Consider the following 227,309-nt stretch of genomic DNA (forward strand, 5'->3'; position numbering starts at 1 on the left):
CGTTGATCACCGGCCCTTGCTCGGTGACGAAGAAATCCACCCGCGCCAAGCCCTGGCAGTCGAGGGCCCGGAACGCGCGCACGGCCAATTCCCGGATCCGGTCGGACACCTCGTCGTCCAGTTTCGCGGGGACGTCGAATTCGCAGACGTCGTCGAGGTACTTGGTGTCGAAGTCGTAGAACCCGGGGCCGTCGGTGGTGACGCCGGTCTCCGGCATCCGGATCTCCGCGACCACGCTCGCCTCGACCCGGCCGTCCGGGAATTCCAGCACCCCGCACTCCACCTCGCGTCCGACGATCCCCGCTTCGACGATCACCTTCGGGTCGTGCGCGCGTGCGGCGGCGATGGCCGCGTCCAGCTCGTTCCAGTCGGTGACGCGGGTGATGCCGATCGAGGATCCGCCGCGCGCCGGTTTGACGAACACGGGCAGGCCCAAGCGCTGCCGGTCCTCCTCGCCGACCGTCGCGTCGCCGGGCCGCAACACCACCTGGGTGCCGACCGGCAGCCCCTCCGCCGCGAGCAGTTTCTTGGTGAATTCCTTGTCCATGCCCGCCGCGCTGGCCAGTACGCCGGGGCCGACATAGGGGATTCCGGCGAGTTCCAGCATTCCTTGCAAGGTGCCGTCCTCACCGAACGGTCCGTGCAGGATCGGGAACACCACGTCGACCGAACCGAGCGCCGCGCCGGGATCGTCCAGCGCGATCAGCGCCCCCGAGCGGGTGGGGTCCGCGGCCAGGGTCAGTGCCGTGCCGGTGGCGTCCACCGAGGGCAGGGCGCGATCGTGGATGCCGAGCGCGGCCACGTCCGAACCGCCCAGCACCCAGCGACCCTCCGCGGTGATGCCGATCGGCACGACCTCGTACTTCTCCTGATCCAGGTGGCGCAGCACGCTGCCGGCCGATACGCAGGACACGGCGTGCTCGTTGCTGCGCCCGCCGAACACCACAGCCACCCTGATCCGGTTCGTCATGCCCCGAACCGTACCCGTTTCGGAACGCGATCCCACCGCTGACCGTCCCGGACACTCCCGCCACGGCGAGCCGGGATCACTCCGGCTTCATCCGCCGCCCGAGCAGGTTGCCGACGGCTTCGCGCACGGAGAGCCCTTCGTGACAGACCTGATGCACCGCGGTGGTCAGCGGCATCTCGACACCGTGCCGCTCGGCCAGCGCGCGCACCGATGTGCAGGACTTCACACCCTCGGCGACTTGGCCATGAGTCGCCGACTGGGCGGCGTCCATGGAACCGCCCGCGCCGAGCACATGACCGAACGACCGGTTGCGCGACAACGGGGAAGTGCAGGTGGCGACCAGATCGCCGACTCCGGCCAGGCCCGCGAGCGTCACCGGCTCCGCGCCGAGGGCCACCCCGAGCCGGATGATCTCCGCCAGCCCTCGGGTGATCAGGCTGGCGATCGAGTTGTCGCCCAGACCCATCCCCGACGCGATACCGCAGGCGAGCGCGATGACGTTCTTGCAGGCGCCGCCGATTTCGCAGCCGACCACATCGGTGTTGGTATAGGGCCGGAAGTATCCGGTCGCGCAGGCGTGCTGCACCGCGACCGCGCGCTCGTTGTCCGAGCAGGCGACCACGGTCGCGGCGGGCTGGCCCACCGCGATCTCGCGCGCCAGGTTCGGCCCGGACAGCACCGCGATCCGGCTCGCATCCGCGCCGCTGACCTCCGCGATCACCTCGCTCATCCGCAGCAGCGTGCCGGTCTCGATGCCTTTCGCCAGGCTCAGCAGCGTGGCGTCGCCGGGGATCAATCCCTTCCATTCCGCGAGGTTGGCCCGCAGCGATTGCGACGGCACCGCCAGCACGACGATGTCGGCTCCCTCCAGCGCCACCGCCGGGTCGTGGGTGGCCGCGACCGGCGGCAGCGGAATATCCGACAGGTAATCGGGATTGCGATGTTCGGAGGCCAGCGTCGCGGCGACCTCCGGCCGCCTGGCCCAGATCGTGACCTCGGTTCCCGCCTCCGCCAACACCTTCGCGAACGCGGTGCCCCACGATCCCGCGCCCAGCACAGCCGCCCTCGTCATCAGCCCAATATGCCATGGAAGGATTGCCCGCATGCGCCCGCACGCCGTGCATGCCGTGATCGCGGTCAAGAGCCTCGATCGGGCCAAGAGCCGACTGGCCGACCGGCTGCGCCCGGAGCACCGGGCCCGGCTGGTGCTGGCGATGCTCGCCGACACCGTGACCGCCACCGCCGCGGTCGGCGAGGTCGTGTCGGTCACCGTGGTCACGCCCGACCCCGCCGTCGCCGATCTGGCCCGCACGCTCGGCGCCGAAGTCCACCCGGAACCGCGTCAGCAGCACGCCGACGGGCTCAACACCGCGCTCGCCGCCACCGCCGCCGCGCTGCGCGGCGCGCACGGCCCGATCGATCTGCTCGCGTTGCAAGCCGATCTGCCCGCGCTGCGCCCGGAAGAACTGTCGGACATGCTCGCCGCCGCCCCGCGCGGACTGCGCTCGATCGTGATCGATCACGAGGGCAGCGGCACCGCCGCGCTGGTGGTCCGCGACCCGGTCGCCGCGCTCGATCCCCGTTTCGGCCCTGGCTCGGCACGCAGCCATATCGACGCGGGCGCGGTCGATCTCGCCGGGGACTGGCCGGGCCTGCGCCTGGACGTCGACACCCCCGCCGACCTCGACCGCGCGGTGGCCCTCGGGGCCGGAAACGCGACGCGTGCTGTCCTGCACGACATCGGCTGGCCGGGCGGCGTTCACGAACCCGTTCCGCACGTGTGCTAGCCGGTCGCCATGGTGGCGTGAGACACATGACGATCCCGGTCGCGGGATGCACATGACCTCTCCGGTAGGGGATGATCGTTGGCGTGAGCGATACGGAAACCGTCAAGCAGCAGCCGTTGCTTCCCACGCCACCCCCAGCGGCGACACCCCTGTCGGCCGACTCGTCGGCGGTGCGGTTGCCCCGCGATCGCTACCTCAATCGCGAATTGAGCTGGCTCGACTTCAACGCCCGCGTGCTCGCCCTCGCCGAGGACGAGTCGCTGCCGTTGCTGGAGCGTGCGAAGTTTCTGGCGATCTTCGCGTCGAATCTCGACGAGTTCTACATGGTGCGGGTGGCCGGGTTGAAACGCCGTGCCGAGACCGGCCTGCTGGTGCGCTCGGCCGACGGCCGCTCCCCCGGCGAGCAGTTGGAATTGATCGCCACGCGCACCCAGGAGATCGCGGTGCGGCATGCCCGCGTCTTCCTCGACAGCGTGCTGCCCGCGCTGACCGCGGAGGGCATCGCGATCATCGACTGGAGCGATCTGGACGAGGACGAACGCCTGCGCCTGTCCGGCTACTTCCAGGATCAGGTCTTCCCGGTCCTCACCCCGCTCGCGGTCGACCCCGCGCACCCCTTCCCCTACATCAGCGGTCTGAGCCTCAACCTCGCGGTCACGGTCAAGGATTCCGCGACCGGCGGCGAGCACTTCGCCCGCGTCAAGGTCCCCGACAACGTCGATCGGTTCGTCCGCGTGCGCCGCACCGAATCCGGCTCCCCGATCGCCGCTTTCCTGCCGATGGAAGCGCTCATCGCCGCGCACCTCGACCTGCTGTTCCCCGGCATGGACGTGGTCGAGCACCACTCGTTCCGGATCACCCGCAACGCCGACTTCGAGGTCGACGAGGATCGCGACGAGGACCTGCTGCAAGCGCTGGAGCGGGAACTGGCGCGGCGGCGGTTCGGTTCGCCGGTGCGACTGGAAGTGTCCGACGACATGACCGAGCACATGCTCGATCTGCTCCTGCGCGAGCTGGACGTCGATCCCGGTGACGTCATCCAGGTGCCCGGCCTGCTCGACCTGTCCTGCCTCTGGCAGGTGTACGGCGTCGACCGGCCGAACCTGAAGGACACCCCGTACGTCCCGGCGACGCCGCCCGCCTTCGGCGAGCGTGAGACGCCGCGCAATGTCTTCGCCGCCCTGCGCGAGGGCGATGTGCTGGTGCACCATCCGTACGACTCGTTCTCCACCAGCGTGCAGCGATTCATCGAACAGGCCGCCGCGGACCCGCAGGTGCTCGCCATCAAGCAGACGCTCTACCGCACCTCCGGCGACTCCCCGATCGTCAACGCGCTCATCGACGCCGCCGAGGCGGGCAAGCAGGTCGTGGCCCTGGTCGAGATCAAGGCGCGCTTCGACGAGCAGGCCAATATCAAGTGGGCCCGCGCGCTGGAACAGGCCGGCGTGCACGTGGTGTACGGCCTCATCGGCCTGAAGACCCACTGCAAGACCTGCCTGGTGGTCCGCCGCGAGGGCGCCACCATCCGGCGCTACTGCCACATCGGCACCGGCAACTACAACCCGAAGACCGCCCGCCTCTACGAGGACGTCGGATTGCTCACCGCCGCACCGGATATCGGCGCCGATCTGACCGACCTGTTCAATTCGCTGACCGGTTACTCGCGCAAGGAGAACTACCGCAATCTGCTCGTCGCCCCGCACAGCGTGCGCTCCGGCATCATCGAGCGCATCCAGCGCGAGACCGAGCTGGCGGGTCAGGGGCAGGACGCCCGAATCCGGATGAAGGCCAACGCCATCGTCGACGAAGAGGTCATCGATGCGCTGTACCGGGCCTCCCAAGCCGGCGTGCCGGTGCAGATCGTGGTGCGCGGCATCTGCGGCCTTCGCCCCGGCGTGCCGGGCATGAGCGAGAACATCGAGGTGCGCTCCATCCTCGGCCGGTTCCTGGAGCATTCCCGCATCATGCACTTCCAGGCGCAGGACCAGTACTGGATCGGCAGCGCCGACATGATGCACCGCAACCTCGATCGCCGGGTCGAGGTGATGGCGCAGGTGAAGGATCCGCGGTTGACCGAACAACTCGGCGGGGTCTTCGACTCGGCCCTGTCGCCGACCACGCGCTGCTGGGTGCTGCAACCGGACGGCACGTGGCGGGCGTCGCCGGGCACCTCCGGCGACGGGGACAAGATCAGAGATCATCAGGAGTTCTTGATGCGGCTGCGGAGGCCAGATCAGCAGTGAACGCCAAAACGGGGTTCGAGCAGGAAGGGGGCCCCTTCTGGGATCCCCGCGTCACCGCCAATATCCACGCCGCGGGAGCGGTGCTGTGGCGTGAGTCGTCCACGGGTGCGATCGAGATCGCCCTCGTCCACCGTCCCAAGTACGAGGACTGGTCGCTGCCGAAGGGCAAGCTCGACCCTGGTGAGACGCCGGTGCTGGCCGCGGTCCGCGAGGTCAGGGAGGAAACCGGGCTGGAGAGCAGGCTCGGCCGCTACCTCGGCCACGTGACCTACCCGATCCCCGGTCATCGCAAGCTGAAGCGGGTCGACTATTGGGCCGCCGAACAGGTGGGCGGGGAATTCACGGTCAACTCCGAGGTGGACGTGCTCAGCTGGCATCCGCTGGATCGGGTGATGGACCAACTGTCGTATCCGATGGACCGGCAGGTGGTGCGCGCCTTCACCCGGCTGCCCGCGCGTACCCAGACCGTGCTGTTGGTCCGGCATGCCAAAGCGGGCCGCAGGGACCGCTTCAACGGTCCGGACGATCAGCGTCCGCTCGACCGCGACGGCGAGGCGCAGGCGCAGGCCCTCACGTCGAATCTATTGGCGTTCGGCGCATCCGAGGTCTACTCGGCTCCCCCGCTGCGTTGCGTGCAGTCCGTGGCGCCGCTGGCGGAGAAGCTCGGTGTCGAAATCACCGAGGAGCCATTGCTTTCCGAATCCGGGTACGCCGAAAACCCGGACCAGGCCCGGGAACGTTTTCGAGCCCTGGTGTCGGACAACGCCATTCGCGTGGTCTGCAGTCAAGGCAAAGTGATCCCCGATCTGCTGGGATGGCTGGCCGAACGCGACGGGATCGCGCTGCCGTCGGCGCGCAATCGCAAGGGCAGTGTGTGGGTGCTGTCGTTCGTCGGCCATCGCCTGGTGGCCGCCGACCATCTGGATCGATCGCTGTCAGCCTACGTGGTGCGGTCCGATTAGACCGGAACCTTCCGCGTCACCGCGCGGGTCGGCGGGCGCCGAGCGGCGGCCACGGCCGTGAGTTCTCGGTAGGCGGACAGCCGAAAACGGCCCCGGGTGTCTCCCGGGGCCGTCTCGACGTTGAGGCGAATGGGCCCAGTCGTGGGGCCACGCATTCAGCGCCGATCCGGCGGTGGCTCGAGATCAGCGGGTGCCGCGAGCCGGGGCCTTCTTGGCCGCGGTCTTCTTCGCGGTGGTCTTCTTGGCGGCGGTGGTGGTGGACTTCTTGGCCGCCGTGGCCTTGGTGGCCGTCTTCTTGGCCGGAGCCTTCTTCGCGACCGCGGTCTTCTTCGCGGGCGCCTTCTTCGCAGCGGTCTTGGTAGCGGTCGTCTTGCGCGCGGTGCTCTTCGCCGGGGCCTTGGCAGCGGCCTTGCGGGCCGTGGTCTTGGCGGGCGCCTTGGTCGGCGTCGACTTCTTGGCGGCGGTCTTCTTGGCCGCCGTCTTCTTGGCCGCCGCCTTCTTCGCCGACACCGGCGCATTCACCCCGCGCTTGACGGCGGGCCCGGTCGCGGCCAGTTTCTGCTTACCCGCGATCACCGCCTTGAACTGGGCTCCGGGGCGGAACGCGGGCACCGAAGTGGGCTTGACCTTCACGGTTTCGCCGGTACGCGGGTTCCGTGCGACGCGAGCCGCACGCTTACGCTGTTCGAACACACCGAAACCGGTGATGGTGACGCTCTGACCCTTGTGCACCGCGCGCACGATGGTGTCGACCACATGCTCGACTGCCGCGGTGGCCGTGCGCCTGTCCGTACCCAACTTTTCGGTCAGAACGTCGATCAGTTCCGCCTTGTTCATTGAATCCTCCGCAGACTAATGGCCCGTCGTCGGACCGACTAGGTACCACGGTAAACCCACTTTGGGCAAGAGTCTATGTGCCACGCCAAAATTCATGTGGTTTAGCACACGTCCAGCTACCACAACTCCGGCTGCCCAGCTAACCGGCGGGGGTGATTACGTCTGCGAAATATGTGCTGGCAGGGTAGTGGGTTTCCATGTTGGCCTTGCCTTTTCGAACCGGGCGATCGCGTCCTCCCGGCGCAGCGTCAGCCCGATGTCATCCAATCCCTCCAGCAGACGCCACCTGGTGTAGTCATCAATATCGAACGGCAACACGACGGTTGCGGCCGTCACCGTGCGCGCCTCGAGGTCCACAACCAATTCCAAGCCGGGCTGTTCCTCGAGCAACTTCCAGAGCATTTCGACATCGTTCTGTGACATCTGAGCGGCGACCAGACCGCCCTTGCCCGCATTGCCGCGGAAGATGTCGGCGAACCGGGATGAGATGACCACCCGAAAGCCGTAGTCCGACAGCGCCCAAACAGCGTGCTCACGTGACGATCCGGTACCGAAATCCGGACCCGCCACCAAGACACTACCCCTGTTGTAAGGCGGGATGTTCAGAATGAAGTCGGGATCGGTCCGCCATGCGGCGAACAAGCCGTCCTCGAATCCGGTCCGCGTCACCCGCTTGAGGTAGACCGCCGGGATGATCTGATCGGTATCGACATTGGAGCGGCGCAGCGGCACCCCGATGCCCTTGTGCACAGTGAAGGCTTCCATAACGAATCTCCTGGGTTTGATTGAGGGAATCGGGGGCGGTCAGTCCAGATCCGCAGGCGACGACAGTGTTCCGCGGACCGCCGTCGCGGCCGCCACGAGGGGAGAAACCAGGTGCGTACGGCCGCCTTTGCCCTGCCTGCCCTCGAAGTTGCGGTTCGAGGTGGACGCACAACGCTGGCCCGGCTCCAGCTGGTCCGGATTCATTCCCAGGCACATTGAACAGCCCGCTTGCCGCCATTCGGCGCCGGCCGCGGTGAAAATCTCCCCGAGTCCTTCTTTTTCCGCCTGTGCGCGAACCCGCATCGACCCCGGTACAACCAGCATTCGCACCCCGTCGGCGACATGTCGTCCCTTCAAAATCCCGGCCACCGCACGCAAATCTTCAATGCGTCCGTTGGTGCAGGAGCCGACGAATACGGTGTCGATCGGCACTTGTCGAAGCGGAGTACCCGGCTCCAAGTCCATGTAACGCAGAGCTTTCTCCGCCGACTCCCTGGCCACCTCGTCGGCGATGGTGGCGGGATCGGGCACGGCCTCGCCCAGCGGGGCGCCCTGACCCGGATTGGTGCCCCAGGTGACGAACGGGGTGAGCGCGGAGGCGTCGATGTGCACTTCGGCGTCGAAAACGGCGCCCTCGTCGGTCTTCAGCGCCTCCCAGGCGGCCACCGCGGCGTCCCAGTCGGCTCCCTGCGGCGCGTGCGGCCGCCCTTTGAGGAATTCGTAGGTGGTCTCGTCCGGCGCGATCATGCCGGCCCGCGCGCCCGCTTCGATGGACATGTTGCAGATCGTCATTCGGGCCTCCATCGACATGGCCCTGATGGCCTCGCCGCGGTACTCCAGGACGTAGCCCTGGCCGCCGCCGGTGCCGATCTTCGCGATGACGGCCAGGATCAGGTCCTTGCTCGTGACGCCGGGGGGCATGACGCCGTCCACGGTGATCGCCATCGTCTTGAACGGGCGCAGCGAGAGGGTCTGGGTGGCAAGCACATGCTCGACCTCGGAGGTGCCGATGCCCATCGCCAGCGCGCCGAACGCGCCGTGCGTGGAGGTGTGGCTGTCGCCGCAGACCACGGTCATGCCCGGCTGGGTCAGGCCCAGCTGCGGCCCGACCACGTGCACGATGCCCTGGTCAAGGTCGCCCATCGGGTGCAGCCGCACACCGAATTCCGCGCAGTTGCGCCGCAGCGTCTCCACCTGGGTGCGCGAAATCGGGTCGGCGATCGGCTTGTCGATATCGATCGTCGGGACGTTGTGGTCCTCGGTCGCGATCGTGAGGTCGGGCCGCCGCACCGCCCTGCCCGCCGCGCGCAGCCCGTCGAAGGCCTGCGGGCTGGTCACCTCGTGGACCAGATGCAGGTCGATGTAGATCAGGTCCGGTTCGCGCGAGGCACCCTCGCCCTCCCCGCGAGCGACGACATGCTGGTCCCATACCTTCTCGGCCAGCGTGCGCGGTTCGGCCATTGTCGATCACCTTTCGGACGAAGCAGCCGTTCCGCGATCTGGACTCCGATGCGGCGACGGTTGCACAACTTGGGATAGCTGCGCCTGGTCCGAACGCTGAGAGAAGGGATCCACGAAGGTGGATTTCTCAACATTCGAGACGCTAGTATCGTTCTATGAGACAGCATAGCGGCATCGGCGTCCTCGACAAAGCAGTGGCGGTCCTCTACGCCGTAGCCGAGCATCCCTCGGGTCTCAACGAGCTGTGCGCGCGCACCGGCCTGCCCCGCGCCACCGCACACCGTCTCGCCGTCGGCTTGGAGGTGCACCGCTTGCTCGCGCGCGACAGCAACGGCACCTGGCGGCCGGGTCCAGCCCTCGCCGAACTCGCGACCAGCGCCAACGACCCGCTGCTCGAGGCGGCGTCGGCCATTCTTCCCCGGTTGCGCGAGATCACCGGCGAGAGCGTCCAGCTGTACTGCCGCGACGGCAACGCCCGCGTCTGCGTCGCGGCGCTGGAACCTCCCGTCGGACTGCGCGACACCGTGCCGATCGGGGCGCGGCTGCCGCTGACCGCGGGCTCGGCGGCCAAAGTACTGCTGGCGTGGGCCGACCCGGAACTGCAGCGCACCATCCTGGCCGACGCGGTGTTCGGCGAGCGCGCGCTGGCCGAGGTGCGCAAGCGCGGGTGGGCGCAGAGCGCGGCCGAACGCGCGGCCGGCGTGGCCAGCGTCTCGGCGCCGGTGCGCGACGCCGGGGGCACGGTGATCGCGGCGGTGTCGGTGTCGGGACCGATCGATCGGATGGGCCGCAGGCCGGGCGCCCGGTGGGCGGCGGATCTGGTCGCGGCGGCCGAGGCCCTGCACAAGCGTCTATAACACGTTTCAGTCCGGACTCTCTACAGTTGGCCCATGGGAGTCAACCAACGGGCACAGATCGTGATGTCCGACACCGAGATCACCGAGTTCCTGCGGCGCAGCCGTATCGCGACGCTGGCGACCATCGGCCCGAAGGGCACGCCGCACCTGACCGCCATGTGGTACGCGCTCATCGACGGCGAGATGTGGTTCGAGACCAAGGCCAAATCGCAGAAGGCCGTGAACCTGCGCCGCGATCCCAGGGTCACCTGCATGATCGAGGCGGGCGACACCTACGACCAGCTCAGAGGTGTGTCGATCGAGGGCCGCGCCGAGATCGTCGAGGACGCCGAGAAACTCTTCGCCGTCGGCGTGAGCGTGTGGGAGCGCTACACCGGCCCCTACAGCGAGGAGCTGCGGCCGATGGTGGAGGCCATGCTGCACAAGCGGGTCGCCGTGCGCGTGGTGCCCGAGCGCACGCGCAGCTGGGATCACCGCAAACTCGGACTCCCGGCGATGCCGCTCGGCGGCACCACCGCGCAGCCGCTGGACTGACCGAGCGTACTCGGGTAGCGCGACGCGCCCGAAAACCAACTGACACAACCACCCGCACGGGCTAGCGTCGGGTGTTCGACAGCAATCGGCCGGGCAGCGCCGCCCGCGAGGACGCGCCGCGCGGCCGCGACGACGAGGAGCAGCGATGGCGGATTCGGGTAAGTCCCATGGCGCCGACGAGGTGAAGCGCAAGTTCCGGGAAGCACTGGAGCGCAAGAACCAGCAGAACGCCCGCGCGGCCGACCACCTCGACGGACGGTCGAAGGCGTCCGCGGCGCAGTCCGCGGTCGGCCACAAGCGGGAATTCCGGCGCAAGAGCGGATAGTCCGCACAGTCCCCGCAGGCCCTCCAGCAAGATCGCTGGAGGGCCTTTCTTCTGCCGCTCCCCCGCGACCGCGTCATTCAGGGGGCCATCTCATGTCGGCGAGCGGAACCGAGGGCGGTAGGCACACCCGGCAGGGGGCCGACGCTTCCGGATCGCGGCCGGTGACATCGACTCATCCGCACAACCCGAATGCTGCGCCGCACCGCCGCCGTCGCGGCGGGGCTGGTCGGCCCCACCGCGCCCGGCGTCACCCGGCGGTCGGCGCGTTCGGCCTGGGACACACCCGAGCGGAGCGCCTGGGTGAGATACAACACACAGCAGCCAGTACAGCCGATGACCGCTAGCCGGCGCGGCGAAGGCAAACTCGGGAAGGGCGCTCCCATGCGGGCAACGCCCAGATCCGCACCCGACAACCGCACCGGACCACCGCCAGGCGGGGCGAAGCCCTCGCCGGGGGTCCGGGGGCGAAGCCCTCCGGGCGGGGTGTGGGGGTTGCACCCCCACAAGACACCGCGAAACGAGAAAGGCCCATGCTCCATGAGCATGGGCCTTTCACTCGTGTAGCCCCGACGGGATTCGAACCCGCGCTACCGCCTTGAGAGGGCGGCGTCCTAGGCCGCTAGACGACGGGGCCAGGACTGCTTCTCGCTGTCGCGAGGAGCGCCATGGTTGATCTTTCGATCAGGAGGCTCGGCTAGCTTATCTGGCCGAGGCCCGGCGACCAAATCGCCAGGTGCTGAGTGATTTCGGCCGCGAACCGAAGTCTTACAACACTCTCCGCTGGGGTACCAGGACTCGAACCTAGAATGGCTGAACCAGAATCAGCTGTGTTGCCAATTACACCATACCCCAATGACCAGGTCTTTCCGTCTCGCGTCTGGGTGACTCGAGACCGTGTTCCGGGCCGAGAAGAAGAGTACCAAACGGCTACGGGTTAACTACAAATCGCCTGGTCAAAGCCATATTTTCAGCCTTGTGAGCCGGCCTGGGCCGCCTCCTTCCAGTCCACCGCCGCGCGCAGCCGGTCCAGGGTGAGGTCGCGGCCGAGCAGTTCCAGGGATTCGTACAGCGGCGGGCTGATATGCGATCCGGTGACCGCGACCCGGACCGGGGTGAAGGCTTTGCGCGGTTTCAGCCCGAGATCATCGATCAGCGCCTTTTTCAGCGCCGCTTCGATCGCCTCGGTGGTCCACTCGGTCAACGGCTCCACCGCGGTAATAGCGGCCTGCAATACCTCGGTCGCGTCGGGACCCAGATTCTTGGCTCCGGCGGCGGGGTCGATCGCGAACTCTTCCGCGGGCGCGAACAAGAAACGCAGAAGGTCCCAAGCGTCGGACAACACGACAATCCTGGTCTGCACGAGTTCCGCCGCCGCGGCGAACACCCGCTCATCGATTTCGGCGCCGATATGGCCTTGTCCGGTGAGATACTCCCGCAGCCGGTGGGCGAAATCACCCGGCGCCAGCAATCGGATGTGCTCGGCGTTGAGCGCGTCCGCCTTCTTCTGATCGAAACGGGCCGGATTCGAATTCACTTTCGAAATGTCGAAGGCCTCGACCATCTCCGCCATGGAGAACACGTCACGGTCCTCGGACAGTCCCCAGCCGAGTAGCGCGAGATAATTCAGCAAACCCTCGGGGATGAACCCGCGGTCGCGATGGGCGAACAGATTCGACTCCGGATCACGCTTGGACAACTTCTTGTTGCCCTGACCCATCACGAACGGCAGGTGACCGAACTCGGGAGTGAATTCGGCGACCCCGATCCGGCGCAGCGCGGCGTACAGCGCGAGCTGGCGCGGCGTGGAGGAGAGCAGGTCCTCGCCGCGCAGCACGTGGGTGATCCGCATCAAGGCGTCGTCGACCGGGTTGACCAGCGTGTACAGCGGCTGGCCGTTGCCTCGGGTGAGCGCGAAGTCCGGGACGCTGCCCGCCTTGAAGACGGTCTCCCCGCGCACCAGATCGTGCCAGGACAGGTCTTCGTCCGGCATCCGCAGCCGGACCACGGCGGGGCGGCCCTCGGCCCGGTAGGCCTCGATCTGCTCGGGGGTCAGGTCGCGATCGTAGTTGTCGTAACCGAGCTTGGGATCGCGCCCGGCGGCGCGATGGCGGGCCTCGACTTCCTCCGGCGTGGAGAACGATTCGTACGCCTCCCCCGCCTCCAGCAAACGCCGGACAACGTCCTGGTGCAGTTCTTTTCGCTGCGACTGGCGATATGGCGCGTAAGGCCCGCCGACCTCGGGGCCCTCGTCCCAAGTGAGGCCGAGCCAGCGCAGCGCGTCGATAATCGCCAGGTAGGATTCCTCGGAATCCCGTGCGGCATCGGTGTCTTCGATTCGAAAGACGAATGTGCCACCGTGGTGGCGGGCGTAGGCCCAGTTGAACAGCGCCGTCCGGATCAGGCCGACGTGCGGTGTTCCGGTCGGTGACGGGCAGAATCGGACCCGTACTTCAGTCATGGCTCTCTTTCGATCAGCGTTTGGCGGCAACGGGATTGGTGAGGGTGCCGATGCCTTCGACGGTCACCGACACCTGCTGGCCCTCGCGCATCGGGCCGACGCCCTCGGGAGTGCCGGTGAGGATGACGTCACCGGGCAGCAGCGTCATCACGGTGGTGATCCACTCGATGAGCTTCGGGATGTCGTGCAGCAGAAGCGAAGTGCGGCTGCGCTGGCGCACTTCGCCGTCGAGTTCGGTGACGATCTCCAGATCCGAAGGGTCCAAGGACGTTTCGATCCACGGACCCAGCGGGCAGAAGGTGTCGTAGCCCTTGCCCCTGGTCCACTGGCCGTCGTGGCGCTGCTGGTCGCGGGCGGTGACGTCGTTGGCGGCGGTGTAACCCAGCACCACGTCCAGCGCGCGGGCGGCGGGCACGTCCTTGCAGGGACGGCCGATGACGATCGCCAACTCCCCTTCGTAATCGACCTGAGACGAGCTGGGCGGCAGGATGATCGGGGCGTTCGGCCCCACGATCGCGGTGTTCGGCTTGAGGAAGATCACCGGGTCGGCGGGGGCGGGACCGCCCATCTCGGCGGCGTGGGCGGCGTAGTTCTTGCCGATGCAGACCACCTTGCTGGCCAGGATCGGCGCGAGCAGCCGCACGTCGGCCAGGGGCCAGCTCCGCCCGGTGAACGTCGGTGTGCCGAACGGGTGTTCCGCGATCTCCTTGGCCACGCTGTCGCTTCCGTCGCCTTCGATGCTGACGAAGGCGACTCCATCGGGACTGGCAACTCGACCTAGACGCATTCCCGGAGTCTATCGACCCGCCGCCACCTGCTCGAACGCGCCCGACCGGGTGGTACGGATTCCGCCCCGGTCCGGCGACGGCGCGCCTGTGAGCAGTCCGACAGCCACAACCGTCGAATCGAGCCCCCACCGGGTGTACCGTGAGCAGCGAAGTTCACAAAGTGGGAATTTGATCCCAAATAATGAGATTTCGAGGTGAGGCCGATGGCGACCGTTACGCAGATCGACGAGGTTCGGCGCTGGTCCATGCTCGGTCTCGGCGTGTTCGCCCAGGCCTCCAGCGCGGTTTTCATCCACGGCGTCCCGTTCCTGCTGCCCGCGCTGACCGACCGAGGCATGCCGCTGGCGACGGCAGGCCTGCTGGTGGCGATGCCCACCGTCGGCCTGGTGTGCACCCTGATCGCGTGGGGCTATCTGGTCGACCGGATCGGCGAACGCAAGGTGCTGGTCGGCGGCCCGCTGCTGATGCTGGCGGCCGGCTGCGCCGCGGCCGCGACGACGAACGACATCGCCCTGGGCGCGCTGCTGTTCCTCGGCGGCGTCGGCGCGGCCAGCACCAACGGCGCGAGCGGCCGGGTGATCGTCGGCTGGTTCCCGCCGCAGCGGCGCGGGCTGGCGATGGGCATCAGACAGACCGCGCAGCCGCTGGGCGTCGGCGTCGGGGCGCTGGCGATTCCGGCCGTCGCCTCCGCCCACGGCGTGCCCGCGGCGATTCTCGTTCCCGCGCTCATGGCGGGTGTGGCGGCCATGGGTTGCCTGGCGGGCATCGTCGACCCGCCGCGCCCTGACCGGGCGGCCGCCGATCCGGCGTTGCGCGCCAATCCCTATCGCGACAACGCGACGCTGTGGCGCATCCATCTGGTCTCGGTGCTGCTCGTCGTCCCGCAGGGCACCGTGTGGACGTTCGCGCTGCTGTGGTTGCACCGCGACGTCGGCTGGTCGCTGGCCGCCGCGGGTGCGCTGGTGACCGTCACGCAGATCCTGGGCGCACTGGGCCGCATCGGCGCGGGCGCGTGGTCGGACCGGGTCGGCAGCCGGATGGGCCCGCTGCGCACGGTGGCCGTCGCCGCGGTGCTGTCGATGGCCGCGCTGGCGCTGACCGCGTCGACCCACTGGTGGTGGGCGGCCATTCCGCTGCTGATCGCCGCGTCCGTGATCACCGTCTCCGACAACGGCTTGGCCTTCACCGCGGTCGCCGAGATCGCGGGGCCGTACTGGAGCGGCCGGGGTCTCGGCATCCAGAACACCGGGCAGAACCTGGCCATGGCCGCGGTCCCGCCCGTGTTCGGCGCGCTCATCACCGCCAGCGGCTTCCCCGCGGCTTTCCTTCTGGCCGCGGTTTCGGCCGTCGCGGCGGTTCCGCTGGTTCCCCGCGACCCCGACTAGGTTCGCGCGTCGAACGATTGGGTTACCTGAACCCTCTGGCAAACGATGCCGTCACCGCCGAAGGCCGCATAATCCAGGGCAAGCACGATCAGGTGCCGGCCCGAACGCAGGAAGGTCCCGTTGCCCAGTGGTAGCGGGACCTTCCGGTGTGACGGTGTCAGAGCGTGGCCGCGATGCGGTCGCCGATTTCCACGGTCGACGCCGCGCCGGAACGCGACTCGAGGTCCTTCGCGACCGCCGACTCGATGCGCGCGGCTGCCTCCGCGTTGCCCAGGTGGTTCAGCAGCAGGGCGACCGACAGGATCGCCGCGGTCGGGTCGGCCTTGGACTGGCCCGCGATGTCGGGGGCGCTGCCGTGCACCGGCTCGAACATGCTCGGGTTGGCGCCGGACGCGTCGATGTTGCCGCTGGCGGCCAGGCCGATGCCACCGCTCACGGCGGCGGCCAGATCGGTGATGATGTCGCCGAAGAGATTGTCGGTGACGATCACGTCGAACCGGCCCGGATCGTTGACCATGTGGATGGTCGCGGCGTCGATGTGCTGGTAAGCCGTTGTGACCTCGGGGAACTCGGCCGCGACCTGGTCCACGGTGCGCTGCCAGAGCGAGCCGGCGAAGGTGAGCACGTTGTTCTTGTGCACCAGCGTCAGGTGCTTGCGCCGGGCCTGCGCCTTGGCGAAGGCGTAGCGCACCACGCGCTCGATGCCGAAGCGGGTGTTGGTGCTGACCTCGGTCGCCACCTCGTGCGGGGTGCCGACCCGGATCGCGCCGCCGGTGCCGGTGTAGGGGCCCTCGGTGCCCTCACGCACGACGACGAAGTCGATGTCGGGGTTGCCCGCCAGCGGGCTGGTCACGCCGGGGAACAGCTTGGACGGCCGCAGGTTCACGTGGTGGTCCAGCGCGAACCGGGTGCGCAGCAACAGGCCGCGTTCGAGCACGCCACTGGGCACCGACGGATCGCCGATCGCGCCGAGCAGGATCGCGTCGTGCTGCTTCAGCTCGGGCAGCACCGAATCCGGCAGGATCTCGCCGGTCGCGTGGTAGCGGCGCGCACCGAGGTCGTACTCGGTCTTCTCCACGCCGGGCACGACCGCGTCGAGCACCTTGAGCGCCTCGGCGATGACCTCGGGCCCGATCCCGTCGCCCGGGATGACAGCAAGTTTCATGACAAATGCTCCGTTCGATATTGCCGGTCGCGGCCGCCGCACCGTGCGGCCATGAGGCGACCGTCGGCGTGCGCGCGACATTCCGGCCGGGTGACCGCAGCACCGTCACGCTACTCGGCGCGGCCGGGTCGCCGAGCATCGGGCGCGCGGACGACGCGGCTCCGCACGCGGGTGAAGAGACCGGCGCCGCGCACGAGTGCTTCGTGCGCGGCGCCGGTTCCGCGGGTACCGGGGCGCGTTGCCCCGGATCGGATCAGGACAGGTCGACCTGGACGACCTTGGCCGCGCCCACGGCCTCGGCGATCGCGGCCTGCACGTCGGCGGGCACCTCGCGGGCCACGCGCAACACCACGGTGGCGCCTTCCTTGTCGATGTCCTGGGTCAGCTGCGCGGCCAGGATGTCGACCTCGGCCTCGCCGAGCTTGGTGCCGATCTTGCCCAGCGCGCCCGGCCGGTCCTCGTAGTTCAGGATGGCCAGGTTGAGGCCCTCGGCGCGCATGTCGTAGTTGCGGCCGTTGATGTTGACGATCTTCTCCACCAGCTGCGGCTCGGTCAGCGTGCCCGCCACGTTCAGGGTGCTGCCGTCGCCGAACACGGCGCGCAGGTCGACGACGCTGCGGTGGCTCGGGCTCTCGGTGGCGGTGGTGACCTCGGCGGTAATACCCCGCTCCTTGGCCAGCGCGGGCGCGTTGACGAAGGTGACCTGGTCCTCGACCAGCGCGGAGAAGATGCCGCGCAGCGCGGACAGCTCCAGCACGCCGACCTCCTGCGCGGCCAGCTCGCCGCGCACCTGCACCTCCACGCTGACCGGCAGCTCGTTGGACAGCGCGCCGAGCAGGGCGCCCTGCTTGCGGACGATGTCCAGCCAGGGGGCGACCTCTTCGCCGACGGCGCCACCGGTGACGTTCACCGCGCCGGGCACGAACTCACCGGCCAGCGCCAGCAGCACCGACTTGGCGACGTCGGTGCCCGCGCGGTCCTGAGCCTCGGAGGTGGATGCGCCCAGGTGCGGGGTCACCACGACCTGCGGCAGGTCGAACAGCGGGCTGTCGGTGCACGGCTCGGTCTCGAACACGTCCAGGCCCGCGGCGCGCACGTGGCCGGACTTGATGGCCTCGGCCAGGGCGGCCTCGTCGACCAGGCCACCGCGGGCGGCGTTGACGATGATCACGCCCGGCTTGGTCTTGGCGATGGCCTCCTTGCCGATCAGGCCCTTGGTCTCCGGGGTCTTCGGCAGGTGGATCGAGATCAGGTCGGCGCGCTCGAGCAGCTCGTCCAGGGTGAGCAGCTCGATACCCAGCTGCGCGGCGCGCGCGGGCGACACGTACGGGTCGTAGGCGACGATCTTGGTTTCGAAGGCGGCCAGGCGGGCGGCGAACAGCTGGCCGATACGGCCGAGTCCGATGACGCCGACGGTCTTGTCGAAGATCTCGACGCCGTTGAACTTGCTGCGCTGCCAGGTGCGCTCGCGCAGGGTCGCGTCGGCCGCGGGGATCTGGCGGGCGGCCGCGAGCAGCAGGGTGACGGCGTGCTCGGCGGCGGTGTGGATGTTGGAGGTCGGCGCGTTCACGACCATGACGCCGCGCTCGGTGGCGGCGGGCACGTCGACGTTGTCCAGGCCGACGCCGGCGCGGGCGACGATCTTCAGGTTCTTCCCGGCTTCCAGGACCTCGGCGTCGACCGTGGTCGCCGACCGCACCAGCAGCGCGTCGGCCTCGGGCACCGCGGCCAGCAGGGCCGGGCGGTCCGGTCCGTCGACCCACCGGACCTCGACACCGTCACCGAGCGCGTCGACGGTCGACTGGGCGAGCTTGTCGGCGATCAGAACTACAGGACGGCCTGCTTGGCTCACGTGGAGTACTCCTGGGGATGTGGTCGGCAATTACCGCCGACCAGCTTAGTGCGCGCGATTTCCGGCCCGGCTACCACCTGGTAGGCGGCCGTCGTCAGTCCCGGCACTGGCAAAAATATGAAGACCGGTCTACAGTCACCGCATGGGCGTCAAAGGCACCGAGACTCGCGGCAAACTCGTCGACGCGGCGCGCACGCTGGTGGAGCGGCACGGCTACTACGGCGCGGGACTGAACCAGATCCTGGCGGCCAGCGGCGCGCCGCGCGGGTCGCTGTATTTCCATTTCCCCGGCGGCAAAGACGAATTGGTCGCCGCGGCGATCGCACAGGCAGGCAAGGAGATCACGGCGATGATCGACACGATCGAGCCGGGTGACGCCGCCGCGGCCGCGAGCAGGCTGCTGCGAGCGTTCGGCGACCGACTGGAGGCATCCGGCTGGCAACAGGGCTGCCCGGTCGCCACGGTCGCCCTGGACGTGGCGGCGGCGAACGACCCCATTCAGGCCGAGTGCGCCGCCGCGTACGCGGCGTGGGAGCAGGCGCTGCGGATCCGGCTTCGCGCCGATGGCCGCGACGACGCGGACGATCTTGCGGCCGCGGTGCTGGCGATGGTCGAGGGGGCACTGCTGCTGGCCCGTGCGCAGCGCAGCCGTGCGCCCTTGGAACGCGTCGAACGCACTCTGCGCGCCATGATCTGAGCCCCGAACGCGGCGCTCGGCCAATGGCTTTCTCGTGTCCACAAAATATGTAGACCGGTCTAGTAAGGAGATTGACATGTCCGACAGCATCGTTTTCGGAGCCGCCGGGTTCCTCGGTCGCAACGCCGTCGCCCGCCTGCTCCAGCAGGGGCATTCCGTCACCGCCGCGCTGCGGGCGGGCAGCGAGCAGCGCCTCACCGGATGGTTGAGCAGACAGGGCGTGGACGAGCGCGGGCTGGAGATCATTCCTTGCGACGTGACCGCGCCGGACCTCGGCCTGCCCGCCGACTTCGATGCGTCCGGCGTTCGCGACGTGTACAACTGCGCGGCCCGCTTCGCCTTCGGGCTCGCGGCCGACGACGCGTACGCGGTGAACGTCACCGGGGCGCTGCGCGTGCTCGAGTGGGCCGCCGCCCTGCCCGATCTGCGACGCGTCGTGCACATCACCGGGTATCGGATCACCGTCGAGGAATCCGAGGAACAGCACTACGAGAACGGCGCGTACGGGGCGTCGAAGTTCGAATCGGATCCGCTGCTGCGCCGGCGGGCGGCCGAGCTCGGCGTCGCGCTGACCGTCGCGAACCCGAGCAGCGTGATCGGCCCCGGCCAATACATCGGGCTGGCGAGCGTCGTCGAGGATCTGTGGAACGGGCGACTTCCTGCGCTCCCCGGCGGGCCCGACACCTTTGTGCCGATCGTGGATCTGGACTACTTCACGGATTTCTTGATCAGCCTGCCCACGCTGCCCGATACCGCGGGCCGGTCCTACACGGTGCTCGACGAGCGGACTCCCGTGCTGCCCGGCCTGATTCGGCTGCTGGCGGATCACCTCGGCGTCCGCGCACCCCGGTTCTCGATCCCGGTCGGCGTCATCTCGAAGCTTCCACCCGCCCTGACCGGCGCCGATCCGGAGACGCTGAGCTTCATCGCCGACGACCGCTACGACACCTCGGCGGCACAAGAGGTGGCGCGCCGCGCCGGGCTCACCATGCCGCCGACCGAAGCCACCCTGCTCGGCTGGGCCGACCATCTGGTGGCCACGCGATTCGGCGCGGCGGCCGACGACCCGACCGCCGGTTTCACCGACGGCATCTGGGTGAGCGGCGAACGCGTTCGTCCGGCTTATGTTCTGCTGCACGGCCTTCCGCTGGACGGCGAGTCCTGGAACGCGGTGCGCGCGGAGCTGGACGGGCCCAGCCTGGTCGTTGACCTGCCCGGCCTCGGCCGTTCGGCGCCCGGGGATCGCGACGCGGCGCTGCCCACGTTGCTCGCTTCGGTGCGCTCGCGTCCGGTTCTGGTCGGCCATTCGCTCGGCTGCGGGCCGGTGCTGCGGTACGCGGCGCGGCATCCCGAGAAGGTTTCCGGCGTGGCGCTGGTCGCGCCCGCGTTCTTGCAGCCGCGGTCGGGGCGGCTGCTGCGCTCGCCACTCGCGACCGCGTCGATGCGCCGGATCTCGGCGGCGGCACTGGCGCGACGGCTCGGGGTGCCAGAGAGCGACGCGATCGCGAGCGCGGCGGCGAACCTGCGCAGGCGCGGCGTCGCGAGCCGAACAGTCGCCGCACTACAGGAGGCGAGTGCCCCCGCGCGGCGCGAAGAGCTGCGTACCTTGCTCGAAAGGGTCGAGGTGCCGGTGCGGATCATCGCCGGTTCCGCCGACCCGGTCACCGGCACGACCGCGCGGGAACGGGTTTCGATCGAGGGCGCGGGCCACTACCCGCAACTGACCCACCCGGCCCGGCTCGCGGCAGAACTCACCCGGATCTCCGCCGTCGCGGCGCACGGTTGATCCCGTCCCCCCGCGTCGCGGCACACGGCCAGCCCGAGCTCCGGCGTTGCAGCGCTCGGCGGCGGGCCCCCACACCCTCGGGTGCGGGGGCCCGCTCGGTCACGCCATCGGTCGGCGTGCGACCCGGTCGGAGCTGTTCGACCGTTACGTCGGTCAGCGGCCGCCGAAGGAACCCGTCCACAAGGTGTCGACAAGACCGTGCAACGCGGCGCCGAGGGTGTCGAAAAGACCGTTCAGGGCAGCGCTACCGGTGTCGATGATAACGGGGATCATGGAAATACCTCTTCCTCGAAACTTTCCAGTCGAACTGGCTGACATGCGGCATGTCGGCGCAGGGACAGCGTCAGTTACGGAATTCGATAAATTGGTGATGCAGACCACAAAATGAAAAGATTGTGACCACACGCACGCCATGTGACGCTCGCGAGCTGCACATCTCGCCGTCTGCCCAGGTCAACACGCTGAACGGACCTCTTATTTTCCTTTGCTAATAGATCCGCCGAGATGGCACACAGGGAGCGATGCGGACGAATTTCGCGGCCCGCAAAAATGGGGGGCACGGAACGATTTCACCCAGCTTCGATAGAGACAGCAAATAAGTTTCCAATACCTGAACCGACCAGCTGACGAAATTGTTACGCCACATCGGTGGCGCTGTTCACCCATTCGCGCGACACCACGCTGACCAATCGTCAGTGCGCCCCGATGGTGACCGATCGCACATCTTCGGCAGGCTTCGTGGCTGCTACCGCGCGGGAGAACGCACGTACCCGCGGGGTCTCGCGATACCGGTGCCACACCACCCCGAGGCGGGACTCGGCGATCCCGGTGACCGGCACGAAGCGCACGGGCCGTCTGCGGTGCGACTCCGCGGTGGGATGGCACAGCAACATCGCCCCACGCCCAGCCGCCACCGCGGCGAGACCTTCTTCCAACGTGCCGACCTCCGGCCCGGAGCACACCCTTCGCCCGCCCGGTGTGACGTCGAGCGCTTGGGCCCTGCGCCAGTACTCCGGCGCGGGCGCGCGCACTCCGATCAACGCGACAGCGGCGAGTTCCTCCACCGACAGCTCGGCCCGGCCCGCGAGCGGATGGGAACTGGCGACCGCGAGAGTCTGCCGCCGCCCCGCGAACACCGAGCCGAGCACCAGATCACCCTCGCCCATCGGCAGCAACACGACGGCGGCGTCGACCTCGTTGCGCCGCACCGCACCGAACGGATCGGCGAGCGGTATCTCGACCAGTTCTGCCGAGCAGTCTGGGTGCCACTGCTGGAACAACGCGACCGCGGCCATCAGGTGATCGTTGCCCGCGCCTTGGAACCCGACGCGCAAGCTCCCGTGGGCACCCCGGGCGGCGGCGCGAGCCTCGTCGACCGTCGCGCGCAACGCCGCGTACGCGGGCCGCAGTTCGGCGAGGAAGGCCGCGCCGAGCGGCGTCAACCGGACGGTGCGGCTGGTCCGTTCCACCAGTTGCCCGCCGATGCGCCGCTCCAGGGAACGCAGCAGCTGGCTCACCCGGCTCTGTGACACATACAGCCGGGCGCCGGCCCGTCCGAAATGCAGTTCCTCCGCGAGCGCGAGGAACGCTTCCAGCTCGCGGACCTCCAGCCCACCCATCAGCTTCCCTTCCACGGTCGATGAGTCCAGCTCATAGAACTATGAGACCTTCGTCGTTGTTTCCCCTCGCCACGAGCCGTTGGCTGGAGGACATGACACAGGTTCAGCAAGTCGATGCGCCGCAGCCGGTTTCGGTGCTGCGCGGGTGGCTCGGCGTCGGCGCGGTGACGGCGAGCACGTTCACGGTGGTCACCGCCGAGATGCGGCCGGTCGGCCTGCTCACTCCGATCGGCTCGGCGCTGCGGGTGAGCGAAGGCCGCGCCGGTCTCGCGTTGACGGTCACGGGTCTGGTCGCCGCGCTGTCGGCGCCCTCGGTCACCGCCGCGCTGCGCCGAGCCGAGCGCAAGGTGGTGCTGTGCGGCTTGCTGGCGGTGCTCGCGCTCGGCAATCTCGGTGCCGCCGCGGCGCCGAGCTTCGGCGTGCTGATCGGGGCACGGGTGCTGGTCGGCGTCGGCATGGGCGGGGTATGGGCGATCGCGGCGAGTCTGGCGGCGCGGCTGGTGCCCGCGCGCTCGGTCACCGCGGCGACCTCGCTCGTCTTCTCCGGCGTCGCGGTCGCCTCGGTGCTCGGCATTCCGGCGGGAACGTTCCTCGGCGCGCTCGCCGGCTGGCGGATCGCGTTCGTGGCCGCCGCCTGCCTGGCGGTAGTGGTGCTCGCGGCCCTGGCGGTCCTGCTGCCGCGGCTGCCCGCGACGGAATCCTTGGCGTTGCGCGGCGTATTGCGGCTGACACGGCAGCCGGGCTTGCGGATCGCCCTGCTCGTGGTCGCGTTCCTGGTCACCGGCCACTTCGCCGCCTACACCTACGTGCGGCCCGTGCTCGAGGAAGCGACCGGCGTCGAAGCGGAAACGATCGGCGCGCTGCTGCTGGTCTATGGGATCGCCGGTGTCGCGGGTAATTTCGGCGCGGGAGCCGCGGCGGCACGAGCGCCGCGCAGGACCTTGATCGCGATCGGCTCGGTTCTCGCCGCGGCCGCGATCGCCCTACCCGTGCTGGGCGTCTCGCTGCCGTGGGCCGTCGCGCTGATGATCGTGTGGGGCGTGTCCTACGGCGGCGTCTCGGTGAGCACGCAGAGCTGGGTCTTCGCCGCGTCCCCGCACGCGAAGGAAGGCGCGTCCGCCCTCTTCGCGGGTGTTTTCAATGCCGCCATCGCGTTGGGATCGCTGAGCGGCGGCCTGGCGGCCGACGCGCTGGGCGTTGCCGCCGCCACGTGGCTGGGCGGGGCGCTTGCGATCATGGCCGTATTCGTCGCCGCGCTCGGCGGCGCGCGCAGGCCCTGAGGGACGAAAATGCCGCTGCGACACCTCGCTCCGGCACTTACCATCGCGTCCATGTCTCTACGCGCGATTCCGGATTCGATGGACCCGGCGGTGGTCGGGTCCATCGATCGTGAGCTGGCCCGAGTCGAGCTGGAGCACCGGGTGTCGATCCGGTTGGCGATCGAAAGCGGTAGCCGCGCCTGGGGATTCCCGTCGCCCGATTCGGACTACGACTGCCGGTTCGTCTATGTCGCCGCCCTGGATACCTACCTGTCCCCTTGGCGCACCCGCGACGTGGTGGAGACGCCCCTCGCGGGCCTGCTGGACGTGAACGGCTGGGATCTGGCGAAGGCATTGCGGTTGCTGGTGGGCGGCAACGCGGTGCTCATCGAGTGGCTGATGTCGCCGATCGTGTATCGCGGCGACCCGCGATTCCGCGACCGACTGCGCGCGCTGGCCGACGAGGTCGCCGACCGCAATCGGGTCGGCCGGCACTATCTGCATCTGGGCGCCAAGCAGTGGGCGCTGTTCGAGCGCACGGGATCGCTGAAGAAGGTGTTCTACGCGCTGCGCCCCGCGATGGCGCTGCGCTGGCTGCGCGAACATCCCTCGGCGGCGGTGGCGCCGATGCATCTGCCCACGCTGTTACGGCAGTGCGATCTGCCCGCCGATCTGTCGGCGGCGGTGGCCGAGCTGACCGACCTGAAATCGCGGACCCGCGAAATGGGCAGCGGAGCGGTCCCCGCACCGATAACGGCGTTCATTGTCGCCGAATTCGCCTGTGCGGCAGACTTCTTCGTCAAGTCCAATGGGCGCGACCTCACCCGAGCCCGTGCGATCACCGCCGAGTTCTTCCGAGCCGAGGCCCTGGCCGGCTGACGACTACGAGACGGCCGCCCGACCGTCCTCGGCGACCGCGTCGGCGTAAGCCTGGACGAGTCGCTGCGTGGCGGTCGGACGATCCAGGTCCGGGCGCGGTATGCCGAGGTGACTCTCGCGCAATTCGTCCATGAACTCCGCCCACAGTGGCGGCCCGCCCGCCTCGAGCAATTCCGCCCGCACCCGGAGACGTTTGGTGGTAGGGCGGTGCCGCAGACCCCACGCGCCGAGTTGCGCCATGATCGGCACCAGTTGGATGGCCGGTTCGGTGAGCCGGTATTCGGCCTTCTGGCCGGGCCTGGTGTCCGCGCGGCTGAGCAGCCCGGCCGCCACCAGGCGCTTGAGCCGGTCGGACAGGATGTTGGAGGCGATGCCCTCTTCCGATCCGGCGAGCAGTTCGCGGAAGTGCCGCCGATCGCCGAACATCACGTCACGCAGCACGAGCAGCGTCCACCGATCGCCGATCACCTCGATCGTCGCGTTGATCGGGCATCCCGAACGTCCCTCCTCCCGCATCCTGGCACTCCCGTCGGTCGGCAACTACTGCTTGCAGAATACAACCAGCCAGCCGTGCGCTGCCCCCGCCTTCGCCCGCCACCAGGCGTGCGGCGCTCCACGCAAACGGAAAGGCCCCGCACCATCCCGGTGCGGGGCCTTTCGAAAGTCAAGTCGCGATCAGAGAACGCGGACGTCCTGGGCCTGCGGACCCTTCTGTCCCTGGCCGATCTCGAACTCCACGCGCTGCCCCTCATCGAGGGACCGGAAACCCGCGCCGCTCACAGCCGAGTAGTGCACGAAGACGTCGGGCCCCCCACCGTCTTGTGCGATGAAGCCGAAGCCCTTCTCGCTGTTGAACCACTTCACAATGCCTTGAGCCATTTCATACTTTCTGTAGACGAGCCAGGTAGGTGTTATCGATATGCCCTGGTCTCGTAGATCAACGATGCCATGATCCGACGAATTACTCACGTTTCCCGCCCCCAACTGTGAGCTAACGCTCACCAGGGTGCTCTTCGCGAGTACCCTCGCAACGCTCGCTCAGGGGCGGGCTGGTTGTCACCTCCCACGCTCGGTCGGGTCCCGATCGCACGACATTGCCGGGCCCACCCGTCGGGTACCCGCACTTTTCGCCGGATAACGCTCGCCGCCCTCCCCGGCGAGCATGTCCCCACCGACCTGAGCCACCGCCCCGGGCGGTAGGGAGCTATATTCGCGACGCGGCTCGACACTGATACTGTCTTGCTACCAATTAGATTGCGCCGCAACGCATTTCAGCGTACCACGGTCAGACCCCGACTTCAGCTTAGGTCCGTGGGGCGGCCGGCGCACCGTTCGTTAAGTTCTGTTCACGAGCGCGAATAGCGCAGCTGGCGCGGTTTCGCCTCGTCGTAGGCGGCGCGGCCCGGCAGCTGCTCCGGCACGCCTACCTCCCACCACGCGCCGGCATCGGTCCACGCCGACGGCAGCGTCCGCACGACCAGCACGGCGGGACGCCGCTCGGCGATCGCCGTCGCCCGCGCCCGCAGGTAGGCGTCCCGGAATTCGTCGAGGTCGGTGGCGGTGAAAGCGGCGCACCCCAGAGCGGCGGCATGGGCGGCGAAATCGACTCGGGGCGATCCCGCGCCCACGGTGCGGCAATCGGCATAGAAGTTGTTGAACGGTTCGCCGCCCTGCCCTTCTTGCAGCCTCGCGATCACGGCATAGCCGTCGTTGTCGCAGACCACCGCCACGAATGGGTGCCCGGCGAACGCCGCGGAGAACAGTTCCGAATTCAGCATCAGATACGAGCCGTCCCCGAGCAGGGTCGTCACCACGCCGTCGGTGCGCGCCATGGCCGCGCCCCACGCGCCCGCGAGCTCGTAGCCCATGCAGGAGAAGCCGTATTCCACGTCCATGGTCGGCGCGCCGCCTGCCGCCCGCCAGCCGCCGACGAGTTCGCCGGGCAGGCCGCCGGAGGCCGTCATCACATAGTCGCCCGGTTCGCTCGAGTCGTTGACGACGCCCACCACCTGGGCGTAGCTCGGCGCGCCCTGGGTCGGTGCGCGCAACCGGTCGATGTGCGCGTCCCAGGCGCCGCGCAGTTCGGCGGCTCGTGCGGTCCACTCGGCGTCGACTCGCCACTCCCCCGTCTGCCCGGCCAGCTCGCCCACGGTGGCCTCGGCGTCGCCGACCACCGCGAGGGCGCCGTGCTTGACGGCGTCGAAGCGTGCCACGTTGATCGCGACCAGGCGAACGTCCGGCGCGAAGATCGTCCAGGACGCGGTGGTGAAATCCTGCAATCGGGTGCCGACCGCGAGGACCAGGTCGGCTTCGGCCGCCAGCGCGTTCGCCGACGCCGAGCCGGTGATGCCGAGCGGTCCCGCGTACAGCGGATGCGCGTGCGGCACGAGAGTGCGGCCCGCGGTGGTCTCGACGATCGGCATGCCGACGCGCTCCGCGAAGTCCAGCACGGTAGGTCCAGCGCCCGAATACCGGACACCACCGCCGAGGATCAGCAGCGGGCGGCGCGCGGCGCGCAGTGCGGCGACTGCCTCGGCAAGTGCCCGGTGGTCGGGACGTGGCCGCGTGAGACGGTGCACCACCGGCTCGAAGAGCGCGTCGGGGAAGTCGTAGGTCTCGGCTTGGACGTCCTGCGGCAGCGCCAGGACGACCGGACCGGCATCGGCCGGATCCGTGAGCACCCTGGCCGCTTGCGGCAACGTGGCGATCAGCTGTTCCGGGCGGGTGATGCGGTCGAAGTAGCGGCTCACCGCGCGGAACGCGTCGTTGACCGTGACCGTCGGATCGCCGAAGTGCTCGACCTGCTGCAGCACCGGGTCGGGCGCGCGTCCGGTGAAGGTGTCACCCGGAAGCAGTAGCAGCGGGAGGCGATTGGCGTGCGCGACGCCCGCCGCCGTCACCATGTTGAGTGCGCCTGGACCGATCGACGAGGTCGCGATGCCGACCTGACGCCGGTGGGTGGCCTTGGCGTAGCCGACGGCGGCCAGCGTCATCCCCTCTTCGGTGTGCCCGCGCCAGACGGGGAGTTCGGCGCGACGCTCGTGCAACGCGGTACCGAGGCCGAGCACGTTGCCGTGGCCGAAGATCGCGAAGACGGCGGGGAACAACGGCACCTCGCTGCCGTCGAGCGTCTCGGAGCGCTGGGCGATCGACCAGGCCACCAGCGCCTGCGCCGTGGTCAGCTTCATCCGATCCGTCCTTCGTGGGAGGTAACCGGACAGCGCGGGTCGAGCGGCTCGTCGTCCCAGCGCGCCCGCACCCAACCGTGCGCTGGGTCGTCGCAGAACGCCATCGACCGCTCGGGCGCCGGACCGGCCAGCACGTTGAGGTAGTACATGGGGTAGCCGGGCGCCGCGACGCACGGGCCGTGATAACCGCGCGGGATCAGGAAGACGTCGCCGTCGCGGACGACGACGTTCTCGTTCACCATGCCGTCGTCGGTGTATGTGCGGTGCATGCCGAACCCCTCGCGGGACGGAGTGACCCCGTCGCGTCCGGCGATGCGGAAGTAGTAGATCTCCTCGTTGACGACCTCGCAATCGCTCGCCTCGTCGTGCTTGTGCGGCGGATAGGACGACCAGTTGCCGTGCGGGGTGAGCAACTCGCAGGCGTTGAGCTTGTCCGCGTGCTCCCAGACGCCGGGCACGCCGAAGTTGGTGACCTGGCGGGTCGCGCTTCCCGCGCCGCGGACTTCGACCGGCACCTCCTCGGCGGGGCCGTACCTCGGCTCGAGCCGCTTCCGGCAGCGGGCCATCGGCAGCGCCACCTCTAGGTCACCGCCCTCGGCCACCAGTTCCACCTCGGCGTCGCGTGGAACGTAGGCGAAATCCGTCACGCGGGTGAAGACCGAGGCCCGGCCGGTCAGCGCGAAGGTCGCGCCGTCCACGCGCACCGCGCACGCTCCGGACAGCGGCAGGACGAACGCCTCGAACTCACCCGTCCGGAGGGTTCGTGACTCGCCCGCGCGAATCCGCAGTACCCGTAGCCCGGCGTAGGTCCATCCGGCGTCGTCGGGAGTCAGCAGGATCGGGTCACCGTCATCGCGCAGGGTGCCTTCCGGACGATGCAGTGTCATCGCGCCTCCTGCGTCCTCGGCCCGGGACCGGTGACATCGCGCCAGCTCAACCGCACAGCAGTTCCTCGATCTCCGCGCCGGTCGGCATCGCGTCCGCACAGGCCAGACGGGCGGCGACCAGCGCGCCCGCCGCGTTCGCGTAAGCCGCGATGCGCCGTGGTTCCCAGTCCGAGAGCAGGCCGTGGATCAGCGCGCCGCCGAAACCGTCACCAGCGCCGAGCCCGCACACCACATCCACGCGGCACGGCGGCATCGTCCAACGTTCCTCGGCAGTGGCCACCAGTACGCCCTCGCCGCCTTGCTTGATCACCGCCAAGCGCACGCCACGCGCGAGCAGTCGATCGGCCGCCGTGTCCGGGTCGGCGGTGCCCACCGCCACCTCGACCTCCGCGCGGTTGCCGACCACCACGTTCACGTGGTCGACCATCCACCCGATCTCGGCCCGCGCGGTTTCGACATCCGGCCAGAACATCGGCCGGTAGTCCAGATCGAGCACCGTATGCCCGCGTCGCGCCCGCCGCAGCAAGATCTCCCGCTGTGTGCCGCGTGCTGGTTGCGCGCTCACTCCGGTACCGGTGACCCACAACAGCGGCACGGCATCCACCACGTCCCAGGGCACTTCGTCCGGAGTGATGGTCAGATCCGGCGCAATCGGCGAACGGTAGAACAGCAGCGGTGGATCGGACGGCGGCGTGAGTTCACAGAACACGACGGGTGTCTGCAGATCCGGCGCGGTCGTCACGTAACGGGACGAGACGCCGAAGTCCTCGAGCGCCGTGCGCACGAACTCGCCGAAGCCGTCGGGACCCACCTTGGTCAGCACCGCCGCACGCCGGCCGAGCCGGGCAGCCGCGACGGCGACGTTGGTCGCGGTGCCGCCCAGGAACTTCGCGAAACTGCGCACCTGCGCCAATGCCACCCCGCTTTGTTCGGGATAGAGGTCCACCCCGACGCGGCCGATGGTCAACGCCTCCAGCTCGGTCTGTGCGTTCACGGCGTCACCACACGCTGCAGTTCGTGCTGCAACGCCTCCAGCTCCGCCCCGCCCGCCATCTGGCGGGTCAACTCGGGCAGGTCGATCTCGGATTTCTCGTATGAGCCGAGCGTCGCGCCGCGCTGCAAAAGCAGGAAGCGGTCGCCGACCGGATAGGCGTGGTGCGGGTTGTGGGTGATGAGCACGACGCCGAGCCCGCGTTCGCGCGCCCGCACGACGTACTGCAACACCACCCCGGCCTGTTTCACGCCCAGCGCCGCGGTCGGCTCATCGAGGATCAGCACCTTCGCGCCGTAGTGCACCGCCCGCGCGATGGCGATGCACTGACGCTGCCCACCGGACAAGGTGCCGACCGGCTGTTCCATGTCGCGGATCTCGATGCCCATGTCCGTCAACGCGGTTCGGGCGATCGCGCCGCCCTTCTTGCGGTCCAGCAGCCGGAACGGGCCGAATCCGAACGTCGGCTCGGAGCCGAGCACGAAGTTGCGCCACACACTCATCAGCGGCACCACCGCGAGATCCTGGTACACCGTCGCGATGCCGCGATCCAACGCCGCCCGCGGCGAGGCGAACCGCACCGCTTCGCCCTCGACGCGCAGTTCGCCCCGGTCGTGCTGATGCACCCCGGCGAGGATCTTGATCAGCGTGGATTTGCCCGCGCCGTTGTCGCCGAGCACACAGGTCACCTCGCCCGCGTTCACCACCGTCGACACCTCGCGTAGGGCGACGACGCCGCCGTAGCTCTTGCCGAGGCCGACGGCCTCGATGAGGGCAGTCATCGGCGCACCCTTTCGGCTCGTTTCTGGAATCGGTTGTTGACCAGCACCGCCGCCAGCAGCAGCACGCCGAGGAACAGCATGAACCAGTCGCTGTCCCAGCGGGCGAAGACGATGCCTTGGCGCGCCATGCCGAAGATCAGCGCGCCGATGGCGGCCCCGACCGCCGAGCCGAAGCCACCGGTGAGCAGGCACCCGCCCACCACGGCGGCGATGATGTAGTGCAGTTCCAGCCCGACGCCCTGGTTGGCCTGCACGCCGGCGAAACGCAGGATGTTGCAGGAGCCGACCACCCACGCGGCGAACGCGGTGCCCATGAACAGCAGGATCTTGGTGCGATCCACGGGCACCCCCACCGCGCGGGCGCTGGGCAGCGCGCCGCCGACGGCGAAGATCCAGTTGCCGAACCTGGTGCGGACCAGAACGATCGCCGCGATCGCGGTGAGCACGACCCACCAGACCACCGACGCCTGCAGGTGCGCGTCCCCGATGTCGAGCGTCGAGGCGAATACCCAGCCCGCCGACTGGTAGCCGTCCGCGCCCCGCACGCCCGACACCTGCACCGTGTCGGTGACCAGTCGCGTCACACCGAGGTTCAGGCCCTGGAGGGCGAGGAAGCTGCCCAGTGTGACGATGAAGCTGGGCAGCCCGGTCCGCATCACCACCCAGCCGTTGAACGCGCCGACGACCAGCGCGAACACCAGCGAAGCGAGCAGCGCGAACCACACGTTCCAGCCGGCGTGCACCGCCAGCAGCGCGGTGACCAGCGCCGTGGACGCGGTCATCACGCCCGCCGACAGGTCGAACTCGCCGCCGATCATCAGCAGCGCCACGGCCACCGCCATGATGCCCAGCGTGGAGGCGTCGTCCAACCAGGTCGCGACACCGAGCGGGCTCAGGAAACGGTCGGTGACCACGGAAAAGAACACGAACACCAGCAGCGCGCCCAGCGCCGCGCCGATCTCCGGACGCATCGCCAAGCGTTGCAGCGGTGCGCGGCCCGCATCTCGCACCGGGTCGGTCGTCGTCGTGGCAGCGATCATGTCATCCCCCTCAGCGCGTGCCCTGCGCGACGAGCGCGGCGACGGCATCCACATTGCTCTTGTCGACGAAGCCGGGACCGGTCTGCACCGGCGCGCCGCCTCCGACGGTGTTCAGGTTCGTCCGATAGAGCTTCAGCAGCACGATCGGCAGATAGCCTTGCTGGTACTGCTGCTGATCGACCGCGAACAGCAGCTTTCCCTCCCGGATGGCCTCCACCACATCGGAATTCAGGTCGAAGGTGGCGACAGTCGCGGCCGACCCGGCCTCCCGCACCGCGTCCACCGCTCGCGCGGCGACCTGCGAGTTCAACGTCAGTACCGCGTCGATGGATCGATCGGCCTCCAGCGCGCCTTTGATCCTCGATTGCGCGTCGGTGGGATTGTTGATGTCCACCTGCAACGTGGTCGCGTTGCCGAACGCCTTGGTCGCGCCCGCGCAGCGTTGATTCGCGCCGATATTGCCCGCCTCGTGGATGACGCACAGCATCTTGGTGCGTCGCGCCTCGGCGAGGCGCCTGCCCGCGGCCTCTCCTGCCAGCGATTCGCTCTGTCCCACATGGGCGAACGCGCCGAACTTCGCGCTCTCGGACTCGCCGGAATTGATGGTCACCACCGGAATGCCCGCTGCGACGGCCTTTTCCACCGACGGCCGCAGCGCCTCCGGGTTGGCCATCGAGACGACGAGCCCGTCGACGCCCTGCGCCACCGCGTTGTCGATCAGCTTCGCCTGCTGCGCGGGATCGCCGGAGGCGTTGTACTGCACCCGGATGCCGAGATCCTTGCCCGCGTTGTGCGCGCCGTTCTCGACGACGTTCCAGAACGCGTCGCCGGGGCTGCCGTGGGTGACCACCGCGACGGATTCCACCGTCCCGGCCGCGATCGGCGTCTGTGCGGGCGCGGGCGCGTCGGCGCCGGGACCGCTGCACGCGGCCAGGAAGACGGCCGTGGAGATCCACGGCAGCAATCGGCTCGAACGCCGCCGTCTCGCGGTCACGTCGCGCGGTGTTGTCATCGTTGTCGCCGCTTCCACTAGATTCCCGCCGTGGCCGGCGCGATGGCCGCGAGGTGGCCCAGGCTGCGCTGGGCATCGTCGCTCGCCTGCCGCGCCGACTCGCCCGGCCGCAGCGCGGCGTCCTGCTCCAGCACGTACCAACCCCCATAACCTGCGGTCTGCGCGGTGTGCACAAGTGCCGCGATATCGACATCGCCGGCGCCAAGCGGCACATACAGTCCGCGGCGCACGGCCGCGCTGTAGTCCAGTTCTCCGGCGCGCACCTGATCGGCCAGCGCGCCGCGCACGTCTTTGAGATGGATGTGCCCGATCCGCTCGGCGTACCGTCGCGCGAGCCGGACCGGCTCGGCGCCGCCGATGAGCAGGTGCCCGGTGTCGAGGCAGAGGTCGAGATCGGAATCGGCGAGGAACCGCTCGACCTCGGCCTCGCTCTCCACATGGGTGCCGACATGCGGGTGCAGCACCGTGCGCACGCCGTATGCGGCGGCCGCGCGGCGGACCGCCGCGGCCGTGTCGACCAAGGCGCGCCATTCGGAGCCGTCGAGTCGCGGGCGCGCGTCGTACCCGCTCAACCCCGTCGCGGCGGCGAGCACGAGAACTTCCGCGCCCGCGGCGGCCAACTGGGCGGCGACGTTCTCGGCGCGTGCGACGGCGCCGTGCCGATCGCGGTGCAGCACCACGGCGAGGAACCCGCCGACCGCCCTGAGCCCGAAGGTTTCCAGCAACCGGCGCGACGCCCCCGGATCGCGCGGCAGATAGCCGGGAGGACCGAGTTCCGTTGCGGTCAGGCCGAGTGCGGCCATCTCCGCCAAGACGGTGGGCGCGTCGAGCACACGGCCCCAGCCGGGAACCTCACAGACTCCCCAGGAGATCGGCGCGGCCGCGACGCGCAGCGGGTGCAGGGGTTCGGTCATCGGTGCTTCTCCGACCTTCGACTGTCGAGGTGTCCGTTCTGTTGGAGCGCTCCAACTATGTAACGCAGGTCATAGGGTGTCAAGCGTCGTCAGCGCAGCGTCTGAAACCCGCTCACCAGGCAATATGGGGCTTCCGCGCCGCGAAACGCCAACCCTGAACCCCGATTGGAGCGCTCTATTGATCAGCACGTGGGCAGCTTGTATCGTGCGAGCCGAAAATGCCTGCGAAGACGGAACGGAGGCGACATGGCACGACCGACCATGGAAGACGTCGCCGCCCGCGCCGGCGTCTCCCGCGCCCTCGTCTCCTTGGTCATGCGCGACTCTCCGAAGGTCAGCGAGCACCGCCGCCGAGCCGTGCTCGACGCGGCCGAAGACCTCGGCTACCGACCGCACATCATGGCGCGCTCGCTGGCCAGCCGGACCTCCAACATCGTCGGCGTCATGGTCTCCGACCTGCGCAACGCCTTCTTCGCCGACATCGTCGAAAGCATGGACGCCGCCGCCAAGGCCTGCGGCCTCGAACTGATCCTCAACACCGGCAGGCGCACCGTCGCCCGCGAACGCACGGCGCTGGAAAGCCTGCTGTCCTTCCGGCCGGGAGGCATCATCCTGCTGTCACCGATCCTGCCCGCCGCCGCCATTCGCGCAGCGGCGCAGCAGGCTCCGCTGGTGCTGGTCTCGCGCACCTCCACCGTCGCCGAGATCGACACGGTCAACGACGACGGCGAGGTCGGCACCGGATTGGCCGTCGATCATCTGGTCTCCCTCGGGCATCGACGCATCGTGCACCTGGACGGCGGCGCAGCCTTCACCTCCGCGCCCCGCCGCAAGGGCTACCGCGCCGCCATGCGGCGCCACGGCCTCGAACCGATGGTCGTGGCGAGCGAGCACACCGACTCCGCGGGCACGGCCGCGGTGCGCAAACTGCTGAACCTGTTCTCCCGCGACAACTTCCCCACCGCGCTGGTCTGCGGCAACGACTTCAACGCCGTGGGGGCGATGTCCGCGCTGGAGGAAGCGGGGCTGCGGGTGCCAGAGGACGTCTCGGTGGTCGGCTACGACAACACCTCGCTGGCCGCGCTGCGCCACGTCGCGCTGACCACCATCGACCAGCCCCGCACCCAGATGGGCCGCCTCGCGATCGAGGCGCTCGCCGAACGCCTTCGCGACGGCCGCACCACCCCGGCCCGCCGCCGGGTGGAACCTTCGCTCGTCGTCCGCTCCACCACGACCGCTCCCCGCTGAACCACGGGCCCCGCGCCCCGCCACCGTTCCATATATAAGGAGAGCCGATGTCATCCCACCGAGCCGTCACGCTGGGCCTCGCCGGAACCGGCCGCATCGGAACCTCCCACGCCGAGACTTTGAAGAAACTCCCGAACGTCGCCACCGTGCTGGTCGCCGATGCCGACGTTGACCGCGCCCGCACCACCGCCGCCGTCCTCGGCGTCGAATTCGCCCCCGACCTCGACACCCTCTTCGCCGCCGACCTCGACGGCCTGATCATCACCACCACCACCGACTCCCATCCCGGACTCATCCTCCGCGCTGTCGACGCGGGCATTCCCGTCTTCTGCGAAAAGCCCGTGGCCGCCGACATCACCGGCACGCTGGCCGTCGTCGACCACCTCCGCAACTCCCCGGTCCCCGTCCAGATCGGCTTCCAACGCCGCTTCGACGCCGGCTACCGAGCGGCGCGCGAAGCGATCCGCTCCGGACGGCTCGGCTGGCTGCACACGTTGCGCGCGACGACCCTCGATCCGGCTCCACCACCCGCCGAATACATCGCCCGCTCCGGCGGGTTGTTCCGCGACTGCGGGGTGCATGATTTCGACATCATTCGTTGGGTGACGGGGCGTGAGATCGTCGAGGTATATGCGCTCGGGGCGAACCGGGGCGAGGCGTTCTTCGCCGAAGCCGACGATGTCGATACGGGCGCAGTACTGCTGCGCCTGGATGACGGGGCGCTGGCGACTGTGTCACTGACCCGGTACAACGGGGCGGGGTACGACGTACGACTGGAAGCGTTGGGCTCCAAGGGAAACGCCATCGTCGGTTTGGACGACCGCGCGCCGCTGACTTCCGTCGAACCCGACCGAAGTCCCTGCCCCTATCCTCCCTATTCCGGGTTCATGGAACGCTTCCGTCCGGCGTATGCGGAGGAACTGGCGGCGTTCATCGAGGTCGCTACGGGGCGGCTCGAGAATCCCTGCACTCCGGCCGAAGCCCTGGAAGCGTTCTACGTCGCCGAGGCGTGTGAGTTGTCACGGCGTGAGGGGCGGGCGGTCGAGATCGCCAAAGTCCGGTGCTGAGCAGTCTGGGATTCGTATTCTGTGCCATGCAGGTCAGCGCTGGGAATGGAACGAGGGGCAGGTGTCGCTGTGGGGGTTCAGATCGGGTTGTGGCGGGTCGACGGATCGCCTCGCCGCATCGTTCCAGCGAAGATGCCGCTCGAGCAGCGGCTGGAGGAAATCATCGAGAACGACCCAGCCATGTTGGGAACGGATGTGATGATCATCGGCCGACAGGTGGTTACTGCCTACGGCAGCCGGATCGACCTGCTCGGCGTGGACGTCGATGGCGGACTGTATGTCCTCGAGCTCAAGAAGGACCGCACACCACGAGACGTCATCGCCCAAGTGCTCGACTACGGGTCCTGGGTCCAGACGCTCACCGACGACGACATCCGGCGCATATACCGTGAATATCGCGGAACTACGGATGAACCGTCCTTAGATGAGGCCTTCGCCTCTCACTTCGGTACGGACAGCGCGCCGGAGTCGCTGAACACGGCACATTCGATGGCCGTCGTCGCCGCCGAAATGGACGACACAACAGAACGTTTGGTGACCTATCTGGCCACCGGTTTCAACGTGCCGATCAATGTGATGTTCTTCGACTATTACGAGGACGACGGCCGCTCCTATCTCGCACGTACGTGGATGCTGGACCGCAGCACAGTGGCAGGCGCGGGTCAAACCGCGAGTTCGACTCGGCGCCAAGCGCCATGGAACGGCCAGGACTGGTACGTCAATTTCGGAGAGGAACCCGTCAGCCGGAATTGGGACGACGCGCAACGGTACGGCTTCGTGTCGGCGGGCGGAGGCAAGTGGTACTCGAGAAGCCTTCGACAAGTTCCGGTAGGCGGACGCATTTTCACCTACATCCCCAAGGTTGGTTACGTCGGCCTCGGCGAGGTGGTCGGCGAGGCGCAGCCCGCGGACAGCGCGACACTAGCCGTGGACGGCGTCGACACTCCCTTCCGCCAGCTGAAACTGGCAGCGGATTATCGGCACACAATTGCCCAGCCCAGGCCCGACGAGGACTACCGCGAATGGATCTTGCCAGTCCGATGGCAACGAACCGTCTGCCGAGAACGTGCCTTCCGCAAACCTGGTCTCTTCGCCAACCAAAACTCGGCTTGCAACCTCCGTAATCAGTTCACCATCGACGAGGTGACCAAGTTCTTCGATCAAAACGAGTGATCGAGTGCACAACGCGCTCAGCCCAACAGCCGAACCATCTCGTCGATCACCGGCGAGTCGGCCAACAGCCGGTCTCGATCGATCACCCGCAAACTCATACCTGGTTTCCCACGCGGATCTGGTTGTCGACTTACACAAGTAGGCCAGTGGTTCCTGTGCTACGACGTCAACAGTTGAGGATTGGAACCTATGAGCGCGATGGAACGTAGGCGAGCGGGGGTGGTCAGGTCACGCCTCGCCGGAGGCGATACGGCCCGTCGATCGATCCGGCAGGATTCCGGCTCGGACGAGGTCGTCGTAGATACGCTGCTGTTCGTCGTCGAGATCCGAGTACAGCATGTCGTAGGCCAGATCTTCCTCGGCGAGCACCGCGATCGGATCCCAGTCGTCACCGAGCGCCGCGACGACGGCGCTGCGGCGTCGCACCTCGTCCAAGGTGAGGTCGTAGGCGAAATTGTGGTCGGCCATTCGGGTATCTCCAGCCAGTTTCATTCAAGGAATTGACGACCATCACCCAGCCGCGCCTCGCGGGCAATGACCTGCATCACGTTCGAGGGTTGCACTTCGTCACATTTGCTGTGCTCTGCCTGGGCCCCGGCGCAAGGGAGGGCGAATGCCGGGCTTGATCACCGCGACTTTCCGCCGATCGGAATGTCGCTCGTATCGACGGCAATCGACGGTGCGTTTCCATGCGAATCGTCGCACAGGGTATTCGCGACACCCGCAGGCAGCCGCGCCATGACCTCGGTCACCGCGCGTGATAGCGGCACTCGTGCGTCGTCCCACACCCCGCGTTGATGAGTCTCCCGTATTCGGCGCGTATTTCGCCATGGGAACGATCCCTAGGGCCCGAGCGGGGAAAAACATTCCGGCAATTGGCATTTCACGAACCACGGATCGATCGTGCGCGCGCCGGCGCGCTGCTAGCATCGGGCGGTTCGCGACAGTGGTTTCGGATGAAGCGGAGGGGAATTCATGAGCGGCGCGTCGGGCTGCGATCGTCGGCAGAAGCGGGTCATGGCGTCGCGCCGTGTCTCGTACACGGTGCCCGCCCTGGTGGCCATGGCGCTCGTGTCCAGTGGATGCGGGGCTGGTGGCACCGCCGCTCCCCGGCCGATCGTCACCACGGTCTTCACCACCACCTCGAAGCCCCCGACCCGCACGACACCGCCGATGACCACTACCGCCCCACCGACGACGACCACCCCCCGGATCACCTCGACCGCGCCGACCACCGACACCGCACAGCCGATTTACGTCGGGATCTGTGTCGACCAGACGACGAGCACCCGGGCGACCGACGACCTGTGCGATACCACCGACAGCCGTTACGCCACCTTCTGGTATCGCCACGCCGACGCACTGGTGTATCCGGCGGTCGGCGCCGCGGTGGCCCTGGCCGCAGGAACTTTCCTGCGCCCGAGCGGGACCGCGGTGCACGACCGAGGAGTTCCGGCCACCGGCGGCACGATCCAGCGCGGCGTGCTCGGCCAAGGCCGCCCCGACATCGGCGGCGTCGGCTCGTAGCTCGACCCGAAGGCCGGCCCTCAGGTCAGTCTCGCGACGGCGGGACGCAGGGTCGACGTGGCCGAACCTTATGCCGGAACCGCGGCGATGCGGCGATGCCGTATCCATCCGCGGACGCCGATGGCCAGCGGTACCAGGACGGTGAGAAACCCGGACACCGGCTCGAAAACGAGGCCGAACGCGGTCAACACGCCGATTGCCGAGAGGATCGGCACTGGTACGTAGCGCGGGTTCGCTCCGTCTCGATCACGGCGATACCGAAGCCGACGGCGGCGACTCCGAACGCGGTGAACCAGAAAGCGAGCTCGGTCTGCTCACGACCGGTCGCCCAGATGACTCCACCGAGCGCGGTATGTGCCGATCCGATGAAAGCGAGCAGACCGCCCGTCAGCGGGACCCTTGTTTTTGAATCCATATTCTTAAACATTGCCCTAGGCTGTCACCCGTGGCAAGACCCCGGCGATTCACCGATGACCAGATCCTCGACGCCGCGCGCGACTTGCTCGCCGATCCGGCTACGACCAGACCGACCATCGCCGCGATCAGTGCCGCCTCCGGCGTCCCCACCGGCTCGATATACGTGCGCTTCGCTTCCCGCGAAGAGTTGCTCGCTCGACTGTGGCTGCGCTCGATCCGGCGCTTCCAGACCGGAGTCATCGCCGCGCTGTCGGGAACCGACCCGCTGCTCGCCGCCGCGATGCACCTGCCTCGGTACTGCCGCGAGCATCCCACCGAAGCTCGTGCGATGAAGATGTTCCGGCGCGATGAGCTGCTGGACGTGGGCCCTGCCGAGTTGCGCGCGGACATCGCCGCGGTCAACGACCGAATGAACGACGCGCTGCGCGCCGCCGTGGCGGCGGAGTTCGGCGCCGACGACGAGCACCGCATGGCGATCGCGATCGCTGCGGTCAAGGCGATTCCCTACGGGCTGGTTCGCGAGTACATCGCAGGCGCGGTGCCCATTCCGGACTGGGTCGACGACGTCGTCGCCACCGCGACGGCCGCCGTAGTCCACGAGTTGGGCCCGACAGCCACCGAGTCGGTCACATCCGGATAAGGCGCTGTCTCCGCGAGCCGGTTCACGCAGGCAGCAGCCGCGCGACGACTTCGGTCAACTGTTCGACGTTCCGGCACTCGTGCATCGTCACGCACTCCGCGTACACATAGGCTGCGGAATCCCCCGTCGACCACGACCGAGACGGCTCGGGGTTCAGCCAATAGGTGTGCTTCGCCCGGTCGGCGATCGTCTGCACGGCAGCGATGTTCGGGTCCGTGCGGTTGGTGCGACCGTCACCGAGGATGAGGACGGACGTACGCGGCCCGAGTGCGTCGGCGTAGTTGTCGAGGAAGCCTTGGAAGGCTTCGCCGTAGTTGGAGCTGCCGAAGCGAGCGACCTTGGTGGAACGGATGATTCGAGCGGCGGTGCCTGGGGTCGGTGGTTCGCCGGGGGTGAAGAAGTGAGTGATCTCGTCGCAAGTGTCGACGAAGCCGAAGCTGCGGACCTTGCTGAACTGGTCTTGCAGGGCCTGGATCAGGTGGAGGGTGAATTCGGCGAAGCCGGTGACCGAGCCGGAGATGTCGGCGAGGACCACCAGGTCGGGGCGACCGTGTTTGCGGGCGCGCAGCACCGGGTCGATGGGGACGCCTCCGGTGGACATGGAGCGGCGGAGGGTGCGACGTAGATCGATCTGGCCGCGCACCGCTTTGCGGCGGCGGACGGCGAGCCGGGTGGCGAGTTTGCGGGCCAGCGGGTGGACCAGGCGGCGCATTTCGGCGAGGTCCTGTTCGCGGGCGCCGAGGAAATCGATTCGGTCGGTGCTGGATTCGACGCCGCGGCGGGCGATGTATTCGGTGCCGCGCAGTTGTGCGGAGCGCAGCCGGGCCTCGGTCTGGACCGCGGTACGGAAGCCGGCGAGGCGGCGGTTCGCTTCGATCGTGTGGACGGTGGCGTCGAGCTGGGACGAGCCGTTCATGCCCGCGACGATGCGATCGATGAGTTCTTCGGGGCGAAGGGCTTTCATGGTCAGGTAGGAGGACCAGCCTGCGCCCGACGCGGTGGTGACCGGCGCGGAAGACTGCGCGGCGCCGCCGTAGCCGCCGAGTTCGGTCAGCGCCTGGCGGGCCAGTTCGGCGATCGAGCCCGAATCATCCTGTGCCAGTGCGGCAACGAGACGATCGCGCAGTGCTTCGACGGTTTCGGGTGTCGACGGCTCCACGGGCTGCGGCTGCTGAGCGGTCAGGAAGTAGAGGTCGAAGAGTTGATCGAACACGGCGCGCTGACCATTTCGGCGTAGCAGGCAGGCCGCCATGCCGGAGCGCAGGCGAGCGCGATCCTCGATTCCCAGGGCGACCATCGCCTCGGCCGCGTCGATGGTCTCACTCGGCCCCGCGTCGATACCGTGATCGCGTAGCAGCCCGACGAACTCGACGAGCCGATCGGTCATCGAGTCGGGGCCTCGGCGGCCCGCTTCAGCGATGCTCATGCTGACCCCGGTGCCTCGCAACCCCGCAGGAATCGATGGTCGCATGCGAGGCGAGATTGCGCAGCGGCCGGGCGGGCGGTCGCGGACTAGAGCCCGCGATCGACCCGAGCCGTCGACCCCCCGGTCCGCTGCGATGCCGAGGACCGGTCGGATACCGGAATCGCACGGCGACAGGGGACTTTGTGCTGAGGACGGTCCCGGGCGCGCGAGATGCGATATCGACCGGGGCGGAGAACGTGACCCGGTCGTGCGCCGACAGCGCGACGACGACCTCCGCGCCGTCGATGGCGACCGATGCGGCGATCCGACCGAACCCGACCTTCATCTCACCGCCCACCTTGCTCGGCATCCAGATCGAGCCCGAGCCGCTCGATCGCCAGACGATGGTCGGATTGATACTTCAACAGAACGCCGAGCGTCGAGCGGACCACGCCGCCGGATATGTTGCGCGCACCGAGGGCGACCAGAGTCTTGGCCCAGTCGACGGTTTCGGCGATCGACGGAGCCTTTCGCAGCGAGAGCTGCCGCAGCGCCCCGACCACGCGCACCACCGGCTCACCCAGCGCCTCGTCCAGCTCCGGGACCTTCATCCGGACGATCGCCCGCTCCAATTCCGCCGTCGGGTAATCGATGTGCAGATACAGGCAGCGGCGCTTCAGCGCTTCGGACAGCTCCCGGTTGGCGTTGGAGGTCACGATGGCGAACGGCTTGCGGACGGCGGTGACGGTGCCGAGTTCCGGGATGCTCACCTGGAAGTCGCCGAGTACCTCGAGCAGCAGTCCCTCCAGCTCCACGTCGGCCTTGTCGAGTTCGTCGATGAGCAGCACGGTGGAACGCGGATTGCGGATGGCGGCCAACAAGGGGCGCGCGAGAAGGAACTCTTCGGTGAAGACGTGGTCGCGGGTGCTGTCCCAGCCTGCGTCGTCCGAGGCGGTGATGCGCAGCAGTTGTTTGGCGTGGTTCCACTCGTAGAGGGCGCGCGCCTCATCGATGCCCTCGTAGCACTGCAGCCGCACCAGGTCGGAGGCGGTCGCCGCGGCGACGGCCTTCGCCAACTCGGTCTTGCCGACGCCCGCCGGGCCCTCGATCAGCAGTGGCTTGCCGAGATGACCCGCGAGGAACACGGCGGTGGCGATATCCAGGGACGGCAGATACCCGGCCTCGGCGAGGCGCCCGGTCACCTCATCCACCGAGGCGAAGAACTTACTCATCGGTAACTAGTCTAGACGGGGCATTTCAGCCGCGCTCCACACCGGTCTCCGAAGAGATCCCGAGGCACGCCCACCAACCCCGGCGCGTTCCGCGAGTGGCACACCATCGAGAGGCTTACTCGCGTTTTGCCGCAGCCCTGTGCCACTCACGGATGCCGGTGTTGTCGAGGTGGGGGCGGATTCCATAGGGGATGCCCCTAATGCCGCGGTTTTATTTACCCCGAAGGGGAGGCGACACCCGTGACCTTTCCAAGCGGGTGCGCGAGGGTGTAGGAATGCAGTCGCTGCCCGGCGGTAAGCGCGGCCGCGAAGCAGTGACCGTAGATCCAAGATCTGTGCACGGAGGTGGGCCGTGGGCAGACCCCGCGTCGGGGATGGCGGGCGAAGACGCTCGCCGCAGAGTGAAAGGATTTACGTTGTTCTCCACAACCAGCGCACGCCGCACCTTGGCCCGCGTGGCCGTAGCCGGGGCAATCGCCGCGATCCCGTTGACCGCGCTGGCGATGCCCGCGTCCGCCACGCCCAGTACACCCGGCGTAACTCCGGCTCGATACGACCCGTATTACGACAACCGGTGCGACTTCGGCCCATTCCCGAACTGGAGTTGCAACAACAACCCGTTGTTCGGCGGAGGCCATTACGGCAACCCACCCTATGGCCGCGGTCCCGGCGGATGGGGCCAGGGCTGGGGCACCGGCTCGTTCGGCAGTAGTTAGGAAGTCCGCGAAGACGCCGGTGGCCCGCTCCGAACTCCGAAGCGGGCCCCCGCGCGAATCAGCCCGAGTATCAGGCGGTTTCGGTGATCGGGCGATCGACCCAGCTCATCAGGCCGCGCAGCTTGGCGCCGGTGACCTCGATCGGGTGCTCGGCGTTCTTCTTGCGCAGCGCCTCGAGCTCCTTGTTGCCGCCCTCGACGTTGGCGACCAGGCGCTTGACGAAGCTGCCGTCCTGGATGTCCTTGAGGATGTCCTGCATCCGCTTCTTGGTGTCGGCGTCGATGACCCGCGGGCCCGACAGGTAGCCGCCGAACTCGGCGGTGTCGGAGACCGAGTAGTTCATCCGCGCGATGCCGCCCTCGTACATCAGGTCGACGATCAGCTTCAGCTCGTGCAGCACCTCGAAGTAGGCCATCTCCGGCGCGTAACCGGCCTCGACCATGACCTCGAAACCGGTCTTGACCAGTTCCTCGGTGCCGCCGCACAGCACGGCCTGCTCACCGAACAGGTCGGTCTCGGTCTCCTCCTTGAAGGTGGTCTTGATGACGCCCGCGCGGGTGCCGCCGATGCCCTTGGCGTAGGACAGCGCCAGCGCCTGGCCCTCGCCCTTCGGGTCCTGGTCGATGGCGATCAGCGCGGGAACGCCCTTGCCGTCGACGAACTGACGGCGCACCAGGTGGCCGGGGCCCTTCGGCGCGACCATGCCGATGGTGACGTTGGCGGGCGGCTTGATCAGGCCGAAGTGGATGTTGAGGCCGTGGCCGAAGAACAGCGCGTCGCCGTCCTTCAGGTTCGGCTCGATGTCGTTGGTGAAGATCGACGCCTGCGCGGTGTCGGGCGCGAGCACCATGATGACGTCCGCCCACTCCGAGACCTCGGCCGGCGTGCCGACGGTCAGGCCGGCCTCCTCGGCCTTCGGACGCGACTTCGAACCCTCGGCCAGACCGACGCGGACCTCGACGCCCGAGTCGCGCAGGCTCAGCGAGTGCGCGTGACCCTGGCTGCCGTAGCCGATGACAGCGACCTTGCGGCCCTGGATGATCGACAGGTCGGCATCGTCGTCGTAGAACATCTCGACTGCCACTGTGGTTCCTTCCGGGATCATCCCCGCGCGAGGCGGGGCACACCGTGCTCGCGCAGGTGTTGATTTTCGTTGTTCTGGATCGGATCACCCCCGCGGGCGCGGGAGGGGATCATTCCCGCGTGAGCGGGGAGGCGGCACGCCAACCGTCGATCGCAGAAAGACTAGCGTGTGGCCGCCGCCGGGCGGTCGGCCCCATCGGTGTGCCGCTGATCAGCTCAGCGGGTGGCGGTGATGGACTTCGGTCCACGCCCCACCGCGACGACACCGGACTGCACGATCTCCCGGATGCCGTACGGTTCGAGCATCCGCAGCAGCGCGTCGAGTTTGGACCGGGTTCCGGTCGCCTCGACGGTGAGCGCGTCCGGCGACACGTCGATGACCTTGGCGCGGAACAACCCGACCGCCTCGATCACCTGAGTCCGCACGCTGGCGTCGGCGCGCACCTTCACCAGGATCAATTCGCGGGCCACCGAGCTGTCGGCGTCCTGCTCCACGATCTTGATGACGTTCACCAGCTTGTTGAGCTGCTTGGTGACCTGCTCCAGCGGCAGGTCCTCGACGGTGACGACGATGGTCATGCGCGAGATCTCCGGCAGCTCGGTGCCACCGACCGCCAGCGACTCGATGTTGAAGCCGCGGCGGGAGAACAGCGCCGCGACCCGTGCCAGCACGCCCGGCTTGTCCTCGACGAGAACGCTGAGGGTATGCGTGGTACTCATCCGTTGTTCACCTTGTTCTGATCTTGCGACATCGCCGTGTGGATGACGGCGGGCTCGGCGGCCTGCTCGTCGTCGTCGAACAGCGGGCGGATGCCGCGAGCGGCCATGATCTCGTCGTTGCTGGTGCCCGCGGCGACCATCGGCCACACCTGGGCGTCCTTGCCGACGATGAAGTCGATCACCACGGGACGGTCGTTGATGGACTGCGCCTCGCGGATCGCGGCCTCCACGTCCTCCTCGCGCTCCACCCGGATGCCGTGGCAGCCGAGGGCTTCGGCGAGCTTCACGAAGTCGGGGATGCGCAGGGTGTGCGTGCCGAGGTCGGTGTTGGAGTAGCGCTCCTGGTAGAAGAGCGTCTGCCACTGCCGAACCATGCCGAGGTTGCCGTTGTTGATCAGCGCGACCTTGATCGGGACGCCCTCGACGGCGCAGGTGGCCAGTTCCTGGTTGGTCATCTGGAAGCAGCCGTCACCGTCGACCGCCCACACCTCTTTGTCCGGCGCGCCCATCTTGGCGCCCATGGCCGCAGGGACGGCGTAGCCCATGGTGCCGAGACCACCGGAGTTCAGCCAGGTGCGCGGCTTCTCGTACTTGATGAACTGGGCGGCCCACATCTGGTGCTGGCCGACGCCCGCGCAGTAGATCGCGTCGGGTCCGGCCAAGCGGCCGAGGGCCTCGATGACGAACTCCGGCGACAGCGAGCCGTCCGCGGGCGGGGTCCAGCCCAGCGGGTAGGCGTCGCGCACGCCGTCGAGGTAGGTCCACCAGTCGGTCAGGTGCAGCGGCAGCGCGTCGCTTGCCGAAGGGTCGGCCTTCAGGGTCTCGATGAGCTCGACGATCACCTCGCGGCAGTCGCCGACGATCGGGACGTCGGCGTGGCGGTTCTTGCCGATCTCGGCCGGGTCGATGTCGGCGTGGATGACCTTGGCGCCGGGCGCGAAGGAGTCCAGCTGCCCGGTGACGCGGTCGTCGAACCGCGCACCCAGGGTGATCAGCAGGTCGGACCGCTGCAAGGCGGCGACCGCGCCCACGGTGCCGTGCATGCCGGGCATGCCCATGTTCAGGCGGTGGCTGTCGGGGAACGCGCCGCGCGCCATCAGCGTGGTGACCACGGGGATGCCGGTCAGCTCGGCCAGTTGCAGCAGCTCGGCCGACGCGTCGGCCTTGATCACGCCGCCGCCGACGTAGAGCACGGGAGCCTTGGCTTCCATGATCATCCGCGCCGCCTCGCGCACCTGCTTGCCGTGCGGCTTGGTGACCGGGCGGTAGCCGGGCAGCCGCATCTCCGGTGGCCAGGTGAAGGTGGTCTGCGCCTGCAGCACGTCCTTCGGGATGTCGACGAGCACCGCGCCGGGACGGCCGGACGCGGCGAGGTAGAACGCCTCGGCGATGATGCGCGGGATGTCGACGCCGTCGGTGATCAGGAAGTTGTGCTTGGTGATCGGCATGGTGATGCCGGAGATGTCGGCTTCCTGGAACGCGTCGGTGCCGATCAGGCCGCGGCCGACCTGGCCGGTGATGGCCACGATCGGGACCGAGTCCATCTGCGCGTCGGCGATCGGGGTGACCAGGTTGGTCGCGCCGGGGCCGGATGTGGCCATACACACACCGACCTTGCCGGTGGCCTGGGCGTAACCGGTGGCGGCGTGACCCGCACCCTGCTCGTGGCGGACGAGCACGTGGCGCACTTTGGTCGAATCGAAAAGCGGGTCGTAGACGGGGAGAATCGCGCCACCCGGAATGCCGAATACGGTGTCGACGCCGAGCTCCTCGAGCGAACGGACGACCGACTGCGCGCCGGTGACCCGCTCGGGCGGGAGCTGGCGGCGGTTGGCCGCGGACGTCGCGTTGGCAGCGGGCGTGGCCTGCTGATTCGCCGAAGGCGCTGGCCTACGGGCCGAAGGCCCTGGCCGTGCGGTAGGTGCGCTCACCGTCTTCGTTCCTTACTGGTTGTGGTTCCGACCCCGGATGTTGTGCCAGCGGTGTCTTGCGCTTCGCCATGCCGGACATTAGTCCGAACATAAAAAAGCCCCCGACAGCACAGGGCTGATCGAGGGTGGCGCGTCGCAACGCGAGCTGACGTATTCGACTCAGTGTGTCAGGCTCAACGCTGGACGCGCCGGCCGATTACGAGCAACTCGTTTCGATTCACGCGCACGACGTTAAGCGGGTGTGAACCGAAGAGTCAAACAGATGACCCCGTGTGTCCCATTATGTGGGACAGTGCGGTTGCTTGTGTCCGTTCATCAGGATGCGAGGATGGTGGTGTGTCATCACCGCATCAGTCCGTGCCACCGTCTGAATCGTCCCACACGCCCGCGGCGACAACCGATACGGGTGGCGTCTCGCAGGCCCGTGTGATCCGCATCCCACGGCTGGCCTTCCTGGGCGTGTTCATCCTGCTGATGTGCGTGTTCTTCCCCTTCGTCGGCTGGCCCGCCGGACTGTGGTGGCTGCTGCTCATCCCCGTCGCGGTGCTGGCGTGGGTGCTGCGGACGCAGACCACCGTCTCGGACGCGGGGCTGGACCTGCGGACGCTGTTCGGCTCGCGCCACCTGGACTGGGCGCAGCTGAAGGGTGTGCGCATCCCGAAGCGTGGATACGTGCGGGCCGACCTCACCGATGGCACCGAGGTGAAATTGCCCGCGGTGAGCTACGACCGGCTGCGCGATCTGGCGGCGTTCTCCGGCGGACGGATTCCGGACCCGTTCGCCGCGCCCGGGGAAGCCGCGACCGAAGAGTCCCCCGCCGGACCCGCGGACGGGAGTGACCGACCCTCGAACGCCAAAGGCGACCCGGCGACCAACGGGTTGGCGAAGTCCGGCGAGAACGCCGACGAAGACACGCCACGCGACAGTGCGACCTAGCAGTCGGCAATCCGGCGGCCATCGGGGACGCAGGTACGGCGAGCTCCTCGGCCGCCCGGTCCGAGCGCCGGCGCGGAACATTCGCCATCGTTGGGAGGTTACGGTCGAGTGATGGGATGATTTCCCCGGAGCAGTGATCCTCCGTTCAGTCCCCACCCGACGTTCCGGTACCTCCGGCGTCACCGTCGTCGCCCGCGACACCACGCACCGGCGACACACCCGACCCGGCCGACCGCGATCGGACGCCACACCACCCGGCAGGTGGACACGCCCACCGGGAGTAACGTGGTGGACCGCCGAGCACGCTCCGCGCCCGTCGCACGTCAGCCCCCGCGACCCGAGGACCATCGAAATGCCACCGCTTCGTTCACGAACCACGACCATCGGCCGCAATGCCGCAGGCGCACGCGCACTCTGGCGCGCCACCGGCATGACCGACACCGACTTCGGCAAGCCGATCGTCGCCATCGCGAACTCCTACACGCAGTTCGTTCCCGGCCACGTGCACCTGAAGAACGTCGGCGACATCGTGGCCGACGCGGTGCGCGCCGCCGGTGGCGTGCCGCGCGAATTCCACACCATCGCCGTCGACGACGGCATCGCCATGGGCCACGGCGGCATGCTCTACTCGCTGCCCTCGCGCGAGATCATCGCCGACTCGGTGGAGTACATGGTGAACGCGCACACCGCCGACGCGCTGGTGTGTATCTCCAACTGCGACAAGATCACCCCGGGCATGCTCAATGCGGCCATGCGGCTGAACATTCCGACGGTGTTCGTCTCCGGCGGGCCGATGGAGGCGGGCAAGGCCGTGGTCGTCGGCGGGGTCGCCCAAGCGCCGACCGACCTGGTCACCGCGATCTCCGCGAGCGCGAATCAGGCGGTGTCCGACGAGGGTCTGTCCGAAGTCGAGCGTTCCGCGTGCCCGACCTGCGGTTCCTGCTCGGGCATGTTCACCGCCAATTCGATGAACTGCCTCACCGAGGCGCTGGGTCTCGCGCTGCCAGGCAACGGCTCCACCCTCGCGACGCACGCCGCGCGCCGGGCGCTGTTCGAGCGGGCTGGCACCGTGGTGGTGGATATCGCCAACCGCTGGTACCGAGCGGACGACGCGTCCGTGCTGCCGCGAAATGTGGCGACCCGCAATGCTTTCCGCAACGCGATGGCGCTGGATGTCGCGATGGGCGGCTCGACCAATACCGTGCTGCATATCCTGGCCGCCGCGCAGGAAGGAGAGATCGACTTCGATCTGCACACCATCGAGGAGATAAGCCGCCGGGTGCCCACCCTGTCGAAGGTGGCGCCGAACTCCGACTATCACATGGAGGACGTCCACCGCGCCGGCGGTATCCCCGCCCTCCTCGGCGAGCTGCGCCGGGCGGGGCTGCTGGAAACCGACGTCACCACGGTGCACAGCGCCAGCTTCGACGAGTGGCTCGACACCTGGGACATCCGCTCCGGCAAGGCGTCTCAGGAAGCCATCGAACTCTTCCACGCCGCCCCGGGCGGTGTGCGCACCACCGAGCCGTTCTCCACCGACAACCGCTGGTCGTCGCTGGACACCGACGCGGAGGGCGGCTGCATCCGCGACCTCGAGCACGCCTACACCAAGGAAGGCGGCCTGGTCGTGCTGCGCGGCAACATCGCGCCCGACGGCGCGGTGCTCAAGACCGCGGGCATCGATGAGGAGCTGTTCTCCTTCCAGGGCCCGGCCGTGGTGGTGGAGTCGCAGGAGGAGGCCGTGTCGGTCATCCTCGGCAAGAAGATCAAACCGGGCGACGTCATCGTGGTCCGTTACGAAGGGCCCGCGGGCGGCCCCGGCATGCAGGAGATGCTGCACCCCACCGCCTTCCTGAAGGGCTCGGGGCTCGGCAAGGAATGCGCGCTGATCACCGACGGCCGCTTCTCCGGGGGCACCTCGGGCCTGTCGATCGGGCACATCTCCCCCGAGGCGGCCAGCGGCGGTGTCATCGGCCTGGTCGAGAACGGCGACCAGATCCGGATCGACGTGACCAGCCGGACGCTCGAGGTGCTCGTCGACGACGCCGTGCTCGCCGAGCGCCGCGCGAAGATGGAGGCATCCGAACGGCCGTGGCAGCCGGTCAACCGGGATCGTCCGGTGACGACCGCGCTGCGGGCGTACGCGGCCATGGCGACCTCGGCCGACAAGGGCGCGGTCCGGCACGTGCCCTAGACGGTAGCGAACGACGAAGGCCCCTTCCTCCCGGCCGGGAGGAAGGGGCCTTCGGTTCGTCTGGGTTCAGTCGAAGGGGCCGATGCCCGTCAGCGGGTTACCGCCGTGCAGGTACCAGTACGCGCCGACCGCGGCTGCCACCGCCAGCAGCAGGATCACGAACGAGCCCGCCGCGGGACGGATGGCCCAGCCGCGGCCGCGGTCGAAGGACAGGCGACCGGGGCCGGTGAGGATGATCGCGGCCGAGACGCCCGCCAGGACGCTTTCGAATTCCACCGCTCCCGGCCCGGCCTTGTATTGGAAGCCGGGGGCCATGCCCTGCTTCCAGGCCCATGCGTCCAGGATGACCGCGAGCACCGCACCGGCCGCCAACGGCGTGAACAGACCGAGGATCAGCAGCGCGCCGCCGCCGACCTCGCCCGCGGTGACCAGGATGGCGGACACGCTCGGGTGGTCCCAGCCGCCGCGCTCCATCATGTCGCGGGTGCCGTCCAGGCCGGGGCCGTGGAACCAGCCGGTCAGCTTCTGCAGGCCGTGGTAGAGGAAGGTGGCGCCGACCACCAAGCGCAGCAGCAGCAGACCGAGATCAAGCGTGCCGCGGCGGAGCTCGCCATTGCGGCGGCGCAGGCGCGCGGTCTCGCTCGGCGGGGTCGGGGCGGGCGGGATGCTGGCGTAGTCGTAGGTGGGCGCCGCCGTCGCACCCGCAGGGGGCTTGCTGGCGCCGGTGGCCGGAACGTCCGGATCGAGCCCCAGTTCTTCCTCGGTGCGCGGGACGTCCTTCGACAGTTGCGGCCGCTGGGCCGGATCGACCCGCTCGAACTGCTCGGTCGGCGAGTCGTACGGGCTGGTCACTCCCCGGCCGGTGGACGACACCGCCACCTGCTCGGCCGTGGTGGGAGTAGCGTCCCCGGCCTTGGCTTCGGGCGTGTCTTTCGGCTTGTCGGTCACGGCCAATACCCTATGCCGCACCGCACCGGCGCGGGCAAGTACGGCGCGGCGTGTCAGTGCGCGCGACACCCCCACCCGGAAGGGCGCAGGCGACGGAATTTCCGTAACGTCTGGTCTATGAGTTTGGTTGTCGTGGGCCGCGTCGCGGCGAGCCTGGCGCTCGGCTCCGTCCTGCTGGCCGGATGCGCCCGGTTCGACGATTCGGCGTCCAGTCCGTTCACCCCGGAACCGACCCTGCACGGAGCCAACATCGACCCGAAGAAACCCAGCCAGCCGCCCACCTCGACCACCAGACCGAGCGGCCCGTGCATCGATCCCGACCCGGCGGTGGTGGCCACCTGCCTGGACACCACCGGCGGCCTGGTGACGCTCCCCGACGGGGCGCTGGTCGCCGAGCGCAGAACCGGACGCATCCTGAAGGTCGTGCCCGACCAGCCGCCGTTCGAGATCGCCAGGCTGGAGGTGGACGGCTCCGGCGACGGCGGCCTCAGCGACATCGCGCTGTCGCCCACCTACAACGAAGACGGCCTGATGTACGCGTACATCACCACCGGCAGCGACAACCGGGTGGTCCGCATCGCCCAGGGCGGCTCGCCGAAGGACGTGCTCACCGGAATTCCCAAGGGCGCCAGCGGAAACCACGGCGCGATCGAATTCGCCTCGCCCGACCAGATGCTCGTGCTGACCGGCGACGCGGGCAACCCAGGCGCGGCCGCATCGGCGGGCTCGCTGGCCGGCAAACTGCTGCGCGTGAACTCGCCGGTGCCCGGCCGCACGCCCGCGCCGGAGATCGCCGTCTCCGGCATCGGGACCGCCGGGGACGTGTGCCGGGACGGCAAGGACAGCATCTGGATCACCGACCGCACCGCCGCGGAGGACCGGCTGCAGCGGCTCGGCGGCGACGGCGCGCTCACCACCGCGTGGACCTGGCCGGACCGGCCCGGCGTCGCCGGGTGCGCCGCCGCCACGGACGGTGTCGCGATCTCCCTGACCCGTGCGAAGGCCCTCGCCATCGCCGCCGCCGACCCGGCCACCCACGCGGTCACCGCGGCGCCGACGCTCACGGCGCAGGACAAGTACGGGCAACTCGGCGGCGCGGCGGTCGGCGCGGACGGCACCATCTGGGTGACCACGGTGAACAAGACCGACGGCCAGCCCGGACCGTTCGACGACCGGGTGGTCCGCATCCCGCCGCCACAGGCCGGAGGCGGCGGCCCGGACTGAATCATTTGGCCGCGACTTCGTCGCGGCGTGTTCGCGGCCCCCTTATGGCTCGCGCCCGAGCGACCGCCGCTAGCGACTGCGTCGCGGACGCGGCGGCCACTCGGACGCGAGCCGGGCCGCGAACGGCGGATGCTCGGTCTCGCTTCGCTCGAAACCTGTGGTCGAGGTGCGCTGGGCGCGTCTGACGGTGAGTGCGCGACCTGAGGGTTCGGCTTTACAGCGTGGGCGGCTGCGGGCTTTTGCGCGCACACCACAGCCGCTCGAATCCCGGCCGATCCGGACTTGCTCGAGGCAGGCGACCTGCGATGCGGTGTTCGGCAGCGGTTGCGGACAGCCCCTCCCCAGTGGAAGCCGCGGTGGTGCTGGTCATGGCTCCTGCGCGGTGTCAGGCGTTCGAGCAGGAGCAACGGCTTGCGGGCCGTTCTCGGGCATCGCGCGGACTGACCAAACCGCGACGCACGGCCTGGTTTCGCGCGCGACGGGCCGACGAGTTTGCTGGAGTAGTCGCCGCTTGCCGTTTCGAAACGGCAGGCGCCGGGTCAGGCCCTCGGCGGTACATGGCCAGGCCGGTCAGCGGGGCGGTGGGCTCGCCAGAAGAGGTTCGCCAGCGCGCACCGCGACGCGGTTGTCGACTCGACAGCGGGTTGCTTTCAGGAGTTGTCCGCGTTCTGCGCCGGGACGCCGATCACGCCGAGGAAAGCGGTGGCCGCGGGGGTGCGGCTGCGGCTCCAGATGACGTATTCGACGCGGGCCGGGGCGTCGGTGACCTCGACGGTGATCACGCCCTCCAGGTGCGGCACGTAGGCGGAGGGGAGCATGGCGACGGCGAGGCCGGGGCGGACCAGTCGGGCGATGTAGTCCGCGCTGGTCACTTCGAAGGCGACGTCGCGGTCCAGACCTGCCGCCGCGAAGGCTTGATCGGACTGGAGACGTCCTGCTGTCCCGGCCGGGAGATCCACGAATACCTCGGAAGACAGCGTGCGCAGGTCGGTCGAGCGCTCCCCGGCGAGCGGATGGTCCGGCGCGACGACGGCGACCAGCCGGTCACGGGCGAGTGCGTGCGCGACCACGCCCCGGGGGCGCGCCGTGGTCGGCAAGCCGAGGAAGGCGACGTCGATCGCTCCTTGCTCGACCTGCTCCACCAGCTCCTCGCTCGCGCCCACCCGCAGGCTGACGCGCACCTGCGGGTGACGGCGGCGGAACTCGCGCAGCGCCTCAGGGACGTCGACCGCGGCGACGGTGGGGATCAGGCCGACGGCGAGCCGCCCGCGTACCTCTCCGACCGCGGCGGCCACTTCGGCGACGGCGCGCTCGGCGGCGTCCAGGCACTGGCGAGCGGCCGGGAGGAACGCCGCACCCGCCGGTGTGAGGCGCACGCGGCGGCTGGTGCGCTCGAACAGCCGCGCGCCCAATTCCCGCTCGAGCCGGGCGATCTGGTGGCTGAGAGCGGACTGCACGACCAGGCATCGTTCGGCGGCCCGGGTGAAGCTGTTCGTCTCGGCCACCGCGACGACGTAGCGCATCTGCTGGAGCTCCATGGATCAATCGTGTATCACGATTGATCCAGTGACAAACATGTGTTGGACTCATTGATCGGCGCCGCGCGAGACTGCGAAGGTGAGAAATCCAGCAACACAGGCGGTTTCCGGCGGAGCCGCGCCACCGGGAACGCTGCCGCGCACCGTTCTGACGGCGCTCGCTCCCGCCGCATGGGGCACCACCTACGTCGTCACCACCGAACTGCTCCCACCGGGACACCCCCTGTTCGCCGGGCTGCTGCGTGCATTGCCGGCAGGGTTGATCGCGTTGGCGATCACGCGGACACTGCCGCGCGGAGCCTGGTGGGGCAAAGCCGCGGTGCTGGGCGTGCTGAATATCGGGCTGCTCTTCCCGCTGCTGTTCCTGGCCGCCGAACGCCTACCCGGCGGGGTGGCCGCGACCTTGGCGGCGGCCCAGCCGCTCGTCGTGGCGATCCTGGCCGTGGTGGTCCTGGGCGAGAAGCCCTCCGCTTGGCGCCTCGTCTGGGGAACGATAGGCCTTGTCGGCGTCGGGTTCATGGTGATCGGCCCGGAGGCCGCCTTCGACCTCGCCGGGGTCCTGGCGGGCCTTGCCGCCGCGGGCTCCATGGCGCTCGGCGTGACTTTGACGAAGAAGTGGGGACGGCCCGCCGAGGCGGGTCCCACCGCGTTCGCGGGCTGGCAACTCACTGCGGGTGGGCTGTTCCTACTGCCGATCACGTTCCTCGTGGAGGGTCCGCCTCCCGCGATCGACCCGCCCGCCGTCCTCGGCTACCTCTGGCTGGGTCTGGCCGGCGGCCTGCTCGCGTATGTCGTCTGGTTCCGTGGCATCGGTTCTTTGCCCGTCACCTCGGTCGCGGTTCTCGTCCTGCTCTCGCCGCTGGTCGCGGCGGTGCTCGGCGCCGTCCTGCTCGGCCAGACGCTCGGCCCGGTCCAACTCCTCGGGTTCGGGCTCGCGCTCGCCGCGATCGTCGCGGGACAGCTTCCCGCCCCCACCCGCACGTCCACTCGCGTTCCCGCACCCGAAGAGGTACTGAAATGAAGATCACCGTCGTCGGAGCCGCAGGCATGGTCGGCTCGCGCGTCATCGACGAGGCCGCGCGCCGCGGCCACGAAATCGTCGCCGTTTTCCGGAAAGCGCGGCGGACGGTCCTACCGCCCACGGTGACCGCCGTCGAGGGGGACGCGACCGACCGCGTCCGAATGCGCGAACTGTTCGACGGCGCCGACGCGATCGTGGCGGCGACCCGTCCGGCCGCCGGGCAGGAACACACCGTCACGGCGACCACGGCCGCCCTGCTCGACGCGGCCGCCACCACTGGGACGCGCATCCTCGTGGTCGGAGGCGCCGCCCCGCTCCGGGTTCCGGGAGACCCCGAGCGGCTCGTGCTCGACAGTCCGGAATACGTACCGGCACACATTCGCACCATCGCCGCCGCGAGTGTCGCCCAATGGGAAACCTGCCGTGCGCATCCGGCCGACTGGGTATATCTCAGCCCGCCCGCGCTGCTCGAACCCGGACAGCGGACCGGCAACTATCGGCGCGGCACCACCACGCTGATCACCAGCGCCGATGCCACGTCGCGGATCTCGGCGGAAGACCTTGCCGTGGCCGTCCTGGACGAGCTCGAGAGTCCAGGCGAGAACGAACATTTCACCGTCGGCTACTGAGTCCGGACCCGGGCACTCGGCACCGCACGAGCGCGGCGACAGGGTAGGACGGGCGACCACTGACAAGAGGAACGATGAGATGAAGCGCGTCCTGGTGATCGCGGCCGTCCTCGCCTGCTTCGGGGCGGCCGCGCTGGTTTCCGAGGACCGGACGGCCGACCGTCCGGTCCTCGCCGCCGAGTTCGACCTACCCGCCGGATTCCAGCCGGAGGGCATCGCCATCGGGTCGCGACCGGTCGCATATCTCGGGTCGCGGGCCGATGGCTCCATCTACCGCGCCGACCTGGTGACCGGACGAGGCGACATGCTGAGCCCCGGGCGGGGGACACCGGCGCTCGGGCTCCAACTCGACCACCGCGGTCGGCTGTTCGTCGCCGGTGGCACGGGAGGCGACGCCCGCGTCGTGGACACCGGCACAGGCGCGGTGCTGGCGAGCTACCCGCTCGGCACGCCGCCGGACACGTTCGTCAACGACGTGGTGCTCACACCCACGGGCGCGTGGCTCACCGACTCGCGGACGCCCGTGCTCTACCACCTGCCCATCAGCGATGGGGATGCCTTGCCCCCGCCCGGCGCGGTGGTGCGGCGTCCGCTGACGGGCGACATCCGCTACGAGCCGGGAGCGATCAACGCCAACGGGATCGTGCGCACGCCCGATGGCGCCGGACTGATCATCATGCAGTCGGTGACCGGCCGGTTGTTCCGCGTCGATCCGGCGACCGGCGCGACACGGCAGATCGACCTCGGCGCGGAGACACTGCCCAACGGTGATGGGCTGCTGCTACGCGGCAACACACTTCTGGTCGTGCAGAACCGGTCCAACGCGATCGCCGTGGTCACGCTCGACCACGCGGGAACCACGGGATCCGTCATACGACGCGTCACCGACCCGCGCTTCGACGTGCCGACGACCGTCGCCGCGTACGGGGATCGGCTGTACCTCCCGAACGCGCGCTACACCACGCCGCCGACTCCGGCCACGCCCTACAGCGCCGTCGCGGTCGACCGCCCCTAGCCGCAGGCGGCGAGGACGAGTTCGCGGACGCGTGCCGCGTCGGCCTGGCCGCGGGTCGCCTTCATGACGTCGCCGACGATCTTGCCCGCGGCCTGGACCTTGCCGGAGCGGATCTTGTCGGCGATGTCGGGGTTGGCGGCCAGCGCCTTCTCCACCTCCGCTTGCAGGGCGCCCTCGTCGCTGACCATGCCGAGGCCCTTGGCCTCGACGATCTGCGCCGGGTCGCCCTCGCCGGCCAGCACGTGGTCGACGACCTGCTTGGCCACCTTGTTGTTGATCGTCTTCGCGTCGACCAGCTTGATCACCTCGGCGACCTGCGCCGGGCTGATCGGCAGCTCCTCCAGCGTGACCTCGCGCTCCTTGGCCTTCTCGGTGAGGTAGGCGACCCACCAGGAGCGCGCCTCGTTGGCCGGGGCGCCCGCGTCGACGGTGGCGATGATCAAATCCAGCGCACCCGCGTTGACCAGGTCGCGCATCACCTCGTCGGACAGGCCCCAGTCGGACTGGATGCGCGCGCGGCGCAGCCAGGGGTACTCGGGGATGGTGCCGCGCAGCTGCTCGACCCACTCCGCGTCGGGCGCGACGGGCTCGAGGTCCGGTTCCGGGAAGTAGCGGTAGTCCTCGGCGGTCTCCTTGCGGCGGCCGGGTGACGTGGTGCCGTCGGCCTCGTGGAAGTGCCTGGTCTCCTGCACCACCGTGCCGCCGCCTGCGAGCACCGCGGCCTGCCTGCGCATCTCGTAGCGCACCGCGACCTCGACGCTGCGCAGCGAGTTGACGTTCTTGGTCTCCGTGCGGGTGCCGAATTCCGTTGCGCCGACCGGCATCAGCGAGACGTTCGCGTCGCAGCGCAGCGAGCCCTGCTCCATCTTCACGTCGGACACGCCGAGCGACTTCAGCAGATCCCGCAGCGCCGTCACGTAAGCCCGTGCCACTTCGGGGGCGCGTTCGCCCGCGCCGGTGATCGGCTTGGTGACGATCTCGATCAGCGGCACGCCCGCCCGGTTGTAGTCGAGCAGGGAGTGGCTCGCGCCGTGGATACGGCCGGTCGCGCCGCCGATGTGCACCGACTTGCCGGTGTCCTCCTCCATGTGCGCGCGCTCGATATCGACGCGGAAGACGCTGCCGTCGTCGAGCACCACGTCCAGGTGCCCGTTCGTGGCTATCGGCTCGTCGTATTGGCTGATCTGGTAGTTCTTCGGCTGATCGGGGTAGAAGTAGTTCTTGCGCGCGAACCGGCCCCACGGCGTGATCGAGCAGTTCAGCGCCAGGCCGATCCGGATGGCCGACTCCACGGCCTTCTGGTTGACCACCGGGAGCGAACCGGGCAGACCGAGGCACACCGGGCACACCTGGGTGTTCGGCTCCGCGCCGAACTCGGTCGGGCAACCGCAGAACATCTTCGTCGCGGTGTTCAGCTCGACGTGGACCTCCATGCCGAGCACCGGCTCGAACCGGGCGATGACATCCGAGTAATCCATCAGGTCGACCGTGGGTGCGCTCATGGCCATCAGTTTAGGTAAACGCTCCCGTCGCAGCGCAGCGGCTCTCGCGTGCCGCTACTTCACCGGGACCCGCTGCCGCAGCCAGCCGGTGACGTAGTCGAGCACCTCGGGAGAGATGGTGGTCTCGATGGCGCCGTACTCGCCGGGGCGGCCGGTCTCGGTGGGCTGCATCAGGTGATTGAGGCCAGGGAAGACGTGCACGGTCGCGTCGGGGTCGGCGGCGAGGTGCTCGCGCATCGGCTGCTCGCTCTGCGCCGGGGGCACCTGGAGATCCTTGCCGCCGAAGAAGGCGAGCACCGGAACGCGCAGCGCGGACAGGGCGGGCGCCGGGTCGTAGGCGACCAGGGCGGCGAAATACGGCGTGATCTGCGCGGCGGCCTGCTCGTCCGGCACACGCTGGTCGGCGGGCAGGGCCTGGTTCTGCCGGACGGCCAGTTGTCGCGCGCCGTGGAGGTCACCCGCCTTCAGCAGGGCGGCCAGTTCGGCGGTGTCGCGGACGCGGGTCTCCACCTGGTCGGCGGGTGTGCCGTTCGCGGTGGCGAGCAAGCGGGTCTGTTCGACGAGCACATCCGCGCCGGGGGCGCCGGGTCCGGCCATGAGGATGGCGAACGCGACGCCGCTGTCGGGGCGCGCGGCGACCAGCGGCGCGAGGTAGCCGCCCTCGCTGTGGCCGAACAGCCCGACCCGCGCCGGGTCGATGTCGGAGCGGGCGCGCAGGAACCGAACGCCCGCGGCGGCGTCATCGGCCAGATCGATGTAGTTCGCGTCGTCCAGCTTGCCGCCGGTGCCGCCCACGCCGCGGTCGTCGGTGCGCAGCACGGCATAGCCCGCGCGAGTGAAGGTGTCGGCCAGCAGCAGGAACGGCTTGTGGCCCATGAGTTCCTCGTCGCGGTTCTGCGCGCCGCTTCCGGTGATCATGAGGATGGCCGGGAACGGGCCCGTGCCCTGCGGTTCGGTCAACGTGCCCGCGATGGTGATGCCGCCGCTGCTGTAGGTGACGTTCTCGGTCTTGTACGGGAACGGCGGCTTCGGTTCCTGCGGATGGGCGGGCGCCACGACCTCGCCCCGGCTCAGCGCCAAGGGGAATTTCTGGCCGGACTGGGTGAAATCACCGGTGATCCGGTCGGTTCCCGACTCGTACTTGCCATGGAACACCGGCTCGCCCGGGATGTCGGGGATCGCGAAGGACACGCCGTCGCGGTCGGAGCTGACGTCCTTCAAACGCACGCCGCTCATGCCCTGCGAAGGGATGTCGATCGTGGCGGTGCCGTCGTCGTGGAAGCTCACGCCGACCTGCACCGGCTGTCCGGGAACCTCGATCGCTCCGTGCCAGTCACCGGTGGTGGGCTCGGGCGGATTCGACTCCGAACACCCGGCCACCAGTGCCGCGATCACCAACAGTGCCGACGCGATCAGTCGCCCGCTGCGCATGCGACTCACAGTACCGACGACGCGGGGCCGGTCGCGCCTATTCGCCGCGCGCGTACCGCACCGCCGCGCCTAGCCGAAGAACGCCTCCGCCTCGCGGTAGCGCTCCGTCGGCACCCGCTTGAGCTGCTTGGTGGCCTCCGAGAGCGGGACCAGGTCGATGGTGGTGCCGTGCAACGCGACCATCTGGCCGAACTTGCCCGCGTGCACCGCCTCGGCGGCGTGCAGGCCGAAGCGGGTGGCCAGCACCCGGTCGTAGGGCGTCGGGCTGCCGCCGCGCTGCACGTGACCGAGCACGGTGGTGCGGACCTCCTTGCCGATGCGCCGCTCGATCTCCACGCCGAGCTGCTGGGCGACGCCGGTGAAACGCTCGTGGCCGAACTCGTCGATACCGCCCTCGCGCAAGGTGAATCCGGAGTCCGGCGCCGGATGCGACCCCTCGGCGACCACGCAGATGAAGTGCTTGTCGCCGCGCTGGAAACGCCGCTTGATCATCGCGCACACCTCGTCCACCTCGAACGGGACCTCGGGCACCAGCGTCAGGTGCGCGCCCGCCGCCATGCCCGCGCTGATCGCGATCCAGCCCGCGTGGCGGCCCATCACCTCGATGAGCATGACGCGCTGGTGCGACTCGGCGGTGGTGTGCAGCCGGTCGATCGCCTCGGTGGCGATGCTCAGGGCGGTGTCGTGGCCGAAGGTGACGTCGGTGCAATCGATGTCGTTGTCGATGGTCTTCGGCACGCCGACCACCGGAACGCCTTCGTCGGACAACCAGCTCGCGGCGGTGAGCGTGCCCTCGCCGCCGATCGGGATCAGCGCCTCGATGCCGTTGTCGTCCAGGGTCTGCTTGATCCGGCCGAGCCCGGCGCGCAGCACGTCGGGGTTGGTGCGGGCGGTGCCGAGAATGGTGCCGCCCTTGGTGAGGATCCTGTCGGTGCGGTCGTCGTTGCGGATCTGGATCTTCCGGTCCTCCAATAGGCCCCGCCAACCGTCCTCGAAGCCGACGATCGCGTCTCCATAGCGGCCGTTCGCGGTGCGAACGACGGCGCGGATGACCGCGTTCAGTCCTGGGCAGTCTCCGCCTCCGGTCAGAACTCCGATGCGCATGGCCGCTATCTTGCCCCTCATGTCCGATCTCGGCAGCCCCGCCCCCGTGAACGGCGCGTAACACTGACCTGGACAGATGACCTCACGAGGCCGCGCATTGACCCCCGGCCAGCTCGTCGAGATGCTGGGAGACGACCGTGGCGAGTTTGTCCAGGACGTTCATGCCGTCGCTGAACGATCCCGACTCCGGCTGCACCGCGATCGCGATCGCGATCTGCCCCGAAGGCACGTTCACGACCCCGAACTGCCGCACCAGGTAGTTGCCCGAGACGTCCGGCCCCCATCCGCCTTTGAACTCGGCGCCGCTGAACTCGCCGAGACCCCACCGCTGGCTGGCGATCACCTGTTCCATCAGCGAGGTGACGCGCTCGGCTTGGGGCAGGCATGGCAAACGCGAGGCGAACCGCACCTGATCGGTCAGCGACCACTCCGCCTGACCGAAGGCCGAGTGCTCGGAGCGCGTGCGGGTGGCAGGCACGACGGTCTTGTTGTCGCCGCCTTCGCGCAGCACCGCCTGCACGGCCTGCGCCGCCTCCTGCGGTGTGCCCAGCGACTGCCACAGCGCGTCGGCGGCGGCGTTGTCGGATTGGGTGATCGCCGCCGAAGCGGCGTAGTTCGAGCTGCTCGGACTGCGGCGCAGCGCGGCGATGGTCAGCGGCACCTTCATCGTCGACCAGGCCGGACCGCTCGTCCATTCCCCGAAGGTGACCGCCTGCTCGCCGCCGACCGGCATGACGGCCATGCCCAGTTTGCCGCGCACGCTCGCGGCGAGTTCGGCATAACTCGCGGCCAGAGTGCCCGGCACGATGAGGGACAGGCCCTTCTGGTCCGTGCGGGCCGCGGCCTCGGTGATGGTGGGCTCGCTCGACGAATCCTCGGCGCGGTCGGTTCCACATCCGGCTACCAGAGCCGCGGCCAGCGCCGCGCAACCCAGGACGTTTCGGACTCTGCGGAATCGATCAGTAGACATTTTCGACACATTCTTCTCGCGAAATCCGCCGGCCCACCCACCGGCGACCGCGACGGCAGGGGCGCGGCCTCGGGTCGGCTGACTCTTGTCTCCCCGCCAGGTGACGACGGCGCGGTCAACAAGCATGGACACCTCCACCTACCCGCCCGATGTCGCCGAGCGGCCGGGTTCGGAACCGGCGTTCGGCGCCGGCCTCACCCGAGAACTGCTTCTCGTTATCCCGGAGAACGTACTAGATGAATTGATCAAGCCCCAGTTCACCGAAAACCACTGACGGCCACGGCCACTGCCGAACGGATGGGCGCACGTCGCTCGCGCTCAATAGCATTCGAGTATCACCGCAGTATTTTCGGGTTCGAGCCGGCCTTCCGGCGACATCGCCGTTGTCGGTGCACGCGTTTGGCGGGCTTCACAGCCCGGGACATGCGGTCGACCGGATACACATCGCGACGCGCGGCGCAAGCCCCATCGAGGTCGAGGCCGGGGACGCCTGCCACCGCGCGGGTTCGGCGGCCACGACGGGATCGCGATCCGGCGCAACCTTCACGCAACTGACACCGCAATTCTTCAGCGACCCGAGCGGCGCATCGGGGGCCTGCGCGGCGCGGGCTTGGTCGACGTCCGTCACGACGCGCAGCGCCGCTGGTACCGGCTGCGCCCGGAACCGCTGGCCGAGATCGAGGCACGGCTCGCGCCGTACCGGCGGATGTGGGAAACCAGCCTCGATGCCCTGGAACGTCATCTCGACGCCATGCCCGACGAGGAAGGACAACCATGAGCCCGTGCCGAGCACGACTGCACACCATCGACGGCGCACCCACCCTGCGGTTTCAACGCAGGCTGGCCCATCCCCCGGAGAAAGTGTGGCGCGCGATCAGCGATCCGGACCGGATGCCGGCCTGGTTCCCCGCCGCTGTCACCACCGAACCGCGGCCCGGTGCCGCGATGCGCTTCACCTTCGCCGACGCACCGGAAACAGCCGACAGCACCTCCCACGGCGAGGTGCTCGAATTCGACCCGCCCACGGTCTACATGTTCCGCTGGAACAGGACGTGCTGCGCTTCGAGTTGGTGGCCGACGGGGACGGGACACTGCTGATCTTCACCCACCACCTCGGTGGCGGACCGCGCGCACGGCTCGGCGCCGCGCGGTCGGCGGTCGGCTGGGACCGCTGTTTGGCGGCTCTCACGGCGACACTCGACGGAGACGACGCCCGGCCGGATAACCTGGCTCGCCGATATCGAGTGCTACACAGCGGAATTCAAGCTCGACACAGGCACGTGCGACAAGGTCGCCGACGGCTACATTCTGCGGTTCGAGCGCGACCTGGTGTGGCAGCCGCCGGACCGGCTGTGGTCGCTGCTCACCGAGGAGCAGGCTCCCACCGTCGGCGGCCCCGCCCCCGTCCGGTCGGCAAACGCGCACGTCGATGCGGCCGAGCTCGTCGGCGTCGAGCCGCCCCGACGGCTGGAGTACCGGTGGCGGCACGACGGCGCGGTGGAGGGCACCGTGCGCTGGTCCTTCGAAGCCGATCCCGACCTCGGCGTGCGGGTGGAGCTCACCCAAACCCTGCCCGACAGGCTCGCTCGACTCCGGCCCGAACTGCTGGCCGCCTGGCACGTCCAGCTGGAATTGTTCTTCGCCGCCACCCGGGGCGACATCCGGTGCCCGTGGCCCGCCGATCGCGTCGCCGCGCTCACCGAACGGTACGCGGCGGATCTCGGCGAATGAGCGCGCGGCCCAAACCACCCCACCGCGGCGTCGGAACTGCTTACGATCCCGTAGCTACATCGGAAACATGCACCTCACCGGCGCGTAGCCGACCCGCGCACCCGCACGCGCCGGCCAAGCGCCTTCCCTTCTGGAGTCATGCCCTTTGTCCACGCAACAGTCCCCGCGATCCAGCACGAAAACCTGCCCTGTTCAGCACAATTCGCCGCTCGACGCCGACGGACCGCGGGTCGCGCTGTACACGGAGGCCTTCGCCGCCGACCCTCATCACGCCTACCGGGAGATGCGCCGCCGTTACGGTTCGCTCGTCCCGATCGAACTGGCGCCGAACGTGCCCGCGACTTTGGTCATCGGCTACTACACGGCGCTGCGAATCCTCAACGACCCGGTGCATTTTCCCGCGGATCCACGCACCTGGCAGCAGGGCGTCCCCGGCGAGTGCCCCATCCTGCCGATGATGGAGTGGCGACCGAACGCACTGCGCAACACGGGATTCGAGCACCAGCGCTACCGGCAGGTGAATGTCGCCGCTATCGAGGCGGTCGACCTGCACGCATTGCACGCGACCACCGAACACATCGCCGGTCCGCTGATCAACGCCTTCTGCCAGGACGGTGCGGCGGATCTGATCAGCCAGTACGCGTTCCCGCTCACCTTCGCGGTGCTCAACTCGCTGCTGGGTTGCCCGCCGGAGATCGGGCAGCAGGTGGCGATGGGCATGGCCGCCATCTTCGAGGGCGTCAACGCGGACAAGGGCAACGCGATGCTCGCCGACGCGCTGTTCGACCTGGTGCGGATGAAGCGGCGCGAGCCCGGCGACGACATCACCACCCGACTGCTGCGCCACCCGACGGGCCTCGACGACATGGAGATGATTCACCAGCTGGTCACCCTGTACGGGGCGGGGATCGAGCCGCAGCAGAACCTGATCGCCAATACCTTGCGGTTGATGCTCACCGACCGCAGGTTCGCGGGCGGGATCTTCGGCGGCAGCCTGTCCACCCGCGACGCGCTCGACGAGGTGCTGTTCGACGACCCGCCCGGCGCCAACTACTGCTTCAGCTACCCGAAGCAGCCCATCCTGATCGATGACGTGTGGCTGCCCGCCCACCAGCCGGTCGTGATCAGCATGGCCGCCTGCAACAACGATCCGGCGATCCACACCGGCGAGCACATCGACAGCCGGGCCCACCTGGCCTGGGGCGCCGGACCGCACTCCTGTCCCGCAAGATCCATGGCGTACCTGATCGCGCAGGACGCCATCGACCAACTACTCGACGCCCTGCCCGAGATACGGCTCGCGGTGGAGCCGGAAGAGCTGTCCTGGCGACCGGGTCCGTTCCACCGTGCCCTCGTGTCGTTGCCGGTCGTCTTCCCGGAATCTCCGCCGTTGCCAGGGTTCGGATAACCGGAAGGCGTTCCTGTCGGCGTCCGATGGGGGCTGATTGCGGCTCGCACCAGCTGCGCAACGACAAGCTCTGGCCCGCGGCGTCGGTGCACGCGTCTCTCCCCCGCTCCGGCCGGTCCGCGAATACCGTAGGCTGGCTGACTTCGCGGGAACGTCGGCGAGCGGAGTGGACGCACGATGAGTACAGGCGCCGAGGAGATGGTGACCAGGGCCAGGGCGCGGCTGGAGCGGGTGACGCCGGAGCAGGCCGCCGCGCTGCAGTCCCGGGGCGGCCTGATGGTGGACATCCGGCCGCACGCGAACCGCAGCGCCGAGGGTGAGATACCCGGCGCGGTCGTGGTGGAACGGATCGTCCTGGAGTGGCGCCTCGACCCGAACGGCGAACACCGACTGCCCGGCCTCACCGCCGACACACCGGTGGTGATCGTGTGCAACGAGGGCTACGCCTCCAGCCTCGCGGCCGCCGACGGGCAGCGCCTCGGACTCCGTCGGGTGACCGACCTCGTCGGAGGGTTCCGGGCGTGGCGGGCTGCGGGCCTGCCGGTGGTTCCCGGCGGCAGCCCGGCCGTGCCGTAGCCGCCGTCAGTAGACGTACACCACCGCGTTCTCGCCGCCGCTGCACGTGACGAGCTGGCCTTCGGGCAGGCAGTTCATGGTGTAGGTGCGGCCGGTGACCGGGCTGGTCGCGACGACCGTGCGTGGCGCGTCACGAGTCGCGTTCTGCGCCTGGCCGAGCGCGGCATAGGCCCTGCGCACCTCTTCGGCGAACGCGCAGCTGGTCACGGGGGTGCCCGTCGCCGACTGGGTGAACGCCCCGGTGGCGGCCTGCCCCTGACCGCACGTCTTCGCACCCGCGGGCAACGTGACCTGGGACGGCTTCGCCGAGGTGGACGTGGCCGACGGCGCGGATGTGCGGCTCGGCGCCTGGGTGGTCGGCCGGGCCGCGGGCGCGGACGCCTCCGAGTGCGCGGCGGCGGAGGTCGTCTCGACCTGACCGCGGCCGAACGACTGCCACGCGATCGCGCCGCCGACGGTCAGCGCGACGATGGCGAAAACGGCCACCATGATGGGCAGCGCGATGGAGCGACCCTGACCAGACGCCGAGTAATCGGGCTGGTCGTAGTCGTCATAGCCGTAGTCCGGTTCCGCCCGGCCGAGTGGGTGGCCCGTGCGCGCGGGATAGTCGCCGTGCGGCGGGTAGTCGGTGCGAGCCGCGTGCCCGTCGTGCTCGGACGGCGCCAGGTACTGGGTCGGGGCCGAGTCCGGTTCCGGGAGGTAGCCGGACGTGCCGTGCGGCGGGACCGAGCCCGACGGGTGGGCCGGGTCCGAATACTGCGGGTAGTTCCCGAGCCCGGGATGCCCCTCGGCGAAGGCGTCGCCGGGAATCTGCGAGTAGGCCTGCGGCGTATCGGAATATTGCTGCGCGACAGCCGGTTCCGCGTATACCCGGGTGGAATCCGGATCGGCATACGCGGAGTCGTCCGGCTGTCGCGCATACGCCGAATCGAAATTCCCCGATACGGCGGAATCGACGTAGCCCTGCGGATACTCGTGCGCCGACGCGACCGGCTCCGGGTAGACCCGGGTGGAATCCGGATCGGCATACGCGGAGTCGTCCGGCTGTCGCGCATACGCCGGATCGAAATTCCCCGATACGGCGGAATCGGCATAGCCCTGCCGATATCCGTCCACCGGCGCAGCGGGCTCCGGATACACCCGGGTGGAATCCGGATCGGCGTAAGCGGAGTCGTCGGGCTGTCGCGGATATGCGGGATCGAGAGGCGCGGCAGGCTCGGCGTAAGCCTGCGGATACACCTGGGGACCCGGCGCGGCGGGCTCCGGCGGCTGCGGGTACACCTGCGTCGGCGGAACGACGGGCTCCGGCGGCTGCGGGTACACCTGCGGCGGCGGAACGACGGGCTCCGGCTGCGGATATCCGGCGGCCTCCAGGTACGCCTGCGTCTCCGGATACAGGTGCGCGTCCGGGAAGGGGCGGATCGGAGGCAGTTCCACCTCCGGCAGGTGCTGCGCTCGCGGCGGCTCCGGCGCATCCGACGCTGGCAGCGGCGTGAAGTGGAACTCCGTCGGGCGGACAACGGTCGGCGCGCTCGGATGGATCACCGCGGGCAGCGACAGTTCACCGGTCGATTCCGGCGCGACCGCCTGCTGCGACCGATCGGGCGCGCGCACCACCAGCGTCGGCCCGGTCGGCGCCGAGGCAAGGGCGGCGCGGGCGGCCCTGGCCAGCGCGGTGGCGGTCGGGTAGCGGTCGGCCGGATCCTTGGCCATACCGCGGTGCACCACCTCGTCCAACGCCGCGGGAATGCCACTGGCCTGCGCGCTCGGCCGCGGCGGCGGATCGGACATGTGCGACTTGATCAGCACATTCATGCTGGCCGCCGGGAACGGCGTCGCTCCGGTCAGGCACTCGTGCAGCACACAGGCCAGCGAGTAGACATCGGCGCGGCCGGTCACCGGACCGACGTCGAAGCGTTCCGGCGCCATGTAGATATAGGAGCCGACGGCCATACCGACCAGCGTCACCGCGCTGTCGCCTTCGGTGTGCGCGATGCCGAAATCGGCGAGGTACGCGAAATCCGCGTCGGTGACCAGGATGTTCGCCGGTTTCACGTCGCGATGCACCAGATTGTTCGCATGCGCGGCGTCCAGGGCCGAGGCGATCTGCTCGATGATGCCGACGGCGCGAGCCGGACTCAGCGGCCCCTTGCTGCGCAACAGGGTCCGCAGGTCGACGCCCCGCACCAGCCGCATGTCGATGAACAGCACCCCATCGATCACGCCCCAGTCGTGGATCGGGATGACGTGCGGTTCGGCCAGCCGCGCCGCGGCCTGCGATTCGCGGCGAAAACGCAGCTGGTACATCGGGTCTTTGGCGAGTTCTTCGGAGAGCAGTTTGACCGCGACCACCCGGTCCTTGACCGTGTCGTACGCCTCGTATACCTCCCCCATTCCCCCCTTGCCCAGCAACGACCGCAGTTCGTACGGCCCGAACCGCGTGCCGGTTCTCGGCCCGGATTCCTGCACCCGTCATCCTCCGCATCCCGGGCAGGGATCACACACCGAGATCACGCGGTACGCGACCGGAGCCTGCCCGTCACAGAGTGGATTCTCCGGGTGCCACCACCCCGTGGTCAAACGCGAACACGATCGCCGCGGCCCGATCCCGCAGCTCGAGCTTGCCGAAGATATGCCCCACATGACTTTTCACGGTCACTTCCGAGATACCGAGTTCCCGAGCGATTTCCGCGTTCACCCGGCCGCGCCCGATCAGTTCGAGCACCTCGTATTCGCGCGCGGTCAATTCCGACAGCCGCGCGTCGGTGGTGCGCACCGGGCGGACGGTGCGGTAGGCCGACAGCACGCGGCCGGTCACGGCGGGATCGAGCCAGGCGCCGCCGCCCGCGACCATCCGCACCGCGCGGATGAGGTCCTCGGCGGGCGAGTCCTTGAGGATGAATCCGGCCGCGCCCGCGCGCAGCGCACCGGACAGCAGTTGGTCGTCGTCGAAGGTGGTGAGCACGAGCACCGGCGGAGCGCCGTCGCCGGCCCGCAGCATTCTGGTGGCGTCGATGCCGCCGACCCGTTTCATCCGCAGGTCCATCAGCACCACGTCGGGGCGGGCTGCCGCGACGGCGGCGGGCACCTCGTCGCCGTCGGCGCACTCGGCGACCACGAAGCCGTCGCGTCTGCGCAGGATGCGCCGCAGACCGCCGCGCACGAGTTCCTGGTCGTCGACCACGAGCACGGTCACGGCGTCCTCGCCGCCTGCGGGTGTCGGCACGCTCACGACCGCACCTCGCCCGCGCTCGGCTGCGGCACGCTCCCTGCTCGGTCGGCTCTCCGATACACAAGTCCTCCTCGCTGCCAGGCAGCGCGCGCTGCCGCGGACACGAATCGCCGACGCCTGCTCACGAACCCTCCCGTCCGGCCGGCGCCGCCCCCGGCAGCACCGAACACGAGAATCCGCCACGGCCGGGTGCGAGCGGAATAGCCGCGCGCACCGACCAGTCGCGGCCGGACGGACCTGCCGTCATGCGACCGCCGAGCAGTTCGGCGCGCTGCCGCATCCCGGACAGGCCCATGCCGGCGCCGCGCTGGGCGGGCAGCCCGGCGGGCACCGTGTTGTCCACCGTGAGGGTCACCATGGTCGTGTCCACCGCGAGCCGGATCGTGGCGGAGGCGCCGTGCGCGTGTTTGACGACGTTGGCCAGCGACTCCTGCCCGATCCGGTACAGCGCGAGCCCGACCGCGGGTGACACCGCGCCGATATCGCCCGCGCGGTCGTACCGCACGTCCAGCCCGGCCCGCACGAAATCGCCGACCAGATCCTCGATGTCCTCCACACCCGGTTCCGGAACCTGCTTCCAGGGGCGCGCGTCGAGCAGGCCGACCGTGCGGCGGATGTCGGCCATCGCCTGTCTGCCGAGCCGCTCGGCGTCGGTCAGCGCCTCCACGGCTTCGTCCACGTCGCGGTCGGTCTCCAGGGCGTGCCTGGCGGCGGTGAGATGCAACAGCGTGACGCTCAGCGAGTGGGCGATCACGTCGTGCACTTCCCTGGCGATCCGGTGCCGTTCCTCGTCGGCGGCCTGCGCGGCGCGGATGTCCTGATATCCGCGCTCCTGGTAGAGGAAGCGGCGCTGGTATTGCAGCATCAGCCCGGCCATCCAGCCGAAGGCGATGCCAACCAGATAGGTCGGCAGACCCTCCGGCACATGGCCGATCACCGCGAAGGCGGCCAGTTGCAGCATCATCGCGATCGTGACCGGGATGCTCACCCGTTTCGGCGCGATCGCCGCGATCTCGCCCGCGGCGGCCACCAGCACGAACGGCGCGAAGTCGGCCTCGACCGGTTGGGCGAGGAACAACGCCTCCGCCGCCATGGCGAGCACGCCGAGCAGCAGCGGGCGCGGCAGCACGCCGAGCAACGCGTGCAACGGACCGAAGGCACAGGTCAGCAGGACCGCCACGATCGGAAGCAGGGTCGGGAAATAGCTGTGCCGCTGCACCGCGGCCGCGACCGCGACCGCGAAGACCGCGATGTCGACGCTGACGATCACCGACGGCGGATAGTCGTACGGCAACTCCTCGACGCTGCGCCGGAAGGCCGCGACCGGATCGCGCGCGAACTCGGAGCACCGCTGCCCGACGCGCCGGACCGAGGCCCGCACGCGGCCCGCGCGAGGCGTACCTGGCGGTGCTTCGGATACGCCGGTCGAACCCATTCTGTAAGGCTAGCCGCCGCATCGTGGCCGGTACATCGTCCCGCGAGCGGGACGCGGCTCCTACCGTGGTCGGAGACGCATTCGGGTCCCTGGCACGACGACAACAAGGTCGTCGCGTCCGTAGCGTTGGCGGTAGTTCACAGAGGAAGGCGATGGCCATGTCCTGGACGGATCAGCACGCTCGAACCGACATCGTGCACACCGTACTCACCCGCGCCGCGCTCGACCCGGCCGATCCAGACCTGTTCGCCGGGCTCCCCGGCCTGGATCGGCTGTTCGGCGGCGAAGAAGGGCTGCTGCTGGCGCTGCGCTACCGGTGGAATCTGCACTTCGCCGCGAAGCTCGACCAGGGATCGACGGCGATGGAGGCCTACTTGGAACTCGCGGCCGAGCAGCCGGTGCTGCGCGCGGTGCTCGACGCGCAGTATCGTCGCCGCAAACTCGCGTCGGAGGCCATGGCGCGGTAACGCGCGACGAGGAACGAAGAACTTTGATCGACCATACGGAGCGGGGGACGACGATGCCGGAACCGGCGATGCTGGAACTATCGGGCGTGACGAAGGAGTATCGGGTCGGCGGCCAAGCGGTCCGCGCTCTCGACGACGTCGCCTTGCGCATCGAGACAGGGGAATTCACTTCGATCATCGGACCGTCCGGTTCCGGCAAGAGCACGCTGTTGCATCTGCTCGGCGCGCTGGACAGTCCCGACGCGGGCTCGATCCGGTTCCGCGGCGAGGAGATCGGCGCGCTGGACGAGGAACAGCAATCGGAATTCCGGCGTCACCAGGTCGGTTTCGTGTTCCAGTTCTTCAACCTGCTGCCCACGCTCTCGGCTTGGGAGAACGTGGCGATACCCAAACTGCTGGACGGCACGGGTCTGCGCAAGGCGAAGCCGCGCGCCATGGAATTGCTCGACCGGGTGGGCCTGGCCGCGCGCGCCGAACATCGTCCGGCCGAACTGTCCGGCGGACAGATGCAGCGCGTGGCGGTGGCGCGGGCGCTGATCATGGATCCGCCGCTCATCCTGGCCGACGAGCCCACCGGCAATCTCGACTCCAAGACCGGCGCCTCCATCCTCGAATTGCTCGGGGAGATCGCCGGATCGGGCAGTTCGGTGGTGATGGTGACCCACGACATGGGCGCGGTGACCTACTGCGACCGCGTGATCACGCTGCGCGACGGCCGCATCGGGTCCAACGACAAGGTCGAGCGGACGGTCAACGCGTGAGCGGTCGGTGGAAGGTGATGGCGCGGGCGGGAAGGGGCACGGCATGATCGGCGCGGCGTGGGATCGCCTGCGGCTGTTCAATATCGGCGAACTGCTCGCCCATCGCGGCCGCACCTTCATGTCGCTGGTCGTGATGGGCGTCTCGGCGTCGCTGCTGGTGGCGGTGCTGAGCATCTCCGGCTCGGTCACCGGCTCGGTGGACAGACTGACCCGCGGCCTCGGCGGCAAGGCGCAACTGGAGGTCAGCGGGATCACCGACGCCGGCTTCGACCAGCAATTGCTGCGGCGGATCGCGACCACACCCGGCGTCGCGGTGGCGGTGCCGATGCTGCGCACGCAGATCGGCACCGGCGCCGACCGAGCGCTGCTGATCGGCGCCGACGCGAACATCGGCGCGCTCGGCAGCGAATTGACCACGCCGATGAGCGCTTTCACGGGGAAGCTGCTCTCGGTGCCCAATGGTGTGCTGGTCGGCTCCGGACTCGGCCGCGCCGAAGGCGAGCAGTTCACGCTGAGCGGCACGACGGTCACGGTCGCGGGCGTTCTGGACGCGGAGACGTCCGGGAAACTCAACGACGGTCACCTCGTCGCCGCTCCGCTCGGGCTCGCGCAGAAGATCACCGACCGGGCGGGGCGGCTGGATTCGGTGCAGATCATCCCCGCCGACGGCGCCGACCTCGGACAGGTGCGCGCGGCGCTCACCGACGTGGTGGACGGACGCGCGGTGGTGGCCGAGCCGAGTCTGCGCACCGCGCAGGCGGGCGGGGCGGTGCAGATCGTCCGCTACTCCACCACCATGGCGTCGGCCGCCGCGCTGATCGTCTCGGCGTTCCTCATCTACAACGCGATGAGCATGGCGATCGCCCAGCGCAGGCCGATGCTGTCGCTGCTGCGCGCGATCGGCGGCAGGCGCGGCCCGATGGTGCGCGACCTGCTGGCCGAGGCGGCGCTGCTCGGCGTGCTCGGCGGTGCGGTCGGGGCGGCCATCGGCGTGTTCATGGGCAGCGTCGCGATCGGCACGCTGCCCACCGCGATCGTGGAGTCCGTCGAGGCGCGCACCGAATACTCGGTGCCCTGGTATGTGATTCCGTTCGCCGTGGTGGCCTGCGTGTTCACCAGCGTGCTCGCGGCGTCGCTGGCCGCGCGCCAGGTGTACCGGGTGCGGCCCATCGAGGCGCTGGCCCCGGTCGGTGCGGCCGGGACCGACACGGCGAGCCCGCTGCTGCGCTGGCTGGCGGTCCTCGCGGGAGGCGGGCTGGCCGGGGCCGCGGTGCTGATCGCGAGCAGCGATCTGGGCCGCTATTCGCTGACCGCCATCTCGATGTCGTTCATCGCCGCGATCCTGATCTGCTTCGCCGCCACCGGCCCGATCGTGCGGGCCGCGGCGGGGATCGCGCGCTGGTTCCGCGCGCCCGGCGCACTCGGCGCGACCACGCTGGAACGCTCGCCGCGGCGCGTGTGGGCCACGGCGATGACGGTGATGATCGGCGTCGGGGCCACCGTCGGCATGAGCGGCGCGTCGAGCAACATGATCGACTCGGCCACCGTCACTTTCACCGATCTGGCCCGCAACGACGTCTACGTCAGCCCCGCCTCGATGGCGCAGTTCCCGACCGGGCCGCTGCTGCCCGCGGATCTGGCCGGCAAGCTGGCGGCGGTGCCCGGGGTCGCGCATCTGAGCCCGGCGCAGATGGCCTTCGCCACGCTCGGCGGCAGTCGCGTGATGCTGCAAGGGTTTCCGCCGGATGCCAGGGAGACGCGGATGCGCATGCTCACCGACGAGTCGGTCGCCCGGTTGTCGGCCGGGGAAGGCGTGGCGATCTCGCGCGACGTGGCGCGCTCGCTCGGCGTCGGCGCAGGCGCGCAACTGACCTTGCCGACCCCCACCGGCCCCCATACCGTGCGGGTCCTGCAGGTGATTCCGTATTTCTCCGCCATCGCCGGCGTGGTGATGATGGACTTGGACCTGATGCGCAGCTGGTACGAGCGGCCCGGCGAGACGGTCATCGCGCTCGACATCGCGCCCGGCGCCGATCGCGCGGCGGTGTTCGCGGCGATCCGGCAGGTGGTGCCGCCGGAACTGAACGTGGACACCGGCGCGGACACGGTGGTGGCCGCCTCGTCGAGCATCCGGCAGGGCATGGCGATGAGCAATTCCATTCTCTGGATCGTGGTGCTGGTCGCCACGGTCGCGTTGCTCAACACGTTGATGCTGTCGGTGCTGGAGCGGCGCAGGGAGATCGGCGTGCTGCGCGCCATGGGCACCGGGCCCAAGTTCCTGATGCGCTCGGTGCTCGCGGAGGCCGCGGGCATCGGCATCGTCGGTGCGGTGCTCGGTCTCGCGCTCGGCGCGTCGGTGCAGTTCCTGGCCACGGTCGCCCTCGGGCACGCCTTGACCATCGACGTCACCTACCGGCCGAGCCCGATGCTGCTGGTCTACGCCGCGGTCGCGCTGGTGCTCGCGTTGCTCGGGTCGATTCCGCCCGCGTTGCGCGCCGCCAGGATGCCCATCGTGGAGGCGCTGGCGGTCGACTGAGTTCGCCGGTTCACAGCGGCAGGTCGGCGAACCACGTCTTGAATTTCGCCGAGGTGATGCCGAATCCGGAGGTGGGCATGCTGTCGGTGAGGGTCACCGTGGCGAACAGCAGGTAGTTCGACCGGGCCGGGTCGTCGAAGCCGACGACGAGGTAGCCGTCCGGGAGTCCACCGGCCTTCTCCTGCCACCGGTAGGTCGAGTACGACTCGCCGTTGTTGCGTTCGGTGGCCGGCGTGTTCGGGGGCAGGTCCAGCACCGCGGCTCGCGCGTCGGCGGCCGACTTGAAGCCGATGAGGACGTAGTCGGGCTCGGCGATCGGGGTGCCCCAGCAGTTCCACGCCGTCGCCCAGTTCGGAAAATCGGGTACGCCGTTGGCGCTGGACACTTTGCTGCCCGGTTCGGCGGTGCCGAGGAAGCACGTCTTGCCGCCGTAGCCAGGTCCGGAACCGATGTTGTATTTGGTGTCCACGCCTTGCGGCAGCAATTTCGGGAACGCCTTGGCGAGTTTGTCCGCGTCGGACGGGCCGGAGGGCGCCTTGGTGGCGAGGTCCAGCGGCGACGCGGAATCGGAGAATCCGACCTTCGCCACGAAGATGCCGACGCCGACCAGCAACGCCACGATCACCAGGACGATCGTCACGATCAGGCCGGTGTTGGAGCGGCCTTGCGACGGATAACTCGGCTGCGGCGGATAACCGATCGGCGGGGCGGCGGAATGCGGCGGCGCCGCTGGGTAACCCGGCTGCGGAGCCGTCGCGGCATAGCCGCCGGACGCCGGGAACTGCTGGCCGCTCATCGGATTCGGGGCGTACTGCGGCGGCGCGGTGTAGCCGACGGCGGAGGGGTTGTAGGCCGGCGGGCTCGCCTCCGGCGCGGGATAGGACGGTTGCGCCAGGACGGTGGGCGCGGGCTGCGGTTGGTACTGCGCGGCCACCACGGTGGGAGCGGGTTCGGTGAGCGCTCGCCGTGCGGCCGAGGCGAATTCGGCGCAGGAGACGTAGCGGTCGTCAGGTCGCTTCGCCATGGCCTTGGCGATCACCGCGTCGAGCGCGGGTGACAGACCGGCGCGCACGGCCGCCACCGAGGGCGGCGGCAACTGGAGGTGGCCGCGGATGATGTCGGCCGGCGCGGGCGCGTCGAACGGGGCGACGCCGGTCAGCAACCAGTACAGCGCGCAGGCCAGCGAATACTGATCGGAGCGGTGGTCGAGGTGGGCCCCGGTCATCTGCTCGGGCGACGCGTAGGCCAGCGTCGCGGTGAACATGCCGGTCTGGGTCAGGTGGGTGGAATCCTCCCGCAGCCGGGCGATGCCGAAATCGGTGAGGAAGACCCGCTCGCCGTGGCCGCCCACCGCGCGGGCCAGCATGATGTTCGCCGGTTTGACGTCGCGGTGCAGCACCCCCATCCCGTGCGCGTAGTCCAGGGCCGACGCGACGCCCTCGATGATCTGCACGGCGCGCTCCGGCGGCAGGCTCTGCGGGTTCACCGTGGCCGCGTCCACGCCGTCGACGTACTGCATGGAGATCCACAGCTGCTCGTCCTCGGCGCCGCGGTCGTACACCGCGACGATGTTGGGATGATCCAGCTGTGCCGCGAGGTCCGCCTCCCGCTCGAAGCGGGCCCGGACCTCCACGTCGGTGAACAGCTCCCGGTTGAGCAGTTTGAGCGCGGTCTGCCGAGGAAGTCTGGGGTGACGGGCCAGATACACCGATCCCATTCCCCCCTGGCCGAGGAGCTTCTCTATGGTGAACCCGGCGAACACCGCACCGCTGTCGAGCAACACGCCCCCTTCAGGTGACCGCTTTCCTACCGATCCAGGAGCCTACCGGGTGACGCCGTGGCCACGTGGTTTCGAATTCTCCGGGAAGATCGGCAAAACTATGGTCGAGACATCGTGCCGTCGACGCCACCGCGCGCCGCGGTGATGTCTCCTGTCCGGTCACCGACCGGGCGGGCCCGATGAGATATTTTGCACCGCCGTTCTACAGCGCGACGCGTCACCGGTGGTGGGGAGGACTCGGTGGTGAGGTCGACGAGATCTGCTTCGACGTGTCGTTCTGCGCTACGCGCCGGAGCGATGGTGGTGCTGCTCACGCTGACCTCGTGCACTCTGCTTCCCGGTGATCGGCCGGATACCGATCCGCCCGCCGTGGTCGTCGACACCGCGGGAGCGTGGCGGCCACGGCTGGCCGTGTCCATGCCCGACTCCCTGGCCGCCGATTTCACCCAGTTGCAGCCGCAGCTGGGCGGACAGGTCGGCATGGCGATCATGCCGGTCGGCGGTGGCCGGATGACCGTCTTCGGCGACTGGGTCAGCGGCATCGCCTGGTCGACCATCAAGGTGCCGCTCGCGATCGCTGCGCTGCGCCACGACTCGCAGGAAGGCATCCTCCAAGAGGTGGAAGCCGCCATCACATGGTCGGACAACGACGCCGCCGAAGCGCTGTGGCAGTCGCTCGGCGACGGGCTGGAAGCGGCCAAGGCGGTGCAGGACGTGATCGACGAGGCGGGCGACGCCACGACCGGGGTGGCAGGCCCGCGCACCACGCTGGACTACACCTCCTTCGGCGGCACCGAATGGACGCTGGCCAATCAGGCCCGCTTCGCCTCCCGGCTGCCGTGCCTGCCCGAGTCGTACCAGGTCACCGAGCTGATGACGGAGATAACGCCCGAGCAGGCCTGGGGTCTCGGTGTGCTGGAGGGCACGGCGTTCAAGGGCGGATGGGGCCCCGACGACGAGACCGGCGTCTACACCGTCCGCCAGTTCGGCCTGGTGCCGGTGCGCTCGGGCATGATCGCCGTCGCGCTGGCGGCGACGGCCGATTCCGGCAGCTTCGACGACTCCACCACCATCCTGAGCCGGATGGCGCGGATGCTCGGCCGTCACCTCGACGAACTGCGCGGCGGATCCTGCCCGCCGATGTGACTCAGCCCGGGGTGACCAGGCCGGTTTCGTAGGCCAGCACCACCGCCTGCGCCCGGTCGCGCAGATTCAGCTTCGAGAAAACCTTGGATACATGGGTTTTCACGGTCTGCTCGGCCACGAACAGCGTTTCGGCGATCTCGGAGTTCGACATGCCTTTCGCGATCAGCTCCAGCACTTCCCGCTCACGGGGAGTCAGCGCCGACAACTGCGGCGACGGCTTGGCGCGGGCCGCGCTGCGGCGGCGGGTGACGTCGGCGATGAGCCTGCGGGTGACCGTGGGCGCGAGCAGCGCCTGACCGTCGGCGACCACCCGCACCGCCCGGACCAGTTCCTCGGCGGGAGCGTCCTTGAGCAGGAACCCGCTGGCGCCGAGGCTCAGCGCCTCGTAGACGTAGTCATCGATGTCGAAGGTGGTCAGCATCAGCACGCGCACCGGCGGGTCGAACCCGGCCGCCAGGATGGCGCGGGCCGCGTCCAGCCCGTTCATCTCCGGCATGCGCACGTCCATCAGCACGACATCCGGGCGCAGCCGCTTCGCCTCGGCCACCGCGACCTTGCCGTCCGCCGCGTCGCCCACCACGCTGATATCCGGCTGCGCGGCCAGCAACGCTCCGAACCCCTGACGGACCATCGCCTGGTCGTCGGCGATCAACACCGTAATTGCCACCCGCTCACCCTAATTGCCCCCCACGACTGCGCGCTGTGCCCGTGCGCCCGGCCGACGCGGTGACACGCTGATCGGCCGGCGGCCCGGCGTCGAGGGCCGGAGGGGTTTCCCCGGTTCGGACGGTACCGGTCCCGATCTCGGCGTTCGCGACGCTCCAGGATGCGACGGAATCTCCACACCGCTTCCTTGCGCGATTCGCCATCGGCGCCTTCCTCGTGTCCGCGCCGGTTGCCACGCCTGCGGGCAGAGGCGAGAGCGGCGGCACACCGCTCGGCCATCGCCGCCCATGGCTCCGATCGACGCCGCCGGTCATGCTGCTTCATCACCCGGCGGCAGCGCAGTCAGCGTGCTGGTTCGCCGTGCACTGCGGCAACGGCGGCATCGGCTTCCGGTGCGCCGAGCGGAAAGCGCGCGCGCACCCGGAAACCGCCGTCCGCGCGCGGCCCGGCCGTCACCTCGCCACCGACGGCCACCGCGCGCGCCTGCATGCCCGCGATGCCGTGGCCGCCGTTGCCGACCGCACGGGCCGGTGTTGCGCCCGGCGCGTTCTCGACTTCGAGCAGCAGCTCCGCGCCGCGGACGATGCGCACCTGGACCGGTGCGCCAGGAGCATGCCGGGAGGCATTGGACAGTGATTCCTGCACCACGCGGAACAAGGCGAGACCGGTGGTCTCCGGGATGGTGTCCAGGGCACCGTCGACGGTCCACTCGATACCTACGCCGGCCCGGCGCGCGCCCTCGAACAGGCCGATCACGTCGGCCGCCTTCGGCTGGGGCGCGTGCTCTGGCAACTGGCCGTCGCTGCGCAGCACGCCGAGCATGCCGCGGATCTCGTTGAGGGCCTCGCGTGCCGTGGCGCCGATGGACTCGAACTCGGCGCGCGCGGCCGGGGTGACGCCGTCCACCCGGTACGGCGCGGTCTGCGCCTGCACCACCACCAAGGACATGTGGTGTGCCACGACGTCGTGCAGATCGCGGGCGATGCGCGCCTTTTCCTCCAGGATCGCGCGGCGGGCCCGCTCGAGTTCGTTCTCCTCCTCCTGCCGCACCAGCTGCCGCCGCGACAGCGCCAGCCAGCGGACGAGCAGGCCGAACAGCACCAGCGCGGCCAGCGCGACAGGCCAGCCCCACGCGGCGTTGGCGAACGCGTCGCCTTCGCCGGGCATGGTGGTCGCGAACAGCAGGGCCGTCGCCGCCCATGCCACCGCCACGATCTGCCCCGGCGCGCGCAACGCCACCGCGAACAGCAGCGCGAGCAGGCACAGCACGTGCACGACCTGGAACGGCAGCTCGTTGCCCGGCTGGTGCGGGATCGCCAGCGCGATCACCAGCGCGGAGCCCGCCGAGATGGCCCAGCCCAACGCCGGGTTGATCCGCACCAGCAGCACCGGGAACGCGGCGAGGGCCGCGATGAACGGCTGCGCCGCGGCGGGCACCGCGTGGGTCAGGTGCAGGGTCGGCCAGGCCACTGTGTACCAGATCAGCGCGACCAGCACCGTGCCGAGGTCGAACCAGGTCCGCGCGTCCAGCCGTCGCGTCCAGTCGCGACTTTCTCGGTTCATGCCTACGACACTAGGAACTCGCAGATCACCGCCGCCTCATACCCACGGGTGATTTCCGCCCCGATACCCCGGTACGAGACCTCGCGGCGGCTCCCCCGGCGGCACGGCCCGCGAAACCTCCCCGGGCGTGAGGCGAGCGCGGGAAGCCGGTCCCTAACGTCGTCGCCATGAGCACACCGACCAGCGCCGGGCGCGAGACCCGGTTCGCATCGGCCGCAGGAGCCCGAAACCATTCCGCCGCTATCTCTTCCGTCACCGTGCAGACGCGCCGATACGCCGCGCTCACCTCGACGGCGTTGACCGCCATGGCGGCCACGGTCTTCCTCTCCCCCGCCCCGCGGGCGGCCGCGGCGGCAGCGCCCATCGAGAGCCCGCAGGCGAGTGCCGCCGTCGCCGAACTGGCCGCGGGCGGCCCCGGCGCGCTCACCGCGATCCCGGCGGACTTCGCCGCGTCGTTCGGGTACCGGCCGAGCACGGTGGACGGCATGCTGGTCGATCCGGACGGCGACTGCTCGTCTCCGGTGACGCTGCCCGCCGAGTTCGACACCGCCTGCAAGGCTCACGACCTCGGCTACGACCTGCTGCGCTACGCCGACCGGCGCGGCGAACCGCTGGGCCCGTGGGCGCGCCAGGCCCTCGACGCGACGCTGGACCGGCAGATGCACCAGGCCTGCGCCGCCCGCGTGGATTCGTTCTCCCGCGCCCGCTGCGAGGCGATGGCATCGATCGCGAACACCGCCGTCGATCTGAACTCGCGACGGCAGGACTACGGCGCGCCGGTGGTGGAGCCGCTGTTCGGCGCCGTCGAGTCGGACTCGGGGCCGAGCCGGAAGCTGCTCGGTGTGCTCGCCGCCGGAATCACCGGTCTGGGTGCTGTTTTCGTCGTCCGCACCCGGCGGCGCGGCTCCGGCCCCTCGGGTGTCGTGCCGCCTGCCCCCATCGCGGCGACGGTGCGGCGATGACGGGATTCCGCATCCGAACGCCACGAATCGGCACCACGCTCGGCATCGGGGTGGGCACGCTGGCGTCGTTGGCTCCGGGCCTGCTCCCTCGCACGCCCGGCGCGCAAGCCGTGCTGACCGGGCTCCTCGCGGCGCTGACGCTCGGTGCCGCAGGTGCACTGCGAATCCTTCTGCGGCGAAGCGGTTTCGACGTCGATCGTCGGCATGCGTGGCTGCGGCTGCCCTTGTCGATCGCGACATCGGTGTTGGTGGTGGGAGCCGCGGCGAACGCGGGACACTGGCAGAACCGGCTGCGCGCCGCGATGGGCACGCCGCCGATCGGCGCGGACTACTGGGTGCGGTGCGCGCTCGGCGCGGCGCTGATCGTCGGATTGCTCGCGGCGGCTACCCACTCGATCGCCTGGACGCGGCGGAAGCTGGGCTGGGCGCGAGGCGTCTCGCTGGCCGCCGTCGCGGCGGTGCTGCTGTATCTGGTCGGCGTGCCCGCGCTGGTCGGATGGCGGGAGACGGCGTACGCGCGGGCCAATGCCGAGCTGGATCCGGCTGTGGTACGGCCGGTTTCGCACAGCGGGTCGGGAACCGCCGAGTCGGCGGTGAGCTGGACGTCGCTGGGCGCCGAGGGACGCAAGTTCGTCAGCGACGCGTCGGTGCGCGCGGTGCGGGTGTACGTCGGGGTGGCCTCCGCACCCGACCTGGACAGCCGCGTCGCGCTGGCGATCGAGGAACTGGAACGCTCGGGCGGCTTCGCGCGCTCGCACCTGGTCGTCACGGTGCCCACCGGATCGGGCTGGATCGATGCGAACGCCGTGGCGGGCTTCGATCGGCGCTTCGACGGGGATGTGGCGCTGGTCGGGCTGCAATACTCCTATCTGCCGAGCTGGGCGACGTTCGTGTTCGGCAGGGACACGGCGGTGACCGCCGCGCGCACCTTGTTCACCGCCGTCGAACACCACATCCAAACCCTGCCACGCAAGCCGAAGCTCTACCTGTACGGGCAGAGTCTCGGTGCACTCGGCGGCAACGCCGTCTTCACCGACGACGCCGAGCAGGACGCCAGGACCTGCGCGGTCCTCTGGGCGGGCCCGCCCGCCAACCGGGTCAACCGCGGCGGCGCGACGGTGCTGGCCAACAGCTCGGATCCGGTGATCCACTGGTCGCTTTCCCAGCTGTGGCGCGCTCCCGACCTGACCGGCGCCCGCGTCGACGCCCCGGTTCCGCGGTGGCTTCCGGTGATCAGCTTCGCGCAGACCACCGCCGACCTGCTCGCCGCCCTGGACGCTCCGCCCGGCCACGGCCACCGCTACGGCCGGGATCAAGGGACACTGATGGGCTCGTGCTGAGCCGTTCGGCACGGCAGCCGCACTCGCATACGTAGAACATGTTCTAATTTCCTCATGGCCTTCGTCATCGACCTCGCCGCCGACATCGACGCTCCCGCCGACCTGGTGTGGCAGGTGATCACCGACTTCCCGCGCTACGGCGAGTGGAATCCGTTCGTCACCGAATGCCGCAGTTCGCTGGTGCCCGGCGAGCCGATCGACATGCTCGTCCGGCTCTCCGGCTCGAAGCCGCGCAAGCAGCGGGAATGGATCCGCTCGCACACCCCCGGCAGTGAGCTCGGCTACTCGATGAAACCGGTGCCCCTCGGCGCGCTGCACAGCCTGCGCTCGCACACCGTGACGCCGCTGCCGGACAACCGCACCCGCTACGAATCACACTTCGAACTCGGCGGATGGCTGCACCCAGTGGTCGTCGCCTTGCTCGGCAAGGATCTGCGCCGGGGTTTCGATGGCATGACCGACGGCATCCAGAAGCAGGCAGAATCGCTGCGCGCTTCGTGAAGGGCCGCCGTCCAGCCGTCCGACCGGACCGAGAAACTCGACGGGAAGCCGTTGTCCAATGCCCGTCTGGTCGAGTAGAACCCCCTGGGCTCAGGCCCGCAGATAGGCCAGCGCGGCGTCGAGCGCGGCGTCGGCATATTCCTCGGTGAGGCCACCGAGGCCGAGGGACCACCGCATCTGTACCGGGCCGAGCAGCAGATCGATGGCGAGCTCGAGATCCAGATCCGCGCGCAGTTCGCCCGCGGCGACGGCGGCGGCCAAGCGATCGGCGACGGCGGCGCGCTGGGGCAGCAGCAGACGCTCACGGTAGGCGGCGCCCAGCTCGGCGTCCTGCTGGATTTCGATGTACATCGCACGGAGGAAGGATTCGAAACCCGGATCGGTCAACGCGACGACCGAGCCGCGCAGCAACAGGCGCAGATCGGCGGCGATGTCGCCGGTATCGGGCAGGGCGGGGCCTTCCGGCCCCGAATCGGATTCGAGCATGGCGTCGAACACGACGGCGCCCTTCGACGGCCACCAGCGGTAGATCGTCTGTTTGCCGACGCCTGCGCGGGCCGCGATGGCCTCGATGCCCAATTTCGCGTAGGACACCTCGCGGATCAGCTCGGCGGTCGCGGCGAGTATCGCGGCACGGGCGCGCTCGCTGCGGCGCGCGGCGGTGGGAGTGTCGGCCATCCGGTCACGGTAGCAGACAACGAGACGATACGTCTCGTCTTGACAACGAGCGAACGGCTTGGCACGGTATCCGGCGAGACGCAGCGTCTCGCGACGAAAGGATCACCCATGACCAGAACGTGGTTCATCACCGGCGCCGGCCGCGGCCTCGGCCGCGCCTTCACCACGGCCGCGCTCGCCGAGGGCGATCGTGTCGTCGCGACCGCGCGCAATCCGCAATCGCTCGCGGATATCGCCGACGACCGCCTGACCGTGCTGCCTTTGGACGTGCGCGACCACGCGAGCGTGAACGCCACCGTGGACAAGGCGTTCGCGCTGATGGGCACGATCGATGTGATCGTGAACAACGCGGGCTACGGCTTGGTCGGCGCCGTGGAAGAACTGACCGAGACGCAGATCCGCGACCAGATGGACACCAATTTCTTCGGGGCCCTATGGGTTTCCCGAGCCGCGCTGCCCCATCTGCGCGAGCAGGGCTCGGGACACATCGTGCAGATCTCCACGGTCGGGGCCGTGGGCAGCCTCCCCCTGTTCGGCCTGTACAACGCGAGCAAATGGGCCCTGGAGGGATTCAGCGCCTCGCTCGCGGACGAAGTGCGCCCCTTCGGCATCCGGGTCACGCTCGCGCAGATGGGCGGCTTCGACACCGACTGGGCCAAGTCGAGCATGCGATTCGCCACCGGCATCCCCGCCTACGCGGAGTTGCGCGACGCCGTCCTCGGTATGCCGGACTACCCCGCCGAGGCGACTTCCACGACCGGAACGGAGTCGACCGAAGCGGAGCCGGGGAACACACCGAACGAGCCCCCCGCCGAGTCCGAGTGGGTCGAAGCACCGCCCGAGGTCGGCGCCGCGGGCCTGATCGAGTTGGTGAACATGCCCGACCCGCCGCTGCGCAAGATCATCGGGCCCGGCGCGCACCAGATGGTCGCCCTCGCGTTGGATCAACGCCGCGGCGACTACGCCAGGGACCCCGAATTCACCTGGCCCGCCTGATCACTCGCACAGCCGCTCGGCCCCGCGCAGGCGGGAAGCCGAGCGGCTCGGCGAGGAAGCGCCGTCAGGCGATGGGACCGCGGGCGGCCTCGTAGGCCGCGCCCACCCGGTAGAGGCGATCGTCGGCGAGGGCGGGAGCCATGATCTGCAGGCCGACGGGCATGCCGTCGTCCTCGCTCAGACCGGACGGGACCGACATGGCGGGGTGACCGGCCAGGTTGGTCGGCAGGGTGCACAGGTCCGACAGGTACATGGCCAGCGGATCGTCGACCTTCTCGCCCAGCTTCCACGGCGTGAACGGGCTCGTCGGCGAGACGAGCACGTCGACCTGCTCGTAGGCGTTGTCGAAGTCGCGGGCGATCAGCGTGCGCACCTTCAGCGCCTGGCCGTAGTAGGCGTCGTAGTAGCCGGCCGACAGCGCGTAGGTGCCGATCATGATGCGCCGCTTGACCTCGGGGCCGAACCCGGCCGCGCGGGTGGCCGCCATGACCTGCTCGGCGCTGTGCTGCCCGTCGTCGGCGACGCGCAGGCCGTAGCGCATGGCGTCGAACCGCGCGAGGTTCGAGGACACCTCCGACGGCATCACCAGGTAGTAGGACGACAGCGCGTATTCGAAGTGCGGGCAGGACACCTCCACCACTTCCGCGCCGAGATCCTTCAGCACCGCCACGGCGGCGTCGAAGGAGGCCAGCACGCCCGGCTGATAGCTGTCGGAGTGCAGTTCCTTCACCACGCCGATCTTGACCCCGCGCAGATCGCCCTGCGCCCCGGCGCGCGCGGCGGCCACCACCGGCGGCACCGGCACGTCGCGGGAGGTGGAGTCGCGCGGGTCGTATCCGGCGATCACCTCGTGCAGCAGCGCGGTGTCCAGCACGGTTCGACCGCATGGACCGCCCTGGTCCAGCGACGACGCGCACGCGACCAGGCCGTAGCGCGACACCGTGCCGTAGGTGGGCTTGGTGCCGACGGTGGCGGTGACGGCCGCCGGCTGGCGGATCGACCCGCCGGTGTCGGTGCCGATGGCCAGCGGGGCCTGATGCGAGGCCAGCGCCGCCGCCGAGCCGCCGCCCGAGCCGCCCGGGATGCGGGTGGTGTCCCACGGGTTGCGGGTGGGGCCGTAGGCGGAGTTCTCGGTGGAGGAGCCCATGGCGAACTCGTCCATGTTGGTCTTGCCGAGGATCGGGATGCCCGCCGCGCGCAACCGCGTGGTGAGCGTCGCGTCGTAGGGCGAGACCCAGCCCTCGAGGATCTTCGACGCACAGGTGGTCGGCATGTCCGTGGTGGTGAAGACGTCCTTGAGCGCCAACGGAACTCCGGCCAGCGGCGAGGCGGGCTCGGCGCCGGAGGCGAGCGCGGCGTCCACCGCTGCCGCGGCGTCCAGCGCCCGCTCGCCCGCGACGTGCAGGAAGGCGTGGTACTCCCCGTCGACCGCGGCGATCCGGTCCAGGTGCGCCTGGGTGACCTCGACCGAGGACAGTTCGCGGCCGTGGATCTTCGCGGCCAGCTCGGCCGCCGACAGCGCGGTCGGATCCGACCCACCCGTCGCCCGGCCGTCGCCATGCGATGCTGCGTTCATTCGCCCTCTCCCAGGATCTGCGGCACCATGAACCGCTGCTCGTCCACCGCGGGCGCGCCCGACAGCGCCTCCCGCGGGGTCAGGCCCGGCACCACCTCGTCGGGACGGGTCACATTGGTCGCCGGGTTCGGCGACGCCGTAGCCGGGACGTCGGCGGCGGCTACCTCGGAAATGGTCCGCACGTGGCTCAGGATCGAATCCAGCTGTCCGGCGAACTGATCCAGTTCCGCGTCGGACAGCGCGAGCCGGGACAGCCGGGCGAGGTGTGCGACCTCGTCGCGGGAGATGGCGGGCACCGCGGGACCCCTTTCGGCTTCGTTATCAACAGTGCTCAACCCACACAGCCTAGCCACCGGCGACCGGGTCACCGCCCGGCACCCGGGCTTCGTCGGCGCGGCGGGGGAACCGTCGCCCAGCAGGCCCCCGGCAACCGCCTCCGGCCCGCGACACGTCCGTGCGAACCAGCCCGACACGCCGGTTTTACGTGAATTCACCGAGTGGCGCGCGTCACTCGCCGGTCTTCGACTCGATAACCGGCCCTGAGGGGTGTAAGTATTGCGTCACCCGGGTATCCGTTCAGAGCCTCGGCCGCCCTAAGAAAGGAAACGCACGTGTCGTATCTGCTCCGCGTGCAACTTCCGGATCGACCGGGAAGCCTCGGTGCGCTCGCCCTCGCACTCGGCTCCGTCGGCGCCGACATCCTCTCGCTGGACGTGGTGGAGCGCGGCGCGGGCTACGCCGTCGACGACCTGGTCGTCGAGGTGCCCTCCGGCGCACTCCCCGACACCCTCATCACCGCCGCCGAATCGATCGGCGACGTGCACGTGGACTCGATCCGCCCGTACTCCGGCGTGCTCGACACCCACCGCGAACTCGAACTCATCGATCAGGTGGCCAGCGCCCGCGACGACCGGATGCAAGTGCTGGTTGACGGCGTGCCCCGGGTGCTGCGGGTCGGCTGGAGCACGATCATCGACATCGGGCCGCACGGGGCCTACCGCGTGGTGGGCAGCCCGAGTGCCCCACAGACACAAGCGGGTTCGGCGCCGTGGATGCCGCTGGAGAAGCCGACGGTGCTCGATCCGGAAGCCGATTGGGTGCCGGAGATCTGGCGCGACATGGACACCAAACTCGCCGCCGCTCCGCTCGGCAACACCGGCAAGGTGCTGCTGCTCGGCAGGCCGGGCGGTCCCGACTTCCGGCCCTCCGAGGTGGCCCGTCTCGGCTACCTCGCCGGAATCGTCGCCACCGTCCTCGGCTGATCCCAACGGGCGCTGCGGCTTTTCGCGGCGCGAACGAGGACATCCAGGCGAGATTTCGGCGCGTCGCCGATCGAGCGCCCGGCAGGGTGGTGCCACCGCACCGGGAGCCCCATGGAAACAGGTGCTCGACGCCCTGCCCGGGAGCTTCCGTCTGTGACGGCCGGACGAACCTAGGCGGAATCGCCGGAAGAGCCGAGCGGTAGCCGGAGTACGTGCAGCAACTCCCCCGCGGAGGTACGCCAGTCCCGGCTCGGCACGGGACGGAAGCCGAAGCGGTCGTATATCCGCCGGGCGTCGGCCATGGCGGCCATGGTGGTGAGGGCGACCGCCGCGCAACCTTCCGCGCGGGCGAGGTCGATCACGGTGCGCACCAACGCCGTTCCCGCGCCGAGCCCGCGCGCGGCCTTCGCGACCGCGAGCATCCGGAACTCCAGCTCACCCGGCAGCGCGATCTCCGCGTAGGGACTGCCCGCCGGTGCGACCGTGAGCGAGCCGACGATCCGGTCCCCGTGCGTGGCGACCAGGATCCGGGCCGACGCGGCGCGGCGCGCGGTGTCGGCCAGCTCCCCCGCGTACCAACTGCCCGCCTCCACATAGCCCTCGCCGACGTAGACCTCCACCGTGAGCTCGCCGATCGCCGCGTACTCCTCCGGCCGCGCCGCCCGGACGACGACATTCGCGTCCCGCACATCCATACCCGGCATGATGCCATCCGCCATAACGTGAGCTACGGCACATTGTCCTCGGTGCGGGACGCACTGCCCGGGCACCGCTTCGGCATGTCACCTGCCGACTCGGCGTCTCCCGCGGGCCGCGGCGACCGCTCAGCCGGGACGAGAGATCTGCCAGTGGTCGGGCTTGCCCGCCGGATAGACGACGGTGAGCAGATCGCCGATCGACGGCCAGGAGCGCGTGTCCCAGACGAAACGGCCGTACACGATCTTGCCGGGGACCGAAGGACCGGTCAGTTTCCCGGTGATCGTCACGTACTGCTCGCCGGAGGCGTCCGGACAGGGGCTCACGCCGGTGATGTACAGCGTGCCCTCCTCCGGGTTCGCCGGGCGGTAGCCGCGCTTGCCTCGGATGGCGAACACGATCAGCGACACCAGCGCGGCGGTCAGGGTCACGAGCGCGACGAACTCCAGCATGTCCCCATGCTAGGTGCGCGTCACACCGGGGTGAGTTCGCTGGCGCCCTGCGCGGTGCGGCGGACCTGCCAGACCGACGTGCGGGTGCGCTGCGAGCGCCCGTTGCCCCGGTCGATCAGCGTCCGATTGTTCGTGGTGAAGATTAACTGCGCCCCGCGCGCGTTCGTCTCGGGGTTCTGGAACAGCTGGATCAACCGATCGGTCTCCTCGGCGGGCAGGCACGCGCCGATGTCGTCGACGGCGAGCACCCGGCCCGCGTCCAGCGCGTCGAGCATGGCGGGCAGCACCCGCAGCAACGACAGCGTGGCGGAGGATTCGTCGCCGAGGCCGAACGGGGCGTCGATGCCGTCGTGCACCAGGCTCAGGCCGACGCCGCGCCGGGCCACCATGCGCGTGTACAGCGCGTCGCGCGCGGCCTTCAGATTGGTCAGCTCGCGCTCGAGCAGCACGGCGGTCAGGCCGTTGTCGCGCAGCAACTGGTCGGCATAGGCGGGCGATGAGGCGCACAGGTCGATCTGCTTGCCCAAGCCGGCGATGTCGGCGTCCAGGTCGCGCAGGTAGTCGGCGTACATCGGATCGTGTTCGGCGACGAGCAGGTCGGTAATGCCCAGCTCGGCCGTGCGCAGCAGCGTCAGCAGCCGCGCCGCGTTGTCCGGCGAGCGGGAGATGTGGCTGCCGAGCCGGTGGGCGACGGCGTCGGGTTCCACGGGGCCGCGCTGCACCTCGAGCATGGATTCGAACCAGCGGTAGGCGGGCACCAGCGCGTCGGAGTACATCTGCCCGGCCAGGCTGAGCAGCAGGGAGTTCGGGCGCACCAGCGGAGCCAGCGCGGTGATGCCGTAGCGCGCCGCCTCGAACATCGGACCGATCTTGATCTGTTCGCCGTTGCGCTCGAACACGATTCGCTTGCGCGACCGCGGTTGGGTGTGCAGCCATTCCGCTGTCACGTCGGCGTTGTCCAAGCGGAACCCGTAGGTGTACGGCACGCCCTCGGCGACGAACGCCGCCACGAATTGCGAAGGCCGGTCCGGGAATCCGAGGTGCGGCGCCCTGACAGGACCTGCGTACGGGTCCCACCCGGTCACCGAGTGCAGCACCGCGTCGCGCATCTGCCAGAGCGCATCGATCAGGTTCGTCTTGCCCGCAGCGGCGCCGCCGTGCACCGCGGTCACCGGCACCGCCACCGGCCCGCTCCCCTTGGTGAGCCGCAACTCCTGCTCGTCGGCCAGCGATCTGTGATTGGTCACCTGAAAACAGCGCAGCATGCCGCCATACTTCCGTCTGCGCGACGGCCGGGCGACATCAGGCCGGTGACCTCCGCGATCCGCGCCGGGTCCGGTCCCCGTTCGGGATACCCACCCGGCAGGCTCGCAGATCTGCTCGCCGCGGCGTCGAACATCTTCGTCTTCGGTGCCTGATCAGGACCGCTACCTGGTCGAACAGGTCTGTGACCGATGGATCGGAGGTCGGCGGCACGATACCCTGAGCGCATGACCGAGGCTTCGATCGCCTACCGCTGGACGCGCAGCGAGTTCCTGCACGCGTGGGAGGCGGGCGCGTTCGACCATCGCGTAGAACTGGTCGAGGGGGAGTTATGGCCGGTGGTTATCGGGTCGTAGCACGGCCGAGCGGTGTTTCGCATCGCGCGGGAACTTCCGACCAAGGGCGTCGAGGTGACCAGCGAGACGCTACCCACCGCCCAGTCGCTACCCGATCCCGACTGCTGGGTACTGCGGGCAGACGCGGACCAGGTCGACTCGATCGGCACCGAGATCGCCGTGTGGGACCCCGCCGATGTACTCCTCGTCATCGAAATCTCTGACGAAACGGTGATGCAACATCTCGGCGTCAAAGCGAAACTGTATGGTCAGGCGGGATATTCGACCTACTGGGTAGTCACGAGAACCGTGATCTATGAGCACACCGAACCGATACCCACGGGTTACCGGACTCGCAAAGAGTACCGGCCTGGCGACCGCATCCCGGTCCACCATGCGGACACCACCATCGCCGTCGACGACTTACTGTTCCCGGAGTAGTCGCAGGTCCGTCGCCAGGACAGCAGCGGTGATAGCGGGTTAGCATGCCTGCACGCCGCGGTCGTGCCGCGGCGTACTGCCGGAGTTGTGCGATGGGATGAGGGTAACGATGGGATCGACGGTTCGTCGTGTGGTGGGCGGAGGCTCCGTCGTCGCGGCGCTCGCGCTGGGCTCGCTGGTCGTGGCGCCGGAAGCGGTGGCGGACGCGCCGTGTCCGGAGGGCACAGCGCGCGTGTTCCTGGCCAACAGCACGAACACCTGCCAGGGCGGTGGAACGGTGAGCTACGACCCGCCCGGCGTGGTGTCGAAGGTCTGCTCGACGGCGAGCGCGGACGTGTCCGCCGAGGCGACGTTCAAGAATCGCCGCGGCAAGATCATCACGCAGAAGCTGGATCTCAGCGACGGCCGCTGCGGGCGGTTCGATATCGCGGGCCAGCTGGGCGCCACGGTCACGGTCAGCTGAGCGGCCCGCTCCCGAACAGCAGCGCGCTGTCGCCGAACTCGTGCCACAGGTAGCCGGTGTCCACGGCCGCGGCATAGGCGGCGGCGACGGTTTCCTCGCCCGCCACCGCTACCAGCAGATCCAGGTGTGACGCGCCGGGCGCGTGCCAACCGGTGATCAGACCGTCCACCACGCGGGCCGGTCGCCGCGCGCCGAGCACCAGGTCTGTCCACCCGTGCGACGCGTGGACCAGCCCGGATGGGTCGGCGGCGGTCTCCAGCGCCCGCGTCACCGTCGTGCCCACCGCCACGACCCGCCCACCGGCGGCTTTCGTGTCGTTCACCAGCCGCGCCGTCGCGGCGGGGACGGCGAACCGCTCCGGGCTCGGCGGCTCTCCGGCCTCCGGCGAGGACACCCCGGTGTGCAGGGTGATCGGCGCGAGAGCGACGCCCGCCGCGATCAGGTCCAGCACCAGACGCTCGGTGAACGGGCGCGCGGCACTCGGCATTTCCGCGCTGCCCGGCACGCGGCCGAAGACCGTCGTGTAGTAGGCGGCCGACCACCGTTGCGGCACATAGGAGTATGTGATCGGCCGGCCGTGGGCGGCGAGCAACAGGGATACGTCGCCGGTGATGTCCGCACTCCAGAGCCTGCGTCCACCGGCGAGCCAGGGCGCGCGCAGTGTCGCCGCCGCACCCGGCAACCGCAGCACGGTTCCGGCCGAGAGCCGCTCGGCCGGATAGGGAGTGCGCTCGGTGGTCCGCACCTCCACCACCCAGCGGCCGTCGTCCAGCCAGGTGGCGAAGTGCAGGACGACCGGCTCGCCCGCCGCCGTGGCGTCGACCGCCGCCGGCATGGTCGCCGAGTTGTTCACCACCAGCAGATCACCCGCGCGCAGGCGGTCGGGCAGCTCCCGGAATCGGGAGTGCGTCAGTCCGTCGTCGGCGACGAGCAAACGCACCTCGTCACGCGCCATCCCCCTCGCCTCGGGCGGGACCGTGGCGTGGCGTTCCAGGGACAGGTCGAAAGTCGGCAGTTCGGTCGGCACCGTCATGACGCACGCCCGGCCACGAAATCCGCGGCGGCATAACGCCCGTTCTTCGGCTTCTCGGCCAGCAGCCGCAGCAGCGCGGGCACCACCGTCGCAGGCTCCGGCCGGTCGGAGATGTCGACGCCCGGAAACGCCGCCTGATGCATCTCGGTGCGCATGTCGCCGGGATCGAAGGCATAGATGGAAAGGTCCGGATGTTCCGCGCCGAGGATCGCGGTGAGCTGATCGAGCGCGGCCTTGGACGCGCCGTATCCACCCCACGTGGGATACGGCTCCACCGCCGCGTCGGAGCTGATGTTCACCACGGCACCGTCCGGCCGCAGCAGCGGTAGCGCGATCCGGGTAATCGCCAGTGGCGCAACCACATTCGTGCACAGAACGCGCTCGAACTCGTCGAGCGGATAGTCCGCGAGGACGGGCAGCGGACTGGGCCCGAGACGGCTGGCGTTGTTCACCACCAGGGCCAGCTCCCCCGCACCGCGTGCGGCGTCCGCCAACCGGGCGCGATCCGCCGGATCGGTGACGTCGCCGGGCACCGCCACGAACGACGGCCCCAGTTCAGTGGCCACCCGCGCCAACCGGTCTGCGCGACGCCCCGTCCCCAGCACCCGCCACCCTTGTTCGATCAGTGCTCGCGCGAGCGCCGCGCCGAATCCGGCCGACGCACCGGTGATCAATGCGGTAGGACGAGACATGATGACCTCCTGGTAGTCGCCTACCAGTCGATCCTCATACCTCAACGTATCTTCAGGTCAAGCGCCGATCACTCCTCGGCTTCGGCGTCCTCCGCGGCCGTCTCGGGTGTGACCGCCTCCGGACCGCCGGCCAGCAGCCGCTGAAAGCCTTCCTCGTCGAGAATCGGCACACCGAGTTCCTCCGCTTTGGCGGCCTTGGATCCGGGCGCGTCACCGACCACCACGAACGCGGTCTTCTTCGAGACCGAACTGGCCGCCTTGCCGCCACGCACCAGGATGGCCTCCTTGGCACCGTCGCGGGTGAAACCCTGCAGCGAACCGGTCACCACGATGGACAGGCCCTCCAGGTTGCGTTCGATGGATTCGTCGCGTTCGTCCTCCATTCGCACACCCGCGGCCCGCCACTTCGCCACAACGGCTCGGTGCCAGTCCACGGTGAACCACTCCTTCACCGCGGCCGCGATGGTGGGGCCGACGCCGTCGGCTGCGGCCAATTCCTCGACCGACGCCGCCTCGATGCGATCCAGACTGCCGAACTCGGCGGCCAGCGCCCGCGCCGCGGTGGGGCCGACGTGCCGGATGGACAGTCCGACCAGCACCCGCCACAGCGGCCGGTTCTTGACCGCGGCCAGGTTCTCCAGCAGCCGCTTGCCGTTGGCGGAGAGACTGCCGTTCTTGTTGGCGTACAGCGATGTGGTCAGCAGCGCCGCCTCGTCCAGGTCGAACAGGTCACCCTCGTCGGTGATGGCGCCGGACTTCAGCAGATCGATCGCGCCTTCGTAACCGAGGGCTTCGATGTCGAACGCGCCGCGGCCTGCCACGTGGTAGACGCGCTCGCGCAACTGGGCCGGGCAGAACTGCTGGTTCGGACAGCGGATGTCGGCGTCGCCCTCCTTCTCCGGCCGCAGTTCGGTGCCGCACTCCGGACAGTGCGTCGGCATGACGAATTCCCGCGCGTCTTCGGGGCGCGCGTCCACCACCGGGCCCAGCACCTCCGGGATCACGTCGCCCGCCTTGCGAATGGTGACCGTGTCGCCGATCAGCACGCCTTTGCGCTTGACCTCGGCCGCGTTGTGCAAGGTGGCCATCGCGACCGTCGACCCGGCGACGGACACCGGCTCCATCACCGCGAACGGCGTCACCCGGCCGGTGCGGCCGACGTTCACCTGGATGTTCAGCAGCTTGGTCGTCGCCTCCTCGGGCGGGTACTTGTAGGCGATCGCCCAGCGCGGCGCGCGCGAGGTGGAGCCGAGACGGCGTTGCAGCGCGGTCTCGTCGACCTTGATCACCTGGCCGTCGATCTCGTGCTCGATGTCGTGCCGGTGCTCGCCCCAATACGCGACCCGCTCGATCACCGCGTCGATGCCCTGCACCCGCCTGGTGTGCTCGGACACCGGCAGGCCCCACGCGGCGAGCGCGCGGTACGCCTCGTACTGCGAGGTCGGCGTGTAGCCCTCGATCCGGCCGAAGCCGTGACAAATCATCCGCAGTCTGCGCCGCGCGGTGACCGACGGGTCCTTCTGCCGCAGCGAACCGGCCGCGGTGTTGCGCGGGTTGGCGTAGGGCGGCTTGCCCTCGGCCACGATGGCGGCGTTGAGCGTCTCGAAATCCTCCAGCCGGAAGTACACCTCGCCGCGGACCTCGAGCAGTTCCGGGACCGGGAACTCCTCGCTGGGGGTGAGCTCGCCGGGGATGTCGTCGATGGTGCGGGCGTTGAGCGTCACGTCTTCGCCGGTGCGTCCGTCGCCTCGGGTGGCGCCGCGGATCAGCCTGCCGTTCTGATAGACCAGGTTCAGCGCGACGCCGTCGATCTTGACCTCGCACAGATAGTGCAGGTCCGGCCCGGTCTCCGCCTCCACCCGGGCGGCCCAGGCGCGCAGTTCGCCGACGTCGAACACATTGTCCAGCGACAGCATCCGCTCGAGGTGGTCGACGGCGGTGAAATCGGTCGCGAATCCCCCGCCGACGAGCTGGGTCGGCGAATCCGGCGTGCGCAGGTCGGGGTGCTCGTCCTCCATGGCCTGCAACCGTCGCAACAGCGCGTCGAACTCCCCGTCGGAGATGATCGGCGCGTCCCGGACGTAGTAGCGGAACTGGTGCTCACGCACCTCGTCCGCGAGTTGCTGCCACTCCACCCGCTGCTCTGGCGTCGCCGGGGCCGCCGCGCTCTCGCTGTCACTCACCCATCGCACATTAGCGGAGGCCACCGACAGGCAGCCGCCGTGTTCGCGCACGTCGCCGCCTTGAAGGAAACGAAGTCCGACCGGTCAGTTTCCCGGCGCGAGCACAGGCGTTCCTGCGGTCGGCGGCCTGTCCGCGCGGTCTGCCCCGGGGCTCGACGGCGCGGCACCCCGGCAGATCGAGTCATCCCGGCGAACAGACTTGCCCCGATGGCCCGGACAACAGGATGACGAGTCCGAACCCACACATCATGGCGAGAATCCCGAAGCCGCTCGAGAAGAATCGAACGCGACTGATCCGACGGCGATGAGCCGACAGATCAGCGAGCAGAGCGCACCCGGCGACCAGCATGACGCCCCCGCCGGCGATCTGAAAGCCTTGTGCCGCTCGGAACGCCTCTTCGCGTGCGGCGCTGTCGCAGTAATCCATGAGCCCGTCGGTGAAGAGGAGATATCCACCGAGGTAGATGGCCGGGCCGAGCAGAACCGAGCCGACGGTATAGATCAACGCGAGTACGACCGGACGTTCCAGTGGTTGCACCATGCGCACCGTAGTTCACCCCCAGCGCTGGCGATCCACGAGCGGAACCCCCGACGCCCACAAGCGAGCTGTTTCCGCGACGAAGGCGGTCGGCCCAGGCGGCGATTCGCGTTCCGCGGCGACGTCAGGAGAACGAAAGCTCTTCCGGCTCTTCGGCATACGCGCGTGCGACGTCCACGGCCAGACGCAGCGCTCTTCTGCTCCACTCCAGCGGCGCGCCCGCCAGGCCGCACGCGGGGCTGACCGCGACCCGCTGCGCCAGCGTGCGGCGGCCGAAGCCGAGCCGATCGATCAACCGCACCCCCGGCTCGGCGAAGGTCCGCCAGGTGACCGCCGTGACAGGCGCCTCGGTGGGGATGACGCCGAGCACCAGCTGCTTGCCCGCCTCCAATGCCTCCCCGACCTCGTCGAGCTGCCCGGTGCCGATGGCGCCCAGATCGAATCCGATCGCCGCGGCGGCGCTGCGGCGCATCGGGCCGAGGGCAGGCGGCTCGGCGCAGCTGTGCAGCAGCACCGGCGCCGATTGGGCGGTGATCACCGTGTCCAGGACGGCCAGCGCCTCGGGCTCGGGGAGGGCGCGCACGGTGTTCAGCACGCTCACCCCGCGCAGCGAACCGTTCAGCACCGCGGTCAGCGACGGTTCGTCCAGCTGCACGACGACCTGCGCGCCGAGCCGCTTGCGCACCTCCGTCACGTGCTGCGCCAACCCTTCGGCCAGGGATTCCGACAGGTCGCGCACCGCGCCGGGATCGGTGAGCACGCGATGCCCTCCGGGCAGCTCGACCTGCGCGGCCAGCGTCAGCGGGCCCGCCGACTGCACCTTCACCGGACGGCCGCGACCGGAGAGACCGGCGTTCTCCCACGCTTCCTCGAGCGCGTCCAGATCGGTCCGCAGCAGGTCATGTGCCCGCCGCGACACCGCGCCCGGACGCGGCGCGAGCCGGTAGCCCCTCGGCGTGGTGTCGAAGCGCAGGTCGACCAGCACCGCGGAGGACCGGCCGATCAGGTCGGCGCCCGCGCCGCGAGCAGGCAACTCCACCAGGTGCGGCAGCTCGCCGAGTTCACCGACGACGGTCGCGGCGGCCTCGCGCGGGTCGGTGCCGGGCCAGGAGCCGACGCCGGTGGCGATCCCGCCCCGCAGGACAGGTTCGGTCGCCACGTCCACGCCGTCTGGCGCCAGGTCATCCGTGCCGGTCTCGTACACCGCTGCCGTACTCCGTCCGTTCGATTCCGCCATTACGGGATCCCACCGTCCGCAACGGCTGTCCAGGTCTTTCGGTCTGCACACCGCAGTCGGGCTGCGCGGGAAACGGACGAGCCGCACCGCGCGGAGCGGATCACCGCGCCGCCTCGGCCCCCGCTTCGCTCGTGACGGACTCCCGCGCGGTGCCGGAGATGGTGCCGCTGCCGATCACCTCGTCACCCTCGGGATCCGGACGATAGAGCACCACGGCCTGACCACGCGCGACGCCCGTCAGCGGCTCACGCAGCCGCACGGTGAGCCCGTCCCCCATCGCCTCGGCGACCGCAGGCGCGGTGCCGCCGTGCGCGCGCACCTGCGCCACGCAGTCGATCGGGCCCGCCGGCGCGGAGCCGGAGGTCCAGATCGCGCGCTCCGCCTCGACCGTCCAGACCCGCAGGTCCTCGGCCGAACCGACGCGAACCGTGCCGGACTCGGGATCGATGCCGGTGACGTAGCGCGGCTTGCCGTCGGCGGCGGGACCCGGCAGCCCGAGCCCCTTGCGTTGACCGATGGTGAACCCGTGCACGCCCTCGTGCCGCGCGAGTTCCCGCCCGTCGGAGTCGACCACCGCACCGGGGCGGATGCCGATCTTCGCGCCGAGGAAGGCGCGGGTGTCGCCGGAGGGGATGAAGCAGATGTCGTGACTGTCCGGCTTGTTCGCGACGGCGAGGCCGCGCTCGGCGGCCTCGGCGCGGATCTGCGGCTTGGGGGTGTCGCCGACCGGGAACATCGCACGGGAGAGTTGCTGCGCGGTCAGCACCGCCAGCACGTAGGACTGGTCCTTGTCGGCGTCGACGGCACGGCGCAGCACACCATCCTCCAGACGCGCGTAGTGGCCGGTGACCACGGCGTCGAAGCCGAGCGCCACGGCGCGATCGGCCAGCGCGGAGAACTTGATCTTCTCGTTGCAGCGCAGGCACGGATTCGGCGTCTCACCCGCCGCGTAGGCCGCGACGAAGTCGTCGATGACGTCTTCCTTGAAGCGGTCGGCGAAATCCCAGACATAGAAGGGGATGCCGAGCACGTCGGCGGCGCGCCGAGCGTCACCGGCGTCCTCCTTCGAGCAGCAACCGCGCGATCCGGTGCGCAACGTGCCCGGCGTGGCCGACAGCGCCAGATGCACGCCGACCACCTCGTGACCGGCGTCGACGGCACGCGCCGCCGCCACGGCCGAATCCACACCACCGCTCATCGCGGCGAGTACCCGCATCAGACACCTCCTTTCGCACCGGCCAAGCCCGCGGCCTTGGCCCGCTCAACCACCTGTGGCAAGACTGCCAGGACCGCATCGACGTCGGCGCGCGTCGAAGTGTGCCCCAGCGAGAAGCGCAGCGATCCGCGCGCCTGCCACGGCTCGACGCCCATGGCGATCAGCACGTGACTCGGCGTGGCGACGCCCGCGGTGCACGCCGAACCCGTCGAGCATTCGATTCCCGCCGCGTCCAGCAGCATCAGCAGCGAATCTCCTTCGCAGCCGGGAAAGGTGACGTGCACGTTGCCGGGCAGTCGCCCGTCGCCGACGGGACCGTTGAGCAGTGCGTCGGGCGCGGTCGCGCGGATGCCGTCGATCAGCGCGTCGCGCAAAGCCACCAGCTCGGCGGTCCTGGCATGGCGTTCGATCGAGGTCTGGCGCAGCGCGGCGGCGAGCCCGATCGCGGCCGCCGTGTCCGAGGTGCCCGACCGCAGGTCGCGCTCGTGCCCGCCGCCGTGCAGCAGGGGCACGCACGGCACCTGCCTGCCGAGCAGCAGCACCCCGATACCGTGCGGCCCGCCGACCTTGTGCCCGGCGAAGCTGGCCGCGGAAAGGCCGCTCGCGCCGAAATCGATGGGCAGCTGCGCCGCCGCCTGCACCGCGTCGCTGTGCATCGGCACGCCGAATTCCGCGGCGACGGAGGCCAGCTCGCCGATCGGCTGGATCGTGCCGACCTCGTTGTTCGCCCACATGACGGTGACCAGCGCGACGTCGTCGGGATGGGCGGAAAGCGCCGCGCGCAGCGCCGCGGGCGCGACCACGCCGTCGGCGTCCACCGGCAGCCAGGTGACCTGCGCGCCCTCGTGCCGCTCCAGCCACTCCACCGCGTCGATCACCGCGTGATGCTCGACGGAGCTGGCGATGATCCGGCTGCGGCGCGGATCGGCGTCGCGGCGCGCCCAGAAGATGCCCTTCACCGCCAGGTTGTCGCTCTCGGTGCCGCCTGAGGTGAAGATGACCTCCGACGGCCGGGCGCCCAGGTCCGCCGCGATCGACTCGCGCGCTTCCTCCAGCAGCCGCCGGGCGGCGCGCCCCGAGCCGTGCAGCGACGACGCGTTGCCCGTGCTGCGCAGGGCAGCCGTCATCGCCTCGATGGCCGCGGGCAGCATCGGTGTGGTGGCCGCGTGATCGAGGTAGACCGTCTGGGGCGCAGCACCGTTGACCGGACCCGAAAAAGCCGACTTCATGACCAGTTAAGGATAGCCGTCACGCTCAGCCGGTTATTCCCCCCTGCTCGCCCGCCCGCGCGGGGTCCGTTCCGCGGCGCCGCGCCCGGCCGAAGGCCCTGCGACCGGGGAAATCTCAGGGTATTCACCTATTGAATGCGCCGCTGAATAGCGGTACGTTGTTCAGCGTGTTGGTCGCTGGTCCGCTTCGTTCGCGGCGCGGACTCCGGGGCGGGGACCCGGAGCGGTCGACCCACGGACGAATCGATAGTGAGGAAGTTCCGATGAACCCACGCACCCATGGACGTACGCGACGTGCGCTGGCACGCGCCGCCGCCGCGTCCGTTCTCGCCCTGATGCCGGTCGCCGCCGTCGCGGTGCCCGCGCTCGCCGACCCCATCGTGCTCGAGCCCGCCGACCAGCTCGACGCGACCCACGGCCGCCACGGCCACGACGACTGGAATCGCGGCAGGCACAACGACTGGAACCGCGGCCGCCACGACGACTGGTTCCGCGGCCGCGACCGCCACGACGACTGGGACCACGGCAGGTGGGACCACAGGTGGCGTCCGCCGACGGGAAGCGGCTTCTGAGTTCTTCCTTATATTCCGGGGCGAGCCGACATCGGCTAGCCCCGGACTCATGTGCAGCACCACGCGTTCAACGCGAGTGCTCAACGGCCGGCGGCCCACCGCGGAACGTCCGTGAGTGGCACATGGCTGTGGCAAATCCCGAGTAGACCTCTCGGTGGTGTGCCACTCGCGGAGCCTGTGCTCGATTCACCGCGCGGCCGCAGTGCTCCGGCGACCGCGCAGAACCGGGCGGCGGCGCGGGCGGCGCACCTCCGGGGCGTCGGTCGCGAGCGACGGATCCTGCACCCGTGTGTGCCCGGCCTCGATCCACTCCGTGCCGTCAAGCGCGTCGTGCGCGGCGCCGCGGACGGCGGCTTCGCAGCGGCGGGCCAGTTCGCGCCGGTCGGCGCCGGGCTCCAGCACCGGCTCCAGCACCACTTCGGCGACCATTCCGCGCGAACGAAGTACGCGCCGGGCGGAGGAGGCGAAGGTGTCGACGCCGACGAAGGCGGGCACCGTGCACGGCACGCCGTGCCGGTCCAGGTACCGCAACCGCACCGGCTGCACGGGGGTGCGGGTGTCCACCGCCGCCTGGAACAACGCGGGTCGTATGGTGCCGTAGGCACGGCCACACCAGGTGGTGCCCTCGGGGAAGACGCCGATCCGTTCACCGGCGGCCAACCGCGCTCCGATCGCGGCCACCACGCCGGGCAGCCCGCGCAGGCTCTCGCGCTCGATCGGGATGACCCGCATCAACTTGGCGAGGTTGCCGATCAGCGGCCAGTCCACCATGTCGGCGCGGGCCACGAAGCCGAGCGGCTGCACCGAAGCCAGCGCGACGATGTCGGTCCAGCTGATGTGCCCGGCGACGACCAGCACACCCCGGTCCGCGGCGCCGAAGCCGGCGGGTGCGAGCGCGGTATCACCCTCATCGACGACACCGCGCTCGCCTGCCGCCACCCGGTGGTCGACCACGCGCAACCGCAGGCCGAGGCAACCTAGCAGTAAGCGCGCGTAGCCGCGTTGCAACGGCGCACGCTTGCCGCGCGGGGTAACCGTGTGCGCGATCGGATAGCTGAGCAGCAGTCCGGCGATTCCGGCCAGCCGGGCGGCCACCCGCGCGGGGCCGACCTCATCGATCGCATCGATGCACCCGGGACCGCAGGGGCTCGACGGCATCCATGCGTGCGCAGCGGACGTGGCGGGCGGCGCGTCGAAGACCACGGTCCTCACCGTCCCCCGTCGAACGACGCGGCGGCGTCTTGTAGTCGCTCGAGGTAGCGGGTGTTGATGGTGTTCAGCCCCAACAGCGCGACGAAGTCGGCCACCGCGAAAGCGGGATCGTGGGCTGGCTCGCCGCAGATCTCCGCGCCCAGCCGCAGGTAGCCGCGCACCAGCGGGGGCAGCTTCGGCCGCCCCGGCGGCGTCAGTTCGTCCAGCGTCTTCCCGTCGACGGTCACCGGGTTGTACGGGTGCACCCGGCGCTCCGGGTCGGAGGCGTGCCTGCCCAGCAGCATGTCGCGCACACCGCGCACGTTCACGCCCGGCGGATCGGCCGGGGTGTCGCGCATCGGCACCGACACGCAGCCCATCACCCACTCGTAGCCGGTGAGCTGGATGTAGTGCAGGATCCCCGCCCACATGAGGGTGAGCACCGAGCCGTTGCGGTGGTCGGGAACCACGCACGCGCGGCCCATCTCGACGATCCGCATGCCTTCCGGATCGAGTTGGGTGAGGTCGAATTCCGTCGCGGTGTAGTACCCGCCCGCCGCGGCGACCTTGTCCGGCGGCAGCATCCGGTAGCAGCCGACGAACTCGCCGCCGGCGTCGTCGCGCACCAGCATGTGGTCGCAGTGCTCGTCGAAACGGTCGGCGTCCAAACCGGTTCCGTCGTCCGGGATCTGAAAGCCCGGCTCGTTGGCGAACACGTTGTAGCGCAGGCGTTGCGCGGCGATACGGTGGTCGAGGTCGGAGGAGACCACCAGCGAGTAGCGCGACCGTCCCTCACCGGAGTCCGTCGGTCGAGCCGGGGCCGTCAGCACGGACGAAATAGTCATATCCACGATGAAGCCAGTCCGACAATGCGTCCCAGCAACCTCGAAGTGTCGCCGCGATGCCGGTTGGGTGAACGAGACGGCTGTCACACCGAGCGTTCACCGAACGGTTCCACCGCGTTCGCCCCTCCGCATAGAAACCGCTTCCGACATGCGGTTTACCGCCCGAATCGCGCTCGAGGCCGATGCGGTGCGACAGTCGCGCGCCCCGTGAATCGCGCCGCCTTCGATCGTGCGCGGCGCGATTCTCAGGTGCGGGAACCTATTACGCGGCGCGACTGTCCGCGGCGAGTACCTTCGGCGCGGTCGTGTCCTCTTCGGCGAATCCGGGACGCCCGGTGAAGATGAACGCGACCAGCCAGGACGCGACCGCGGCGAAGCGGTTGCGGAAGCCGACCAGGTAGAACAGGTGCACCGCGAGCCACATGAACCAGGCGATCACGCCGCGGAAGGTGATGCGGTCGTTCAGCTTCGTCACGGCGCTGAACCGGCTGATCACCGCCATGCTGCCCTTGTCCCAGTAGGTGAAGGGCGTGCCGGGCTGCTTCTTGCGGCGGATGATGTCGGCGGCGTGCCTGCCCTCCTGCATGGCCACCGGCGACTGGCCGGGGTAGCCGTTGAGCGAGGTCATGTCGCCGATGGCGTAGATGTCGGCGTAGCCGCCGACCGTGAGGTCCGGGTTGATCAGCAGCCGGCCCGCGCGGTCGGTCGCCACGCCCGTGGCCTCGGCCAGGATCTTCGCGAACCCGCCCGCCTGCACGCCCGCCGACCAGACCACGGTCTCCGCCGCGATGGCGTGTTCGACGCCGTCGGCGCTCTTGACGGTGACCTTGCCGTGCTCGATGTCGGTGACGAAGGTGCCGAGAAGCACCTCCACGCCGCTGCTGGTCAGCGACTTCTTCGCGTACTCCGACAGCCCGCCGCCGAACGGAGGGAGCACCTCGCCGGCGCCCTCGACGAGCGTGACCGAGACCTCCTGGTGGAAGTGCCGCTTCGCCAGCTCCTTCAGCTGACCGGCCACCTCGACGCCGGTCGCGCCCGCGCCGACCACGACGAAGCTCAGCAGCCTGCGCCTGGTCTGCTCGTCGGCCTGCGCGGCTTCGGCGAAGACACGCGCGATCTGCGCGCGCAGCCGGCGCGCGTCATCGATGGTCTTGAGGGAATAGGTCTTCTCCGCGAAGTCGTCGCGGCCGAAGTAGGACTGGCTCGCGCCGGTGGCCGCGATCAGCGAGCCGTAGCGGATGCGGTGGGACACGCCCTCGTGTTCGTAGGTGACGATGGCGCGGTCGGGATCGATGCCGACCACGGTGCCGAGGCGCACGTCGGCCTCGCGATGGCGGCGCAGGATGCCCGCGATCGGCGGCGCGATCTCCTCCGATGTGAGCACACCGGTCGCTACCTGGTACAACAGCGGTTGGAACAGATGCTCGGGCGTGCTGGAGATCAGCACATAGTCCACCCCCGACTTGGCCAGTTGCTTGGCGGCGGCGAGCCCGCCGAACCCCGATCCGACAATGACGACACCCGCGGTTTCGATTCCCGCGTCCACGTACTGCATGACAGCCTCCTTCTCTCATTACGAACCGCGATCCGGAGGGCGGATATTTCAGGTGTGTGGGCGCATAATTAAGATGACTCTTATCTCGATTCGTAATTAATCAGGAGGCGCCGTGGAACTTCGGCAGCTCACCTACTTCGTCGCGGTCTGCGAGGAGCTCAGCTTCAGCGGCGCCGCGGCGCGCTGCTTCATCTCCCAGTCGGCGATCAGCCACCAGATCTCCCGGCTCGAACGCGACCTCGGTGTGCAACTGTTCGAGCGCTCGACCCGCTCGGTCGTGCCCACCGACGCCACCGCACGGCTACTTCCCCTCGCGAAACAAATGCTGAGCCTGGAGTCGGCGATCCGAGCCGCCGTACGGACGGTCGGACCGCGCATCCGCCTGGCCGCGAACATGTCCTTCGCCACCCGCTCGCTGTCCGCGATCGCGGGTGCCCGCGCCGCGCATTCGGAGGCGGAGATCGAGTTCGTGATCAAACCCTTCCGCCAGCGCATCACCGCCGTGGCGGACGGCGACTGTGATCTCGCGCTCATCCGCGGCAGCGTCGACCAGCCCGGCCTCGTGGTCGAGCAGCTGTGGGTGGAGGATCTGGTGATCGCCACCTCCAGTGCGCATCCGCTGGCGACGAAGGACGCGGTGACGCTGGCGGATCTGGCCTCCTACCCCCTGCTACTGCCGCCGGAGCAGGAACAGGTCCTCCTGCACACCGTGATTCGCAACGCCTTCGCCGAACTCCCCACCGGACCCACGTTCGGGCCGCCCATCCCACCGGACCACACCGCGACGATGGAACTGATCAACCGCCCGGACGCGTGGACCGTGCTCTACGCCGAAAGCACCACGGAAGGACTCGTCGTCCTGCGATTGGCCGAGAACAAGCTGCGGATTCCGGTGTCGGCGGTGCTGCGCGCCGACGCCAAACGCTCACCCATCCTGGACACTCTGCTCACCGCGCTGCACCGCTGTTGAGCGGGACACGACCTGTTACCCGGCCACCCACGCGCTCACATCCGGCCGTCGACACAGGCGGTGGAAGGTCGATGGCCGGGCAGGAGCTGTGACCAGAAGTCGTGGCGAACCGCGTCCCATAGTCCGGTCAATTCCGGCAGCAGTTCGCGGGCTTGCGCGAGGTCGGGGTAAGAACCGGGGTGATACGAGGCGATCGGCGTCATGTCGGACGCGTCCCGCACGACCAAGATCGCGATGCGGTGGCCTTCCGGTCGCCAGGTAGCCCGAAAGCCCTCGGCTTCGGTGTGATGGATGTCGCGCATTCCACATCAGTCCCGCTCGCTGCGCGCGACTTCGGGCGGACGGGATACCGGCGTTCGGGAATCCGCGACGGAGGCGGCGAGCGCGTCCAGCACATTCAGCAGTGTTTCCAGGCTGGGGCCAGCCGAGAAGGACAGTGGATCGGCGGGTTCGAACGCCAGACCACGAGCCGCGGCGCGTTCGCGTGGGCTCGAAACCGGCGGAACGAGCTTGCCCGCCCGCACCAGGCAGCTGAGCGCCGACGCCTTCCGTGGACAGGTGGCGGCACGACATCCTCTGTGCTGCTGCATGATTCGATGCGACTCGCCGATGGTGAGCGGGTGGTCGGGGTGGGTATGGCCAGGGCCGATCGCACCGGACTGAGCGCGCGCCCAAGTTACCGCAGGGCACACCGTTTCGAGGTCGCATGTCTCGCAGACCCGCGCGGGGGTGTTGTCCACGGTGGTCAGGTCGTGGACGACGAGGGCGGCAGCGTGCACGCCGACCGCGACGGCCAGCGCGTATCCGACCGGATCGACTTCCCCTTCCGGCGGCCGGACGGTGTAGAGGTAGTGGTAGCCCAATCGTTCGGCGTGGCAGCGCATTTCGAGCGCGTGCCGTGGGGCGTGCGGTCCGGATATCTCGGTTCGTAACAGTCCTATGGCATTCGGTGGCTGCCTCCTATGCGTGGCGAGCCGGCCGGTTGTCCCGATCTTTTGGGCGTGCATCATCGCTCCCGGATCATGTTGACAGCGTGCTTGTTTGGATTCGCTTCCCTGAGGCGCAACCCCTTGCGCGGGTTTCCGCCTCGAACGCCGGAAACCAGCACACCACCCGTGACCAGCGAATACGCTCGAAAACGAGCACCCACTCCTGATCGGCTCAATTACCCAGGGCGGTGCTCGGTTCTCGAGCTGACCGAGATCGGTTTGCAATCCCGCACGACTCACTTCTAGGAGACCTGCGTGACCAACCTCGATGAAGAAGGCCCCTCATCGACCCTGCCGCGTCGCCAACTCGGACGCTTCCTGCGCGACCGCCGCGAAGCGACGGGCTTCACCATCGCCGAGGCCGCCGAACTCGTCGATCTGTCCCGGGCGGTACTCCAGCGCATGGAGACCGGACAGATTCAGAAAGTCCGTAAGCAGGACGTCCAGGCGCTATGCGAGCTGTACGCCGTGGAGGCCCCGGATACCGAAGCGGCGGTGGACCTTGCGGTGCAAGCTAGAACGAAGAGCTGGTACCACGCGTATGGCGGTCTGTACAGCGGGGCTTTCAACATGTACGTCGGGCTGGAAGCGGCCGCGCGGCGACTGACGATGTACCACGAGCACATCCCTGGCCTCCTGCAAACCGCAGACTATGCGCGAGCAGTGATCGGGGCATATCCGGAATTCAGTCGCGAAGACATCGAGCGGCGTGTGGAGCACCGGCTGAGGCGGCAGAACATCGTCACCCGTAAGACCAAGCCGATCACTTTGGAAGTCCTGCTGCACGAATCGGCACTCCACCGCATGGTCGGCGGGCCGAAGACCATGTCGGCCCAACACCGTCACTTGGCCGAAGCCTCGAAGCTGCCGAACGTCACACTGCGTATACATCCCTTCAGCGCTGGACTGACCTGGGGGATGCCGCACAGCCTGTTCATCATCATGGAGTTCGCCTCGAATGCCAAAGGCGTGCCGGTCGAACCGCCGATCGTCTACTTGGAGGGAGGTCCTGCGCAGGATGTATATCTGGAGAAAGCCGGGGAAATTCGGCTCTATAGTGAACTCGCCTCGGCCATCCGGGACAAGTGCCTGGGTGAAGTGGAATCGCGAGACCTGCTCCGGCGGGTGGCAAGGAGTTACGAGCGGTGAACGGTGACCTATCCGGGGCGAACTGGTTCAAGAGCAGCCACAGCGAGAGCGGTTCGCAGTGCGTCGAAGTGGCATGGCTCCACGGCGGCATGATCGGCGTCAGGGACAGCAAGAACCCGACCGGCCCGGCGTTGGTGTTCGCACCAGGCGAGTGGGACGCCTTCACCACAGGCATGCAGAGCGGCGAATTCGGCTCCGCCTGACCCCTACTCGCACGCCGACGGAAACGACCGGCCCCGCACCGCTCATCACACGGGCGGAGCGGGGCCGCTCCACATGCGTCTATCGAATTCCACTAGGGCTCGATGATCCTGCTGCGCATCTGCGCTGAGCCATCGGGTAACCGCAGTCCGACTTCTCGCCGGACGACACCGGCCCGGTCCACCCGGGGCTGGTCGTCCGAGTCACTACAGGTCAGATGCGCAATTCCGTCGACGCCAGCGCCGTGCCCTCGATGCGCGCGCGGATCTTGGCGAACGCGGTCTCTCGCGAGGTGGAGGTGTCGTCGGCGAACGGTGAGAAGCCGCAGTCGTCGCAGGTGCCCAAACGGTCGACGGGCAGGAAGCGCGCGGCGAGCAGTACCCGGTCGCGAACCTGTTCGGGTGTCTCGACCTGCGGGTCGATCGGGTCGGTGACGCCGATGAACACCCGCGCCTCGGCGGGAAGGTGTTCCGCGACTACGGCGAGAACCTTCTCCGGGTCCGGTTCGCTGGCGAGCTGGAGGTAGAACGCGCCGACCCGCAGTTGCAGCAACTTCGGCAGCAATTGGACATAGTCCACGTCCAGACTGTGCGTGGAGTCCTGGTCGCCGCCGGGACAGGTGTGCACGCCGATCCTGGCTCGCTCCTCATCCGAGAAGCGTTCGAGCACCGTGTTGTTCAGCTCGATGAACTGGTCGAGCACCCCGCCGCTGGGATCCAGCTTGAGCGACAGCCGCCCTTCGGTGAAGTCGAGCTGCACCAGGTGCGCGCCCGCGTCCAGGCAGCCACGGATGTCGGCCTCGGCCGCGTCGGCGAGGTCGGCGAGGAATTGCTCGCGGGGGTAACCCTCGATCCCGTCGGCCGGGTACAGCAGGCTCAGCGCCGACGGCGCGATGACGGCCTGCTTCACCGGAACGGTGGCGTGCTGCTGCGCGGCGCGCAGATAGTCCGCCGCCTGGGCGGCATAGCGGAACGGGCCCGAGGTCAGCCGTGGCAGCTGTCTCTGATGCCCGTCGGCGAACGGGATGACCGCCCCGTCCGGGGCCAGATTGTCCAGCCCCGCGATCGGATAGGTGGCGAAACTCGGCTTGGACTGCTCGCCGTCGGTAACAACGGGAGAGCCGAGTTCCTCCAAGCGGCGGATCGTCTCGGCGACCGCGCGCTGCTGGAGTTCGGCGAGCGCGGCTGCGTCGCCGGCTTCGTCGGCCATGGCGGCCAACAGGTCGTGAGGTCGAGGGATGCTACCGATCGGTTCCGTTGGGATGCTCACCGGCCGAGTGTACGTCCGCTACCTGCACCTTCGACGCGAAATCGCCTGCGCCGTAATTTCATTCGCCTCGGTCACGAATTCCGCGCGAGTGGCCTCGAGAGTTTGCACGAATTTCGCGCCGAAAGTTTCCGACCAGTCACAACAAACCGAGCGCTCGAAGATCAGCGCCTCTACGTCCCAGTCGACCGAAACGGTACGAACCGACCATCACCGCGGCGGAGTCGCTCGCACCCGCGTCGGTTCGCCAGTTCCCTGGCCGAGACGCACTGGGATCACGTGTTCGGCGGTGAAACGAAAAAGTGGCCCCGACCGTCTCGGTCGGGGCCGCTTTTCGATCGCTGCGAGCGTGTCAGCCCTTGTGCGCCTTGACCGCTTCGGTCAGCTGCGGCGCGACGTTGAACAGGTCGCCCACGATGCCGTAGTCGGCGATCTCGAAGATCGGCGCCTCTTCGTCCTTGTTGACCGCGACGATGGTCTTCGAGGTCTGCATGCCCGCGCGGTGCTGGATCGCGCCGGAGATGCCGAGGGCGATGTACAGCTGCGGGGAGACCGTCTTGCCGGTCTGGCCGACCTGGAACTGGCCCGGGTAGTAGCCCGAGTCGACGGCGGCGCGCGAAGCGCCGACGGCCGCGCCGAGCGAGTCGGCCAGGGCCTCGACCACCGAGAAGTTGTCGGCGGAGCCGACGCCACGGCCACCGGAGACCACGATGCTCGCCTCGGTGAGTTCCGGACGGTCACCGGCCACGACCGGCTCGCGCGAGGTCACCTTGACCACGCCCTCTTCCTGGGCGGGCACCTCGACGGTCACCTTCTCGCCGGCGCCGGCCTGCGCGGAGGCCTCGACGGCGCCAGGGCGGACCGAGATCACCGGGACATCGCCGGTGACCTTGGCGTCGACGGTGAACGCGCCACCGAAGATGGAGTGCACCCCGGTGCCGTCCGGCTTCACCTCGATGACGTCCACCAGCAGGCCGGAGCCGATGCGGGCGGCCAGGCGACCCGACACCTCCTTGCCCTCGGCGGAGGCGGCGACGATGACGGCGGCGGGCGAGACCGACTCGGTCAGCGCGGCCAGCACGTCGACCTTCGGGGTCACCAAGTAGTTCTCCACATCGTCGGACTCGGCGATGTAGATCTTCTCGGCGCCAGCGGCGGCCAGCGCGTCGGCCAGCTTCTCGCCGGTGCCCGCGGTGCCGAGCACGACGGCGGCGGGCTCGCCAAGGGCGCGAGCGGCGGTGAGCAGTTCGGTGCTGACCTTCTTGATCGCACCCTCGGCGTGCTCGACGAGCACGAGTACTTCAGCCATGTGTGTTCTCTCCTAGGAAGTCTGCGCTACCGAGATCAGATGATCTTCTGGCCGATCAGGTACTGGGCGATCTTGGTGCCGCCGTCGCCCTCGTCGGCGATCTTCTCGCCCGCGGTGCGCGGAGGCTTCGGCGTGGCCGCGGTGACGGTGGAGCCCGCGTTGGCGACGCCGACGGTCGAGGGGTCGACGCCCAGGTCGGCCAGCGTGAAGGTCTGCACTTCCTTCTTCTTCGCGGCCATGATGCCCTTGAAGGACGGGAAGCGCGGCTCGTTGATCTTCTCGGTGACGCTGACGATGGCGGGCAGCGACGCCTCCAGCTTGAACACGCCTTCGTCGGTCTCGCGCTCGCCGGTGATCTTGTCCCCGTCGACGGTCAGCTTGCGCAGGTGGGTCAGCTGCGGCAGGCCGAGGTACTCGGCGATGATCGCGGGCACCGCGCCCGCGCGCCCGTCGGTGGCCTCGTTGCCCGCGATGACCAGCTCGACACCCTCGACCTGGCCGAGCGCGCTCGCCAGCACCCACGCCGTCTGCACGGCGTCGGAGCCGTGGATGGCCGGGTCGTTGATGTGGATGGCCTTGTCGGCGCCCATGGACAGCGCCTTGCGGATGGCCTCGGTGGCGCGGTCGGGACCGGCGGCCAGCACGGTGACCTCACCGCCCTGGGCCTCCTTGATCAGCAGCGCCTCTTCGACGGCGCGCTCGTTGATCTCGTCGAGGACGGCGTCGGCGGCCTCGCGATCGAGCGTGAAGTCACCATCGGTGAGCTTGCGCTCCGACCAGGTGTCGGGAACCTGCTTGATGAGTACGACGATGTTCGGCATCGGTCTTCGTCGACCTCCTGTTCTGGTTACACGTATGTGGTGGTCGCACGAACTGCGCCGTACGCCCCGGTGGGTGGCTCAGGCCGTGACATTACCCTACGTTAAGTTACCCGTGGGTAACTTAGTGGCTTCTCTCTCACAATTGGTTACCACGCACTACAGTGCGCGGTTTCGGCGACCCCTTTCCCGGCGAGCGAAGCCGCGCTCCGGGGCGGCCGGGTGGGGTATGCCCCGCGGATGCCGTGCCAGTAACGTCGGAGTGATGAGCGAGGCTGTGATCCCTGCCGCAGTGGGCGACCCGACCGGCATTACCGAGACGACCGTCGGCTCCGTCGAACCACTGCCGCTGACCGGTGAGCGCACCGTTCCTGGCATCGCCGAGGAGAACTACTGGTTCCGCAGGCACGAGATCGCCTACGCCCGGCTGCTGGACCGCTGCGCCGGAAAGACCGTGCTCGAGGCCGGTTCCGGCGAGGGCTACGGCGCCGACATGATCGCCGACGTGGCCACCAAGGTGATCGGCGTGGACTACGACACCGGCGCCGTCGAGCACGTGCGCTCGCGCTACCCCCGCGTCGAGATGATCCAGGGCAACCTCGCCGAGTTGCCGCTGGAGGACGCCTCGGTCGACGTCGTGGTGAATTTCCAAGTGATCGAGCACCTTTGGGACCAGTCCCAGTTCCTGCGCGAGTGCCTGCGGGTGCTGCGTCCCGGCGGTGAGCTGCTGATCAGCACACCCAACCGGATCACCTTCTCCCCCGGTCGCGACACTCCGCTCAACCCGTTCCACACCAGGGAACTCAACGCGGCCGAGCTGACCGAACTACTGGTCGAGGCCGGGTTCGAGGTCTCGCAAATGATCGGCGTGCACCACGGACCGGGTCTGAAAGCGTTGGACGCCAAGCACGGCGGGTCGTTCATCGACGCGCAGATCGAACGCGCGCTGGCGGGGGAACCCTGGCCCGCGGAACTGACCGCCGACGTCGCGAGCGTCACGGTGGACGATTTCGAACTGCTCGCCGCCGACATCGACGCGAGCCTGGATCTGATCGCCATCGCGGTGAAGCCTTGAGCGAACGCAGTACCCACGCAGCGAGCCCCGTGCCGGGCCAGTTCACCCTGGTCCTGCACTCGCACCTGCCCTGGCTGGCCCATCACGGGCGCTGGCCGGTCGGCGAGGAATGGCTCTACCAGTCCTGGGCCGCGTCCTATCTACCCGTGGTCGAGGTGCTGCGCGCCCTCGCCGCCGAAGGCCGCTCGCATCTGCTCAGCCTCGGCATCACACCGGTGCTCGCGGCGCAGCTGGACGACCCGCACTGCCTGGCGGGCATGCACCACTGGCTGGGCAACTGGCAGCTGCGCGCCGACGAAGCCGCCATGGCGGGCAACGTCGCGCTGGGCAGGCACGAACACCGTCTGGCCGCCGCCGCCTCGGCCGAATTCGAGCAGCACTGGCGGCACGGGGCCGCGCCGGTCTGGCGCGCGCTCATCGACGCGGAGACCATCGAACTGCTCGGCGGCCCGCTGGCCCACCCGTTCCAGCCGCTGCTGGACCCGCGGCTGCGGCAGTTCCAGCTCACCGAGGGCCTGGCCGACGCACGGCACCGCTGGGGCCACACGCCCACCGGCATCTGGGCGCCGGAATGCGGATACACCCCCGGCATGGAGGTCGGCTACGCCGCCGCGGGTGTGACGCATTTCATGGTCGACGGACCCGCGCTGCGCGGCGATACGACGCTCGGCCGCCCGGTTCACGACTCCGACGTGGTGGCGTTCGGACGTGATCTGCAGGTGAGCTATCGCGTGTGGTCGCCGAAATCCGGCTATCCCGGCCACGGCGCCTACCGTGACTTTCATCACTACGACCACGCCACGGGTCTGAAACCCGCGCGGGTCACCGGTAAGACCGTCGCGGGTCCGGACAAGGCTCCCTACGATCCGGAACTGGCCGCCGCGGCCGTCGTCAGGGACGTGGACGACTTCGTCCGGACGGTGCGCGAGCGGTTGATCTCCGAGTCCGAGCGGATCGGCAGGCCCGCCCTGGTCGTCGCCGCGTTCGACACCGAACTGTTCGGCCACTGGTGGCACGAGGGCCCGCAATGGCTGGCGCAGGTGCTGCGCGCGCTGCCGGAGGCGGGCGTCACCGTGGGCACCCTCTCCGACGCCAGAGCGCGCGGCTACCTGGGCGAACCGGTCCCGCTGGCCGACTCGTCGTGGGGTTCGGGCAAGGACTGGCGGGTGTGGGCGGGCGAGCAGGTGCGCGACCTCGTCGAACTCAACGACGACATCGTGCGGCTGACCCTGGACACCGTCGACAAGATGCGCGCCGCGCAGGGCGGCGCGCCGGGACTTCGCGATCACGTCGCCGATCAGCTGCTGCGCGAGGCGATCCTGACCGTCTCCAGCGACTGGGCGTTCATGGTCAGCAAGGATTCCGCCGCGGGGTACGCGCGCGACCGCGCGCACCGCCACGCCCACGCGGTCCGGGAAATCGCCGCGGCCGTCGGGGCGGGCCAACTCGCGAAAGCACGGCAGTTGGCGGCAGGATGGGGGGAAGCTGACGGACTCTTCCCCGGCGTGGACGCGCGACGACTCACCTCCGCGGGGTCCGTACCCAGCGCCACCGGGGCAGTTTCCGCCGCCGCCCCAGGCCATGGCCCCGCCACCGCGGGCCACGGACCGGTTCCGGCGGACCCGGGCTCGGCCGCAGAAGGACTTGCATGAAGATTTTGATGGTGTCGTGGGAGTACCCACCGGTCGTGGTCGGCGGGCTCGGCAGGCACGTGCATCACCTCGCCGTCGAACTGGCCGCGGCGGGTCACGAGGTGGTCGTGCTGTCCCGGCGGCCCTCCGGCACCGACGCCTCGACCCATCCCACCCACTCCTACATCGCCGAGGGCGTTCTGGTGGTCGCGGTCGCGGAGGACCCGCCGGTGTTCGACTTCGGCGAGGACATGCTCGCCTGGACGCTGGCCATGGGGCACGCCATGGTGCGCGCGGGCGTCGCGCTCGGCAAGCCGGGCATCGGTGACGGCTGGACCCCCGACGTGGTGCACGCGCACGACTGGCTGGTCGCCCACCCCGGCATCGCCCTGGCCGAGTACTACGACGTGCCGCTGGTATCGACCATCCACGCCACCGAGGCCGGGCGGCACAGCGGCTGGGTCGCGGGCAAGGTCAACAAGCAGGTGCACTCGGTGGAGTGGTGGCTCGCCAACGAATCCGACGCGCTGATCACCTGTTCGGCGTCCATGCAGGACGAAGTCGAGCGGCTCTACGGTCCGGAGCGGATCCCGATGACGGTGATCCGCAACGGCATCGACGTGGGCTCGTGGACCTTCCGCCCGCGCGCGCCGCGCAGCGGTCCGCCGCGACTGCTGTACGTGGGCAGGCTGGAGTACGAGAAGGGCGTGCAGGACGCGATCGCCGCGCTGCCGCGCATCCGCCGCGCCCACCCCGGAACCACCCTGACCGTCGCGGGCGTCGGCACCCAGTTCGAGTGGTTGCGCGAGCGCGCCCGGGTGCATCGCGTCGCGCGCGCGGTGAACTTCGCCGGTCAGCTCGACCACGCCGAACTGCTCGGTTGGCTGCACGGCGCCGACGCGATCGTGCTGCCGAGCCGGTACGAACCGTTCGGCATCGTCGCGCTGGAGGCGGCCGCGGCGGGCACTCCGCTGATCACCTCCACGGCGGGCGGCCTCGGTGAGGCGGTGATCGACGGCGTCACCGGCGCCTCGTTCGCGCCGGCGGACATCGACGGCCTGGTCGAGGCGGTCCGCGCCACCCTCGACGATCCCGCCGCCGCGCAGCAGCGCGCCTACGCCGCCAGGGAACGGCTCACCGCCGATTTCTCCTGGGACGTGGTGGCCGCGGAGACGGCGCAGGTGTACCAGTCGGCCAAACGGCGCGTGCGCAACCCGCTGGGCCGCCCGTCCATCGTGGAACGCCCGCTGCCGGAACGCGATCCGAAGTAGCCGCCTACTGCGCCGGGGACAGGGATGAGGACCTGTCTCTCGTCGCCAGGGGTGGCGGAGAGGGCCGGTCTGGAATACTCGATGGTCTGTCAGGGCTCATCGAGCCTGGCGCCGAGAGCTTTTCGCGAAAGACGAGGTTAGACGGACAGTGCGTGAGATCACCACATCCATCGATATCAACGCCACTCCCGAGCAGGTGTGGGCGGTGCTCAGCGATCTGCCGACCTATGGGCAGTGGAATCCGTTCATCCAGCAAGCGGCCGGTGAGCTGCGTACGGGTGCGAAGCTGACGTTGCGGATGGTGCCGAAGCAGGGGCGGGCGATGACGTTCAAGCCGAGGGTGCTGGCCGCGGAGCCGGGGCGGGAGCTGCGGTGGATCGGGCGACTGCTGGTGCCCGGCATCTTCGACGGCGAGCATCGATTCGTGCTCACTGCGATCGATGGCGGAACACAGTTGGTGCAGAGCGAGAAGTTCTCCGGGGCGCTCGTCGCGTTCACCGGCGCGATGATCGAAAACACTCGCGACAATTTCGTCGCCCTCAACGAGGCGTTGAAGAAACGCGTCGAAGGCGCCTAGGCCGCCAGTTTCTTGACGATGCGCTCGATGGTGAGCCAGGTGCGGGTAGTGATGTCCTTGCCGTACGTCTTCTCCAGCCAGGACATGAAGTCCGGCGTCTTGCCCGGCTGACTGTTGTCGATGATCGCGAGGATGGCGCGCGCCGCCGCGTCGTAGCCGACGACCTTGGTGAGCGGGTCGGGCCGCTCGGGCAGGGTTGCCGGAGGCTCGGCCGTGTCCTTGAGGAACGTGGCGATCAAGTATGTGCCGCGGCCGTGGGTCAGGCCGTGGAACGGGTCGGTGTCCAGCAGCGCGCGCAGTTCGTCATGGCTGCGGATTATGGTGCCGCCGCCGATGCCCAAGTCACGGATCAGCGCCTCCTGGATGCGCTCCTCGAGCGCGGGCACGTCGGTCTCCGGGCTGCGGAACACGATGTTCCCACTGGTCAGCACCGAACCGACGCCCTCGAACCCGAGCGATTCGAACACCCCGCGCAACTTCGCGTTGCTCATGTTCGGATTGCTCGGCATGATCCCGCGCAACAGGGCGGCGTAGGCAGTCATGGCGCCGAACCTACTCGCCCGCACCGACGAATTCGCGCGCCCGCCGCGCTAGGCGGTCTGCGTGGCCCCGTTCTTCTTGCGCGCGATGTCCTCCAACGCGGCAAGGTATTCGGCGCGCTTCTCCGCGCCCGCCTCCCAGGCCGCCTTGCGGTTCTTGACCACCTTGGCCGGTGCGCCCACGGCGATGCTGTAATCCGGGATCTCGCCCTTGACCACGGCATGCGCGCCGAGCACGCAGCCGCGGCCGACGCGGGTGTCGCGCAGCACGGTCACCTTGGCCGCGATCCAGGTGTCGGGGCCGATGCGCACCGGGCTCTTCACGATGCCCTGATCCTTGATCGGGACGTTGATGTCGTCCATCTTGTGGTCGAAGTCGCAGATGTAGCACCAGTCGGCGACCAGGGTCGATTCGCCGATCTCGATATCGAGGTAGGTGTTGACCACGTTGTCCTTGCCGAACACCACCTTGTCGCCGATGCGCAGCGAGCCCTCGTGGCAGCGGATGGCGTTGCCGTCGCCGATGTGCACCCAGCGGCCGATCTCCATGCGGCTCAGCTCCGGGGTGGCGTGGATCTCCACGCGGCGGCCGAGGAAGACCATGCCGCGCAGCACGATGTGCGGGTTGGCCAGGCGGAACTTGAACAGCCGGTAGTAACGCACCAGATACCAGGGCGTGTACGCCCGGTTCGCGAGCACCCAGCGCAGCGACGCCAGCGTCAGAAAACGCGCCTGCTGCGGATCCCGGCGGCGCGATCCCCGCCAGCGCGAGCGCAACGGTGCGCCCCACATGCTCGTCACGAACGGTTCTCCTGTCGTGGTCCTACCGGCCGTCGACCGCCTCGGCGGCGACGGATAGAGCCTATCGCCCGTGGCGAGCGTCGCGACGAGCACCCGCTACGACAACGCCGGGACTCGTTCACCCGCGCAAAGGGCTCCCGTACAGTGACTCCTGCGCCGGAAAGGGCGCGGATGCGAGCCAAACGACGACAGGAGTACGGCAGGTGCGAAGCGGCGGCGTACTGGCTACTTCCATGTGGCGACCGTCCCGGAAACGCGCCGTGGTCGTGCTTGCCGCGGTCGGCGCGCTGACGCTGGCCGGTTGCGGCACCGATTACGACGACATCACCGTCGGCACCGGCAAGGGCTGGACCGCCGCCTACCACGACGGGCGCAACAGCGGCACCACTCCGGTCACCGGATCGCGCAAGATCGGGCTGAGCTGGCAGCGGCCGGTCGGCGGGCCGATCGCCCAGCCGGTCACGCTGGGGCCGGACAGTCAGCTGTTCGTCACCACGCGCCTGCCGAACTGCTCGATCTTCTCCTTCCAGATGGCCACGGGCCGCAAACGGTTCTGCAACGCCCTTGGCCCGAGCGCCATCTCCGCGCCGTCCGCGGTGGACGGGATGACCAACGTCTACGTCGGCGACGACAGCAGGGTGATCTCCTTCAACTACCTCGGGCAGCCGCGGTGGGCGACGCCGGTGGCCGGTACGCCGGTGTCGGTGCAGTTCACCGGGGACGGCAAACTGCTGACGATCAGCCAGTCCGGTCAGGTCGACGTGCTGTCCAGGCAGACCGGCGATCGGGCCGTTCCCACCGTGCAGTTGCTCGGCGAACCCGATTTCCTCGCGCACGCCGGCCTCGGTTGGCCGGACGCGGGCCAGGGATTGGACGACTGCGCCACCGGAGGGCCGCACTGCCCCGTCGCGAACATCTCCCCGATCGACGCCGGCGGCCGTTTCTACGTGACGTTGTGGCAGCCGGGGCGGCCTGCCGCGGCCCTGGTCGCGCTGCGCTACACCGGCGCCAAGGTCGCCCGGGAGTGGAGCGCCGAACTGCTGCTCGGCGGCAGCGCGACCAGCCCGGCGCTGTCCGCCGACGGCGCCACCGTCTACGTCGGCGACAACAACAACCGCCTGATCGCCATCGACACCGCCGACGGGCGGACCAAGTGGGTCCACCGGCTGGATTGGACACCGCGCGGCGGCATCTCGGTGTCCGACGACGGCCTGGTCGTCCCGTCGGGCGAGGAGGGCTACCTGCTCGCGCTGCGGGACAACGGCGACACCGCCGAAACGGCGTGGGAGCGCAAGGATCTGGCGCTGCGCGGCCCGGCCGCGCAGACGGCGGGCGAGACCGGTTACGTCACCGCGGCGATCGGTGACGGGCTGAACCTCGTCACCTTCGACACGCGTACCGGAGCCACCATCGATTCCGACGTCCTGCCGGGCGCGAAGGGCACCACCACCGGAACATCGGTCGGCGCGAAAGGCGAGGTCGTGGTCGCCACCCGTATCGGCGAGATCTTCGCGTTCGAGCCGGAGTAGACCCGGCCCGCGCGGACACCGGTCCCGGGGACCCGCCGAGTACGGGCTCGCAGTGCAGCGACACGCATCGGCGGACCCGTTCGAGGTAGCGCGCGCTCACCGCACCAACGAAAGACAACAGCGCGCGGCAACGGCGTACCCTCCGGCAGCTTCCCGCGAGCAAGCATGACCGGTCGGCCGGGGCAGCGCGAACGCGGGTGAATCGACGCTGGAACGCGGATTGTCGGTGCGGCCGGGTAGAGTCGCCTCGATCTTGTCATTGTGGTCGAGGGGGAATCATGTGGGGGAACAGTGTCTTCGCGCGGCTCGGTGAAGCGACGGCTGCCGTGATCGTCCTGCTGACGTCTGTCGTCGCCTGCGCGGCAACGGTCGACGGACATCCGGTCGGAGCATCGCAAAGCCCCTCCGCGGGAACCACATCGGCGAAGGCTCCCGCCGAGCCGTTCACCGAACACGCCGTCGACGACGAATGCGTTCTCAGCGGTGCGGAGATCAGCGCGCTCGCCGGTGTGAGCCTGCGCGACGGACAGGACACCAACACCAAGCGCAATGACGGTACCTACGGGCGAAGCTGCACCTACTACCTCACGGCCGGTGGCATCTTGTCCTTCACCGCGTCGATCAAAGTGATGCGGCCGCGACAGGGACCGGTCACCGATGCGACCATTGCGCGGCTGAGGGAACCGAACACGCGCGAACTCCCCGGGATCGGGCGAGCGGTGCTGCTCGAAGCGAAGACCGACTACCCGCGGGCATGGATTCTCACCGACCGGTTCGTCGTCACCGTCTTCCTGGTCGGCGGCAATCTACCCGCGCCGCCGTCGGATCAACGGTGGGCCGACGCCGCACGGCTGGTCATCGCCGGACTTCCCGTATAGCGGCCCACCCGGATGGTCACGGGGTCGCACAGAGGAAGACCGTCGCGGTACGCCCTATGCGAGTGATCACCAGCGTATGCGGTCGGCTGCCACGGGGTTTGAGACGCGAACGGAGGGCATCGGGGTCGACGTCGACACCACGGGCGAGGATTTCGAGTGGGCCGCAGTCGCGGCGATGCAGCTCGGCGCGCAGGGCCTTCTCGCGGAGGTCCATGCGGTCGAGCACGCGGAATCCGCGTACTCCCTCGGGCACGGCGTCGCCGGTGAGATAGGCGATGCGCGGATCGAGCTGCCACAAGCCGTGTTTCGCGGCGTAGTGGCGGACGAGTCCGGCGCGCACGACGGCGCCGTCCGGGTCGATGATCCACTGCCCGGGCGGACGCTCGTCGATGACGTCGGAGTCGGCATCGGTGATGGTCCACGCGGCGGCTCCGGCGGAGAGCACCGTGGCGCGGCGGGTGACACCGGCCTCGGCGAGTCCCGGCGACCACAGGCACGCCTCGCGCACCGAGCCGTCGAGCGACACCACCTCCACCTCGCCGGGCCAGGCGAGCCGGTCGAAATCCAAACCGGGAGCGCATTTCACGGCGAGATCGCGCCCTCGATAGGTGTCGAGCAGATCCGGCAGCGGCGGTTGCAGTTTGGCCGGGTCATGGGTGCGGCGGCCGTCGGCGCGCCGGGCCGGATCGGCGATCACGACGGTGCCTGCGCTGCACGGCCTCAGCGCGTCCGCCTTGGCCAGCAGGACATTTCGACGGCCGGACAGATTGCGGGCCGACATGGCCAGCCGTACGTCGTCCAGATCGCTGCCGAGCACGGCAGGACAGTGCGGCGCCAGTGCGGCCAGCTCGGCGCCGATCGAACAGGTCACGTCGTGCACCGCCCGCCCGGCCAGGCGCGCGGCCCGGTGTTCCGCGACGGCCGTCGGGGTCGCCTGCTGCAAGGCGTCGTCGGTGAACAGCCACTCCCCCGCACCGGCGAGTTTGGCCGTGGCGCGGCGGCGCAGCCGGACCGTCTCGACCAGCGCAGCGGCCCGGTCGCCGTGGGCGCGGCGCACCAGCTCGAGGTCCTTCAGCAGGGATGCCGAGGTGAGCGCCAGTCCGTCCACCTCGGTCAACGCGGCCCGCCCGGTCGCGCTGTCCAGATACCCGACATCATCGCGGGTGAAGCGATACGCCACTATCGGTTCCGTCCCGGCGGGCGCGCCGAGCCGACCCGCCCGACTCCGACGATCGCGCCGGTGGTGATCCCTGCGCGGTTACGGCGTTCCCACACCCGCGGCGGCATGGGCTCGCCTCCGCCCACCGCAGCAGCACCGACCGTGCTGCCGGGGCGGGCGATGCGGTCGCGCGGCACTACTTCCCGGCGGAAGTGGGCTTCACGCCGGTGATCATGGCGTTGTAGAAGAACTGGCGCGGGACCACCCGGCGCATGACGTTCTCGTCCACCCAGCTCAGCCCGAGCCAGGCGCGGTACATCGCCATCCGGTAGCGCCAGGTGAGCTTCTCGGCGGGCACGGCCGCTTCGAAGGTGCGCACCGGCCAGCCCCACAGCGCCGCCGCGAACTCCTCCGTCTTGGCCGACACCTCCACCGCGCCCGCCGAGCGGGCCATGGCCTCCAGCTGGCGCGGATCGAAGGTGTGCAGGTCGACGACCGCCTCCAGGGCCGCCGCGCGCGAGGACTCGTCCAGCTCCTCCTGCGGACGCCGCCAGTCGCTGAGGATCGGCAGCTTGGTGACCGTGGTGGTGGCCTTCCAGGTGATGCGGCCGAGCCAGCGGGCGTAGAAGTTGCCGACCGTGGTCGGCTCACCGGCGAACACGAAGCGGCCGCCCGGCTTCAGCACGCGCAGGCACTCCTTGAGCGCCAGCTCGACGTCGGGGATGTGGTGCAGCACCGCGTGGCCGACCACGAGGTCGAAGGTGTCGTCCTCGTAGGGGATGGTCTCCGCGTCGGCGACCCGGCCGTCCACGTCCAGTCCCAGGTTCTGCGCGTTGCGCAGCGCGACCTTCACCATGCCCGGCGACAGGTCGGTGACCGAGCCCGATTTCGCCACGCCCGCCTGCATCAGGTTCAGCAGGAAGAAGCCGGTACCGCAGCCCAGTTCGAGCGCCTTGCCGTAGGGCAGCGGCGCGGGGCCGACGGCCAAGTCGAACCGGCCACGCGCGTACTCGATACAGCGCTCGTCATAGGAGATGGACCATTTGTCGTCATAGGTCTCGGCTTCCCAGTCGTGGTAGAGCACCTGGGCCAGCTTCGTATCCTTGAGCGCTGCTTCGACCTCTGCCTCGGTGGCGTGCGGGTTCGGCGCGGGGTCGTCGGGACGTACCGTCATGGTCGGCAAGCCTACCCAAATCCGCAGTTGACGCCTGCTATCGGCCCACGAATTCGGCCGATCCCGGACCGTTGGCCAGATAAGAACCTGTTCCTATCAGGCGATCTTCCGTCGTGAACAGGGCCGACCACTCGCCGCGGGCGCGATCGAGGCCGTGCGGACCGGCTTCGAAGACCGCTTTCGCCGCCGCCAGCGCGCGGGCGGGTCCGTCGGCGAACTGGCGCGCCCACCGCATCGCGGCGGTGTACACGTCGTCGGGCGCGACGACTTCGTCGACGAGGCGCAGCGCCTTCGCCTCGCCGGGTTCGACGAAACGACCGGTGTAGACGAGGTCCTTCGCCGCGCCGGGCCCGACCAGCAGGGACAGGCGCCGGATACCTGCGAGCGGGATCAGGCCCGTCTCGATCTGCGGTAAACCCAGTTTGACGTTGTCGCCGATGATGCGGCGGTCCGCTCCCAGCGCCAGCTCCAAGCCGCCGCCGAGGCAGTAACCACTGATCGCCGCGACGGTGGGCTGCGGGATCCGGGCCAGGCAGCCGAGGGCGTGCTGCAGATCGGCCGCCATGGCGGCGGCCTGAGCGCTGCCGAGCCCGAACAGTTCGGCCACGTCGTCGCCCGCGCAGAACACACGCTCGTCGCCGTACACGACCACCGCGGCGACACCCGGATCAGCCGCGACGGCGTCGGCCGCCTCGGCCAGCTCGCGCGCCAGCTGCAGGTTCAGCAGGTTCATCGGCGGGCGGGCGATCCGGAGGACGGCCACGCGCCGCGCGGCAGAACCTTCGGTCAGCTCCAGGGTCACGAATTCGGCCATGGGACGCACGCTACCGGGTGTCCACCGTCACCAGCGGTGAGCCCCGAAAACGGCGACGCCGGGTCGCCGGCGCCGGTCCCGCTCGGCACGACGAGCCGGCACGAGCAGGCGGCGGCGATCAATTCAGGTTTTACGGCACACGGTTACGGATGGCCGGCTCCTTGCGGCGCGCGGCGTGGTGCGAGGTCGATCCGGACATCGTCGGAGGTGGTGATGACGAAGACGCGGTCGCCGCGTTCCTTGTCCCAGTCGGCCGGGATGAGGAAGTAGCGGTCCTCGGCGCGGGCCAGGAGCAGCAGTCCGCTGTACTGGTAGCGGTATCTCGTGTCCGGCCCGGTGATCGCGTCGAGTCGCGACTTCCCGCCCGCGATGGCGAGTCGGTCGACACTGAACACCACCACCGCTGGTTCATGCGCGAGACCATGGTCTTCTTCCGCCCTCGCGCTCCGGCTGCCCTCGACGCCGGCGTAGTACCCGATCGCCCAGAATCCGCCGAGGAAGGCGAGGCCCAGTAGCGTGACCAGAAGCGGGACAGACCGCCCGACCGGTGGGCGGCCGAATGGTCGGTGGAGCAACCGATGGTAGGTCGCGGACAGTTCCAGGGCGTACCAGATCAATGCGACGCCGGCGATGAGCGTCAGCGGCAGACCGAGACTCGTCCAGGTGGGCAACTGCTTGCGCAGCATGACCCCTATCGCGGCCCCGGCGCACAGCGCCACCCCGACAACGGTGACTGTCCGGACCCACCACCGCAGCGCCCACCGGGGCCGTCGAGTGCGCATCACCACCACGAGCGGCGCCTGCCGCAGCGCGAACACCGCCGCGGCGATCAACAACGCCAACAGGACGAGGAAGAACGCACCGTCGAGGCTCTTGACGAGATAGTCCGAGACGCTGAAGTCCAGCAGTCGGGCGTCGATTCCGAAGTGCCCGTACCAGGCGCGGGTGTACACCGATCCGACGTAGTAGAGCACCGCCACGGTCAGGGCCGCCTCCGACGTCGCCACCGCGACCGCGACCGCCCGTCGGGGCGGTGACGTCTCAGCGGTCCGCGCACTCATCGTTACGATGTCGGGGCCGGGGCACTGGTGATGGGGGAAGTCGGGGGCGTAGTGAGCCGAGCGCCCTTGTCGGGAGTGGTCACCCTGACTTCCACTGTTGTCGGCAAGCTTTCGGTCAAGGGGACGGTTGTCTCCGGTACCTGGATCGAGGGCGCGTTCGTCGGTGAAGCGGGGGGCTGGGTCGGCTCGGACCGAAGCACCGTCACCGTCGGTTGGTCCGTCGACGGAACGGGTTCGGCGGTCGGCATGGATGACACCGATGATGCCGGCGGAGTCGTAGTCGTCGAGCCGGGTGCGGGGTCGGGTCCGCCGCAGGCGAGCAGGAACAGGCACATCGAGATCAACAGCGGCACCGAACGCATCAGCCCCCCTCGGACCTGGAGAATGCAGCGATTGTCCCACAGACGGATTGCGCCAGGGCGATTTCGGAAGCGCTGGGCGCTGTGCACCGTCCGGGCGGGGTGGCCGTGATCCGGCGGCTCGCTGACGCGACAACCTTGCGGTCGTCCTGGAAGATCCGCGTTCCCAGAACGGACGCGGGCGAGCCGCCCGCAGGTCACCGGCGCCGGTGCCGTTCAGGGCCGTGCGGACCCTTTGAGTCGCCCGGCGTCGGGCAGGTCGGCGAAGTAGCGGTGGTTGTCGGGGAAGGACAGCAGCTGTTTGCCGTCCAGATCGGCCAGCACCGGCATGATCGGATCGATCCGGCGCCGCGCGGCCAAGATGTCGGCGGTCGAGCCGAATTCACCGAGCGCGACCAACTGCGACCAGGTCGGCGGAAGCAGCACGTCGACGCCGGAGCGCCAGCGTGCCAGCGCCTCGGCCGGGGTGCTCCATCGCACCTCGGCGGCCTCGGAGGTGGCGCCGTCGGCGCGCTGGCCCTCCGGCAGCACCGCGACGAAGAAGCGGGTGTCGTAGCGACGCGGCTCGATCACGGGCGTGATCCAGTTCGCCCAGGGCCGTAGCAGATCGGCGCGCAGCACCAGCTTCTCCTCGGCGAGGAACGACGCCAGCGTCAGTTCCCTGCGCTCCAGCCTGCCGCGCGCGTCCCGGTAGCCGGTGGTGTCGGAGACGACGCTGTCGGCGGTGGGCCCGGCCAGCAGCACGCCGCACTCCTCGAACGTCTCCCGGACCGCCGCGCAGACCAGCGCCTTGGCCCTGGTTTCGCTGGTCGCGAACCGTTCGGCCCACCACGTGGGTTCGGGACCGGCCCAGGCGATGTCGGCGGTTCCGTCGGACGCGTCGACGCCGCCGCCGGGGAACACGGTCATGCCCGCCGCGAACGCCATCGCGCCGACCCTGCGCTGCAGGAAGATCTCGGGCCCGTCGGCCCCGTCGCGCACCAGCATCACCGTGGACGCGTCCTTCAGCGGCGGTGCCGGTTGCTGAGAGTCTGCCTGCGCTTCTGTCTCACTCACCCTTGCACCATAACGGGCGCAGTCGGACGCAGTCCGCGCACGGCCGCAGCGAAGACGAAGGCACGCCTGACGCGCACGCACGGTGGGCGACCGCGCACCGTCCGGGTCAGCGGGTGCGGTGGCTGCCCGCCCGGCGGGAGCGGCGGGCGAAGTAGCGGCCGTCGACGCGGTCGAGCGCGATCGATTGGCTGAAGGCGTCGCTGAGGTTCTCCGCGGTGAGCACGTCGGAGAGCAGGCCCTGCGCGACCACTTCGCCCTCGTTGAGCAGCAGGCCGTGGGTGAACCCGGGCGGGATCTCCTCCACGTGATGGGTGACCAGCACGATCGCGGGGGCGTCGGGGTCGGCGGCGAGATCGCCGAGCCGCTCCACCAGTTCCTCACGGCCGCCCAGATCCAAGCCGGCGGCGGGCTCGTCGAGCAGCAGCAGTTCGGGATCGGTCATCAGCGCGCGGGCGATGAGCACGCGTTTGCGCTCGCCCTCCGACAGCGTGCCGTAGGTGCGGTCGGACAGATGTTCGGCTCCGAGGCTTTCCAGCATGTCGATGGCGCGATCGGTGTCGACGTCGTCGTAGCGCTCGCGCCAGCGGCCGAGCACCGCGTAGCCCGCCGACACCACCAGATCGCTGACCTTCTCGTCCACCGGGACGCGGCTGGCCACCGCGGCCGACGACAGGCCGATCCGCGGACGCAGCTCGCTGAGGTCCACCTTCCCGAGCCGCTCCCCGAGCAGATGGGCGACGCCCGCCGTGGGATGCAGCTCGGCGGCGGCCATCCGCAGCAGCGAGGTCTTGCCCGCGCCGTTGGGGCCGAGGACCACCCAGCGTTCGTCGAGCTCGACCTGCCAGGTGACCGGGCCGACGAGGGTATGGCCGGAGCGGCGGACGGTCACGTCGGTGAAATCGATGAGCAGATCGGGATCCGGTTGCGGCACGCGCTCCATCTTGGCCCACCCGAGGGGGCACTTGCCAACGCAGGGAGGGAAAACCGACCCGGTCGGTCGGATCTATGCTGGAAAGCCGCCGTCCCGGCCGCATCCGCCGCACCGTCCGACACGCCCGCGCCGCCGTAGCGGAGGGTTCACCAGGACGCGGCGGGCACCGCGATCACCGTCATGGAGCCCGGCGCCACCTCGGTGTATCCCGCGTCGCGCACGGCGATCGCAGCGCCGTCGGCCACCTGTCCGGCCAGCGAGGCCCACCGCTGCTCGTCGGCCTCACGCACCGCGCAGCGGAAGCCGTGTTCCGCCCAGCGCAGCGCGTGCTCCACCGGCAGCGCGCCGGCCAGGAGCATGCTCGCGTGACCGACCTGCGCGGCGGCCTTGCCCAACGTCATCCCGAGCCCGGCGTTCACCCACAGCACCGGCAGCGCCGGATCGGGCGGGCCCGGCTCGTCGTGCTCGAGGTCGGTGCCGCCGATCTGCAGACGCTTGATCCGCGGATCGACTCGGCCCACCGGTCCCGGGACAAGCGCCCGCGCCTGCGCGCCGTCGATCTCCACTGTGACGCCCGCGACGTCGCAAGTCGCTTGCCACTGCGCGCCGCGCGCGCGCCGAGCCACCTTGCGAATCCGGGAACGCTTCCACGCCAGATAGCGCTCCTCCCACTCGCCGCCCGGCCCGACCCGCTCGTCCAGGCATAGGGCCACCGCAGCCGACGCGGCGGCGGCGAGCAGCGCACTGCGCGGCGGCGGATCGATCTTGGGCAAGTGCAGGACCATCTGCATCGCCTGCACCATGGCCGGGTCGTCCGGATCTCCGCCGCCGCCGTAGCCTCCGGCCAGTTCCGCGTGCCGGGCCCGGAATCCTTCGATGCCCGATGGCGTTGCCGCGCCGATGGTCTCGTCGTCCGCGCGGACTTCGGCGCCGCATTCCGGAATGCTCGTCATCGCTTCACCTCGATCATCGACGAAAACGTCTGGGCCGGTAGCGAACCCCGTTCCCACGGACGCGTGTACTCCCTCGTCGGAAGCGGCGCATCACACGCCACGCCCACAAAACTCCGCAGCGGCATCCCACCGGCGGCCGGCGCGACGGGCGCGGCCCGGACGGGTCCGGAATCCGTCGCTCGGTCCTGCTTCGCCCCGCCCGCATCACCTTTCGCGAAACCGCCGCAGTGGCCGGTGGACGGGTGCGCCGAGAAAACGACCCGCCGCCCGACGTGCGGTCGCCGCTGTTGTCCGGTGTCGGGGCCATGGCGCCGCACCCCACCGCCGACCCGGCGGGCAGCGGGCAAGGACTTGCGCACCAGTCCTCCGATCGACGCATGATCAACAGCAGCGAGCCTACCGATGGGAGCGGCGCGAACCATGCGCGCCGGTGTACGCAGCGCGGAGTCGAGCGCCGCCCGGACGCCGCTGCGAGCCGAGCCGGCTCGTTCAGCCCAGTGGGACGCGGCGCAGCAAACCGTCCCTGGCGTCGGCGGCCTCCACCTCGTGCCGGGTGACCCCGAGGATGAACAGGACGGCGTCCAGATAGGGGTGCGACAGCGCGGCGTCGGCGACCTCGCGCAGCGCCGGTTTGGCGTTGAAGGCGACGCCGAGTCCGGCGGCGTTGAGCATGTCGATGTCGTTGGCGCCGTCGCCCACCGCGACGGTCTGCTCCATCGGCACCCCGGCGTCGGCGGCGAACTTGCGCAGGGCGGTCGCCTTGGCCGCGCGGTCGACGATCTCGCCGACGACGCGGCCGGTCAGCTTGCCGTCCACCACCTCCAGCGTGTTCGCCTGCACGAAGTCCAGTTCGAGTTCGTGCGCCAAGGGCTCGATCACCTGGCGGAATCCGCCCGACACCACGCCGCAGCGGAAACCGATCCTGCGCAGCGTGCGGATGGTGGTGCGCGCGCCGGGGGTCAGCTCGATCCGGTCGGCGACCTCCTCGATCACCGACTCGTCCAGCCCGGCCAGCGTCGCGACCCGCTGCCGCAACGATTCGGCGAAGTCGATCTCCCCGCGCATGGCGGCCTCGGTCACCTTGCGGACCTCGTCCTCCACGCCCGCGTGCGCGGCGAGCATCTCGATGACCTCGCCCTGGATCAGGGTGGAGTCGACGTCGAACACGATCAGCCGCTTGCCCCGGCGGGCCAGCCCGGCCCGCTCCACCGCGACGTCGACCTGCTCGGCCACCGCCACCTCGGCCAGCGCCGTGCGCAGCCGGGAATCGGTGTCCGGGCCGGAGTCGGTGGCGGTGACCATCAACTCCATGCCGGTCACCGGGTAGTCGGCGATGCCGCGGATGGTGTCGATATTGGCTCCCAGCGCGGCCAGTTGCCGCGACACCGCGCTGAACGCGCGCGCGGTGACCGGGCTGCCGAGGATGACCACCGCGTGGGTGGACATCGGCTGTCTGCCGATCGCCGCGTCCACCTCGACGTCGACGTGCATGCCGACGGTGTTCATGGCCTCTTCGAGCTCGTCCTGCAACGCCTCGGCATCGGTCGGGCAGGTGACCAGGACGCCGAGGGTCAGCCTGCCCCTGATCACGACCTGCTCCACGTCCAGCAGGCTCACCCCGTGCCGGGACATGGCCGCGAGCAGCACGGACGTCACACCGGGGCGGTCGGGCCCGGTGACGGTGACGAGGACGGTGGTGTCGGCCAACTGATGCGCTCCATGTTCGATGTTCGCCGTCGCTGTGCTGGACGTCGTTGTCGCAACGCACGGTGCGTACTGATCTCCACAAACGAGTGTGCACCCGCTGGTGACCAGCGGGTGCACACTCGTCGCGCTGAATCCTACGGCGCGGCCGGACCTCGCTCGTTCGGCCCCGCCGCGGCAGCGCCCTACTTCGCCAGGGCGTTGGGCTCGTGCAGGTCGGTGGCGTGCTTGCCCGCGCCCCAGCCGACGTGCGCCTCGGCCCGCATGCGCTCGATCATGTGCGGGTAGTGCAGCTCGAACGCGGGACGCTCGGAGCGGATGCGCGGCAGCTCGTAGAAGTTGTGCCGCGGCGGCGGGCAGGTGGTGGCCCACTCCAGCGAGTTGCCGTAGCCCCACGGGTCGTCCACGGTGACCACCTCGCCGTAGCGGTAGCTCTTGAAGACGTTCCACAGGAACGGCAGCATCGACGCGCCGAGCACGAAGGCGCCGATCGTGGAGATCGTGTTCAGCGTGGTGAAGCCGTCGCTGGGCAGGTAGTCGGCGTAGCGGCGCGGCATGCCCTCGGCGCCCAGCCAGTGCTGGACCAGGAAGGTGGTGTGGAAGCCGATGAACGTGGTCCAGAAGTGCCACTTGGCCAGGCGCTCGTCGAGCATCCGCCCGGTCATCTTCGGGAACCAGAAGTAGATGCCCGCGTAGGTGGCGAACACGATGGTGCCGAAGAGCACGTAGTGGAAGTGCGCCACGACGAAGTACGAGTCGGTGACGTGGAAGTCCAGCGGCGGGCTGGCCAGGATGACGCCGGACAGACCACCGAAGAGGAAGGTGACGATGAAGCCGATGGAGAACAGCATCGGCGATTCGAAGGTCAGCTGACCGCGCCACATGGTGCCGATCCAGTTGAAGAACTTCACACCGGTCGGGACCGCGATGAGGAAGGTCATGAACGAGAAGTACGGCAGCAGCACGGCGCCGGTGGCGTACATGTGGTGGGCCCACACGGCGATCGACAGCGCGGCGATGCCCAGGGTGGCGTAGACCAGCGTGGTGTAACCGAAGATCGGCTTACGCGAGAAGACCGGGAAGATCTCCGAGACGATGCCGAAGAACGGCAGCGCGATGATGTACACCTCGGGGTGGCCGAAGAACCAGAACAGGTGCTGGTAGAGCAGAATGCCGCCGGTCGCGGGGTCGTAGATGTGGCCGCCCAGGTGACGGTCGTAGGCCAGGCCGAACAGCGCGGCGGTCAGCAGGGGGAAGGCCAGCAGCACCAGGACGCTGGTCACGGCGATGTTCCAGGTGAAGATCGGCATCCGGAACATGGTCATACCGGGAGCGCGCAGGCAGACCACGGTGGTCAGCATGTTCACGCCACCGAGGATGGTGCCGAGACCGGACACCGCCAGGCCCAGGATCCACAGGTCGGTGCCGACGCCGGGCGAGTGCAGGATGTCGGTCAGCGGCACGTACGCCGTCCAGCCGAAGTCCGCGGCGCCGCCGGGGGTGATGAAGCCGGCGGTCGCCATGCTGGCGCCGAACGCGTACAGCCAGTAGCTGAAGGCGTTCAGGCGTGGGAAGGCGACGTCGGGAGCGCCGATCTGCAGCGGGAGGATGATGTTCGCGAAGCCGAACACGATCGCGGTGGCGTAGAACAGCAGCATGATCGTGCCGTGCATGGTGAACAGCTGGTTGAACTGCTCGGGCGACAGGAACTGCAGGCCCGGCCTGGCCAGCTCACCGCGCATCAGCAGGGCCATCAGGCCACCGATGAGGAAGAAGCCCATCGACGTGGTCAGGTACATGACACCCAGGACCTTCGGGTCCGTGGTGGTGACCATCTTGTAGATGAACGAGCCCTTCGGCCCGGTCCGAGCCGGATAAGGCCGAGTCGCTTCCAACTGAGGGACTGGCTGGGGCTCTACGGCAGTCACTGATCCTCCTGAAAGGTGCCTTTAGGTCGCTCCGCAGGCTCCGCTGATCGCATCCGTTCCGATGTCGGAACAGACGACAGTTCGCTTGCGCTCTCCGAATCGTAAACCCGTCGGGATGGAGCGAGCCGAACGGGTCCTACTCTCTGTCGTAGCTGTGTTGTTTGGCCGCGCCTTCGGCGCGGCGTGTTCGCGGCCCCTTTGTGGCTCGTGTGTGCGCGACCGCCGCTTGCTCCTTCGTCGCGTACGCGGCGGCCGCGCACACGCGAGCCGGGCCGCGAACGGCGGATGCTCGGTCTCGCTTCGCTCGAAAGACGTGGTTGCGGTGGGTGGTCGCGTAGGCAGCAACCTATGGGGTTGAGCGCTTGCGGTGCCGGTGCTGCTTGCTAGGGGCGGCAGGTGTCAGCGACGGCGAAATAGGCCGCTTTGGGGATGATCTCTGCGCGAACGAGTGCCCAGTGCCGGGCCAGCAGCGGATGTGCACGCCTGATACTGCGTGATCAGGTCGGCCCACAGCAGGGGCGCGAACTACGACGAATCAGCGCCCAGCGACACCCTTTGTTCCATTCGCACCCGGGAAGCAAGGCCGGTGGCGCTCGCAGGCCCGGCCAGGCGGTGGCCGGCGCCGCCTCGCTGGTCCTGACGTTCCCCCGGCGCTCGAACTCGTCGGCCCGGGACCGATGAGTTCTATGGGTGGCGGGCGTCTGTAGAGGTGACACGAGTTTCACCACAGGCCAGGAGGGCGGCGATGACCACACCGAAGCGCACGAAGATCGGCGATCCCTGTTGGGTCGACTTGTACAGCTCCGATCTCGATCGGAGTATCGCGTTCTACCGCGAACTGTTCGACTGGACCGCGGAGAGCGCGGGTGAGGAGTTCGGCGGGTACGTCACCTTCCGCAAGGACGGGCGCGCGGTGGCGGGGGCGATGGCGAGGATGCCCGGCGACACCGACAGTCCCGAACAGTGGACGGTGTATCTGGCCAGTTCCGGGGCACAAGCCACCGCCGACGCGGCGACCGCGGCGGGGGCGTCGCTGATCGTGCCGCCGATGGCGGTGGGTGAGCTGGGCACGATGGCCGTGCTCGGCGATGTCGGTGGCGCGGGCGTCGGCATCTGGGAGGCCGGCACGTTCCCTGGCTTCGAGACCATGGGTTTCGTCTCCGGCGGTGAGTGGCGCGATCACGCGGGCGCGCCGTCCTGGTTCGAACTGCACACCCGCGACTACGAGGCCTCACTGACCTTCTACCGGGAGGTGTTCGGCTGGGCGGACGTCTTCACCGTCTCCGACGCCCCGCAGTTCCGCTACTCGACCATCCACGCCGAGAGCCCGATGCTCGGCGGCGTCATGGACGCCTCGGCTTTCCTGCCGGAGGGCGCGCCCGCGGGCTGGATCGTCTACTTCGGCGCCGACGACGTGGACAAGACCGTCGGCCGGCTCACCGAACTGGGCGGCACGGTGCTCTCGCCGCCCCAGGACACCCCCTACGGCCGGATGGCCGCGGTCACCGACGCCACCGGCGCCCGTTTCAGCATCGGCGGCAATCGAGCCTGACCGCTGCGGCCCGCACGAAGATCCGCCGCCCACCCGCGCGCTGAGACCGGAACGATGTCTCCTGACCGCGACCGATTCGCTCCGGCGGATTCTTCGAATCGGGTGGTCGATTCCTCGACCGCGAAGCGAAGCGCAGCGCACCGCCTCGACCTCACCAACGGCTCGACACCCGCCGACATGTACCCTCACTCGCATGCCGGTGAGCGACGTGATGCAGGTACGCACCCGAATTCGCACGGTTGGTCAGCGCGGCGGCGCGGCCGGTCACCGGTTCCGGGCGGTCGTGGCCGGGTGCGCCGCGCTCCTGCTCGCGGGCTGCGGCGGCGCGACCGACGACTCCCCCTCCATCGTGCGCACCACCACCAACATCGCGGGCGCGGGCGTGGTGGGGCTGGAGCGCGACACCACCCGGGCGTGCGCGCTGCCGAGCGCACCGGATCCGGCGGCCGGGGAGACCCGCAGCGTCACCCACGCGGCGGGGGTTTCCGAGGTGCCCGCCGACCCGCAGCGCATCGTCGTGCTCAGCACCTCCGCGCTGGACGCGGTGTGTGCGCTCGGTCTGTGGGAGCGGGTCGTGGGGACGGTGACCATCGACGGACCCAGCCCGCAACCGGCATACCTGGGCACCGGCGTGCTGAAGATCCCCGGCGTCGGCACCGTCGCGCAGCCGGACCCGGCCCGGATCGCGGCCATGCACCCGGATCTGATTCTCGGCGAGAACCCCACCGGCGCAGCCACTTTCAGCGCGCTGCAGGCCATCGCCCCGACCGTGCTGGTCGGTTCGAACAACAGCTGGCAGGCCGAATTCGCGGCATTCGCGGCCGGTATGGGACGCAGCGACGCGGCGGAGACCGCATTGCAGAACTACCGCACCGAGGCGCGCGACACCGGCGCCACGCTGGCGGCGGGCCAGACCCAGGCGTCGGTCATCAGGTTCACGGCCGACGCCCAGCGGGTGCAGGGCGGCGACAGCTTCTCCGGCCAGGTGCTCGCCGACGCCGGCGTGCAGCGTCCCGCCGCGCAGCGCGGCTCCTCGTTCGACGTGCGCGAGGACGAGTTCGCCACCAAGGCGGAGGGCGACGTGATCTACGTGATCCTCGCCGGCCAGGAGGGCAAGGAACACGGCGAGCAGATGCTGCGCGGCGACGCGTGGAAGGAACTCGGCGCCGCCACCGATCGCCGCGTGTTCGCCGTGGAGGACACCGTCTGGCACGGCGACGGCCTCACCGCCGCCCGCGCCCTGCTCACCGACCTGCGCAACACGCTCAACGGCTACGTGACCGACTGACCGCCCACCCCCTTGGGTGAGGTTTCCCCCACCCTGGGAGTGCGCGGACCAGCGCTGGGGTTGCTGTCGAAAAGCCCTTTCGAGGACGAGATTCAGAGGTACGCGAACAACCTCTCCATCGACCTCGAGGACACGACATGCACACGCTGACCGATTCGCTCGCCGACAACCTGTACTCCCTGCCGGTGGCACAGCCCGTCGCCGAGGTCGATCCGCAGGCGGTCGTGGCGTCCGCCGCCGATTGCGACCTGACCTACGCCGAGTTGGATCGCTGGTCCAACCGCATGGCCCGGCTGCTGCTCCGCCTCGGCGCCGGACCCGGCACCCGGATCGCGGTGGCGATCGACCAGCCGATCGAGTCCGTCGTGGCCGAGCGCGCCGCCACCAAGCTCGGCGCCGTCACCGTCCCGGTGACCGACGACGGCTCCTACATCCTCGGCACCGCGGTGGGCATCACCACCAAGGACCAGCGACCCGAGTCGGCGGACGAGATCACCTGGCTGGTGCTGGACGAGCGCTCCACCCTGCAGCGCTACCTGACCAGCTCCTCGGCCCCGTTGCGCGCGGCGGACCTGGATCTTCTCCCGAAAGCCGCCTGACCGGACCCCAACCCCTCCCCCGCGACCCGAACAGCGATGTTCGGGTCGCGCAGTGTGCCCAATACCCCGCAGCGCCGACCGCGCCGGTTCAGAATTGAGTTGCCGCGTGCTGTGCGGCGGCACGTACTACCGGTACCGCGGTGGCTGCGGGCGGTCACTGCCGATCGGCCCGATCGCGGTCAGAACGTAGGACACGTCATGCAACAGCCTTCCCTTTCGGCGAGAGATTCGGACACAGTTCTTCCCGACGGGGCCTTCGCCCTCTCGGCGGCACAGCGCGGCATCTGGTTCGCCCAGCACGTCGCGGGCGCGACGCCGATCTCGATCGCCCAGTACGTCGAACTGAACGGTCCGGTCGACCTCGACCTGCTCGCGCGTTCGGCCCGGCAGGCCGGGCGCGAATTCGGCACCGGCTACCTGCGCCTGGTCGAGGTGGAGGGGCATCCGTTCCAATTCGTCGATCCGACCCTCGACGACAGTCTGGAAACGCTCGATTTCCGTTCCCACCCCGATCCGGAGGCGGCCGCGCAGGCGTGGATGCGCGCGGAATACGAGACGCCGCTGGAGCTGACCCGCGACCGGCTGGTGCGCATCGCCATGCTGCGCGTCGGCGCGGACCGCTGGTTCTGGTACTCGCGGATCCACCACATCGTGCTCGACGGCATGGGCGCGCTGACCATGGTGCAGCGCACCGGTGAGCTGTACAACGCCGCCGTCGAGGGCCGCGAGGCTCCGCCCGCGAAGGCGGAGGACCTGCGCAAGATCGTCGAGGCGGATCTGGCCTACCGCACCTCCGAGCGGTTCGGCTCGGACCGGGAGCACTGGCTGGCGCACCTGGACGGCATGGCCGATCCGGTGAGCCTGGCCGGCCGCACCGCGCCCGTGGACGGGCACCCGAGGCGGGTCACCGGCGCGCTGTCCCCCGAGACCGGGCGCCTGCTGGACGCCGTCGCCGAGCAGGTGTCCTCCGGCGTCGCGCCGACCGTGGTCGCCGCCTTCGGCGCGTATCTGTCCGCGATGACCGGCGCGCCGGAAGTCGTGCTGAGCCTGCCGGTGTCCGCGCGCACCACCGCGACGTTGCGGCGTTCGGGCGGCATGATCGCCAACGTGGTCCCGCTGCGGCTGCGGCTGACGCCCGCCACCACCGTCGGCGACGTGATCCGCGCGGCCCAGGGCGAGCTGACCGGGGCGCTGCGGCGCCAGCGTTACCGGCAGGAGGACATCTTCCGCGATCTGGGCTGGTCGATGGACGAGGCCGGGTCGTTCGGCCCCTCGGTGAACCTGATGATGGTCGACACCAGAATTCAGCTCGGCCGGGTCACCGGGCGGCTGCACGTGCTGACCTCGGGGTTGATCGACGACCTGTTCGTCAATCTGTATCCGGGCGTCGGCGGGGAGAGCACCCACATCGACTTCCAGGCCAACGGCAACCTTTACACCGACGCCGAGCTGACCGGGCAGCACCGCCGGTTCCTGTCGTTCCTGCATCGTTTCCTGGCCGCCGGGCCGGACGCGCCGCTGGCGAGCGTGCCGGTGCTGTCGGACGAGGAGCGCACCGGCTTCGCGCCCGCTCGCGGACCCGAGGGCGTCGCGGCGCGGACGCTGCCGGGCATCCTCGCCGACGGCGCGGCCCGCGATCCGCTGGCGACCGCGCTGGTGGCGGGCGAGACCGCACTGACCTACCGCGAGGTCGACGATTACACCAACCGGCTGGCCCGGGTGCTCATCGCGGCGGGCGCCGGACCCGAGCGCACGGTGGCGATCTCCATTCCGCGGTCGATCCGGTCGGTGCTGGCGACGATCGCGGTGGCCAAGACCGGCGCGGCGTTCGTGCCGATCGACCCGACCTATCCGGCCGACCGGATCGAGCACATGGTCGGCGACAGCGGGGTGGTCGCGGGGATCACGACGGCGGCCGCGCGACAGTCGTTGCCGGGCCGGGTCTCCTGGCTGATCCTGGACGACGAGGGCACCGAGCAGGCGCTGACCGAGCAGGACGCCGCGCCCGTGACCGACGCCGACCGCCTGGCCCCGGTGCACCCGGACCAGGCCGCTTACATCATCTACACCTCCGGCTCCACCGGGCTTCCGAAGGGCGTGCTCGTCCCGCATCGAGGGCTGGCCGACCTGGTGGCGAGCTCCGGCGCCGGATTCGGCGTCGACGCCGAGTCCGTCGTCGCCCATGCCGTGTCGCCGAGTTTCGACATCTCGGTGGAGGAGATCCTCGTCGCCCTCGCGGCGGGCGCGACGCTGGCCGTGGTGCCGCCGTCGGCGTACGCGGGCGAGGAGCTGGCCGAGGTGCTGCGCGCCCACCGCGTCACCCACCTCAACGTGACCCCGGCCGTCGTGGGGTCGCTGGACCCGGCGAGCCTGCCCGACCTGCGCACCGTGATCGTCGGCGGCGACGCCTGCCCGCCCGAGCTGGTGACGAAATGGTCGGGCCGAACCCTGCTCAACGGCTACGGGCCCACCGAGACCACCATCACCGTCACCCTCAGCGCGCCGCTGACGCCGGACGGTCCGGTCACCATCGGCCGCCTGGCCCGCGGCGTGTCGGCCGTGGTCCTCGATCCGTGGCTGCGGCCGCTGCCGCCCGGCACCGTCGGGGAGCTGTACCTCGCCGGTCCCGGCGTCGCGCGCGGCTACCACCGGCGCAACGGGCTCACCGCCGACCGCTTCGTCGCCGACCCGTACGGCGACGGCGAGCGTATGTACCGCACCGGCGACCTGGTGCGCTGGGTGCACAACGACGGGCGCGTCGAACTGGAGTATCAGGGACGCAGCGACTTCCAGGTGAAGGTGCGCGGCTTCCGCATCGAGCTCGGCGAGATCGACGCCGCCTTGCAGCGGCAACCCGGCGTCGACTTCGCGCTCACCCTCGGCGTCGAAACCGGTTCGGGCGCCACCGCGCTCGTGTCGTACGTGCTGCCGGAACCGGGCGCGCAAGTCCACCCGGAGGCGCTGAAAGCCGCTGCGGGAGAGACACTTCCGGCCTACATGGTGCCCGCGGTGATCATGGTGCTGGACCGTCTTCCGCTCACGCCGCTCGGCAAGGTGGACCGCAAAGCCCTGCCTGCACCGGAATTCGGCGCGCGCACCACCGTGAGCAGGCCACCGTCCACGCCGCGCGAGGAGAAGCTCGCCGCGCTGTTCGCTGAGGTGCTCGGCCTGGAATCGGTGGGGGTGGACGAGAGCTTCTTCGCGCTCGGCGGCGACAGCATCGTCTCGATCCAGTTGGTGTCACGAGCGAAGGCGGCCGGTCTCGGATTCGGCGCGCGGGATGTCTTCGAGCGCAAGACCGTCGCCGCGCTGGCCGCGGTGGCCACCGACGTGCCGACCGGAGAAGTGCGCGAGCTGCCCGGCGGCGGGGTCGGCGAGGTGGAACTCACGCCGATCGTGCACGCGATGCTCGATGCCGGTGACACCTGGCGGCGGTTCGCCCAAGCGGTGCTGATCGAGCTGCCCGCGGGCACGGAGCGCGCGGACCTCGTCACCGCCCTCGCGGCGCTGCTGGACCGGCACGACCTGCTGCGCTCGACGCTGCGCCGCACCGGCGACGGCTGGAGCTGGGTGGTCGCCGAACCCGGCGCGGTGAACGCGGGCGCCCTGCTGGAAATCGTGACCGCGGACGCCAATCTCGACGCGACCTGCGAGCGCGCCTTGCAGCGCGCCGCCGACCTGCTCGACCCGGAGGCGGGCGTGGTCGCGCGTTTCGCGTGGATCGAGCGCGCCGACGCCGCGCCGCTGCTGTGGCTGGTGCTGCACCATCTCGTCACCGACGGCGTCTCCTGGCGGATCCTGCTGCCGGATCTGGCCACCGCCACGCTGGGCGCCGAGCTCGCACCGGTCGGCACGTCCTTCCGCCGTTGGGCGTACGGCCAACGCGAGCACGCGGCCACGCGCGTCGGCGAACTGCCGCTGTGGCAACGCATCCTGGCCACACCCGACCCCGCGCTCGGCTCGGCGCCGATGGACCCGGCCGTCGACGTGGTCGGCTCCATGGCGCACCTGACGACCGTCGTACCGCCGGACATCGCCAGGTCCGTGCTCACCACCGCGCCGGATCGCTTCCACTGCGGCGCCGACGACGTGCTGCTGACCGGGCTCGCGCTCGCGGTGGCCCGGTGGCGCGGGCGCACCTCCACGCTGTTCACCCTGGAGGGTCACGGCCGCGCGGAGTCCGTCCTGCCCGGCGCCGACGTGGCGCGCACGGTGGGCTGGTTCACCAGCGTCTATCCCGTCGCGGTCGATCTGGCCTGCATCGACGTGGCGGACGCGTTCGCGGGCGGCGCCGCGGCGGGCGCGGCGATCAAGGCGACCAAGGAACAGCTGCGCGCCCTGCCGGACAAGGGCATCGGTTTCGGGATGCTGCGCTACCTGGTCCCGAGCACCGCGGCGGCGCTGGCGGACGCGCCCACCCCGCAGATCAGCTTCAACTATCTCGGGCGCGCGTCCACCGGCGGCGACGCGGAACCGTGGCTGCCGCGCCGGTTCGCCGCGACCCAGGACGACCGCGCGCCGCTGGCCGCGGCGGTGGATATCAACGCCGTGCTCACCGACGCCGGACTCGAAGTCACCTGGGCCTACGCCGGACGGCTTTTCGACGAGGCGGATCTCGGCGAACTCACCGCGCTGTGGGAGCAGGCACTCGCCGCGCTGGCCCGGCACGCGGCGTCCGCGAACGCGGGCGGACGCACACCGTCGGACTTCGACCTGGTCACCGTCTCGCAGGCGCAGATCGACGCCTGGGAGCGCGCCTACCCGAACCTGGCCGACGTCTGGCCGCTCTCGCCACTGCAATACGGCCTGCTCTTCCACGCGCTCTACGACTCCGACACCGCCGACGGCTACACGGTGCAGTCGCTGCTCACCCTCGCGGGCACCGTGGACGCGCCCCGATTGCGCCGCGCGGCGCAGGCTTTGGTGACCCGGCACGAGAACCTGCGCGTCGCTTTCGTCGAGACCGAGGACGGGCCGCGCCAGCTGGTGCTGGCCGATGCCGAGATCGACTGGCGGGAGGCCGATGTCACCGGCATCGCCGACAGCGCCGAGCGCACCAGGGAGGTCGACCGGTTGATCGCGGTGGACGCCCGCACCCGCTTCGAACTCACCCGCCCCCCGCTGCTGCGCTGCACGCTCATCCGGACCGCCTCGGACACCTACCGATTCGTGCTCACCAACCACCACCTGGTGCTGGACGGCTGGTCGACGCCGCTGCTGGTGCGCGAACTGCTCACCCTCTACGTCACCGACGGCGACGCCGCGGCCCTGCCGCCCGCGCACTCCTACCGCGAATTCCTCACCTGGCTGGAGACCAGGGACGACGCGGAATCCCTCGCCGCGTGGACCGAGTCGCTGGCGGGTATCGACACGCCGACCCGCGCGGTGCCCACCCTCGCCGGGATCGAATCGACCGAAACCGGCATGATCTCCGTCGACCTGTCCCGCGACACCGTGGCCGGGCTGGAGACCACGGGCCGGGAAGCGGGCGCGACGGTGAACACCTTGGTGCAGGCCGCGTGGGCGATGTTGCTGACCATGCTCACCGGTCGCACCGACGTGGTGTTCGGCGGCACCGTCTCGGGACGGCCGCCGGAGCTGGCCGGGGTCGAGGAGATGGTCGGCCTGTTCATCAACACGCTGCCGGTGCGGGTACGCCTCGATCCGGCGGAGAAGGTCACCGACCTGCTCGCCCGCGTGCAATCCGAGCAGGCGCGGCTGATGGACCATCAGCACGTCGGGCTCGCCGCCATCCACCAGGCGGTCGGCCTCGCCGAGCTTTTCGACACGCTCACCGTGTTCGAGTCCTACCCCATCGATCGCGAAGCGCTGTCGCAGGCGCTGGACATCGCGGGCATGCGGGTGCTCGACGTGGAAGGCACCGATGCGACGCCGTATCCGCTGAACCTCATGGTGATCCCACTGCGCGGCGAGAACGGCCGTGACACGCTGCGGATCACGCTGAAGTACATGGCCGACCAGCTGCCGATGCGGGAGGCGCGGCCGCTGCTGGACCGTTTCGTCCGGCTGCTGACCCAGCTCGCGGACAACCCGCACGCCCTGGTCTCCCAGGTGCAGTACTGCGACGCCGCCGAGCGCGCCGCGCTGGCTCCGGTGCGCGGCCCGGAGCCGGTGCCGCCCGCCACGCTGCCCGAGCTGCTCACCGCGGGCGCGCGGATCGATCCGGACGCGATCGCGATCACCGCGGGCGAGCTCACCATGTCCTATGCCGAGCTCGACGCCTGGTCCAACCGCTTCGCCCGGGTGCTGCTGCGCCGCGGCGTCGGGCGCGAGGTGTTCGTCGTGCTCGCGCTCACCCGCTCCCTGGAATCGGTGGTCGCGGTGTGGGCGCTGGCCAAGACCGGCGCCGCGTTCGCTCCGCTGGACCCGAACTACCCGGTGGAGCGCATCGAGCACATGCTCAGCGACTCCAAGGCCCCGATCGGCGTGACGGTCACCGCGACCGGCGAGACGCTGCCGGGCACGATCGACTGGCTGCTGCTCGACGACCTGAACACCATCCGGCGGGTGATGACGGTCTCCGAGGCCCCGATCACCGACGCCGAGCGCGGCGGGCCGATCGACCTGGACCAGACCGCGTACCTGATCTACACCTCCGGCTCCACCGGCAAGCCGAAGGCCGTGCTGCTCAGCCACCGCGGCATCGCGAATCTCGTTGCGGCGCAGCGGGAAACCCTTGCCCTCGACCCCACCGCGAGCGCGCTGCAGGTGGCCTCGCCCAGCTTCGACGCCTCGGTGTTCGAACTGCTCACCGCGCACGGCGCCGGCGGCAGGCTGGTGGTGTCGCCGCCGGACGTCTACGGCGGGACGGAACTGGAGACGCTGCTGCGCACCCAGCGCGTCACCCACGCCGTGATCACGCCATCGGCGCTGGCCACCATGGAGCCCGCCGGGCTCGAGCACCTGCGCGTGCTCGCGGTCGCGGGCGAGGCGGCGACGCCGGAGCTGATCGAGCGATGGGCGCCGGGCAGGCGGATGGTGAACCTGTACGGCCCCACCGAGTTCAGCATCTGGGCGACCGGGCCGGGCGAACTCGTCACCGGCGAGCCGATCACGATCGGCGGGCCCATCCGTGGCGCGTCCACCGTGGTGCTGGACGCTTGGCTGCGTCCGGTGCCGATGGGGGTGCCCGGCGAGCTGTACCTCGCGGGTCCCGCGCTCGCGCGCGGCTATTTCAACCGGTTCGAGATGACCGCGGGCAGGTTCGTCGCCGACCCCTTCGGCGCGCCCGGCGGGCGGATGTACCGCACCGGCGACATGGTGCGCTGGGTCGATCACGGCGACGGTCCCGAGCTGGAGTACCTGGGCCGCAGCGACTTCCAGGTCAAGATCCGCGGCCTGCGCATCGAGCTGGGCGAGATCGACGCCGTGCTCTCTCGCGACGACGAGGTCGAGTACGCGGTGACCATCGGGCGCACCGGCCCCGCCGGGACCACCGTGCTGGTCTCCTACGTGCTGCCCGCCGAAGGCGTGCGACTGGACGTCGAGCGGCTGCGCGCGCAGGTGGCCGCGGAACTGCCCGGATACATGGTGCCCGGCTACCTCGTGGTGCTCGACTCGATTCCGCTCACGCCCGTCGGCAAGCTGGATCGCAAAGCCCTTCCGGTGCCGGACTTCTCCGAAAGTCAGCGGCCCTATCTCGCGCCGCGCGGCCCCGTCGAGGAGGCGGTGGCCGCCGTGTTCGGCGAGGTGCTCGAACGCGATCGCGTCGGCGTCGACCAGTCGTTCTTCGAGCTGGGCGGCAACTCGCTGAGCGCGACCAAGGTGGTGGCGCGGGTGAACGCGGCGCTCGGCTCGCGGATCGCGCTGCGTGATCTGTTCGACGCGCCGACCGTGGCCCAACTGTCGGCCCGGGTGGTGCCCGCCACCGGCGCGCAGCCGGGCGGGTTCGGTCTCGCGCCGCGGATCCGGCCGGATCGGGTCCCGCTGTCGCCCGCGCAACAGCGCATGTGGGTGCTCAACCGGATGGATCCGGCTTCGGCCGCCTACAACATCGCCGTGGCGCTGCGGCTCACCGGGAACCTGGACGTCGAGGCGCTGCGCGCGGCGCTCGTCGACGTGGTGGACCGGCACGAGAGCCTGCGCACGCTCTACCCCGCCGACGCGGAAGGGCCGCGTCAGGTCGTGATCGACGCCGACGTGGCCGTGCCCGCGATGCCGGTGGCCGATACCGAGGACGGCGCGCGGCTGCGTGAGCGGATCACCGAACTGGCGGGCACCGGCTTCGACCTCGCCACCCAGCCGCCGCTGCGGGTGGGCCTGTTGCGTATCCACGGCGGCGTCGAGCCTTCCGCGACCGCCGCACCGGTGTCGTCGGCGCCTTCGACGGGCGAAACGCCGGTCTCGTCCGGTCCCGCGGCCGCGACCGCGCCGGTCTCGTCGAGCTACACCGCGAGTTCCGGCGAGAGCGCCGCCACGCCGCCGGTGCACGTCGTCGTGCTGGTGGTGCACCACATCAGCGCGGACGGGGCGTCGATGGCGCCGCTGGCCACCGATCTGGTCGCCGCCTACTCCGAGCGGGCCGGAGGCGGGCACGCCGAGCGGGTACCGCTGCCGGTGCAGTACGCCGATTTCGCGCTGTGGCACCGCGAGGTGCTCGGCGACGAAGCGAACCCGGAATCGCTGGCGGCGCGGCAGATCGAATTCTGGCGCGCGACCCTCGCGGGCGCGCCCGACGAGCTGGAACTGCCCTCCGACCGGCCGCGCCCCGCGGTGCAGACCATGCACAGCGCCGACTTGCGTTTCACCGTCGACGCCCAGACGCACCGGGCGCTGGCCGACTTCGCCACCGCCCACCACGTCAGCCCGTTCATGGTGGTGCACGCGGCGCTCGCGGTGCTGCTGGCACGCCTGGCCGGCACCGATGACGTGCTGATCGGCACTCCGGTCGCGGGGCGCGGGGAGGAAGCGCTCGACCAGCTCGTCGGCATGTTCGTCAACACACTGGCGCTGCGCACCCCGGTCGACGCCGGCGCGGGCTTCACCGCGTTCCTGGACACCGTCCGGTCCGCGGACCTCGACGCCTTCGCCAACGCGGACGTCCCGTTCGAGCGGCTGGTCCAGGTGCTGGATCCGGCGCGCTCGACCGCGCACCACCCGCTGTTCCAGGTCTCGCTGTCGCTGCAGAACTTCGTCGAACCCGTGCTGGAGCTGCCCGGCCTGCGGTTCGAGGTGGAGGACTTCGAACGTGACGCCTCCCAGTTCGACCTGACCCTGGATCTGCGCGAACGCTTCGCCGACAGCGGCCCGGCGGGCATCGAGGCCGTGCTCACCTACGCCACCGATCTGTTCGACGAGGCGACGGTGGCCGCGTTCGCCACCCGGTGGCGGCGCGTGCTCGCGACGGTGCTGACGCGGCCCGAGGTCCGCCTCGCCGATATCGACATCCTCGGCGACGCCGAACGGGCGACGCTCGTGCCGGTGCGCGGCCCCGCGTCCGCGGCGACCGTCACCCTGCCGGAGCTGCTGGCCGAGACCGTGCGGCGTTACCCGGATCGCATCGCTGTGGTGTGCGACGGACAGACCACCACGTATGCCGAGATCGACGCGCACGCCGCTCGCTTGGCCCGCGTCTTGCTCGAATCCGGTGGCGGACCGGAAACGGTTGTCGCGCTGGGCCTTCCGCGTTCTGCGGAACTGCTCATCGGCATGTGGGCCGCGGCGAAGGCGGGCGCGGCGTTCCTTCCGGTCGATCCCAAGCACCCGGTCGAGCGCATCGACCACATGCTCACCGACTCCGGCGCGACGCTCGGGCTGACCCTCGCCGCGTTCCGGCCCATGCTGCCCGACAGCGCGAACTGGCTGGTGCTCGACGACCTCGCGCTGGTCGAGCGGTGGAGCGCCGCGAGCAGTCGCCCGCTGAGCGAGCGGGAACTGCCCCGCCCCATCCGGCCGGACAACGCGGCGTGGATGATCTACACCTCCGGCTCGACGGGCACGCCGAAGGGCGTCGCGGTCTCCCATCGTGGCATCGCTGATCTGGTGGCGGCGCAGAAGGTTTCGCTCGGCCTGGACGAGCATTCCCGGGTGCTGCAGGTGGCGTCGCCGAGTTTCGACGCGTCGGTGTTCGAGGCGATCATGGCGTTCGGTTCCGGTGGCGCTTCGGTGGTCGCGCCGCCGGAGGTGTTCGGCGGCAGCGCGCTGGCGGAACTGATCGACACCGAACAGGTCACCCACATGGTGATCACTCCCTCCGCGCTGGCGACCCTCGACCCGGCCGAGGTGAGCAGCGTGCGGGTGCTCGCGGTGGCGGGCGAGGCGGTCGGCGCGGAGCTGGTCGAGCGCTGGGCCACCGGACGCACCATGGTCAACCTGTACGGCCCCACCGAATCGACCATCTGGGCGACGGGTTCGGCGCCGCTGACGGTGGGCACCCCCGTGTCCATCGGCACGCCGGTGCAGGGCGCGCAGGTGCTGGTGCTCGACGACCGGCTGCGCCCGGTTCCGTTCGGCGTCGCGGGCGAGCTGTACCTCGCCGGACCGGCGCTGGCGCGCGGCTACCACGCGCGGGCGAGCCTGACCGCGGCCCGCTTCGTCGCCGGACCGTTCGGCGCGGCGGGTGAACGGATGTACCGCACCGGCGATCTGGTGCGCTGGATTCGCGGCGACGCCGGACCCGAGCTGGAGTACCTGGGCCGCACCGACTTCCAGGTCAAGGTGCGCGGCCAGCGCATCGAGCTGGGCGAGATCGACGCGGTGCTCGGCCGCGCCGACGGCGTGGACTTCGCGGTGACGCTCGGCGTGCCCGGCCCCACCGGGGCCACCGCGCTGGCCGCCTACCTGGTCCGCACGCCCGGCCGCGACCTCGACGTGGCGACGGTGCGCGCCTTCGCCGCCGACCTCCTGCCCGGCTACATGGTGCCGTCGGCGTTCGTCGTGCTGGAGGAGATCCCGCTCAACGCGGTCGGCAAGCTGGACCGCAAGGCGCTGCCCGCACCGGAGTTCGCCGGCGACCGCACCGAGTACCGCGCGCCGGTCACGCCGACCGAACAGCAGCTGGCCGCGATCTTCGGCGAGTTGCTGGGTGTGGGGCGGGTGGGCGCCGACGACTCGTTCTTCGCGCTGGGCGGCGACAGCATCCTGGCGATCCAGCTGGTGTCGCGCGCCAAGCAGCAGGGCATCACCTGTACCCCGCTGCAGGTGTTCGAGCACCGCACGGTGGCGGCGCTGGCCGCGGCCGTCGACGCGGCGGGCGCCGCGGTGACCTTGGACGAACTGCCCGGCGGCGGTGTGGGCGAGCTGCCGCTCACGCCGATCGTGCACTACATGCTCGAACGTGGCGGGAACTACGACCGCTTCGCCCAGACGGCGGTGCTCGAATTGCCCGTGGGCATCGAGCGCGCGCAGATCGTGGCGGTGCTCGCCGCCGCGGTGGACCGGCACGACATGCTGCGCGCCCGGCTGGTGACCGACGGCGCGGACGGGCCGCGCGTACTGGTCGGCCCGCCCGGATCGGTCGACGTGGACGCGCTGGTGCACCGGGTGGAGTTCACCGCCGTGGACCCGATCGAACTGCACGAGTTCGCCATGACCGAGCTGGACGCGGCGGCCGACCGGCTCGATCCAGCCGATGGCACTGTGCTGCAATTCATTTGGCTGGACCCGGTGGGCGACGCTGGGTCGCGCACCGGAGCGGGCCGGTTGATCGTGCTGGCCCACCACCTGGTGATCGACGGTGTGTCCTGGCGCATCCTGATCCCGGACCTGGTGGCCGCGTGGGCCCAGGTGTCGGCGGGCGCCACTGCGGTGCTCGCGGAGACCGGAACCTCGATGCGGCGATGGGCCCACGCGCTGACCGACGAAGCGCATTCCCAGAAGCGGGTCGCCGAACTGGCGTACTGGCACGACGTGCTCGCCGGTTCCGATCCGCCGCTCGGCGGCCGGGAACTCGATCCCGCCGTCGACCGGACCGGCACGCTGCGCATGGTCGAGCGGGAGCTGTCCGCCGAGGTCACCACCGCGCTGCTCACCACACTGCCCGGCCTGTTCCAGGGCAGCGTCAACGACACACTGCTGGCCACCTTGGCGCTGGCGCTGGTGCGCTGGCGTGGCGGTGACCCGTCGGCGCTGCTGCGCATGGAAGGGCACGGCCGTCAGGAAGAAGTGGCTCCCGGCGCCGACCTGTCCCGCACGGTCGGCTGGTTCACCAGCATCTACCCGGTGCGCCTGGACCTCGCGCAGATCGACATCGACGACGCGCTCGCCGGTGGACCAGCGTTGGGCGCCGCGATCCGCGCCGTCAAACACCAGTTGCTCGCGGTGCCGGACAAAGGTATCGGCTTCGGCTTGCTGCGCTACCTCAACGCCGAGACCGCGCGGCAGTTGCCGGAACGGCTGCCGGGCCGGATCGGCTTCAACTACCTCGGCCGCTACTCCACCGGGGACATCCCGGCCGGACTCGAGGGCCTGGGTTGGCTGCCGACCGACGAGCTGGGTGACGTGCACGTCGCCGAAGACCCCGGTGTGCCACTGCAATCGGCGATCGACGTGAACGCCGTCGTGATCGGCGACCGCTTGCGGGCGAGCTTCGGCTTCCCGTCCACCCTGCTCGACCACGACGAGGTCGCCGAACTGGCCGATCTGTGGATCGAGGCCCTGCACGCCGCGGCCCGGTTCGCCCACACCCCGGCGGCGCGGGACGCCGCCGAAGAGGAAGCGGCGGCCACGGCGTCTCCGGCCGTTCCCGCGGCGGGCGGCCTCGGACTCGACGTGGTGCTGCCGATCCGGCTCGGCGGCGAGCGACCCGCGCTGTTCTGCATCCACCCGTCGTCCGGGATGTCGTGGACCTACCTGGGATTCGCCGACGCGCTCGCGCCGGGCCGCCCGATCTACGGGCTGCAAGCGCCCGACCTCGGCGGTCACGAACCACCCGCGCGCTCGATCGACGAGTTCGCCGAGCGCTATGTGCGGGAGATCAGGGCCCTGCAACCCGAGGGGCCGTACCACCTGCTGGGCTGGTCGTTCGGCGGGCTGATCGCCCACGCGGCGGCGGCGAAGCTGAAGGCCGAAGGCGCCGAGGTGGGCGTGGTCGCGCTGCTGGACGCCGACACCGCCGACATCGACGGCGACAGCATCGAACCGCTCACCGCGGGCTCGTTCGTGCACACCTTCGGCGCGGTGTTCGGCATCGAGGACGTCCCCGCCGACGCGACCGCGCAGCAGGCGGCGGACCTGATCCGCGAACGGCTCGGCGGCGTCTCGCTGATCGACGCCGCGACCTTGGAGCGCATGGCCGCGTCCTACAACGCCGCCGCGCGCACCAGAACCGGGTACCGCCGTCCGGTGTTCGACGGCGACATCGTGTACTTCAGCGCGATAGTCGACACCTCCGACATCTTCGGTCCCGACGGCTGGGGGCCGTACGTGACCGGCGAGATCATCAACCACGACATCGAGGCGACCCACGACGAACTGACCGCGCCGCACGTGCTGCCGGTCATCGCGCGCGTGCTCGATGCACATCTGGGAGGCCGAGGATGAATTCCGACCAAGGAGTCGTCGTCGAGGGGATCGAGAAATCCTTCGGCGCGGTCAAGGCGTTGCGCGGAGTCGACTTCGCGGCCGAGCCGGGCGAGGTGCTCGGCATCCTGGGACCGAACGGCGCGGGCAAGACCACCACGGTGAACGTCCTGTCCACGCTGATCCGGCCGGACCGAGGCCGGGCGACGGTCGCGGGCCACGACGTGCTGGCCGATCCCGCCGCCGTCCGCCGCAGCATCATGCTGACCGGGCAGTACGCCGCGCTGGACGACATGCTCAGCGGCTACGAGAACCTGGTGATGTTCGGCAGGCTGATGGGCCTGCGCAAGCGGGCCGCCCGTGCCCGCGCGGACGAGCTGCTGGCCGAGTTCGACCTCGAACGCGCGGCGGGCCGCCGGGTCGGCACCTACTCCGGCGGCATGCGCAGGCGCATCGACATCGCCTGCGGCCTGGTGGTGCGGCCCGACGTGGTGTTCCTGGACGAGCCGACCACCGGGCTGGATCCGCGCAGCAGGCAAGGGGTCTGGGATCTGGTCGCCGGCTTCAAGAAGGCGGGCATCACCACCCTGCTCACCACCCAGTACCTGGAGGAAGCCGACGCGCTCAGCGACCGGATCATCGTCATCGATCACGGAAAGGTGATCGCCCACGGCACGGCCGACGAACTGAAGGCGCGCACCGGCGGCAGCTACTGCGAGGTGGTGCCGCTGAATCTGAAGGATCTGCCCGCCATCGCCGCCGCCCTCGGTTCGCTGCTGCCGCAGGAGAACAGGGACGCGCTCGGCCCCGATTCCGACCGGATCGCCGTCCCTGCTCCGGACGGCGCGAAGACCCTGCTGGAGGCCCTGCGCCGACTGGACAGCGCCGGCTTCGACCTGGTGGACGTCGCACTGCGCCGCCCATCGCTCGACGACGTGTTCCTCCAGCTGACCGGGCATCTGGCGACGACGGAGGAACGCGCGCGGCGGGAGGTCGTGTCGTGACGGCGGCGACCTGGCTCAGCCAGACCCGCGCCGCGCCGCTGCGGCCGCAGCAGTGGTGGGTGCTGACCACCCGGCTGATCGTGCCGTCGGTGCAGACCGGCGAGGTGCTCACCTCGGTGCTGGCGCCCGTGACGTTCACCGCCAGCTTCTACATCCCGCTGAAGACCATCATGACCGTCATCGGCACCGGCTTCAGCAGTTACGCGCAGTACATGATGCCGCTGGTGATCCTGCAGGCCGCCGCGTTCACCGCGGTCTCGGCGGCCTTCCGCGCCGCCACCGATTCGGTCGCCGGGCTCAACCGGCGCTTCGGCTCGATGCCGATCGGCCCGCTGGTGCCGGTGACGGCGCGCCTGTCCGGCAGCGTCTTCCGTCTGGTGATCGCGTTGATCACGGCCTTGATCTGCGGCCACGTCATCGGCTTCCGCTTCTATCTCGGCGCGGCGCACACCCTCGGCTTCGTGCTGTTCTCGCTGCTCATCGGCGTCGCGCTGATCTGGGGCGGTGATGTGATCGGCACCGTGTCGCGCAACCCGGAAGCGACGGCGCAGGCGCTGGTGCTGCCGCCGCTGATCTTCGGCATGCTGTCCACCGGCATCGCGCCCGCCGACCAGTTCCCGGCATGGGTGCAGCCGTTCGTGCGCAATCAGCCGGTGTCGCAGTGGGCCATCGCCCTGCGGGCGTTCGCCGGGGACAGCGGGCCGAACGCCGGTCAGGTGACCTGGTCGCTGCTGGGTCCGCCGCTGGCCTGGGCGCTGGCCGTTCTGATCATCTGCGTCCCGCTGTCGATCCGGCTGAGCTCGAGGAGGGCGTGATGGCGCTGCTGACCGACCACCAGGATCGCTTCCGCACCGGCTCCGAGCTGTCGGTGTCGGCGCTGGTGCGGCACACGCTGATCCAGACCCAACGGCTGCTGCTGCGCTGGGCGCGCAATCCGGTCACGCTGCTGGAGACGCTGATCATCCCGTGTCTGCTGCTGGTCATGCTGAACACCGTGATCGGCGGGCAGATCCAGAAGTTCACCGGCGAGAGCGCGCTGTACGGCTCGGTGCCCATGGTCGCCCTGGTCGGCGCGCTGTCCGGCGCCGTCGCGGGCGGTGTGCTGCTCGGCCGCGAACGCGACTCGGGCCTGCTCGCGCGCTTCTGGGTGCTGCCTGTGCACCGCGCCTCCGGCCTGGCCTCGCGGGTGCTCGCCGAGGGCTGCCGCATCTTCGCCTGCACCCTCGCCGTCGTGCTGGTCGGCTTCGTGCTCGGATTCCGCTTCCACGAGGGCGTCGCGGCGGCGATCGCCTTCCTGTTCCTCCCGGTGCTCTTCGGACTGGCCTTCGCCACCGTCGTCACCTCGATCGCGGTGTTCACCGCGAAAGCGACGCTCGTGGAGGGCATCACGATCCTGACCTCGCTGATGATGTTCTTCAGCACCGGTTTCGTGCCGCTGGTCGCCTTCCCGAAGTGGATCCAGCCGGTGGTGCGCAACCAGCCCATGTCGGCCGGGGTCGACGCCATGCGCGCGCTCGCCTTCGGCGGGCCGCTGGCGCGTCCGCTCACGCTCACCGTTCTGTGGTCGCTCGGCGCGATCGTCCTGTTCGCGGTGCCCGCGAGCATCGGCTACCGCAGGGCCAGCAGACGCTGAGCCACACAGCGAACTCCCAGCGGGAACCCAGCCGAACCCGAGGGCCCGTTCCTAACGTCGCGGAAGACGAACCGGCGAACGGAAGGACGGACAGTGAGCGCACGACGCGATGAGGTGCACGAGCACGATCTCGGCCTCGCACACGACATGAAAGTGCTGATGTCCCGGCGGCGCGCCCTGTTCTTCCTCGGGGCGAGCGCGGGCGCGGCGGCGGTCGCGGCCGGTTGCGCGTCGGCATCGAACGACACCGCGGCCACGGCGACCGCCACGGCCGCCGCGGAATCCGGCGGCATCACCGCCGCCCCGCAGGAGACCGAGGGGCCGTATCCGGCCGACGGGACGAACGGACCCAACATCCTCGTCGAGTCCGGCGTGGTGCGCAGCGACATCACCAGCTCGTTCGGCTCCTATTCCGGTGTCGCGCAGGGCGTCCCGATGACGCTCGAACTGACGCTGCGCGACTTGGCGAAAAACGGCGCCGCCGGAGCGGGCATGGCGGTGTACGTGTGGCACTGCGACCGCGACGGCAACTACTCGCTCTACAGCGGCGGTGTCACCGAGCAGAACTATCTCCGTGGCGTCCAGGTGGCCGGCGACGACGGCAAAGTGACCTTCACCTCGATCTTCCCGGCCTGCTATTCGGGCCGGTGGCCGCACATCCACTTCGAGGTCTACGACTCGCTCGAGACCGCGGTCGCGGGCCGGAATGCCCGCCTGACCTCGCAGATCGCTTTGCCGCAGGACACCTGCGATGCGGTGTTCGCTGACGATCCCGGCTACGCGCGCAGTGTCACCAACCTCTCGCAGGTCACGCTCGCCTCCGACGGCATCTTCGGTGACGGCTGGGACGCGGAACTGGCCACCGTGACCGGCACGCCGTCCTCCGGCCTGCGCGTCGCGCTCACCGTCGGCGTCGCCGAGAAGTCACAGAACACGCAGCCGGGAAACGGTTCCGGGCCGCAGCCAGGCGGGCGCCCGCCCGGCAGCGGCGCACCCGGCGGCCGACCGCAGCGGTAACCGGCGGCGCCCGCCGGGACCTACGGACCTACAGACAGACAGACGGATCGGCTTGCCCGCGGTGCTGCCGGTCCCATGGCCGCCGTGACGACGGTGCCGATGCGGTCCCCCACGCGCGCGTGCCGCACAATAAGGGCCGCGCGCGGCGTGTCCCTGCGGTCTCCCGCCGGTAGGACACCTGCCGCGGCGACACAAGGTGTTGTGCTGAGCGGACATGTCGGCCACAAGGAGTAGTGTTCCGAAGGTAGATATTCCGTGACGGCAGCGTGCTCGGGAAAGGCGTGGAGGCAGGATGAAGCTTATCGATCGGGTGTCGGCCATCAACTGGAATCGGGTGCCCGACGAAAAGGACGCCGAGGTCTGGGACCGGCTCACCGGCAACTTCTGGCTGCCGGAGAAGGTCCCGGTCTCCAACGACATTCCGTCGTGGAACACCTTGACCGCCGACGAAAAGCAGTTGACCATGCGGGTGTTCACCGGCCTGACCCTGCTGGACACCATCCAGGGCACGGTCGGCGCGGTGAGCCTGATCCCCGACGCGCTCACCCCGCACGAAGAGGCGGTGCTCACCAATATCGCGTTCATGGAGTCGGTGCACGCCAAGAGCTACAGCTCGATCTTCTCCACGCTGTGCTCCACCCGCGAGATCGACGAGGCGTTCCGCTGGTCGGAGGAGAACCGCAACCTCCAGCGCAAGGCCGAGATCGTGCTGGAGTACTACAAGGGCGACGATCCGCTCAAGCGCAAGGTCGCCTCGACGCTGCTGGAGAGCTTCCTGTTCTACTCCGGCTTCTACCTGCCCATGCACTGGTCGTCGCGGGCCAAGCTCACCAACACCGCCGACATGATCCGGCTGATCATCCGCGACGAAGCGGTCCACGGTTACTACATCGGCTACAAGTACCAGAAGGGCCTGGAACTGGTCACCCAGGCCGAGCGCGACGAACTCAAGAACTACACCTTCGAGCTGCTGTTCGAGCTCTACGACAACGAGGTCGACTACACCCAGGACCTCTACGACGAGGTCGGCCTCACCGAGGACGTCAAGAAGTTCCTGCGCTACAACGCCAACAAGGCGCTGATGAACCTCGGCTACGAGGGCCTGTTCCCGAAGGACGAGACCGAGGTGAACCCGGCCATCCTCTCGGCGCTGTCCCCCAACGCCGACGAGAACCACGACTTCTTCTCCGGTTCCGGCTCGAGCTACGTCATCGGCAAGGCCGTCAACACCGAGGACGAAGACTGGGAATTCTGAGCAGGTGAAACGCATCGGGGCCCGGCGGTAATGCCGGGCCCCTGCGCGTTCTCCGGCCGCAGGCCCGCCATCTCACCGGTACGGCTGCCATCGATGAATCCACGCTCCAGCGCGCACTCCACGCGGGCGAAATCGACCGCGATCGTCGCGCACACCGCACCTCAGATGCCGAGCACCAGTTTGGCCGTCGTGAAGTAGATGATCAGGCCGGTGGCGTCGACCAGGGTGGTGACCATCGGAGCGGAGACCACCGCGGGGTCGATGCGCAGCTTCTTGGCCAGCAGGGGCATGGTGCCGCCGATGGTGGCGGCCCAGCCGCAGATCAGCACCAGCGTGATGCCGACGACCAACGCGATGCGCGGACCGACGAACAGGGCGCCGATCGCCAGGCCGACCGACGCCAGCAACGACCCGAGCACCAGACCGACCCGGCATTCCCGCCAGATCACCCGGAACAGGTCCGACGCCCGCACCTCGCCGACCGCCACCGCGCGCACGCAGGCGGTGGCGGCCTGTGCGCCCGCGTTGCCGCCCGCGCCGATCAGCAGCGGGATGAACAGCGCCAGATGCGCCGCCTGCTGCAAGGTGCCCTCGAAGAAGTCGGTCACGCTCACCGTGAGGGTCGCCGCGAACAGCAACAGCAGCAGCCACAGCGCGCGGTAGCGGGCCAGCTGGAACACGCCGGCGGCCATGTAGTGGCCTTCCCACGGCGCTGACCCGGCCTGCAGCGCGACGTCCTCGCTGTCGGCGGCCTCGATCACCTCCACCGCGTCGTCGATGGTCAGCAGCCCGACCAACCGGTCCTCGCTGTCCACCACCGGCAGGTTGATGTCGTTGGTCTCGCGCATCAGACGGGCCGCCTTCTCCGCGGCATCGGTGGCGCGCGCGAACGCCGGCTCGGTGACCACCAGCTCCGACACCATCGTCTCCGGCTTGCTGAGCACCAGTTCGCGCAGCTCGACGATGCCGGTCAGCCGCCTGCCCGCGTCGACGACAGGCAATGTGTAGACCGTCTCGGCGTTGCCGCCCTTGGCCCGCACCATGCCGAGCGCCTCGGCCACCGTGAGGTCGCGCGGCAGCGCCACCACCTCCGGCGTCATGTACTGCCCCGCCGAGCCCTCCGGGTAGCCGAGCAGGCTCGCGGTCATCCGCCGCTCGCGCGGGCTGAGCCCGGCCAGCGCCTTCTTGGCGACCTTGGCGGGCGCCTCGCGCAGCATGCGCGCGCGATCGTCGGGCGCCATGCCCTCGACCAGGTCGCGGAAACTCTGATCGCGCAGCCCTTGCAGGATCTGCTGCTGGTCCACCGGCTCGAGTTCCTCGAAGACGGCCAGCGCCAGATCTTTGTCGAGCAGGCGGAACGCCATCCCGGCCCGCACGGCGTCCATCCGGGCGAGCTGGTCGGCGATGACATGCGGCGGGTGGTTGCCGAGCCAGTCCAGCGCGGCGTCCACGCGGCGGGTTTCGACGATGTCCTGCAGGGATTCGGACAGCGTCGGACGTACTTCGATGATGTCGGTCTGCGACATGAGAGGACCTCAGCACATGCGTGAGTGAACGGAGAACGCGAATTCACACCGCGGGCGCCGGCCCCTGCCGTCGCGACCTGACTAGGAATGCGAAGGGGCGGCGCCGCGCGGCCTTCGACTGGGAGGTTCGCTGCGCATCGCTACCCCACCTCCCTCTCGTCGTCGCCGCGGATCTCGGTATCCGCACCGTTCGGGTCAACATCACTGGAACGCGAAAACGTCCTCGTGCAGCTTACATCGCTTCGGAGACGATGATCACCATACGACGGTCCGCTGTGACCGACGCCGCTCCGCACCGGTGTCGGCGCGTCGCGAGCCACACCACGAAGCCCCGGCCCCGTTCATAGGCCATCGGCCGCGGTAAGACAGGGTTATACGCAGTCGGCGTCGAACTGTTGCTCCCATGCTTGGGAGCCGGGACAGTGTTTGCCAGGCAAGTGCCCCGAACCATCGGGCGCCCCCCACACCAGTTCAGCTCACGGAAGTTTCGAAGTGTCGACAGCCACCGCCTTGATCCGCCGTCGCGCGGTCGACTTCATGCGCGTTTCGCACGGAATCTGTTGCCGCTGAAGCATCGCGGCCCGCATCTGCGACCGGATCCCGCACGGTCGTCCACCGCCGCATCGCTCCCGCTGTGGTGTCTCCGGACGCCGGGCGTCACATCGCACGGCGTCTTCTCGTCTTCGAAAGAACAACAATGCCTTTCCCCCCATCGTCCCGGCGCGTCGCCCGCGCTCTCTCCGCCGCCGTAGCGGTACTCACCGGCCTGTCCGTGCTCACCGGCTGCGGCGAGTCCGCACCCGCCAAGACCGCCGACGGCAAGACCGTGCTGCGCTATCAGGGCGCCACCGGGCAGGTGAGCCCCGTCGAATTGGCCGACGACCTCGGCTATTTCACGAAGATCAGCTTGCACTGGGAAGGCGACACCACCAGTGGCCCGGCCAATATCCAGGCGGCGGCGACCAACCAGGTCGAATTCGGCAGCGCGTTCAACGGCGCGGTGGTCAAGCTGATCGCGGGAGGCGCGAAGGTTACCTCGGTGCTCAGTTCCTATGGCGCGGACGAGCAATCGTTCACCGGCTACTACGTGCGCGACGATTCCGGCATCACCTCGGCGCGTGATCTGATCGGCAAGAAGGTCGCGCTGAACACCCTCGGCGCGCACCACGAATTCATCACCAGGGAGTGGCTGCATCAGCAGGGCCTCACCGGGGACGAGATCAAGCAGGTGCAGCTGATCGTCGTGCCTCCGGCCAACACCGAGGAGGCGCTGCGCAAGGGACAGGTCGACGTCGCGGCCTTGGGCAGTGTCTTCCGCGACAACGCCCTGCAGCGCGGCGGCATCCACCCCCTCTACACCGACAAGGCCATCTTCGGCACGTTCGACTACGGCACCTACGTCTTCCGCAACGACTACATCGCCAAGAATCCCGAAGCGGTGGAGGACTTCGTGCAGGGCACCGCGCGCGCGATCCGCTGGCTCCAGGTGACACCGCGTGATCAGGTGCGCGAGCGGTTCGTCCAGATCATCGGCAAGCGCGGCCGCAACGAGAACACCAGCTTGGTGCCGTACTGGCACAGCTCAGGCATCCCGGCGCAGGGCGGGGTGGTCGCGGAGAAAGAACTGCAGATCTGGATCGACTGGCTGGTGCGCAACGGCGAACTGCCCAACGGCAAGTTGAAGGCCGCGGATCTGTTCACCAACAAGTTCAACCCCTACGCCAACGGCAAGTACAAGCCGGAGGCGGGACCGACCGGAGAGGTGGTGGCCGCGAAATGACCACAGCGACGAAACTATCGCTCACCGCGGTGGGCAAACAGTTCGCGGTGCGCGGCTCGCAGGAGCGGTTCACCGCGCTGCGGGACATCTCGCTGGAGCTGCGCGAGGGCGAGTTCCTGGTGCTGGTGGGCCCGAGCGGTTCGGGCAAGTCCACGCTACTGGACCTGCTCGGCGGCCTGAGCAAACCGACCTCCGGTGAGATCCTGCTGGACGGCAAGCCGATCACCGGCCCGGGCCTGGATCGCGGCATCGTCTTCCAGCAGTACGCGCTGCTGCCGTGGCGAACGGCCCGCGCCAACATCGAATTCGGGCTGGAAGCCAAGGGGTTGCGCCGCAAGGCGCGCCGCGAACTCGCCGAGCACTACTTGGAGCTGGTCGGGCTGTCCGGCTTCGGCGATCGCTACCCGCACGAACTGTCCGGCGGCATGAAGCAGCGCGTCGCGATCGCGCGCAGTCTGGCGTTCGATCCGGAGGTACTGCTGATGGACGAGCCGTTCGCCGCGCTCGACGCGCAGACGCGGGAGTCTTTGCAGGACGAGCTGTTACGCATCTGGCGGGCCACCGGCAAGACCGTCCTTTTCATCACCCACGGCATCGACGAGGCGGTGTACCTCGGTCAGCGAGTGGCCGTGCTGACCTCGCGGCCCGGCCGGATCAAGGCCATCGTCGACGTCGAGATCGACCGCGGCACCGACGAGGACATCCGCTCCTCCCAGCGCTTCCGTGACTACCGCCACGAGATCTGGACGCTGCTGCACAGCGAGGTCCAGCGGGCCGCGAGCCTGGAACTGGAGTCCTTGTCCGCCCACACGGCCGAGATCGAATCCACCACCGAGAGGACGGCCGATGTCTAGTGCCATTCAGCTGCGCGAGCGGCCGGTACGGGGAAGTGCCGCCGCGCCGGCCCGGCCCGGCCCGGTGCGCACGGCCGAGGCAGCGCCCACCGCCACGACGCAGGCCCTCCGGGCGGTGCGCCGATTGGCCTGGCGGGTGTTCAAGCCGACCGTCGTCATCGCCCTGTTCCTACTGCTGTGGCAGCTGGCCCCGACGCTGGGACTGGTGGACGAGGTGTTCCTGCCGCCGTTCTCCGTGGTCGCCCAGGCGTTCGCCGACTTGGTGGCCAGCGGGGAGATGTGGACTCACCTCTCGGCGAGCCTGAGCCGTTCGCTGGCCGGGTACTCGCTCGCGTTGGTCGCCGGTATTCCGGTTGGCATCGCGATCGCCTGGTACAAGCCGGTCGCGGACTTCCTGAACCCGATCCTCGAACTGTTCCGCAACACCGCGGCGCTGGCGTTGCTGCCGGTGTTCCTGCTGATCCTCGGCATCGGCGAGACCTCGAAGGTCGCCATCGTCGTCTACGCGAGCTTCTTCCCGATCCTGCTGAACACCATCACCGGCGTGCGCACCGTCGATCCGCTGCTGGTCAAATCGGCGGCCTCCCTGGGTTTCTCGCCGATCCGGCTGTTCCAGAAGGTGATCCTGCCCGCGGCGCTGCCGTCCATCTTCACCGGTCTGCGGATGGCCGCGGCCAGTTCGATCCTCGTGCTGCTGGCCGCCGAGATGTTCGGGGCCAGGGCCGGGCTCGGCTATCTGATCACCGCCGCGCAGCAGAACTTCGCGATCCCGAACATGTACGCGGGCATCCTCGCGATCTCGCTGCTCGGTCTGGCCTTCAACGGCCTGCTGGTCGCCCTCGAACGCCGCCTGTCACGGTGGCGCGCCCCGGCCGGCTCCTGAGCCGTGGCCGCCCGCGTCGCGCCAGGAAGGCAGCCGTCGTGCAGGCGCTGACCAGACGTCGCGTCGTCGACTTCATGCGCGTCTGCGGCAGTGCTTGTCGCCTTGCCGCAGACCCCGCATCTCCGGTTGACGCCGGCCCGATCCGCTAGTTCGAAAAGAGTTCTCCCGATGACCGCAGTACACGAAACCCCCATCCCGACCGCCACCGACGACGCGGTGCACGTCGCTCCCGTCGCCGGTCACATCGGCGCCGAGATCTCCGGCGTCGATCTGCGCGAGCCGCTGACCGACCAGCAGGTCGCGGCCATCACCGACGCCCTGCACACCTACAAGGTGCTGTTCTTCCGCGATCAGCACATCGATCACGCGCAGCAGATCGCCTTCTCCCGGCGCTTCGGCGCGGTCACGCCGTCGCACCCCTACGACGACGACGCGCCGACGGAGTACCCCGAGATCCTCGCGGTCGACAGCAGGCTGTACGAGAAGCGGTTCGGCGTGCGCAAGCACAGCTACACCAACCACTGGCACACCGATGTCTCCGCGCTGATCAACCCGCCCGCGGCCTCCATCCTGCGCGCCGAGATCGCCCCGGAGCGCGGCGGCGACACCGGCTGGACCAACCTCGTGGCCGCTGTTCGACGAGGTCACCAATCCCGCCTACACGGTCCGCTTCCGCTGGCAGAAGGGCAGCCTCGCGTTCTGGGACAACCGGGTCACCGCGCACCTGGCCCCGAGCGATCTGGACCATCTCGATGTCACCCGGGTGCTGTACCGCACCACCCTCGAGGGCGACATCCCGGTCGGCGTCGACGGCCAGCCGTCGAAGTCCGTGGCCGGAGCAAAGTTCACCGGCGCGTAGTCACCGATCGCGCGAAATCGGCCGGGCGCACACGCTCCCGGCCGATTCCGCGCTGTCACCGGATGATCGCCGCCGTGGCGATCGCCGAAGCGCTGCCGCTGTTCACGACGAACCCGGACGAGTTCCGAGGATTGGACTACCTATTGACCGTGGTCGCCGTGACACGCCCCGAAGTGCCGACCGACCGCGTCCCCCGCTGAGCGTCGGGCACGAACGCCTCCTGGCCGGTCGGGCATCATTCGCGGTCGGCGGCGGGCGCGGAATTCGGTGCGCCGAGCGCCGAACGGTTGCCAGACCGCGGTGGACTGGTAACAGTGAGGTACGGAAGCCGCGGCGCTCGCCGCGGCGGTTCGGGTACACACGAAGGAGATATTCGTGCGCTTCGGCATCTTCATCCCGCAGGGCTGGCGGCTCGATCTGGTGGGTATCGACCCCGCCGACCAGTGGAGGGTGATGCGAGACCTCGCCCAGCGCGCCGACGCCAACCCGGCGTGGGAGTCGCTGTGGGTGTACGACCACTTCCACACCGTCCCGGTGCCCACCGAGGAGGCCACGCACGAAGCGTGGACCCTGATGTCGGCGTTCGCCGCGACCACCTCGCGCGTGCGCCTCGGCCAGATGTGTACCGCGATCAGCTACCGCAACCCGGCCTACCTGGCGAAGGTGGCCGCGACGGTCGACCTGATCTCCGGCGGACGCGTCGAGATGGGCATCGGCGGTGGCTGGTACGAACACGAATGGCGCGCCTACGGCTACGGCTTCCCCTCCGCGGGCGAACGGCTGGGCCGCCTCGACGAAGGCGTGCAGATCCTCCGGCAGGCGTGGACCACGGGTTCGGCCACGCTCGACGGCAGGTACTACCAGGTGGACGGCGCCATCGTGCGCCCGCTCCCCTTGCAGCGGAACGGGATCCCGCTGTGGATCGCGGGCGGCGGCGAGAAGAAGACGCTGCGCATCGCGGCCGAGTACGCCCAGTACACCAACTTCAGCGGCAATCCCGACGAGTTCACCCACAAGTCCGAAGTGCTGCGCGCGCACTGCGCCGACGTCGGCACCGACTTCGACGCGATCGTCCGCAGTTCCAACTTCAACGTCGTCATCGGCGCCACCGAGGCCGAAGTCGAGGACCGCATCGCGGCGCTGAAAGCTCGCCTGACCCCCGTCATCGGCCCCGAGGCGACCGAGTCCTACTTCGAGCAGCTGTACAGCAGCGGCGCCACCACCGGCACCCCCGAACAGATCACCGAGAACCTGCTGCGCGTCCGCGACCTCGGCCTCGGCTACGCCATCTTCAACTTCCCCGAATCCGCCTACGACACCTCCGGCATCGAACTCTTCGAACGCGAAGTGCTCCCGGCCCTGAGTTGATCACCTTGGGCAGGGCGCCTTCGGCTCACCTGCCCGGCGCGGCCGGATTTCAGGCCACTTCGGCGAAAAACCGCCGGATGTCGCCGACGAGCAGTTCGGGCGCCTCGTGCGCGGCGAAGTGGCCTGCGGCATCATTCGGACCGCCGATCACCGAGCCCGCATCGTAGGAGTTCCAGCTGACGATGTTGCTGTGGTCACGCTCGGCGAACCGGCGGATCGACTGGAAATCGCCCTTGAACATGGCGAGTGCGGTGGGGGTCGTGGTCGGGCCGGTCGGGCGGTCGGTGCTGTGCGCCTCCTCGTAGTAGTACCGGACCGAGGAGGCCGCAGTGCCGGTCAGCCAGTAGAGGGCGACGTTGCCGATGATGAAATCGGCGTCCAGACTCGCACCGAAAAGCTGCGCGTTCCAACCCAGCAGGCCGATCGGCGAATCGGAGAGCGCGTAGGCCAGCGTCTGCGGCTGCTGGCTGCACAGGATGTTGAAGGCCATCTTGTTGTCCTGGAACCACTTCAGGTGCTCGAGCGCCGCCAGATCCTCCGCCGAGAGGTCGATGAACTCGGCCGGATCGCCGGACGGAAACGAGAACAGCTGGGTCACATGGACACCGACTACCCGGTCCGGCGCGAGGCGGCCGATCTCCGGGGAGACCATCGAGCCGCCGTCGTTGCCGATCGCACCGAAGCGCTGGTAACCGAGCCGATCCATCAGCTCGATCCAGGCCTTGGCGACACGCCGCATGGTCCAGCCGGCGCTGTGCGTCGGGCCGGAGAAGCCCATGCCGGGCAGCGCCGGGATCACCAGGTGGAAGGCGGGATCCTCAGCAGACTCCGGCGCGGTCAGCGACTCGATGACGTCGAGGAACTCGAGCACCGAGCCCGGCCAGCCGTGAGTGAGGACCACCGGCAGCGCGTCCGCGCGAGCTGACCGGATGTGCAGAAAGTAGATGTTCTCCCCCTCTATCTCGGTGGTGAACTGCGGGTAGGCGTTCAGCTTCGCCTCGAGCGCCCGCCAGTCGAAGGTCTCCAGCCAGTACTGCGCCAGGCCGCGCACCCGGTCCTCCTGCACCCCGTAGGAGTCGCCCACGCCGGGCAATTCGCCCGGCCACATGCAGCGGCGCAGACGATCGGCCAGATCGTCGAGCTGGGCCTGCGGGATGTCGACCTGGAAGGGCTCGATGGTGCTCATGGCGATCTCCTCTGGAAACGGAATGCTTCGTTCTGATTCAGAGTATCAGAACGGATCATTCCGTTTCAATTGCTGCAGCCGCACACGCTCGGATCGACATACCCTCGGCCCGACGCGGCCGGCGGATCAACCCAGCTTGCGGCCGACCGCGCTCCAGCAGTTCACTTGCGAGTCGAGCCACGACGGCGACTCGCCCTGCGGTCGCCATTGGTTGGTGACGACGATTCCGGGGTCCAGTAGTTCCAACCCGGTGAAGAACCGGGCGAACTCGTCGCGTGTGCGCGTCTGGGCATAGACACCGCTCTGCCGATACACCTCGAGCGCCTCGGTCATCATCTCGGGTTCGAGGTCGGCGGTGATGTGCGAGACCACCAGGAACGACCCCGGCGCGAGTGCATCCATCAACGTCTCGACGATTCCGTAGGGATCGTCCTCGTCGCTGAGGAAATGCAGCACGGCGACCAAGCTCAGCGCCACGGGACGCTCCAGATCCAGGGTCTCGAGGAGTTCGGACGCGGACAGGATCGCTTTCGGGTCCTTCAGGTCGGCGTCGACGTAGGCGGTGCGCCCCTCCGGGGTGCCGGTGAGCAGGGCGCGGGCATGGGACAACACGATCGGGTCGTTGTCCACGTAGACCACCCGCGCTTCTGGCGTCGGCGCCTGCGCCACCTGGTGCAGGTTCGGTTCGGTGGGAATACCGGTGCCGATGTCGAGGAACTGCGTCACGCCCAGCTCGGTGAGCGCGTTCACCGCGCGGTGCATGAACTGCCGGTTCTGCCGGGCCGCGACCCTGCTGGTGGGAAACGCCGCGATCACTTTCTCGGCCGCGTCCCGATCCACCTGATAGTGATCTTTCCCGCCGAGGACGTAGTCGTATATTCGAGCGCTGCTCGGCACGCTCGCGTCGTGAATCGGCCTGAGCGGCTTCCCGTTGCCGCCGAGATCGGTCATCATCGTTCCCATCACTACCGGATCGCTTCCGGCCCAGCATATTCCAGACGCGAACGACTCACCGCACGTTGACGGCGGCACCCGGCTGTGCCGGTTGCCCACCCGTCGGCTGTACCGCGAACCCGCTGTACCTGTCGACGGGCGCGGGTCGAACCCGGCAGCCGATGTCGGCTGTCGCCCCACAACACCGAAGGCGCCGACACATGGGCACGCGCTTTCACCGCCGTGCCGTGATCAGCGTCAGCGTCCCGGCTGCCGGATCCGCCACGCGCGCAGAGCCTGGTCCCGCAGCACATCACCGTGGCCGACGCAGACGACGTCGACATCGAGTTCGGTCAGCCTGTGGGCAGCCGCGTCGACGGCGGCACTGTCCACATTGAACACACCGGGCATGGTGACCCCACGAACGTTGGCCAAGGTATCACCGGAGAACAGCACCCGGTGACGCGGCAGATGCAACGCCAGACTGCCTTCGGTATGACCGGGGACAGCGATCACTTCAGCGCCGCCGCCGAAGTCGAGTACGTCGCCGCCGCTCAGCTCGCGGTGGACCGGGGCAGGGCGGGGACGTGGCCCCGGTTCCAGCGCGTCGGCGATCGGGCGTTCCCAGTCGCGCAGCACCGGAGCCGGCTGAGGACGTTCGCCGCGCACGACATCGGCGTCGGCATGATGGGCCCAGATCTCGGCTCCCCACTCGGCGAAGTCGGCGGCTGAGCCGATGTGATCGTCGTGGGCATGGGTGAGTATCACCCGCCGCACCTGGCCGGTGCCGAAACCCAGTGCGCGCAGCCCACTTTCGATGTCCGCCGCGCTTCCCGGCAGGCCGCTGTCGATCAGCGTGACCTCGGCGTCATCGTTCCACACGTAGACATTGAGGTCGTTCACCTCGGAAAACCGCAACGCCACCAGCTGCGGCAGGACAGATACCATCTCCACACCGGCGAACCTAGCCAGAACGAGCCCGTCGTGCCTACTCGATCTGCTCTGGGCAGCAGAAGACGGTGACGCTTCCCGCGGCACGGGACGCGTCACCGTCTTCGCTGTCGAACTACAGCATGCAGGAGACGCAACCCTCGACTTCGGTTCCCTCCAGTGCCATCTGGCGCAGCCGGATGTAGTAGAGGGTCTTGATGCCCTTGCGCCAGGCGTAGATCTGAGCGCGGTTGAGATCGCGGGTGGTGGCCGAGTCCTTGAAGAACAGCGTCAGCGACAGGCCCTGATCCACGTGCTGGGTGGCCGCGGCGTAGGTGTCGATGATCTTCTCGTAGCCGATCTCGTAAGCGTCCTCGTAGTACTCGAGGTTGTCGTTGGTCATGTAGGGCGCCGGGTAATAGACGCGCCCGATCTTGCCTTCCTTGCGGATCTCGATCTTCGACGCCACCGGGTGGATGGAGCTGGTGGAGTGATTGATGTAGGAGATCGACCCGGTCGGCGGCACCGCCTGCAGGTTCTGGTTGTAGATCCCGTGCTCCATGACCGAGGCCTTCAGCTCACGCCAGTCGTCCTGGGTCGGGATGTGCACGCCCGCGTCGGCGAACAACTGCCGGACGCGATCGGTCTTCGGCTCCCACACCTGATCGGTGTACTTGTCGAAGTACTCGCCGCTGGCGTACTTCGACTCCGGGAAGCCGCCGAAGTACGTGCCGCGCTCGATCGCGATCCGGTTCGAGGCCCGGAGCGCGTGGTAGACCACGGTGTAGAAGTAGATGTTGGTGAAGTCGATGCCCTCGTCGGACCCGTAGCGTATCCGTTCCCGCGCCAGGTAGCCGTGCAGGTTCATCTGCCCGAGGCCGATGGCGTGCGAAGAGTTGTTGCCCTGCTCGATGGACGGCACCGAGTAGATGTGGGTCTGGTCCGACACCGCCGTCAGCGCCCGGATGGCCACCTCGATGGTCTGCGCGAAATCGGGCGAGTCCATCGTCTTGGCGATGTTCAGCGAGCCGAGGTTGCAGGAGATGTCCTTGCCCACCTTGGCGTAGGACAGGTCGTCGTTGAACTCCGAGGGCGTGGAGACCTGGAGGATCTCCGAGCACAGGTTGGAGTGGGTGATCTTGCCCGCGATCGGGTTGGCCCGGTTCACCGTGTCCTCGAACATGATGTACGGGTAGCCCGACTCGAACTGCAGCTCGGCGATGGTCTGGAAGAACTCGCGCGCCTTGATCTTCGACTTGCGGATGCGCTTGTCGTCGACCATCTCGTAGTACTTCTCGGTGACGTCGATGTCGGCGAACGGCTTGCCGTAGATGCGCTCCACGTCGTAGGGCGAGAACAGGTACATGTCCTCGTTCTTCTTGGCCAGCTCGAAGGTGATGTCCGGGATGACCACGCCCAGCGAGAGCGTCTTGATCCGAATCTTCTCGTCCGCGTTCTCCCGCTTGGTGTCCAGGAACCGGTAGATGTCCGGGTGGTGCGCGTGCAGGTAGACCGCGCCCGCGCCTTGGCGCGCGCCGAGCTGGTTGGCGTAGGAGAACGAGTCCTCGAGCAGCTTCATGATCGGGATGACGCCCGAGCTCTGGTTCTCGATCTTCTTGATCGGCGCACCGTGCTCCCGGATGTTGCTCAGCAACAGGGCGACCCCGCCGCCGCGCTTGGACAGCTGCAGCGCGGAGTTGATCGAGCGCCCGATCGACTCCATGTTGTCCTCGATGCGAAGGAGGAAACATGACACCGGCTCGCCGCGCTGCTTCTTGCCCGAGTTCAGGAAGGTCGGGGTGGCCGGCTGGAAACGGCCGTCGATGATCTCGTCGACCAGCTTGCTCGCCAGCGCCTCGTCACCGGCGGCGAGCGTGAGCGCGACCATGCACACCCGGTCCTCGAACCGCTCCAGGTAACGCTTGCCGTCGAAGGTCTTCAGCGTGTACGAGGTGTAGTACTTGAACGCGCCGAGGAAGGTGGGGAACCGGAACTTCTTGGCGTAGGCCTGCTGGAACAGCTTCTTGATGAACTCGCGGCTGTACTGCTCCAGGACTTCGGCCTCGTAGTAGTTCTCGTCGATCAGGTAGTCCAGCTTCTCGTCCAGGTTGTGGAAGAAGACGGTGTTCTGATTGACGTGCTGCAAGAAGTACTGGTGGGCGGCCTCGCGGTCCTTGTCGAACTGGATCTCCCCGTTCGGACCGTACAGGTTCAGCATCGCGTTGAGGGCGTGGTAGTCGAGGACCTCGCCCGCGTCGCCGCCGCGCACCGGGGGCTGCTCTAAGCGAGCTGTCTTTCCGGCCGGTGCTGTCGTTGCTGTTGCCAAAACAATCCCAATCCCTCTCGGACGCGTTCGACGTCCTCAGCGGTTCCCATGAGTTCGAAGCGGTACAGGTACGGCACCCCGCACTTGCGCGCGATGAGTTCGCCCGCATAGCAGAAGGTGTCGCCGAAGTTCGTGTTGCCCGCCGCGATCACCCCGCGCAGCAACGCGCGGTTGTGCGGATCGTTGAGGAACTTGGCGACCTGCCTGGGCACGAAGTCCTTGTCGGAACGAGCGCCCCCCAGGACGTGCCGACCGCCCCCATAGGTGGGGACGATCAGCACGTACGGACGGTCTACGCGCAGTGAGTCAGCGGTGTGCAGTGGTATGCGAGTCGCCGGGAGACCCAGCTTCTCGACGAAGCGATGCGTGTTCTCCGAAGCGCTGGAGAAGTAGACCAGCGCCGTCGTCTCCGACATGGTGGCCTTCCCTTCCCAGGAGCGCCGCGGCGCTCGTCCCTCGGATGAACCGGATGCGGTGGAAGCGTCAGGCCGCCACGGTCGCGAGCGACTTGATCCGGTCGGGCCGGAAGCCCGACCAGTGATCGTCTCCGGCCACCACGACCGGCGCCTGCAGGTACCCGAGTGCCATGACGTAGTCACGCGCCTCGTCGTTCTCCGAGATGTCGATGACCTCGTAGTCCACCCCGGCCTTGTCGAGGGCCTTGTAGGTGGCGTTGCACTGGACGCAAGCGGGCTTGGTGTACACGGTGACGGTCATTGCTATCCCTCTCTCCTTGTGCCTGATCCACAGCCTGTGATCCGTATGCAATGCACGATCCGACGTATGCTGCGCAAACTCCTGGATCCGGGCCGGAATCCCCTGATCAGCCGCCTGTGCGGAGCGAGGTTCCCGGCCGTCTTCCAGTACCGAAGACACTACACCTAGTGGCCGACAGATTCCTACAACACGACATGTAGCGAGTCACATTGATGAAATTCCACGCAGAGAAGTACCAGCACGCTCGATTCGTCGCCGAACCAAACAGTGGCGCAGATCACTTTTCGGCGCGTCAGCTTACTTCCAGCAAACCGCCGGGACAACGAAGAGGGCCACCGCCGCGCCCCGCGGCGGTGGCCCTCGTTCAGACCGGAGGAGGAGCTTACACCGACGCCAATTCGCCGCGCGTGGCCTCCACCAGATCGCGCACCGTGCCGGCCAGTTGGGTCAGCGCCTCGGCGTCGTCGCGCGGATGCGTGGCGGCGAACCGCTCGCCGATGACCCCGAAGTGCAGGTGCGCGGACTCGACCACCCGCGCGCCCGCCACGCCGAGCGCCTTCACCGCGTCGCCGTGCGCCCACTGCGCGGCGTTCGGGCTGATCGACGCGCTCACCACGGCGGCGGGCTTGCCCTTGATGGCGCCGGCGCCGTACGGGCGCGAGGCCCAGTCGATCGCGTTCTTCAGCACCGCCGAGAGCGTGCCGTTGTACTCCGGGGTCACCACCAGCAGGCCGTCGGCCTCGGCGACCGCGTCGCGCAGCGCCTGGGCGGCCGCGGGAACGGAGCCGGGGACGTCGATGTCCTCGTTGTAGAACGGGATGTCGGCGAGCCCTTCGTAGAGGGTGACCTCGACCCCCTCCGGCGCGGTGTGCGCCGCGGCCTCGGCGATCCGCCGGTTGACCGAGGCGGCGCGCAGGCTGCCGACGAGTGCGAGAATGCGGGTCTGGCTCATGACGACTCCTGGTGTACTGATGGGTGGTGTCCGTACGTTCACCACACACTAACCGGACCGTGGTCCGATTACTTCCCGCGGAGTCTGCGTGAGCGCTGTGAACTACCCCACACCGGACGTGTCCCCCGACGGCGCGCCCCGGCTGCTCGACGTCGGCGCGCCGTTGCCCGGCACCGCGGAACCCGCCGAACGCGCCGACGCGGCACGCAACCGCAGGCTCCTGCTGGACGCGGCGCAGCAGCTGGTGCGCGAGCACGGTGTCGACAGCCTCACCATGGACGCCCTGGCCAAACGCGCCGGGGTCGGCAAGGGCACGGTGTTCCGGCGGTTCGGCAGCAGATCCGGCCTGATGCTCGCGCTGCTGGACCACTCGGAGCGGAAGTACCAGGAGGCGTTCATCTTCGGGCCGCCTCCGCTCGGCCCCGGGGCGCCTCCGGTGGAACGGCTGATCGCCTTCGGGCGGGCCAGACTCCTCGACATCGAGGTGGAAGGCGAACTGCACCGCGCCGCCGAACTCGGCGAGGCCGGTGACCGCTATTCCGGTGCGCCCTACGGGTTGCTGCGCGCGCACGTCGCGATGCTGTTGCGGGAGGCCGAGATGCCCGGCGAGGTCGCTCTGGTGGCCGACTGGCTGCTGGCGATGCTGGGCGCGGCGCTGGTCATGCACCAGATGCAGGTGCTCGGCTATACCCGCGAGCAGATCGGGGACAACTGGGAGCGCGTCGTTCGGCGCGTTGTCGCCCGCTGAGTCATCAGTAGACTCGGGCGCCATGGGGAACCTGCGCGAACAGATCATCAGCGAATTGGGTGTCCGGCCCACGATCGAACCGAAGGACGAGATCCGCCGCCGGGTCGATTTCCTCAAGGACTATCTGAACGCCACGCCCGCACGAGGTTTCGTGCTCGGGATCAGCGGCGGGCAGGACAGCGCGCTCGCAGGCCGGTTGTGCCAGCTCGCGGCCGAGGAACTGCGCGCGGACGGCGGGGACGCGACCTTCCTCGCCGTCCGGCTGCCCTACGGCGTGCAGGCCGACGAGGCCGACGCGCTGACCGCGCTGACCTTCATCCGGCCCGACCGGCAGGTCGTGGTGAACGTCCGGCCCAGCGTGAACGCCGCGGCCGCGGAGACGGCGGCGGCATTGGGCACCGACTACCAGCTGCGTGACTTCGTGCGCGGCAACATCAAAGCGCGCGAACGCATGGTGATCCAGTACGCGCTGGCCGGGCAGGAGAACCTGCTCGTGGTCGGCACCGACCACGCGGCCGAGGCGGTCACCGGATTCTTCACCAAGTACGGCGACGGCGGCGTCGATCTGACTCCGCTCACCGGCCTGACCAAGCGCCAGGGCGCCGCCCTGCTCCAGGAACTCGGCGCGCCCCCCAGCATCTGGTCCAAGGTGCCCACCGCCGATCTGGAGGACGACCGGCCCGCGCTGCCCGACGAGGAAGCGCTCGGTCTTCGCTACAGCGAGATCGACGACTACCTGGAGGGCAAGGAGGTGACCCCCGAGGTCGCCGAACGGCTGGAGAGCATCTTCCGCAACACCCGGCACAAGCGCACCGTCCCGGTGTCGCCGCTGGACACCTGGTGGCGCTAGCGCCTCGGCGCGCGGCCTATCCGCCCGCGAAGGGTGGCAGGACGTCGACGCGCGGGCTCAGCGCGACCGCGGGGTCGCGGGTGAGCTCGTCGCCGACCAGGTAGGCGCACACCGACAACATCTTGTCCAGGTCGGGGCCGTAGGTCGCCGCGAGGGCGGCGCGCAGGTCGGCGACCGTCGCTCCGGCCGGGAGATCGAGAGTCTCGCCGTCCTTGCCGACGGCGTCGGCGATCGCGGCGAAATAGCGGATCTCAACCACCGATGGCTCCCATCGTCCGCTCCGGGGGGACGAAGCCCTCGGCGTCGATGCCGTGACCTGCCCACTTGTTCCACATCGCACCGCGCCACAGGGCCGCGACCTCGTCGTCGCCCGCGCCGGAGCGCAGCGCCTGGCGCAGGTCGAATTCCTGGTCGCTGAACAGGCAGGAGCGCAGCATGCCGTCCGCGGTGAGCCGGGTGCGATCGCAGGTGTCGCAGAACTTCCTGGTCACCGTGGCGATGATGCCGACGGTGCCGGGGCCGCCGTCGACCAGCCACTTCTCCGCGGGGGCCGACGGGTCGGGGCGGCCGACCTCGGCGAGGGAGAACCGCGTGCCGAGCACGCCGAGCAGTTCCGCGGCGGTGACCATGTTGGCGCGGGCCCACTCGTGGTCGGCGTCCAACGGCATCTCCTCGATGAAGCGCAGCTCACAGCTCTCGTCCAGACACCAGCGCAGCAGATCGGGCGCTCCGGAGAGAGTTTCGCGCATCAAGACGGCATTGACCTTGATCGGGGCCAGTCCGGCAGCACGAGCGGCGCGGATGCCCGCGAACACCGACTCCAGGCGGTCACGACGGGTCAGCCGGGCGAAACCGGCCCGGTCGACGGTGTCCAGCGAGACGTTCACCCGGTGCAGGCCGGCGGCGGCGAGCCCGAGGGCGCGGTGCTCGAGCCCGATGCCATTGGTCGTCATGGCCAGCGGGATGTCCGGCACCTCGGCGTGACAGCCCGCGATGATCTGTTCCAGGTCGCGGCGCATCAGCGGCTCACCGCCGGTGAAACGGACCTCGCGCACCCCCAGCTCGCGCACCGCGAGGCGCACCAACCGGACGATCTCGTCCACCGTGAGCAGCTCGTGCCGGGGAATCTCCGGCAGCCCCTCCTCCGGCATGCAATAGGTGCAGCGCAGCGAACACTTCTCGGTGATGGACACCCGGAGGTCGCGGGCGACGCGTCCGAAACGATCCAGCAAGTAGGGGGTGTCGGGACGGCCGGCGAGCGAGGGACGCCCGGAACGCACCGTGGGAATCCCGATCTCGACCAGAGTCACACGTCCATTATGACCGCCTGTCCCGATTCGTCTGTGGGCGGAATGCTCGACTCCGGCTCACCGCGGCCGCGAATCGGCGGTGAGGGCTCGCCCGGCGCCGGATGACCGCGGCGTGGCGGCGGAGGCGGAAAGCCGCCCGGATCGGGCGTTAGGCTGACTCCCATGAACCCTCGGCCCGCCGGCGTCTCGGCCAGGCCCGTCGACGACTACCGCGACAGCATCGAACAGCTGCTGCGGCCGCTGGCCGCGCGCGCGGTCGAGTCCGTCGAGGTCGCGCGGGCGCTGGGCAGGCAGCTGGCCGAAGACGTGCGCTCGCCGATCGAGCTGCCGGTGTTCCGCAACTCCGCGATGGACGGGTACGCGGTGCGCGCCGAATCGGTGCTCGTCGCTCCGGTCACCCTGCCGTTGGCCGGCGTCGTCGCCGCGGGCGCCGCCGGCCGGGCGCCGCTGCCGCAGGGCGCGGCGATGAAGGTGATGACCGGCGCGCCGATCCCGCCCGGCGCGGACTGCGTGGTGCCGGTGGAGGACACCAGCGCGGGCGACGGCATGGTGACCATCGAACGCGGCCGCGGCGCGGGGGAATTCGTGCGGGAACCGGGCACCGACGTCCGCACCGGCGACCTGCTGGCACGGGCGGGCACCACGCTCGCTCCCCGCCATGTCGCCGCCCTGGCCGCGGTGGGACTGTCGCAGGTGGCGGTCTTCCGTCCGGTGCGCGGCGCGGTGATCACCACCGGCGACGAACTGGTCGCGGCCGGAAAGCCGCTGCGTCCCGGCCAGATCTACAACTCCAACGGCGTCGCGCTCGCCGCGGCGCTCGCGGCGAACGGCGTCGAGGTCGTCTCCGTCGCGCACAGCAGCGACGATCCGGCGCGTTTCCGCGCGTTGCTGTCGGCCGCGCTGGAGCGTGCCGATGTGGTGTTCACCTCCGGTGGTGTGTCGAAGGGCGACTTCGAGGTGGTCAAGGACGTGCTCGAGCCGTTGGGCGGGCGGTTCGGCTCGGTCGCGATGCAACCGGGCGGCCCGCAGGGGCTGACCGTCGTCGACGGGGTGCCGGTGCTCAGTTTCCCCGGCAACCCGGTCAGCACGATGGTGTCGTTCGAGGTGTTCGCCCGCCCGATCCTGCGGCGTCTGGCCGGTCTTCCCGAGGTGGACGCCTACGAACTTCCCTTGGTCGACGCCGTGGCGCGCTCGCCGGAGGGCAAGCGTCAGTTCCTCCGGGGCAAGCTGATCCGCGAGCATCCGGACGGGTTGTCCGCGCACGGACGCCCGCGGGCGGTCGAGGTGGTGTCGGGTCCCGGCTCGCATCTCGTGGCGGCCATGGCGAACGCCGACGTGCTGATCGACGTGCCCGCCGAGGTCACCGCGCTGCCCGCGGGGGCGCTTGTGCGAGTGTGGTCCTTATGAGCGAGCTGTCCCATGTCGACCACGAAGGCCGCGCCCGCATGGTGGACGTGAGCGAGAAGAGCGAGACCACCCGGATCGCCGTCGCGGCAGGCGAGTTGCGCACCACGGCCGAGGTGGTCGCGCTGGTGCGGGCCGACGACATGCCGAAGGCCGACGTGCTGTCCACCGCCCGCATCGCGGGCATCGCGGGGGCGAAGAAGACCTCCGAACTGATCCCGCTGTGCCATCAGCTGGCGCTGTCGTCGGTGCGGGTGGAGTTCGGTTTCACCGAAACCGCCATCACCATCGAGGCCACCGCGAAGACCAAGGGCCCCACCGGCGTCGAGATGGAGGCGCTGACCGCGGTCGCGGTGGCGGGGCTCACCCTGCACGACATGGTGAAGGCGGTGGATCCCGCCGCGGTGCTCACCGGCGTGCGCCTGCTCGCCAAAGAAGGCGGCAAGCGCGGACATTGGGAGCGCCCGGACGACACGATCTCCGACGAGGGGGAGATCGAGCCGGTCATCGATGAGGACTTCGCTGCCGATGGGGACGAACAGGACACCTCCGGCTACGCCGAGCCCGAATTCGGCGCGGAGGAACGCTCGGCCGTGGTGCTGGTCGCCTCGACCGGGGTCGCGGCGGGCACGCGCGAGGACACCACCGGTCCGGTGCTCGTGGACTGGCTGTCCGGCCTCGGCTTCTCGGTGCGGGGCCCGCTGGTCTACGCCGACGCCGAGATCGAATTCGGCCTGGCCGACGCGCTGCGCTTCGAACCCGCCCTCGTCATCAGCACCGGCGGAACCGGCGCCTCCCCCACCGACGCGACCCCCGAAGCCACCCTCGCCCTGCTCGATCGCGAACTACCCGGTGTGGCGGAGGCGATCCGGCAGCGCGGCACCGCGAAGTTCCCGCTCGCGGCGCTGAGCCGCGGCGTGGCCGGCCTGGCGGGGCGCTCGGTGATCGTGAACCTGCCCGGCTCGCCGGGTGGCGTGAAGGACGGCATCGCGGTGCTGGAGCCGCTGCTGGATCATCTGCTCGCACAAGTCGCCGGAGGTGGAAGTCATGACAACGGCTGAGGCCACGGTCCGGCTCGCCCGGATCAGCGACCAGCCGCTGGACCCAGCGGAGGTCGAGGAAGCGGTCTCGGGACCACATTACGGCGGGGTCGTGGTGTTCACCGGGAAAGTCCGCGATCACGATGGCGGGCAGGCGGTCTCGGCCCTGGAATACTCCGCGCACCCGCAGGCGGAGCGTTTCCTGCGCGAGGTCTGCGCGGAACTCGCCGCCGCACACGGTGTGCCGGTCGCGGCCGTGCACCGCGTCGGCTCGCTCGGCATCGGTGACCGCGCGATCGTCGTCGCGGTGGCGGCGGCGCATCGCGGCGCGGCGTTCGCGGCGTGCGCGGAACTGGTGGACCGGATCAAACACGAAGTCCCGATCTGGAAGCGCCAGCTGTTCGCCGACGGACTGTCCGAATGGGTGAACGCCTGCGGGTGATCCGACCGTGACATGAATCTCATGACGAATCAACACGGCCGGTATAGCGTGTGCGCGCGGTATCGCTTCACTCGGAGACCGACGGCGCGCCGATCGGTCGCGGTGGCAGAAGGGAGCACGCGATGGGAACCGACCAGGTTCTGCTGCACCGGTTCGTCATCTCGCAACTCACCGCGGCCGGCGTCGACCGCGACCGGCTGCTGCGGGAAGCGGGATTGCCGGAGTGGACCATGGCGGGCGAGGACCTGCACCTGCCCAGCCAGACGTTCTCCCGGTTGTGGGAGATCGGGGAACTCGAACTCGGGGACCCGGACGTCGCGCTGAACGTGGCGAGCCGCTACCAGCTGACCTGCCTGGGCCTCTACGACTATCTGTTCTCCTCGGCGCCGACGCTGGGGGCCGGACTGGCGACTTGCGGGCCGTACGTCACCGCGGTGACCACCAACCACCGCTTCGACTTGGTCGCGGAGAACGACGACGAAGTCACCTTGTATCTCGACATCATCGACGGGGAAGGCCGCGGCCGCGATCTCACCCAGCTCTGGGGGCTGAGCGCGGTGCTCAGCCGCGCCCGGCGCGTGGTGCGTGAACCGCTCGCTCCGCTGCGGGTGGCGTTGCGCCAGCAGGCGCCCGCCAAGATCGGCGCCTTCATCGAGGTTTTCGGCACCACCGAGATCGAGTTCGACGCGCCGGTGGACGCCATGACTTTTCGCGCCTCGGACATGGATCTGCCGCTGACCACGAGCGATCCGGTCCTGGCCGGCATCCTGCAGCCCTTGGCCGCCGCGCTTCCGCCTCCGCCGCCGCTGGCCACCGCATGGCCCGAACGCGTCGCGACCGCCTTGGCGGAATGCCTGGACGACGGCGACGCGTCGTTGGAACGGGTGGCGCGCAGGCTGGCCACCAGCCCGCGCACGCTCCAGCGGCGGTTACGCGAGGCGGGCACCACCTGGCGCGCCGAGTTGGACCGGGCTCGCGGTGCGCGGCTGGTCGCCGCGACCGCCGCGGGGCCGCTGAGCCCATCGCGCCAGGCCGAGATCCTCGGCTACTCCGACCCGGGGTCGATGCGGCGCGCGGCGCGGCGCTGGTCGCTGGCCGGCCACGCCCCGCGCACGGAGCCGACCGTCACGGCCTGATGAAACGCGCGGCGATCGACCAGAACGTAGCGTCCTCGATCGCACGGAAATCCCAGCTGTTGGTGATGGCGTGGGTCTCGGCGACGATCGCGGGAACGTCGAAGTCGTCGCGGGTGGCGGTGCCCTTGGCCTCCAGCACCTCGATGACGTACGCGGTGGCGCTCTCCATGGAATCTGACACGGAAACTCCCATCGGTCGCGGAACGATTCGGTCGGTCACGGATCGGCTGCCGGGCGGCGCCGAACGCGGCAGTAAGCTCCCCGGTGCCCGCCCACCGGCGGCCACGCATTCAGTCTCATGAAAAGACCGTTCTGGCACCAGCACCGAACGCGACACGTCGCGACCAAACGCGCCAATCTGCGCGCTCAGCGCGGCGTATAGCGCCACACCCCGAGCATGCTCTGCGCGTCCAGCGGTTCGGCGGCGTCGTGCACGGTATCGCGAAGCCGGGCCAAGGCCGCGTCCGAGTGCAGGCCCGCGCCGATGAGCACCACTCGCGCTCCCCGCGACTCACCGCGTGACCAGCCCCCCGGCTCGAAGACGATGTGGCGGCCGACCATGTGCAGGACGAATTTCCTGCGTTCGCCCGCCACTCCGAACGCGGCGAAGCCCTTGGCCCGGAACAACCCCGCGGGCGGGTCCTCCAGGAAGCCGATCAATTTGCGCGGGTCCAGCTCCCGGTCGCTGGCGAAGGAGACGCTGGTGTAGTCGTCGTGCAGATGACGGTGGTCGTCGTGGTCTTCGTGATCGTGCTCGAGAAGCAGTTCGTCGAAGCTCAGTTGCTCGGCCACCAGCGGGCGCTCGCGCCGGGGACGGTCGAACAGCAGCCCCGGATCGATCCGGCCGTGCGCGGTCGCGTACACCGGGACCGAACCGGCCAGCGACGCGATATCCGCACGCAGGTGGTCGAGTTGCCCGGGCGTCACCCGATCGGCCTTGTTCAGCACCACCAGGTCGGCCAACCGCACATGCGTGCGCAGCTCCGGATGACGGGCACTGCTGGCCGGGAACTGTTCGGCGTCCACCACCTCGACCAGGCCGCCGTAGCGCAGGCGCGGATTGTCGCTGCCGAGCACCATCCGGATGAGGTTGCGCGGCTCGGCCAGGCCGCTGGCCTCCACCACGATGACATCGATCCCGGCGCGCGGCTGGGTGAGCCGGGTGAACAGCTCGTCCAGTTCGGTGACGTCCACCGCGCAGCACACGCAACCGTTGCCGAGCGAGACCATGGCATCGACCTGCCCCGCGACCAGCATCGAATCGATGTTGATCGCCCCGAAGTCGTTGACGACCACGCCGATCCGGGTGCCCCGGTTGTGCCGCAGCAAGTGATTGAGCAGCGTGGTCTTCCCGGAACCGAGAAACCCCGCGACGAGCACAACAGGAATCCGGTCAGCCATTCCGCTCACCCTAGTGCGCCGTGTGACCCGCGGGAAAAGCCGGACGCCACCCTCGGTGGTGCCGAGGATGGCGTCCGGCGGGTTCGGTGTGCGGACTATTTCGCTGGGCCCAGCAGCATGCCCGCCAGGCTGTAGCCGAGATTGATCAGTTCCGTGGTGATGGCGTTCTCGTCCAGGCCGAGCATCTTCGCCAGCGGCATCAGCAACTCCATGATGGAAGCGTTGCCCCCGGAGGCGCCGGGTGACTGCTGTGCGTTGGGCGTGCCCGGCGACTGCGTTGCGGAAGTGCCCGGCGACTTCGGCGCCGCGGACGTGCCAGGCGACTGCGGTGTCGCCGTGCCCGGCGCCGGCTTCGGTGTCGTGGTGCTCGGCGCCGACTGCGCCTGCGGCACCGCCGGAGCGGCGGGGCTCTGCGGCGCACCCGGAGTCGTGGAACTCTGCGGCACCGCGGGAATCGGCTGGGCCTGCGGCACCGCCGGATTCGTCTGCGCCTGGGGAGCGAACGGGTTCGTCTGCGCCTGGGGAGCGAACGGGTTCGTCTGCGCCTGAGGTGCGAACGGGTTCGTCTGCGCCTGCGGTGTTCCTGTCGTCTGAGCCTGCGGCGTTTCCTGCGCGGCCGCGGGATGGTCGAACGACGAGCCCTGGGCGCCCTGCTGATCCGGCGCCGCGCCGGGCTGCGGTGCGCCGAGCAGGTATCCGACCACGCCGGTGGTCAGCGCGATCGCGTGCTTGAGCTGCCCGTCCGGCGTCTCCAGCAACGCCGCGTCCTCGGGATTGGCGCCGTTGCCCATCTCGAGGAAGACCAGCGGAACGGTGGTGAGCGCGGGCCCGGCGATGTCCTTGCGGGTCTGCAGACCGTCCACCACGCCGCCGTAGTTGGCGGGCGGGAATCCCGCCTCGCGATACGCGTCGCGCACCGCCTTGGACGCGGCGAGTCCCGCGCCCGCCTGGACCTGATCGACGATCAGATCCGGGATGGGCAGCTCGGGGACGATCAGGTGGAACCCGCGATCTTGCGCGGGCGCGCTGTCGGCATGGATGCTCACGGCGACGTCGGCGCCGGACTGGCTCGCCGCGCGGGCGCGGTCGTCGACGCAGCCGCCCCAGTTCATGTCGTCCTGGCGGCTGAGCACGACACGCGCGCCGAGCGTTTCCAGCGACGTCTTGACGACCTGTGCGACGTTCCAGGTGATGGTGTGCTCGGGAACGCCGTTCATGGTGGTCATGCCGGTGGTCTGGCAGTCCTTGGTGCCGCCGCGACCGTCGCTGACCTGTCTGGCCAAGTCCTGGGAGTGGTTCGACCCCTGGTGGCCTGGGTCGAGGAACACGGTCTTGCCCGCGAGTTTCTTCGACATGTCCAGCGGCGACGGCGCCGCCTGCGCGCTGACCGGAAGCAATCCGGACAACGTCACCGTTACCGCGGCCGTCACCGCGGTGCAGATACCGGCTTTGACGATGCTTGGCTTCATAGTGCGGTCGGCGCCCCGGAACGGAGCACCCCTCCCTTCCCACTTGTAACACCAAACCCAATGGTCACTTTGGCAACGCATGTATCAGCAAAGCAAGAGGTGTAATCGAAGCGTTACAGCATGCGCGACGTCCGGCGGCCGGATCGACCTCGGAGATTTGCGCAGAGATAGCAGAGCGTAATACAGGCGGCTCGAAGCCGTCTCGCCCGGCACGCCGAAATCCGCGACTACCTCCCGATTGGTCGGGATCGCCGGAATTTCCCCGATGATTGCGCGGCCCGTGCGGGCCGAGCCGGAATCGCGGATTCGGGCACACCACCCGGTCGGTTCTGGTATTGGTTGCCGCGGAGATGCGGGGATCTCCCGAGTCGGCCGCGACGGCGGGCGTACGACGACGCGGCGGGAGTACAAGTCAAGGAGAACCGGTATGCGTGCTAGCGCGCTCCTACTCGCGGGAGCCATGGGCTGCGCCGTCACCCTGCTCGCCACGGCGACGGCGGCGGCCGAACCCGCGAACACCATCTCGCACGACGGCGTCTACTTGGTCGGCGTCGACATCGCGCCAGGACTCTGGGAAGCGCCCGGCACGTCCGACCCCGCCTACGCCTGCGATTGGCGCAGGCTGTGGAAGGTCGAGGGGGACAACACGAACATGCAGTACATCATCGCGAACAACTACACCCGGCTCGGTCCGGTCCGGGTGCAGATCAAGCCGACCGACGTCGGGTTCAAGACCGAGAACTGCGGGCCGTGGCGGTTGCTGGCCACCCCACCACCGACCGGCTCGTCCGGCGGCTGAGACGCGACCGCGTACCTCCGCTCCGGCCATGCGCAGGCTGCCGACGGACGAAGTCCGGCCGCGCCGTTAAGGTCGGCCGCATGACGCGGAAGAGAATCCTGATCACCGGGGCGAGCGCGGGCCTCGGGGCCGCCATGGCGCGCGATTTCGCCGCCAAGGGCCGCGATCTCGCACTGTGCGCCCGCAGACTGGACGCGCTCACGGCACTGCGCGACGAACTCGTGGCGACTCGTCCCGGGATCACCGTCGCGGTGCGCGCGCTCGACGTGGACGACCACGCGGCGGTGCCGGTCGTCTTCGGCGAACTGCGCGACGAGCTCGGTGGCCTGGACCGGGTGATCGTCAACGCCGGGATCGGCAAGGGAGCGCTGATCGGCAGCGGACGGGCTGACGCGAATCTCGCGACGGCCACCACGAATTTCGTCAGCGCGCTCGCGCAGACGGAAGCGGCGCTCGAGATCTTCCGCGCGCAGCGGGCGGGACACCTGGTCCTCGTCGCATCGATGAGCGCGGTGCGCGGACTGCCCGGCAAGAAGGCCGCCTATTCGGCGAGCAAGGCGGGACTCGCCGCGCTCGGCGCGGCACTGGCCACCGAATTGGCGCGCTCCCCGATCACGGTGACCACCCTGCTGCCGGGTTTCATCGCCACCGACATGGCGGCCAAGGCGGGCGACGCGCGCATGGTCGCGCCCCTGGACAAGGGCGTCGCGGCGATGGTGGCCGCCATCGAGCAGGAGCGGCGCCGGGCCTGCGTCCCGGGGTGGCCGTGGCGGCTGATCGACCTGGCACTCCCCCATCTGCCCGACGCTCTTGTCGCGCGGATGAGCTGAACCGCAGGAAGCGACGTCACCGGCACGGAATCGCGCAGACCAGTGACGCTTTCCGTGACGGAAGTCGTGCCGATCTCCACCGAGCGGCGCAGAGCGGCGATTACCCGCGAGGTAATCGACTCCGCGACCGGCGGCGGGCAGGATCGCGGCATGATCGATGAGATGGGCACCAAGCTGTTCCACCAGACCATGCCGTTCACCGAACGTCTCGGCGTCGAGGTGCTCGCGCACGGGCCCGATCTGGTGCGCAGCCGCTTGGCCTGGGACGAATCGCTGTGCACACTCGGCGGCGCGCTGCACGGCGGGGTGCTGATGTCGCTGGCCGACGCCACCGGCGCGGTCTGCGCGTTCCTCAACCTGCCGGAAGGCAAGCAGGGCACCACCACGGTGGAGTCGAAGACGAACTTCCTGCGCGCCGTCCGGTCCGGGCACGCGGTCGCGTCGTCGACGCCGTTGCACGCCGGACGCTCGTTCATCGTGGTGGAGACGGTGATCCGGGACGACGCGGACAAGCTCGTCGCGAAGGTCACCCAGACCCAAGCGGTGCTCTAACCGACGCCGCCCGCCAAGGGGACGCGCTCGCCCGCCGCCGCGCGGGCCGAGGGCCACACCGGGCGAGTTCGAGCAGTCCGCCTTGCCTGCGCGCCCGCGAGCAGGATCGCGGCGGTGGACCCGGCCGCAAGCACGCGGCAGGCGCGGTGCCCGCGCCGGGCCGCGGCCGGGTCCGCGTCGAACGCCCGGACCCGGACGATGCCTTGACACATCGATGCCATCACCGTGCAGCCGAGCGAGAGCTGGCGGGCCAGGCTCGCGATGCCGGGCGTCATGTCGCAGCGATACAGCAGCAGACTCAGCGCTCCCCAGCCGAACAGCGTATTCAGTAGCCGGTCGACGGTCGTGTCGCGCACAGCAACCACCGGCCCGCCGGCACGGCCGCGACGAACCCGATGACCGGCCACGCGATGATTCCCGGAATCGATGTCGCCATCCGGCCGACCTCCCACCCACGAAACTGTCCCTTGCGAACGATAACGTTGCCCCGTGTTCGTGACCGCGCAGATCGAGAATCGGCAGCCGCCGATTACCGGGGTGTCCACCGGGCCGATGTCTCATTTGTCCAATTCGCGACATCACGGGCCCGGCTCCGAGCCGACGGTGATTGTCACCGGCTCCAGAACTCCGGCCGGAATGTCCTCCGATGTCACAACTGCGTGGCGCGCGACGAATTCGGAAAGCGCGCAGAACATTTGGCGGAATGGCTGTGGATGTTACGCTGTATCACATAGAGTTTCAGTGACGACACTCACCTCCGACACGCACCTCCCGGCGGGTGCGCCTGCTCTTCGTAGCCCGCGAACGCGGCTCCACCTCATGCTCTGCCCGCCCGTTCGTGCGGCAAGAACGGAGATATCTGTGCGCGATGAACCACGATCAGCTTTCCGGACCGGGCGAATCGATGGTGCATCGGTCGAAGTCGACGTCGTTCCCCCCGCCCCGCGATCGGTGGTCCGCGCGGTGAGCAGGACCGGTGCGCCCGAGGTGAAGCGGCGATACCGCCTTCCCGAAGACAGCGCGTCAGTGCATCTATGCGCCACGGCGTGACCGCGCGGGGGAAGCGGAAGCGATGACCAAGCAGACTGCCGGAACAACCGAACTAGCCGTGCGCCCGGCCGCCGGGACGGACACGATGAACACCGCGCTGCGCGATCGCCTGATCGAGGCGACCGTCGAGGTGGTCTCGACCGAGGGGTTGCACGCGCTGACCGTCCGCCGCGTATCCCGCATGTGCGGGGTCTCCACGATGGCGGTGTACTCCAACTTCGGTGGGATGCCCGGCCTGATCCGGGCGGCGGGCTCCGCCGGCTTCGCCCAGCTGGCCGAGCGCATGACCGCGGCCGGAGTGACCGACGAGCCGATCACCGATCTGCTCGTGCTCGGCCTGGTGTTCCGCGACGAGGCCCAGCGCAGGCCGGAACTGTTCCAGCTGATGTTCGGCACCGGGACGCGCATCGACCTGAAGATCAACCGCGGCAACGTGCTCGTGGCCGGGCACGATTCGGAGTTCGAGCACTACGCGGAGACCTTCGACCACGTGGTGGGCGCGGTGCAGCGCGCACAGGACGCCGGACTGATCAACACCCCCGATGTCCGTTCCGCCGCGGCGCAGCTGTGGATGGGACTGTTCGGCTTCATCCAACTGGAGATGGCCGGTCACCTGGGCGACGACGGTTTGCTCGAGGTGCTGGTGCCCGCGATCGTGAATCTGCTCGTGGGCATGGGCGCCGAGCTGGAATCCGTCGGCGCCTCGGTCCTACTCGCGGTGGAACGGTTCGCCACACTGTTCGGCGAGTGATTCCCCCGGGCCGGGTCAGAACGGCAGCTTGGACCTGAACCGCTGGGCGCGCGCCATCGCGCGCTCGGCGGCGCTGCCGCGCGGCGGCATGAGGCCCAGTTGCAGCAGCATCTCCGTCAGATCCCAGGTGGCCTGGCTGCGCCAGATCAACCCGGAGCGGAACTGCCACGCGTCGATGACCAGCAGATCGATCGTCTTGCCGGTCGGACCGAAACCGGGCGGGTCGATGGGGCCGAGATGGGTCCCGGTCATCCGCCACGGCACCAAGGCCAGCCGGTTGTCCGCGGCGAGCACCGGCGGGAACGGGTTGGTGTAGGCGACATCCGGGAACGAACGCACCGTGTCCGCGACGAACTTCTCCACACCCGCCGGGCCGTGCGCGGGCGCGTCCAGCGAAGGGTCGTGCCAGATCGTGTCCTGCGTGACGCATTTCGCGACCGCAGCGCCGTCGCCGCTGTTCCAGCCCGCGATGTATTGCTCGGTGAACGCCAGCAGCCAGTCCAGGCTTTCGATGGGTTCGGCCTCCGCCTCGATGCGGAACTGCCCGGTGTTGTACGAATCCACGCCATCGCCTTTCGCGCCACTGCGTTACGACGAGCCATCGTAGCCACGAATCGACGGCCTCCTCAACACCTTCCGGCGACCGGCGGAGGAACGACGCGGAATAACACCGGAATAACGATGTAATTCACACCGGTTCCACCCCGCGATAACTCTGTAATAACGCCAGAATAATCTCGTCATAAGCACTCTGAACTGCGTCGATGCCGAAGTTGTCATTACCTGCCCGGCAACGCTTTCCGGTTGCGGCGAGAACAATTCCGTATTGACCTTCGCGAATCGCCGCTCCTACCATGGGTGGACACTGACCTCCTACCGCGGAACCACTTCACCGCCGGACGACGCCAAGGCCGAACAGGTTTACCGGCGCCGCGATTCCGGCTGTCTCCACGCTGATTCGATGATGCGGACGTTCACCCGTCCGCGTTTTCGAATGCCCGAGCATCAGGGGATTTGCATGCCCAATGTAGCAATTGTCGGTATCGGCTGCCGTTTTCCGGGCGGCATCGACGGGCCGGACTCGTTCTGGGATCTCGTCGTGCGCAAGGGCGACGGAATCGTGGAGATACCGGCGGACCGCTGGAATATCGCCAAGTTCTACGATCCGGACCCGGACGCGCCGGGCCGGATGTACACCAGGCACGGCGGATTCCTCACCCAGTCGCTGTGGGAGTTCGACGCCGAGTTCTTCGGCATCTCCCAGCGCGAGGCGTCGATCATGGATCCGCAGCAGCGACTGCTGCTCGAGGTCGCCTGGGAGGCGCTCGACGACGCGGGGATGGCGGGCCGGGTCGGCGGACGCGAGGTCGGCGTGTTCGTCGGCGGCTTCATGAACGACAACGCGCTGGTGCGCAGCGGCTCGGTGGCGCGGGCCTCGATCAACAGCCACAGTCCGACCAGTTCGTCGCACACGCTGCTGTCGGCGCGCATCGCGTTCCTGCTGGATCTGCTCGGGCCGACCATGACCATCGATACCGCATGCTCGTCCTCCCTGGTCGCGCTGCACCAAGCGGTGCTCGCGCTGGAGTCGGGCGAGTGCGAGACGGCGATCGTCGGCGGCGCCAACGCGATGCTGCGCCCCGAGGCGTTCATCTCCATGTGCAAGGGCCGCTTCCTCGCGGTCGACGGCCGGTGCAAGTCTTTCGACGCGGCGGCCGACGGCTACGGCCGTGGCGAGGGCGCGGGCGCCGTGGTGCTGAAGACGCTGGACGCGGCGGTGCGCGACCGCGACCGGATCTACGCGGTGGTGCGCGGCAGCGGCGTCAACCAGGATGGCCGCACACTGGCCATCCCGGTGCCGAACCCGGCCGCGCAGGAGGCGCTGGCCCGGCGGGTGCACCGGCTGGCGGGCATCGACGCCAGCGACATCCGCTATGTCGAGGCGCACGGCACCGGCACGCCGGTCGGCGACCCGCTCGAATTGGCCGCCCTCGGCGCGGTGTACGGCGCGGTCGACGGCCGCGACGAGCCGCTGCCGGTCGGCTCGGTGAAGAACAACATCGGCCACACCGAGGCCGCCGCTGGCGTCGCCGGTCTCATCAAGGCCGCGCTGACCCTGCGACACGGTGTCATCGCGCCGCAAATGCGGCTGGACAACCCGAATCCCGAGATCCGGTTCGACGAGCTGCGAGTTCGCATTCCGCTGGAGACCGAGCCGCTGCCCAACGACGACGGGCGAGCCGCGGTGGCGGTCAACAGCTTCGGATACGGCGGCACCAACGCCCACGCGATCCTCACCCGTGCGCCGGAAGCGCCCGCGCAGGCGCGGACGCGCGGGCCGATCACGGTGCTGCCGCTGTCGGCCCGCAACGAGACCGCGCTGCGCACGATGGCCACCCAGGTGCACGACCTGACCGAGACCATCCCGGTGGACGCGGTGACCGAGGCGGCATGGACGCAGCGCGCGCATCATCCGATCCGCGCGGCGTTCGCCTACCGCGACACCGACGACTTGCGTTCGCAGCTGGCCGATTTCGCCGCGGGCGCGGGCAAGTCCCCCGCCCGCGCGCTCACCGACGGCTCCACCCAGCCGGTGTTCGTGTTCAGCGGCATGGGCCCGCAGTGGTGGGGCATGGCCCGTGGCCTGCTCGAGGCCGACGGGCACTTCGCCGCCGCCGCGCGGTCGATCGACGAGGTCTTCCAGGAGATCGCGGGCTGGTCGATCGTCGAGGAACTGCTTCGGCCCGAGGCGGAGTCGCGGATCACCAGGACCGCGTACGCGCAGCCGGCCAACTTCCTGGTCCAGGCCGCGCTCGTGGCCGAGCTCGCCGAACTCGGCATCCGCCCCGCCGCGGTGGTCGGCCACAGCGTCGGCGAAGTGGCCTCGGCCTACGCCTCCGGCTCGCTGTCGCTGCGCGACGCGCTGCTGGTGAGCTATCACCGCGCACGGTTGCAGGCGACCACCGCTGGCACCGGCGGCATGCTCGCCGTCGGCCTGTCCGAAGAGCAACTGCGCGAGCGCCTCGCGGGCGTGCCGGGCGTCTGCGTCGCGGCGATCAACAGCCACTCCGCCGCGACGCTGTCCGGCGACCTGGCCGAATTGGACCGCATCCGCGAGGAGCTCACCGCCGAAGGCGTCTTCGCCAAGGCGCTGCGTGTGGAGGTGCCCTACCACAGCCATCTGATGGACCCCATCCTCGGCGAACTCACCACCGTGCTGGCCGGACTGGCGCCGCGGGCCGCGCGGGTGCCGATCTGGTCCACCGTCACCGGCGGCGAGCTGTCCGGTCCCGACTGGGATGCCGAGTACTGGTGCCGCAACGTGCGCGAGCCGGTGCGGTTCGGCGCGGCCGTGGACAGCCTGCTCGATGCCGGGCACCGGGTCTTCCTCGAGGTGGGGCCGCATCCGGTGCTCAGCGGCAACGTCAAGGAGGCGTTCGTGCGCCGCGGCCTGGAGGGCGCGGCGATCAGCACCCTGTCGCGCACCGCCGACGACCGCGACAACCTGCTGCGCGCGGTGGGCGAGCTGTACCAGGCGGGCGGGTTGGACACCGCGCACGCGCCGGGCGCACCGGACGCCCCGGTGGCGCACCTGGACCTGCCCCGCTACCCGTGGCAGCGCCGCACGCTGTGGACCGAGGACCCCGCGATCGAGGCCGACCGCGTCGGCGCCGTCGACGGCTACGTCATGCTCGGCCAGCGCACCGCGGCGTCCGCGCCGGAATGGGAAGTGGAACTGTCGGTGGCCGCGCTGCCGTGGCTGCCCGATCACGTGGTCGACGGCTCCGTCGTGCTGCCGGGCGCGGCCTATCTGGACGCCGCGCTCAGCGCCGTCGCGGTGCGGACCGGTCGCGCCACCTTCGGGCTGGAGTCGGTCCAGTTCGTCGCGCCGCTGGTGATCGGCCAGCACGACGTGCCGGTGCTGCGTCTCACCGTCGAGGAGACCACCCGCCGGTTCACCCTGCGTTCGCGCGCGGCCACCGCGACAACGTGGACGATCAACGCGCACGGCAGGCTGATCGAGGCGGACGTCGACCCGCGCACCGTCGACCTCACCCCGGCGGCGGACGCGGTGGAGGTGTCCGCGGCGACGCTCTACGACGGCCTGGCCGCGCACGGCCTGGCCTATGGGCCCAGCTTCCGGCTGATCACCGCCGCCAGTGTCGGCGCCGACTCGGTGCTGGCCCGGCTCGATCTCACGCCGCTGGCCGGGAGCGCGCCGAGCCTGCCGCATCTGGCCCACCCCGCGGCGGTCGACGCCGCGTTGCAGTGCTTCGCCGCCTTGTACGCGCAGACCGCGCACGGCGCGAGCGTCGTGGTGCCGTCCTCGGTCGACGGGGTCCGCTGGACCGGGCCGCTGCCCGAGCAGGCGGTCGTGCTCGTCCGCCGCGTCGACGGCGACCCGCTGTGCGCCGACATCACTGTCGCTTCCCCCGAAGGTGCTGTGGCACTGACTCTTTCGAGGGTTCGGTTCGCCAGCCTTGCGGCCGAGCCCGATCTGCACGACCAGCTCGACGAGCTGTTCTACGAGCCGGTGTGGGCGATCGTCGACGACACCGCGCCCGCCGACGAACCCGTGGGCGGCGAGGAGTTCCTGCTCGTGGTCAGCCTGGGCAGCACCGTCTCCCAGCGCGCCAAGGAGATCGCCAGCGCGCGGGCGTCGGCGGAGATCCTCACCCTGGAACCGGAAGCGGCCGACGCCTCCGACCGTGTCCTAGCCGCATTGCGGGCCGCGCAGGCGCGGCCCGGCGTCACGCGCGGCCGCCTCGTCGTGGTCTCCGGCGCCGAACTGGACGCGGTGCCCAACGCCTACGGGCTGGCGCAGGTCGCCAAAGCGGTCGGCGAGCTGGTGGTCGGCGAGGAGGACGGCGAGGCCCCTGCCATCGAGGTGCGCGCGGTGGTGGTCACCGAGCAGGCGTTCTGCCTGCCGGTCGACGCCTTCGCCCATCCCGCGCAGGCCGCCCTCACCGGCGCCAGGCGCACGCTGCGCAACGAGCAACCCGCGGTGCACTGGCGACTGGTCGACACCGAGCCCGCCACGCGCGCCGCCGACGTCGTCGAGCAGGTGTTCGGCGACGGGCGAGCCGACGAGGTCGCGTTGCGTGCGGGCGCGTGCTGGGCGCTGCACCTGCGCAAGTCCCTGCGCGACCATCTGGCGGTCTGGGACGAGGCCGCGCCGCTGACCGACCCGGACAGCTCCTTCCGCCTGGAGATTCCGCGCTCGCGGCTGCTGTCGGACCTGACCTGGCGCGCGGTCGATCGCGTGCCGCCGGGGCCGGGCGAGGTCGAGATCCGGATGGACGCGGTGGGCCTCAACTACAAGGACGCGCTCAAGGTGCTCGGCGTGCTCACCGAAAAGGAGCTGGCGGGTACGTATTTCGGCACCGAACTGGGCATGGACGGTTTCGGCGTGGTCGAGCGGGTCGGTCCGGGAGTCACCGAGGTCGCCGTCGGGGACGAGATGTCGGTGTGCGCCAGGGATCTGCTTCGCAGACACGTCACCCTCCGGCCGGACGAGGGCGCCACGATGCCACTCGACTACCCGGACACCGTGCTCGACCCGTGCCACTCCAGCTCGGTCCTGCCCTTCCTCACCGCCGAATTCGCCTTCGGCGACCTCGCGCACCTGCGACCGGGTGAGACGGTGCTGGTGCACGGCGCCGCGGGCGGCATGGGCATGGCCGCGGTCCAGGTCGCGGTGCGTCTCGGCGCGCGGGTGATCGCGACGGCGGGCTCGGACGAGCGGCGCGCGGTGGCCGCGTCGGCGGGGGCGCACGAGGTGGTCAACTCGCGCTCGATCAGCTTCGTCGACGACGTGCTCGACCTGACCGATGGACGCGGCGTCGACGTGGTCTACAACTCGTCTCCCGGCGAGATCCTCCAGCAGAACCTGCGGGTGGCCGCCGAATTCGGGCGGATCATCGAGATCGGCAAGGCCGACATCTACGGCGGCGGCGCGATCGACCTGCGTCCGTTCGACCGGAACCTGTCGTTCTTCGCCGTGGACATGGACCGCGCGCTGGCCGTGCGGCCCGAGCTGGTCCGCCGCGCCGCACGCCGGGCGATGGACGCGCTGAACGACGGCACCTACGACTATCTGCCCTACACCGCGTTCCCGCTCACCGCGACGACCGAGGCGTTCGAAACCGTGGTGCGGTCCAAGCAGATCGGCCGGGTGGTGCTCGACCTGCGTGAACCGGAACCGTCCGTGCTGGTCAAGCGGCCGAGTCTGCCGATCGACCCCGCCGCGAGCTACCTGGTGACCGGCGGCTTCGGCGCGTTCGGTCTGGCGACCGCGCGCTGGCTGGTGCGGGTCGGCGCGCGGCGGCTGGTGCTGGCCGGACGCAGCGGCGCCACCGGCGACGCGGCCCGCGCCGCGGTCGCCGAGCTCACCGCCGCGGGTGCGGAGGTCGTCGAGGAGCGCCTCGACATGGCCGACTACGACGCCGTCGCCGCGCTGGTCGATCGCATCCAGGCCAGCGGACATCCGCTGCGTGGTGTGTTCCACGCGGCCGGCGTGGTGAACAACCTCGAGGTCCCGCAGATCACCGCCGAATCGCTGGCGGAGATCTTCGGGCCCAAGGTCGCGGGCGCGGTCAACCTGGACACCGCCGTCACCGCGGCCGGCATCGATCTGGACATGTTCGTGCTGTTCTCCTCTGCGAGCAGCATCGTCGGCATATCGCCCCAATTCGGGTATGCCGCAGCCAATTCCGTACTCGACATGATCGCGGCCGCCCGCCGGGCCCGCGGCGCCGCCGCACTCGCGGTGAACTGGGGCTTCATGAGCGGCGGCGGTGGCATGGCCGACTACGAGGCGGTCAGCCGATACGCGGAGATGACCGGGTACCGCTCGGTGGACATGGACGTGGCCACCGATCTGCTCGGCGAGTGCCTGCGGCTGAACCTGCCGCAGATCGTGCTGTTCGACGTCGACTGGAGCCAGTGGGCGCTGGCGCATCGCCCGTCCACCCGCACGCCGCGTTTCGCCGACCAGGTGGCGGCCGCGGGCGGCGGCGCGGCGGGCGCGGGCGCGCTGCGGGCGGAGATCCTCCAGCTGGGGCCCGAACAGCGCGGCGAGGTGGTGGCCTACCTGCTCGCCGAGCAGCTGGCGGCGGTGCTCGGGGTCGACGCCGAGACGATCGACCTGAACACCCCGCTGCCCGAACTCGGCATGGATTCGCTGATGGGCATGGAGTTCGGCGCGCGCGTGGTGCAGGTGCTCGGCACCCAGCTGTCGGTGCTGGCCGTGATCGGACTGACGTTGCGCGGGCTCGGCGCGCGGATTGCCGAGCAGATTGCCCAGGAAGAAGAGCGCGCGGCGAGGAGCGAGGACGAATGAGCGGCAACAACAGGGAACTGGCCCGCGCACTGCTGGCCAGGCACGCAGGCGGCGAGCACACCGCCACGGCGAACGGCAACGGCGCGCGAGCCGCCAACGGCGCCGCCGCCCCGGCCGCGGCCACCGGCAACGGCGGCGGCGCGGAGCGCGGGGCCGCGCACACGTCGTTCCGTGACCATCCCGGCGTGCTCGAGGCCGCGCAGCGGTTCGGGCGGTTCGACGCCTGGGTCAACGAGGTCGGTCTGGTCAACCCGTACTACCTGCCGCACGAGGGCATCAGCGGCGCGGTGACCAGGATGGCCGACCGGGACGTGGTGAACTTCAGCAGCTTCGGCTACCTGGACCTGGCCGCCGACCCGCGGGTGCGGCAGGCCGCCAAGGACGCGATCGATCGGTACGGCACCTCCGCCGCCGCGGTCCGGATCGTGGCGGGCGAGCTGCCGATCTATCGCGAACTGGAAGCCGAGATCGCGGGCATCTACGACACCGAGGCCGCGCTGGTGACCGCGAGCGGCTACCTCACCAACGCCGCCGCGGTCGGATTCCTGCTCGGCAAGCGCGATCTCGCGGTCTGCGACGCGCTGATCCACCACAGCGTGGTGTCCGGCACGGAGTGGTCGCGCTGCAAGCGAGTCTCCTTCCGGCACAACGATCCCGAGTCGCTCGAGACGATCCTCAAGATGTCGCGGCGCAGTTTCGACCGGGCCATGGTGATCATCGAGGGCCTCTACAGCATGGACGGCGATGTGGTCCGTCTGCCGGAGATCATCGAGGTGGCCCGGCGCTACGACTGCTCGATCATGATCGACGAGGCGCATTCGTTCGGCACCCTCGGCGCCACCGGGCACGGCGTGCGTGAGCTGTTCGACCTGCCCGGCGACGCCGTCGACGTCTGGATGGGCACCCTGTCCAAGGCGCTGGGCAGCGTCGGCGGCTATCTCGCGGGCAACCGGGAACTGGTCGACGGGTTCAAATACGTCGCAGGCGGTCTGAGCATGTACACCGCCGCGCCCGCTCCTTCGGCCATCGGCGCCGCGCTGGCCGGGCTCGAAGTGCTCCGCGACGAGCCGGAACGCGTGACGCGGCTGCGGCACAACAGCGAGTACTTCCACCGCCGCGCCAAGGAGTACGGCTTCGACATCGGCACGTCGGAGGACTCACCGATCATCCCGGTCATGACCGGCGCCGACGAACCGGCCGTGCTGGCGGCGCTGGCCATGCTGCAACGCGACTTCAGCGTCAACGCCATCACCCACCCGGTCGTCCCGGCCGGGGAGGCCAGGCTGCGGTTCTTCATCAACTGCAGGCACACCGAGCAGCAAATGGACCAGGCGCTGGCCACGCTGCGCGAGGTGCTCGACGGACTCGCGGACACCGCGGGACAGCAATTCACACTCGCCCATGAGGAGCAGCACTCGTGAAAATTCCCATCAACCGATCCCTCCTGCGAAAAGCGGTGGTGCCAGGGGTGGCGCTGCTGCTGATGGGCTCGCTGTTCATTCCCGCGCGGTCGGCGCTGCTGCCCACCTACGACGAGGCGGGCGGCCCCATCGCGAGCAAATTCGATTTCACCGCGATGCCGATCGCGCTGCCCAAGGGCCTGCCGACCGACCGCAAGATCCGCGAACTGCGCGAGCCGTACAAGCACCTGTCGGCGTGGATCTCCTCGGTCGGCGCGGCCATCGCGATGAACGACTTCGACGGCAACCGGCTGGCCGACGACCTGTGCGTGGTCGACCCGCGCTCCGACACCGCCTTCATCACCCCGACGCCGGACAGCAACACCGCCCGGTACGAGCCGTTCGTGCTCGATCCCAAGCCGCTGCCTGCCGACACCTCCACGGTGCCGTCGGGCTGCATCCCCGGCGACTTCAACGGTGACGGCCGCATGGACGCGCTGGTGTCGTACTACGGCCGCACCCCGATCCTGTACCTGCAGCGCGCCAACGCGACCCGCCTGGACGCCAAGGCGTTCCGCCCGATCGACCTGGTGCCGTCCCCGAACACCGCGGACGGGCACTACGAGGGTCAGCGCTGGATCACCGCCGCGGTCTCGGTCTCGGACTTCGACGGCGACGGCAAGCCCGACATCTACCTGGGCCAGTACTTCAACGACATGGACGTGCTGTCCAAGGACGGCCAGCTCGCGCTGTGGATGACCGACTCGCTGTCCAACGCGCGCAACGGCGGCAAGGACCGCATCTTCACCCTGGCCTCCGCCAAGTCGGGCGACGAGCCGACCGCCGAGTACCGCGAGGTGGCCAACCCGTTCCCGATCGGCATGGACACCGGATGGGCGCTTGCCGCCGCCGCGGCCGACCTGAACGGCGACCAGCTCCCGGAGTTGTACGTGGCCAACGACTTCGGACGCGACCGCCTGTTCGTCAACAAGTCGACGCCGGGCCAGATCCGCTTCGGCTTCGCCGAGGGCGAGCGCGGGATCACCGAGCCGAAGTCGTATGTGCTGGGCCATGATTCGGACAAGGGCATGGCCGCCGACTTCGGCGATCTGAACGGCGACGGCATGCCGGACCTGTTCGTCAGCAATATCGCCGTGCGCTTCGCGCTGATGGAAGGCCACTTCGCGTTCTACAACACGGCCGAGGACACCGCCGACGCGGCACGTCAGCTGGCCGAGGGCGTGGCTCCGTTCGAGAACCGCGCGACCGACGTCGGCCTGGCCTGGGAGACCTGGGGCTGGGACGCCAAGATCGACGACTTCGACAACGACGGCCGCAACGAGCTGATCCAGGCCACTGGCATGATCAAGGGCGAGACCAACCGGTGGCCGCAGATCCAGGAACTCGGCACCATGAACGACGATCTGACCAAGTACCCGTGGTCCTGGCCGATCATCGGCTCCGACGCCGATATCGCCGGCAGCGACCCGGTCGGATTCTTCAGCCGCGGTGACGACGGCAAGTTCGCCAACCTCACCCACGCGCTCGGCATGGACACCCCGGTGCCCTCGCGCGGCATCGCGGTCGGCGACACCTCCGGCAACGGCGCGCTCAGCTTCGCCGTCGCCCGGCAGTGGGGTGATCCGACCTTCTACCACAACAACAAGGCCAAGGGTGGCCAGTTCCTCGGCCTGAAGCTGTTCAAGCCGGCCTGGGAGGGCAACGCGGCCACGACCACCGTCGCCGGTCTTCCCCCGCAGGGCGTTCCCGCGGTGGACGCCCAGGTCGAGGTCCGCACGGCGGACGGCCGGTTGCTCAGCAGCCACCTCGACGGCGGCAGCGGGCACACCGGCAAGCGGGCCACCGAGGTGCACATCGGGCTCGGCGAGGTCGATCCGGCCGCCCCGGTGAACGTCACGCTCCGCTGGCGGGAGACCAACGGCACCCCGCACGAACAGTCCCTCCAGCTCGCGCCGGGCTGGCACACCGTGAACCTCGCCTCGGACGCGCAGGAGGTCAAGCAGCGATGAGCGACAACGACAACAAGGATCCGGGCGAGGCGAAAGCCGCCTCCAACGGCCATCACGAAACGCAGGCGGCCGAGGGCAACGGCAGCGCACCTGCCAACGGCAACGGCGCCGCTCACCAGGGCAATGGCGCCACGACCACCGCCGAACGCATCTCCTCCATGCAACGCTCGGGCACCGAGTTCGCCAAGGAATGGATGGAAAAGCCCGCGCCGACGAAGGATCCGCGCTACCTGGCGCTGCGGAACTTCGCCATCTCGATCACGATCTTCAACCTGATCGGGTTCCCGCTGCTCGGCTTCGAGCAGCCGTTCCTGTGGCCGTTCATCGCACTGGCCACGGCCTACACCACCGAGATCGGGCTGGAGGTCCTGGCGGCCTGGGCGTACAAGCGCCCGCCCGCCTTCCGTGGCCGCGGGCCGCGTGGGCTGTTCGAGTTCCTGCTGCCCGCGCACATCACCGGTCTGGCGTTCAACTTCCTGACCTTCGCGCACGACAAGCTGTGGCCGGTGATCTTCGGCATCGTGGTCGCGGTCGGCACGAAGTGGGTGCTGCGCGCGAAGATCAACGGCAAGATGCGCCACTTCATGAATCCGTCGAATTTCGGTGTGGTGGTGTGCTTCCTGGTGTTCCCGATGATCGCGGTGGCGCCGCCGTACCACTTCACCGAATACATCACCGGACCGGCGGACGCGCTCATCGTGCTCGGCCTGCTGACGACCGGCACCATGCTCAACGCCAAGCTGACGCTGAAGATGCCGCTGATCATGGCGTGGGTCGGCTCGTTCGCGCTGCAGGCCATCGTGCGCGGGCTCATCGAACCGAACATCTCGATCCTGGCCGGACTGAGCATGATGACCGGCCTTGCGTTCGTCCTGTTCACCAATTACATGGTCACCGACCCCGGCACCACCCCGTCGGGCAAGAAGCAGCAGATCATGTTCGGCGCCTCGGTCGGCATCATGTACGGCGTGGTCACGGCGCTGCACATCTCCTACGGGTTGTTCATCGCGCTGGTGATCGTCTGCGGCGCCCGCGGCGTCTACTGGTGGGCGCGCGGCATCGCCGAATGGTGGGGGCAGCGGGGCGCGGCGCCGGAGGCGGCGCAGCAGCCCGTGGTGGCCGACGACTTGGAGGCCGACATCACGGGCGAACCGGAACCGGAGAAGGAGGCTGCCCGCTCATGAGCGACCGCGCCGAGCTGCGCCGCGTGCTCGGCGCGTTCACCACCGGTGTCACCGTGGTCACCACCGGGTGGCCACGGCCGCACGGCATGACCGCCAACGCGTTCACGTCCGTCTCGCTGGATCCCCCGCTGATCCTGGTGTGCGTCGCCCACACGGCGCGCCTGCACCGGGCGATCCACGAGGCGGGCGCGTTCGCCGTTTCGGTGCTGTCGGCCGAGCAGGAGCCGGTGGCCCGGTATTTCGCCGACTCCGCGCGGCCCGACGGCAGCGCCCAATTCGACCAGGTCGAGTGGTTTCCCGGACCGCACACCGCGGCGCCCATGCTGGCGAACGCGGCCGCGGGCCTGGAGTGCAAGCTCGACGCCGTGTTCGACAGCGGCGACCACAGCATCGTCGTCGGCGAGGTCGTGCACGCCGAACGCGACGCCCGACTGGCCGCCACGGGAGCGCTGACCTTCTTCGACGGCGGCTTCCGTCGCTTGATCCTGTGACGATCCCCCACTCCTCCGACGAATGGAGAACCCCATGCCCTCGCCGTTGGGTCCGCTGCGCGCGGCCCTTTTCGTCCCCAGTCCGGCCAGCGTCCGCGAGGTGCTCGGCAAATTCGAGCAGCCCGACCAGCACACCGCGCTCGAACTCGAGCAGGTGACCATGCACTTGGTCGGCGGCATCGACTCCGCGGTCCGCAGTTCGGACAACGACGAGCTGATCGCCACTCTCTCGCAGGTGCCGCCGAAATATCGCGGGTTCGCCTACGAAGGCGCCGCGGTCGGTCTCACCGCGATCGACTCGCTCTCGCCCGGACGCCGCGCCGCCGACTTGATCGAGGGCCCGGCCAGTGAGTACGCGCTGACCATGTACGTCGGCGTCGGCTTGGCCATGGCGAAGATCCCCAAGGTGCGGTGGAAGAAACTGTTTCCGCAGCACCCGCTGTTCCGCTGGCTGGCCATCGACGGCTACGGCTTCTACAAGGCGTTCTTCCAGATGCAGCGCTATGTGCGCGACAAGCACGTCGAGACCCGCTACCCCGCCTGGCTCGGCGACCGCGACAACCTGAAGCGCATCGCCGACCAGGGCATGGGCCGCGCGCTGTGGTTCATCGGCGGCGGCAGCCCGGCCGGTGTCGTGCGGCTGATCGGCGAGTTCGAGCCGAAACGGCACGCGGATCTGTGGAGCGGCGTCGGCATCGCCGTCACCTTCGCGGGTGGTGTGGAACCCGCCGCGATGGAGGAACTCTGGGAGGTGGCCGGTGAGTTCCGGCCGCAGCTGTCGCTCGGCTCGGCCATGGTCGCCCGCATCCGGCAGCAGACCAACAGCGTCAACGAGCACAGCGAAGCGGCGGCGCAGGTCTTCTGCGGCACCACCGTGGCGAAGACCGACGCGCTGATCGAGAGTTCACTCGACGATCTGCCCGATGACGGCAGTTCCGCCACCTACCTGCTGTGGCGGGACCGGATCGCCGACATCGTCACCTCGAGCCGGGCCTGAGCCGCCGCGATGGCACGGGTCCGGGACTGGGTCGGCAAGCACGTCGTCGTCACCGGCGGGTCGGAAGGAATCGGCGCCGCGGTGGCGGCGGCCTTCGCGGGGCGCGGCGCGCGGGTGTCGATCATCGCGCGCCGGAAGCTGCCGCTGCGCGACACCGCGAAGCGATTGGGCGCGGACTGGGCCGCCGCCGACGTCACGCGCGCGGACGAACTGGCCGCTGCCATCACGGAACTGGAGCAGCGCAACGGGCCGTGTGAGGTCATCGCCTGCTGCGCCGGTCTCGCGCTGCCGGGCCGGTTCCTCGACGTGGACCCCGACGAGTTCGAGGCGCAGATGTCGGCGAACTACCTCGGTGCGGTGCACGCGGTGCGGCGGGTGCTGCCCGGCATGGTGGAGCGTGGTCAGGGGAAGATTCTGCTGGTCAGTTCCACGGCGGCGTTTCTCGGTATCACGGGGTACACCGCCTACGGACCGACCAAGGCGAGCGTCCGGCAGCTGGCGTTGTGCCTGCGCTACGAAGTCGAGCCGAAAGGCGTCGACGTCACGGTGATCTATCCGGCCGACACCGACACACCGGGGCTGGCCATGGAGAACACCCGCAAGCCGGTGGAGACCAAGGCGATCACCGGTTCGATCGAGCCGATGCCGGCCGAGCGCGTCGCCGAGGCCGCGGTGCGCGGCCTGGAACGCGGCCGCCACCACATCGCGCTCGACCCGCTCACGCGGTTCTTCCTGGCCTGGGCGAACCTGCCGGAGGACTTGGCGCGGCCGTTCATGCGCCGCACCATCGCGAAGGCGTTGCGCGGCAACTGAACGCAGACGCGTCGAAGGCCCGCTCACCCATCGAATCTCGAGGGGTGAGCGGGCCTTTCGTCGTCTTCAGCCGACGATGACGATGACACAGGCCGCGATGAACAGCACCTGAACCAGCGCCCGCAGGGGCAAGGGCATGGTCTTGATGCCCAGTTCGGCGCGGGCGGCGCGGACGTTCGCCGGAAACAGCGCAACCAGCAGCGCGATCAGGCAGGCCGCGGCCAGGTCCGCGGTCGCGGGAACGAGCACACCGGCCGCGCCCGCCAATTCCAGCACGCCGGTCAGCGTCACCAGCGCGGGAGCGTTCGGCAGCCGCGGCGGCACCATGGCGATCAGAGCGTCGCGGCGCGGTTGGAGGAAGTGCGCGCTGGAGGTGAGCACGAGCATCGCGGCCAGCCCGAGCGCGGTCGCGTGCGCCCACGAATCGAGCCAGCCGTTGCCGGTCAGCCAGCCGATGAGCCGGACGACTGCGGTGACGGCGACGAGGACGACCAGCGGTGCCATCGGGATCTCCTGTAGATCGAAGAGCAAATCTTGACAGTGGAAAGATAGACTCGACGGCATGAACTTGTCAATGTCTAGATAATCGGTCACCATCGAGACATGGCGAAGGACGGGTACCACCACGGAGATCTTCGCGCGGCACTGCTCACCGCGGCCGCCGAGCGGATCGCCGCCGACGGCGTCGACGCCGTCTCGCTGCGCAACCTGGCCAGGCACACGGGCGTCTCGCATGCCGCGCCCGCCCACCACTTCGGCGACAAAGCGGGGCTGCTCACCGCGTTGGCCACCGAGGGCTTCGAACTGCTCGCCGCACAGCTCACACGGGCGGGGGATGATTTCCGCGAGGTGGCGGTGGCCTACATTCGTTTCGCCCGCGAACACCCAGGGCACTTCGACGTCATGTTCCGGCACAGCCTGCTGCATGCGGAGGACGAGACATTGCGCTCCGCGCGCGAGCGGTCGGCGCTGGCGCTGCGCTCCGGCGTCTCCGGCATCCAGCCGGGCCACGGCAACGAGCACCGGAAGGCGACCCAACTGGCCGCGTGGTCGCTGGTGCACGGCTTCGCTTCGCTGTGGCGCGAAGGCGCACTGCATAATTCGACACTGGCCGACGATCCCGATCCGGAGGCCCTCGCCCGCAAGATGCTGTCCACCATCCGCTTCGACTGACCGGAAACCGGCTTGCGACCAGCCGCCATCGTGCTATCCACAGACCCGGAAGGAGCAGGCGGCCACCTCTCAGCTGCCATCGACACATGGACATCCACGCCTATCCCACGGACGCGACCACACCGGTGGACCCGGCCGAGGCACACCGGATCGCCGACCGGCATCTCATCACCGACGACTACGCCGAACGCGGGATCACCTATCAGCTGTCCGAATTCGACAGCTGCTTCGTCGCCGTCGCCACCTTCCCCCGCCCGCCGCACGCCGACCCGGACAGCCCGCCGGTGATCGTCGGCGGCTCCGTCTGCGTCATCGACAAGCCCACCGGCGCGGTGTCCTACTGGCCGACCTATCCGGCCGATCTGGTCGCCGACCAGTACGCGACCGCGTTGCGGGACGGGACCCTCGTCGTGGAGGACGGCTGGCCGGAAGACGACGACTCACCCGCGTGATCGAAGGCCCTGTCGCCATTGACAATTCGAGAGCGGCGCACGACCATGATCACCGGCGCCGACCATCGTCCGAGTTCGAGCAGGCGTCGAGCCGGCGGAACCGACGCAGCCACAGGAGACAGGTTTCTTCATGGGGGACAACGAGCCCGGCGAGGACGCGCCCGAGACACAGCAGCCCCGGCAGCAGGACAACGCCGAGCGGAAGAGCTGGATGCGGCGTCATTCCGGGACGATCCTCACCACGCTGCTGTTCCCGATCATCTCCGGGTTGATCGTCTTGGCGGTGGAGAAGTCCACCGATGACGACAAGGACGATTCGGCCACGGGAACCTCCACGTCGGCTCAGCCGACCACGCGCAGCGATACGCCGGCCGACCGCGCGCCCTCCTCGGCCGTCCCCGCGACTTCGGCGAACGCTTCCCCGGACGACGTCCGATGGTCCGGCACGCTCAACCTGACCTACTTCGACCTGGACTCCGTCCCGCCCCGCGTCCTGTCCAGCAACACTGGCGCCAGCGCCTGGGTCAGCTACGACCGTGAGGCCTCCGGCGGATTTTCCGCCGCCACCCTCTACGGCGTCGGCGGCGGCTTCTTCACGACGAAGCCGACCCTGGCCCGGTGGACCACCCCGGCCGAACCCACCCGGAAACAGTGCTCGGACCTCGTCGCCACCCAGGGCGCCGAAACCCTGCCGGTCACCACCGACAGCGCCTACTGCGTGCGAACCGCGGCGGGCCGTACCGCGTTCATCACCGGAATAGCGCTCGACAACGCGGTCAAGGCCTACACCGCCAAGGTCGTCGTCTGGTCCGCCACGCAGTAGCGCTTCTCCTCGCCGAGCACCGCGCCGCCCCGAGTCAGAACGCGGGTTGGGCGGGGAGGCCGGGCTTCGGGTCGGGGGCGGGCTCCCCCGCGTCGGGGACTTCGATGCCGCGCAGCGATGCGCCCGCGGTTTCGCGCAGGTGGTTCCAGGCGAGCAGACCGATCAGGGACGCGCCGACCATGTAGATGGCGGGGAACAGCGCCCAGCCGGTCGCCTCGATGACGGCCTCGTTGATCAGCGGGGCGGTGCCGCCGAAGATCGCGGTGGAGACGTTGTAGGCCAGCGCGAAACCCGCGTACCGCACATGGGTCGGGAAGATGGCGGGGAACGTGGAACTGATGGTGGACAACTGCGGCACGTACAACAGTCCGAGCACGATGAAGCCGAGGATCGCCCAGGCCGTGCCCTGACCCATCAGCCAGTACAGCGGCACCGCGAGCACGCTCAGACCCGCCAGCGAGAACAGCCACATCGGGCGGCGGCCGACGTCGTCGGACAGTCGGCCGAACAACGGCAGCACCAGCATCATCACCACCTGACCGAGCAGCATCATCGCGGTGGTGGCCGACTCGCCCATGCCGATGGTTTTCTGCAGATAGGTGGGCTGATAGGTCAGCAGCGTGTAGTTGACCACGTTGAGCGCGACCACGAGTCCGGCCAGCGTGAGGGTCTCGCGCCGGTAGGTGGTCAGCACCTCGCGCAGCCCGCCCGGCGGACGCTCGCGCTCGGCGACCTCGGTGAACACCGGACTCTCGTCCAGCTTGGCGCGCAGGTACCAGCCGGTCAGGCCGAGCGGGACGGCGATCAGGAACGGGATGCGCCAGCCCCAGTCGTGCATGGTGTCCGAACCGAGCGCGAGCTGGCAGGCCAGTACCGTCGCGGAGCCGCCGACGAAACCGGCCATCGTGCCGAATTCCAGGAAACTGCCCAGGAATCCGCGTTTGCGATCGGTCGCGCATTCGGCGAGATATGTTGCCGCGCCGCCGTATTCGCCGCCGGTGGAGAAGCCCTGCACCACACGCAGCAGGATGAGCAGGATCGGGGCCAGCACGCCGACGGACGCGTGGGTGGGCAGCAGGCCGATGGCGCCGGTGGCGGCGGCCATGAGCAGGATCGTGGTGGCCAGCACGGCTTTGCGGCCGATCCGGTCACCGAGCGGGCCCCACACCATGCCGCCGAGCGGCCGCAGGACGAACGAGATGGCGAAGCCGAGCATGGTGCCGAGCGTGCCGAGTTCCCCGGGGAAGAAGGCATCGGTCAGGTACGTCGCGGTGGCGGCGTAGACGCCGTAGTCGAACCATTCGGTCGCGTTGCCCATGGCGGAGGCCGCCACGGAACGCCGCAGCGGGAAATTCCTGGATGCTCGATCGGTCACGTGCACGTCCTCTCCAGTCCGTCACGGACCTCGGTTCGTTCCGCCTCCGATCTCGGCGACCGAAGGCGTGGCACGAAACAGACCGATACCCAGGATTCGGCGGCGGCAAACAGTCACGGAGCAGGAAGACCTCGCGCACGCCTGCTCTGACCTGCCACTCGACCGAGAATTGTGATGCCGGTCACATAGTCACCGCAGTCACGATTACCGCGTCCACGAGAGACGCGATGCGGGAAGTCCCTCGGTCACCTCCGCCCGAGCATGGCGGCGATACCGGCGGCGACCTCCCGCGCCAGCGCCCCGTCCACCGGGGCGTGCCGGCTCAGCAGCCGGTACCACATGGCCCCGAAGGCGAAATCCACCACCAGATCCAGCGGCACCGTCCCGGCGAACTCGCCACTGTCCACACCGCGCGCCAGCAGGGCGCGCAACGCGGCACGACGCGGGCCGATCACCGTGCTCTGCAACCGCTCCGACAGCGCGGGGTCACGTTGCGCGTCGGCCATCAGGCCGACCAGCGCCTGGCCGGTCAGCTTGCGCGTGAGTTCGTAGGTCACGGTGAGCAGGCCCTCGACCTCGGCGAGCACGTCGGTGGACTCGGCGCGCACGCGCAGCGCCGGATCCTGCGCGAGCCCGGCGAGCGCCTCCATGAGCACCGATGCCTTGTCCGGCCACCAGCGATACACCGTCTGCCTGCCCGCGCCCGCCGCGTCGGCGATCGCCTTGATGGTCAAGTCCTGATAGCCGTCCCGTTCACACAGTTCGAGCGCGGCGCGCAGGATCGCGCGCCTGGTCTCCTCGCTGCGCGGGCGGCCACGAGTTCCGGTCATGCCGCCACTTTACAAGACACCGTGACTCGTTTATATTTCGAGACACAGAGCTTCGAAAATCAGGAGGGTGTTGTGCGCAACCGAGTCGTCATCGTGGGCGGTACATCGGGCATCGGCCTGGCCGCGGCGCGCAGGCTCGCGTCCCACGGGCACGAGGTGATCATCGCGGGTCGCGACAAGGGCAGACTGGAGGCCGCGCTCGCCGGTCCGGGCGAGAACGTCACCGGCCGGACCGTCGACGCGCGTGACGAGGCGGACCTGACCCGGTTCTTCACCGAGATCGGGCCGATCGACCATGTGGTGGTGACCGTGACCGGCCCGTCGGGCACCACGCCGTTCCGCGAACTGACCCTCGGCCATGTGCGCGAGCACGTCGAGGGCAAACTGCTCGCGCACACGGCCGCGGTGCAGGCCGCGCTGCCGCACCTGTCGCAGGGCGGTTCGATCACCCTGGTGTCGGCGGCCTCTGCGGGCGGGTCGATGCCCGCGACCGCGGCGCTGGCGGCCGTGAATTCCGGTGTGGAGGCGATGGTTCCGGTGCTGGCCGTCGAGCTGGCGCCGCTGCGGGTGAACGCGGTGTCCCCGGGCGTGATCGACACCGACTGGTGGAACTTCCTGCCCGACGGCGCGCGTACCGAGGTCTTCGACTCGATCGCCTCGGCCACCCCGGTCGGTCGCGTCGGCACCGCCGACGACGTGGCCCACGCGATCGAATTCCTGGTGGACAATTCCTTCACCACCGGGATCGTGGTTCGCGTCGACGGCGGCGCGCGATTGGGAGCGCCGAAGTAAGCGTGCGGCCCTATAGCGGGGTCACGTACGCGCCCGCGATGCCGCCGTCCACCAGGAACTGGGACGCGGTGATGAACGAGGAGTCGTCGCTGGCGAGGAAGGCGACGGCGGCGGCGATCTCCTCCGGTTCGGCGAACCGGCCGAGCGGCACGTGCACCAGGCGGCGGGCGGCGCGCTCGGGGTCCTTGGCGAACAGCTCCCGCAGTAGCGGGGTGTTCACCGGACCCGGGCACAGCGCGTTCACCCGGATGCCGTCGCGGGCGAACTGCACGCCGAGTTCGCGGCTCATCGCCAGCACGCCGCCTTTGGAGGCGGTGTAGGAGATCTGCGAGGTCGCCGCGCCCATCACCGCGACGAAGGACGCGGTGTTGATCACCGAGCCCTTGCCCCGCTCGAGCATGTGCTCGATGGCGTACTTGCTGCACAGGTACACCGAGGTCAGGTTGACCTCCTGGACCCGCCGCCACGCGTCGAGGCCGGTGGTGCGGATCGAATCGTCCTCCGGCGGGGAGATGCCCGCGTTGTTGAACGCGATGTCCAGCCCGCCGTAGGTGTCCACCGCGGTCTGGAACATGGCCTTGACCTGGTCTTCGTCGGTGACGTCCACGTGCACGTACCGGCCGCCGACCTCTTTGGCCGCCGCCTCGCCGGTCCCGGCGTCGATGTCGGCGACCACCACCTTCGCCCCCTCCGCCGCGAAGCGACGGACCGTGGCCAGACCGATACCGCTCCCGCCGCCGGTGACGACGGCGACTCGATCCTGTAAGCGCTGCAACGTATCTCCTGTCGGATGTGCGGGTGTCACTACGTGGCGAGGAAGACGTTCTTGGTCTCGGTGAACGCGAGCGCGGCGTCCGGCCCGAGTTCGCGCCCGAGCCCGGATTGCTTGAAACCGCCGAACGGCGTCCAGTACCGCACGGACGAATGCGAGTTCACCGACAGGTTGCCCGCCTCCACCCCTCGGGCCACGCGCAGCGCCCGGCCGACGTCCCTGGTCCAGATGGAGCCGGACAGGCCGTATTTCGTGTCATTGGCGATGCGCAGCGCGTCGGCCTCGTCCTCGAACGGGACCACCGCCACCACGGGGCCGAACACCTCCTCGGTGAGCACCCGGTCGGTGGGCGCGGCGGGCAGCACCACGGTGGGCGGGTACCAGAAGCCGGGACCGTCCGGCGCGCTTCCGGTGAACGCCACCTTGGTCGACGGCTGCACGAACTCGGCCACCCGCTGCCGGTGCGCGGCCGAGATGAGCGGCCCCATCTCAGTGGATTCGTCGGACGGATCGCCGACGCGCACCCCCTGCACAGCAGGTTCCAGCAATTCCAGGAATCGGTCGAACACACTGCGCTGCACCAGAATCCGGGAACGGGCGCAGCAGTCCTGCCCGGCGTTGTCGAAGACGCCGTATGGCGCGGTCGCCGCCGCCTGTTCCAGGTCGGCGTCGGCGAACACGACGTTCGCGCTCTTGCCGCCGAGTTCCAGCGTCACCCGCTTCACCTGCCGGGCGCAGCCCGCCATGATCTGGGTGCCCACCTCGGTGGAGCCGGTGAACACCACTTTGCGCACGGCCGGGTGGGTGACGAAGCGCTGACCCACCACCGATCCCTTGCCGGGCAGCACCTGGAACACTCCCTCGGGCAGGCCAGCCTCGAGCGCGAGTTCGCCGAGCCGCAGGGCGGTCAGCGGCGTGAGTTCGGCGGGTTTGAGCACCACGGTGTTGCCCGCGGCGAGCGCGGGCGCGAAACCCCAGGCCGCGATCGGCATCGGGAAGTTCCACGGCACGATCACCCCGACCACGCCGAGTGGTTCGTGGAAGGTGATGTCCACTCCGCCCGCGACCGGGATCTGGCTGCCCAGCAACCGTTCCGGCATCCCGGCCGCGTAGTGCAGGACGTCGCGGACATTGCCCGCCTCCCAGCGCGCGTTGCCGATGGTGTGCCCGGCGTTGGCGACCTCGAGGCGGGCCAGGTTTTCCAGGTCCGCGTCCACCGCCTCGGCGAACCGGCGCAGCAACCTGGCCCGGTCGCCGGGCGCGACCTCGCGCCACGCGGCCGAGGCGCGCTGCGCCGCGGCGATGGCGGCATCGGTCTGCGCTTCGCCGACGAGCTCGACGGTCGTGACCACCTGTTCGGTCGCCGGGTTGAGCACCTGCCCTGTCGTCACGAGTCCCGCTCCCTTCGATAGGTGTCCGCCGCCTCGGTCAGCGCCAGGACCAGCCTGCGATCGGTGGCGTCGGCCTCCGGGTGCCACTGCACGCCGACCAGGAACGACCCGTCGGTGGCCTCGGCCGCCTCGATCGTGCCGTCGGCGGCGTACGCGCTGGCGGTCAGGCCCTCGGCGAGCCGATCGACGGCTTGGTGATGGTGACAGTGCACCTTCACCTCGGGACCGGCCAGCCGCGCGACCCGGCTGCCCGCGATGGTCAGCACCCTGGTGGCGGTGAACCCGCCCGCGACGCCGGAATGCTCGTCGTGGCCGACCACATCGGGCAGATGCGGGATCAACGTGCCGCCCAGCGCCACGTTCGCCAGTTGCAGCCCGCGGCAGACCGCGAGGATCGGCATGCCCGCGGCCCTGGCCAGCTCGAACAGACCGAACTCGGACTCGTCGCGGTCCGGCCTGGTGTAGCCGGGTATCCCGGCCGAAGGGCCGCCGTAGCGGGCGGGATCGATGTCCGCGCCGCCGGTCAGCAGCAACCCGTCCAGCCGCCGCACCAGCTCGGGCCGCGCGGCGCCCGCCGGCGGAAGCAGCACCGGGATGCCGCCCGCGGCGGCCACCATCTCGACGTAGGCGTGCGGCAGCACCGCGCACGGCAGGTCCCAGGCGTTGAAGCGGGCCCGCTCCACATACGTGGGCAGCCCGATCACGGGACGGGCTCCCGCGACCTCAGAGTCGTTCGAAACCACGGATACGCTCCCAGTCGGTGACCGCGGCGTCGTAGGCGTCCAGCTCTACCCGCGCCGCGTTGCGGTAATGCTCCACTACATCATCACCGAAGGCCGCGCGGGCCACCGCGCTGTCACCGAAGAGCTGGGCCGCTTCGCGCAGCGTGCGCGGCACCCGGGGGCGCTCGGAGTGGTAGGCGTTGCCCTTGAATTCCGGCTCCAGCGGCAGCCCTCGATCGATGCCGTGCAGCCCCGCCGCGATCAGCGCGGCCACGGCCAGATACGGGTTCACGTCGCCGCCGGGCACCCGGTTCTCCAAGCGCAGCGCGTGGTCCTCGCCGACCACGCGGATGGCGCAGGTGCGGTTGTCCCGGCCCCACGCGATCGCGGTCGGCGCGAAGCTGCCCACCGCGAATCGCTTGTAGGAGTTGATGTTCGGAGCCAGCAGGTAGGTGAACTCGCGCAGGCAGTCCAGCTGGCCCGCGATGAAGTGCCGCATCAGCGGCGACATGCCGTCCGCGCCGTCGCCGGCGAAGACCGCCTCGCCCGCCGCGCCGCGCAGGCTCAGATGGATGTGGCAGGAATTGCCCTCGCGCTCGTTGTATTTCGCCATGAAGGTGAGGCTGCGCCCTTCCTGCGCCGCGATCTCCTTCGCACCGGTCTTGTAGATGCTGTGGTTGTCGCAGGTGACCAGGGCTTCGTCGTACCGGAAGGCGATCTCGTGCTGGCCGGGGTTGCACTCGCCCTTGGCCGACTCGACATACATGCCCGCGCCGTCCATCTCCTTGCGGATGCGGCGCAGCAGCGGCTCGATCCGCCCGGTGCCCAGCAGCGAGTAGTCGACGTTGTACTGATTGGCCGGCGTCAGCCCGCGATACCCCGCGCTCCAGGCCGCCTCGTAGCTGTCGTCGAACACCAGGAACTCGAGTTCGGTCCCCACGAACGCGCGCAGGCCACGCTCGCTCAGCCGGTCCAGCTGTCGGCGCAGCACCTGACGCGGGGAAGCCGCGACCGCCCGCCCTTCCGGCACCACGTGCTCCACATCGCAGAGCACCATGGCCGTGCCCGGCCACCACGGCACCGTCCGCAACGTGCGCAGATCCGGCCGCAGCACGACGTCGCCGTACCCGGTCTCCCAGGAGGAGAGGGCGTAACCGTCGACGGTCGTCATGTCCACGTCCACCGCGAGCAGGTAGCCGCACGCCTCGGTGGCGTGCTCGAGCACTTCGTCCAGGAAATATCGTGCCGCGCAGCGCTTCCCTTGCAGTCGTCCCTGCATGTCGGTCATCGCGACCAGCACCGTGTCGATCTCGCCCGTGTCGACCCGGTCCCGCAATTGCGCCACACTCAGCATCCCGCTACGCATCCACGACCCCTCTCGGCACCGACCGTGCTCACGCTAGAGCAAAACGGACACCTATGTGACGTGACACCGGAATCTCGTACCCGCCGCGCGGCGGCAGGTGATCAGAGGAATCAGGACAACGGTTTGCGGAGAGCCGCGGTGACGACGGACAGGCGGCGCGGGCGAGGACGCGACGGCGCGGGCGGGCGCGGCGCGCGGATCGGCCGTCCGAGCCACATGCGCAGGAGCAGACCCGCGAAACCCAGGTGACCGCGCAACGCCGGACCGGCACAGGCGAGCGACCACTGGGTGCGCGTACCGGCCGGGGGCAGCTCGCGACCGGCGAAACGACCGGCGAGCCAATCCACCATCACCGGCAGCGCCAGGAATTGCAGCAGCAGATGGGTGCTGAGCCGGTCGCGCAGATAGCGCACGTGCGCGCCCGCCGCGACGTAGCGCGCGACGTGGCCGTCCACGTCGGCGACCGCGATCACCTCGTCGTGCACGCCTTGCAGCACGAGCACCGGCATGGCGGGCGCTCGGCCGCCGGGGTGGATGTCATCGAGGATCCGCCGCAGCCCGTCCTGCTGGAGCATGGCGGTCAGCCCCGCGTCGCTGTGCTTGTCGATGTCGCGGCGGGCGAAGCGATACAGCAGCGGGAACGTCGCGGTGGTCTCGGTCTCGGCGAGCCAGCCGAGATACCGCGCGTCCAGATGGGCGCGCAGCAGGCGGTCCAGTTCCGGATAGCCGCGGCGCAGCCCGGCGGTGAAGACCGCCGCGAACCCCGCGAAAAGCGTTCCGTTGAGCCGGACGAACGCGGCGGCCGGGTCCCCGACCGGCGACCCGGCGACCGCGCCGACGATATTGAGCTCCGGCGCGTATTCCGCGGCCATCTCCGCGGCCCAGGCCGTGGCCAATCCCCCGCCCGAGTAACCCCACAGCGCCACGGGTGTGTCCGGGTCCAGCCCCAGCGGCATGAAGGCGACAGCGGCGCGCACCCCGTCCAGCGCGCGGTATCCCGGCTCCCTGGCCACGCCGAATCTCCCCGCGGTTCCACCGTGGTCCGGCACCGACACCGCCCAGCCGCGCGCCAGTGCGCTGGCGATCAGCGGCAGCTCGAGCTGGGGAATCGACCCCGCCGCCCGCGCCCCGCGTCGCAGCGAATAGGAGGGAAGACATTTCGAGGCCACCGCGTCGATCGCGCACTGGAACGAGACCAGCGGGCGCGGCTCGGCCGGATCCGCGTCCCACGGCAACAACACGGTGGTCACCGCGACCTCGGGAGTTCCGTGCAGATCACACGTCCGATACAGCAGCTGCCAGGCCGAGATGCGCTGGGGCACAATGCCGAAGAAGCCGATCCGCACCGCCCGCGTGCGCACGATCGCGCCGCGGCGCAAGCGCCCGACCGCGGGCGGTGGAACATAGAACGGATCGTCTTCGGGCAGTACCGGCCGAGCCGAGAACGCCGCCGGATGAGGCGGCACCGGGCCGCCATCCCTTTCGAGTCGCACACTCATCCGGTTCTTCCTTTCCGACGGCACAGCCGTGATCGCGGGCATCCGAACCCGTATTCACCCAATCAAGGTCGTGGCCGGAAAAGAATTGTCCCGAGTGCCAATCAAACGCTCGCGGATTCTCGCGTCGATGCAGTGACAGCGGATCACAAGCTGCCGCTGCCGCCGATCATCCACGGATTGAACGTGCATTCCAGCGACGGCTGGGCGACCGGGTCGAGCGCGTGCAGCACGATCGACGCCGCCCGTGGGGAATACATCATCGTCAGGTGGTCGGACATATCCTGCTCGCACCCGTCTTGCAGCGTGACATTGTCCACCGTCGCGTCCGGACCCGCTCGCAGGAACGTCCATTGATAGGGGTTGGTCACCTCGTCGTGCCGGGAGCCGATCGCCGTGTAGGCGACGCCGGGCACCGTGTCACCCTGCGCGTTCAGGGCGGCGTAGAACGGTGAGCCGACCGCCTGCTGGATATTCGCGAGCCCGACCAGCGGCTCGTAGAAACCGAGGATGTCGACGCCCAGATTGTTGATGATCCGGCCCAGGGTGGCGATGCCCATCAGCGACGTGCCGTGATGCGTCGCGCCCAGGCTCACCAGCTTGCCGACTTTGCCTTGCCCGCCTTCGAATTTCAGATAGTGGTCGGCGACCGTGCCGCCTTGCGAGTGGCCGACGATGTCGACGGCCTGCGCACCGGTCGTGGCCAGCACCCGGTCGACGAAATCGCGCAACTGCGCCGCCGAGTCCTCCATCCGGCCCACCCCGAAGCGACCGGGAAGGATCGGGCCGAGACCGCCCCCCTCCAGGATGCCGGAGCGCCCGAAATTGAAGGCGAACACGCAGAATCCGGCGCGGGCCAGGCGCGGGGACAAGTAGGAGAAGGTGTCGTAGGCGTTGAGCCAGGTGCCGTGCAGCAGCACCACCGGACGCGGGTGTTCGGCGGCGGGAGTGCAGTTCCAGCGGTTGGCCCCGGGCGGGGCGGCGTCGGGGTGGGTCAGGCCATAGGCGAACGCCGCCAGGTACGCCGACATCTCCGGGCCTTCGCCGAAGGCGTCGGACGCGACGCTGGTCGGCCAGCCCAATGAGCTGCCGGTGTCCACGATCGCGCGCGGCTGTCTGCCGTCCGGAGCGGGTGTCAGGCCCGCGCTGATGTAATCGGCGAGCGCCTGCTGTGTCGGTTCGATCTCTTGCTGCGCGTGCGCCGCTCCGCCCCCGAGCGCGGTCGCCATGGTCACGCCCGCGATCACCGCGGCTCCGAGAATCGCCTTCCGAGCGTTGTGCATCATTGCCAACATTCAGTTCACTTCCATTCGCACCGAACGAATGCGGCCCAGCGGTGCGGAGGGCACCGCGACAAATGTCTGCCACGCCACACTTCGGAACGAATGTGATCGGGACCATGATCGCGAGCCGCTTTCCGAATGTAGGGCGCGTGCCGCAGCGGTGTCACTGCACCTGGAGGAGAACATTTCATCCGGAATGTTGGCGTGCGAGCCAAAAATCGAGCGACCGCGACCGCGACCTTGCCGCCGGTTTCTGTGGTCGGAAACAATCGGCCCATGTCCGTCGTGTTGTCCCCGGTGACCGGAGACGCTCCGCTCGTCGCCCGGTTGCTCACCCGCTGGCCGCAGATCGCCGAGCGCATGCTCGCCGCGGGCCTCGGCACCACTCCGCCCGCCGCCGACCTGCCCGAGGGGCATTTCACCGCGGAGGTGCTTCCGGCGATCTACGCGTGCGGCCGCGCCGTGCTCCAAGCGATCGGCGAACAGCGCAGTTTCACCAAGACCGAGGTCGCGACGTTCGTCGCCCCGGTGGCCGAGCGGCACGCCGAGGACCGGTTTCCGCTGCCCGTGCTGATCGAGGCCATCCACGGTTCCGCGCAGTCGGTGCTCCAGGAGGCGGCCGCGCTGGCCTCCCGCGAGGAACTCGATGATCTCGTGCTGATCGGCAGCAGGCTGCTCGACCTGCTCATGCAGATCAACGTCACGGTCGTGGAGACCTACACCGAGGTCGAGCAGTCCATCTACAACGCCGAGCGGGAGGCGCGCCGGGCGCTGTGCTCGGCGCTGCTGCACGGGTTGCCCGCGGCGGAACTGGCGGCGCGGGCGGACACCGCCCTGGCCGAGCGCTACACGGTGCTCGCCATCCACATCCGGCCCGACGACCAGCCGAGCAAGGTCGCCACGCTCGTCGGGCGCCGCCGCATCCGCCTGCTGCACCGCGCCCTCGACGCCCTCGCGGGCACCACGACGCTGGCCACCTTCGACGGCTGGAGCGGAATCGCGTTGCTGCCCAGTGGTTCCGACGCCGAGCCCGACGGCGCGCGCCATGCCGGACTCGCCGCGGAACTGACCGAGAACTTCGGGATCCCGGTGTTCGTCGCCGCCTATCCCGCCGTGCCGATGGACGCCATCGCGCGGACCGCGAAGGAAGCCACCGACCTCGCCGAACTCGCGCGCCTGCTCGGCCGCCCCCCAGGCGTCTACCAGCTCGACGACCTGCTGTTGGAGTACCAGCTCACCAGGCCCGGCACCGCCCGCACGCGGCTGGCCGAGCGCATCGCCCCGATCCTGGACAGCCCGCACCTGCTGGAAGCCCTCGACGCGCACCTGCGCCACGGCTCCGACCGCAAGGCCGCGGCCGCCGAGATCCACGTGCACCCCAACACGTTCAGCTATCGGCTGCGCCGCATCGCCGAACTCACCGGCGTCGATCCCGCCGACCCGCACGACTCCCGGTTGCTGGCGGCCGCGCTGACGATTCAGCGCCTGTATCCCGGCAGGCCGCTCGCCGAGGTCAAGCCCTAGACGTGGAAACCGGCTCGCACCGTGCCCGGTTGCTGGCTACCGTCCGACGCAGGGGAGACCAGCACGACTCGATCGACGCGGGCGGCTATCTGCTCACCGGTCGATCGCTGAGCGAATACCGCGCGATGTTCTCCCTCGGCGACGACGACTTGCGCGGCGACATCCTGGACTGTCCCGGCGGCGCGGCGAGTTCAGCGGCGGAGGCGGCCGAGCTCGGTGCGCGCGTGGGTTGGATTTCGGCTTCCATCCGGCGGCGCTGCGGGAACTGGCGCGGCTGAGCCGTGGCGAGGTCAGGGTCTCCCCGCTCGTCGGCCACGCGGGGGACGCTCGACGACCTGCTGGATCGACTCAGGGAGCCACTCGACCGCGACGGCGTTCGATCGGACCTCGCCGACGTCGATTTCGAGTTCCAGCGGGGTGCGAGTGCGATGCTGCGCTCGACTCCCGTCCGACCCGTACTTCGCACCCGTCGCGACACGCCCCGGCATGGCCCTCAGCGGTGAATCTGTGTTAACTTAACTGCGAATGGCAGTTAACTTATCTGATCGGAGATGGCCCATGAGGTCCGCCGTCGTCGTCGATGTCGTCCGCACACCGTCCGGTAAGGGCAAGGCAGGCGGCGGCCTGTCGGACGTGCATCCGGCCACCCTGCTCGCGGGCGTGCTCGCCGAACTCGTCGCCCGCAACGACCTCGATCCCGCCGTGGTGGACGACGTCGTCGGCGGATGCGTCACCCAGAGCGGGGAGCAGGCGTTCAACATCAGCAGGACCGCCGCGCTGGCCGCCGGATTCCCGGAGTCGGTGCCGGCCACCACGGTGGACCGGCAGTGCGGGTCGAGCCAGCAGGCCGCGCACTTCGCGGCGCAGGGCGTCATCGCGGGCGCTTACGACGTCGCGATCGCCTGCGGCGTCGAATCGATGAGCCGCGCGCCGATGTTCTCCAACGGCCAGGGCAAGGACGCCAACCGCGGGCCGCTGGCCCACCGCTACCCGGACGGCCTCATCCAGCAGGGCATCGCGGCCGAGGTGATCGCCGCCCGGTGGAAGTTCGATCGCGCCGCGCTCGACGAGTTCGCGGCCCGCTCGCATCGGCTCGCCGCCGAGACCGCGGCGCGCGGCGGTTTCGACAACGAACTGGTCGCGGCGGGCACGCTGACGGCCGACGAGACGATCCGGCCCGCCACCACCGGCGAAAGCCTGGCGAAGCTGCGGCCCGCCTTCGTCGACGACCAGTACACCGCGCGCTTCCCCGAGATCGAGTGGTCGATCACACCGGGCAACTCCTCCCCGCTGACCGACGGCGCCTCGGCCGCGCTGATCATGAGCGAGGAGGCGGCGGCGAAACTGGGCCTGCGGCCGCGCGCCCGGTTCCACTCCTTCTCCGTGGTGGGCGACGATCCCCTGCTCATGCTCACGGCCGTGATCCCGGCCACCCGCAAGGTGCTCGATCGCGCCGGGCTGAGCATCGACGACATCGATGCCTACGAGGTGAACGAGGCGTTCGCGCCCGTGCCGCTGGTCTGGCAGCACGAACTGGACGCCGATCCGGACAAGCTGAACCCGCGCGGCGGCGCGATCGCCCTCGGTCACCCGCTCGGCGCCTCCGGCACCCGCATCCTGGCGACGCTGGTCAACCACTTGGAGCAGACCGGAGGCCGCTACGGCCTGCAGACGATGTGCGAGGCGGGCGGCCTGGCCAACGCGACGATCATCGAACGCCTCGGATGAGCGTCCGCACCGCACTGATCACCGGAGGCTCGCGCGGCATCGGCGCCGAGGTGGCACGCCGCCTCGCCGGTGAGGGTTATCACCTGACCCTCGCCGCGCGCACGCTCGACACGCTCGAGCAGACCGCGGCGCGCCTGCGCGCGGAAACCGGGGCCGAAGTGCACCCGGTGGTCGCGCAGATGAACGACCTCGATCAGGTGCGCGCCTTGGTCCAGGCGCACGAGGAACGGTTCGGCGGCATGAACACGCTGGTGCTGAGCGCGGGCACCGGCACGGCGGGCGCCGTGGCCGATCTGCCCGCCAAGGCGTACGAGCGCATGCTCGACGTGAATTTCCGCGCGCCGCTGACGCTGATCCAGGCCGCGCTGCCGTTGCTGCGCAAGAGCGCGGACGAGGATCGGGAGCGCGGCGCGAAGATCGTCGCGCTCGCTTCGATCACCGGCGTCGCGGGCGAGGCCGGCCTCGCGGCCTACGGGGCGACCAAGGCGGCGCTCATTTCGCTGTGCGAGACGGTGTCGCTGGAGGAGTCCGCGAACGGCGTCAGCGCGACGGCGGTGTCCCCCGGCTACGTCGACACCGACATGACCGCGTGGAAGCGTGATGTCCTCGACCGGTCGGCCATGCTCACCACCGGTGACATCGCCGAGATGGTCTTGGCGATCACCCGGCTGTCCCGGAACGCGGTGGTGCCGAACATCGTGCTGTCGCGCTCCGGTGACCAACTGTGGCGAGCCTGAGCACCGTTACCTGACAGCGACCGGTACGAGCCGCGGCGCGGCGCACGCCTGCGCCGTGCCGCGGCGTTACCTGACGGCGACCGGCGTGATCCCGAGCCGCGGAAGAACGAGACGAATCCGGGTTCGGTGAATCCGAATTCGAATTGCTGATCGAATCGCGAATTATCAGCAAGATTCCTCAGATAATCGCCGATCGCGCCGAAGGGTATTATCGGCAAAAACAATCCGGCGCCTACCGCGCATTCGCGGTAGGCGCCGGTGGCGCATCAGAGGTAAGCGCCGCACACGGGCCAGGCGCCCGGCCCCTGGGTCGCGAGGACGTTCTCGGCGACGCGGATCTGCTCTTCCCGGCTGGCGTTGGCCGGGCTGCCGCTGCCGCCGTTGGCCTCCCAGGTGCTCTGGGTGAACTGCAGGCCGCCCGAGAAGCCGTTACCGGTGTTGGTGGACCAGTTGCCACTGCTCTCGCACTGCGCGACGGCGTCCCAGTTGTGGGCCGAAGCGGTCGCGGTGGACAGGCCGAACGGCACGGCGACGAAGGCGCCGATGGCCGCGGTGAAGCCGAGAACACGAGTGGTGAATTTACGGTTTTGCGACATGAGATTTCCCGCCTGCGCCCACCGGCTCGGCGAATTCGCCGCGCCCCTGTCCCCAGGAATGTCGTGGACACTCGAACCGCGGGACAGGGTTTCCGGCGTTCTGCGATTCGAGCTCGATCTCGGTGTTGCCCCGAGCCGTCACCGACGTTAGCGGAGATGTCGCGGCAGATCACGTTCGAATAACGCCCGGTGAGGTTTGACCCCTGGTCGAGACTCTGGGCCATCCACGCAGGTCGTTCGCGAGAAATCGCGCGATATGGATCGGCTGTTACAGCGTCGTTATGTGATCGAGATCACCGCGATATGGTGAAGCAGATCGCATTTTCGCAGGTCCACGACTTGCAGTAGTAGGCGCAACGACGCTCGCGCGGGCGCCGCGAAGGCAGCAGCTACCGAGCCGTTATCTTTCCGAAGCCGCGGAAATGCACCCGTGACGCCAAGGCACGGCACCCGTCCCGCGACCGCTCCGTGACCTCGGAGCGAGCCCTGCGACCTGGCGGAAATGAGTCCTCCGCGTCGATCTCACCGCAGGATGCGGCAGACCGGCGCCGGAAGCGCGCTCGCGATCCGCTCCGGCGCCGGCGCGGGCTACTTGCCGTGCGCCCGCAACTGGTAGAGCCCTTCGGTCTCCGCCACGATCACGCCGTCGGTGTCGGTGACCACGGCCCGCAGCGTGAAGTCGGATTTGCCGTTCGCCGCCGCCTCGGCGGTGATGCGCGCGATCTCGTCCTCGGTCAGTGTCGCCTCCGCGCGCACATCCGTCTTGGCCGGCTTGCGGAAGAAGATGTGCAGGTCCTTCACCAGCGGATAGAACGCCGAGTTGTCGAAGGTGGCGACCGCGATCGCGCCGCCGAGGATCTCGGCCACGGTGAACAGCACCCCGGCGTACATCACGCCGAAGTGGTTGCCGTTGCCCTCGGCGGGCACCGAGGTCGCCGCGTGACCACGCCGCACCTCCACCGCCTGCACGCCCATCTTGTGCGCGATCGGGATGGTGAATTCCAACGCACCGTTGACGATGTCCTTGAACGGAGGAGTCTCGACGTCGCTCATCGCAATCGTCCCTTCACGCCTGAGGTGGCTGGCACCTCGTTGTCTCTGCCACGGCCACCTCGGTGGACGTCACCGAAGCGTAGGCCCTCTGGTGCGCGGCCCGACAGGGTGTTGGCGCTTCGCCAACACCGTCGGCCGCGCGATCACAGACTGCGGGCGATGATCTCTTTCATGATCTCGTTGGTGCCGCCGTAGATCTTCTGGACGCGGCTGTCGGTCCACATCCGCGAAATCGGGTATTCGGTCATGTAGCCGTAGCCGCCGTGCAGTTGGAGGCACTCGTCGGCCACCGCCATCGCGCGATCGGTGGTCCACCACTTGGCCATGGCGACGGTCGGGATGTCCAGTTCCCCGCGCAGATGCCGCATGATGCAGTCGTCGAGGAACACCCGGGCCACCCGGGTCTCCGTGGCCGCCTCGGCGAGGGTGAACTTGGTGTTCTGGAAGGCGAACAGCGGCTTGCCGAAGGCGTGGCGCTCCTTGGTGTAGCGCAGCGTCACCTCGAGCGCGGCCTCCATCCCGGCGACCGATCCGACGGCGATGATCAGCCGCTCCTGCGGAAGCTGCTGCATCAGCTGGACGAAACCCTGCCCCTCCTGCGTGCCGAGCAGGTTCGAGACCGGAACCCGGACGTCTTCGAAGAACAGTTCGGAGGTGTCCTGGCCCTTCTGGCCCACCTTGTCCAGCACCCGGCCGCGCCGGAAGCCGGGCCGGTCGGCCTCGACCAGGATCAGCGAGATGCCGCTGGCGCCTTCGCTGGTGTCGGTCTTGGCGACCACGATGATGAGATCGGCTTGGCTGCCGTTGGTGATGAAGGTCTTGGAGCCGTTCACCACGTACTCGTCACCGTCGCGGATGGCCTTGGTCTTGACGTTCTGCAGGTCCGACCCCGTGCCGGGCTCGGTCATGGCGATCGCGCCGACGACCTCGCCGCTGGCCATCTTGGGCAGCCACTGCCGCTTCTGCTCTTCGGTGCCGTAGTGCAGCAGGTAGTGCGCGACGATGCCGCTGTGCAGGGTGGCGCCCCAGGACGTGTCGAACGCCTTGGCCTGCTCCTCGATCAGCACGGCCTCGTGCGCGAAGGTGCCGCCGCCACCGCCGTACTCCTCGGGGATCGACGCGCACAGCAGGCCGAGCGCGCCCGCCTTGTTCCAGAAGTCACGGTCGACGTGGTGCTGCTCGATGAACTTGTCGATGTTCGGCGTCAGCTCCTTCGCGAAGAACGAGCGGGCGAGCTCGCGCAGGGCGTCCAGGTCGTCGTCGAGCCAGGCGGACCGGTAGGTCGTCATCGGGGTTCCTTGCGAAAGTCTGATACCGACAGTTACGGGTACAGTGTGTACCAATGAGCTGCCGGGTACAAGGTGTACCACTCGATTCTCCTGCCGATACGCTGAGCGCCGTGGCACGACAACCTTGGGTGGACACCGCGCAAGCGCGGCGTGCCACGCGCGATCGCCCCGGCCGCGACGAGCGGCGCCGGGCCATCGTGCAAGCCGCGATCGCGGCGATCGAGGAGGACGGGCCGCACGCGCTGACCGGAAAGATCGCCGACCGCGCCGGACTGGCCCGCACGCACGTCTACCGGCATTTCGCCAGCAAAGAGGAACTGGACCTGGCCGTCGCCCGGCACGCGCACCGCGATCTGACCGAGCGGATTCGCGCGCGACTGGCGGTGGACGGCACACCCATGGACATCATTCGCGCGCCGCTGGCCCAGCACGTGCGCTGGGCCGCCGAGCATCCGAATCTGTATCGCTTCCTGGTCGGACGCGACTATCGGCGCGGCCGCAACGAACCGCGCGTCGGCGGGAGCGCGTTCGCCGCCGAGATCTCCGCGGCGGCGACCCGCTACCTGCCGGAATTCGGGGGCGACCCGCTGGCCGCGGACCGGGTGGTGGTGGCGCTGCTCGGCTTGGTGGACGCCTCGGTGCGCTGGTGGCTGGAACACCACGACACCACCGAGGCCGCCCTCGTCGACCGCCTGGCCACCGAGTGCTGGCTGCTCATCGACAACCGGCTGCGCGAGCTGGGCATCGCGATCGACCCGCGAAAACCGCTGGCGGGCAACTGAATCGATAGCCGCGCCGGGTCAACGCGCGGCAGGGACCACTTCGCGGGTGATGGCGTGCACGAAGTCGGGCAGATCGCCGGGGTTGCGCGAAGTGAGCAGGGTCCATCCGCCCTCGGCGGAGCGCACCGCCGCTTCGTCGACCCAGTCGCCACCCGCGTTGGCGATGTCGGTGCGCAGCGAGAAATACGAGGTCAGCGTCTTGCCGCGGACCAGTTCGGCGTTCACGAGCAGCCACGGGCCGTGGCAGATCGCCGCGATCGGCTTGCCCGCCCCCGCGAACTCCTTCGCCAGCTCGATCGCCCGGTCGGTGACCCGCAGCTTGTCCGCGTTCACCGTGCCGCCGGGCACGACCAGCACGTCATAATCGTCCACGGAGACCTCGTGCAACGACGCGTCCGGCTGCACGGCGGTGTCCTTCTCGGTGTCGTGCAGGTACGTCTGCACCTCTTCTCGCTTCGGCGCGGCGTGGGTGACCCGCGCGCCGCGCTCGCGCAGTTCGTCGCGCGGCACCAGCAGTTCGTCCCGCTCCACTCCCGTGTTCGAGGTGATGATCAGCACCCGCGTCCCATTGAGCTGATCGGTCATGAGTGCTCTCCTTCCGTCGGGATGGTTCCTGTTTCCGGCATGCCGCGCGCGGGCCGGGCTAAACCTCGCCGGAGGCGTCGTCCGGCGGCAACAGCGTGCTGGACAGATGTTCCTGCGCCAGCCTGCGCAACGCCGCGAGCAGCGTGTCGCCCAGAATCGTTCCGACGATGGCGGTTTCGGTCATCCGCTCCAGGCCGGGTTCGTCGCGCACCAGGGCGATGTCGGTGACGGCGATGGCTTCGCTGGCGCTCGCGTAGTCGTCCAGCGCGGCCACCACCTCGTCGTGGCCGAGCAGGCGCAGCGCGGCACAGACGTCGACGAGGGTGCCGAGGGCCGGGCTGTCGTCCTCGATCCGCCAGCCGCGCCGGTCCAGCAGTGCCGCGACGTCATCGGCGGCGGCCGCCCGTCGTTCGTCTCCGACCGGCGAGCGCCGCCCGCCCAGCGCGTACTGCACGTGGCCGAGGGCGTCGCGCGCGGACAGGCTGCCGCTGTCGAGCGCGGCGAGCAGTTCCTTCGCCGCTTCGATGGACACGCCGCCGATATCCACCAGGGCCCGGATCAGCCGCAGCCTGCCGACGTGGGCGTCGCTGTATTCGGCCTGATTGCGATGGGTCCGCACACCGGAAGGCAGGAGCCCCTCGCGCACGTAGTACTTGATCGTCGCGGCGGGAACGCCGCTGGCGCGGCTGAGTTCGGCGATCCGCATCGGACTCCTCGGGTTCGGTCGGCTGCTTGACAACGGATAGTACAGCTATCCATAATTGCTACTGATAGTGCAACTATCGATACCTTCAGTCTCGAAAGGTCGACTTGTCGTGACCGCCCTTTTCCAGCGCTTCCCAGCCCTCTCCTGGCATCGGCCGCTGATGCTGCTCGCCGTCGCCATGACGCTCCTGGTCGGCTGGTCGATCGGGGGCATGCTCATCGACGACCGCACCATCACCGGCTTACCGATATGGGCGAAGTCCGCGAAGTTCGCCCTTTCCGTGCTGGTCTACGCCGTCACCTGGGCGTGGTTGCTCGCCCAGCTCACCGGGTGGCGGCGCGTCGCGTGGTGGGCGGGGACGGTGGCGGCACTGGGCTTGGCGGTGGAACTCGTCGTCATCACCACCCAGATCCTGCGGGGCACCACCAGCCACTTCAATTTCACGACGCCGCTGAACGCGGCGCTGTGGGACCTCATGGGGTCGTCCATCGTGGTGGTCTGGCTCGCCACCATGGTCGTGTCGGCCGCATTGTTCGCTCATCCGGCGGCCGACCCCGCCCGCGCCGCGGCGATCCGTTACGGTGCCGCGCTCTCCCTCGCGGGCGCCGCGCTCGGCATGCTGATGGTGGCGCCGACGGCCGAACAGCGGGCGGCGGGCAGCTCGATCCGCGGCGCCCACACCGTCGGGCTTCCCGACGGTGGTCCCGGGTTGCCCTTCCTCGGATGGAGCACGGTCGCCGGCGATCTGCGCGTCCCGCATTTCCTCGGCATGCATGCACTGCAAGTGATTCCACTGCTTCTGCTCGCTCTCGAGCACGGGTCGCGGCGATTCCCGGTCCTGCGCGCGCCGGGCACCAGGCGAACGCTCGTCGTGATCGCCGCGGCGACCTACGCCGCGCTGCTCGCGGTGCTGACCTGGCAGGCGCTGCGCGGACAGTCGGTGGTCCGTCCCGACGTGACCACCCTCGCGGCGTTCGCCGCGGTCGTCCTCGCCGCCACAGCGGCCACGGCCGTCGCGGTCCGGCCGAAAGACGCTGCCGTACGGCGATTCCCGATCGGAGCGGGCCGATGACGGAACTGTTCTTCGATATCACCTTCTGGTTCGCGGCGCCGTTCTGGGCGCTGATGATCCTGGCGCCGAAGTGGCGGCGGACCGGGGCGATCGTCGCCTCGCCGCTCGTCTGCCTGCCGCCGCTGATCGTCTACGCGGCACTGGTCGTGCCCGAGTTCGCCACACTCGCCCCGGCGCTGGCCGACCCGGAACTGTCCGGCCTGCGCGCGGTGCTGGGTTCGAGCGCCGGCGCCGCGGCGGCCTGGGCGCATTTCGTGGCCTTCGACCTGTTCCTCGGCCGCTGGATCTTCCTCGACAGCCGCACCCGCCGTCTCCCATCGCTGCTGATCAGCCCGCTGCTGGCGCTCACCATCCTGTTCGCGCCGCTCGGCGTCCTGCTCTACCTGCTCATCCGGCTCACCACCACCCCGGCGCCCGGCCGGCCTGTCCCCACGGAGGCGTGATGGAAACCCTCGTCGTTCTGCTGACCACCCTGCTCGCGCTGCGCACGGCGGGCGCTTTCGGCGTACTCCGGTTCGCCGCCTGGCCCACCTGCGCCGCCTACGCTCTCGGCGTGATGCTCATCATGACCGGCACGACGCATTTTCTCCCGGACGCGTTCACGGAATCCCCCGTGCCCACTCATGCCGATCTGCTCCCGATGGTGCCGCCGTTCGTCCCCTTCCCCGGCGCGATGGTCTACCTGACCGGCGTCCTGGAACTGCTGGGCGCAGCGGGCCTCTTCCTCGCACGCACCCGCCGAACAGCGGGGCTCGGGCTCGCCGCACTGTTCGTCGTCATGCTGCCCGCCAATGTCCACGCGGCTGTCTCCGGCATTCCGTTCAACGGCGCACCCGCGACGCCGCTGTGGGCGCGCATCCCGGAACAGGTGCTCTACATCGGGGTCGCCCTGTGGGCAGCCGGGATACTGCGATCCTGGCGGCGCGGGTCTGGAAGCCTGCGGGCGACCGCGGCGAACCGCACGGCCGCCTGATGTTCCTCCGAAAGTCGCCGCGCCCAAGGCTTTCGATGGGGACAACCGTGAATCCTCCGCAGTCGCAGGCGTACTGGCGTCGGAGGCGGGTACACCGGAATAGTGAGTGCTTCTAGGTATTCGGGCGCGCTCGTCAGCGCGCTCGCGACCGCTGTCGCGGCGTCCTTCCTTTCCCTCGCCCCTGCCGGAGCCGAGCCCGCACGGGAGCACGTGGTCGGGCAAGTTCCGCTCGGCGGCTCGGTTTCCCAGATCGATGTCTATTCGCCGTCCATGGATCGGGTGGTCACCAATCGGGTGATCCGCGCGGCGGGTGGCGGTCCCGCGCCCACGCTGTACCTGCTCACCGGCATCGGCGGTGGAGTCGACGGAATCTCGTGGTGGGACGACACCGACGTGCGGGAGTTCTTCGCCGACAAGCACGTCAACGTGGTGATGCCGGTCGGCGGCGCCTACAGCATGTACACCGACTGGCTCGCCGACGATCCGGCGGTCGGGCGCAACCGCTGGCAGACCTATCTCACGCGGGAGCTTCCCGCGACGCTCGACGCCGAACTCGGCACGACCGGGCGCAACGCGATCGCGGGAGTGTCGATGAGCGCCGGATCCGCCGTCGACCTCGCGATCCAGGCGCCCGACGTGTACGACGCGGTGGCGGCCTACAGCGGATGCCCGTGGGCCGCCGACGCCGTGGGCGCGGCGATGGTGAGCGCGCAGGTCATCCGAGGCGGCGGCAATCCGGCGAATATGTGGGGCGCTCCGGGCGAAGTGATCTGGCGTGCGCACGACGCTTTCGCCAACGCGGCCGCTCTGGCCGGGAAGACGATCTACTTGTCGGCCGCCTCCGGCACTCCCGGCGCGATCGATCGCGGCCTGCCCTTTCCACCCATCGAGGCGATAGCCAGCTCCTGCACGGCGGCCTTCGCCGATCGTCTCGACGAACTCGGGCTGCCCGCGATCCATGTGAACCGCGCGGAAGGCTCGCACACCTGGGGTCAGTTCGAGACCGACCTCCACGATTCGTGGCCCCACCTGGCGCGCGCCCTCGGCGCGTGAGGACGCGGGCCGCCCTGCCCCCGGCGTGACCGCTCCGAGTCTGCCTGCGACTACGCGGTTCTCACAGACCCTCGTCGACGGGATAGCGGGCGGCGAGCCCCGACCGGTCGCCGAGCCCGAAATTCATCACGAGGTCGTCGGCGACCTGCACCAGCGCGTCGCGGCCCTCGACCGCCGCCGCCCACTCGATCGGCAGTCCGGAGACGCCGTGGACCGCCCCGATCAGATTCCCCGCCACCGCGCCCGTGGAATCGGAATCCCCGGAGTGGTTCACCGCGAGCAGCAGTGCCGCGCGGGCATCGCCGGTCCTGACCGCGTGCAAAGCGCAGTACACCGCGATGGCCAGGCATTCCTCGGCGACCCACCCTTCCCCCACCAGCTCGACCTGCTCGGCGGAGACGGGATGCTCGGACAATTCCACGGCCCGGGTCAGCGCCGCAACCGTCTCCGCGCTCGAAGGGACGGCGGCGAGCTGGGCGATCGTGTCCCGCAACGCGATCGGCAGCTCGATCCCGCTCACGACCCGGTCGACCAATGCCGCGAACGCCCCTGCGGCGAGATACCCCGTCGGATGCCCATGGGTCAGCTGCGCCGCCCGCGCGGCGGTGGTGAACGCGAGATCAGCCCCCATTCCGCACAATCCGAAGGGCGCCGACCGCATGACGGTGCCGCATCCCTTCGAATGCGGATTCACCGGCCCGCTCCCGCCGAGCGCGACCGGTGCGAGATATCCCCGTGACTGCTGCCCGAGACCGGACATGCACGCGTTCCCTGGCGCCCGCACCGCGTACAGGAACGGCAGGCTCGCCAGCCACCCGTCCACGTGGGGTGCGGGCTCCTCCTGCCGCTGCGTCTGCAACCAGCGCAGATACGCTCGGCGCAACGCGGGCACCGGGTCCGCGCCGGGCGCGGAACGCAACAGCCCCTCCGCGGTGAACAGGGTCATCTGGGTGTCGTCGGTGACCTGCTGCGGCGCGTCCTCGGCGTGCTGAGGCAGGAAGCCCGTCACGCCTTCGTCGCCGTACCGCTGCCGGATCTGCTCCAGCCGCAGGAATTCGATCGGCCAGCCGAGCGCGTCACCCACCGCCCCACCCAGCAGAGAACCCCGGACCCGATCGAAGACCGCCATGTAATCCGCCACGGCACACCATCATCGCGCACGGCGCGCCCACCCTGGTCATCGCACTCGGATATCCCTGCCGCCGGTGTGGCGACACAATCGCCGCGTCCGCGGCCGGCCACGAGCGCACGAGGTGAGCCGGGCGCGAAACTAGCGGTGCAAGTATCCGGGCGTGTGCCTGCGACAATGCCAGAACCGAAAGGAGACCCATGGCACGCCCCCGCCGGCCGCTGCTGACCCGCGACCGCATCATCGACACCGCCCTCGCCCTGGTCGACGCCGAGGGCCTGGCCGCTGTCTCGACGCGGCGGCTGGCCACCGAGCTGGGCGTGCAGGGTCCGTCGCTGTACAACCACGTCCGCACCAAGGACGACCTCATCGATGCGGTGGTCGACGCCGTGCTCGGCGAGGTCGACGTCTCGATGTTCGAGGGATTGTCGGCCGAGCATCCCGACTGGCGCTCGTCGTTGCGTGAGTGGGCCCGCTCCTACCGCGCCGCCATGGCGGCGCATCCGCACATCGTGCCCGCCTTGGCGAGCGGTCCCGGTCACCGGCCCAACGCCTTGCGCATGGCCGACGCGGTCTTCGGCGGCCTCGTCGCCGCGGGCTGGCCGCGCCGGGAGGCCACCACGGTCGGCACCACCATGCGCTATTTCCTCACCGGAGCGTCGCTGGGATCGTTCGCCGGAGGATTCCCCTCCGACGCCGCGGTCTACGCCGACGCCTATCCGCATCTGAACGAGGCACACCTGCTGGCCGAGCGGCAGCAGCGGATCGATCGAGACGCTTTCGAAGTCGGCCTGGAATGCCTGTTGGACGGGCTGGAGAGCCGTTACCGGCTACTGCTCGGCGGCGCGTAGCTCGATCCCGCCACCCCTCGTGTGGCACAGAACCCTTCGACCCCCGGTTACGGCAGCGGCAACGGCAGCGACGCCGGGAACACCACCGGCAGGGCGGTCAGCGCTCGATGGAACGGGCCGGGACGCCAGGTCAGCTCCTCGACCGGGACCGCGAGCCGCAGCTCGGGCAGCGCGTCGAGCAGTTGATCGATGGCGTCCTGGGCGATCAGGTACGCCAGCGAATTCGCCGGGCACGCGTGCGGGCCGCCGCCGAACGCCAGATGGGCGCGGTTGCCCGAGTACCGTTCGGCGCGGATCGCGGGATCGGTGTTGCAGGCGGCGATGCTGATCACGACCGGTTGGTGGGCGGGCAACCAGACATCGTCGATCAGGATGGGCTGCTTCGGGAAACTGAAGCAGAAGTTCGCCATCGGGGGATCGTTGAACAGCACCTCGTCCAGCGCGTCCCGGCTCGACAGGCTGCCGCCGAGCACGCTGCCGCCGAACCGCTCGTCGGTGAGGATGAGCAAGAGCGTGTTGACTATCAGATTCAGCTGCGGCTCGATCCCCGCGCCGTAGAGCGTCCCCAGCTGGTGCACGACTTCGGTGTCGCTCAGCCCGGTCGGGTGCCGGAGTATCCGCGTCGTGATGTCGTCACCTGGCTCGGCCCGTTTCAACACCGTCAGCTCACCCAGCGAGCCGATGAGCATCTTGTTCCCCTGCTCCGCGTCGACGCCCTCGAAGATCGCGGCCATACCGCTCGCGGCGCGCTGCGCGATCTCGGCCGGACACCCCAGCATGGCGTTCAGCACCGCGAAGGCGAGCGGAAAAGCGTACTGGCGCACGATATCCGCCGACCCGTCCGCGCAGAACGAGTTGATCAGCGGTGTCGCCAGCTGCGCGACGGTGTCGTGCAGGCCGTACAGATCGACCTTGGCCAGACCCGCGACATTGGCTTGCCGATAACGGGCATGCTCGGCTCCGGCGTTGCGCAACGCGTTCGGCCGCCACTGCATCATCGGCAGCACCGGACAGTCGGCGGCGATGTCCTGCTCCCAGGCGCGGGGGTCGGCCGGAAAGTGGTCGGGATCGTTCAAGATCCGCACGGCGGTGTGATACCCCAGCACCAAGGTGGCCGGCACGCCCGGCGCCAGTTCCACCGGCGCCAGCGATCCGTACCGCTCCCGCATCGCGCGATAGGCACCGTGCGGGTCCGCGGCGAATTCGTCGGCGAACAAAGGGATTCGGGGGCCGTCGGTGCCGATCGGCGAACCGTGCGGTGCGCGGCTGTGCGCGGAGGACGTGGGCATCGTCATCGGAGAAGCTCCAGGCGGTTCGAACAACAGAATCCGTGAGCCTAAGCAGCTCGAAGGGCGTCCGCACCGGAAACGGCTCGAGATGACCGGCCGCTATGGGTTGCTATAGAATTGCCCCGTTATTTCGACGCGTTGACCTGATCGAAGGCGAATCGCACCCGCTGTGTCGAGTGCGCCGGTCGAGCGCAGGGGCACGGCGGCTGTGCGCGAACTGCAACCCGAGGACGGCACGCCATGACAGACGTCGACTTTTGCGTAATCGGCGGGGGATTCGCCGGATTGACGGCCGCGCTGCGGCTGAAACAGATGGGTCGATCGGTGGCGCTGCTCGAGGCCAGGGACCGGCTCGGCGGGCGCACCTTCACCCAGGTGCGCGGCGACGGGTGCTGGATCGATCGCGGCGGCGCCTGGATCGGGCCGGGTCAGGACCGCGTGCAAGCGCTGATGACCGAGTTCGGCGTCTCGAGCTACAAGCAGTACACCGGCGGCGAGGCCATGATGGTGGTCGACGGCAAGCAGCACCGCTACACCGGAACGATCCCGTGGACGATGAGCCCGTGGGCGGCGATGAACCTCGGCGCCGTCTTCCTCGAGCTGGGACACATGTGCAAGTCGGTGCCGCTGGAAGCGCCGTGGGCGGCGAAGAAGGCCGACAAATGGGATCAGGTCAGCCTGGCGCACTGGCTGGAAGCCAACGTCCTGTCCAAGCCCGCGCACGATCTGCTCGAGACCGCCGTCGCCGGTTGCTACACCTCGGCGGCTTCGGAGGTCTCCTTGCTGTTCGTCCTGTATCAGATGGCTTCCGGCGGCGGGCCGGGCTTCGTCCTCGGGGTCAAGGACGCGGCGCAGGATGCGCGGCCGATCGGGGGCATGGGCGCGATCTACCGGCCGATGGCCGCCGAACTCGGCGACGCGATCCACCTTTCGCAGCCGGTCCGCTGCATCCACCAGGACGATTCGGGAGTGACGGTGCGCGCGTCGGACCTGAGGGTGCGGGCGCGCCGGGCGATCGTGACCGTGCCCCTCGCGGTCGCCGGCCAGATCTCGTACAAACCGATGCTGCCCGCCGACCGCATGTTCCTGCATCAGCGCATGCCGAGCGGTTCGATCATCAAGGTCTCCGTCGTGTACGACGAGCCGTTCTGGCGCGACGACGGCTTGTCGGGGCAGTCCGCCGCGCCGGGCTCCCCCGCGACGATCACCATCGACGCGTGCACGGACACCGGGCGGCCCGGTGTCCTGTGCGTCATCATCGAGGGACCGCTCGCGCGGCAGATCGCCCGGCTCGACGAGACGGAACGCAGGCGCGCGATCCTCGACGCCCTCGTCGAGCGATTCGGCCGGAAGGCAGGCGCACCGGTCGACTACATCGAGCAGGATTGGAGTGCGGAGCGTTATTCCGGCGGCGGGATGCTCAGTCACGCGCCCACCGGCGTGCTCACGCAATTCGGCCATGCCCTGCGTGAGCCGTGCGGCCGTATCCACTGGGCGGGCACCGAGAGTTCCGCGGTCATGTGCGGCTGGATCGACGGGGCCATCCGCTCCGGCGAACGCGCGGCCAGCGAAGTGCTCGAGCACGAGACCGCGGCGGTGGTCTGACCGATGCGCACCGACGGAGACGTATGGGACATCGTCAGTAGTGTCGGGCTCACCGCGTTGGGGGTCGCGACGTTCCGGGCCCTGGAGACAGCCGCTCCCGATCCGCTGATCCGGGACGACTACGCACCGCTGTTCGTCGCGGCTTCGGGCCACCCGCACTTCACCGGACTCTTGGCGGACCCCTCCCCGCTCGACGACATACCGCTGGTCCCCGGGTTCATGGGCTTGCGAACGAAGTTCTTCGACGACTTCTTCCTCTCGGCCGCGGCCGCGGGCGTTCGGCAAGCCGTGATCGTAGCGGCGGGACTGGACGCGCGGGCACAGCGCCTGAACTGGCCCGCGGGGACGACGGTGTTCGAGATCGATCAGCCCAAAGTGCTGGAATTCAAGGAGAAGGTGCTCACCGAGCACGGCGCGCGAGCCAAGGCCGAGCGACGCACGGTGCCGGTGGACCTGCGCGAAGACTGGCCCGCCGCGCTGCGCGGCGCCGGCTTCGACCCGGCCGCGCCGACCGCGTGGTCGGCCGAGGGACTGTTGCCCTATCTTCCCGGTGCGGCACAGGACAGGTTGTTCGAACACATCGACGCACTGTCCGCGCCCGGCAGCAGGCTGGCCGTGGAGAGCTTCGTGGCCGGAGTCGACGTCAAACGCTTCGCGAATGTGGAGTCCAAGTATTTCGGCCGCTACAACCCGTTCGGGGACGTCGATCCGGCCGAGCTGTTCTACGACGACGAACGGGCCGATCCGGCCCGGTGGCTGGCCGAGCACGGCTGGTCGGTGCGAGCCGAGAGTCCGAGCGAGCTGGCCGCGTCCTACGGCCGATCGGTCCCGGATCTCCCCGAGGAGCTCGACGACCTGTGGCGCCAACCGAGGCTGCTGACCGCTGCGCGGTAGCTGTCGTCACATCTTGGCGCTGCGGGCCATGACGAAGCTGTAGAGCCCGTAAGTGATGATGCCCAGCCCGGCGATCAGGAGCAGGGCCACGCCGAACGGTTGCGCGCCGAGCGTCTTGATGGCTCCGTCCAGTCCGGCGGACTTGTTCGGATCGGATTCGGTCGCCGCGAGAATCACCAGCAACCCGACCGCGGCGACGGCCAGCCCCTTCGCGATGTAGCCTGCCGTGCCCAGCCGCCGCACGAACGCGCTCTGCGGTCCGCGCAGGTCGTCGAGGAAGTTCCGCGTGGCGCCCTTGTACACGTGATAGCCGCCGACCGCGATGATGACCAGCCCGCCCACGACGAGAGCGATCGCGCCGGCCGTGTTCTGCATCAACCGCGCCGTGAGCCCCACACTCTGGCTGCTGCTCGACCGCCCACTGCCATGGGCGAAACGGAACGCGGTGACAGCCAATCCCGTGTAGACCGCGAACAGGGAGAACGCCTTGACGCGGTCGAACGCCTCGGACTTCTTGCTGTCGGCCGCCGGTTCGGACGCTTTGCCGAAGACAGCCTCCATCAGCCGCCACAGCGCCATCACGACGAACGCGGCCGCAGCCACCCAGAGCGTGATCGTGCCGCCCGGCTTGTTCGCCAGCTCGGCCATCGCGCCGGACTGATCGGCGTTCCCCCCGCCGCCGAAGGCCAGCCGGATGGCGATGTAGCCGATGAGCAGGTGCACGAGGCCGGACATGACGTAGCCCGCGCGGGCGAACCGCGCGAACACGCTGTTGTGGGCGATGCGCCCGGCGGTGCCGGAAAGGCCGGTGTGGGTCATGGTGCTCCTCCCATCCCATGTGCCACGACGGAAGCGCCGCGGGACACCGACCGGATACCCAAGTCCGCCGGGAACCCACCTGCCCATCTCGATGCCTCGGTCGCGGCGGTGCGCCCCCAGGTCAGCGATTGGCGGTGCTCATCGGACGAATGCCGGTGCGGACCAGACCCCGGGCGCCTCTCGAGCATGGGCTCTTGATCGATCCCGGCTGCCGCCTCACGCAGTCGCCGCTGGCAGCCGGTTTCGAGAACCGCAGCCACCGCGGCGAGACTGTAGCCGCGCTGGCAGCGAGATATCGCCGCCACATCGCTGTGGCAGCCGCAGTGGCTTTCGCGAGAGCAGGCCACCAGACCACGTCCTGCTTCGACGCAGGTTCCGTGCCGGTTCACGCTCCGAGATCGGCGGTGGCGCGGAATTCGCTGGGGCGGATTCCCCGATGTCGCTTGAACGCCGCACTGAAACCGAAAGCGTCGGCGTAACCGACGGCCTTCGCCACCTGCGCCACGGTGAGACTGCGGTCGGCCAGGAGTTCCTCCGCCTCGTCCATCCGGCATTCGGTGAGATACGCCACGGGCGACTGCCCCATGACCTCGGCGAACCGCCGTGCGAACAGCGCCCGCGATACCCCTGCCTCGGACGCCAGCGACGCGACCGTCCAACCGGCGGCGGGCTTTCCATGCATGGCCGCCAGTGCCGGCCCCACCACCGGATCGGCCGGACCGCGATACCAACCCGGCGCGTCGGCGTCCAGCTCATCGAACCAGTCGCGCAGCGTGCACACCAGAGCCCAGTCGAGCAGCCGGTCCATCATCGCCTGCGCACCGGCCGGACGCTTGGCCGCGTCCGCGGCGATCGACTCCATCCACGCGCACACCTCCACATCGTCGGTCACGACCAAGACGGGCGGTATGGCACGCAACAGCCGTTCGTGGCGCCGGCCGGACGCCCGATAGGCGCCGACGATGAGAGTGGTGGTCTCACCGGCGGGGGTGTTGCCCCAGCGACCGCCGTCGAGCGCGGGATCGCATTTCGCCTCCGGCGCGAAGCAGGCGACCTCGTATTGCTCGTGCGGCAGGCCGACAGTATCTGGGCGGTCGACGAGGACGAATGGTTCCGGGCCGCGCACTACCGCGGTGTCCCCCATCGTGATCCGGCGCTCAACACCGCCCGGCAGCAGCAGTGTTCCCCCACCGCGCAGCACGGTGACCATGGTCAGCGGCGCCTCGTCGGCGAACCGGATGCTCCACGGTGCTTCCAGGACCGCGGTGGTGAGCACGGCGCCTTCGGCACGGATGCCACCCAACAGTTTGCTCAAAGGGTCCACGCCGTCAGCGTAGACGAACTCCTATCAAATGTAGATCTTTACCCATAGATCGTCCATGGTCGCCAGTGTGGAATGAAGTCCGGACCGCACAACCGATCGTCCGGAACTCCGGACCCACCAGGGAGGCCCTCGTGCAACACAACCCGACCGTGGATACCGCGACCACTCGCACCGCACTGGTCGTCGTCGCTCACCCCCGGCCCAGTTCGCTGACCGCCCACATCGCCCGGCTGGCCACCCGGCGGCTCACCGCGGCGGGCTACCGAATCGACCTGCTGGACCTGCACGCCGAGAACTTCGATCCCCGCATGACCGCGGCCGACCTCCCGGAATGGGGCAATCGAGAGAAGGCGTACTCCCCCGAGGTCGAAAGCCATATGCGGCGCATCCTCGCCGCCGACGTGATCGTCGCGGTGTTCCCGGTGTACTGGATGCAGGTCCCGGCGATTCTGAAGGGCTGGATCGATCGGGTGTGGAACTACGGATTCGCCTACGGCCGCAGCAAATCCCGGCTCGCGGGCAAGCGGATGCTGTGGCTGGGCCTGGCGGGCGCGGCGGACGACGACGCGGTCGTGGAACTCATGCAGGATGCGCTCAGCGCGCAACTCGACGACGGCATCGCCTACTACTGCGGCCTCACCCATTCATCGGTGGGGCTGTTGCCCGGCGCGGAGGAGAAGCGGCAGCGCCTGGACGCGGCGGGCAACCTTCTGCTCGACGAAGCCCTCACCGGCGCCGTCCGCGAAGCCCACTACGCGGGCTTGGAAGCCCGCGCGCTGGGCTTCGTCGACGATTTCCTCGCCACGGACCGGGTCGCCGTCTGACCACGATCGGCGGCGACTCGGCGGCCAAGGATGAGAATCCGGCATGCGGACTCCCCTGACCGGGAACGTCGCCCTCGCGCAGGGGCATCGCTCGCCTGCCAAGATGACGCAGTGAGCACCAGGTCGAGGCAACCGGTCAGCGAGGAAACCGTACACCTGTTCATGGATTACGGACAGTTTCGCATCGACGGCGGCATCGATGGTCCGGTCGATGAACTCGAACTGCTCGACCGCGCACTAGCGGCGCATCCTTTCGCCTCCGATGGGCTCGCGGTGCTGGTGTTGAGCCCGCACCAGAACAACTTCCGGATGCCGGTGACGGTTCAGCTGTGGGACGAGCGTCCGCCCGACGACCGCGCCGAATGGCAGCAGGTGTGCGAGACGAGGTTGCGAGTCGGGCAGGAGGGCACACTGTGCCTCTCGTCGCCGGTCGACGGCGCGGCCGACTGCCCTGTGCCGAAGGGCGAGTACCTGATCGAGGTCAGCGGCCGCGGATTCGTCAACTATGGCTGGCCCGGGTCGACCGAACCCGGCGATGTGTGGCGTATCCGGTTATGGCCGGACGACGGCAGTGAACCGCTACCTGCTGTGCAGTGGGACATGCCCGGATACGGTGTGCCCGAGGATGTCCCGCTACCCGAGGTCACCGCGCCGGTCCACGGCGCGGAGGAATTGGGTCGTCGTAGTCGACGACGAAGGCTCGCGCCGCCTGCACATCGATGAACTGGCGGAGCAAGCGGCCGCTTTCCAGCGACGGCGCTGGGGTGGGGAGCCGATACCCCGGCTCGAAGATCACCCCGGCGCGGAAGACCTGGCCCGCCACGACCGCGCGCTCGCCGAGGCGATCGCCGGCATGGGTGATCCCGAGTTGCGGCGACTGGCACGCTGGTCAGCGGCGAAGGCTTGCGCGAAAGCCGGGCTCACCGACCGGCCGTGGGTACGACCCGCCCTCGCGGCGCTGCGGGACGGCCGACCGCTACCGCCCCCGTTCGACGACGCGGACGCGGCCATGACCCGGCTGCACGACGAGGACTTCGGCCCGCCGGACGACGAGCACGTGGGAGCCATCGAAGCAACGATGGGTCCGGCCGGTGCGGCGGCGAACCCCTTCGATCCGGGCCCGATCCACCGCCCGTCCTTCGCGCTGCCCACCATCATCGACGCCTGCCGACCCGACGCCCTCGAAGCCGCGATGACGACGCTGTACACCACCGCGTTGGTCTTCCGCTCCGAGGTGGACACGCAGTTCGCCGCGATCACAGCGGAATTCGGGATCGAGTGAGCCCGAACTCGTCGTACCTGACCGCCTTTGCGGTGGTCTTGCTTCTCCTCCGACGCGCGACGCGCCGCTGACCTCGAGAAGGGGAATGGCGGGCACCGGCGTGTCCGTCACCAGGGCACCGTTCCGGCGTCGTCGAAGAATCCGCCGGTCGGCCCGTCGTCGGGCAGGGTCGCGAGGCGAATCGCGATGGCCGCGCCCTGTTGCGGTGTGCGGACGCCTCGGAAGCCGTTGAGGTCGGTGGCGGTGAAACCGGGACAGCCGGAGTTGATCAGGATGTTGGTATCACCCAGTTCCTTGACGTATTGGATAGTGAGGGCGTTGAGGAAGGTCTTCGAGGCCAAGTAGGCGGCGGGAACCGGGCCCATGTCGACGCCGGGTGTGGTTTGCAGGGTGAGCGAGCCGACGCTGCTGGACATGTTGACGATCCGCGGTGCGGCCGAGGCGCGCAGCATCGGCAGCATCGCGTTGGTGACCCTGATGACGCCGATCACGTTGGTTTCCACGACGATTCGCACGGTCGCGGCATCGACCGTGGCCGGCGTCTGCGGCATACCGCCGGTGACCGCGGCGTTGTTGACCAGAACATCGAGCCCTCCGGCATGGTCGGCGATCAATCCGGCCGCCGCGGCCACGCTCGCGTCGTCGGTCACGTCGAGCGGAACGCCGAACGCATCGGTCCCGGCGGCGCGCAGCTTCTCCACCGCGGTCTCGCGCCGTTGCCGATCG

The 227,309-nt window shown here is 69.4% G+C and carries 206 protein-coding genes, 2 tRNA genes and 1 pseudogene (2 of these 209 cut by a window edge); 102 read left to right on the top strand and 107 right to left on the bottom strand.

Features of this window, described 5'->3' with window-relative positions:
* Together ACH49X_RS05385 and ACH49X_RS05390 are read right to left on the bottom strand one after the other, a co-directional pair.
* Positions 1 to 970 carry the 5' portion of a D-alanine--D-alanine ligase family protein gene (locus tag ACH49X_RS05385; RefSeq protein ID WP_357206911.1) on the bottom strand. It extends 134 nt beyond the left edge of the window, so 970 of the gene's 1,104 nt are visible here — the first part of the coding sequence; its start codon is at positions 968 to 970; its stop codon lies off the left edge, out of view.
* A gap of 76 nt (positions 971 to 1,046) precedes the next feature.
* The gene (locus tag ACH49X_RS05390) at positions 1,047 to 2,042 is read right to left on the bottom strand and encodes an NAD(P)H-dependent glycerol-3-phosphate dehydrogenase (RefSeq protein ID WP_195078669.1); all 996 of its coding nucleotides are present in this window, start codon (positions 2,040 to 2,042) and stop codon (positions 1,047 to 1,049) included.
* Between the two features lie 31 nt (positions 2,043 to 2,073).
* Between ACH49X_RS05390 and cofC the strand changes: the two genes are divergently transcribed.
* The 3 genes from cofC (at position 2,074) to ACH49X_RS05405 (ending at position 5,962) form a co-directional block, all read left to right on the top strand.
* A complete protein-coding gene (gene cofC, locus ACH49X_RS05395; protein WP_195078668.1) occupies positions 2,074 to 2,757 on the top strand; it encodes a 2-phospho-L-lactate guanylyltransferase in 684 nt (227 codons plus the stop codon).
* 71 nt (positions 2,758 to 2,828) lie between these two features.
* A complete protein-coding gene (locus ACH49X_RS05400) occupies positions 2,829 to 5,000 on the top strand; it encodes an RNA degradosome polyphosphate kinase (RefSeq protein ID WP_195078667.1) in 2,172 nt (723 codons plus the stop codon).
* On the top strand, positions 4,997 to 5,962 hold the full coding sequence (locus ACH49X_RS05405; RefSeq protein ID WP_357107744.1) for a bifunctional NUDIX hydrolase/histidine phosphatase family protein: 966 nt from the start codon (positions 4,997 to 4,999) through the stop codon (positions 5,960 to 5,962). The genes ACH49X_RS05400 and ACH49X_RS05405 overlap by 4 nt, the downstream gene beginning before the upstream one ends.
* Before the next feature lie 183 nt (positions 5,963 to 6,145).
* Here ACH49X_RS05405 and ACH49X_RS05410 read toward each other — a convergent pair whose 3' ends face one another.
* From ACH49X_RS05410 to leuC, 3 genes are all read right to left on the bottom strand, one after another.
* Entirely contained in the window at positions 6,146 to 6,799 is a 654-nt protein-coding gene (locus ACH49X_RS05410; protein ID WP_357107747.1) for an HU family DNA-binding protein, read from the bottom strand.
* A 156-nt stretch (positions 6,800 to 6,955) separates the two neighbouring features.
* Positions 6,956 to 7,564 carry a 3-isopropylmalate dehydratase small subunit gene (gene leuD / locus ACH49X_RS05415; RefSeq protein ID WP_195078664.1) on the bottom strand — a complete coding sequence of 203 codons (609 nt, stop codon included), beginning with the start codon at positions 7,562 to 7,564 and terminating at the stop codon, positions 6,956 to 6,958.
* A 39-nt stretch (positions 7,565 to 7,603) separates the two neighbouring features.
* Complete coding sequence (leuC, locus tag ACH49X_RS05420; protein ID WP_195078663.1) at positions 7,604 to 9,025, bottom strand: 3-isopropylmalate dehydratase large subunit; 1,422 nt, start codon at positions 9,023 to 9,025, stop codon at positions 7,604 to 7,606.
* Between the two features lie 155 nt (positions 9,026 to 9,180).
* Between leuC and ACH49X_RS05425 the strand changes: the two genes are divergently transcribed.
* From ACH49X_RS05425 to ACH49X_RS05435, 3 genes are all read left to right on the top strand, one after another.
* Positions 9,181 to 9,882 (top strand): IclR family transcriptional regulator, encoded by a 702-nt coding sequence (locus tag ACH49X_RS05425; protein WP_195078662.1) that lies wholly within the window; start codon positions 9,181 to 9,183, stop codon positions 9,880 to 9,882.
* 33 nt (positions 9,883 to 9,915) lie between these two features.
* Positions 9,916 to 10,416, top strand: a complete 501-nt coding sequence (locus ACH49X_RS05430; RefSeq protein ID WP_357206913.1) for a PPOX class F420-dependent oxidoreductase — start codon at positions 9,916 to 9,918, stop codon at positions 10,414 to 10,416.
* A 145-nt stretch (positions 10,417 to 10,561) separates the two neighbouring features.
* On the top strand, positions 10,562 to 10,741 hold the full coding sequence (locus tag ACH49X_RS05435) for a DUF5302 domain-containing protein (protein ID WP_195078660.1): 180 nt from the start codon (positions 10,562 to 10,564) through the stop codon (positions 10,739 to 10,741).
* Positions 10,742 to 11,302: 561 nt separating this feature from the next.
* Here the strand turns inward: ACH49X_RS05435 and ACH49X_RS05440 are convergent.
* The 4 genes from ACH49X_RS05440 to ACH49X_RS05455 all read right to left on the bottom strand — a co-directional run bounded on the left by ACH49X_RS05440 (position 11,303) and on the right by ACH49X_RS05455 (position 13,986).
* Positions 11,303 to 11,375 (bottom strand) — tRNA-Glu (locus tag ACH49X_RS05440).
* Positions 11,376 to 11,521: 146 nt separating this feature from the next.
* Positions 11,522 to 11,593, bottom strand: a tRNA-Gln gene (locus ACH49X_RS05445).
* Positions 11,594 to 11,708: 115 nt separating this feature from the next.
* The gene (gene gltX / locus ACH49X_RS05450) at positions 11,709 to 13,199 is read right to left on the bottom strand and encodes a glutamate--tRNA ligase (protein ID WP_357206915.1); all 1,491 of its coding nucleotides are present in this window, start codon (positions 13,197 to 13,199) and stop codon (positions 11,709 to 11,711) included.
* Positions 13,200 to 13,212: 13 nt separating this feature from the next.
* A complete protein-coding gene (locus tag ACH49X_RS05455; protein ID WP_067797504.1) occupies positions 13,213 to 13,986 on the bottom strand; it encodes a fumarylacetoacetate hydrolase family protein in 774 nt (257 codons plus the stop codon).
* 204 nt (positions 13,987 to 14,190) lie between these two features.
* On the opposite strand from ACH49X_RS05455, the gene ACH49X_RS05460 reads away from it, so the two are divergent.
* Positions 14,191 to 15,372: an MFS transporter gene (locus tag ACH49X_RS05460; RefSeq protein WP_195078657.1), complete on the top strand. Its 1,182-nt coding sequence runs from the start codon at positions 14,191 to 14,193 to the stop codon at positions 15,370 to 15,372.
* Positions 15,373 to 15,529: 157 nt separating this feature from the next.
* On the opposite strand, the gene ACH49X_RS05465 is transcribed toward ACH49X_RS05460, so the two are convergent.
* Positions 15,530 to 16,537, bottom strand: coding sequence for a 3-isopropylmalate dehydrogenase (locus ACH49X_RS05465; RefSeq protein ID WP_195078656.1), 1,008 nt, complete (start codon positions 16,535 to 16,537; stop codon positions 15,530 to 15,532).
* Between the two features lie 253 nt (positions 16,538 to 16,790).
* Positions 16,791 to 18,389, bottom strand: coding sequence for a phosphoglycerate dehydrogenase (gene serA / locus ACH49X_RS05470; protein ID WP_195078655.1), 1,599 nt, complete (start codon positions 18,387 to 18,389; stop codon positions 16,791 to 16,793).
* A gap of 142 nt (positions 18,390 to 18,531) precedes the next feature.
* On the opposite strand from serA, the gene ACH49X_RS05475 reads away from it, so the two are divergent.
* Together ACH49X_RS05475 and ACH49X_RS05480 are read left to right on the top strand one after the other, a co-directional pair.
* Positions 18,532 to 19,086: a TetR family transcriptional regulator gene (locus ACH49X_RS05475; protein WP_195078654.1), complete on the top strand. Its 555-nt coding sequence runs from the start codon at positions 18,532 to 18,534 to the stop codon at positions 19,084 to 19,086.
* Between the two features lie 76 nt (positions 19,087 to 19,162).
* Positions 19,163 to 20,872, top strand: a complete 1,710-nt coding sequence (locus tag ACH49X_RS05480; protein ID WP_357206917.1) for an alpha/beta fold hydrolase — start codon at positions 19,163 to 19,165, stop codon at positions 20,870 to 20,872.
* A 692-nt stretch (positions 20,873 to 21,564) separates the two neighbouring features.
* On the opposite strand, the gene ACH49X_RS05485 is transcribed toward ACH49X_RS05480, so the two are convergent.
* Positions 21,565 to 22,491, bottom strand: coding sequence for a LysR family transcriptional regulator (locus tag ACH49X_RS05485; RefSeq protein WP_357296660.1), 927 nt, complete (start codon positions 22,489 to 22,491; stop codon positions 21,565 to 21,567).
* Between the two features lie 92 nt (positions 22,492 to 22,583).
* Between ACH49X_RS05485 and ACH49X_RS05490 the strand changes: the two genes are divergently transcribed.
* Both ACH49X_RS05490 and ACH49X_RS05495 read left to right on the top strand, forming a co-directional pair.
* A complete protein-coding gene (locus ACH49X_RS05490; protein ID WP_357206921.1) occupies positions 22,584 to 23,771 on the top strand; it encodes an MFS transporter in 1,188 nt (395 codons plus the stop codon).
* Between the two features lie 51 nt (positions 23,772 to 23,822).
* Positions 23,823 to 24,629 carry a nucleotidyltransferase domain-containing protein gene (locus tag ACH49X_RS05495; RefSeq protein WP_357107765.1) on the top strand — a complete coding sequence of 269 codons (807 nt, stop codon included), beginning with the start codon at positions 23,823 to 23,825 and terminating at the stop codon, positions 24,627 to 24,629.
* 3 nt (positions 24,630 to 24,632) lie between these two features.
* Here the strand turns inward: ACH49X_RS05495 and ACH49X_RS05500 are convergent, their stop codons facing one another.
* The 9 genes from ACH49X_RS05500 to ACH49X_RS05540 all read right to left on the bottom strand — a co-directional run bounded on the left by ACH49X_RS05500 (position 24,633) and on the right by ACH49X_RS05540 (position 33,443).
* The gene (locus ACH49X_RS05500) at positions 24,633 to 25,145 is read right to left on the bottom strand and encodes a helix-turn-helix domain-containing protein (RefSeq protein ID WP_357206923.1); all 513 of its coding nucleotides are present in this window, start codon (positions 25,143 to 25,145) and stop codon (positions 24,633 to 24,635) included.
* Between the two features lie 159 nt (positions 25,146 to 25,304).
* Positions 25,305 to 25,508 carry a cold-shock protein gene (locus tag ACH49X_RS05505; protein ID WP_054814460.1) on the bottom strand — a complete coding sequence of 68 codons (204 nt, stop codon included), beginning with the start codon at positions 25,506 to 25,508 and terminating at the stop codon, positions 25,305 to 25,307.
* A gap of 467 nt (positions 25,509 to 25,975) precedes the next feature.
* A complete protein-coding gene (iolD, locus tag ACH49X_RS05510; RefSeq protein ID WP_195078649.1) occupies positions 25,976 to 27,817 on the bottom strand; it encodes a 3D-(3,5/4)-trihydroxycyclohexane-1,2-dione acylhydrolase (decyclizing) in 1,842 nt (613 codons plus the stop codon).
* Positions 27,814 to 28,704: a 5-deoxy-glucuronate isomerase gene (iolB, locus tag ACH49X_RS05515; RefSeq protein WP_357206925.1), complete on the bottom strand. Its 891-nt coding sequence runs from the start codon at positions 28,702 to 28,704 to the stop codon at positions 27,814 to 27,816. Before iolB ends, iolD begins: the two co-directional genes overlap by 4 nt.
* Before the next feature lie 46 nt (positions 28,705 to 28,750).
* Positions 28,751 to 29,698, bottom strand: a complete 948-nt coding sequence (iolC, locus tag ACH49X_RS05520) for a 5-dehydro-2-deoxygluconokinase (RefSeq protein ID WP_195078647.1) — start codon at positions 29,696 to 29,698, stop codon at positions 28,751 to 28,753.
* On the bottom strand, positions 29,695 to 30,477 hold the full coding sequence (locus tag ACH49X_RS05525; RefSeq protein WP_195078646.1) for an ATP-binding cassette domain-containing protein: 783 nt from the start codon (positions 30,475 to 30,477) through the stop codon (positions 29,695 to 29,697). Before ACH49X_RS05525 ends, iolC begins: the two co-directional genes overlap by 4 nt.
* The gene (locus tag ACH49X_RS05530) at positions 30,474 to 31,517 is read right to left on the bottom strand and encodes an ABC transporter permease (protein ID WP_357107774.1); all 1,044 of its coding nucleotides are present in this window, start codon (positions 31,515 to 31,517) and stop codon (positions 30,474 to 30,476) included. The genes ACH49X_RS05525 and ACH49X_RS05530 overlap by 4 nt, the downstream gene beginning before the upstream one ends.
* Positions 31,518 to 31,527: 10 nt before the next feature.
* Entirely contained in the window at positions 31,528 to 32,529 is a 1,002-nt protein-coding gene (locus ACH49X_RS05535) for a sugar ABC transporter substrate-binding protein (protein WP_357206927.1), read from the bottom strand.
* Between the two features lie 17 nt (positions 32,530 to 32,546).
* Entirely contained in the window at positions 32,547 to 33,443 is an 897-nt protein-coding gene (locus ACH49X_RS05540; RefSeq protein WP_357206929.1) for a TIM barrel protein, read from the bottom strand.
* Between the two features lie 246 nt (positions 33,444 to 33,689).
* Here ACH49X_RS05540 and ACH49X_RS05545 point away from each other — a divergent pair, with 246 nt between their 5' ends.
* The 3 genes from ACH49X_RS05545 (at position 33,690) to ACH49X_RS05555 (ending at position 36,931) form a co-directional block, all read left to right on the top strand.
* On the top strand, positions 33,690 to 34,691 hold the full coding sequence (locus ACH49X_RS05545) for a LacI family DNA-binding transcriptional regulator (protein WP_195078642.1): 1,002 nt from the start codon (positions 33,690 to 33,692) through the stop codon (positions 34,689 to 34,691).
* A gap of 47 nt (positions 34,692 to 34,738) precedes the next feature.
* Positions 34,739 to 35,758 carry a Gfo/Idh/MocA family oxidoreductase gene (locus ACH49X_RS05550; RefSeq protein ID WP_357206931.1) on the top strand — a complete coding sequence of 340 codons (1,020 nt, stop codon included), beginning with the start codon at positions 34,739 to 34,741 and terminating at the stop codon, positions 35,756 to 35,758.
* A gap of 69 nt (positions 35,759 to 35,827) precedes the next feature.
* Entirely contained in the window at positions 35,828 to 36,931 is a 1,104-nt protein-coding gene (locus ACH49X_RS05555; RefSeq protein WP_195078640.1) for a hypothetical protein, read from the top strand.
* 228 nt (positions 36,932 to 37,159) lie between these two features.
* Here the strand turns inward: ACH49X_RS05555 and ACH49X_RS05560 are convergent, their stop codons facing one another.
* Positions 37,160 to 37,399, bottom strand: a complete 240-nt coding sequence (locus ACH49X_RS05560) for a DUF6400 family protein (protein ID WP_357206933.1) — start codon at positions 37,397 to 37,399, stop codon at positions 37,160 to 37,162.
* Positions 37,400 to 37,948: 549 nt separating this feature from the next.
* On the opposite strand from ACH49X_RS05560, the gene ACH49X_RS05565 reads away from it, so the two are divergent.
* Entirely contained in the window at positions 37,949 to 38,458 is a 510-nt protein-coding gene (locus ACH49X_RS05565) for a hypothetical protein (protein ID WP_195078638.1), read from the top strand.
* A 68-nt stretch (positions 38,459 to 38,526) separates the two neighbouring features.
* Here the strand turns inward: ACH49X_RS05565 and ACH49X_RS05570 are convergent, their stop codons facing one another.
* Positions 38,527 to 38,673 carry a DUF6463 family protein gene (locus ACH49X_RS05570; protein WP_357206935.1) on the bottom strand — a complete coding sequence of 49 codons (147 nt, stop codon included), beginning with the start codon at positions 38,671 to 38,673 and terminating at the stop codon, positions 38,527 to 38,529.
* Between the two features lie 230 nt (positions 38,674 to 38,903).
* On the opposite strand from ACH49X_RS05570, the gene ACH49X_RS05575 reads away from it, so the two are divergent.
* On the top strand, positions 38,904 to 39,515 hold the full coding sequence (locus tag ACH49X_RS05575) for a TetR/AcrR family transcriptional regulator (protein ID WP_357206937.1): 612 nt from the start codon (positions 38,904 to 38,906) through the stop codon (positions 39,513 to 39,515).
* A gap of 22 nt (positions 39,516 to 39,537) precedes the next feature.
* Here ACH49X_RS05575 and ACH49X_RS05580 read toward each other — a convergent pair whose 3' ends face one another.
* Positions 39,538 to 40,941, bottom strand: coding sequence for a VWA domain-containing protein (locus ACH49X_RS05580; protein WP_357107815.1), 1,404 nt, complete (start codon positions 40,939 to 40,941; stop codon positions 39,538 to 39,540).
* A 326-nt stretch (positions 40,942 to 41,267) separates the two neighbouring features.
* The gene (locus ACH49X_RS05585) at positions 41,268 to 42,152 is read right to left on the bottom strand and encodes a MoxR family ATPase (RefSeq protein WP_195078635.1); all 885 of its coding nucleotides are present in this window, start codon (positions 42,150 to 42,152) and stop codon (positions 41,268 to 41,270) included.
* A gap of 416 nt (positions 42,153 to 42,568) precedes the next feature.
* Here ACH49X_RS05585 and ACH49X_RS05590 point away from each other — a divergent pair, with 416 nt between their 5' ends.
* The gene (locus tag ACH49X_RS05590; RefSeq protein WP_357107821.1) at positions 42,569 to 42,868 is read left to right on the top strand and encodes a hypothetical protein; all 300 of its coding nucleotides are present in this window, start codon (positions 42,569 to 42,571) and stop codon (positions 42,866 to 42,868) included.
* 70 nt (positions 42,869 to 42,938) lie between these two features.
* Here the strand turns inward: ACH49X_RS05590 and ilvC are convergent, their stop codons facing one another.
* The 3 genes from ilvC to ACH49X_RS05605 all read right to left on the bottom strand — a co-directional run bounded on the left by ilvC (position 42,939) and on the right by ACH49X_RS05605 (position 46,602).
* The gene (gene ilvC, locus ACH49X_RS05595) at positions 42,939 to 43,940 is read right to left on the bottom strand and encodes a ketol-acid reductoisomerase (protein ID WP_174372187.1); all 1,002 of its coding nucleotides are present in this window, start codon (positions 43,938 to 43,940) and stop codon (positions 42,939 to 42,941) included.
* A gap of 227 nt (positions 43,941 to 44,167) precedes the next feature.
* The gene (ilvN, locus tag ACH49X_RS05600; protein ID WP_040780853.1) at positions 44,168 to 44,671 is read right to left on the bottom strand and encodes an acetolactate synthase small subunit; all 504 of its coding nucleotides are present in this window, start codon (positions 44,669 to 44,671) and stop codon (positions 44,168 to 44,170) included.
* Positions 44,668 to 46,602, bottom strand: coding sequence for an acetolactate synthase large subunit (locus ACH49X_RS05605; RefSeq protein WP_067797575.1), 1,935 nt, complete (start codon positions 46,600 to 46,602; stop codon positions 44,668 to 44,670). The genes ilvN and ACH49X_RS05605 overlap by 4 nt, the downstream gene beginning before the upstream one ends.
* Positions 46,603 to 46,938: 336 nt before the next feature.
* On the opposite strand from ACH49X_RS05605, the gene ACH49X_RS05610 reads away from it, so the two are divergent.
* Both ACH49X_RS05610 and ilvD read left to right on the top strand, forming a co-directional pair.
* Entirely contained in the window at positions 46,939 to 47,538 is a 600-nt protein-coding gene (locus ACH49X_RS05610; RefSeq protein ID WP_357206939.1) for a PH domain-containing protein, read from the top strand.
* 352 nt (positions 47,539 to 47,890) lie between these two features.
* The gene (ilvD, locus tag ACH49X_RS05615) at positions 47,891 to 49,732 is read left to right on the top strand and encodes a dihydroxy-acid dehydratase (protein WP_357107825.1); all 1,842 of its coding nucleotides are present in this window, start codon (positions 47,891 to 47,893) and stop codon (positions 49,730 to 49,732) included.
* A 66-nt stretch (positions 49,733 to 49,798) separates the two neighbouring features.
* Here ilvD and ACH49X_RS05620 read toward each other — a convergent pair whose 3' ends face one another.
* A complete protein-coding gene (locus ACH49X_RS05620) occupies positions 49,799 to 50,680 on the bottom strand; it encodes a DoxX family protein (RefSeq protein WP_357206941.1) in 882 nt (293 codons plus the stop codon).
* A 117-nt stretch (positions 50,681 to 50,797) separates the two neighbouring features.
* On the opposite strand from ACH49X_RS05620, the gene ACH49X_RS05625 reads away from it, so the two are divergent.
* The gene (locus tag ACH49X_RS05625) at positions 50,798 to 51,904 is read left to right on the top strand and encodes a sorbosone dehydrogenase family protein (protein WP_195078631.1); all 1,107 of its coding nucleotides are present in this window, start codon (positions 50,798 to 50,800) and stop codon (positions 51,902 to 51,904) included.
* A 650-nt stretch (positions 51,905 to 52,554) separates the two neighbouring features.
* Here ACH49X_RS05625 and ACH49X_RS05630 read toward each other — a convergent pair.
* On the bottom strand, positions 52,555 to 53,442 hold the full coding sequence (locus ACH49X_RS05630; RefSeq protein ID WP_357206943.1) for a LysR family transcriptional regulator: 888 nt from the start codon (positions 53,440 to 53,442) through the stop codon (positions 52,555 to 52,557).
* 79 nt (positions 53,443 to 53,521) lie between these two features.
* Here ACH49X_RS05630 and ACH49X_RS05635 point away from each other — a divergent pair, with 79 nt between their 5' ends.
* The 3 genes from ACH49X_RS05635 (at position 53,522) to ACH49X_RS05645 (ending at position 56,107) form a co-directional block, all read left to right on the top strand.
* Positions 53,522 to 54,463 (top strand): EamA family transporter, encoded by a 942-nt coding sequence (locus ACH49X_RS05635; RefSeq protein WP_357112861.1) that lies wholly within the window; start codon positions 53,522 to 53,524, stop codon positions 54,461 to 54,463.
* Positions 54,460 to 55,092, top strand: coding sequence for an NAD(P)H-binding protein (locus ACH49X_RS05640; RefSeq protein ID WP_357206945.1), 633 nt, complete (start codon positions 54,460 to 54,462; stop codon positions 55,090 to 55,092). The genes ACH49X_RS05635 and ACH49X_RS05640 overlap by 4 nt, the downstream gene beginning before the upstream one ends.
* Positions 55,093 to 55,171: 79 nt before the next feature.
* On the top strand, positions 55,172 to 56,107 hold the full coding sequence (locus ACH49X_RS05645) for a superoxide dismutase (protein WP_357112867.1): 936 nt from the start codon (positions 55,172 to 55,174) through the stop codon (positions 56,105 to 56,107).
* On the opposite strand, the gene gatB is transcribed toward ACH49X_RS05645, so the two are convergent.
* From gatB to ACH49X_RS05665, 4 genes are all read right to left on the bottom strand, one after another.
* Positions 56,104 to 57,609: an Asp-tRNA(Asn)/Glu-tRNA(Gln) amidotransferase subunit GatB gene (gene gatB / locus ACH49X_RS05650; RefSeq protein WP_357206947.1), complete on the bottom strand. Its 1,506-nt coding sequence runs from the start codon at positions 57,607 to 57,609 to the stop codon at positions 56,104 to 56,106. The genes ACH49X_RS05645 and gatB overlap by 4 nt on opposite strands.
* Before the next feature lie 54 nt (positions 57,610 to 57,663).
* The gene (locus tag ACH49X_RS05655; protein ID WP_357206949.1) at positions 57,664 to 59,040 is read right to left on the bottom strand and encodes an alpha/beta fold hydrolase; all 1,377 of its coding nucleotides are present in this window, start codon (positions 59,038 to 59,040) and stop codon (positions 57,664 to 57,666) included.
* A 69-nt stretch (positions 59,041 to 59,109) separates the two neighbouring features.
* Positions 59,110 to 60,144, bottom strand: coding sequence for an ATP-dependent 6-phosphofructokinase (locus tag ACH49X_RS05660; RefSeq protein ID WP_067797600.1), 1,035 nt, complete (start codon positions 60,142 to 60,144; stop codon positions 59,110 to 59,112).
* Positions 60,145 to 60,226: 82 nt separating this feature from the next.
* Positions 60,227 to 61,114 (bottom strand): hypothetical protein, encoded by an 888-nt coding sequence (locus ACH49X_RS05665; RefSeq protein WP_357206950.1) that lies wholly within the window; start codon positions 61,112 to 61,114, stop codon positions 60,227 to 60,229.
* A 124-nt stretch (positions 61,115 to 61,238) separates the two neighbouring features.
* Here ACH49X_RS05665 and ACH49X_RS05670 point away from each other — a divergent pair, with 124 nt between their 5' ends.
* From ACH49X_RS05670 to ACH49X_RS05695, 6 genes are all read left to right on the top strand, one after another.
* Entirely contained in the window at positions 61,239 to 61,388 is a 150-nt protein-coding gene (locus ACH49X_RS05670; protein ID WP_195078624.1) for a hypothetical protein, read from the top strand.
* A 336-nt stretch (positions 61,389 to 61,724) separates the two neighbouring features.
* Positions 61,725 to 61,892: a hypothetical protein gene (locus ACH49X_RS05675; protein ID WP_323124194.1), complete on the top strand. Its 168-nt coding sequence runs from the start codon at positions 61,725 to 61,727 to the stop codon at positions 61,890 to 61,892.
* On the top strand, positions 61,889 to 62,212 hold the full coding sequence (locus ACH49X_RS05680; protein ID WP_357206952.1) for an SRPBCC domain-containing protein: 324 nt from the start codon (positions 61,889 to 61,891) through the stop codon (positions 62,210 to 62,212). The genes ACH49X_RS05675 and ACH49X_RS05680 overlap by 4 nt, the downstream gene beginning before the upstream one ends.
* Positions 62,213 to 62,443: 231 nt before the next feature.
* Positions 62,444 to 62,845, top strand: coding sequence for an SRPBCC domain-containing protein (locus ACH49X_RS05685; RefSeq protein WP_357296657.1), 402 nt, complete (start codon positions 62,444 to 62,446; stop codon positions 62,843 to 62,845).
* A gap of 145 nt (positions 62,846 to 62,990) precedes the next feature.
* Positions 62,991 to 64,253, top strand: coding sequence for a cytochrome P450 (locus tag ACH49X_RS05690; protein WP_195078623.1), 1,263 nt, complete (start codon positions 62,991 to 62,993; stop codon positions 64,251 to 64,253).
* Between the two features lie 177 nt (positions 64,254 to 64,430).
* Positions 64,431 to 64,829, top strand: a complete 399-nt coding sequence (locus ACH49X_RS05695) for a rhodanese-like domain-containing protein (RefSeq protein ID WP_195078622.1) — start codon at positions 64,431 to 64,433, stop codon at positions 64,827 to 64,829.
* Between the two features lie 6 nt (positions 64,830 to 64,835).
* Here the strand turns inward: ACH49X_RS05695 and ACH49X_RS05700 are convergent, their stop codons facing one another.
* The 3 genes from ACH49X_RS05700 to ACH49X_RS05710 form a co-directional block, all read right to left on the bottom strand.
* Entirely contained in the window at positions 64,836 to 67,298 is a 2,463-nt protein-coding gene (locus ACH49X_RS05700) for a protein kinase (RefSeq protein ID WP_397068943.1), read from the bottom strand.
* 70 nt (positions 67,299 to 67,368) lie between these two features.
* Complete coding sequence (locus ACH49X_RS05705; RefSeq protein ID WP_357206979.1) at positions 67,369 to 68,019, bottom strand: response regulator transcription factor; 651 nt, start codon at positions 68,017 to 68,019, stop codon at positions 67,369 to 67,371.
* A 163-nt stretch (positions 68,020 to 68,182) separates the two neighbouring features.
* Positions 68,183 to 69,496, bottom strand: a complete 1,314-nt coding sequence (locus tag ACH49X_RS05710) for a histidine kinase (RefSeq protein ID WP_357112882.1) — start codon at positions 69,494 to 69,496, stop codon at positions 68,183 to 68,185.
* Positions 69,497 to 69,654: 158 nt separating this feature from the next.
* On the opposite strand from ACH49X_RS05710, the gene ACH49X_RS05715 reads away from it, so the two are divergent.
* Genes ACH49X_RS05715 through ACH49X_RS05725 form a run of 3 tightly spaced genes read left to right on the top strand, consistent with a single transcriptional unit; the run spans position 69,655 to position 73,260 of the window.
* A complete protein-coding gene (locus tag ACH49X_RS05715) occupies positions 69,655 to 69,963 on the top strand; it encodes a hypothetical protein (RefSeq protein WP_195078620.1) in 309 nt (102 codons plus the stop codon).
* 53 nt (positions 69,964 to 70,016) lie between these two features.
* Positions 70,017 to 70,724 carry an ABC transporter ATP-binding protein gene (locus ACH49X_RS05720; protein WP_195078913.1) on the top strand — a complete coding sequence of 236 codons (708 nt, stop codon included), beginning with the start codon at positions 70,017 to 70,019 and terminating at the stop codon, positions 70,722 to 70,724.
* A 43-nt stretch (positions 70,725 to 70,767) separates the two neighbouring features.
* Positions 70,768 to 73,260, top strand: a complete 2,493-nt coding sequence (locus ACH49X_RS05725; RefSeq protein WP_357206981.1) for an FtsX-like permease family protein — start codon at positions 70,768 to 70,770, stop codon at positions 73,258 to 73,260.
* A 10-nt stretch (positions 73,261 to 73,270) separates the two neighbouring features.
* Here the strand turns inward: ACH49X_RS05725 and ACH49X_RS05730 are convergent, their stop codons facing one another.
* Positions 73,271 to 75,043: a protein kinase gene (locus tag ACH49X_RS05730; protein ID WP_397068947.1), complete on the bottom strand. Its 1,773-nt coding sequence runs from the start codon at positions 75,041 to 75,043 to the stop codon at positions 73,271 to 73,273.
* Between the two features lie 294 nt (positions 75,044 to 75,337).
* Here ACH49X_RS05730 and ACH49X_RS05735 point away from each other — a divergent pair, with 294 nt between their 5' ends.
* The gene (locus ACH49X_RS05735; RefSeq protein ID WP_323124192.1) at positions 75,338 to 76,186 is read left to right on the top strand and encodes a hypothetical protein; all 849 of its coding nucleotides are present in this window, start codon (positions 75,338 to 75,340) and stop codon (positions 76,184 to 76,186) included.
* Between the two features lies 1 nt (position 76,187).
* Here the strand turns inward: ACH49X_RS05735 and ACH49X_RS05740 are convergent, their stop codons facing one another.
* Together ACH49X_RS05740 and ACH49X_RS05745 are read right to left on the bottom strand one after the other, a co-directional pair.
* Entirely contained in the window at positions 76,188 to 76,853 is a 666-nt protein-coding gene (locus ACH49X_RS05740) for a response regulator transcription factor (RefSeq protein WP_039799687.1), read from the bottom strand.
* 341 nt (positions 76,854 to 77,194) lie between these two features.
* Positions 77,195 to 78,415 carry a sensor histidine kinase gene (locus ACH49X_RS05745; RefSeq protein WP_195078617.1) on the bottom strand — a complete coding sequence of 407 codons (1,221 nt, stop codon included), beginning with the start codon at positions 78,413 to 78,415 and terminating at the stop codon, positions 77,195 to 77,197.
* Between the two features lie 167 nt (positions 78,416 to 78,582).
* Here ACH49X_RS05745 and ACH49X_RS05750 point away from each other — a divergent pair, with 167 nt between their 5' ends.
* The 3 genes from ACH49X_RS05750 to ACH49X_RS05760 are packed head-to-tail and all read left to right on the top strand — an operon-like array spanning position 78,583 to position 81,218.
* Entirely contained in the window at positions 78,583 to 79,377 is a 795-nt protein-coding gene (locus tag ACH49X_RS05750; RefSeq protein ID WP_357206956.1) for a hypothetical protein, read from the top strand.
* The gene (locus ACH49X_RS05755; protein ID WP_357112891.1) at positions 79,374 to 80,717 is read left to right on the top strand and encodes an alpha/beta-hydrolase family protein; all 1,344 of its coding nucleotides are present in this window, start codon (positions 79,374 to 79,376) and stop codon (positions 80,715 to 80,717) included. Before ACH49X_RS05750 ends, ACH49X_RS05755 begins: the two co-directional genes overlap by 4 nt.
* A 54-nt stretch (positions 80,718 to 80,771) precedes the next feature.
* Entirely contained in the window at positions 80,772 to 81,218 is a 447-nt protein-coding gene (locus ACH49X_RS05760; RefSeq protein ID WP_195078614.1) for an SRPBCC family protein, read from the top strand.
* A gap of 90 nt (positions 81,219 to 81,308) precedes the next feature.
* Here the strand turns inward: ACH49X_RS05760 and ACH49X_RS05765 are convergent, their stop codons facing one another.
* Complete coding sequence (locus tag ACH49X_RS05765) at positions 81,309 to 81,896, bottom strand: TetR/AcrR family transcriptional regulator (protein WP_195078613.1); 588 nt, start codon at positions 81,894 to 81,896, stop codon at positions 81,309 to 81,311.
* A gap of 108 nt (positions 81,897 to 82,004) precedes the next feature.
* Here ACH49X_RS05765 and ACH49X_RS05770 point away from each other — a divergent pair, with 108 nt between their 5' ends.
* Positions 82,005 to 82,892 (top strand): SDR family NAD(P)-dependent oxidoreductase, encoded by an 888-nt coding sequence (locus ACH49X_RS05770; protein WP_195078612.1) that lies wholly within the window; start codon positions 82,005 to 82,007, stop codon positions 82,890 to 82,892.
* Positions 82,893 to 82,956: 64 nt separating this feature from the next.
* Here the strand turns inward: ACH49X_RS05770 and gatA are convergent, their stop codons facing one another.
* Both gatA and gatC read right to left on the bottom strand, forming a co-directional pair.
* A complete protein-coding gene (gatA, locus tag ACH49X_RS05775) occupies positions 82,957 to 84,468 on the bottom strand; it encodes an Asp-tRNA(Asn)/Glu-tRNA(Gln) amidotransferase subunit GatA (protein WP_357206959.1) in 1,512 nt (503 codons plus the stop codon).
* Positions 84,465 to 84,764: an Asp-tRNA(Asn)/Glu-tRNA(Gln) amidotransferase subunit GatC gene (gene gatC / locus ACH49X_RS05780; RefSeq protein ID WP_067797657.1), complete on the bottom strand. Its 300-nt coding sequence runs from the start codon at positions 84,762 to 84,764 to the stop codon at positions 84,465 to 84,467. The genes gatA and gatC overlap by 4 nt, the downstream gene beginning before the upstream one ends.
* A 315-nt stretch (positions 84,765 to 85,079) precedes the next feature.
* On the opposite strand from gatC, the gene ACH49X_RS05785 reads away from it, so the two are divergent.
* Positions 85,080 to 85,730, top strand: a complete 651-nt coding sequence (locus tag ACH49X_RS05785) for an amino acid-binding protein (protein WP_195078610.1) — start codon at positions 85,080 to 85,082, stop codon at positions 85,728 to 85,730.
* Between the two features lie 170 nt (positions 85,731 to 85,900).
* Here the strand turns inward: ACH49X_RS05785 and ACH49X_RS05790 are convergent, their stop codons facing one another.
* The 3 genes from ACH49X_RS05790 to ACH49X_RS05800 form a co-directional block, all read right to left on the bottom strand.
* The gene (locus ACH49X_RS05790) at positions 85,901 to 86,425 is read right to left on the bottom strand and encodes a GNAT family N-acetyltransferase (protein WP_397068954.1); all 525 of its coding nucleotides are present in this window, start codon (positions 86,423 to 86,425) and stop codon (positions 85,901 to 85,903) included.
* A gap of 129 nt (positions 86,426 to 86,554) precedes the next feature.
* Positions 86,555 to 86,878: a hypothetical protein gene (locus ACH49X_RS05795; protein WP_195078608.1), complete on the bottom strand. Its 324-nt coding sequence runs from the start codon at positions 86,876 to 86,878 to the stop codon at positions 86,555 to 86,557.
* Positions 86,879 to 86,898: 20 nt separating this feature from the next.
* The gene (locus ACH49X_RS05800) at positions 86,899 to 88,143 is read right to left on the bottom strand and encodes an ATP/GTP-binding protein (RefSeq protein ID WP_397068957.1); all 1,245 of its coding nucleotides are present in this window, start codon (positions 88,141 to 88,143) and stop codon (positions 86,899 to 86,901) included.
* A gap of 225 nt (positions 88,144 to 88,368) precedes the next feature.
* Here ACH49X_RS05800 and ACH49X_RS05805 point away from each other — a divergent pair, with 225 nt between their 5' ends.
* From ACH49X_RS05805 to ACH49X_RS05815, 3 genes are all read left to right on the top strand, one after another.
* Entirely contained in the window at positions 88,369 to 88,497 is a 129-nt protein-coding gene (locus ACH49X_RS05805) for a hypothetical protein (protein ID WP_357112397.1), read from the top strand.
* Between the two features lie 12 nt (positions 88,498 to 88,509).
* Positions 88,510 to 88,917, top strand: coding sequence for a Uma2 family endonuclease (locus ACH49X_RS05810; protein WP_357206961.1), 408 nt, complete (start codon positions 88,510 to 88,512; stop codon positions 88,915 to 88,917).
* A 109-nt stretch (positions 88,918 to 89,026) separates the two neighbouring features.
* The gene (locus ACH49X_RS05815) at positions 89,027 to 89,380 is read left to right on the top strand and encodes a hypothetical protein (protein ID WP_195042240.1); all 354 of its coding nucleotides are present in this window, start codon (positions 89,027 to 89,029) and stop codon (positions 89,378 to 89,380) included.
* Here ACH49X_RS05815 and ACH49X_RS05820 read toward each other — a convergent pair.
* The 7 genes from ACH49X_RS05820 to ACH49X_RS05850 all read right to left on the bottom strand — a co-directional run bounded on the left by ACH49X_RS05820 (position 89,373) and on the right by ACH49X_RS05850 (position 97,508).
* Positions 89,373 to 90,413 (bottom strand): S-adenosylmethionine:tRNA ribosyltransferase-isomerase, encoded by a 1,041-nt coding sequence (locus ACH49X_RS05820; protein ID WP_195078605.1) that lies wholly within the window; start codon positions 90,411 to 90,413, stop codon positions 89,373 to 89,375. The genes ACH49X_RS05815 and ACH49X_RS05820 overlap by 8 nt on opposite strands.
* Entirely contained in the window at positions 90,410 to 91,105 is a 696-nt protein-coding gene (locus ACH49X_RS05825; protein ID WP_357206962.1) for an SDR family NAD(P)-dependent oxidoreductase, read from the bottom strand. The genes ACH49X_RS05820 and ACH49X_RS05825 overlap by 4 nt, the downstream gene beginning before the upstream one ends.
* A 68-nt stretch (positions 91,106 to 91,173) precedes the next feature.
* Positions 91,174 to 93,288, bottom strand: coding sequence for an NAD-dependent DNA ligase LigA (ligA, locus tag ACH49X_RS05830; protein ID WP_195078603.1), 2,115 nt, complete (start codon positions 93,286 to 93,288; stop codon positions 91,174 to 91,176).
* A gap of 181 nt (positions 93,289 to 93,469) precedes the next feature.
* Complete coding sequence (locus ACH49X_RS05835; protein WP_195078602.1) at positions 93,470 to 93,835, bottom strand: hypothetical protein; 366 nt, start codon at positions 93,833 to 93,835, stop codon at positions 93,470 to 93,472.
* 115 nt (positions 93,836 to 93,950) lie between these two features.
* The gene (locus tag ACH49X_RS05840; protein ID WP_357206964.1) at positions 93,951 to 95,063 is read right to left on the bottom strand and encodes a methionine synthase; all 1,113 of its coding nucleotides are present in this window, start codon (positions 95,061 to 95,063) and stop codon (positions 93,951 to 93,953) included.
* Positions 95,064 to 95,163: 100 nt separating this feature from the next.
* The gene (gene mnmA / locus ACH49X_RS05845) at positions 95,164 to 96,279 is read right to left on the bottom strand and encodes a tRNA 2-thiouridine(34) synthase MnmA (protein ID WP_195078600.1); all 1,116 of its coding nucleotides are present in this window, start codon (positions 96,277 to 96,279) and stop codon (positions 95,164 to 95,166) included.
* A complete protein-coding gene (locus ACH49X_RS05850; RefSeq protein WP_195078599.1) occupies positions 96,279 to 97,508 on the bottom strand; it encodes a cysteine desulfurase family protein in 1,230 nt (409 codons plus the stop codon). The genes mnmA and ACH49X_RS05850 overlap by 1 nt, the downstream gene beginning before the upstream one ends.
* Before the next feature lie 263 nt (positions 97,509 to 97,771).
* Here ACH49X_RS05850 and ACH49X_RS05855 point away from each other — a divergent pair, with 263 nt between their 5' ends.
* Complete coding sequence (locus ACH49X_RS05855; RefSeq protein ID WP_195078598.1) at positions 97,772 to 98,080, top strand: hypothetical protein; 309 nt, start codon at positions 97,772 to 97,774, stop codon at positions 98,078 to 98,080.
* A gap of 186 nt (positions 98,081 to 98,266) precedes the next feature.
* Here ACH49X_RS05855 and ACH49X_RS05860 read toward each other — a convergent pair whose 3' ends face one another.
* The 3 genes from ACH49X_RS05860 to ACH49X_RS05870 form a co-directional block, all read right to left on the bottom strand.
* Entirely contained in the window at positions 98,267 to 99,292 is a 1,026-nt protein-coding gene (locus tag ACH49X_RS05860; RefSeq protein WP_323124189.1) for a lysophospholipid acyltransferase family protein, read from the bottom strand.
* The gene (locus tag ACH49X_RS05865; RefSeq protein WP_195078597.1) at positions 99,289 to 100,116 is read right to left on the bottom strand and encodes a GNAT family N-acetyltransferase; all 828 of its coding nucleotides are present in this window, start codon (positions 100,114 to 100,116) and stop codon (positions 99,289 to 99,291) included. The genes ACH49X_RS05860 and ACH49X_RS05865 overlap by 4 nt, the downstream gene beginning before the upstream one ends.
* A 262-nt stretch (positions 100,117 to 100,378) precedes the next feature.
* Positions 100,379 to 101,671, bottom strand: coding sequence for an NAD(P)/FAD-dependent oxidoreductase (locus ACH49X_RS05870; RefSeq protein ID WP_357112371.1), 1,293 nt, complete (start codon positions 101,669 to 101,671; stop codon positions 100,379 to 100,381).
* A gap of 112 nt (positions 101,672 to 101,783) precedes the next feature.
* Here ACH49X_RS05870 and ACH49X_RS05875 point away from each other — a divergent pair, with 112 nt between their 5' ends.
* On the top strand, positions 101,784 to 102,641 hold the full coding sequence (locus tag ACH49X_RS05875; protein ID WP_195078595.1) for a LysR substrate-binding domain-containing protein: 858 nt from the start codon (positions 101,784 to 101,786) through the stop codon (positions 102,639 to 102,641).
* Between the two features lie 35 nt (positions 102,642 to 102,676).
* On the opposite strand, the gene ACH49X_RS05880 is transcribed toward ACH49X_RS05875, so the two are convergent.
* Positions 102,677 to 102,943: a hypothetical protein gene (locus tag ACH49X_RS05880; protein WP_195078594.1), complete on the bottom strand. Its 267-nt coding sequence runs from the start codon at positions 102,941 to 102,943 to the stop codon at positions 102,677 to 102,679.
* Positions 102,944 to 102,949: 6 nt separating this feature from the next.
* A complete protein-coding gene (locus ACH49X_RS05885) occupies positions 102,950 to 103,525 on the bottom strand; it encodes a hypothetical protein (protein ID WP_357112368.1) in 576 nt (191 codons plus the stop codon).
* 360 nt (positions 103,526 to 103,885) lie between these two features.
* Between ACH49X_RS05885 and ACH49X_RS05890 the strand changes: the two genes are divergently transcribed.
* Together ACH49X_RS05890 and ACH49X_RS05895 are read left to right on the top strand one after the other, a co-directional pair.
* Complete coding sequence (locus ACH49X_RS05890) at positions 103,886 to 104,779, top strand: helix-turn-helix transcriptional regulator (protein WP_195078592.1); 894 nt, start codon at positions 103,886 to 103,888, stop codon at positions 104,777 to 104,779.
* Positions 104,776 to 104,982 carry a DUF397 domain-containing protein gene (locus tag ACH49X_RS05895; RefSeq protein WP_357206966.1) on the top strand — a complete coding sequence of 69 codons (207 nt, stop codon included), beginning with the start codon at positions 104,776 to 104,778 and terminating at the stop codon, positions 104,980 to 104,982. Before ACH49X_RS05890 ends, ACH49X_RS05895 begins: the two co-directional genes overlap by 4 nt.
* A gap of 211 nt (positions 104,983 to 105,193) precedes the next feature.
* Here ACH49X_RS05895 and ACH49X_RS05900 read toward each other — a convergent pair whose 3' ends face one another.
* From ACH49X_RS05900 to ACH49X_RS05910, 3 genes are all read right to left on the bottom strand, one after another.
* Positions 105,194 to 106,249 (bottom strand): 5-methyltetrahydropteroyltriglutamate--homocysteine methyltransferase, encoded by a 1,056-nt coding sequence (locus tag ACH49X_RS05900; protein WP_357206968.1) that lies wholly within the window; start codon positions 106,247 to 106,249, stop codon positions 105,194 to 105,196.
* A gap of 349 nt (positions 106,250 to 106,598) precedes the next feature.
* Positions 106,599 to 107,555: an electron transfer flavoprotein subunit alpha/FixB family protein gene (locus ACH49X_RS05905; RefSeq protein ID WP_195078589.1), complete on the bottom strand. Its 957-nt coding sequence runs from the start codon at positions 107,553 to 107,555 to the stop codon at positions 106,599 to 106,601.
* 35 nt (positions 107,556 to 107,590) lie between these two features.
* Positions 107,591 to 108,376, bottom strand: a complete 786-nt coding sequence (locus tag ACH49X_RS05910) for an electron transfer flavoprotein subunit beta/FixA family protein (protein WP_195078588.1) — start codon at positions 108,374 to 108,376, stop codon at positions 107,591 to 107,593.
* Positions 108,377 to 108,638: 262 nt separating this feature from the next.
* On the opposite strand from ACH49X_RS05910, the gene ACH49X_RS05915 reads away from it, so the two are divergent.
* From ACH49X_RS05915 to ACH49X_RS05930, 4 genes are all read left to right on the top strand, one after another.
* A complete protein-coding gene (locus ACH49X_RS05915; RefSeq protein ID WP_195078587.1) occupies positions 108,639 to 109,448 on the top strand; it encodes a bifunctional 2-polyprenyl-6-hydroxyphenol methylase/3-demethylubiquinol 3-O-methyltransferase UbiG in 810 nt (269 codons plus the stop codon).
* On the top strand, positions 109,445 to 111,100 hold the full coding sequence (locus ACH49X_RS05920) for a glycoside hydrolase family 57 protein (protein WP_357206970.1): 1,656 nt from the start codon (positions 109,445 to 109,447) through the stop codon (positions 111,098 to 111,100). Before ACH49X_RS05915 ends, ACH49X_RS05920 begins: the two co-directional genes overlap by 4 nt.
* Entirely contained in the window at positions 111,097 to 112,350 is a 1,254-nt protein-coding gene (locus ACH49X_RS05925; RefSeq protein ID WP_195078586.1) for a glycosyltransferase family 4 protein, read from the top strand. The genes ACH49X_RS05920 and ACH49X_RS05925 overlap by 4 nt, the downstream gene beginning before the upstream one ends.
* A gap of 148 nt (positions 112,351 to 112,498) precedes the next feature.
* Positions 112,499 to 112,927 carry an SRPBCC domain-containing protein gene (locus tag ACH49X_RS05930; RefSeq protein WP_357112358.1) on the top strand — a complete coding sequence of 143 codons (429 nt, stop codon included), beginning with the start codon at positions 112,499 to 112,501 and terminating at the stop codon, positions 112,925 to 112,927.
* Here the strand turns inward: ACH49X_RS05930 and ACH49X_RS05935 are convergent.
* Complete coding sequence (locus ACH49X_RS05935) at positions 112,924 to 113,469, bottom strand: DUF1697 domain-containing protein (protein ID WP_357112355.1); 546 nt, start codon at positions 113,467 to 113,469, stop codon at positions 112,924 to 112,926. The two genes, ACH49X_RS05930 and ACH49X_RS05935, sit on opposite strands and share 4 nt — an antisense overlap.
* 48 nt (positions 113,470 to 113,517) lie before the next feature.
* Positions 113,518 to 114,267: an acyltransferase gene (locus ACH49X_RS05940; protein ID WP_357206972.1), complete on the bottom strand. Its 750-nt coding sequence runs from the start codon at positions 114,265 to 114,267 to the stop codon at positions 113,518 to 113,520.
* Between the two features lie 233 nt (positions 114,268 to 114,500).
* Between ACH49X_RS05940 and ACH49X_RS05945 the strand changes: the two genes are divergently transcribed.
* A complete protein-coding gene (locus ACH49X_RS05945; RefSeq protein WP_357112352.1) occupies positions 114,501 to 115,796 on the top strand; it encodes a PQQ-binding-like beta-propeller repeat protein in 1,296 nt (431 codons plus the stop codon).
* 278 nt (positions 115,797 to 116,074) lie between these two features.
* Positions 116,075 to 116,674, top strand: a complete 600-nt coding sequence (locus ACH49X_RS05950) for a DUF3558 family protein (protein WP_357112349.1) — start codon at positions 116,075 to 116,077, stop codon at positions 116,672 to 116,674.
* A 16-nt stretch (positions 116,675 to 116,690) separates the two neighbouring features.
* Here the strand turns inward: ACH49X_RS05950 and ACH49X_RS05955 are convergent, their stop codons facing one another.
* From ACH49X_RS05955 to ctaD, 9 genes are all read right to left on the bottom strand, one after another.
* Positions 116,691 to 117,854 (bottom strand): class I SAM-dependent methyltransferase, encoded by a 1,164-nt coding sequence (locus ACH49X_RS05955; protein ID WP_357112346.1) that lies wholly within the window; start codon positions 117,852 to 117,854, stop codon positions 116,691 to 116,693.
* A 175-nt stretch (positions 117,855 to 118,029) separates the two neighbouring features.
* Positions 118,030 to 119,007 (bottom strand): methyltransferase domain-containing protein, encoded by a 978-nt coding sequence (locus ACH49X_RS05960; protein ID WP_195078580.1) that lies wholly within the window; start codon positions 119,005 to 119,007, stop codon positions 118,030 to 118,032.
* A gap of 37 nt (positions 119,008 to 119,044) precedes the next feature.
* Positions 119,045 to 119,821: an enoyl-CoA hydratase-related protein gene (locus ACH49X_RS05965; protein WP_195078579.1), complete on the bottom strand. Its 777-nt coding sequence runs from the start codon at positions 119,819 to 119,821 to the stop codon at positions 119,045 to 119,047.
* A gap of 143 nt (positions 119,822 to 119,964) precedes the next feature.
* Positions 119,965 to 120,882: a hypothetical protein gene (locus tag ACH49X_RS05970; RefSeq protein WP_195078578.1), complete on the bottom strand. Its 918-nt coding sequence runs from the start codon at positions 120,880 to 120,882 to the stop codon at positions 119,965 to 119,967.
* Positions 120,883 to 121,457: 575 nt separating this feature from the next.
* The gene (locus ACH49X_RS05975) at positions 121,458 to 122,228 is read right to left on the bottom strand and encodes an NUDIX hydrolase (protein WP_323124230.1); all 771 of its coding nucleotides are present in this window, start codon (positions 122,226 to 122,228) and stop codon (positions 121,458 to 121,460) included.
* Between the two features lie 175 nt (positions 122,229 to 122,403).
* Positions 122,404 to 123,237: an ABC transporter ATP-binding protein gene (locus ACH49X_RS05980; RefSeq protein ID WP_195078576.1), complete on the bottom strand. Its 834-nt coding sequence runs from the start codon at positions 123,235 to 123,237 to the stop codon at positions 122,404 to 122,406.
* A gap of 137 nt (positions 123,238 to 123,374) precedes the next feature.
* The gene (locus ACH49X_RS05985) at positions 123,375 to 124,181 is read right to left on the bottom strand and encodes an aminoacyl-tRNA hydrolase (protein WP_357112339.1); all 807 of its coding nucleotides are present in this window, start codon (positions 124,179 to 124,181) and stop codon (positions 123,375 to 123,377) included.
* 489 nt (positions 124,182 to 124,670) lie between these two features.
* Positions 124,671 to 125,888 carry a phosphoserine phosphatase SerB gene (serB, locus tag ACH49X_RS05990; protein ID WP_357112336.1) on the bottom strand — a complete coding sequence of 406 codons (1,218 nt, stop codon included), beginning with the start codon at positions 125,886 to 125,888 and terminating at the stop codon, positions 124,671 to 124,673.
* A 182-nt stretch (positions 125,889 to 126,070) separates the two neighbouring features.
* On the bottom strand, positions 126,071 to 127,813 hold the full coding sequence (gene ctaD, locus ACH49X_RS05995) for a cytochrome c oxidase subunit I (RefSeq protein WP_195078573.1): 1,743 nt from the start codon (positions 127,811 to 127,813) through the stop codon (positions 126,071 to 126,073).
* 745 nt (positions 127,814 to 128,558) lie between these two features.
* Between ctaD and ACH49X_RS06000 the strand changes: the two genes are divergently transcribed.
* The 9 genes from ACH49X_RS06000 (at position 128,559) to nrdF (ending at position 149,640) form a co-directional block, all read left to right on the top strand.
* Positions 128,559 to 129,365: a VOC family protein gene (locus ACH49X_RS06000; protein ID WP_357208218.1), complete on the top strand. Its 807-nt coding sequence runs from the start codon at positions 128,559 to 128,561 to the stop codon at positions 129,363 to 129,365.
* Positions 129,366 to 129,558: 193 nt separating this feature from the next.
* On the top strand, positions 129,559 to 130,653 hold the full coding sequence (locus tag ACH49X_RS06005) for an ABC transporter substrate-binding protein (protein WP_357112970.1): 1,095 nt from the start codon (positions 129,559 to 129,561) through the stop codon (positions 130,651 to 130,653).
* A 137-nt stretch (positions 130,654 to 130,790) separates the two neighbouring features.
* A complete protein-coding gene (locus tag ACH49X_RS06010) occupies positions 130,791 to 131,252 on the top strand; it encodes an AMP-binding protein (protein ID WP_195078570.1) in 462 nt (153 codons plus the stop codon).
* Positions 131,253 to 131,450: 198 nt separating this feature from the next.
* Positions 131,451 to 144,752: an amino acid adenylation domain-containing protein gene (locus ACH49X_RS06015; protein ID WP_357208215.1), complete on the top strand. Its 13,302-nt coding sequence runs from the start codon at positions 131,451 to 131,453 to the stop codon at positions 144,750 to 144,752.
* Complete coding sequence (locus ACH49X_RS06020) at positions 144,749 to 145,735, top strand: ATP-binding cassette domain-containing protein (RefSeq protein WP_195078568.1); 987 nt, start codon at positions 144,749 to 144,751, stop codon at positions 145,733 to 145,735. Before ACH49X_RS06015 ends, ACH49X_RS06020 begins: the two co-directional genes overlap by 4 nt.
* Entirely contained in the window at positions 145,732 to 146,550 is an 819-nt protein-coding gene (locus tag ACH49X_RS06025; protein ID WP_357208212.1) for an antibiotic transporter, read from the top strand. The genes ACH49X_RS06020 and ACH49X_RS06025 overlap by 4 nt, the downstream gene beginning before the upstream one ends.
* Positions 146,550 to 147,368 (top strand): ABC transporter permease, encoded by an 819-nt coding sequence (locus tag ACH49X_RS06030; protein ID WP_195078566.1) that lies wholly within the window; start codon positions 146,550 to 146,552, stop codon positions 147,366 to 147,368. The genes ACH49X_RS06025 and ACH49X_RS06030 overlap by 1 nt, the downstream gene beginning before the upstream one ends.
* 147 nt (positions 147,369 to 147,515) lie before the next feature.
* Positions 147,516 to 148,385, top strand: a complete 870-nt coding sequence (locus tag ACH49X_RS06035; RefSeq protein WP_195078910.1) for an intradiol ring-cleavage dioxygenase — start codon at positions 147,516 to 147,518, stop codon at positions 148,383 to 148,385.
* Between the two features lie 292 nt (positions 148,386 to 148,677).
* Positions 148,678 to 149,640 carry a class 1b ribonucleoside-diphosphate reductase subunit beta gene (gene nrdF, locus ACH49X_RS06040; RefSeq protein WP_159838446.1) on the top strand — a complete coding sequence of 321 codons (963 nt, stop codon included), beginning with the start codon at positions 148,678 to 148,680 and terminating at the stop codon, positions 149,638 to 149,640.
* Positions 149,641 to 149,801: 161 nt separating this feature from the next.
* Here the strand turns inward: nrdF and mgtE are convergent, their stop codons facing one another.
* Positions 149,802 to 151,166, bottom strand: a complete 1,365-nt coding sequence (gene mgtE / locus ACH49X_RS06045; protein ID WP_195078565.1) for a magnesium transporter — start codon at positions 151,164 to 151,166, stop codon at positions 149,802 to 149,804.
* Positions 151,167 to 151,863: 697 nt separating this feature from the next.
* Here mgtE and ACH49X_RS06050 point away from each other — a divergent pair.
* The 6 genes and pseudogenes from ACH49X_RS06050 to ACH49X_RS06075 all read left to right on the top strand — a co-directional run bounded on the left by ACH49X_RS06050 (position 151,864) and on the right by ACH49X_RS06075 (position 156,910).
* On the top strand, positions 151,864 to 152,946 hold the full coding sequence (locus ACH49X_RS06050; RefSeq protein ID WP_357108455.1) for an ABC transporter substrate-binding protein: 1,083 nt from the start codon (positions 151,864 to 151,866) through the stop codon (positions 152,944 to 152,946).
* Positions 152,943 to 153,800 (top strand): ABC transporter ATP-binding protein, encoded by an 858-nt coding sequence (locus ACH49X_RS06055; RefSeq protein ID WP_195078563.1) that lies wholly within the window; start codon positions 152,943 to 152,945, stop codon positions 153,798 to 153,800. The genes ACH49X_RS06050 and ACH49X_RS06055 overlap by 4 nt, the downstream gene beginning before the upstream one ends.
* The gene (locus tag ACH49X_RS06060) at positions 153,793 to 154,683 is read left to right on the top strand and encodes an ABC transporter permease (protein ID WP_357208209.1); all 891 of its coding nucleotides are present in this window, start codon (positions 153,793 to 153,795) and stop codon (positions 154,681 to 154,683) included. Before ACH49X_RS06055 ends, ACH49X_RS06060 begins: the two co-directional genes overlap by 8 nt.
* A gap of 168 nt (positions 154,684 to 154,851) precedes the next feature.
* Positions 154,852 to 155,542 (top strand): annotated as a pseudogene (locus ACH49X_RS06065) (TauD/TfdA dioxygenase family protein).
* A 74-nt stretch (positions 155,543 to 155,616) separates the two neighbouring features.
* Complete coding sequence (locus tag ACH49X_RS06070; RefSeq protein WP_357108448.1) at positions 155,617 to 155,742, top strand: hypothetical protein; 126 nt, start codon at positions 155,617 to 155,619, stop codon at positions 155,740 to 155,742.
* Positions 155,743 to 155,917: 175 nt separating this feature from the next.
* The gene (locus ACH49X_RS06075) at positions 155,918 to 156,910 is read left to right on the top strand and encodes an LLM class F420-dependent oxidoreductase (protein ID WP_357108445.1); all 993 of its coding nucleotides are present in this window, start codon (positions 155,918 to 155,920) and stop codon (positions 156,908 to 156,910) included.
* A gap of 49 nt (positions 156,911 to 156,959) precedes the next feature.
* Here ACH49X_RS06075 and ACH49X_RS06080 read toward each other — a convergent pair whose 3' ends face one another.
* The 7 genes from ACH49X_RS06080 to ACH49X_RS06110 form a co-directional block, all read right to left on the bottom strand.
* A complete protein-coding gene (locus tag ACH49X_RS06080; protein WP_195078559.1) occupies positions 156,960 to 158,096 on the bottom strand; it encodes an epoxide hydrolase family protein in 1,137 nt (378 codons plus the stop codon).
* Positions 158,097 to 158,222: 126 nt separating this feature from the next.
* Positions 158,223 to 159,149, bottom strand: coding sequence for an SAM-dependent methyltransferase (locus ACH49X_RS06085; protein ID WP_357208206.1), 927 nt, complete (start codon positions 159,147 to 159,149; stop codon positions 158,223 to 158,225).
* A gap of 138 nt (positions 159,150 to 159,287) precedes the next feature.
* Positions 159,288 to 159,977, bottom strand: a complete 690-nt coding sequence (locus ACH49X_RS06090; protein ID WP_195078908.1) for an MBL fold metallo-hydrolase — start codon at positions 159,975 to 159,977, stop codon at positions 159,288 to 159,290.
* A 118-nt stretch (positions 159,978 to 160,095) separates the two neighbouring features.
* The gene (gene nrdE, locus ACH49X_RS06095) at positions 160,096 to 162,177 is read right to left on the bottom strand and encodes a class 1b ribonucleoside-diphosphate reductase subunit alpha (protein ID WP_323124229.1); all 2,082 of its coding nucleotides are present in this window, start codon (positions 162,175 to 162,177) and stop codon (positions 160,096 to 160,098) included.
* Positions 162,178 to 162,239: 62 nt separating this feature from the next.
* Positions 162,240 to 162,701 carry a class Ib ribonucleoside-diphosphate reductase assembly flavoprotein NrdI gene (gene nrdI / locus ACH49X_RS06100; protein ID WP_195078557.1) on the bottom strand — a complete coding sequence of 154 codons (462 nt, stop codon included), beginning with the start codon at positions 162,699 to 162,701 and terminating at the stop codon, positions 162,240 to 162,242.
* 67 nt (positions 162,702 to 162,768) lie between these two features.
* The gene (locus tag ACH49X_RS06105; RefSeq protein ID WP_039799742.1) at positions 162,769 to 163,002 is read right to left on the bottom strand and encodes a redoxin NrdH; all 234 of its coding nucleotides are present in this window, start codon (positions 163,000 to 163,002) and stop codon (positions 162,769 to 162,771) included.
* A gap of 382 nt (positions 163,003 to 163,384) precedes the next feature.
* Positions 163,385 to 163,954 carry an NAD(P)H-dependent oxidoreductase gene (locus ACH49X_RS06110; protein WP_067797830.1) on the bottom strand — a complete coding sequence of 190 codons (570 nt, stop codon included), beginning with the start codon at positions 163,952 to 163,954 and terminating at the stop codon, positions 163,385 to 163,387.
* Between the two features lie 142 nt (positions 163,955 to 164,096).
* On the opposite strand from ACH49X_RS06110, the gene ACH49X_RS06115 reads away from it, so the two are divergent.
* Positions 164,097 to 164,702: a TetR/AcrR family transcriptional regulator gene (locus tag ACH49X_RS06115; protein ID WP_195078907.1), complete on the top strand. Its 606-nt coding sequence runs from the start codon at positions 164,097 to 164,099 to the stop codon at positions 164,700 to 164,702.
* Between the two features lie 22 nt (positions 164,703 to 164,724).
* Complete coding sequence (gene nadE / locus ACH49X_RS06120) at positions 164,725 to 165,552, top strand: ammonia-dependent NAD(+) synthetase (RefSeq protein WP_357208204.1); 828 nt, start codon at positions 164,725 to 164,727, stop codon at positions 165,550 to 165,552.
* A 16-nt stretch (positions 165,553 to 165,568) separates the two neighbouring features.
* Here the strand turns inward: nadE and ACH49X_RS06125 are convergent, their stop codons facing one another.
* Together ACH49X_RS06125 and moaA are read right to left on the bottom strand one after the other, a co-directional pair.
* Complete coding sequence (locus ACH49X_RS06125) at positions 165,569 to 165,811, bottom strand: MoaD/ThiS family protein (RefSeq protein ID WP_195078555.1); 243 nt, start codon at positions 165,809 to 165,811, stop codon at positions 165,569 to 165,571.
* Positions 165,804 to 166,862, bottom strand: a complete 1,059-nt coding sequence (gene moaA, locus ACH49X_RS06130; protein WP_357208201.1) for a GTP 3',8-cyclase MoaA — start codon at positions 166,860 to 166,862, stop codon at positions 165,804 to 165,806. The genes ACH49X_RS06125 and moaA overlap by 8 nt, the downstream gene beginning before the upstream one ends.
* Before the next feature lie 162 nt (positions 166,863 to 167,024).
* On the opposite strand from moaA, the gene glp reads away from it, so the two are divergent.
* The 4 genes from glp (at position 167,025) to ACH49X_RS06150 (ending at position 170,884) form a co-directional block, all read left to right on the top strand.
* Entirely contained in the window at positions 167,025 to 168,269 is a 1,245-nt protein-coding gene (glp, locus tag ACH49X_RS06135) for a gephyrin-like molybdotransferase Glp (RefSeq protein WP_357208200.1), read from the top strand.
* Positions 168,266 to 169,327, top strand: coding sequence for a bifunctional molybdenum cofactor biosynthesis protein MoaC/MoaB (gene moaCB, locus ACH49X_RS06140; RefSeq protein ID WP_357208197.1), 1,062 nt, complete (start codon positions 168,266 to 168,268; stop codon positions 169,325 to 169,327). The genes glp and moaCB overlap by 4 nt, the downstream gene beginning before the upstream one ends.
* Positions 169,314 to 169,748 (top strand): molybdenum cofactor biosynthesis protein MoaE, encoded by a 435-nt coding sequence (locus ACH49X_RS06145; protein ID WP_195078551.1) that lies wholly within the window; start codon positions 169,314 to 169,316, stop codon positions 169,746 to 169,748. The genes moaCB and ACH49X_RS06145 overlap by 14 nt, the downstream gene beginning before the upstream one ends.
* Positions 169,749 to 169,870: 122 nt before the next feature.
* A complete protein-coding gene (locus tag ACH49X_RS06150) occupies positions 169,871 to 170,884 on the top strand; it encodes an AraC family transcriptional regulator (protein WP_195078550.1) in 1,014 nt (337 codons plus the stop codon).
* On the opposite strand, the gene ACH49X_RS06155 is transcribed toward ACH49X_RS06150, so the two are convergent.
* From ACH49X_RS06155 to ACH49X_RS06165, 3 genes are all read right to left on the bottom strand, one after another.
* Entirely contained in the window at positions 170,874 to 171,065 is a 192-nt protein-coding gene (locus tag ACH49X_RS06155) for a hypothetical protein (RefSeq protein ID WP_195078549.1), read from the bottom strand. The two genes, ACH49X_RS06150 and ACH49X_RS06155, sit on opposite strands and share 11 nt — an antisense overlap.
* Positions 171,066 to 171,250: 185 nt before the next feature.
* Positions 171,251 to 172,285, bottom strand: coding sequence for a CobW family GTP-binding protein (locus ACH49X_RS06160; protein WP_195078548.1), 1,035 nt, complete (start codon positions 172,283 to 172,285; stop codon positions 171,251 to 171,253).
* Between the two features lie 95 nt (positions 172,286 to 172,380).
* A complete protein-coding gene (locus ACH49X_RS06165) occupies positions 172,381 to 173,754 on the bottom strand; it encodes an N-acetylmuramoyl-L-alanine amidase (protein ID WP_397068991.1) in 1,374 nt (457 codons plus the stop codon).
* 427 nt (positions 173,755 to 174,181) lie between these two features.
* Here ACH49X_RS06165 and ACH49X_RS06170 point away from each other — a divergent pair, with 427 nt between their 5' ends.
* The 3 genes from ACH49X_RS06170 (at position 174,182) to ACH49X_RS06180 (ending at position 175,935) form a co-directional block, all read left to right on the top strand.
* Positions 174,182 to 174,553: a hypothetical protein gene (locus ACH49X_RS06170; RefSeq protein ID WP_195078546.1), complete on the top strand. Its 372-nt coding sequence runs from the start codon at positions 174,182 to 174,184 to the stop codon at positions 174,551 to 174,553.
* An 80-nt stretch (positions 174,554 to 174,633) separates the two neighbouring features.
* Positions 174,634 to 175,383, top strand: coding sequence for an SDR family oxidoreductase (locus ACH49X_RS06175; protein WP_195078545.1), 750 nt, complete (start codon positions 174,634 to 174,636; stop codon positions 175,381 to 175,383).
* Between the two features lie 150 nt (positions 175,384 to 175,533).
* Positions 175,534 to 175,935 carry a PaaI family thioesterase gene (locus ACH49X_RS06180; RefSeq protein WP_195078906.1) on the top strand — a complete coding sequence of 134 codons (402 nt, stop codon included), beginning with the start codon at positions 175,534 to 175,536 and terminating at the stop codon, positions 175,933 to 175,935.
* Here the strand turns inward: ACH49X_RS06180 and ACH49X_RS06185 are convergent.
* A complete protein-coding gene (locus tag ACH49X_RS06185; protein WP_195078544.1) occupies positions 175,932 to 176,291 on the bottom strand; it encodes a hypothetical protein in 360 nt (119 codons plus the stop codon). The two genes, ACH49X_RS06180 and ACH49X_RS06185, sit on opposite strands and share 4 nt — an antisense overlap.
* Before the next feature lie 716 nt (positions 176,292 to 177,007).
* Between ACH49X_RS06185 and ACH49X_RS06190 the strand changes: the two genes are divergently transcribed.
* Entirely contained in the window at positions 177,008 to 177,736 is a 729-nt protein-coding gene (locus ACH49X_RS06190) for a TetR/AcrR family transcriptional regulator (RefSeq protein WP_195078543.1), read from the top strand.
* 15 nt (positions 177,737 to 177,751) lie between these two features.
* Here the strand turns inward: ACH49X_RS06190 and ACH49X_RS06195 are convergent, their stop codons facing one another.
* Entirely contained in the window at positions 177,752 to 178,300 is a 549-nt protein-coding gene (locus ACH49X_RS06195; protein ID WP_195078542.1) for an ester cyclase, read from the bottom strand.
* Between the two features lie 124 nt (positions 178,301 to 178,424).
* Positions 178,425 to 178,592, bottom strand: coding sequence for a hypothetical protein (locus ACH49X_RS06200; RefSeq protein ID WP_357108421.1), 168 nt, complete (start codon positions 178,590 to 178,592; stop codon positions 178,425 to 178,427).
* Between the two features lie 162 nt (positions 178,593 to 178,754).
* Here ACH49X_RS06200 and ACH49X_RS06205 point away from each other — a divergent pair, with 162 nt between their 5' ends.
* Genes ACH49X_RS06205 through ACH49X_RS06235 form a run of 7 tightly spaced genes read left to right on the top strand, consistent with a single transcriptional unit; the run spans position 178,755 to position 191,993 of the window.
* On the top strand, positions 178,755 to 185,078 hold the full coding sequence (locus tag ACH49X_RS06205) for an SDR family NAD(P)-dependent oxidoreductase (protein ID WP_357208194.1): 6,324 nt from the start codon (positions 178,755 to 178,757) through the stop codon (positions 185,076 to 185,078).
* Positions 185,075 to 186,499 (top strand): aminotransferase class I/II-fold pyridoxal phosphate-dependent enzyme, encoded by a 1,425-nt coding sequence (locus tag ACH49X_RS06210; RefSeq protein ID WP_357208191.1) that lies wholly within the window; start codon positions 185,075 to 185,077, stop codon positions 186,497 to 186,499. The genes ACH49X_RS06205 and ACH49X_RS06210 overlap by 4 nt, the downstream gene beginning before the upstream one ends.
* Complete coding sequence (locus ACH49X_RS06215) at positions 186,496 to 188,508, top strand: CRTAC1 family protein (protein ID WP_323124185.1); 2,013 nt, start codon at positions 186,496 to 186,498, stop codon at positions 188,506 to 188,508. The genes ACH49X_RS06210 and ACH49X_RS06215 overlap by 4 nt, the downstream gene beginning before the upstream one ends.
* Positions 188,505 to 189,692: an enediyne biosynthesis protein gene (locus tag ACH49X_RS06220; RefSeq protein WP_195078539.1), complete on the top strand. Its 1,188-nt coding sequence runs from the start codon at positions 188,505 to 188,507 to the stop codon at positions 189,690 to 189,692. Before ACH49X_RS06215 ends, ACH49X_RS06220 begins: the two co-directional genes overlap by 4 nt.
* Complete coding sequence (locus ACH49X_RS06225; RefSeq protein ID WP_195078538.1) at positions 189,689 to 190,183, top strand: flavin reductase family protein; 495 nt, start codon at positions 189,689 to 189,691, stop codon at positions 190,181 to 190,183. Before ACH49X_RS06220 ends, ACH49X_RS06225 begins: the two co-directional genes overlap by 4 nt.
* A 34-nt stretch (positions 190,184 to 190,217) precedes the next feature.
* The gene (locus tag ACH49X_RS06230; protein WP_357208188.1) at positions 190,218 to 191,180 is read left to right on the top strand and encodes a DUF1702 family protein; all 963 of its coding nucleotides are present in this window, start codon (positions 190,218 to 190,220) and stop codon (positions 191,178 to 191,180) included.
* Between the two features lie 9 nt (positions 191,181 to 191,189).
* Entirely contained in the window at positions 191,190 to 191,993 is an 804-nt protein-coding gene (locus ACH49X_RS06235; RefSeq protein ID WP_195078536.1) for an SDR family NAD(P)-dependent oxidoreductase, read from the top strand.
* A 66-nt stretch (positions 191,994 to 192,059) separates the two neighbouring features.
* Here the strand turns inward: ACH49X_RS06235 and ACH49X_RS06240 are convergent, their stop codons facing one another.
* A complete protein-coding gene (locus tag ACH49X_RS06240; RefSeq protein ID WP_195078535.1) occupies positions 192,060 to 192,497 on the bottom strand; it encodes a hypothetical protein in 438 nt (145 codons plus the stop codon).
* Between the two features lie 99 nt (positions 192,498 to 192,596).
* On the opposite strand from ACH49X_RS06240, the gene ACH49X_RS06245 reads away from it, so the two are divergent.
* The 3 genes from ACH49X_RS06245 to ACH49X_RS06255 all read left to right on the top strand — a co-directional run bounded on the left by ACH49X_RS06245 (position 192,597) and on the right by ACH49X_RS06255 (position 194,441).
* The gene (locus ACH49X_RS06245) at positions 192,597 to 193,166 is read left to right on the top strand and encodes a TetR/AcrR family transcriptional regulator (protein WP_195078534.1); all 570 of its coding nucleotides are present in this window, start codon (positions 192,597 to 192,599) and stop codon (positions 193,164 to 193,166) included.
* Positions 193,167 to 193,252: 86 nt separating this feature from the next.
* A complete protein-coding gene (locus ACH49X_RS06250) occupies positions 193,253 to 193,618 on the top strand; it encodes a hypothetical protein (RefSeq protein WP_195078533.1) in 366 nt (121 codons plus the stop codon).
* A gap of 130 nt (positions 193,619 to 193,748) precedes the next feature.
* Positions 193,749 to 194,441 (top strand): hypothetical protein, encoded by a 693-nt coding sequence (locus tag ACH49X_RS06255; RefSeq protein ID WP_195078532.1) that lies wholly within the window; start codon positions 193,749 to 193,751, stop codon positions 194,439 to 194,441.
* A gap of 34 nt (positions 194,442 to 194,475) precedes the next feature.
* Here ACH49X_RS06255 and ACH49X_RS06260 read toward each other — a convergent pair whose 3' ends face one another.
* A complete protein-coding gene (locus ACH49X_RS06260) occupies positions 194,476 to 195,759 on the bottom strand; it encodes an MFS transporter (RefSeq protein WP_195078904.1) in 1,284 nt (427 codons plus the stop codon).
* 302 nt (positions 195,760 to 196,061) lie between these two features.
* Positions 196,062 to 196,646 (bottom strand): TetR/AcrR family transcriptional regulator, encoded by a 585-nt coding sequence (locus tag ACH49X_RS06265; protein ID WP_195078531.1) that lies wholly within the window; start codon positions 196,644 to 196,646, stop codon positions 196,062 to 196,064.
* 72 nt (positions 196,647 to 196,718) lie between these two features.
* On the opposite strand from ACH49X_RS06265, the gene ACH49X_RS06270 reads away from it, so the two are divergent.
* Positions 196,719 to 197,438 (top strand): SDR family oxidoreductase, encoded by a 720-nt coding sequence (locus ACH49X_RS06270; RefSeq protein WP_195078530.1) that lies wholly within the window; start codon positions 196,719 to 196,721, stop codon positions 197,436 to 197,438.
* 10 nt (positions 197,439 to 197,448) lie between these two features.
* Here the strand turns inward: ACH49X_RS06270 and ACH49X_RS06275 are convergent, their stop codons facing one another.
* The 6 genes from ACH49X_RS06275 to ACH49X_RS06300 form a co-directional block, all read right to left on the bottom strand.
* Entirely contained in the window at positions 197,449 to 198,243 is a 795-nt protein-coding gene (locus ACH49X_RS06275) for a 3-oxoacyl-ACP reductase (protein WP_396944924.1), read from the bottom strand.
* Complete coding sequence (locus tag ACH49X_RS06280) at positions 198,243 to 199,601, bottom strand: aldehyde dehydrogenase family protein (protein ID WP_357208184.1); 1,359 nt, start codon at positions 199,599 to 199,601, stop codon at positions 198,243 to 198,245. Before ACH49X_RS06280 ends, ACH49X_RS06275 begins: the two co-directional genes overlap by 1 nt.
* Positions 199,598 to 200,344: a gamma-glutamyl-gamma-aminobutyrate hydrolase family protein gene (locus ACH49X_RS06285; RefSeq protein ID WP_195078528.1), complete on the bottom strand. Its 747-nt coding sequence runs from the start codon at positions 200,342 to 200,344 to the stop codon at positions 199,598 to 199,600. Before ACH49X_RS06285 ends, ACH49X_RS06280 begins: the two co-directional genes overlap by 4 nt.
* A complete protein-coding gene (locus ACH49X_RS06290) occupies positions 200,325 to 201,689 on the bottom strand; it encodes a glutamine synthetase family protein (RefSeq protein ID WP_357108401.1) in 1,365 nt (454 codons plus the stop codon). Before ACH49X_RS06290 ends, ACH49X_RS06285 begins: the two co-directional genes overlap by 20 nt.
* A 110-nt stretch (positions 201,690 to 201,799) precedes the next feature.
* The gene (locus ACH49X_RS06295) at positions 201,800 to 203,188 is read right to left on the bottom strand and encodes a lipase family protein (RefSeq protein ID WP_357108398.1); all 1,389 of its coding nucleotides are present in this window, start codon (positions 203,186 to 203,188) and stop codon (positions 201,800 to 201,802) included.
* A 143-nt stretch (positions 203,189 to 203,331) separates the two neighbouring features.
* Positions 203,332 to 204,471 (bottom strand): alpha/beta fold hydrolase, encoded by a 1,140-nt coding sequence (locus ACH49X_RS06300; RefSeq protein ID WP_357108467.1) that lies wholly within the window; start codon positions 204,469 to 204,471, stop codon positions 203,332 to 203,334.
* A 273-nt stretch (positions 204,472 to 204,744) separates the two neighbouring features.
* Between ACH49X_RS06300 and ACH49X_RS06305 the strand changes: the two genes are divergently transcribed.
* The 4 genes from ACH49X_RS06305 (at position 204,745) to ACH49X_RS06320 (ending at position 208,457) form a co-directional block, all read left to right on the top strand.
* Positions 204,745 to 205,992, top strand: a complete 1,248-nt coding sequence (locus tag ACH49X_RS06305; RefSeq protein ID WP_357108395.1) for a helix-turn-helix domain-containing protein — start codon at positions 204,745 to 204,747, stop codon at positions 205,990 to 205,992.
* A 29-nt stretch (positions 205,993 to 206,021) separates the two neighbouring features.
* Positions 206,022 to 206,270: a hypothetical protein gene (locus tag ACH49X_RS06310; RefSeq protein ID WP_357108392.1), complete on the top strand. Its 249-nt coding sequence runs from the start codon at positions 206,022 to 206,024 to the stop codon at positions 206,268 to 206,270.
* A 280-nt stretch (positions 206,271 to 206,550) separates the two neighbouring features.
* Positions 206,551 to 207,720, top strand: coding sequence for a thiolase family protein (locus ACH49X_RS06315; RefSeq protein ID WP_357108389.1), 1,170 nt, complete (start codon positions 206,551 to 206,553; stop codon positions 207,718 to 207,720).
* A complete protein-coding gene (locus tag ACH49X_RS06320) occupies positions 207,717 to 208,457 on the top strand; it encodes an SDR family oxidoreductase (protein ID WP_357108386.1) in 741 nt (246 codons plus the stop codon). The genes ACH49X_RS06315 and ACH49X_RS06320 overlap by 4 nt, the downstream gene beginning before the upstream one ends.
* A 266-nt stretch (positions 208,458 to 208,723) precedes the next feature.
* Here the strand turns inward: ACH49X_RS06320 and ACH49X_RS06325 are convergent, their stop codons facing one another.
* The 3 genes from ACH49X_RS06325 to ACH49X_RS06335 all read right to left on the bottom strand — a co-directional run bounded on the left by ACH49X_RS06325 (position 208,724) and on the right by ACH49X_RS06335 (position 211,395).
* Positions 208,724 to 209,053: a transglycosylase family protein gene (locus tag ACH49X_RS06325; RefSeq protein ID WP_195078523.1), complete on the bottom strand. Its 330-nt coding sequence runs from the start codon at positions 209,051 to 209,053 to the stop codon at positions 208,724 to 208,726.
* Positions 209,054 to 209,641: 588 nt separating this feature from the next.
* Positions 209,642 to 210,106, bottom strand: coding sequence for a PaaI family thioesterase (locus tag ACH49X_RS06330; protein WP_195078522.1), 465 nt, complete (start codon positions 210,104 to 210,106; stop codon positions 209,642 to 209,644).
* Between the two features lie 143 nt (positions 210,107 to 210,249).
* The gene (locus ACH49X_RS06335; protein ID WP_195078521.1) at positions 210,250 to 211,395 is read right to left on the bottom strand and encodes an acyl-CoA dehydrogenase family protein; all 1,146 of its coding nucleotides are present in this window, start codon (positions 211,393 to 211,395) and stop codon (positions 210,250 to 210,252) included.
* Positions 211,396 to 211,505: 110 nt separating this feature from the next.
* Here ACH49X_RS06335 and ACH49X_RS06340 point away from each other — a divergent pair, with 110 nt between their 5' ends.
* Positions 211,506 to 212,177: a TetR/AcrR family transcriptional regulator gene (locus tag ACH49X_RS06340; protein ID WP_357108378.1), complete on the top strand. Its 672-nt coding sequence runs from the start codon at positions 211,506 to 211,508 to the stop codon at positions 212,175 to 212,177.
* Positions 212,178 to 212,195: 18 nt separating this feature from the next.
* Here ACH49X_RS06340 and ACH49X_RS06345 read toward each other — a convergent pair whose 3' ends face one another.
* Positions 212,196 to 212,762 (bottom strand): type 1 glutamine amidotransferase domain-containing protein, encoded by a 567-nt coding sequence (locus tag ACH49X_RS06345; RefSeq protein ID WP_357108375.1) that lies wholly within the window; start codon positions 212,760 to 212,762, stop codon positions 212,196 to 212,198.
* Between the two features lie 58 nt (positions 212,763 to 212,820).
* Entirely contained in the window at positions 212,821 to 213,468 is a 648-nt protein-coding gene (locus tag ACH49X_RS06350) for a MerR family transcriptional regulator (protein ID WP_195078518.1), read from the bottom strand.
* 109 nt (positions 213,469 to 213,577) lie between these two features.
* On the opposite strand from ACH49X_RS06350, the gene ACH49X_RS06355 reads away from it, so the two are divergent.
* The 4 genes from ACH49X_RS06355 to ACH49X_RS06370 all read left to right on the top strand — a co-directional run bounded on the left by ACH49X_RS06355 (position 213,578) and on the right by ACH49X_RS06370 (position 216,566).
* The gene (locus tag ACH49X_RS06355) at positions 213,578 to 214,540 is read left to right on the top strand and encodes a hypothetical protein (RefSeq protein WP_357108371.1); all 963 of its coding nucleotides are present in this window, start codon (positions 213,578 to 213,580) and stop codon (positions 214,538 to 214,540) included.
* Entirely contained in the window at positions 214,537 to 214,983 is a 447-nt protein-coding gene (locus tag ACH49X_RS06360; protein WP_357108368.1) for an ABA4-like family protein, read from the top strand. The genes ACH49X_RS06355 and ACH49X_RS06360 overlap by 4 nt, the downstream gene beginning before the upstream one ends.
* On the top strand, positions 214,983 to 215,513 hold the full coding sequence (locus ACH49X_RS06365; RefSeq protein WP_357108365.1) for a hypothetical protein: 531 nt from the start codon (positions 214,983 to 214,985) through the stop codon (positions 215,511 to 215,513). The genes ACH49X_RS06360 and ACH49X_RS06365 overlap by 1 nt, the downstream gene beginning before the upstream one ends.
* A gap of 102 nt (positions 215,514 to 215,615) precedes the next feature.
* A complete protein-coding gene (locus tag ACH49X_RS06370; protein WP_323124181.1) occupies positions 215,616 to 216,566 on the top strand; it encodes an alpha/beta hydrolase family protein in 951 nt (316 codons plus the stop codon).
* Between the two features lie 61 nt (positions 216,567 to 216,627).
* Here the strand turns inward: ACH49X_RS06370 and ACH49X_RS06375 are convergent, their stop codons facing one another.
* The gene (locus ACH49X_RS06375) at positions 216,628 to 217,707 is read right to left on the bottom strand and encodes an ADP-ribosylglycohydrolase family protein (protein WP_323124180.1); all 1,080 of its coding nucleotides are present in this window, start codon (positions 217,705 to 217,707) and stop codon (positions 216,628 to 216,630) included.
* 188 nt (positions 217,708 to 217,895) lie between these two features.
* On the opposite strand from ACH49X_RS06375, the gene ACH49X_RS06380 reads away from it, so the two are divergent.
* Positions 217,896 to 218,546 (top strand): TetR/AcrR family transcriptional regulator, encoded by a 651-nt coding sequence (locus ACH49X_RS06380; protein WP_195078515.1) that lies wholly within the window; start codon positions 217,896 to 217,898, stop codon positions 218,544 to 218,546.
* A 47-nt stretch (positions 218,547 to 218,593) separates the two neighbouring features.
* On the opposite strand, the gene ACH49X_RS06385 is transcribed toward ACH49X_RS06380, so the two are convergent.
* A complete protein-coding gene (locus tag ACH49X_RS06385; protein ID WP_357208182.1) occupies positions 218,594 to 219,841 on the bottom strand; it encodes a cytochrome P450 in 1,248 nt (415 codons plus the stop codon).
* 234 nt (positions 219,842 to 220,075) lie between these two features.
* Between ACH49X_RS06385 and ACH49X_RS06390 the strand changes: the two genes are divergently transcribed.
* The gene (locus tag ACH49X_RS06390) at positions 220,076 to 221,440 is read left to right on the top strand and encodes an FAD-dependent oxidoreductase (protein ID WP_357208180.1); all 1,365 of its coding nucleotides are present in this window, start codon (positions 220,076 to 220,078) and stop codon (positions 221,438 to 221,440) included.
* A 3-nt stretch (positions 221,441 to 221,443) separates the two neighbouring features.
* Positions 221,444 to 222,334, top strand: a complete 891-nt coding sequence (locus tag ACH49X_RS06395) for a class I SAM-dependent methyltransferase (protein ID WP_195078512.1) — start codon at positions 221,444 to 221,446, stop codon at positions 222,332 to 222,334.
* A gap of 6 nt (positions 222,335 to 222,340) precedes the next feature.
* On the opposite strand, the gene ACH49X_RS06400 is transcribed toward ACH49X_RS06395, so the two are convergent.
* The gene (locus tag ACH49X_RS06400) at positions 222,341 to 223,153 is read right to left on the bottom strand and encodes a DUF1206 domain-containing protein (RefSeq protein WP_195078511.1); all 813 of its coding nucleotides are present in this window, start codon (positions 223,151 to 223,153) and stop codon (positions 222,341 to 222,343) included.
* Positions 223,154 to 223,538: 385 nt separating this feature from the next.
* Positions 223,539 to 224,477: an AraC family transcriptional regulator gene (locus ACH49X_RS06405; RefSeq protein ID WP_195078510.1), complete on the bottom strand. Its 939-nt coding sequence runs from the start codon at positions 224,475 to 224,477 to the stop codon at positions 223,539 to 223,541.
* A gap of 131 nt (positions 224,478 to 224,608) precedes the next feature.
* On the opposite strand from ACH49X_RS06405, the gene ACH49X_RS06410 reads away from it, so the two are divergent.
* The 3 genes from ACH49X_RS06410 (at position 224,609) to ACH49X_RS06420 (ending at position 226,583) form a co-directional block, all read left to right on the top strand.
* A complete protein-coding gene (locus ACH49X_RS06410; RefSeq protein WP_195078509.1) occupies positions 224,609 to 225,301 on the top strand; it encodes an NAD(P)H oxidoreductase in 693 nt (230 codons plus the stop codon).
* Positions 225,302 to 225,412: 111 nt separating this feature from the next.
* The gene (locus ACH49X_RS06415; protein ID WP_357208178.1) at positions 225,413 to 226,024 is read left to right on the top strand and encodes a hypothetical protein; all 612 of its coding nucleotides are present in this window, start codon (positions 225,413 to 225,415) and stop codon (positions 226,022 to 226,024) included.
* Positions 225,927 to 226,583 carry a hypothetical protein gene (locus ACH49X_RS06420; RefSeq protein ID WP_357208176.1) on the top strand — a complete coding sequence of 219 codons (657 nt, stop codon included), beginning with the start codon at positions 225,927 to 225,929 and terminating at the stop codon, positions 226,581 to 226,583. The genes ACH49X_RS06415 and ACH49X_RS06420 overlap by 98 nt, the downstream gene beginning before the upstream one ends.
* A 107-nt stretch (positions 226,584 to 226,690) precedes the next feature.
* On the opposite strand, the gene ACH49X_RS06425 is transcribed toward ACH49X_RS06420, so the two are convergent.
* Positions 226,691 to 227,309, bottom strand: partial view of an SDR family oxidoreductase gene (locus tag ACH49X_RS06425; RefSeq protein WP_357208174.1) — the 3' portion only. 107 nt of this gene lie beyond the right edge of the window; the window shows 619 of its 726 coding nt (coding positions 108–726); the start codon falls outside the window, past its right edge — the gene reads right to left on this strand; the stop codon is at positions 226,691 to 226,693.

It is taken from the genome of Nocardia sp. NPDC019323 (assembly GCF_044389845.1).
Classification (GTDB): domain Bacteria; phylum Actinomycetota; class Actinomycetes; order Mycobacteriales; family Mycobacteriaceae; genus Nocardia; species Nocardia implantans.

What these genes read in the sequence shown, in the direction of transcription:
- ACH49X_RS05660 (WP_067797600.1), bottom strand. Translation starts at nt 60,144, where the DNA reads ATGCGCATCGGAGTTCTGACCGGAGGCGGAGACTGCCCAGGACTGAAC.
- ACH49X_RS05805 (WP_357112397.1), top strand. Translation starts at nt 88,369, where the DNA reads ATGACCGAGGCTTCGATCGCCTACCGCTGGACGCGCAGCGAGTTCCTG.
- ACH49X_RS06030 (WP_195078566.1), top strand. Translation starts at nt 146,550, where the DNA reads ATGGCGCTGCTGACCGACCACCAGGATCGCTTCCGCACCGGCTCCGAG.
- ACH49X_RS05545 (WP_195078642.1), top strand. Translation starts at nt 33,690, where the DNA reads ATGGCACGACCGACCATGGAAGACGTCGCCGCCCGCGCCGGCGTCTCC.
- mnmA (WP_195078600.1), bottom strand. Translation starts at nt 96,279, where the DNA reads ATGCGGGTACTCGCCGCGATGAGCGGTGGTGTGGATTCGGCCGTGGCG.
- iolD (WP_195078649.1), bottom strand. Translation starts at nt 27,817, where the DNA reads ATGAAGCTGACCACGGCGCAGGCGCTGGTGGCCTGGTCGATCGCCCAG.
- ACH49X_RS06020 (WP_195078568.1), top strand. Translation starts at nt 144,749, where the DNA reads ATGAATTCCGACCAAGGAGTCGTCGTCGAGGGGATCGAGAAATCCTTC.
- ACH49X_RS05680 (WP_357206952.1), top strand. Translation starts at nt 61,889, where the DNA reads ATGAGCCCGTGCCGAGCACGACTGCACACCATCGACGGCGCACCCACC.
- ACH49X_RS06420 (WP_357208176.1), top strand. Translation starts at nt 225,927, where the DNA reads ATGTCCCGCTACCCGAGGTCACCGCGCCGGTCCACGGCGCGGAGGAAT.
- ACH49X_RS05795 (WP_195078608.1), bottom strand. Translation starts at nt 86,878, where the DNA reads ATGCTGGAGTTCGTCGCGCTCGTGACCCTGACCGCCGCGCTGGTGTCG.
- ACH49X_RS06190 (WP_195078543.1), top strand. Translation starts at nt 177,008, where the DNA reads ATGACCAAGCAGACTGCCGGAACAACCGAACTAGCCGTGCGCCCGGCC.
- ACH49X_RS05465 (WP_195078656.1), bottom strand. Translation starts at nt 16,537, where the DNA reads ATGAAACTTGCTGTCATCCCGGGCGACGGGATCGGGCCCGAGGTCATC.
- ACH49X_RS05475 (WP_195078654.1), top strand. Translation starts at nt 18,532, where the DNA reads ATGGGCGTCAAAGGCACCGAGACTCGCGGCAAACTCGTCGACGCGGCG.
- ACH49X_RS05755 (WP_357112891.1), top strand. Translation starts at nt 79,374, where the DNA reads ATGACGGGATTCCGCATCCGAACGCCACGAATCGGCACCACGCTCGGC.
- ACH49X_RS05425 (WP_195078662.1), top strand. Translation starts at nt 9,181, where the DNA reads ATGAGACAGCATAGCGGCATCGGCGTCCTCGACAAAGCAGTGGCGGTC.
- ACH49X_RS05550 (WP_357206931.1), top strand. Translation starts at nt 34,739, where the DNA reads ATGTCATCCCACCGAGCCGTCACGCTGGGCCTCGCCGGAACCGGCCGC.
- ACH49X_RS06145 (WP_195078551.1), top strand. Translation starts at nt 169,314, where the DNA reads ATGACAACGGCTGAGGCCACGGTCCGGCTCGCCCGGATCAGCGACCAG.
- ACH49X_RS06210 (WP_357208191.1), top strand. Translation starts at nt 185,075, where the DNA reads ATGAGCGGCAACAACAGGGAACTGGCCCGCGCACTGCTGGCCAGGCAC.
- ACH49X_RS05630 (WP_357206943.1), bottom strand. Translation starts at nt 53,442, where the DNA reads ATGGAGCTCCAGCAGATGCGCTACGTCGTCGCGGTGGCCGAGACGAAC.
- ACH49X_RS05850 (WP_195078599.1), bottom strand. Translation starts at nt 97,508, where the DNA reads ATGAAGTCGGCTTTTTCGGGTCCGGTCAACGGTGCTGCGCCCCAGACG.
- ACH49X_RS06240 (WP_195078535.1), bottom strand. Translation starts at nt 192,497, where the DNA reads ATGGCACCGCTGGTCGTCCTCGTCGCCGTCACCGCAGTCGTCCGGCTC.
- ACH49X_RS05485 (WP_357296660.1), bottom strand. Translation starts at nt 22,491, where the DNA reads ATGGGTGGGCTGGAGGTCCGCGAGCTGGAAGCGTTCCTCGCGCTCGCG.
- ACH49X_RS05495 (WP_357107765.1), top strand. Translation starts at nt 23,823, where the DNA reads ATGTCTCTACGCGCGATTCCGGATTCGATGGACCCGGCGGTGGTCGGG.
- ACH49X_RS05905 (WP_195078589.1), bottom strand. Translation starts at nt 107,555, where the DNA reads ATGGCTGAAGTACTCGTGCTCGTCGAGCACGCCGAGGGTGCGATCAAG.
- ACH49X_RS05580 (WP_357107815.1), bottom strand. Translation starts at nt 40,941, where the DNA reads ATGAGCATCGCTGAAGCGGGCCGCCGAGGCCCCGACTCGATGACCGAT.
- ACH49X_RS05400 (WP_195078667.1), top strand. Translation starts at nt 2,829, where the DNA reads ATGATCGTTGGCGTGAGCGATACGGAAACCGTCAAGCAGCAGCCGTTG.
- ACH49X_RS06175 (WP_195078545.1), top strand. Translation starts at nt 174,634, where the DNA reads ATGACGCGGAAGAGAATCCTGATCACCGGGGCGAGCGCGGGCCTCGGG.
- ilvC (WP_174372187.1), bottom strand. Translation starts at nt 43,940, where the DNA reads ATGTTCTACGACGACGATGCCGACCTGTCGATCATCCAGGGCCGCAAG.
- ACH49X_RS05945 (WP_357112352.1), top strand. Translation starts at nt 114,501, where the DNA reads ATGTGGCGACCGTCCCGGAAACGCGCCGTGGTCGTGCTTGCCGCGGTC.
- ACH49X_RS05840 (WP_357206964.1), bottom strand. Translation starts at nt 95,063, where the DNA reads ATGGCGGAATCGAACGGACGGAGTACGGCAGCGGTGTACGAGACCGGC.
- ACH49X_RS06080 (WP_195078559.1), bottom strand. Translation starts at nt 158,096, where the DNA reads ATGAGCACCATCGAGCCCTTCCAGGTCGACATCCCGCAGGCCCAGCTC.
- ACH49X_RS06390 (WP_357208180.1), top strand. Translation starts at nt 220,076, where the DNA reads ATGACAGACGTCGACTTTTGCGTAATCGGCGGGGGATTCGCCGGATTG.
- ACH49X_RS05625 (WP_195078631.1), top strand. Translation starts at nt 50,798, where the DNA reads ATGAGTTTGGTTGTCGTGGGCCGCGTCGCGGCGAGCCTGGCGCTCGGC.
- ACH49X_RS05535 (WP_357206927.1), bottom strand. Translation starts at nt 32,529, where the DNA reads ATGACAACACCGCGCGACGTGACCGCGAGACGGCGGCGTTCGAGCCGA.
- glp (WP_357208200.1), top strand. Translation starts at nt 167,025, where the DNA reads ATGAACCCTCGGCCCGCCGGCGTCTCGGCCAGGCCCGTCGACGACTAC.
- ACH49X_RS06365 (WP_357108365.1), top strand. Translation starts at nt 214,983, where the DNA reads ATGGAAACCCTCGTCGTTCTGCTGACCACCCTGCTCGCGCTGCGCACG.
- ACH49X_RS05480 (WP_357206917.1), top strand. Translation starts at nt 19,163, where the DNA reads ATGTCCGACAGCATCGTTTTCGGAGCCGCCGGGTTCCTCGGTCGCAAC.
- ACH49X_RS06260 (WP_195078904.1), bottom strand. Translation starts at nt 195,759, where the DNA reads ATGGGCAACGCGACCGAATGGTTCGACTACGGCGTCTACGCCGCCACC.
- ACH49X_RS05670 (WP_195078624.1), top strand. Translation starts at nt 61,239, where the DNA reads ATGGACACCTCCACCTACCCGCCCGATGTCGCCGAGCGGCCGGGTTCG.
- ACH49X_RS05765 (WP_195078613.1), bottom strand. Translation starts at nt 81,896, where the DNA reads ATGGCCGACACTCCCACCGCCGCGCGCCGCAGCGAGCGCGCCCGTGCC.
- ACH49X_RS05885 (WP_357112368.1), bottom strand. Translation starts at nt 103,525, where the DNA reads ATGCGCTGCCACGCCGAACGATTGGGCTACCACTACCTCTACACCGTC.
- ACH49X_RS05430 (WP_357206913.1), top strand. Translation starts at nt 9,916, where the DNA reads ATGGGAGTCAACCAACGGGCACAGATCGTGATGTCCGACACCGAGATC.
- ACH49X_RS05825 (WP_357206962.1), bottom strand. Translation starts at nt 91,105, where the DNA reads ATGTCTCGTCCTACCGCATTGATCACCGGTGCGTCGGCCGGATTCGGC.
- gatB (WP_357206947.1), bottom strand. Translation starts at nt 57,609, where the DNA reads ATGAGCGCACCCACGGTCGACCTGATGGATTACTCGGATGTCATCGCC.
- ACH49X_RS05985 (WP_357112339.1), bottom strand. Translation starts at nt 124,181, where the DNA reads ATGACGAGCATTCCGGAATGCGGCGCCGAAGTCCGCGCGGACGACGAG.
- ACH49X_RS06035 (WP_195078910.1), top strand. Translation starts at nt 147,516, where the DNA reads ATGAAAGTGCTGATGTCCCGGCGGCGCGCCCTGTTCTTCCTCGGGGCG.
- ACH49X_RS05925 (WP_195078586.1), top strand. Translation starts at nt 111,097, where the DNA reads ATGAAGATTTTGATGGTGTCGTGGGAGTACCCACCGGTCGTGGTCGGC.
- ACH49X_RS05640 (WP_357206945.1), top strand. Translation starts at nt 54,460, where the DNA reads ATGAAGATCACCGTCGTCGGAGCCGCAGGCATGGTCGGCTCGCGCGTC.
- ACH49X_RS05490 (WP_357206921.1), top strand. Translation starts at nt 22,584, where the DNA reads ATGACACAGGTTCAGCAAGTCGATGCGCCGCAGCCGGTTTCGGTGCTG.
- ACH49X_RS05710 (WP_357112882.1), bottom strand. Translation starts at nt 69,496, where the DNA reads ATGGGTTCGACCGGCGTATCCGAAGCACCGCCAGGTACGCCTCGCGCG.
- ilvN (WP_040780853.1), bottom strand. Translation starts at nt 44,671, where the DNA reads ATGAGTACCACGCATACCCTCAGCGTTCTCGTCGAGGACAAGCCGGGC.
- ACH49X_RS05725 (WP_357206981.1), top strand. Translation starts at nt 70,768, where the DNA reads ATGATCGGCGCGGCGTGGGATCGCCTGCGGCTGTTCAATATCGGCGAA.
- nrdE (WP_323124229.1), bottom strand. Translation starts at nt 162,177, where the DNA reads ATGCTGAACCTGTACGGTCCGAACGGGGAGATCCAGTTCGACAAGGAC.
- ACH49X_RS05935 (WP_357112355.1), bottom strand. Translation starts at nt 113,469, where the DNA reads ATGACTGCCTACGCCGCCCTGTTGCGCGGGATCATGCCGAGCAATCCG.
- ACH49X_RS05530 (WP_357107774.1), bottom strand. Translation starts at nt 31,517, where the DNA reads ATGATCGCTGCCACGACGACGACCGACCCGGTGCGAGATGCGGGCCGC.
- ACH49X_RS05915 (WP_195078587.1), top strand. Translation starts at nt 108,639, where the DNA reads ATGAGCGAGGCTGTGATCCCTGCCGCAGTGGGCGACCCGACCGGCATT.
- ACH49X_RS05460 (WP_195078657.1), top strand. Translation starts at nt 14,191, where the DNA reads ATGGCGACCGTTACGCAGATCGACGAGGTTCGGCGCTGGTCCATGCTC.
- ACH49X_RS05855 (WP_195078598.1), top strand. Translation starts at nt 97,772, where the DNA reads ATGAACCCACGCACCCATGGACGTACGCGACGTGCGCTGGCACGCGCC.
- ACH49X_RS05760 (WP_195078614.1), top strand. Translation starts at nt 80,772, where the DNA reads ATGGCCTTCGTCATCGACCTCGCCGCCGACATCGACGCTCCCGCCGAC.
- ACH49X_RS05815 (WP_195042240.1), top strand. Translation starts at nt 89,027, where the DNA reads ATGGGATCGACGGTTCGTCGTGTGGTGGGCGGAGGCTCCGTCGTCGCG.
- ACH49X_RS05800 (WP_397068957.1), bottom strand. Translation starts at nt 88,143, where the DNA reads ATGCTGCGCTGTTTTCAGGTGACCAATCACAGATCGCTGGCCGACGAG.
- ACH49X_RS06255 (WP_195078532.1), top strand. Translation starts at nt 193,749, where the DNA reads ATGGGGGACAACGAGCCCGGCGAGGACGCGCCCGAGACACAGCAGCCC.
- ACH49X_RS05750 (WP_357206956.1), top strand. Translation starts at nt 78,583, where the DNA reads ATGAGCACACCGACCAGCGCCGGGCGCGAGACCCGGTTCGCATCGGCC.
- ACH49X_RS05655 (WP_357206949.1), bottom strand. Translation starts at nt 59,040, where the DNA reads ATGCGCAGCGGGCGACTGATCGCGTCGGCACTGTTGGTGATCGCGGCA.
- ACH49X_RS06360 (WP_357108368.1), top strand. Translation starts at nt 214,537, where the DNA reads ATGACGGAACTGTTCTTCGATATCACCTTCTGGTTCGCGGCGCCGTTC.
- ACH49X_RS06335 (WP_195078521.1), bottom strand. Translation starts at nt 211,395, where the DNA reads ATGACGACCTACCGGTCCGCCTGGCTCGACGACGACCTGGACGCCCTG.
- ACH49X_RS05435 (WP_195078660.1), top strand. Translation starts at nt 10,562, where the DNA reads ATGGCGGATTCGGGTAAGTCCCATGGCGCCGACGAGGTGAAGCGCAAG.
- ACH49X_RS05665 (WP_357206950.1), bottom strand. Translation starts at nt 61,114, where the DNA reads ATGTCTACTGATCGATTCCGCAGAGTCCGAAACGTCCTGGGTTGCGCG.
- ACH49X_RS05585 (WP_195078635.1), bottom strand. Translation starts at nt 42,152, where the DNA reads ATGAGTAAGTTCTTCGCCTCGGTGGATGAGGTGACCGGGCGCCTCGCC.
- ACH49X_RS06400 (WP_195078511.1), bottom strand. Translation starts at nt 223,153, where the DNA reads ATGACCCACACCGGCCTTTCCGGCACCGCCGGGCGCATCGCCCACAAC.
- ACH49X_RS06000 (WP_357208218.1), top strand. Translation starts at nt 128,559, where the DNA reads ATGACCACACCGAAGCGCACGAAGATCGGCGATCCCTGTTGGGTCGAC.
- ACH49X_RS05880 (WP_195078594.1), bottom strand. Translation starts at nt 102,943, where the DNA reads ATGCGCGACATCCATCACACCGAAGCCGAGGGCTTTCGGGCTACCTGG.
- ACH49X_RS06385 (WP_357208182.1), bottom strand. Translation starts at nt 219,841, where the DNA reads ATGACGATGCCCACGTCCTCCGCGCACAGCCGCGCACCGCACGGTTCG.
- nrdI (WP_195078557.1), bottom strand. Translation starts at nt 162,701, where the DNA reads ATGTCGGAGACGACGGCGCTGGTCTACTTCTCCAGCGCTTCGGAGAAC.
- ACH49X_RS05645 (WP_357112867.1), top strand. Translation starts at nt 55,172, where the DNA reads ATGAAGCGCGTCCTGGTGATCGCGGCCGTCCTCGCCTGCTTCGGGGCG.
- ACH49X_RS06160 (WP_195078548.1), bottom strand. Translation starts at nt 172,285, where the DNA reads ATGGCTGACCGGATTCCTGTTGTGCTCGTCGCGGGGTTTCTCGGTTCC.
- ACH49X_RS06395 (WP_195078512.1), top strand. Translation starts at nt 221,444, where the DNA reads ATGCGCACCGACGGAGACGTATGGGACATCGTCAGTAGTGTCGGGCTC.
- ACH49X_RS05720 (WP_195078913.1), top strand. Translation starts at nt 70,017, where the DNA reads ATGCCGGAACCGGCGATGCTGGAACTATCGGGCGTGACGAAGGAGTAT.
- ACH49X_RS05410 (WP_357107747.1), bottom strand. Translation starts at nt 6,799, where the DNA reads ATGAACAAGGCGGAACTGATCGACGTTCTGACCGAAAAGTTGGGTACG.
- leuD (WP_195078664.1), bottom strand. Translation starts at nt 7,564, where the DNA reads ATGGAAGCCTTCACTGTGCACAAGGGCATCGGGGTGCCGCTGCGCCGC.
- ACH49X_RS06060 (WP_357208209.1), top strand. Translation starts at nt 153,793, where the DNA reads ATGTCTAGTGCCATTCAGCTGCGCGAGCGGCCGGTACGGGGAAGTGCC.
- ACH49X_RS06290 (WP_357108401.1), bottom strand. Translation starts at nt 201,689, where the DNA reads ATGCGTAGCGGGATGCTGAGTGTGGCGCAATTGCGGGACCGGGTCGAC.
- ACH49X_RS05870 (WP_357112371.1), bottom strand. Translation starts at nt 101,671, where the DNA reads ATGCAGTACGTGGACGCGGGAATCGAAACCGCGGGTGTCGTCATTGTC.
- ACH49X_RS05970 (WP_195078578.1), bottom strand. Translation starts at nt 120,882, where the DNA reads ATGAGTGCGCGGACCGCTGAGACGTCACCGCCCCGACGGGCGGTCGCG.
- ACH49X_RS06015 (WP_357208215.1), top strand. Translation starts at nt 131,451, where the DNA reads ATGCAACAGCCTTCCCTTTCGGCGAGAGATTCGGACACAGTTCTTCCC.
- ACH49X_RS06165 (WP_397068991.1), bottom strand. Translation starts at nt 173,754, where the DNA reads ATGAAGCCAAGCATCGTCAAAGCCGGTATCTGCACCGCGGTGACGGCC.
- gatA (WP_357206959.1), bottom strand. Translation starts at nt 84,468, where the DNA reads ATGAACGCAGCATCGCATGGCGACGGCCGGGCGACGGGTGGGTCGGAT.
- ACH49X_RS06315 (WP_357108389.1), top strand. Translation starts at nt 206,551, where the DNA reads ATGAGGTCCGCCGTCGTCGTCGATGTCGTCCGCACACCGTCCGGTAAG.
- ACH49X_RS05735 (WP_323124192.1), top strand. Translation starts at nt 75,338, where the DNA reads ATGGTGGTGCTGCTCACGCTGACCTCGTGCACTCTGCTTCCCGGTGAT.
- ACH49X_RS05505 (WP_054814460.1), bottom strand. Translation starts at nt 25,508, where the DNA reads ATGGCTCAAGGCATTGTGAAGTGGTTCAACAGCGAGAAGGGCTTCGGC.
- ACH49X_RS06050 (WP_357108455.1), top strand. Translation starts at nt 151,864, where the DNA reads ATGCCTTTCCCCCCATCGTCCCGGCGCGTCGCCCGCGCTCTCTCCGCC.
- ACH49X_RS06225 (WP_195078538.1), top strand. Translation starts at nt 189,689, where the DNA reads ATGAGCGACCGCGCCGAGCTGCGCCGCGTGCTCGGCGCGTTCACCACC.
- ACH49X_RS05560 (WP_357206933.1), bottom strand. Translation starts at nt 37,399, where the DNA reads ATGGCCGACCACAATTTCGCCTACGACCTCACCTTGGACGAGGTGCGA.
- moaCB (WP_357208197.1), top strand. Translation starts at nt 168,266, where the DNA reads ATGAGCGAGCTGTCCCATGTCGACCACGAAGGCCGCGCCCGCATGGTG.
- ACH49X_RS05525 (WP_195078646.1), bottom strand. Translation starts at nt 30,477, where the DNA reads ATGACTGCCCTCATCGAGGCCGTCGGCCTCGGCAAGAGCTACGGCGGC.
- ACH49X_RS06265 (WP_195078531.1), bottom strand. Translation starts at nt 196,646, where the DNA reads ATGACCGGAACTCGTGGCCGCCCGCGCAGCGAGGAGACCAGGCGCGCG.
- ACH49X_RS06090 (WP_195078908.1), bottom strand. Translation starts at nt 159,977, where the DNA reads ATGGTATCTGTCCTGCCGCAGCTGGTGGCGTTGCGGTTTTCCGAGGTG.
- nadE (WP_357208204.1), top strand. Translation starts at nt 164,725, where the DNA reads ATGGGGAACCTGCGCGAACAGATCATCAGCGAATTGGGTGTCCGGCCC.
- ACH49X_RS06150 (WP_195078550.1), top strand. Translation starts at nt 169,871, where the DNA reads ATGGGAACCGACCAGGTTCTGCTGCACCGGTTCGTCATCTCGCAACTC.
- iolB (WP_357206925.1), bottom strand. Translation starts at nt 28,704, where the DNA reads ATGACACTGCATCGTCCGGAAGGCACCCTGCGCGATGACGGTGACCCG.
- ACH49X_RS06055 (WP_195078563.1), top strand. Translation starts at nt 152,943, where the DNA reads ATGACCACAGCGACGAAACTATCGCTCACCGCGGTGGGCAAACAGTTC.
- ACH49X_RS06300 (WP_357108467.1), bottom strand. Translation starts at nt 204,471, where the DNA reads ATGATGCACAACGCTCGGAAGGCGATTCTCGGAGCCGCGGTGATCGCG.
- ACH49X_RS05455 (WP_067797504.1), bottom strand. Translation starts at nt 13,986, where the DNA reads ATGCGTCTAGGTCGAGTTGCCAGTCCCGATGGAGTCGCCTTCGTCAGC.
- ACH49X_RS05960 (WP_195078580.1), bottom strand. Translation starts at nt 119,007, where the DNA reads ATGACGGTACGTCCCGACGACCCCGCGCCGAACCCGCACGCCACCGAG.
- ACH49X_RS05695 (WP_195078622.1), top strand. Translation starts at nt 64,431, where the DNA reads ATGAGTACAGGCGCCGAGGAGATGGTGACCAGGGCCAGGGCGCGGCTG.
- ACH49X_RS06105 (WP_039799742.1), bottom strand. Translation starts at nt 163,002, where the DNA reads ATGACCGTCACCGTGTACACCAAGCCCGCTTGCGTCCAGTGCAACGCC.
- mgtE (WP_195078565.1), bottom strand. Translation starts at nt 151,166, where the DNA reads ATGTCGCAGACCGACATCATCGAAGTACGTCCGACGCTGTCCGAATCC.
- ACH49X_RS05865 (WP_195078597.1), bottom strand. Translation starts at nt 100,116, where the DNA reads ATGACTATTTCGTCCGTGCTGACGGCCCCGGCTCGACCGACGGACTCC.
- ACH49X_RS05950 (WP_357112349.1), top strand. Translation starts at nt 116,075, where the DNA reads ATGTGGGGGAACAGTGTCTTCGCGCGGCTCGGTGAAGCGACGGCTGCC.
- ACH49X_RS05540 (WP_357206929.1), bottom strand. Translation starts at nt 33,443, where the DNA reads ATGACCGAACCCCTGCACCCGCTGCGCGTCGCGGCCGCGCCGATCTCC.
- ACH49X_RS06235 (WP_195078536.1), top strand. Translation starts at nt 191,190, where the DNA reads ATGGCACGGGTCCGGGACTGGGTCGGCAAGCACGTCGTCGTCACCGGC.
- ACH49X_RS06110 (WP_067797830.1), bottom strand. Translation starts at nt 163,954, where the DNA reads ATGAGCCAGACCCGCATTCTCGCACTCGTCGGCAGCCTGCGCGCCGCC.
- ACH49X_RS06325 (WP_195078523.1), bottom strand. Translation starts at nt 209,053, where the DNA reads ATGTCGCAAAACCGTAAATTCACCACTCGTGTTCTCGGCTTCACCGCG.
- ACH49X_RS05975 (WP_323124230.1), bottom strand. Translation starts at nt 122,228, where the DNA reads ATGCTGGTGCGCGACGGGGCCGACGGGCCCGAGATCTTCCTGCAGCGC.
- cofC (WP_195078668.1), top strand. Translation starts at nt 2,074, where the DNA reads ATGCGCCCGCACGCCGTGCATGCCGTGATCGCGGTCAAGAGCCTCGAT.
- ACH49X_RS05770 (WP_195078612.1), top strand. Translation starts at nt 82,005, where the DNA reads ATGACCAGAACGTGGTTCATCACCGGCGCCGGCCGCGGCCTCGGCCGC.
- ACH49X_RS05910 (WP_195078588.1), bottom strand. Translation starts at nt 108,376, where the DNA reads ATGCCGAACATCGTCGTACTCATCAAGCAGGTTCCCGACACCTGGTCG.
- ACH49X_RS06250 (WP_195078533.1), top strand. Translation starts at nt 193,253, where the DNA reads ATGGACATCCACGCCTATCCCACGGACGCGACCACACCGGTGGACCCG.
- ACH49X_RS06295 (WP_357108398.1), bottom strand. Translation starts at nt 203,188, where the DNA reads ATGAGTGTGCGACTCGAAAGGGATGGCGGCCCGGTGCCGCCTCATCCG.
- ACH49X_RS06345 (WP_357108375.1), bottom strand. Translation starts at nt 212,762, where the DNA reads ATGACCGATCAGCTCAATGGGACGCGGGTGCTGATCATCACCTCGAAC.
- ACH49X_RS05715 (WP_195078620.1), top strand. Translation starts at nt 69,655, where the DNA reads ATGTCCTGGACGGATCAGCACGCTCGAACCGACATCGTGCACACCGTA.
- ilvD (WP_357107825.1), top strand. Translation starts at nt 47,891, where the DNA reads ATGCCACCGCTTCGTTCACGAACCACGACCATCGGCCGCAATGCCGCA.
- ACH49X_RS06305 (WP_357108395.1), top strand. Translation starts at nt 204,745, where the DNA reads ATGTCCGTCGTGTTGTCCCCGGTGACCGGAGACGCTCCGCTCGTCGCC.
- ACH49X_RS06200 (WP_357108421.1), bottom strand. Translation starts at nt 178,592, where the DNA reads ATGGTAGGAGCGGCGATTCGCGAAGGTCAATACGGAATTGTTCTCGCC.
- ACH49X_RS06005 (WP_357112970.1), top strand. Translation starts at nt 129,559, where the DNA reads ATGCCGGTGAGCGACGTGATGCAGGTACGCACCCGAATTCGCACGGTT.
- ACH49X_RS05965 (WP_195078579.1), bottom strand. Translation starts at nt 119,821, where the DNA reads ATGGCCGAATTCGTGACCCTGGAGCTGACCGAAGGTTCTGCCGCGCGG.
- nrdF (WP_159838446.1), top strand. Translation starts at nt 148,678, where the DNA reads ATGAAGCTTATCGATCGGGTGTCGGCCATCAACTGGAATCGGGTGCCC.
- gltX (WP_357206915.1), bottom strand. Translation starts at nt 13,199, where the DNA reads ATGACTGAAGTACGGGTCCGATTCTGCCCGTCACCGACCGGAACACCG.
- ACH49X_RS06205 (WP_357208194.1), top strand. Translation starts at nt 178,755, where the DNA reads ATGCCCAATGTAGCAATTGTCGGTATCGGCTGCCGTTTTCCGGGCGGC.
- ACH49X_RS05565 (WP_195078638.1), top strand. Translation starts at nt 37,949, where the DNA reads ATGGCGTCGCGCCGTGTCTCGTACACGGTGCCCGCCCTGGTGGCCATG.
- ACH49X_RS06010 (WP_195078570.1), top strand. Translation starts at nt 130,791, where the DNA reads ATGCACACGCTGACCGATTCGCTCGCCGACAACCTGTACTCCCTGCCG.
- ACH49X_RS06330 (WP_195078522.1), bottom strand. Translation starts at nt 210,106, where the DNA reads ATGAGCGACGTCGAGACTCCTCCGTTCAAGGACATCGTCAACGGTGCG.
- ACH49X_RS06245 (WP_195078534.1), top strand. Translation starts at nt 192,597, where the DNA reads ATGGCGAAGGACGGGTACCACCACGGAGATCTTCGCGCGGCACTGCTC.
- leuC (WP_195078663.1), bottom strand. Translation starts at nt 9,025, where the DNA reads ATGGCCGAACCGCGCACGCTGGCCGAGAAGGTATGGGACCAGCATGTC.
- ACH49X_RS06350 (WP_195078518.1), bottom strand. Translation starts at nt 213,468, where the DNA reads ATGCGGATCGCCGAACTCAGCCGCGCCAGCGGCGTTCCCGCCGCGACG.
- ACH49X_RS06320 (WP_357108386.1), top strand. Translation starts at nt 207,717, where the DNA reads ATGAGCGTCCGCACCGCACTGATCACCGGAGGCTCGCGCGGCATCGGC.
- ACH49X_RS05980 (WP_195078576.1), bottom strand. Translation starts at nt 123,237, where the DNA reads ATGGAGCGCGTGCCGCAACCGGATCCCGATCTGCTCATCGATTTCACC.
- ACH49X_RS05820 (WP_195078605.1), bottom strand. Translation starts at nt 90,413, where the DNA reads ATGACGGTGCCGACCGAACTGCCGACTTTCGACCTGTCCCTGGAACGC.
- ACH49X_RS05745 (WP_195078617.1), bottom strand. Translation starts at nt 78,415, where the DNA reads ATGAACCGAGAAAGTCGCGACTGGACGCGACGGCTGGACGCGCGGACC.
- ACH49X_RS05500 (WP_357206923.1), bottom strand. Translation starts at nt 25,145, where the DNA reads ATGCGGGAGGAGGGACGTTCGGGATGCCCGATCAACGCGACGATCGAG.
- ACH49X_RS06180 (WP_195078906.1), top strand. Translation starts at nt 175,534, where the DNA reads ATGATCGATGAGATGGGCACCAAGCTGTTCCACCAGACCATGCCGTTC.
- ACH49X_RS06380 (WP_195078515.1), top strand. Translation starts at nt 217,896, where the DNA reads ATGGCACGCCCCCGCCGGCCGCTGCTGACCCGCGACCGCATCATCGAC.
- ACH49X_RS05390 (WP_195078669.1), bottom strand. Translation starts at nt 2,042, where the DNA reads ATGACGAGGGCGGCTGTGCTGGGCGCGGGATCGTGGGGCACCGCGTTC.
- ACH49X_RS06170 (WP_195078546.1), top strand. Translation starts at nt 174,182, where the DNA reads ATGCGTGCTAGCGCGCTCCTACTCGCGGGAGCCATGGGCTGCGCCGTC.
- ACH49X_RS05790 (WP_397068954.1), bottom strand. Translation starts at nt 86,425, where the DNA reads ATGGATGTGCGGGACGCGAATGTCGTCGTCCGGGCGGCGCGGCCGGAG.
- ACH49X_RS06230 (WP_357208188.1), top strand. Translation starts at nt 190,218, where the DNA reads ATGCCCTCGCCGTTGGGTCCGCTGCGCGCGGCCCTTTTCGTCCCCAGT.
- ACH49X_RS06220 (WP_195078539.1), top strand. Translation starts at nt 188,505, where the DNA reads ATGAGCGACAACGACAACAAGGATCCGGGCGAGGCGAAAGCCGCCTCC.